Origin of the sequence: Candidatus Thiodiazotropha sp. CDECU1 (assembly GCF_963455295.1) — a bacterium.
GTDB lineage: Bacteria > Pseudomonadota > Gammaproteobacteria > Chromatiales > Chromatiaceae > Thiodiazotropha.
This window is the reverse complement of the sequence record NZ_OY734020.1, coordinates 2,536,037-2,766,722: the sequence shown is the minus strand read 5'-3', so window position 1 is coordinate 2,766,722 and position 230,686 is coordinate 2,536,037. Positions and strand designations below refer to the sequence as shown.

At 51.7% G+C, this 230,686-nt stretch carries 209 protein-coding genes, 4 tRNA genes and 4 pseudogenes (1 of these 217 only partly in view); 163 read left to right on the top strand and 54 right to left on the bottom strand.

Annotated features, from left to right (window positions below; translation table 11 throughout):
* On the bottom strand, positions 1-354 hold the 5' portion of the coding sequence (locus R2K28_RS12605) for an OsmC family protein (RefSeq protein WP_316364799.1). The gene continues 39 nt to the left of window position 1, outside the view; only the first 354 of its 393 coding nucleotides appear in the window; its start codon is at positions 352-354; its stop codon lies off the left edge, out of view.
* A 13-nt stretch (positions 355-367) separates the two neighbouring features.
* Positions 368-1,774, bottom strand: coding sequence for a dihydrolipoyl dehydrogenase (locus tag R2K28_RS12600; protein ID WP_316364796.1), 1,407 nt, complete (start codon positions 1,772-1,774; stop codon positions 368-370).
* Between the two features lie 203 nt (positions 1,775-1,977).
* Between R2K28_RS12600 and R2K28_RS12595 the strand changes: the two genes are divergently transcribed.
* The gene (locus R2K28_RS12595) at positions 1,978-2,433 is read left to right on the top strand and encodes a hypothetical protein (protein WP_316364793.1); all 456 of its coding nucleotides are present in this window, start codon (positions 1,978-1,980) and stop codon (positions 2,431-2,433) included.
* A 23-nt stretch (positions 2,434-2,456) separates the two neighbouring features.
* Here R2K28_RS12595 and R2K28_RS12590 read toward each other — a convergent pair whose 3' ends face one another.
* The 3 genes from R2K28_RS12590 to R2K28_RS12580 form a co-directional block, all read right to left on the bottom strand.
* Positions 2,457-2,768 (bottom strand): hypothetical protein, encoded by a 312-nt coding sequence (locus R2K28_RS12590; protein WP_316364790.1) that lies wholly within the window; start codon positions 2,766-2,768, stop codon positions 2,457-2,459.
* 74 nt (positions 2,769-2,842) lie between these two features.
* Entirely contained in the window at positions 2,843-3,907 is a 1,065-nt protein-coding gene (gene glcE / locus R2K28_RS12585; RefSeq protein WP_316364787.1) for a glycolate oxidase subunit GlcE, read from the bottom strand.
* The gene (locus R2K28_RS12580; RefSeq protein ID WP_316364785.1) at positions 3,907-5,364 is read right to left on the bottom strand and encodes an FAD-linked oxidase C-terminal domain-containing protein; all 1,458 of its coding nucleotides are present in this window, start codon (positions 5,362-5,364) and stop codon (positions 3,907-3,909) included. The genes glcE and R2K28_RS12580 overlap by 1 nt, the downstream gene beginning before the upstream one ends.
* 349 nt (positions 5,365-5,713) lie before the next feature.
* Between R2K28_RS12580 and R2K28_RS12575 the strand changes: the two genes are divergently transcribed.
* From R2K28_RS12575 to R2K28_RS12565, 3 genes are all read left to right on the top strand, one after another.
* A complete protein-coding gene (locus tag R2K28_RS12575; protein ID WP_316364783.1) occupies positions 5,714-7,804 on the top strand; it encodes a TonB-dependent copper receptor in 2,091 nt (696 codons plus the stop codon).
* 366 nt (positions 7,805-8,170) lie between these two features.
* Positions 8,171-8,983: a prenyltransferase gene (locus R2K28_RS12570; protein WP_316364782.1), complete on the top strand. Its 813-nt coding sequence runs from the start codon at positions 8,171-8,173 to the stop codon at positions 8,981-8,983.
* A 41-nt stretch (positions 8,984-9,024) separates the two neighbouring features.
* On the top strand, positions 9,025-9,534 hold the full coding sequence (locus R2K28_RS12565) for a hypothetical protein (protein WP_316364780.1): 510 nt from the start codon (positions 9,025-9,027) through the stop codon (positions 9,532-9,534).
* A gap of 305 nt (positions 9,535-9,839) precedes the next feature.
* Here the strand turns inward: R2K28_RS12565 and R2K28_RS12560 are convergent, their stop codons facing one another.
* On the bottom strand, positions 9,840-11,672 hold the full coding sequence (locus tag R2K28_RS12560) for a cyclic nucleotide-binding domain-containing protein (protein ID WP_316364778.1): 1,833 nt from the start codon (positions 11,670-11,672) through the stop codon (positions 9,840-9,842).
* Positions 11,673-11,834: 162 nt separating this feature from the next.
* On the opposite strand from R2K28_RS12560, the pseudogene R2K28_RS12555 reads away from it, so the two are divergent.
* Together R2K28_RS12555 and R2K28_RS12550 are read left to right on the top strand one after the other, a co-directional pair.
* Positions 11,835-12,086 (top strand): annotated as a pseudogene (locus R2K28_RS12555) (hypothetical protein); the annotation flags it as partial.
* A gap of 288 nt (positions 12,087-12,374) precedes the next feature.
* Positions 12,375-13,238, top strand: a complete 864-nt coding sequence (locus R2K28_RS12550; RefSeq protein ID WP_316364776.1) for a hypothetical protein — start codon at positions 12,375-12,377, stop codon at positions 13,236-13,238.
* A 358-nt stretch (positions 13,239-13,596) separates the two neighbouring features.
* Here R2K28_RS12550 and R2K28_RS12545 read toward each other — a convergent pair whose 3' ends face one another.
* Entirely contained in the window at positions 13,597-14,883 is a 1,287-nt protein-coding gene (locus R2K28_RS12545) for a glycerophosphodiester phosphodiesterase family protein (protein WP_316364775.1), read from the bottom strand.
* A gap of 266 nt (positions 14,884-15,149) precedes the next feature.
* Here R2K28_RS12545 and R2K28_RS12540 point away from each other — a divergent pair.
* The 7 genes and pseudogenes from R2K28_RS12540 to R2K28_RS12510 form a co-directional block, all read left to right on the top strand.
* Positions 15,150-15,548: pseudogene (locus R2K28_RS12540) on the top strand (hypothetical protein); the annotation flags it as partial.
* 319 nt (positions 15,549-15,867) lie between these two features.
* Positions 15,868-16,851 carry an HpcH/HpaI aldolase/citrate lyase family protein gene (locus R2K28_RS12535; RefSeq protein WP_116448600.1) on the top strand — a complete coding sequence of 328 codons (984 nt, stop codon included), beginning with the start codon at positions 15,868-15,870 and terminating at the stop codon, positions 16,849-16,851.
* Positions 16,848-18,023, top strand: coding sequence for an ADP-forming succinate--CoA ligase subunit beta (sucC, locus tag R2K28_RS12530; protein WP_316364773.1), 1,176 nt, complete (start codon positions 16,848-16,850; stop codon positions 18,021-18,023). The genes R2K28_RS12535 and sucC overlap by 4 nt, the downstream gene beginning before the upstream one ends.
* Positions 18,020-18,889, top strand: a complete 870-nt coding sequence (gene sucD / locus R2K28_RS12525; RefSeq protein ID WP_116448599.1) for a succinate--CoA ligase subunit alpha — start codon at positions 18,020-18,022, stop codon at positions 18,887-18,889. The genes sucC and sucD overlap by 4 nt, the downstream gene beginning before the upstream one ends.
* A gap of 5 nt (positions 18,890-18,894) precedes the next feature.
* Positions 18,895-19,458, top strand: coding sequence for a hypothetical protein (locus R2K28_RS12520; RefSeq protein ID WP_316364772.1), 564 nt, complete (start codon positions 18,895-18,897; stop codon positions 19,456-19,458).
* Positions 19,448-19,993 (top strand): TlpA family protein disulfide reductase, encoded by a 546-nt coding sequence (locus tag R2K28_RS12515; protein WP_316364771.1) that lies wholly within the window; start codon positions 19,448-19,450, stop codon positions 19,991-19,993. Before R2K28_RS12520 ends, R2K28_RS12515 begins: the two co-directional genes overlap by 11 nt.
* Before the next feature lie 135 nt (positions 19,994-20,128).
* A complete protein-coding gene (locus R2K28_RS12510; protein ID WP_316364770.1) occupies positions 20,129-20,839 on the top strand; it encodes a ParA family protein in 711 nt (236 codons plus the stop codon).
* Between the two features lie 7 nt (positions 20,840-20,846).
* Here the strand turns inward: R2K28_RS12510 and ettA are convergent, their stop codons facing one another.
* From ettA to R2K28_RS12495, 3 genes are all read right to left on the bottom strand, one after another.
* Positions 20,847-22,514: an energy-dependent translational throttle protein EttA gene (ettA, locus tag R2K28_RS12505; RefSeq protein WP_316364768.1), complete on the bottom strand. Its 1,668-nt coding sequence runs from the start codon at positions 22,512-22,514 to the stop codon at positions 20,847-20,849.
* Between the two features lie 619 nt (positions 22,515-23,133).
* Positions 23,134-25,398, bottom strand: coding sequence for an EAL domain-containing protein (locus tag R2K28_RS12500; RefSeq protein WP_316364767.1), 2,265 nt, complete (start codon positions 25,396-25,398; stop codon positions 23,134-23,136).
* A gap of 14 nt (positions 25,399-25,412) precedes the next feature.
* On the bottom strand, positions 25,413-27,413 hold the full coding sequence (locus R2K28_RS12495; protein ID WP_316364765.1) for an HDOD domain-containing protein: 2,001 nt from the start codon (positions 27,411-27,413) through the stop codon (positions 25,413-25,415).
* Positions 27,414-27,826: 413 nt separating this feature from the next.
* On the opposite strand from R2K28_RS12495, the gene R2K28_RS12490 reads away from it, so the two are divergent.
* The 25 genes from R2K28_RS12490 to mobB all read left to right on the top strand — a co-directional run bounded on the left by R2K28_RS12490 (position 27,827) and on the right by mobB (position 49,033).
* Positions 27,827-28,345 carry a flagellar basal body-associated FliL family protein gene (locus tag R2K28_RS12490; protein ID WP_316364763.1) on the top strand — a complete coding sequence of 173 codons (519 nt, stop codon included), beginning with the start codon at positions 27,827-27,829 and terminating at the stop codon, positions 28,343-28,345.
* Positions 28,346-28,350: 5 nt separating this feature from the next.
* Positions 28,351-29,391 (top strand): flagellar motor switch protein FliM, encoded by a 1,041-nt coding sequence (gene fliM / locus R2K28_RS12485; protein ID WP_316364761.1) that lies wholly within the window; start codon positions 28,351-28,353, stop codon positions 29,389-29,391.
* Between the two features lie 67 nt (positions 29,392-29,458).
* Positions 29,459-29,863, top strand: coding sequence for a flagellar motor switch protein FliN (gene fliN, locus R2K28_RS12480; protein WP_316364758.1), 405 nt, complete (start codon positions 29,459-29,461; stop codon positions 29,861-29,863).
* Positions 29,863-30,282 (top strand): flagellar biosynthetic protein FliO, encoded by a 420-nt coding sequence (gene fliO / locus R2K28_RS12475; protein ID WP_316364755.1) that lies wholly within the window; start codon positions 29,863-29,865, stop codon positions 30,280-30,282. Before fliN ends, fliO begins: the two co-directional genes overlap by 1 nt.
* Entirely contained in the window at positions 30,282-31,016 is a 735-nt protein-coding gene (gene fliP, locus R2K28_RS12470) for a flagellar type III secretion system pore protein FliP (RefSeq protein ID WP_116447969.1), read from the top strand. The genes fliO and fliP overlap by 1 nt, the downstream gene beginning before the upstream one ends.
* A gap of 12 nt (positions 31,017-31,028) precedes the next feature.
* Positions 31,029-31,298, top strand: a complete 270-nt coding sequence (gene fliQ, locus R2K28_RS12465; protein ID WP_069127996.1) for a flagellar biosynthesis protein FliQ — start codon at positions 31,029-31,031, stop codon at positions 31,296-31,298.
* A gap of 44 nt (positions 31,299-31,342) precedes the next feature.
* A complete protein-coding gene (fliR, locus tag R2K28_RS12460; RefSeq protein WP_316364751.1) occupies positions 31,343-32,122 on the top strand; it encodes a flagellar biosynthetic protein FliR in 780 nt (259 codons plus the stop codon).
* A 3-nt stretch (positions 32,123-32,125) separates the two neighbouring features.
* A complete protein-coding gene (gene flhB, locus R2K28_RS12455; protein WP_316364748.1) occupies positions 32,126-33,262 on the top strand; it encodes a flagellar biosynthesis protein FlhB in 1,137 nt (378 codons plus the stop codon).
* Positions 33,263-33,450: 188 nt separating this feature from the next.
* A complete protein-coding gene (gene flhA, locus R2K28_RS12450) occupies positions 33,451-35,532 on the top strand; it encodes a flagellar biosynthesis protein FlhA (protein WP_442871442.1) in 2,082 nt (693 codons plus the stop codon).
* Between the two features lie 110 nt (positions 35,533-35,642).
* Positions 35,643-35,972 carry a hypothetical protein gene (locus R2K28_RS12445; protein ID WP_316364745.1) on the top strand — a complete coding sequence of 110 codons (330 nt, stop codon included), beginning with the start codon at positions 35,643-35,645 and terminating at the stop codon, positions 35,970-35,972.
* Between the two features lie 390 nt (positions 35,973-36,362).
* Entirely contained in the window at positions 36,363-37,646 is a 1,284-nt protein-coding gene (flhF, locus tag R2K28_RS12440; RefSeq protein ID WP_316364744.1) for a flagellar biosynthesis protein FlhF, read from the top strand.
* Positions 37,633-38,514, top strand: coding sequence for a MinD/ParA family ATP-binding protein (locus R2K28_RS12435; RefSeq protein ID WP_442871441.1), 882 nt, complete (start codon positions 37,633-37,635; stop codon positions 38,512-38,514). The genes flhF and R2K28_RS12435 overlap by 14 nt, the downstream gene beginning before the upstream one ends.
* Before the next feature lie 2 nt (positions 38,515-38,516).
* Complete coding sequence (locus R2K28_RS12430; RefSeq protein WP_116447796.1) at positions 38,517-39,263, top strand: RNA polymerase sigma factor FliA; 747 nt, start codon at positions 38,517-38,519, stop codon at positions 39,261-39,263.
* A gap of 67 nt (positions 39,264-39,330) precedes the next feature.
* A complete protein-coding gene (gene cheY / locus R2K28_RS12425) occupies positions 39,331-39,702 on the top strand; it encodes a chemotaxis response regulator CheY (RefSeq protein WP_442871396.1) in 372 nt (123 codons plus the stop codon).
* Positions 39,703-39,727: 25 nt separating this feature from the next.
* Positions 39,728-40,462 carry a protein phosphatase CheZ gene (locus tag R2K28_RS12420; protein WP_316364741.1) on the top strand — a complete coding sequence of 245 codons (735 nt, stop codon included), beginning with the start codon at positions 39,728-39,730 and terminating at the stop codon, positions 40,460-40,462.
* A gap of 71 nt (positions 40,463-40,533) precedes the next feature.
* The gene (locus tag R2K28_RS12415) at positions 40,534-42,873 is read left to right on the top strand and encodes a chemotaxis protein CheA (protein ID WP_316364738.1); all 2,340 of its coding nucleotides are present in this window, start codon (positions 40,534-40,536) and stop codon (positions 42,871-42,873) included.
* A 65-nt stretch (positions 42,874-42,938) separates the two neighbouring features.
* Complete coding sequence (locus R2K28_RS12410) at positions 42,939-44,000, top strand: protein-glutamate methylesterase/protein-glutamine glutaminase (protein WP_316364736.1); 1,062 nt, start codon at positions 42,939-42,941, stop codon at positions 43,998-44,000.
* Positions 44,001-44,068: 68 nt separating this feature from the next.
* A complete protein-coding gene (locus tag R2K28_RS12405) occupies positions 44,069-44,815 on the top strand; it encodes a flagellar motor protein (RefSeq protein WP_316364735.1) in 747 nt (248 codons plus the stop codon).
* On the top strand, positions 44,812-45,657 hold the full coding sequence (motD, locus tag R2K28_RS12400) for a flagellar motor protein MotD (protein WP_316364734.1): 846 nt from the start codon (positions 44,812-44,814) through the stop codon (positions 45,655-45,657). Before R2K28_RS12405 ends, motD begins: the two co-directional genes overlap by 4 nt.
* Positions 45,654-46,457, top strand: a complete 804-nt coding sequence (locus R2K28_RS12395; RefSeq protein ID WP_316364733.1) for a ParA family protein — start codon at positions 45,654-45,656, stop codon at positions 46,455-46,457. The genes motD and R2K28_RS12395 overlap by 4 nt, the downstream gene beginning before the upstream one ends.
* The gene (locus tag R2K28_RS12390) at positions 46,454-47,137 is read left to right on the top strand and encodes a chemotaxis protein CheW (RefSeq protein WP_316364731.1); all 684 of its coding nucleotides are present in this window, start codon (positions 46,454-46,456) and stop codon (positions 47,135-47,137) included. Before R2K28_RS12395 ends, R2K28_RS12390 begins: the two co-directional genes overlap by 4 nt.
* 65 nt (positions 47,138-47,202) lie before the next feature.
* Positions 47,203-47,685 (top strand): chemotaxis protein CheW, encoded by a 483-nt coding sequence (locus R2K28_RS12385; RefSeq protein WP_316364728.1) that lies wholly within the window; start codon positions 47,203-47,205, stop codon positions 47,683-47,685.
* Between the two features lie 187 nt (positions 47,686-47,872).
* On the top strand, positions 47,873-48,046 hold the full coding sequence (locus R2K28_RS12380; protein ID WP_316364726.1) for a hypothetical protein: 174 nt from the start codon (positions 47,873-47,875) through the stop codon (positions 48,044-48,046).
* Between the two features lie 32 nt (positions 48,047-48,078).
* On the top strand, positions 48,079-48,486 hold the full coding sequence (locus tag R2K28_RS12375) for a DUF2802 domain-containing protein (RefSeq protein WP_316364724.1): 408 nt from the start codon (positions 48,079-48,081) through the stop codon (positions 48,484-48,486).
* Complete coding sequence (mobB, locus tag R2K28_RS12370) at positions 48,473-49,033, top strand: molybdopterin-guanine dinucleotide biosynthesis protein MobB (RefSeq protein WP_316364722.1); 561 nt, start codon at positions 48,473-48,475, stop codon at positions 49,031-49,033. The genes R2K28_RS12375 and mobB overlap by 14 nt, the downstream gene beginning before the upstream one ends.
* Positions 49,034-49,037: 4 nt before the next feature.
* On the opposite strand, the gene R2K28_RS12365 is transcribed toward mobB, so the two are convergent.
* A complete protein-coding gene (locus tag R2K28_RS12365) occupies positions 49,038-49,865 on the bottom strand; it encodes a class I SAM-dependent methyltransferase (protein ID WP_316364721.1) in 828 nt (275 codons plus the stop codon).
* Between the two features lie 279 nt (positions 49,866-50,144).
* Between R2K28_RS12365 and R2K28_RS12360 the strand changes: the two genes are divergently transcribed.
* The 3 genes from R2K28_RS12360 to R2K28_RS12350 all read left to right on the top strand — a co-directional run bounded on the left by R2K28_RS12360 (position 50,145) and on the right by R2K28_RS12350 (position 51,294).
* Positions 50,145-50,615, top strand: a complete 471-nt coding sequence (locus tag R2K28_RS12360) for an aminoacyl-tRNA deacylase (protein ID WP_116449213.1) — start codon at positions 50,145-50,147, stop codon at positions 50,613-50,615.
* A gap of 50 nt (positions 50,616-50,665) precedes the next feature.
* Positions 50,666-50,756, top strand: a tRNA-Ser gene (locus R2K28_RS12355).
* A 461-nt stretch (positions 50,757-51,217) separates the two neighbouring features.
* A tRNA-Arg gene (locus R2K28_RS12350) sits at positions 51,218-51,294 on the top strand.
* Between the two features lie 628 nt (positions 51,295-51,922).
* Here R2K28_RS12350 and R2K28_RS12345 read toward each other — a convergent pair.
* The 3 genes from R2K28_RS12345 to R2K28_RS12335 all read right to left on the bottom strand — a co-directional run bounded on the left by R2K28_RS12345 (position 51,923) and on the right by R2K28_RS12335 (position 53,718).
* Entirely contained in the window at positions 51,923-52,198 is a 276-nt protein-coding gene (locus R2K28_RS12345) for a hypothetical protein (RefSeq protein ID WP_316364720.1), read from the bottom strand.
* A gap of 125 nt (positions 52,199-52,323) precedes the next feature.
* Positions 52,324-53,115 carry a response regulator gene (locus tag R2K28_RS12340; protein ID WP_316364719.1) on the bottom strand — a complete coding sequence of 264 codons (792 nt, stop codon included), beginning with the start codon at positions 53,113-53,115 and terminating at the stop codon, positions 52,324-52,326.
* Positions 53,116-53,352: 237 nt separating this feature from the next.
* Positions 53,353-53,718 (bottom strand): tautomerase family protein, encoded by a 366-nt coding sequence (locus R2K28_RS12335; protein WP_316364718.1) that lies wholly within the window; start codon positions 53,716-53,718, stop codon positions 53,353-53,355.
* Positions 53,719-54,115: 397 nt separating this feature from the next.
* On the opposite strand from R2K28_RS12335, the gene R2K28_RS12330 reads away from it, so the two are divergent.
* Positions 54,116-54,634 carry a DUF4347 domain-containing protein gene (locus R2K28_RS12330; protein ID WP_316364717.1) on the top strand — a complete coding sequence of 173 codons (519 nt, stop codon included), beginning with the start codon at positions 54,116-54,118 and terminating at the stop codon, positions 54,632-54,634.
* 225 nt (positions 54,635-54,859) lie between these two features.
* Here the strand turns inward: R2K28_RS12330 and R2K28_RS12325 are convergent, their stop codons facing one another.
* Positions 54,860-56,773, bottom strand: coding sequence for a calcineurin-like phosphoesterase family protein (locus tag R2K28_RS12325; RefSeq protein WP_316364716.1), 1,914 nt, complete (start codon positions 56,771-56,773; stop codon positions 54,860-54,862).
* 233 nt (positions 56,774-57,006) lie between these two features.
* Here R2K28_RS12325 and R2K28_RS12320 point away from each other — a divergent pair, with 233 nt between their 5' ends.
* Both R2K28_RS12320 and R2K28_RS12315 read left to right on the top strand, forming a co-directional pair.
* Positions 57,007-57,831: a peptidylprolyl isomerase gene (locus tag R2K28_RS12320; RefSeq protein WP_316364715.1), complete on the top strand. Its 825-nt coding sequence runs from the start codon at positions 57,007-57,009 to the stop codon at positions 57,829-57,831.
* Entirely contained in the window at positions 57,828-58,793 is a 966-nt protein-coding gene (locus tag R2K28_RS12315) for a HupE/UreJ family protein (RefSeq protein ID WP_316364714.1), read from the top strand. Before R2K28_RS12320 ends, R2K28_RS12315 begins: the two co-directional genes overlap by 4 nt.
* A gap of 13 nt (positions 58,794-58,806) precedes the next feature.
* On the opposite strand, the gene R2K28_RS12310 is transcribed toward R2K28_RS12315, so the two are convergent.
* The 6 genes from R2K28_RS12310 to R2K28_RS12285 form a co-directional block, all read right to left on the bottom strand.
* Entirely contained in the window at positions 58,807-60,144 is a 1,338-nt protein-coding gene (locus tag R2K28_RS12310; protein ID WP_316364713.1) for a POT family MFS transporter, read from the bottom strand.
* A gap of 300 nt (positions 60,145-60,444) precedes the next feature.
* The gene (locus tag R2K28_RS12305; protein WP_316364708.1) at positions 60,445-62,430 is read right to left on the bottom strand and encodes a VWA domain-containing protein; all 1,986 of its coding nucleotides are present in this window, start codon (positions 62,428-62,430) and stop codon (positions 60,445-60,447) included.
* Positions 62,431-62,719: 289 nt separating this feature from the next.
* Positions 62,720-62,977 carry a BufA1 family periplasmic bufferin-type metallophore gene (locus tag R2K28_RS12300; RefSeq protein WP_316364707.1) on the bottom strand — a complete coding sequence of 86 codons (258 nt, stop codon included), beginning with the start codon at positions 62,975-62,977 and terminating at the stop codon, positions 62,720-62,722.
* A gap of 172 nt (positions 62,978-63,149) precedes the next feature.
* Positions 63,150-64,691, bottom strand: coding sequence for a M48 family metalloprotease (locus R2K28_RS12295; protein WP_316364706.1), 1,542 nt, complete (start codon positions 64,689-64,691; stop codon positions 63,150-63,152).
* A gap of 360 nt (positions 64,692-65,051) precedes the next feature.
* A complete protein-coding gene (locus R2K28_RS12290) occupies positions 65,052-66,359 on the bottom strand; it encodes a cytochrome-c peroxidase (protein ID WP_316364704.1) in 1,308 nt (435 codons plus the stop codon).
* Positions 66,360-66,402: 43 nt separating this feature from the next.
* Complete coding sequence (locus R2K28_RS12285; RefSeq protein WP_316364703.1) at positions 66,403-66,582, bottom strand: hypothetical protein; 180 nt, start codon at positions 66,580-66,582, stop codon at positions 66,403-66,405.
* A 112-nt stretch (positions 66,583-66,694) separates the two neighbouring features.
* Between R2K28_RS12285 and R2K28_RS12280 the strand changes: the two genes are divergently transcribed.
* The 6 genes from R2K28_RS12280 to R2K28_RS12255 all read left to right on the top strand — a co-directional run bounded on the left by R2K28_RS12280 (position 66,695) and on the right by R2K28_RS12255 (position 71,285).
* Entirely contained in the window at positions 66,695-67,630 is a 936-nt protein-coding gene (locus tag R2K28_RS12280) for a LysR family transcriptional regulator (protein ID WP_316364701.1), read from the top strand.
* Between the two features lie 155 nt (positions 67,631-67,785).
* Positions 67,786-68,253: a group I truncated hemoglobin gene (locus R2K28_RS12275; RefSeq protein ID WP_316364699.1), complete on the top strand. Its 468-nt coding sequence runs from the start codon at positions 67,786-67,788 to the stop codon at positions 68,251-68,253.
* A 332-nt stretch (positions 68,254-68,585) separates the two neighbouring features.
* A complete protein-coding gene (locus R2K28_RS12270) occupies positions 68,586-69,119 on the top strand; it encodes a DUF805 domain-containing protein (protein WP_316364696.1) in 534 nt (177 codons plus the stop codon).
* 182 nt (positions 69,120-69,301) lie between these two features.
* Entirely contained in the window at positions 69,302-69,550 is a 249-nt protein-coding gene (locus R2K28_RS12265) for a hypothetical protein (RefSeq protein ID WP_316364695.1), read from the top strand.
* Positions 69,547-69,999 (top strand): hypothetical protein, encoded by a 453-nt coding sequence (locus tag R2K28_RS12260; RefSeq protein ID WP_316364694.1) that lies wholly within the window; start codon positions 69,547-69,549, stop codon positions 69,997-69,999. Before R2K28_RS12265 ends, R2K28_RS12260 begins: the two co-directional genes overlap by 4 nt.
* A complete protein-coding gene (locus tag R2K28_RS12255) occupies positions 69,996-71,285 on the top strand; it encodes a relaxase/mobilization nuclease domain-containing protein (RefSeq protein WP_316364691.1) in 1,290 nt (429 codons plus the stop codon). The genes R2K28_RS12260 and R2K28_RS12255 overlap by 4 nt, the downstream gene beginning before the upstream one ends.
* Before the next feature lie 98 nt (positions 71,286-71,383).
* Here R2K28_RS12255 and R2K28_RS12250 read toward each other — a convergent pair whose 3' ends face one another.
* From R2K28_RS12250 to R2K28_RS12240, 3 genes are all read right to left on the bottom strand, one after another.
* Entirely contained in the window at positions 71,384-72,244 is an 861-nt protein-coding gene (locus R2K28_RS12250; protein WP_316364690.1) for a hypothetical protein, read from the bottom strand.
* Positions 72,245-72,269: 25 nt separating this feature from the next.
* Positions 72,270-72,554: a hypothetical protein gene (locus R2K28_RS12245; RefSeq protein ID WP_316364689.1), complete on the bottom strand. Its 285-nt coding sequence runs from the start codon at positions 72,552-72,554 to the stop codon at positions 72,270-72,272.
* Positions 72,555-73,014: 460 nt separating this feature from the next.
* The gene (locus tag R2K28_RS12240; RefSeq protein ID WP_316364687.1) at positions 73,015-74,049 is read right to left on the bottom strand and encodes an endonuclease/exonuclease/phosphatase family protein; all 1,035 of its coding nucleotides are present in this window, start codon (positions 74,047-74,049) and stop codon (positions 73,015-73,017) included.
* 875 nt (positions 74,050-74,924) lie between these two features.
* On the opposite strand from R2K28_RS12240, the gene R2K28_RS12235 reads away from it, so the two are divergent.
* From R2K28_RS12235 to R2K28_RS12225, 3 genes are all read left to right on the top strand, one after another.
* Entirely contained in the window at positions 74,925-79,382 is a 4,458-nt protein-coding gene (locus tag R2K28_RS12235) for an RHS repeat-associated core domain-containing protein (RefSeq protein ID WP_316364685.1), read from the top strand.
* 1 nt (position 79,383) lies between these two features.
* The gene (locus tag R2K28_RS12230; RefSeq protein WP_316364684.1) at positions 79,384-79,668 is read left to right on the top strand and encodes a hypothetical protein; all 285 of its coding nucleotides are present in this window, start codon (positions 79,384-79,386) and stop codon (positions 79,666-79,668) included.
* 255 nt (positions 79,669-79,923) lie between these two features.
* On the top strand, positions 79,924-80,790 hold the full coding sequence (locus R2K28_RS12225) for a hypothetical protein (protein ID WP_316364682.1): 867 nt from the start codon (positions 79,924-79,926) through the stop codon (positions 80,788-80,790).
* Between the two features lie 28 nt (positions 80,791-80,818).
* Here R2K28_RS12225 and R2K28_RS12220 read toward each other — a convergent pair whose 3' ends face one another.
* On the bottom strand, positions 80,819-81,211 hold the full coding sequence (locus tag R2K28_RS12220) for a hypothetical protein (RefSeq protein ID WP_316364680.1): 393 nt from the start codon (positions 81,209-81,211) through the stop codon (positions 80,819-80,821).
* Positions 81,212-81,428: 217 nt separating this feature from the next.
* On the opposite strand from R2K28_RS12220, the gene R2K28_RS12215 reads away from it, so the two are divergent.
* Positions 81,429-82,049, top strand: a complete 621-nt coding sequence (locus tag R2K28_RS12215; protein ID WP_316364678.1) for a tyrosine-type recombinase/integrase — start codon at positions 81,429-81,431, stop codon at positions 82,047-82,049.
* A gap of 122 nt (positions 82,050-82,171) precedes the next feature.
* On the top strand, positions 82,172-82,861 hold the full coding sequence (locus R2K28_RS12210) for a hypothetical protein (protein ID WP_316364675.1): 690 nt from the start codon (positions 82,172-82,174) through the stop codon (positions 82,859-82,861).
* 20 nt (positions 82,862-82,881) lie between these two features.
* On the opposite strand, the gene R2K28_RS12205 is transcribed toward R2K28_RS12210, so the two are convergent.
* Positions 82,882-83,559: an antirestriction protein ArdA gene (locus tag R2K28_RS12205; RefSeq protein ID WP_316364672.1), complete on the bottom strand. Its 678-nt coding sequence runs from the start codon at positions 83,557-83,559 to the stop codon at positions 82,882-82,884.
* A 237-nt stretch (positions 83,560-83,796) separates the two neighbouring features.
* Between R2K28_RS12205 and R2K28_RS12200 the strand changes: the two genes are divergently transcribed.
* From R2K28_RS12200 to R2K28_RS12190, 3 genes are all read left to right on the top strand, one after another.
* The gene (locus tag R2K28_RS12200) at positions 83,797-84,792 is read left to right on the top strand and encodes an AAA family ATPase (protein WP_316364671.1); all 996 of its coding nucleotides are present in this window, start codon (positions 83,797-83,799) and stop codon (positions 84,790-84,792) included.
* Positions 84,785-87,394 carry a S8 family peptidase gene (locus R2K28_RS12195; protein WP_316364668.1) on the top strand — a complete coding sequence of 870 codons (2,610 nt, stop codon included), beginning with the start codon at positions 84,785-84,787 and terminating at the stop codon, positions 87,392-87,394. Before R2K28_RS12200 ends, R2K28_RS12195 begins: the two co-directional genes overlap by 8 nt.
* 518 nt (positions 87,395-87,912) lie before the next feature.
* On the top strand, positions 87,913-88,905 hold the full coding sequence (locus tag R2K28_RS12190; protein WP_316364665.1) for a hypothetical protein: 993 nt from the start codon (positions 87,913-87,915) through the stop codon (positions 88,903-88,905).
* A 341-nt stretch (positions 88,906-89,246) separates the two neighbouring features.
* Here the strand turns inward: R2K28_RS12190 and R2K28_RS12185 are convergent, their stop codons facing one another.
* Positions 89,247-90,134: a hypothetical protein gene (locus R2K28_RS12185; RefSeq protein ID WP_316364662.1), complete on the bottom strand. Its 888-nt coding sequence runs from the start codon at positions 90,132-90,134 to the stop codon at positions 89,247-89,249.
* A 367-nt stretch (positions 90,135-90,501) separates the two neighbouring features.
* Here R2K28_RS12185 and R2K28_RS12180 point away from each other — a divergent pair, with 367 nt between their 5' ends.
* Together R2K28_RS12180 and R2K28_RS12175 are read left to right on the top strand one after the other, a co-directional pair.
* Positions 90,502-91,014, top strand: coding sequence for a hypothetical protein (locus tag R2K28_RS12180; RefSeq protein WP_316364660.1), 513 nt, complete (start codon positions 90,502-90,504; stop codon positions 91,012-91,014).
* A gap of 33 nt (positions 91,015-91,047) precedes the next feature.
* Complete coding sequence (locus R2K28_RS12175) at positions 91,048-91,581, top strand: hypothetical protein (RefSeq protein ID WP_316364658.1); 534 nt, start codon at positions 91,048-91,050, stop codon at positions 91,579-91,581.
* Between the two features lie 157 nt (positions 91,582-91,738).
* Here the strand turns inward: R2K28_RS12175 and R2K28_RS12170 are convergent, their stop codons facing one another.
* A complete protein-coding gene (locus tag R2K28_RS12170; protein ID WP_316364655.1) occupies positions 91,739-93,307 on the bottom strand; it encodes a hypothetical protein in 1,569 nt (522 codons plus the stop codon).
* A gap of 9 nt (positions 93,308-93,316) precedes the next feature.
* On the bottom strand, positions 93,317-93,553 hold the full coding sequence (locus R2K28_RS12165) for a hypothetical protein (RefSeq protein WP_316364653.1): 237 nt from the start codon (positions 93,551-93,553) through the stop codon (positions 93,317-93,319).
* A gap of 589 nt (positions 93,554-94,142) precedes the next feature.
* On the opposite strand from R2K28_RS12165, the gene R2K28_RS12160 reads away from it, so the two are divergent.
* From R2K28_RS12160 to R2K28_RS20455, 9 genes and pseudogenes are all read left to right on the top strand, one after another.
* Entirely contained in the window at positions 94,143-95,414 is a 1,272-nt protein-coding gene (locus R2K28_RS12160) for a hypothetical protein (protein WP_316364650.1), read from the top strand.
* A complete protein-coding gene (locus R2K28_RS12155) occupies positions 95,411-96,265 on the top strand; it encodes a hypothetical protein (protein WP_316364648.1) in 855 nt (284 codons plus the stop codon). The genes R2K28_RS12160 and R2K28_RS12155 overlap by 4 nt, the downstream gene beginning before the upstream one ends.
* Before the next feature lie 2 nt (positions 96,266-96,267).
* Positions 96,268-98,022: a type IV secretory system conjugative DNA transfer family protein gene (locus R2K28_RS12150; RefSeq protein ID WP_316364646.1), complete on the top strand. Its 1,755-nt coding sequence runs from the start codon at positions 96,268-96,270 to the stop codon at positions 98,020-98,022.
* Positions 98,019-98,306 (top strand): hypothetical protein, encoded by a 288-nt coding sequence (locus R2K28_RS12145; RefSeq protein WP_316364644.1) that lies wholly within the window; start codon positions 98,019-98,021, stop codon positions 98,304-98,306. Before R2K28_RS12150 ends, R2K28_RS12145 begins: the two co-directional genes overlap by 4 nt.
* The gene (locus tag R2K28_RS12140) at positions 98,303-98,965 is read left to right on the top strand and encodes a hypothetical protein (protein WP_316364642.1); all 663 of its coding nucleotides are present in this window, start codon (positions 98,303-98,305) and stop codon (positions 98,963-98,965) included. Before R2K28_RS12145 ends, R2K28_RS12140 begins: the two co-directional genes overlap by 4 nt.
* 217 nt (positions 98,966-99,182) lie before the next feature.
* Entirely contained in the window at positions 99,183-99,623 is a 441-nt protein-coding gene (locus R2K28_RS12135) for a hypothetical protein (protein WP_316364638.1), read from the top strand.
* On the top strand, positions 99,620-99,946 hold the full coding sequence (locus tag R2K28_RS12130) for a hypothetical protein (protein WP_316364635.1): 327 nt from the start codon (positions 99,620-99,622) through the stop codon (positions 99,944-99,946). Before R2K28_RS12135 ends, R2K28_RS12130 begins: the two co-directional genes overlap by 4 nt.
* Positions 99,912-100,346 (top strand): annotated as a pseudogene (locus R2K28_RS20460) (recombinase family protein); the annotation flags it as partial. The gene R2K28_RS12130 and the pseudogene R2K28_RS20460, both read left to right, overlap by 35 nt.
* A 312-nt stretch (positions 100,347-100,658) precedes the next feature.
* A complete protein-coding gene (locus R2K28_RS20455) occupies positions 100,659-101,501 on the top strand; it encodes a zinc ribbon domain-containing protein (protein WP_442871440.1) in 843 nt (280 codons plus the stop codon).
* Here R2K28_RS20455 and R2K28_RS12120 read toward each other — a convergent pair.
* Positions 101,455-101,541: transfer RNA gene (locus tag R2K28_RS12120), tRNA-Leu, on the bottom strand. The genes R2K28_RS20455 and R2K28_RS12120 overlap by 47 nt on opposite strands.
* A gap of 171 nt (positions 101,542-101,712) precedes the next feature.
* Between R2K28_RS12120 and R2K28_RS12115 the strand changes: the two genes are divergently transcribed.
* From R2K28_RS12115 to ndk, 5 genes are all read left to right on the top strand, one after another.
* On the top strand, positions 101,713-102,555 hold the full coding sequence (locus R2K28_RS12115; protein ID WP_316364630.1) for a M23 family metallopeptidase: 843 nt from the start codon (positions 101,713-101,715) through the stop codon (positions 102,553-102,555).
* Between the two features lie 104 nt (positions 102,556-102,659).
* Positions 102,660-103,982 (top strand): TolC family outer membrane protein, encoded by a 1,323-nt coding sequence (locus R2K28_RS12110; protein WP_316364629.1) that lies wholly within the window; start codon positions 102,660-102,662, stop codon positions 103,980-103,982.
* A gap of 3 nt (positions 103,983-103,985) precedes the next feature.
* Positions 103,986-105,083: a chorismate synthase gene (gene aroC, locus R2K28_RS12105; protein WP_316364628.1), complete on the top strand. Its 1,098-nt coding sequence runs from the start codon at positions 103,986-103,988 to the stop codon at positions 105,081-105,083.
* Positions 105,084-105,103: 20 nt separating this feature from the next.
* Complete coding sequence (locus R2K28_RS12100; RefSeq protein WP_316364627.1) at positions 105,104-106,258, top strand: MFS transporter; 1,155 nt, start codon at positions 105,104-105,106, stop codon at positions 106,256-106,258.
* Between the two features lie 139 nt (positions 106,259-106,397).
* Positions 106,398-106,826 carry a nucleoside-diphosphate kinase gene (gene ndk / locus R2K28_RS12095; protein ID WP_116447211.1) on the top strand — a complete coding sequence of 143 codons (429 nt, stop codon included), beginning with the start codon at positions 106,398-106,400 and terminating at the stop codon, positions 106,824-106,826.
* A gap of 29 nt (positions 106,827-106,855) precedes the next feature.
* Here ndk and R2K28_RS12090 read toward each other — a convergent pair whose 3' ends face one another.
* On the bottom strand, positions 106,856-107,731 hold the full coding sequence (locus R2K28_RS12090; RefSeq protein WP_116447210.1) for a LysR family transcriptional regulator: 876 nt from the start codon (positions 107,729-107,731) through the stop codon (positions 106,856-106,858).
* Positions 107,732-107,919: 188 nt separating this feature from the next.
* On the opposite strand from R2K28_RS12090, the gene leuC reads away from it, so the two are divergent.
* The 13 genes from leuC to gspC all read left to right on the top strand — a co-directional run bounded on the left by leuC (position 107,920) and on the right by gspC (position 123,099).
* On the top strand, positions 107,920-109,341 hold the full coding sequence (leuC, locus tag R2K28_RS12085; protein ID WP_316364624.1) for a 3-isopropylmalate dehydratase large subunit: 1,422 nt from the start codon (positions 107,920-107,922) through the stop codon (positions 109,339-109,341).
* Positions 109,342-109,371: 30 nt separating this feature from the next.
* Complete coding sequence (leuD, locus tag R2K28_RS12080) at positions 109,372-110,010, top strand: 3-isopropylmalate dehydratase small subunit (protein WP_316364623.1); 639 nt, start codon at positions 109,372-109,374, stop codon at positions 110,008-110,010.
* Between the two features lie 115 nt (positions 110,011-110,125).
* Entirely contained in the window at positions 110,126-111,202 is a 1,077-nt protein-coding gene (gene leuB / locus R2K28_RS12075; RefSeq protein WP_316364620.1) for a 3-isopropylmalate dehydrogenase, read from the top strand.
* A 56-nt stretch (positions 111,203-111,258) separates the two neighbouring features.
* Positions 111,259-112,374 carry an aspartate-semialdehyde dehydrogenase gene (asd, locus tag R2K28_RS12070; RefSeq protein WP_316364619.1) on the top strand — a complete coding sequence of 372 codons (1,116 nt, stop codon included), beginning with the start codon at positions 111,259-111,261 and terminating at the stop codon, positions 112,372-112,374.
* 400 nt (positions 112,375-112,774) lie between these two features.
* Positions 112,775-115,492: a FimV/HubP family polar landmark protein gene (locus R2K28_RS12065; protein ID WP_316364617.1), complete on the top strand. Its 2,718-nt coding sequence runs from the start codon at positions 112,775-112,777 to the stop codon at positions 115,490-115,492.
* A 69-nt stretch (positions 115,493-115,561) separates the two neighbouring features.
* A complete protein-coding gene (truA, locus tag R2K28_RS12060) occupies positions 115,562-116,344 on the top strand; it encodes a tRNA pseudouridine(38-40) synthase TruA (RefSeq protein WP_442871439.1) in 783 nt (260 codons plus the stop codon).
* Positions 116,345-116,443: 99 nt separating this feature from the next.
* On the top strand, positions 116,444-117,067 hold the full coding sequence (locus R2K28_RS12055) for a phosphoribosylanthranilate isomerase (RefSeq protein WP_316364615.1): 624 nt from the start codon (positions 116,444-116,446) through the stop codon (positions 117,065-117,067).
* The gene (gene trpB / locus R2K28_RS12050; protein ID WP_316364613.1) at positions 117,054-118,268 is read left to right on the top strand and encodes a tryptophan synthase subunit beta; all 1,215 of its coding nucleotides are present in this window, start codon (positions 117,054-117,056) and stop codon (positions 118,266-118,268) included. The genes R2K28_RS12055 and trpB overlap by 14 nt, the downstream gene beginning before the upstream one ends.
* Positions 118,265-119,074 carry a tryptophan synthase subunit alpha gene (trpA, locus tag R2K28_RS12045; protein ID WP_316364610.1) on the top strand — a complete coding sequence of 270 codons (810 nt, stop codon included), beginning with the start codon at positions 118,265-118,267 and terminating at the stop codon, positions 119,072-119,074. Before trpB ends, trpA begins: the two co-directional genes overlap by 4 nt.
* Positions 119,075-119,148: 74 nt before the next feature.
* The gene (gene accD, locus R2K28_RS12040) at positions 119,149-120,009 is read left to right on the top strand and encodes an acetyl-CoA carboxylase, carboxyltransferase subunit beta (RefSeq protein ID WP_316364606.1); all 861 of its coding nucleotides are present in this window, start codon (positions 119,149-119,151) and stop codon (positions 120,007-120,009) included.
* Between the two features lie 139 nt (positions 120,010-120,148).
* Entirely contained in the window at positions 120,149-121,417 is a 1,269-nt protein-coding gene (gene folC / locus R2K28_RS12035; protein WP_316364602.1) for a bifunctional tetrahydrofolate synthase/dihydrofolate synthase, read from the top strand.
* 101 nt (positions 121,418-121,518) lie between these two features.
* Positions 121,519-122,091 carry an SPOR domain-containing protein gene (locus R2K28_RS12030; protein ID WP_316364601.1) on the top strand — a complete coding sequence of 191 codons (573 nt, stop codon included), beginning with the start codon at positions 121,519-121,521 and terminating at the stop codon, positions 122,089-122,091.
* 54 nt (positions 122,092-122,145) lie between these two features.
* Complete coding sequence (gene gspC / locus R2K28_RS12025; protein ID WP_316364599.1) at positions 122,146-123,099, top strand: type II secretion system protein GspC; 954 nt, start codon at positions 122,146-122,148, stop codon at positions 123,097-123,099.
* Between the two features lie 69 nt (positions 123,100-123,168).
* On the opposite strand, the gene R2K28_RS12020 is transcribed toward gspC, so the two are convergent.
* The 3 genes and pseudogenes from R2K28_RS12020 to R2K28_RS12010 form a co-directional block, all read right to left on the bottom strand.
* Complete coding sequence (locus R2K28_RS12020) at positions 123,169-123,378, bottom strand: MoaD/ThiS family protein (RefSeq protein ID WP_316369733.1); 210 nt, start codon at positions 123,376-123,378, stop codon at positions 123,169-123,171.
* A gap of 81 nt (positions 123,379-123,459) precedes the next feature.
* Positions 123,460-123,807 (bottom strand): annotated as a pseudogene (locus R2K28_RS12015) (gamma-butyrobetaine hydroxylase-like domain-containing protein); the annotation flags it as partial.
* A 123-nt stretch (positions 123,808-123,930) separates the two neighbouring features.
* Positions 123,931-124,785: an SDR family oxidoreductase gene (locus R2K28_RS12010; RefSeq protein ID WP_116445046.1), complete on the bottom strand. Its 855-nt coding sequence runs from the start codon at positions 124,783-124,785 to the stop codon at positions 123,931-123,933.
* A gap of 252 nt (positions 124,786-125,037) precedes the next feature.
* On the opposite strand from R2K28_RS12010, the gene pomA reads away from it, so the two are divergent.
* The 8 genes from pomA (at position 125,038) to R2K28_RS11970 (ending at position 131,303) form a co-directional block, all read left to right on the top strand.
* Positions 125,038-125,796, top strand: a complete 759-nt coding sequence (gene pomA, locus R2K28_RS12005; protein WP_316364597.1) for a flagellar motor protein PomA — start codon at positions 125,038-125,040, stop codon at positions 125,794-125,796.
* Positions 125,797-125,799: 3 nt separating this feature from the next.
* Positions 125,800-126,693, top strand: a complete 894-nt coding sequence (locus R2K28_RS12000; RefSeq protein ID WP_316364596.1) for a flagellar motor protein MotB — start codon at positions 125,800-125,802, stop codon at positions 126,691-126,693.
* Positions 126,694-126,716: 23 nt separating this feature from the next.
* Positions 126,717-127,331, top strand: a complete 615-nt coding sequence (locus R2K28_RS11995) for a PilZ domain-containing protein (protein WP_316364594.1) — start codon at positions 126,717-126,719, stop codon at positions 127,329-127,331.
* A gap of 216 nt (positions 127,332-127,547) precedes the next feature.
* A complete protein-coding gene (locus R2K28_RS11990; protein ID WP_316364592.1) occupies positions 127,548-127,844 on the top strand; it encodes an FmdB family zinc ribbon protein in 297 nt (98 codons plus the stop codon).
* A gap of 21 nt (positions 127,845-127,865) precedes the next feature.
* On the top strand, positions 127,866-128,492 hold the full coding sequence (locus tag R2K28_RS11985) for a DUF502 domain-containing protein (RefSeq protein WP_116445051.1): 627 nt from the start codon (positions 127,866-127,868) through the stop codon (positions 128,490-128,492).
* A 90-nt stretch (positions 128,493-128,582) separates the two neighbouring features.
* Positions 128,583-130,370: an aspartate--tRNA ligase gene (gene aspS, locus R2K28_RS11980; RefSeq protein ID WP_316364590.1), complete on the top strand. Its 1,788-nt coding sequence runs from the start codon at positions 128,583-128,585 to the stop codon at positions 130,368-130,370.
* Positions 130,354-130,788, top strand: a complete 435-nt coding sequence (gene nudB, locus R2K28_RS11975; protein WP_316364588.1) for a dihydroneopterin triphosphate diphosphatase — start codon at positions 130,354-130,356, stop codon at positions 130,786-130,788. The genes aspS and nudB overlap by 17 nt, the downstream gene beginning before the upstream one ends.
* A gap of 107 nt (positions 130,789-130,895) precedes the next feature.
* Positions 130,896-131,303, top strand: a complete 408-nt coding sequence (locus tag R2K28_RS11970; protein WP_316364585.1) for a secondary thiamine-phosphate synthase enzyme YjbQ — start codon at positions 130,896-130,898, stop codon at positions 131,301-131,303.
* Between the two features lie 212 nt (positions 131,304-131,515).
* Here the strand turns inward: R2K28_RS11970 and R2K28_RS11965 are convergent, their stop codons facing one another.
* Positions 131,516-132,022 carry a lipocalin family protein gene (locus R2K28_RS11965; RefSeq protein ID WP_316364582.1) on the bottom strand — a complete coding sequence of 169 codons (507 nt, stop codon included), beginning with the start codon at positions 132,020-132,022 and terminating at the stop codon, positions 131,516-131,518.
* A 284-nt stretch (positions 132,023-132,306) separates the two neighbouring features.
* Positions 132,307-133,272: a thioredoxin-disulfide reductase gene (trxB, locus tag R2K28_RS11960; protein WP_116445056.1), complete on the bottom strand. Its 966-nt coding sequence runs from the start codon at positions 133,270-133,272 to the stop codon at positions 132,307-132,309.
* A 169-nt stretch (positions 133,273-133,441) separates the two neighbouring features.
* On the opposite strand from trxB, the gene ald reads away from it, so the two are divergent.
* From ald to R2K28_RS11860, 20 genes are all read left to right on the top strand, one after another.
* A complete protein-coding gene (gene ald, locus R2K28_RS11955) occupies positions 133,442-134,503 on the top strand; it encodes an alanine dehydrogenase (protein WP_316364580.1) in 1,062 nt (353 codons plus the stop codon).
* 134 nt (positions 134,504-134,637) lie between these two features.
* Positions 134,638-136,866, top strand: a complete 2,229-nt coding sequence (locus R2K28_RS11950; RefSeq protein ID WP_316369731.1) for a DNA translocase FtsK — start codon at positions 134,638-134,640, stop codon at positions 136,864-136,866.
* 16 nt (positions 136,867-136,882) lie between these two features.
* Complete coding sequence (gene lolA, locus R2K28_RS11945; RefSeq protein ID WP_316364579.1) at positions 136,883-137,506, top strand: outer membrane lipoprotein chaperone LolA; 624 nt, start codon at positions 136,883-136,885, stop codon at positions 137,504-137,506.
* Positions 137,503-138,831, top strand: coding sequence for a replication-associated recombination protein A (locus R2K28_RS11940; protein ID WP_316364577.1), 1,329 nt, complete (start codon positions 137,503-137,505; stop codon positions 138,829-138,831). Before lolA ends, R2K28_RS11940 begins: the two co-directional genes overlap by 4 nt.
* A 339-nt stretch (positions 138,832-139,170) precedes the next feature.
* On the top strand, positions 139,171-140,046 hold the full coding sequence (locus R2K28_RS11935) for a hypothetical protein (protein ID WP_316364575.1): 876 nt from the start codon (positions 139,171-139,173) through the stop codon (positions 140,044-140,046).
* Between the two features lie 136 nt (positions 140,047-140,182).
* Positions 140,183-140,818 carry a hypothetical protein gene (locus R2K28_RS11930; RefSeq protein WP_316364573.1) on the top strand — a complete coding sequence of 212 codons (636 nt, stop codon included), beginning with the start codon at positions 140,183-140,185 and terminating at the stop codon, positions 140,816-140,818.
* 185 nt (positions 140,819-141,003) lie between these two features.
* On the top strand, positions 141,004-141,315 hold the full coding sequence (locus R2K28_RS11925) for a pilus assembly protein (protein ID WP_116476240.1): 312 nt from the start codon (positions 141,004-141,006) through the stop codon (positions 141,313-141,315).
* Positions 141,316-141,484: 169 nt separating this feature from the next.
* Positions 141,485-143,314, top strand: a complete 1,830-nt coding sequence (locus R2K28_RS11920) for a hypothetical protein (protein ID WP_316364571.1) — start codon at positions 141,485-141,487, stop codon at positions 143,312-143,314.
* A gap of 43 nt (positions 143,315-143,357) precedes the next feature.
* Positions 143,358-144,197 (top strand): hypothetical protein, encoded by an 840-nt coding sequence (locus tag R2K28_RS11915; RefSeq protein ID WP_316364569.1) that lies wholly within the window; start codon positions 143,358-143,360, stop codon positions 144,195-144,197.
* Positions 144,198-144,223: 26 nt separating this feature from the next.
* Positions 144,224-144,928: a hypothetical protein gene (locus tag R2K28_RS11910; RefSeq protein WP_316364567.1), complete on the top strand. Its 705-nt coding sequence runs from the start codon at positions 144,224-144,226 to the stop codon at positions 144,926-144,928.
* 211 nt (positions 144,929-145,139) lie between these two features.
* Entirely contained in the window at positions 145,140-145,976 is an 837-nt protein-coding gene (cpaB, locus tag R2K28_RS11905; RefSeq protein ID WP_316364564.1) for a Flp pilus assembly protein CpaB, read from the top strand.
* A gap of 43 nt (positions 145,977-146,019) precedes the next feature.
* Positions 146,020-147,138: a type II and III secretion system protein family protein gene (locus R2K28_RS11900; protein ID WP_316369729.1), complete on the top strand. Its 1,119-nt coding sequence runs from the start codon at positions 146,020-146,022 to the stop codon at positions 147,136-147,138.
* 3 nt (positions 147,139-147,141) lie between these two features.
* A complete protein-coding gene (locus tag R2K28_RS11895; RefSeq protein ID WP_316364562.1) occupies positions 147,142-148,833 on the top strand; it encodes an ATPase, T2SS/T4P/T4SS family in 1,692 nt (563 codons plus the stop codon).
* Between the two features lie 2 nt (positions 148,834-148,835).
* On the top strand, positions 148,836-149,684 hold the full coding sequence (locus R2K28_RS11890) for a type II secretion system F family protein (protein ID WP_316364559.1): 849 nt from the start codon (positions 148,836-148,838) through the stop codon (positions 149,682-149,684).
* Between the two features lie 34 nt (positions 149,685-149,718).
* Entirely contained in the window at positions 149,719-150,639 is a 921-nt protein-coding gene (locus R2K28_RS11885) for a type II secretion system F family protein (protein WP_316364557.1), read from the top strand.
* Positions 150,640-150,680: 41 nt separating this feature from the next.
* Positions 150,681-151,262 carry a hypothetical protein gene (locus tag R2K28_RS11880; RefSeq protein WP_316364556.1) on the top strand — a complete coding sequence of 194 codons (582 nt, stop codon included), beginning with the start codon at positions 150,681-150,683 and terminating at the stop codon, positions 151,260-151,262.
* Positions 151,263-151,287: 25 nt separating this feature from the next.
* Complete coding sequence (locus R2K28_RS11875) at positions 151,288-151,665, top strand: DUF192 domain-containing protein (RefSeq protein ID WP_316364553.1); 378 nt, start codon at positions 151,288-151,290, stop codon at positions 151,663-151,665.
* A 107-nt stretch (positions 151,666-151,772) separates the two neighbouring features.
* A complete protein-coding gene (locus tag R2K28_RS11870) occupies positions 151,773-152,153 on the top strand; it encodes a tetratricopeptide repeat protein (protein ID WP_316364551.1) in 381 nt (126 codons plus the stop codon).
* A gap of 39 nt (positions 152,154-152,192) precedes the next feature.
* Entirely contained in the window at positions 152,193-158,213 is a 6,021-nt protein-coding gene (locus R2K28_RS11865; protein ID WP_316364548.1) for an RHS repeat-associated core domain-containing protein, read from the top strand.
* Positions 158,213-158,605 (top strand): hypothetical protein, encoded by a 393-nt coding sequence (locus R2K28_RS11860; protein ID WP_316364545.1) that lies wholly within the window; start codon positions 158,213-158,215, stop codon positions 158,603-158,605. The genes R2K28_RS11865 and R2K28_RS11860 overlap by 1 nt, the downstream gene beginning before the upstream one ends.
* A 460-nt stretch (positions 158,606-159,065) precedes the next feature.
* Here R2K28_RS11860 and R2K28_RS11855 read toward each other — a convergent pair whose 3' ends face one another.
* Positions 159,066-160,061, bottom strand: a complete 996-nt coding sequence (locus tag R2K28_RS11855; RefSeq protein ID WP_316364543.1) for a transposase — start codon at positions 160,059-160,061, stop codon at positions 159,066-159,068.
* A 305-nt stretch (positions 160,062-160,366) separates the two neighbouring features.
* Between R2K28_RS11855 and R2K28_RS11850 the strand changes: the two genes are divergently transcribed.
* Positions 160,367-160,753: a hypothetical protein gene (locus R2K28_RS11850; protein ID WP_316364541.1), complete on the top strand. Its 387-nt coding sequence runs from the start codon at positions 160,367-160,369 to the stop codon at positions 160,751-160,753.
* 725 nt (positions 160,754-161,478) lie between these two features.
* On the top strand, positions 161,479-161,814 hold the full coding sequence (locus R2K28_RS11845) for a hypothetical protein (protein WP_316364539.1): 336 nt from the start codon (positions 161,479-161,481) through the stop codon (positions 161,812-161,814).
* Positions 161,815-161,867: 53 nt separating this feature from the next.
* Here the strand turns inward: R2K28_RS11845 and R2K28_RS11840 are convergent, their stop codons facing one another.
* Together R2K28_RS11840 and R2K28_RS11835 are read right to left on the bottom strand one after the other, a co-directional pair.
* The gene (locus R2K28_RS11840; protein WP_316364537.1) at positions 161,868-163,886 is read right to left on the bottom strand and encodes an ankyrin repeat domain-containing protein; all 2,019 of its coding nucleotides are present in this window, start codon (positions 163,884-163,886) and stop codon (positions 161,868-161,870) included.
* Positions 163,887-163,908: 22 nt separating this feature from the next.
* Complete coding sequence (locus R2K28_RS11835; RefSeq protein WP_316364535.1) at positions 163,909-165,228, bottom strand: NAD(P)-binding domain-containing protein; 1,320 nt, start codon at positions 165,226-165,228, stop codon at positions 163,909-163,911.
* A gap of 274 nt (positions 165,229-165,502) precedes the next feature.
* On the opposite strand from R2K28_RS11835, the gene R2K28_RS11830 reads away from it, so the two are divergent.
* The 7 genes from R2K28_RS11830 (at position 165,503) to serS (ending at position 177,800) form a co-directional block, all read left to right on the top strand.
* A complete protein-coding gene (locus R2K28_RS11830) occupies positions 165,503-166,414 on the top strand; it encodes a hypothetical protein (RefSeq protein ID WP_316364533.1) in 912 nt (303 codons plus the stop codon).
* A 122-nt stretch (positions 166,415-166,536) separates the two neighbouring features.
* On the top strand, positions 166,537-168,018 hold the full coding sequence (locus R2K28_RS11825) for a cytochrome c3 family protein (protein WP_316364532.1): 1,482 nt from the start codon (positions 166,537-166,539) through the stop codon (positions 168,016-168,018).
* A 19-nt stretch (positions 168,019-168,037) separates the two neighbouring features.
* A complete protein-coding gene (locus R2K28_RS11820) occupies positions 168,038-172,999 on the top strand; it encodes a hypothetical protein (protein ID WP_316364531.1) in 4,962 nt (1,653 codons plus the stop codon).
* Positions 173,000-173,175: 176 nt separating this feature from the next.
* Positions 173,176-175,677, top strand: coding sequence for a tetratricopeptide repeat protein (locus R2K28_RS11815; protein ID WP_316364530.1), 2,502 nt, complete (start codon positions 173,176-173,178; stop codon positions 175,675-175,677).
* A gap of 162 nt (positions 175,678-175,839) precedes the next feature.
* Positions 175,840-176,214, top strand: coding sequence for a fluoride efflux transporter CrcB (gene crcB, locus R2K28_RS11810; protein ID WP_316364529.1), 375 nt, complete (start codon positions 175,840-175,842; stop codon positions 176,212-176,214).
* The gene (locus tag R2K28_RS11805) at positions 176,211-176,522 is read left to right on the top strand and encodes a DUF190 domain-containing protein (RefSeq protein WP_116447459.1); all 312 of its coding nucleotides are present in this window, start codon (positions 176,211-176,213) and stop codon (positions 176,520-176,522) included. Before crcB ends, R2K28_RS11805 begins: the two co-directional genes overlap by 4 nt.
* 3 nt (positions 176,523-176,525) lie before the next feature.
* Positions 176,526-177,800: a serine--tRNA ligase gene (gene serS, locus R2K28_RS11800; protein ID WP_316364527.1), complete on the top strand. Its 1,275-nt coding sequence runs from the start codon at positions 176,526-176,528 to the stop codon at positions 177,798-177,800.
* Positions 177,801-177,821: 21 nt separating this feature from the next.
* On the opposite strand, the gene R2K28_RS11795 is transcribed toward serS, so the two are convergent.
* Positions 177,822-178,001, bottom strand: a complete 180-nt coding sequence (locus R2K28_RS11795; RefSeq protein ID WP_316364525.1) for a hypothetical protein — start codon at positions 177,999-178,001, stop codon at positions 177,822-177,824.
* Positions 178,002-178,068: 67 nt separating this feature from the next.
* The gene (locus R2K28_RS11790) at positions 178,069-178,740 is read right to left on the bottom strand and encodes a Bax inhibitor-1/YccA family protein (protein ID WP_316364524.1); all 672 of its coding nucleotides are present in this window, start codon (positions 178,738-178,740) and stop codon (positions 178,069-178,071) included.
* A 170-nt stretch (positions 178,741-178,910) separates the two neighbouring features.
* On the opposite strand from R2K28_RS11790, the gene R2K28_RS11785 reads away from it, so the two are divergent.
* Positions 178,911-179,001: transfer RNA gene (locus tag R2K28_RS11785), tRNA-Ser, on the top strand.
* 335 nt (positions 179,002-179,336) lie between these two features.
* Complete coding sequence (htpX, locus tag R2K28_RS11780) at positions 179,337-180,209, top strand: protease HtpX (RefSeq protein WP_316364523.1); 873 nt, start codon at positions 179,337-179,339, stop codon at positions 180,207-180,209.
* Between the two features lie 203 nt (positions 180,210-180,412).
* Here htpX and R2K28_RS11775 read toward each other — a convergent pair whose 3' ends face one another.
* On the bottom strand, positions 180,413-180,694 hold the full coding sequence (locus R2K28_RS11775) for an RNA recognition motif domain-containing protein (protein WP_316364522.1): 282 nt from the start codon (positions 180,692-180,694) through the stop codon (positions 180,413-180,415).
* Positions 180,695-181,234: 540 nt separating this feature from the next.
* Here R2K28_RS11775 and R2K28_RS11770 point away from each other — a divergent pair.
* Together R2K28_RS11770 and R2K28_RS11765 are read left to right on the top strand one after the other, a co-directional pair.
* Positions 181,235-181,906 carry a response regulator gene (locus R2K28_RS11770; RefSeq protein WP_316364521.1) on the top strand — a complete coding sequence of 224 codons (672 nt, stop codon included), beginning with the start codon at positions 181,235-181,237 and terminating at the stop codon, positions 181,904-181,906.
* 9 nt (positions 181,907-181,915) lie between these two features.
* Complete coding sequence (locus tag R2K28_RS11765; protein WP_316364520.1) at positions 181,916-183,397, top strand: ATP-binding protein; 1,482 nt, start codon at positions 181,916-181,918, stop codon at positions 183,395-183,397.
* A 35-nt stretch (positions 183,398-183,432) separates the two neighbouring features.
* Here the strand turns inward: R2K28_RS11765 and R2K28_RS11760 are convergent, their stop codons facing one another.
* The 3 genes from R2K28_RS11760 to R2K28_RS11750 all read right to left on the bottom strand — a co-directional run bounded on the left by R2K28_RS11760 (position 183,433) and on the right by R2K28_RS11750 (position 186,011).
* Complete coding sequence (locus tag R2K28_RS11760) at positions 183,433-184,149, bottom strand: hypothetical protein (RefSeq protein ID WP_316364519.1); 717 nt, start codon at positions 184,147-184,149, stop codon at positions 183,433-183,435.
* A gap of 211 nt (positions 184,150-184,360) precedes the next feature.
* Positions 184,361-185,326: a hydrolase gene (locus R2K28_RS11755; RefSeq protein ID WP_316364518.1), complete on the bottom strand. Its 966-nt coding sequence runs from the start codon at positions 185,324-185,326 to the stop codon at positions 184,361-184,363.
* Between the two features lie 31 nt (positions 185,327-185,357).
* Positions 185,358-186,011, bottom strand: a complete 654-nt coding sequence (locus R2K28_RS11750) for an LON peptidase substrate-binding domain-containing protein (protein ID WP_316364517.1) — start codon at positions 186,009-186,011, stop codon at positions 185,358-185,360.
* Positions 186,012-186,305: 294 nt separating this feature from the next.
* Between R2K28_RS11750 and R2K28_RS11745 the strand changes: the two genes are divergently transcribed.
* From R2K28_RS11745 to R2K28_RS11725, 5 genes are all read left to right on the top strand, one after another.
* Entirely contained in the window at positions 186,306-187,358 is a 1,053-nt protein-coding gene (locus R2K28_RS11745; protein WP_316364515.1) for a class I fructose-bisphosphate aldolase, read from the top strand.
* 623 nt (positions 187,359-187,981) lie between these two features.
* A complete protein-coding gene (locus R2K28_RS11740) occupies positions 187,982-188,386 on the top strand; it encodes a DUF4332 domain-containing protein (RefSeq protein WP_316364514.1) in 405 nt (134 codons plus the stop codon).
* Positions 188,387-188,585: 199 nt separating this feature from the next.
* Positions 188,586-188,843: a zinc ribbon domain-containing protein gene (locus R2K28_RS11735; RefSeq protein ID WP_116448856.1), complete on the top strand. Its 258-nt coding sequence runs from the start codon at positions 188,586-188,588 to the stop codon at positions 188,841-188,843.
* A gap of 11 nt (positions 188,844-188,854) precedes the next feature.
* Positions 188,855-189,538: a zinc metallopeptidase gene (locus R2K28_RS11730; RefSeq protein ID WP_316364512.1), complete on the top strand. Its 684-nt coding sequence runs from the start codon at positions 188,855-188,857 to the stop codon at positions 189,536-189,538.
* Positions 189,539-189,697: 159 nt separating this feature from the next.
* Complete coding sequence (locus R2K28_RS11725; RefSeq protein WP_316364511.1) at positions 189,698-190,048, top strand: DUF2914 domain-containing protein; 351 nt, start codon at positions 189,698-189,700, stop codon at positions 190,046-190,048.
* 119 nt (positions 190,049-190,167) lie between these two features.
* On the opposite strand, the gene R2K28_RS11720 is transcribed toward R2K28_RS11725, so the two are convergent.
* Positions 190,168-192,714 carry a response regulator gene (locus R2K28_RS11720; protein WP_316364510.1) on the bottom strand — a complete coding sequence of 849 codons (2,547 nt, stop codon included), beginning with the start codon at positions 192,712-192,714 and terminating at the stop codon, positions 190,168-190,170.
* Positions 192,715-193,276: 562 nt separating this feature from the next.
* On the opposite strand from R2K28_RS11720, the gene R2K28_RS11715 reads away from it, so the two are divergent.
* Entirely contained in the window at positions 193,277-194,185 is a 909-nt protein-coding gene (locus tag R2K28_RS11715; RefSeq protein WP_316364509.1) for an HDOD domain-containing protein, read from the top strand.
* Positions 194,186-194,199: 14 nt separating this feature from the next.
* Here R2K28_RS11715 and R2K28_RS11710 read toward each other — a convergent pair whose 3' ends face one another.
* Positions 194,200-194,808: a Maf family protein gene (locus tag R2K28_RS11710; RefSeq protein WP_316364508.1), complete on the bottom strand. Its 609-nt coding sequence runs from the start codon at positions 194,806-194,808 to the stop codon at positions 194,200-194,202.
* A gap of 267 nt (positions 194,809-195,075) precedes the next feature.
* Between R2K28_RS11710 and R2K28_RS11705 the strand changes: the two genes are divergently transcribed.
* The 20 genes from R2K28_RS11705 (at position 195,076) to R2K28_RS11610 (ending at position 214,369) form a co-directional block, all read left to right on the top strand.
* Positions 195,076-195,336 carry an OadG family protein gene (locus tag R2K28_RS11705; RefSeq protein WP_316364506.1) on the top strand — a complete coding sequence of 87 codons (261 nt, stop codon included), beginning with the start codon at positions 195,076-195,078 and terminating at the stop codon, positions 195,334-195,336.
* 71 nt (positions 195,337-195,407) lie between these two features.
* On the top strand, positions 195,408-197,216 hold the full coding sequence (oadA, locus tag R2K28_RS11700; RefSeq protein ID WP_316364505.1) for a sodium-extruding oxaloacetate decarboxylase subunit alpha: 1,809 nt from the start codon (positions 195,408-195,410) through the stop codon (positions 197,214-197,216).
* 1 nt (position 197,217) lies between these two features.
* Positions 197,218-198,357 carry a sodium ion-translocating decarboxylase subunit beta gene (locus R2K28_RS11695; RefSeq protein ID WP_316364504.1) on the top strand — a complete coding sequence of 380 codons (1,140 nt, stop codon included), beginning with the start codon at positions 197,218-197,220 and terminating at the stop codon, positions 198,355-198,357.
* 59 nt (positions 198,358-198,416) lie between these two features.
* Complete coding sequence (locus R2K28_RS11690; RefSeq protein ID WP_316364503.1) at positions 198,417-198,944, top strand: YceD family protein; 528 nt, start codon at positions 198,417-198,419, stop codon at positions 198,942-198,944.
* 37 nt (positions 198,945-198,981) lie between these two features.
* A complete protein-coding gene (gene rpmF / locus R2K28_RS11685) occupies positions 198,982-199,161 on the top strand; it encodes a 50S ribosomal protein L32 (RefSeq protein WP_116445104.1) in 180 nt (59 codons plus the stop codon).
* Between the two features lie 208 nt (positions 199,162-199,369).
* Entirely contained in the window at positions 199,370-200,392 is a 1,023-nt protein-coding gene (gene plsX, locus R2K28_RS11680) for a phosphate acyltransferase PlsX (RefSeq protein ID WP_316364502.1), read from the top strand.
* The gene (locus tag R2K28_RS11675) at positions 200,389-201,357 is read left to right on the top strand and encodes a beta-ketoacyl-ACP synthase III (protein WP_316364500.1); all 969 of its coding nucleotides are present in this window, start codon (positions 200,389-200,391) and stop codon (positions 201,355-201,357) included. The genes plsX and R2K28_RS11675 overlap by 4 nt, the downstream gene beginning before the upstream one ends.
* A 19-nt stretch (positions 201,358-201,376) precedes the next feature.
* Complete coding sequence (fabD, locus tag R2K28_RS11670; RefSeq protein WP_316364499.1) at positions 201,377-202,318, top strand: ACP S-malonyltransferase; 942 nt, start codon at positions 201,377-201,379, stop codon at positions 202,316-202,318.
* Positions 202,315-203,058 carry a 3-oxoacyl-ACP reductase FabG gene (gene fabG, locus R2K28_RS11665; RefSeq protein WP_116445100.1) on the top strand — a complete coding sequence of 248 codons (744 nt, stop codon included), beginning with the start codon at positions 202,315-202,317 and terminating at the stop codon, positions 203,056-203,058. The genes fabD and fabG overlap by 4 nt, the downstream gene beginning before the upstream one ends.
* Positions 203,059-203,256: 198 nt before the next feature.
* Positions 203,257-203,490 (top strand): acyl carrier protein, encoded by a 234-nt coding sequence (gene acpP / locus R2K28_RS11660; RefSeq protein ID WP_069126856.1) that lies wholly within the window; start codon positions 203,257-203,259, stop codon positions 203,488-203,490.
* A 107-nt stretch (positions 203,491-203,597) separates the two neighbouring features.
* Positions 203,598-204,839 carry a beta-ketoacyl-ACP synthase II gene (gene fabF / locus R2K28_RS11655; protein ID WP_316364498.1) on the top strand — a complete coding sequence of 414 codons (1,242 nt, stop codon included), beginning with the start codon at positions 203,598-203,600 and terminating at the stop codon, positions 204,837-204,839.
* Between the two features lie 13 nt (positions 204,840-204,852).
* Entirely contained in the window at positions 204,853-205,671 is an 819-nt protein-coding gene (pabC, locus tag R2K28_RS11650; RefSeq protein ID WP_316364497.1) for an aminodeoxychorismate lyase, read from the top strand.
* 71 nt (positions 205,672-205,742) lie between these two features.
* Positions 205,743-206,741: an endolytic transglycosylase MltG gene (gene mltG, locus R2K28_RS11645; protein ID WP_316364496.1), complete on the top strand. Its 999-nt coding sequence runs from the start codon at positions 205,743-205,745 to the stop codon at positions 206,739-206,741.
* Positions 206,738-207,391, top strand: coding sequence for a dTMP kinase (gene tmk, locus R2K28_RS11640; protein ID WP_316364495.1), 654 nt, complete (start codon positions 206,738-206,740; stop codon positions 207,389-207,391). The genes mltG and tmk overlap by 4 nt, the downstream gene beginning before the upstream one ends.
* The gene (locus R2K28_RS11635; protein ID WP_316364494.1) at positions 207,384-208,388 is read left to right on the top strand and encodes a DNA polymerase III subunit delta'; all 1,005 of its coding nucleotides are present in this window, start codon (positions 207,384-207,386) and stop codon (positions 208,386-208,388) included. The genes tmk and R2K28_RS11635 overlap by 8 nt, the downstream gene beginning before the upstream one ends.
* 17 nt (positions 208,389-208,405) lie before the next feature.
* Complete coding sequence (locus tag R2K28_RS11630) at positions 208,406-208,753, top strand: PilZ domain-containing protein (RefSeq protein WP_069126860.1); 348 nt, start codon at positions 208,406-208,408, stop codon at positions 208,751-208,753.
* 181 nt (positions 208,754-208,934) lie between these two features.
* Positions 208,935-209,726: a TatD family hydrolase gene (locus R2K28_RS11625; protein ID WP_316364493.1), complete on the top strand. Its 792-nt coding sequence runs from the start codon at positions 208,935-208,937 to the stop codon at positions 209,724-209,726.
* A 12-nt stretch (positions 209,727-209,738) separates the two neighbouring features.
* The gene (locus R2K28_RS11620; protein ID WP_316364491.1) at positions 209,739-210,953 is read left to right on the top strand and encodes an OprO/OprP family phosphate-selective porin; all 1,215 of its coding nucleotides are present in this window, start codon (positions 209,739-209,741) and stop codon (positions 210,951-210,953) included.
* Between the two features lie 2 nt (positions 210,954-210,955).
* Positions 210,956-211,891, top strand: coding sequence for a phosphate/phosphite/phosphonate ABC transporter substrate-binding protein (locus R2K28_RS11615; protein ID WP_316364490.1), 936 nt, complete (start codon positions 210,956-210,958; stop codon positions 211,889-211,891).
* A 39-nt stretch (positions 211,892-211,930) separates the two neighbouring features.
* On the top strand, positions 211,931-214,369 hold the full coding sequence (locus tag R2K28_RS11610) for an EAL domain-containing protein (RefSeq protein WP_316364489.1): 2,439 nt from the start codon (positions 211,931-211,933) through the stop codon (positions 214,367-214,369).
* Positions 214,370-214,402: 33 nt separating this feature from the next.
* On the opposite strand, the gene R2K28_RS11605 is transcribed toward R2K28_RS11610, so the two are convergent.
* The 7 genes from R2K28_RS11605 to R2K28_RS11575 form a co-directional block, all read right to left on the bottom strand.
* Positions 214,403-216,187, bottom strand: coding sequence for an AMP-dependent synthetase/ligase (locus R2K28_RS11605; RefSeq protein WP_316364488.1), 1,785 nt, complete (start codon positions 216,185-216,187; stop codon positions 214,403-214,405).
* A 93-nt stretch (positions 216,188-216,280) separates the two neighbouring features.
* Positions 216,281-218,764, bottom strand: coding sequence for an acyl-CoA dehydrogenase (locus R2K28_RS11600; RefSeq protein WP_316364487.1), 2,484 nt, complete (start codon positions 218,762-218,764; stop codon positions 216,281-216,283).
* Complete coding sequence (locus R2K28_RS11595; protein WP_316364486.1) at positions 218,761-219,699, bottom strand: YiiX/YebB-like N1pC/P60 family cysteine hydrolase; 939 nt, start codon at positions 219,697-219,699, stop codon at positions 218,761-218,763. Before R2K28_RS11595 ends, R2K28_RS11600 begins: the two co-directional genes overlap by 4 nt.
* Before the next feature lie 114 nt (positions 219,700-219,813).
* A complete protein-coding gene (hypD, locus tag R2K28_RS11590; protein WP_316364485.1) occupies positions 219,814-220,914 on the bottom strand; it encodes a hydrogenase formation protein HypD in 1,101 nt (366 codons plus the stop codon).
* A 30-nt stretch (positions 220,915-220,944) separates the two neighbouring features.
* Entirely contained in the window at positions 220,945-221,766 is an 822-nt protein-coding gene (gene hypB / locus R2K28_RS11585) for a hydrogenase nickel incorporation protein HypB (protein ID WP_316364484.1), read from the bottom strand.
* Between the two features lie 37 nt (positions 221,767-221,803).
* Complete coding sequence (gene hypA, locus R2K28_RS11580) at positions 221,804-222,160, bottom strand: hydrogenase maturation nickel metallochaperone HypA (RefSeq protein WP_116446544.1); 357 nt, start codon at positions 222,158-222,160, stop codon at positions 221,804-221,806.
* The gene (locus R2K28_RS11575) at positions 222,153-222,395 is read right to left on the bottom strand and encodes a HypC/HybG/HupF family hydrogenase formation chaperone (protein ID WP_116446545.1); all 243 of its coding nucleotides are present in this window, start codon (positions 222,393-222,395) and stop codon (positions 222,153-222,155) included. The genes hypA and R2K28_RS11575 overlap by 8 nt, the downstream gene beginning before the upstream one ends.
* Before the next feature lie 111 nt (positions 222,396-222,506).
* Here R2K28_RS11575 and R2K28_RS11570 point away from each other — a divergent pair, with 111 nt between their 5' ends.
* The 9 genes from R2K28_RS11570 (at position 222,507) to R2K28_RS11530 (ending at position 230,619) form a co-directional block, all read left to right on the top strand.
* Positions 222,507-222,998, top strand: coding sequence for a HyaD/HybD family hydrogenase maturation endopeptidase (locus R2K28_RS11570; protein ID WP_316364483.1), 492 nt, complete (start codon positions 222,507-222,509; stop codon positions 222,996-222,998).
* A gap of 222 nt (positions 222,999-223,220) precedes the next feature.
* Positions 223,221-223,556, top strand: coding sequence for a hydrogenase expression/formation C-terminal domain-containing protein (locus tag R2K28_RS11565; protein WP_316364482.1), 336 nt, complete (start codon positions 223,221-223,223; stop codon positions 223,554-223,556).
* Positions 223,557-223,590: 34 nt separating this feature from the next.
* Positions 223,591-224,697, top strand: a complete 1,107-nt coding sequence (locus tag R2K28_RS11560; RefSeq protein ID WP_316364481.1) for a hydrogenase small subunit — start codon at positions 223,591-223,593, stop codon at positions 224,695-224,697.
* Complete coding sequence (locus tag R2K28_RS11555) at positions 224,694-225,356, top strand: hypothetical protein (RefSeq protein ID WP_116446549.1); 663 nt, start codon at positions 224,694-224,696, stop codon at positions 225,354-225,356. Before R2K28_RS11560 ends, R2K28_RS11555 begins: the two co-directional genes overlap by 4 nt.
* On the top strand, positions 225,353-226,624 hold the full coding sequence (locus R2K28_RS11550; protein ID WP_316364480.1) for a (Fe-S)-binding protein: 1,272 nt from the start codon (positions 225,353-225,355) through the stop codon (positions 226,622-226,624). Before R2K28_RS11555 ends, R2K28_RS11550 begins: the two co-directional genes overlap by 4 nt.
* 47 nt (positions 226,625-226,671) lie before the next feature.
* Entirely contained in the window at positions 226,672-228,393 is a 1,722-nt protein-coding gene (locus R2K28_RS11545) for a nickel-dependent hydrogenase large subunit (RefSeq protein ID WP_316364479.1), read from the top strand.
* A gap of 632 nt (positions 228,394-229,025) precedes the next feature.
* Positions 229,026-229,589 carry a cytochrome b/b6 domain-containing protein gene (locus R2K28_RS11540; protein ID WP_316364478.1) on the top strand — a complete coding sequence of 188 codons (564 nt, stop codon included), beginning with the start codon at positions 229,026-229,028 and terminating at the stop codon, positions 229,587-229,589.
* Positions 229,590-229,639: 50 nt separating this feature from the next.
* Positions 229,640-230,032, top strand: coding sequence for a DUF1924 domain-containing protein (locus R2K28_RS11535; RefSeq protein ID WP_116446553.1), 393 nt, complete (start codon positions 229,640-229,642; stop codon positions 230,030-230,032).
* Between the two features lie 14 nt (positions 230,033-230,046).
* Positions 230,047-230,619, top strand: a complete 573-nt coding sequence (locus tag R2K28_RS11530; RefSeq protein WP_316364477.1) for a hypothetical protein — start codon at positions 230,047-230,049, stop codon at positions 230,617-230,619.
* Positions 230,620-230,686 lie beyond the last annotated feature (67 nt).

The following is a 230,686-nucleotide window of genomic DNA, read 5'->3' as shown; positions in this document are numbered from 1 at the left end:
ATGCCGTTTCACGGCACATAGCTCCATGGTTTTGATAATGCCGCTGCGGTATTTCTCAGGAAAACCATCGGGAAGGGTGAGGCGAAATATGATCTTGAGGATCATCTTTTTCTTTTCATCGCTCACACAATCCATATGTAGATCCATACCTTCGGTCGAGAGTTTGCGTGAGTCGCAAAAATTCCAGGCGTAGATACCCGCACAGGTGGCCAGCGAGGCAAGAAACAGATCGAATGGAGCAGGGGCGCTGGCATCACCGCCGTACTTGACAGGTTGGTCTGTGTCTATGGTGTAGTCACCGACTTTGGCCTGAATGCGTTTTCCACCTGCGAAACTTACCTGTATGGATTGCATGTTTATTCACCGCTTATAGGGGATAGAGCTCTTTAACCGGCCCTTCATTTTTCGTCTCAACCTGTGCATAGAGGTTATTCAGCGCAGCCTGCAATGCCTCTTCAATTACCGGATGATAAAAGGGCATGCGGATAAGATCACCGACAGTGAGCTGTTGTGATATGGCCCAATTGAGAAGATGGGCAAGGTTTTCACCGCGGGCTGTGATCATCTCGGCACCGACTATTCTGCCGCTGGCCTTATCGCCATACACACGGATAATACCACGGCTCTGGCCCATGATCTGGGCACGTCCCACGGGGGCCAGTTTTACCTCGCCGATGGCTGTTTTGTCAGGATCCAGGGCCTGATATGTTTCACCTACGAGGCAGATGTTTGGGTCACAAAAATTGATGGCCAGGGGGACCTTGCGTTTGAACGCCATGGTTTCATCATGGGCCGCGTTGTGACCAGCGATTTTACCCTCGTCACCGGCTTCGTGCAGGATAGGGCGCACACCGTTGACATCCCCTGCAATGAAGATATGTGAATCGCCACACTGCATGGTATTGGGGTTATAGCGGGGGATGCCGCGCTCGTCGAGCTCGATACCGGCATTCTCCAAAGCCAGGCCTTCAACGTTGGCAGTTCGTCCGAGACTGGCCAGGACCTTGTCCACCACCACCGATTGCTCACCCGCGGTGACCCGCAACCGGGAGCCCTCTTCGCTGATCTCGACAGCCTCTCCCAGGTAGATGGGGAACTCCCGCTGCATGGTTTCCAGGGCCATCTGCGAGACTTCCGGGTCCGTGGTACCGCCAATGGTTTGCGCCATATCGAAACCGTGCACATCGATCTCCAGACGGCTCAAGGATTGTCCCAGTTCAAGTCCGATCACACCCAGGCCGACCACCGCCACAGACTTCGGCAGGTCTTCCAGCTCGAAGAAAGTGTCGGTGGTCAGCACCTTGTCACCGAAGGCCTCCCAGGCTGGTGGAACCACCGGGCGGGATCCCGTGGCGATGACAATCCTGTCGGCTACCACCCGGTCGCCATTGTCGAGTTCGAGGGTGTGAGGATCGACGAATTTAGCATACGCCTCGACGAACTTGTCACCCATGTTGTCGGTGCTGTTGGAGAGCACCCGGTCCACAAAGTTGTCGCGTAGATCCTGCACATGTTCCATGGCCTCTGGAATGTCGATGGTCAATTCAGTATGACCATCCACTCCGTAACGGTTGAGGTGGGTCCTCCGATGGTAGTCCTCTGCCACCTGAATCAAGGCCTTGGAGGGCATACAACCGACCCGGGCACAGGTGGTGCCGGGTTCGCCGCCATTGATGAGGAGGAAGCTTTTTCCGCTGGGGCCGACTCTGCTGGTTGCATTCAGTCCCGCTGTTCCTGAGCCAAGGATAGCGACGTCAACTTGTTTTTCTGCCACGGAGGTCTCCTACAATGATTGTGCAGATCGGGATTCTAACGGCTCGTGTGGCAAAAAACAGCCACTTGAATCCGGGTTATTGAATGATTGGGTAAGCCAGCCAAGTCAGAATGGGATGCTGTTTCAACCACTCGGATTGCGGTATGGTCGTGCTTTAGGGTAAAAAATCCAGATAAATACAAAATCAGGTGAGGAGAGTTTGAATGAAATGGCGTCACATTATGCTAATGCTGCCGTCGCTGGCTATGGCACAGCCGCCGGGGACTCAAATGGACCAACAGCAGTTCTTTGAGCAGTCGAAGCAGAAGATGCTGCCCATGATGGAGAAGAGCATTCCTGCCATGCGGAAGACCAAGAGCTGTTTGCAAAAGGCAGACGATCAAGCAGCATTCGAGAAGTGTGCTGAGATCATGACCGCCATGGAAAAGGAGATAAAAGAGAGTATGGGACCCGTGCCCGGTATGCCGGAGGCTAAGCAACAGCCGACGAAAGGGCCGGAGGATATCAAGTACACCCCGGAGACCAAGCAAAATATGCTGAAGTTCCTGGAAAGATCGATCACGATCGGTTCCGCCATGCAAAAGTGCTTTACCCAAAGCAGCAAAGTGGAGCAGATGCAGAGTTGTATGCAGGCGGCCCGACCCAAGCCCAAGCAATAGCCAATAGATTGTCTTGAATATGGCTATTTCTGACGCAGGGTCCCAGGCATCAGCTGCTCAGGCTCCTGCTGCACCGGTCTGAATCGGTAACCCTGTATGATTACCGGTTGTTCTTTTACTGGGGTGATTGGGGGCAGCGCTTGGGGCTGTTGAAGCTGCGAGTGGTTGGCGATTGGTGGTGCAAACAGTAGTGGGGGAGGAGGGAAGTAGTGTTGTCGCTGAGTGTGATGACCCTTTGATTTTCCGTGGCCTCCGAACGAAAAGCAGAAAAAGGCCTGGACCGGGTGAATCCAGCAGAGCAGGGTGATGAGGGTGATCTTCAGAATAGTGGGCATGGGTCCTCATCAGATCCGACACAAGCAAGGGTCAATCGTTTCAGGCCACCTGATGGGCTATGCATTGGGTCTTCTCAATAGTCAGCATAGTGCCTGCCAGGATTGAATATCCCCTTCGGATCAAATACCTGCTTCAGTTGCTTTTGAATGGCGGCAATTCGGGGATGGAGCGGATGGAAGATATCCCCTTTGCGGTCCCCATTGCGAAAAAGTATGGCATGTCCCGCCGCTTTTTCCACCAGTCTACGGATCTCCTGCCCAGGACGGTCTGAAACAAGCCAGCGGAGACCGCCAGACCATTCGTGTAGCATCTGCTCTGAAATATCGAGATCTGCGGCGGGGGGTAGCGAGAGGCGCCAGAGAGGGCCTTGTTGCTTGAAGAAGTCGTGTTGCTGATCCCGCAGACCCTGCCAAAAGTCATTGTCCTGCTCGCAGGTCTCGAGGGCATAATTTGTCTGGAGATACTGCAAACGCTGGGCTGGGCAGGCAATGCGTAGCTTGTGTTGATCTCCCAGGCTATAGGTGGCGGTTACAGGTACCCCCTCGATCAACATCTTGTGCAGCAGCGGCCAGGCTTCGGCTCGCTCCGCGGTGAATCTGAGGCTGTGCTCCAGGGGTGGTTTGGGTAGTACCTTGATCGATAGCTCCAGCAGAATTCCCAGGGTCCCCATAGCCCCAGCCATCAGGCGCGAGAGGTCATAGCCGGCCACATTTTTCATCACCTGGCCGCCGAATTTGAGAATCTGGCCCTGCCCATCGAGGAGTTTGATCCCCAGCAACTGGTCCCTGGGTGACCCGCCCCAGGGCCGGCGTGGTCCACTGAGTCCCGCCGCGATGGCGCCACCGATGGTGCCTATGGCATCGAAATGGGGAGGCTCGAAGGGGAGCATCTGTCCCTTCTCCTGTAGCGCATCCTCAATCTCCTGCAAGGGTGTTCCGCTACGTGCCGTAATCACCAGTTCGGTGGGTTCATAGCTGATGATGCCACGATGCTCTGCCAGTGACAGGATCTCGCCGGACGCTTCACGCCCATAAAACCGCTTGCTGCCATGACCCTCGAGTTGCAGGGGATGAGTATCTCGGGCTGCATCCAAGACCGCAGTTTGCAGGGATTGACTGGAATCGCGGTCACTGCTCATTAAAAACGCTCCAATTCAGGAAAACGCAGTTTGCCCGCATGCACATGCATGGCGCCGAACTCGGCGCAGCGGTTCAGGGTTGGTATCGCCTTGCCGGGATTGAGCAGGGTATGGGGGTCGAACACCCTTTTGACTGCGTGGAATGTCTCCAGCTCTTCATCCCGGAATTGGGCGCACATCTGATTGATCTTCTCCAGGCCCACTCCATGCTCACCGGTGATGGTGCCGCCGACAGCGACACACAGCTCTAGGATTTCACCGCCGAATGCCTCCGCCTGCTCCAGCTCACCAGGATTGTTGGCATCGTAGAGGATCAATGGGTGCAGGTTGCCGTCACCGGCGTGGAAGACGTTGGCGCAGCGCAAGCCGTAACGCTCCGACATCCCGTCGATCATCTTCAGTACCTTGCCCAGTTGATGGCGGGGTATGGTGCCATCCATGCAGTAGTAGTCGGGGGAGAGGCGACCCACCGCGGGGAAGGCGTTCTTTCTGCCTGCCCAGAATCTAACCCTCTCCTGCTCATCCTTTGCGGTCCTCACCTCGGTGGCCCCGGACTGCAGCAGAATCTCCCTGACATGCATGATCTCATCGGAGACCTCGGCATCCACCCCATCCACTTCACACAGCAGGATCGCCGCTGCCTCGGTGGGATAACCGGCATGTACGAAATCCTCCGAAGCGCGGATGGAGAGATTATCCATCATCTCCAATCCGGCGGGGAGAATCCCCTTGGCGATGACCTGGGCCACCGCATTGCCCGCAGTCTCAATATCGTCGAATGCGGCAAGTACCACCTGTTGCCGTTCAGGTATCGGCAGCAGCTTCACCAGGATCTCGACCACCACCCCAAGCATCCCTTCCGAGCCGGTGATCAGGGTCAGCAGGTCGAGGCCGGGGGCATCCAGACTGCCGGCGCCCAGGGTAATCCTCTCGCCGTCGATGGTAATCAGCGTCACCTGCAATACATTGTGCAGGGTGAGCCCATATTTCAGGCAGTGCACACCGCCGGCATTTTCCGCCACATTGCCGCCGATGGAACAGGCGATCTGGGATGAGGGATCGGGGGCATAGTAGAGACCGTAGGGCCTTGACGCCTCGCTCACTGCCAGATTACGCACTCCGGGCTGTACCCGTGCCTGCATATTTTCCCTGTCGATCTCAAGGATCTGGTTGAGTCTGGCGAGACTCAGCAGCACCCCCTCTTCGTGAGGTAGCGCGCCGCCCGAGAGACCTGTACCCGATCCCCGGGCCACCACGGGTATGCGTTGCTGATGGCAGAACTTCAGAATCTGCTCCACCTGTTCGGCGGTGTAGGGGAGAAGCACGATCAGGGGCACCTTGCGATAGGCAGAGAGGCCATCGCACTCATAGGGGATCAGTTCCTCCTCGCGATAGATGACGCACTCATCGGGCAACATCCGTTGAAATTCCCTGGCTAGGGTCAGACGGTCATGCATAGGTTCTCCTCGTAACAGGCCCCAAGCGCAGCTTATAGGTTACACCAGATGAGAAAAACATGGTTCTTCTAAGTTTTTAAATGCCGCTTTCCGTTTCCTATCGAGTGCTACAGTCGGCTCATTCCAAGTCAGGCATGTTATGGCTGTGACAGAACTGAATACCACGCTATTTAGATAATATCCATTGTCTGCGTCATATGCCGACGCATCTATGGCATATGCCTCGAATTAATCTTTAGAATCCTGGCTCTTTTTCAGACTTCATATGATAAATCAAGCTGTTATCTGAATGGGCTGATTTTTGCAACATCAAACCGGTTCAGATAACGAAAATATGAGGTACAAAACGATGCGACTTAGCGCCCTATCCTTAGCCATCAGCTCCCTGTTGGCAGCACCCTGCCTGCTTGCACAAGAACAGGCGGACCAACTGGGTGAAATCCAGGTTGAAGGTGTAGCCGAAACAACCCCTGCAGTGACCCGCACGCCAGTGGGTGACACATCCCAAGGGCTACCAGTGGATGGTGGTGATTTTCTACGCGATATCAATGGTGTCTCTGGCATCCGTATGGGGGGGCATGGCATCGATCCGGTGATTCGCGGCCAGAGCCAGAATCGACTCAACATCCTCCTCGACGGCGCCTACATCCATGGTGGTTGTCCGAATCGTATGGATCCGCCTACCGCTTATTCCGCCATGGAGAGCTACGACAGTGTAACCGTGATCAAGGGTTCTCAAACCGTGATCTATGGTGGCGGGGGAAGTGGTGGCACAGTGCTGTTTGAACGCAAGCCGCCCCGTTTTGAGGCTGGCAAGTCCTATCTGGGGCAGGTCGATGCCGGTTACAAGAGTAATTCAAAGACCAAGGAGTTCTCCGCCGACGTCGCCGCCGGTTCGGAAACCGGTTATATCCGTGGAGTGGTCGGCTATAAGGATGCCGATAACTATGAAGACGGTGATGGCAACGAGGTGCGCTCCGCCTATGAAAACCAAAGCGGAAATCTGCTATTGGGATACACCCCGGACAAAGACAGACGCTTGGAGCTGAATATCGAGGCAACCCGGGAAGACGATACCCTGTATGCAGGTGCGGGTATGGATTCCCCCATGAGTGATGCCGACAACATCCGTTTCAAATATGAGCAAAGCGATGGTTTGGGACCCTTTGCCGGGGTGAAGGCCGAGATCTACTCGAGCCAAGTGGACCATTTGATGGATAACTTTTCGCTACGAGAGTTGACGGCACCCATGCTCATGAGTGTCCCGACGACCTCAGACACCACGGGTGGCCGAATCTTTGGCGATATCATGGTGGGTGGCAGTAACCTCACCCTTGGTATCGATTTCCAAAACAATGAGCGGGATGCGGACCGCTTTTCGGGTATGCCAATGATGGCTGAGCCGACCACCCTGCAGTCGATTATGTGGCCAGGTGCGGAGCTGGATCAGACAGGCCTGTTTGCGGAGCTCGCGATGCCGGTTGGGAACGAGAATATGCTCAAGCTTGGCTTACGCTACGATCGGGTCGATGCCTCGATCTCGCGGGGTGACGAGAAGCCAGATCTTGGCCCGAGTCCAACACCCAATAACCTGTATGCCGCCTATTATGCCGAGACATCGGATGAGCAGACGGAAAACAACCTGGGCGGTTTTGTTCACTATGAACACGCCCTGGGGGATGATTCCCTATTTGCCGGTTTCAGTCGTAGCGTCAGAACCGCGGATGCAACGGAACGCTACCTGGCCGGTTTCGCGCGTAACATGATGACCGGCATGGATTCCAGCTGGGTCGGTAATCCTGAGCTTGAACCTGAAAAGCACCACCAACTGGAAGTGGGCTACAAGTGGAAAAACGCAGCTATCAATACTGATGTCACTCTCTACTACAATGATGTCAGCGACTATATCCTGAGAGATAAGGCGCGCGGGCAGGACGGTATCCTGGTGGCGAATGGTACCGCCAATATCTATCGCAATGTGGATGCTGAATTCTATGGTATCGAGTGGCAGGCGGGCTATCAGCTCTCCAATGCACTGCAGGCGAATGCGAGTTTGGCCTATGTCAGAGCGGAAAACAGCACTGACGACAGGCCGATAGCACAAATTGCCCCCTTAGAGGCAACGATCGGATTGGACTATAGCAGCGGTGACTGGGAGTTGGGCGGTACCCTGCGGGCGAACGCGAAACAGTCACGTGCCGATCTGGAGAATGGTAGCGGTCAGGATGCTCAGGAGACACCCGGTTGGGGGGTCCTCGATCTGTATGGAACATATGCCATGACGAAAAACAGTTCGATCCGCTTTGGTGTCGACAACCTGTTGGATAAGAGTTTTGCCTATCATGTCAACAGGGCCAATGTGGACCCCTTCAATCCGGAAGCTATCCAGGTCAATGAACCCGGTCGCGAAATCTGGTTGAAAGGTACGCTTCAATTCTGATGGCTTGAACCTTAACAGGCCCTAGCAACCGGTGTTTGCTCCGGAATGGTGGTCGCCCCCCCTGAGTAGCGCCCCAGCAGCAGGTTTCTGCTGTTGGGGTATTATTTTCACCGGGTATGCCATGGCCAGGTTCCAGCTCACAGGATCGAGGTAATTAAAGATTCGAATTTCAGCCCAGGTCCGGGCATTGGTTATCCCTGGATATATATACTGTTTTATTGCATCGATGTTTTGCAGTAGTCTGTGCATACAAGTTTCTTTATATCAGGACACCCGATGATACCTTTCCCCGTAGTTGGAGTTGCTCGACCCAACTTTCTGATTCTCACGCCAATCTGTATTTCACTCGGTTTGTCCAGTGTCCTGTTGAGTGAACATAGTGTGGATTGGGGCCTGTTTGCGGTTGTCTTGCTGGGTGCCTTGATGGCCCATATCAGTGTCAATGCACTGAATGAATATTCGGATTTTCATTCAGGCCTCGATTTTAAAACGGATCGTACCCCTTTCAGTGGTGGCAGCGGAACCTTGGTGGTTCAACCCCGTCTCGCTCCCTATGCATTGGCCATTGGTGTGGCCTCTTTGTTAATAACCCTGATCTGCGGCCTATACCTTTTGCAACAAGCGGGTTGGGGGCTGATCCCGATAGGATTTATCGGTGTTTTGATCATCCTTACCTATACCAGCTGGATCAATCGTAACCGATTGCTGGTACTGCTGGCGCCAGGTCTGGGATTCGGGCCATTAATGGTGATCGGTACCCACTACGCATTGACGGCGGAATATAGTGCCACCGCGTTTCTGCTCTCTATGGTTCCCTTTTTTCTGGTGAATAACCTTTTGTTGCTCAATCAGATACCTGATGTGGATGCCGACCGCAGTGTGGGTCGCGACAACTATGCTATCGCTTGGAGTCCGGCAAAAAGTGCCTGGCTCTACCTGATATTCTCTATCCTGGCCTATTTGGTGATTGTCGCGGGAGTGGTGTTGGGTCGCCTGCCGATGATGGCTCTCATTGGTTTGGTTACAGGAGGACTCGCCTACCAGAACTATCAGGGTGTCAGGGTGTATACAGGTGATGTCAAGCAGCTGATACCCTACTTGGGCAAGAACGTCATCCTCACCCTGGTAACACCGTTTCTGATCTTTATCGGCATAACGCTGGATCTTATTGTCTTGTGAACTATGCAATGCATCTAGGTCAGCCTGATAGGAATCGATAGTTGCAACGCTCAAATAACAATTATCCCCTTTTATGGGCACTGCTGGGGCTGCTGTTTGCGGCAATCTGCATAGTCGCTCTCTACAAGACCTGGCCAATGCTCTTCCCAAAGGCGGCGCATACGGCGAGTGTCGATCCGGCTTGTGATCTTCGTGCCAGTGGCTGTACGACCCAGTTGAATAGGGGCGGCAGTGTCACCTTCTCCATCCAGCCCAGGGATATTCCGGTGGTGAAACCCCTGGCGTTAAGGGTGGACCTGGCGGGTATAGAGGCGAAAAGTATCGCCGTCGATTTCAGTGGCGTGGATATGAACATGGGCTTTAATCGGACCCAGTTGAGCGCTCAAGGCGACGGGGTGTTCAGTGGCCAGGGGATGTTGCCGGTGTGTGTATGGGACGCCATGGAGTGGGAGGCCCAGGTCTTGATCGACACTCCACAGGGACTGATTTCGGTCCCCTATCGCTTCATTACCGTGCGGCCTGGAGTACCCTTGCCAGACGCGGGCTCCTGACCCCGCAAACCAGATATTTATCCTGCTGGATAGGGAACTCCATCTGTCATTTATCCTCCTCCTGTGGTAAATACTTGCCCTGTTTGTGGTAATCGTTAGCCACACTTGGGCACAGGCAGGTTCTAGAAGATATCCGCGGAATTCGGAGCGCGCTCAGGATGATCGGGCGGTGAAGTGGCGGGCCGTTGACGGTAAGCTGCTGCTGGACCCGGGCAAAAAGGCCGTTTATTCTTCTATACCCTGCTGGGAGCAATAACAGTCCCAGCAGGGCGCATTGGATTAGTGTTAACAGACCCTAGCACAACTTACACCGTCTCCAGGGTCTTGAAAAAGATCGCCACCAGAAAACCAGCCAAGGTCGACATGCCGACGACAGAGCCCCCTTTGAAGTAGGCTTCAGGCATCATGGTCTCAGCGATCATGGTCAGCATGGCGCCGGCAGCGACCCCTTCCACCAAGGCAAAGATGGCGGGTGTGGCATTGACAAAAAAGATGTTGCCCAGGGCTGCACCGATACCGGTGAAAAGCATCAGTGAGGTCCACATAACCAGGATACGGCGAAAGCCGAATCCTTGTTCTCGCATACCGCTGGAGCTGGACAGCGCCTCTGGATAGTTGGAGAGAAACAGACCCGCGATCAATGACAGACTGATGTTTGAATTGATCAGACTGGCACCGATCACCAGCGACTCGGGAATGCCGTCCAGAGTAATGCCCAGCCAGATGGCCAGGGGCGCTGCGTGGTTGTCACGCATCTCCAGCGCCACATCGGCGGCCAACGGCAGCGCCACACCGCTGTCCAGGCTGCGCAGGGCGCTACGGGACCAGCGTGCCGCCTGCTCGCCGTTCAGGTGACGACTCTCCAGGTAGCGTACCGCATCCCCCTGTTGCAGAAAGGCCCGGTAGCGCTGTGCAAAAACCGGTTCCGACTTCAATAGATCGAGGAAATCGCTACGCCGCAGCTCCCAGACCCAGGTCTCACGGGTCGCCACGGCTGTTGCCGAATGACCCGCGCCGGTGAGCATGGAATAGAAGCCGAAGGTATCGTTCTCACTCAGCGAAACCGTCTTGCGCAGTGTCGTGATGGGATCGATCAGGTTCACCTCCCCCGAGGCGATGATAAAGGCCCGGTCCGACCGCGTGTTCTGATGAAAGAAGGTCTCACCCTGATCGTAGCGCTTGTGGATCAGTGAGTGAGCCAGCATCTGCAGCTCCTCGAAGGGGAGATCCCTGAACAGGGGTGGCAGTCGTTTGAGTTGTGGAAAACGCTCCATCACCTGCTGACTCATGCGCTCCACTTCGACCGCCGCTGGCAACACGCCACGCTGGATCAGCTCATGAGCCGCCTGGTCACTCCAGTCCTCAGCTGCCTGCCCGCTGAGCCCATGATGCTTTTGCAGGTATCCGGTCAGCTCCCCGCTGCGCAACAACAGATGCACCTCTTGCTGAAACTGGGGTGAATTGAGCAGCAGGGTGTCGATGGCATGTTTGGGGATGGCCCAGACCGTGGCATCGGCAGCCGCAATAGCATTAAAGGCATTAGGTGCCGAGGTGAGACAGGCGTGCCAGCCGAAAACGCTGTAGCGATCCAGGTTCTCCACCCGCTCCTCAGCGGCTGGATCGAACAGCTCCACCCGTCCCTGATCAATGATGTAGAAGGTGTCCGGGGGATCACCCTTGCGGTAGATGGCCTCCCCCTGGCGATAGTGGCAGATACGCACCGAGGGGGCGATGGCCTTGAAGTCGGCAGTCGGCAGATTGTGAAACAGCCGCACCTGATGGATGCGCGAGATGATCTGGCGGATCTGCTGATGCTGCTTGCGCCGCAGATGATAGATGGTCGTCGAGGCCTTGCGCAGAAAACCACCGTAGTCGTTGACCAGCTGATTCAGGGAAGTGAAGAGCAGTCCCCCGACCACGGCACCGAAGGCCAGGGCGTAAAAGTGCCCCTCTTCCACCGAAGCGGCCACCAGGTCGATGGTCAGGGCCGCCAGCAGGGCTCCGCCGCCAAAGGCCATGAGCATGGCGGTGACCCGGTCGCTGGGCCGCCAGAAGGCAGCCGTAATCGCGCCCATAGGCAGTGAGGAAGCACTTATCAGCCCCATGACGAAGGCTGTCAGCAGCATTGACTCGAACAAATGTCCCCCTTTCCAGATCTGCTCTCAAGAGCCCCGTGAGTAACAACGACTCTGTTGCCGGCGTGGCAGAGCCGAGTCTGAAACTAGCAGGCAAATATGTAAGATTTATGACTGCCCCGAGTATTCCATCAGGAGGCAGTCCGCTCAGCCGGGTCAGGCTGGCCGGCTGAGTGCCGGGCCTCCATGACCCCGGATCAAGTCCGGGGCAGGCTCTGGGCGCAGCGCTTGAAACGCGTCTTTGGCATCGACATTGAGACCTGTCCGGCCTGCGGCGGGGCGGTGAAGGTCATTGTCTGCATCGAAGACCCGGTGGTGATCAAGAGGATTCTCGATCACCTGAAGCAAAAGGCCGACGCAAACGAGCCCAGCCCGCTGCCTCAGAGTCGGGCACCGCCGACGAGCCTGTTCGCCTGACAAAACAACCGACTCTAGGACGCTGTGCCGTGAGCCCCGGCAGGGTCCCGGCTTGCCGGGAGGTTGGGAAGGGGGGGGATAAATGGAGAAAACACAGGCAGGTTCTAGACGATATCCGCGGAATTCGGAGCGCGCTCAGGATGATCGGGCGGTGAAGTGGTGGGCCGTTGACGGTAAGCTGCTGCTGGACCCGGGCAAAAAGGGCGTTTATTCTTCTTATACCCATACCCCCCTCCCGTATCCTTTCATTCATGCTCCTGTCATCTGCCATGGTTAGAGTAGGCGCCCATGAAAGCTGCCAATCACTACCTCAACTGGGGCTACAAGGTATTTGATCGTCGACGCGACGAAATCGAGCCTCTGTTGTTGCAGGCACTGCAAGATAGCCGGGCAATCGAGATTGGCCTCTACGCCCACGACCCGGCGACCCATGACTTGCTCGACTCACTGCTCCCCGGCAGCGAGTGCCCCTTGAATACCCATCTTGACCACCGCCGACTGAACGTCTTCGCGCTGGATGACGAGGACCTGATCAGCCTTCTGCGCCGGCAGATTGAAAACTCACTGCTTTGGGGTGCCAGCTACGGCATCAATCATCTCTCTGCATTTACCCTGACACGCAGACCGGAATACCAGGAGGCACTGGAGCGGAAACTGACCGAACAGCTGCGAATCCTGAACCGTCTCTGCCGGGAGTATCAGTTTCCAATCCATATCGAAAACACCTACCACGAGATCGACTTCTACCGACGCATCATGCTCAGTGTTGAGCGGGAGGAACTCGATCAGTTGCACTTCTGTTTCGACTTCGGGCACGCCAAAGTCTGGTCGATGCGTCCGCTCAGGGCCTGGCTCGATTTTCTCGCTGAGCTCGACCGCACCGGCAGGCGTCTGCACTTTCACCTGCATACCAATCGGGGGCTCTCCGATGAACATCTCTCTTTCGTCGATGCCGAGTGGATGGATCTTTGCCACGTAGACGAATACACCACGCCCTGGAACAGCTTTAAAGCCCTGGCGATCCTGGAACAGCGCTTTCCTCAGGCGCGCAAGGTGATGGAAGTCCAGCCCAGCGAAGCGCGGGAGAACCTGCAAAGGGTGCTGGAGGAGATCGAGCGTATCGGTCGACGCGACGCCCTGATCAGCGCCTGATACCTGAGGCGCTATCCTTCAAAGCTGCGATTCGATCCTCCAGCGGCGGATGGCTGGCGAAGAGCTTCTGCACCTTGCATACCCTGATTTGGTAACATAATCACGCTCCATGTGATACTCGTTCAGCTGCCGACTTATACGACTAATGACATAAGATGTCAGAATTCCACCAACCAATTCCGACGACTATCTACTAAGTCAGATTAAGCAGGAGTTTAGTGGTTGGTATCTACTATGAGGAGTTCATCGATAATGATGTAGAGAAGGGTTAATAAAAGGTAGGAGCTTATATTTTATTAAGCTTCAGGGGCTGGTAGCGCTGCCTCATCCTTGAGGCAGAAGTATATATCAGTCTTTACTATAAACCTTTACAATTGGCATAGTAAGTGACTGTCGCTGGCCAATCAGAAAAGATGCCTTTTATTCCGACATCCTGGGCCAGGACATCAAGTAACAGCATCATGTCGCCATCGTTGTCCGTTATATTATTGATCGTCTGATAGTACCAGCCGCCACCGCTTGCCAGCAGACCGGAACGCTCAAGGGTCCAGGTGATCAGATTCAGGCCGTGGGCTTGCGCGGCCAAGGCATAATCCGAAGCTACGATTTCCCCATTCACCTCGGTTACCAGGGCCCACATGGCAGGTGCAAGGTAGTTGACGCCATTGGCGCGAAGATCGGCCATCACCTCGATCGTCTGTGCAGCCTCTTCCGCATTATTGCTGCCATCGAGGAAGACCGCCTGTTTGCCAAAAGCGGGTTCATTGTCGATCCAGTAGAGCACATCCTCCAGGTTGAATGATTGGGCGAATACACGCTTAGGTTTGACGCCGGCGGCCTTGTACTCATCGATCATCTGTTGTGCATAATCCTGTTGCGTGTAGTCACCGTCGAAAGGCATCTCTATGCTGGGTGACTTTAACTCCGGAGTCATCTTGGCGCCCAGGTCAAGGAACAATTCGATACTCTCTGCGTGGGTCATAAGCGTGCCGTTTCCGGTATAGAGATCGGTACGCCAACCGGATGTTCCATCCAGGTACTCCTCGACAGTAGTCGCCGCGGAATTGTATGCATCCATTTTTCCTGTCAGCGTCTTGAATTCTTCGAGGGTAATATCGCTGGTGCAGCATTTGGCGCTGGCCGGAGTCACCACTTCACCGCTGACCGGATCGATTACTGCCGGCACAAAGGGTTCGGAACACTTGTCAGCCAGGGAGGTGGCAAGGATATTGGTGGTTGTGTGCAGATCACACTGGGAATGGCGGCATACCAGCTCTCGGTCCTTGGTAAAGGTTACGTCACATTCAAGTATGCCCGCGCCCATCCGCGCGGCGGCCACATAGGACTCCCTGGTATGTTCCGGAAACTGCATCGGTGCACCGCGGTGGCCGATGGAGAAGTCGCTCTTTTTGAATCTTTTTCTGTTGTTGCAGGACAGGAGTTCTTCCTTCAACTCGCTATCCTCCATATCGTTGACCAGATAGTAGGGGCGAGGTCCAAGCTGAACACTCAGTCTGGTTGTTTTGCGCGATTCCCAGCGGTTGTCGTCATCCCATTTATCCCGATCGCCGGCAAGACAACCGGTTGAGATAAGAACCGCTATGCCGGTAGCCGCTAATGCCAGGCATACTTTCTTCAAGTTCATAGTCAAATCCTCGTTTAGTCTTATGTTTCGGTAGCAGGATTAAGTAAATCCAATCTGCCAACATAGACTGACTTGGTTGCGTGACTATGCCTTTTATGTGTCTTTATTAAGAAGGTTTCGGGTAAGGGTGTTAACCCCGGACCAGTTGCCTATTGGCAATGGAAAGACAGGGTTGATGAATAAGTCGATTCTATTGGGGAGGGTTGGTGACGGGTTGTCATCGATCAGATCCCGCCAGCATATGATCATGCTGGCGGGAGTTGGTGATTAGCCGCTTTCACGGGGTGTTTGCGCCGAACAGCAAGCATCGCGCCTTGGTCACCCCGGCCAAATGGGGCAAGGGCAACAAGGCCAGGGTACCCGATGAACCACCAACGCCGGCTGAGTGCCGGGCCTCCATGACCCCGGATCAAGTCCGGGGCAGGCTCTGGGCGCAGCGCTTGAAACGCGTCTTTGGCATCGACATTGAGACCTGTCCGGCCTGCGGCGGGGCGGTGAAGGTCATTGCCTGCATCGAAGACCCGGTGGTGATCAAGAGGATTCTCGATCACCTGAAGCAAAAGGCCGACGTAAACGAGCCCAGCCTGCTGCCTGAGAGTCGGACACCGCCGACGAGCCTGATCAACGTACGCCCTGGAGTACCCTTGCCAGACGCGGGCTCCTGACCCCGCAAACCAGATATTTATCCTGCTGGATAGAGAACTCCATCTGTCATTTATCCTCCTCCTGTGGTAAATACTTGCCCTGTTTGTGGTAATCGTTAGCCACACTTGGGCAGAAGCTTAGAAAATAATTAAACCTGAAAACGTGAATTCAGATTGAGTGCAGTGCACAAAACGGGATTCGGCATGGGACATGGTAATTCACTGCCATGTCATTGAACCTGATCAGAATTTTGATGCTTCCAGACGAATAAGAGAGTCGATCTGGGACTCGGTCAAGGAGCGGATTCAGGATAAATACAACAATCACGGAGGGTCCGATATGGCCTATAAGAATCGCTTGCATAGAAGCGAACTGGCTGTGCCAGGCAGTAATATGCGGATGATTGAAAAGGCGCCCCATGCGGGTGCCGATTTGGTTTTTCTCGATTTGGAAGACGCAGTCGCCGTTTCAGACAAAGAAGATGCACGGCGCAATGTCATTCATGCACTCAACGATCTCGATTGGTCGAAGTGTTCCGTTTCCGTAAGAATCAATGGCTTGGATTCGCATTTTTGTTATCGCGATATCGTTGACGTTGTGGAACAGGCGGGGGATAAATTGGACACCATTCTGGTGCCGAAGGTCGGGCACCCCTCCGACTTGCAATTTGTCGCCCTGATGCTTGGCCAAATCGAGGCAGCGAAGGGATTCAAACCGATCAACCTGCATGCATTGATCGAAACGGCGCTGGGTATGGCGAATGTGGAGGCTATCGCGCAAAGCTGTCCCGATCGCCTTGAGGCGCTGGTGTTCGGGGTTGCGGATTATGCGGCATCAACTCAGGCCAGAACCATCAGCATGGGAGGGGTGAATCCCGACTATCACGTGTTGAGTGATCCCAATGATGAGGGACAGCGCAAGACCTATCTGGGCAACCAGTGGCATTTCGCCATGTCGCGCCTGATTGTCGCCTGTCGTGCCTATGGACTTAGACCCATCGACGGACCCTTCGGTGATATCAGTGACCCGGATGGATATCTCGCTGTGGCAAAGTCATTTGCCGCCCTTGGGGGTGAGGGAAAATGGGCCATTCACCCCTCGCAAATTGACCTCGCCAACCAGATATTCTCTCCGGCTGAGGAGGAAGTGGAACATGCAAGGCGGGTTCTGGATGCGATGGAAAAGGCTGCCGCGGAAGGCATGGGTGCGGTCAGTCTTGACGGCCGTATGATCGATGCAGCCTCGATTCGTCAGGCCGAGGTAGTCATCGAGAAGATGAAACAGATTGAGAGCACGGCCACCCTCAAGGAGGCCGTTGCATGAATATCCACGAGTATCAGACCAAGGAGTTGTTTCGCAGCTACAAGATACCCGTGCCAGAGGGGCGCATGGCCCATTCCGCCAACCAGGCCCTATCGGCTGCGGAACAGCTGGGTGGTGATGGCTGGGTGGTGAAGGCCCAGATCCACGCCGGTGGCCGGGGAAAGGCCGGTGGAGTGCAAATGGCAAACAGTCTGGATGAGGTGCAGGAGCATGCCGAGAGTTTGATCGGCAAGCGCTTGGTCACCAAGCAGACCGGTGAAGCCGGGCGTCTGGTCAACCGGGTACTGGTTGAGCAGATTCATCAGATCGATACGGAATACTACCTCGGTATAGTCATCGATCGGAGTAGCCAGCGGATCACCTTGATTGCGTCCGCCGCCGGTGGCATGGAGATCGAAGAGGTAGCCAGGGCAACACCGGATAAAGTGATCCGTGAAGTGGTCGACCCTGCGGTGGGGCTACAGGATTTTCAATGTCGCAAAGTGGCTGCTGGGATCGGTCTCAATGGCAAACAGATTGTTAAAGCGGCTCGCATCATGAAGAGTCTCTATCGTTGCTTTCGGGATAAGGATGCCTTGATGGTCGAGATCAATCCCATGGTAACGACGACGGAGGGTGATTTTCTGGCCCTCGATGCGAAGATGTCCTTCGATGGGAATGCGTTGTTCAGACAGTCGGAAATCACCGATCTTCGCGACTTTGACGAGGAGGATCCCAAAGAGGTTGAAGCCTCGGGCCATGATCTCAACTATATCGCTCTCGATGGCAGTGTCGGTTGTATCGTCAATGGCGCCGGCCTGGCAATGGCGACCATGGATGCTATCAGCCTGTATGGCGGGAAACCGGCGAATTTTCTGGATGTGGGCGGTGGTGCCTCACCGGAGAAGATCTCCAATGCATTCCGCATCGTTTTGGAGGATCCCAATGTGAAGGTTGTTTTGATGAACATCTACGCAGGTATCAACCGCTGTGACTGGATTGCCGAAGGTATCGTCAAGGCGATGACCGAGCTCACTGTTGAGGTGCCGGTCGTAGTGAGATTGGCCGGAACCAACCTGGAAGCGGGTAGAGAGATCCTGAAGAGATCAGGACTCGACTATATTCATGCCGATCGGCTGAGTGACGCAGCGGAGAAGTCAGTGGAAGCAGTCGCTAGCGGGGTGGCAGCATGAGCATCCTCGTAGACAAGGATTCACGGGTTATCTTCCAGGGCTTTACCGGGCAGCATGCGACATTTCATGCCGAGGAAGCGATCCGCATGGGGACCCAGGTCGTGGGTGGCGTGACACCGGGCAAAGGTGGCCAGATCCATATCGACAGGCCGGTGTTCGACACCGTTTCTGATGCAGTGGCTCAGGCTGGAGCGGATGTCAGCGTCGTATTTGTACCGCCGCCTTTCAGCGCCGATGCCATCATGGAGGCGATAGAGGGTGGGATCAAGGTGATCGTAGTGATCACCGACGGTGTGCCGGTGCAGGATATGGTTCGGGTTAAGCGTTACCTGATCGGTCATGACACCATTATCGTCGGTCCCAACACGGCAGGGGTAATCACTCCTGAAGAGTGCAAGGTTGGGATCATGCCTGCCCATATCTACCCCAAGGGGCGCATCGGTATCGTGTCGCGTTCCGGAACCCTCAACTATGAGGCGGTGGAACAGATGAGCGAACTCGGACTCGGGGTCTCGACCAGTGTCAGTATCGGTGGTGATCCAGTGAATGGCTGTGATTTTCTTACCCTGCTGAAAAAATTTGCCGATGATGACGAGACCGAGGCGGTGTTGATGATTGGGGAGATCGGTGGTGCTCAGGAGGTCGAGGCGGCTGCCTGGGCCAGGGACCACCTGAACAAGCCCCTGATCGGTTTCATTGCCGGTGCGACAGCACCTCCAGGGCGTAGAATGGGGCATGCAGGGGCGATCATCTCCGGTGAGGGGGATACTGCCCAGGCAAAAATGCAACGTCTGGCGGAGTTGGGTGTCAGTGTAGTGCAGAATGCTGCGGAAATCGGCAAGACGGTTAGCTACAGCTTGAAATAGGCTGAATGAGAGCTCTAACAGTCTCTCTCTCGCTCTGTATACTCCTCTGCAGCGAGTTTGTAGAGGCTCAAGACAGAACCGTCGATCCGGCTACCGGGGCAGTCACCTGGAAGACGTCAGTACATGGAGTGACGCTCTCCCTAACCCAGATATTGCCGGATCAGGCCCGGGCCTTCTATCTCAATCGGGGACTATCGGCGGAGGCCACTGAGCTGTATGCCGGATCCTGTGTCTATATGACGGTATTGAGAAATGACGATGCCCCCGGGGTGGTTCATTTCAGGCTGGCCGATTGGTCAGTGGTGACTGATGAGGCGTCAAAGCCGCCTTTGAGTGTGGAGGGATGGCTTAAACGTTTCGAGGCATATGAACATACAAAATCTGCAACCATTGCTTTCAGGTGGGCTCAATTTCCGCCCGAACATGCCTACCAGCCCGGTGGTGATTGGAATCAAGGTATGCTTACCACCGGCCTTCCGGCCGGTAGTGAATTTAATCTGGTGGCCCGCTGGGATGTGGCGGGACGAACCTATCAAGGTATCTTGAAGGGTGTTCATTGTGCGCGCTGACAGCATCAAATGGGCGGGTTTATGGCTCTCTCTGTGGCTGATCCCCGCTCAGGCAGAACTTCCTCCCCTGACCCATAACCTGATACCGATCACGGAGTCTCTATCGGCTCCCGAATTACGACTGCCCGATATGGATGACGAGGTGATCAATATAGGTTCGCTGAGGGGTAAAGTGGTTGTGGTCAACTTCTGGGCAACCTGGTGTCCACCCTGCAGACGGGAAATGCCCTCTCTGGAGCAGCTCCACCAGGCGACAAAAGAGCAGGGCGTGGTGGTGTTGGCTGTCAACATAGGTGAGGACATCGATACCATCTTTCCCTTTCTCGGCAGAGTCGAACCCTCACCAAGCTTCCCGATTCTGCTCGACAGTGACTCTTCAAGCCTGTCAGCATGGGAGGTGAGGGGTTTACCGACCACTTATGTGGTTGCGCCTGATGGCAAACTGGCCTTTCGGGCAGTGGGTGGTCGCGAATTCAGTCATCCGGATCTGATCGAACAGTTGATGAGCCTGACAAAGGGGGATGCTGTAAGATGACAGGGTACTATGCAGATCTCTACACGGCTTCGGAACGGTCTGAGGGGACCTCTCAAACATGCTTGTAATCGCTTGTAATTATCCTTTAATAGGAGGAATATGCCTCAGGCAGACCACTGGAATAGGTTCCGTGTGATGAAAAGGCTTTTGATCCTCAACAGCAAGGGAGGCTGTGGAAAGACAACGATAGCGACAAATTTAGCGGGGTTCTACGCCGCTTCCGGGACGTCGACAACACTTTTTGACTACGATCCTCAAGGATCCAGCCAGCGCTGGTTGGAGTTGCGTTCAGAACAATTCCCTGACATCCACGGTGTGTTCGCTGCAAAAACCACGCAAGGCAGTGTCACTCGCGCCTTTGCCCTACGGATTCCCCAAGATACGCAACGCATCATCGTCGATACACCCGCATCGATGAAACGTCTGGAAATGATGGAGATGCTGCGCTCAGCCACGGCGGTTGTGGTGCCGGTTCTTCCGTCCGGTATCGATTGTCACGTTACCCTGGATTTTCTCAAACAGCTTAGTGACCTGGTGCGTCAGATGGGGCTCGATCTGCCGATTGGAATCGTTGCTAACCGGGTGCGCATCAATACCCGTGCGTTCAAGAAGCTGAAACAGACGTTAGAGGATCTTGACGTGCCTCTGGTCGCCTATCTGAGGGAGTCACAAAACTATGTTTATGCGGCCGAATCGGGATGTGCGGTAGTCGATTTGAAACAACCGTCGTTTAAAAAAGACAATCAGCAGTGGTCGATATTGATCAACTGGCTGGAGACCGGCCAGCTGTTGTCATCACTACCTCCCAGCAATAACGAAGCACACCACGCCATCAATCTGCAGTAGTCAACGCTTATCCGCTCAGACGTTTGTATTTGATTCGATGGGGTTGATCGGCCTCGGCACCGAGACGTTGTTTGCGATCGGCTTCATAGTCAGCATAATTACCCTCGAACCACACCGCACCTGAATCCCCCTCGAAAGCGAGGATGTGGGTGGCAATACGATCCAGGAACCAGCGATCATGGCTGATGATCACCGCGCAGCCGGGGAAGGAGAGCAGGGCCTCTTCCAGGGCGCGCAGCGTCTCCACATCGAGATCGTTGGTTGGCTCATCGAGCAGCAGCAGGTTGCCGCCGCTCTTCAACAGCTTTGCCAGATGTACCCGGTTGCGTTCACCACCGGAGAGATCGCCGATACGCTTCTGTTGGTCGGAACCCTTGAAGTTGAATCGGCTCACATAGGCTCGTGACTGCATCTGATAGCGGTCCACGGTGATGATGTCCTGGGAGTCGGAAATCTCCTCCCATACGGTCTTGTTCCCATCCAGGGCATCACGGCTCTGATCTACATAGGCGACTTCCACTGTATCACCAATACGCAACTCACCGGCGTCGGGGCTCTCCTGGCCGGTGATGATGCGGAACAGGGTGGTCTTTCCCGCCCCGTTGGGACCAATGATGCCGACAATGCCGCCTTTAGGCAGGTTGAAGGTCAGGTCGTCATAGAGCAGGCGATCAGAGAAGGATTTTTTTAGTCCTACCGCATCGATCACCAGGTCGCCAAGCCGCGGTCCCGGTGGTATATAGAGTTCATTGGTCTCATTGCGTTGCTGGAACTCCTGGGACTGCAACTCCTCGAAACGCTGTAGACGGGCCTTGCTTTTGGCATGCCGCCCTTTGGGATTGGCGCGAACCCAATCCAACTCCGCCTTCATGCTCTTGATATGGGCCGCTTCCTCGCGAGACTCCTGTTCCAGGCGCTGCTCCTTCTGTTCCAGCCAGGAAGAGTAGTTACCCTCCCAGGGAATGCCATAACCACGGTCCAGTTCAAGAATCCATCCTGCAACATTGTCAAGAAAATAGCGGTCATGGGTGACCGCAACCACGGTGCCACTGTATTCGTGGAGGAAACGCTCCAGCCAGGCCACGGATTCCGCATCTAGATGGTTGGTCGGCTCATCGAGCAGCAACATATCCGGCTTTTCAAGCAATAAACGGCACAGGGCTACACGGCGTTTTTCGCCACCGGACAGGGTTTCTACCTTGGCATCCCAGGGTGGTAGACGCAGGGCGTCGGCGGCAATCTCCAGTTGGCGTTCGATATTGTGCCCATCGGTGGCCTGAATGATGTTTTCAAGGGCTGCCTGCTCCTTCGCCAGGGCATCGAAATCAGCATCCGCTTCGGCATAGGCCGCGTAAACCTCGTCGAGTCGGGTCAGGGCCTGTTTGACATCGGCCAGGGCGGCTTCCACGTTTCCACGTACATCGGTGCTCTCGTCCAACTGGGGTTCCTGGGGAAGATAGCCGACACGGATCCCGGTCTGGGGGCGTGCTTCGCCTTCAATATCGGTATCGACCCCTGCCATGATGCGTAACAGGGTTGATTTACCCGCGCCATTGAGACCGAGTACACCGATCTTGGCACCGGGAAAAAAGGAGAGAGATATATCGCGTAGTATATGTTTTTTAGGTGGGACGACTTTTCCCACCCCGTTCATTGTGTAAATGTACTGGGCCATGGATAGATTGCAGTTGTTGGGTTGAGGTGGCGCCTGGCGCCCATATGATCCGGCCATATTAACACGGGAGCCAGGGAACCTGATAGTAAATGCTGTGTTTACATGGGCTTGGGAAATAAATAACTGGAGAACTTGATATACACCCGAACTCAATTACACTTACTACTGTCTCCAGTAAAAATATGGCCTATGCATGCTGGGAATGAGCGATGATCAATTGTTGCGGCCAAGCATGCAGATGGACTGGAGATGGTGTTGGTCATAATGCTGTCCACTTAGTGGATATTGGCATGGTGTGTGGCCCATCTTGGGTATCTCGTAAACTTGAACAGAGGAGACTGGGTATTCAACTTGATGGAGCTGTTGATTCTGGTTTGACCAGCCAACTTGAACATACGCATGAGAAGAGTGTGATCAGATTGAGTCGTCACAATTGAATCTAAAGGAAGCGTATCGGAGTCTGGCTGGTCCATCCAATAATCAAGGTTCCGTTTTTCATCACTAGAGCCAACAGAACCCCGCTTCGGCGGGGTTTCTTATGTTAGGGCCTATCGGATTAGTGTTAACAGGCCCTAACGACTTCTATGATTTGGTGACAATCACAAAGGCAGTGTTTCGGTCACTGTATGGGCGTGTCATGCTCAGGGGCTTTTCTCGATTCTGATGCGTTGTGGCCCTTGGCAAATCCGTTTGCTTTTATAAATCTTAGCAACTCGTCTTCAGGTACGGGATGAGAGTAGAAGAATCCTTGAGCCAAACCACAGCCGGCCCTGCTGAGATGGTCGATTTGGGTCTGGTTTTCCACACCCTCGGCGATCAGGTTCAGGTTGAGCCCCTTGGCCATTGCTATTATCGCGTCAATGATTGAATTGTCTTCTGAGGATTTGATGCTCTGGACAAATGAGCGATCTATTTTCAATGTGTTTATCGGTAGGTTTTGCAGGTAGCCCAATGATGAATAGCCGGTGCCGAAATCATCGATGGCGATGCGTATACCCTTATGGGACAACCTGGTCAAGGCATCTATCGCTTTCTCCATGTCCTGCATAATGGCATGCTCGGTGATCTCCAGTTCCAAGGTGTTTTTCGGTAGATCATGACGCTTGATAATTTTCATTGCCTTCGCCACGAATTGATCCATCTCGAGCTGTTGCATTGAGATGTTTACCGAGAGGAGCAATGAGATGTCTTCCTGCTCCATCCAGCGTTTGATGTCCGTGCATGCCCTGCGCAGCACCCACTCACCAAGTGGGATGATGAGACCGGATTCCTCCGCGACACTGATGAATTCACTAGGTTGGATGGTGCCTTTTTCCGGATGCTTCCAACGCACCAGGGCTTCAACACCTCGCATATAGCCTTTCTTGATATCGAATTGTGGTTGGTAGTAGAGACATAGCTCATTGGTTGAGATTGCCTTGCGTAAACCATTTTCAATGTCTAAAGATTGTGAGAAGTGGGTCTTCATCTTCTCTGAATAGAAGGCGTAACCGTTCTTTCCGGCATTCTTGATTTTATACATCGCTATATCAGCATTTTTTATCAACATATCCTTGGTGTCGCCATCACTAGGATAGATTGATATGCCGATGCTGAAGCTGATGAAGATCTCCTCGTTCTTAATGATATAGGGCTCTGCCGTCAGTCGAAGAATTTTTTCCGCAAGATTTCTTGCGTCTTGTATGTCATTGATCTCCGGTACCAGCAGATTGAACTCGTCACCGCCGACACGGGCGAGGGTATCCGCCTCCCTCAGCTCGCTGCGCAGTCGTTGGCCAACAAGTTTCAACAACTCATCACCAACAAAATGTCCGAGTGAGTCATTTATGATTTTGAAACGGTCCATATCCAGATACATGACTGCCAGCTTCTTACCGGAGCGTTTGGATTGCGCCATCGCCATATTCAAACGGTCGCGGAACAGACTGCGATTCGGCAGGTTGGTGAGCAGGTCATGGTAGAGCTGGTATTTGATGAGTGCTTCGGCCTGTTTCCGTTCGGAGATATCACGCGCTACGCCATAGGTGCCGATGAATGATTTGCTGTTGTCGTCATTGGTCGTGTATATGCCGATCGAACTCAGTTCTATTGGTATCACGTGGGACTCGAAAAAGCGGGTTCCGTTATGGTTCTTGCTGCACAATTTCAGTTCTGCACTGCGCGTGGCGCGCTCTCCTGCGCGACGCTCATTGAAGGTGAATTGCGCTTTTTCCATATCTTCTGTGAGGATCAGTTTGCTGAAGTGCTCACCAATGATTTCATTCTGGCTGTAGCCCAGAAGCGACTTCACACGTTCGTTGATGAAGGCAAATTTACCCTCCTGATCCAATAGATAGATCATGTCGGGTGAATTATTGACGATAAATTTATGCAGGGACTCGGACTCCTGGAGCCGCAGATGTATCGATTGGTTTGCCGCCCTCAGTTGTCGGCGTTCGATTACATTCGCCACCGATCTCAATAGTTCGTCCGGAGCATAGGGTTTGCGTAGAAAATCCTGTGCCCCTTTGCGTAATGCCATGGTTGCATGGTCAAAGGTGGTTTCGCCACTGACGACGATGATATCGCAATTCAGGCGATAGTGATCGATATGCTCCATTACCTTATGCCCATCCAGGTCAGGCATGTTCAGGTCGAGCAGGATCAAATCGAAGGTTCCCGTATTGAGCAGTTCGATTGCCTCGCTACCGCTCTCTGCAAGTGTTGTCTCATAGCCTGTAAAGCGGAGGATCTCTTTCAGGCTGGCGCGAGCTCTCGGCTCGTCATCGGCGATCAGTATACGTGCGTTATAGCTTCTTGCAGGACTGTTTGTATCAAAGGTTTTGGGCAAGGACTCGAAGTTGCCTTCAATACCTTGCCATGGTGCCGGATAGTATGGGTGCATATCAGAATCCTCTACTATCCGGTCCTGGGCAGGTAGAGCTGAAATCGTGTACCTGATCCGCTATTGGATGTGCAGTTGATGGAACCGGAAAGCTCGTCAACAAGATTTTTTACTATGGTAAGCCCCAATCCGGAGTGAGAACTGTCTTTGGTGGTTGTTACGGGGGTGAATAGCTGGTCCATTATCTCTTTTTCTATGCCTGGGCCATTGTCAATGATCTGAATCTCTATGTGCTCCTTACCATTTATATATGCATTTGCGCGAGTTTCAATACCTAGTTTCCCCCCTTCTGGCATGGCTTCGACTGCATTTTTTATCAGATTGGTTAAGATTTGCTTAACATGACCCCGCTGGCTGTCCAGAGAGGGTAGGTTCGAGTCAAGGTCGAGCTCCGCAGTGATATTGTGCATGGTAAACAGGGAGGATTGAAACAGTTTGTGCAGATCCTGTACGAGTTGGTTGATATCGACACTTTTTACCTGTTGTTCGAGTTCGTCAGGAATATCGCGTATTCGTAGTATGATCTTGCCTACTCTTGCAATCTCTTCCTTGATAATATCAAGTTCCTCCACTACTTGATTGTCCTCACCGAGCTTCATACCGAGAATATGCAGATAGTTGTTGATGATGCCGAGAGGATTGTTGACTTCATGTACGATCTTGCGCGCCTCGAGATGGAAGCTGGACCGCTCGTCCTCAATCATCTGCTGCTGTTGGGAGAGCATATTCCTCTGCCGCTGGAGTAGATCTGCCGCCTCTCCGGCAAACAGGGTAAGTAGCTGCTTTTGCCCACTCAGGGATTCCCACTGGCTGGCGTTGATGCCGACAGCGATCAACCCAAACCGGGAATGATGTGAGTTTAAAGGCAGGTAGAGTAGGGATTCCTGATTGAGAAAACGTGCCAGTTGACGATCCACGACACTCATCAGAGAGAGATTCTCATCATCCTCTGAATAGCAGACACTGCCTCGATTGAAGGCAGCTGCAGCCAGGCTGCGATCGGATTCTGTGGAAATTGCAATCTCTTCCAGTAGCTCATTACTCTGGGCTGTAGGGCTGACTGGACGCAGTGTCTTACTAGCCTGGTCCTGCAACAGGTAACAGATCTGCTGAATCCCGAACAGCAGATCGAAGTCGCGCTGAATTTGCTGCATGGTGGCGACCATGTCGGGTGTTTCCGGCATCGGTTCCAAACCGCCGCCTAAAAGGGCCGCCTGTTTGACCCGTTCCGCCAATGCCTGTTGCTGCTTTTGCGCCTGCTTGTCCGTCTTTTCGGAAGCTAGAGAGATGCCTAGACTTTGTGCTGCATTGGACGCTTTCTGCCTGGCCTCCTGCACCAATCCTTCCACTATTGTCTGATTCAATCCGAACAGGCTATCGGCCCGTGCCAGGCTCTCATTATCCGGTTTTTCTGTCTTGTCAGAGAGCTGGCTTGCGAGATTCACCAGTTTAACCAAGTGAGAACAGTCAAGAATGTTTTCAGCCGGTTCATGCTGGTAGAGGACAGCATCAGTGAGGAATGATTGCAGATCCCAGCTTTCGATCATGTGGGACCCGATCTGTGGGGATGAATAGTCGAATTTCTCGATTTCCGCCTTGACCAGCGACTCCCCACTCAAGCCCTGTTCAAGCAGGGTTCCGTATTCATCGGGAAAGGCCTGCAGCAATGCAAGTTGTCCTAAACTGTGCAGGAGTCCCGCCAGGTAGGCCTCATCGGGTGACCGATAGGTAGTCAAGTCAGCCAAGGCCTTTGTCACTTGCGCACATAGCAACGACTGCCACCATATTTCGTCCAGGGCTCTTCCAGCCTGTTTACTCAGCTGGTTGAAAAACTGTTGCACTGCACTGTTGATGGCAATTGTTCTGACACTGCGAATGCCAAGTACAACTAACAATCGTTGAATATCACTGATCTCTTGCCATTGGCGGTAGAAAGGCGAGTTGGCAGCGGTGATGACCTTGGATGAGACACCGGCATCTCGTTCGATGGTCTCGGCCAGTTGCTTGAAACTCACATCGGGGCTATTGCAGCTATCGATCAACTCGATAAGGATTGCTGGCGGGCTAGGGAGATTGCTGAATCTACCTATGATTGGCTTTTGCTCCGATTGAGTAGGCACGGAAATCCTAAAAATATTTTTTATAACAGCTGGTTACCGGGGTAATTAATAGCACTTAACAGGCTAATGTTAAAGCTATATTACTGCAAAACCCCACTGATCATCGAAAATGAACCCCTGAAACTACCCCTTTCCACTCTGACTGGAGTATGTCGAATTTTTGCCTTGTGCAGGTTTTCTGGCGAGTCAATATTTTGTCTTTTGTCGAGGAGCTGTATATAACTATTTGTATTTAAAGGAATAAATAGGTCAGCTTTGGATGGCATTTAAATTGCATTCCCTAAGGTGTAAATCTTGAGGACGGCAAAATGGCAGAAGAACAAACAGCGGAAGAGCTCGATCTGGGTGAAGAGAAGTCGGGCAAGTCCAAGCTCATTATCATCATAGCAATAGTCGCAGTCTTACTCATCGGTGGTGGTGCTGCCGCCTATTTTCTGTTGATGGGTGGTGACGAGGCGGTTGATGAGGATGCGGCGACATCGGAACAGGCGGAAGAGGCCGAAGTGGAGCAGGCTCCTGCCCAGTATATCGAGCTGAAGCCCCCCTTTGTCGTAAACCTGCCTGGACGTCCAAGCCTGCTGCAGATCGGGGTCAGTGTCCGGGTTAGATCCGACGAGATGGTCGAATTCGTTAAACATAATGATCCGATGATTCGTCACAATCTTCTTAACCTGCTCTCGGCTGCAGATGCCAAGGCCCTGAAGGGGCGTGAGACCAAAGAGAGTTTACAAGCAGAGATGCTTAAGGAACTCAACCGGGTTGTCACGGAATTACAGGGCCCCGGCGAAGTTGAAGCCCTCTATTTCACCAGTTTTGTAATGCAATAATCGTCATGAGCGCCAACGACTTACTTTCACAAGAAGAGATCGATGCCCTATTACACGGGGTCGATAATGGTGATGTCGCTACCGAATCGGACGTGGTCGAGGCCGGTGGTGTCAATTCCTATGACTTCACCAGTCAGGACCGTATCGTTCGGGGACGTCTGCCTACGCTGGAGATGATCAACGAACGCTTTGCACGCCTGTTCCGCACCAGTCTGTTTAACATGCTTCGCCGCACCGCTGATCTCTCCGTATCCGGTATCCAGATGCAGAAGTTCTCCGAGTTTGTGCATAGCCTGTTCGTGCCTACCAGCTTGAATATGGTCCGGGTGCCACCCTTGCGGGGGAAGGGGCTTTTCGTTATCGATCCCAAGTTGGTGTTCAGTGTGGTGGATAACTACTTTGGCGGATCTGGGAGATTCCATACCAAGATCGAAGGGCGTGACTTCACGCCTACGGAAAACAGGGTTGTTCAACTTCTTTTGAACCGCGCCTTTGAGGATTTGGTGGTAGCTTGGAAACCTGTCTTTCAGGTCAAATTCGAATACAGCGGTTCAGAGGTCAATCCTCAATTTGCCAACATCGTGAGTCCGTCCGAGGTGGTGGTTGTCACCTCATTTCATGTGGATCTGGAGAGTGGGGGAGGTGACTTTCATATCTGTATGCCTTACTCGATGCTGGAACCGATACGCGAGTTGCTTGATGCGGGTGTGCAGAGCGACCGTGGTGAAAGGGATGAACGTTGGGAACGTTCCCTCAAGGAGGAGATCCTGGCGGCGAGGATTGAACTTTCCAGCCAACTGGCGGATGTGCAGATTAGTGTCAAACAGCTGGCCGAGCTGAAAGCGGGAGACATTCTTCCCTTCGATATGCCGGAAGAGGTTGAGGTTGAAGCTGCCGAGGTCCCCATCTTCAAGGCCAAACTGGGTGTTTCCGATGGTAACTATGCCTTGAAGATCAATACTTGGATTCATCAGAATCGGCAAAAAGGACTGCACGATTATCTGGAAATGGAAAAACAAGCCGTGCAGGCCGCGAATGAAGAGTAATCAAATGACTGCGGCGGTGAGTCAACCGAGGCTGACTGCACAACGATACCCGAAGAGGGCGTAAACAATGAGTGAAGAGAAAACAACTGATCCGAATGAAGCACTGGCAGATGAATGGGCTGCCGCACTGGATGAACAGGACGAGACTGATAGCGAAGACAAGGCAGCAGCAGCCTCTTTCGACGAACTGCGGGATGAGTCAGGTAACGATGCAGTCAATATGGATGCGATCCTGGATGTGCCGGTCACCATCTCTATGGAGATTGGCCGCACCAAGATCAATATTCGCAATCTTTTGCAACTCAACCAGGGCTCCGTGGTGGAGTTGGATAGATTGGCGGGTGAGCCGATGGATGTACTGGTCAACGGCACCCTGATCGCTCAGGGCGAGGTGGTTGTGGTGAATGAGAAATTCGGTCTCAGGCTGACCGATATCATCAGTCCTTCCGAGCGGGTGAAGAGGATTAGTTGATGTGCCGCTGGCCCTTCATCGCCCTTTTTTTCAGCCACTCCCTGTATGCAGCGGATAGTGCGCAGAAACAGCTGGGCGTGAATGTCTCTCCCTTGGGCGCCGACAGCCTGTTGCACACCGCCGGTGGCCTGTTATTTGTCCTGGCATTGATCATTGGCGGGGCCTGGTTGTTCAAACGCTATGCACAAATGCCAATCGGTGGAAAGGGATTGGTGCGAGTCGTGGGAGGGGCCTCGGTAGGCGCACGCGAACGCGTGGTCGTCGTAGAGGTCGAGAATCAACGCTTGTTGCTCGGTGTGGCGCCGGGTCAAGTACGTAAGCTGCATATCCTGCAAACCTCAGAACAGAGTTTTCAGAACCAGTTGCAGAGTGAAAAAAGCGGCGCTCGTCTGGCTGACAGTAGTCAGGAGCGGTCCTAATGAAAACCTGGTTGTTAATCATTGGTCTGTTAAGCACTACATTGCTGCAGGCTGCACCGGGTGTCGATGCATTCACGGTGGCGACGGATGGGGAGGGTGGTCAAACCTATACCCTGACCATCCAGGTCCTGCTCTTCATGACCGCATTGACCCTGTTGCCGGGTGCCTTGATGATGATGACCTCTTTTGCCCGCATCATCATTGTATTGGCCATCCTCAGGCAGGCCCTGGGAACCCAAAACACACCCTCGAATCAGATCCTGATCGGATTGGCCCTGTTCCTCACGCTATTTATCATGATGCCCGTCTTCAACGAAGTGAATGAGGTGGCACTGCAACCCTATCTGGCGGAACAGATGGATACCACCCAGGCGTTACAGGCCGCCGCTGAACCGGTGAAGTCATTCATGATCGCGCAGACACGGGAGGATGATCTGGCACTGTTTGCGCGGATCGGTGATTTCAATGAGCTAGAAGAACCTGACGATGTACCATTCAGCCTCCTGCTTCCCTCATTTGCCACCAGCGAATTGAAGACCGGTTTCCAAATCGGCTTTCTGCTGTTTATACCGTTTCTGATCATCGACATTGTGGTAGCCAGTATCCTGATGTCGATGGGCATGATGATGTTGTCACCAATGATTATCTCCCTGCCGTTCAAAATCATGCTGTTTGTGTTGATCGATGGTTGGGCATTGGTGTTCGGTACCCTGGCGGCCAGTTTCCAACTCTAAGGAGGAAGGTGTATGAGTCCGGATACAGTAATGTCGATTGGACAAAATGCACTTGAAGTGATCGGCATACTGGCTGGACTGGTGTTGTTGCCGGCGCTGGCTGTGGGACTGATTATCGCCATGTTTCAGGCGGCAACCCAGATCAACGAAATGACATTGACATTCATCCCCAAGTTGGTGGTTGTGGGTGTAGTGCTGATGTTCGCCGGTAACTGGATGCTGCACCTACTGATGAATTTCTCCATGAACCTTATCGAGAGTATTCCGGAACTGCTTTTTTAGGCCTGGTACACAAAATCTATCTATGAGGCACATTTGGAAACACCATGATCTTCAACGAAGCGCAGTTCAACACCTGGTTAGCGGCCTATCTCTGGCCGATGGTGCGCATCAGCGCCATGCTGTTGGCGATGCCCCTGTTCAGTTCCCGTCAGGTGCCTGCGCGGTTTCGGCTTATTCTGGTGATTCTGATCACCCTGCTGATAGCGCCGACACTGCCGCCTCAACCCCAGGCGGATGTACTGAGTCATACCGGATTCACCATTATGCTGCAGCAGGTCCTGATCGGCGTGCTGATGGGTTTTGTCCTGCAGATGGTATTCGGTGCGCTGGTCTTCGGCGGTCAAGTGATCGCCTATAGCATGGGTCTGGGTTTCGCCTCGATGGTCGATCCGGCGAACGGGGTACAGGTGCCGGTGGTGGCACAATTCTATCTGATTCTGGCTACCCTGCTGTTCCTGATCTTCAATGGTCATCTGCTTTCCATAGAGCTGATTGCTGACAGTTTCGCTACCATGCCGGTGGCGATGGATGGTATCTCGCGAAATGGTCTGCTTGAAGTCGTTGCTTGGGGGAGCCGGCTTTTTACCGGCGGTCTGCTGATTGCACTGCCCATTGTGGGGGCCATGTTGATGGTCAACATGGGTATGGGTGTGGTGATGCGCGCCGCACCGCAGCTGAATATCTTCTCGATCGGTTTTCCGATCACCATGCTGCTCGGTTTTGCCTTGATCTGGGTGACCCTGCCAAACGTATTTGCTGTCTTCAATGAACTCCTGGATGAGGCCTTTCAACATCTGATGCTGACCCTTCAGGTGACGAGGTGAATCATGGCTGAGAATGAAAACGGCCAGGAAAAAACAGAACAACCCTCGGCGAAAAGGCTGCTGGATGCCAAGCGCAAGGGGCAGGTACCCCGTTCCCGTGAGCTCAACAGTATGGCGGTAACCATGATCGGCGTAACCACCCTGGTTGTCATGAGCCACACCATTGGCGACGGCCTGTCGGAGATGATGAGTCAGAGCTTCGTCCTGACCCGGGAACAGATCTTCGATATCAACAGCATGCTGATTCAATTGGGTGAGCGACTGTTCCAGGTGTTGCTGGTACTGCTGCCATTTTTTCTGTTGGTTATCGTGGCTGCCATCTTCAGCTCAGTCGCCCTTGGAGGATTCTCAATCAGTGCTGAGGCGTTGACACCAAAGCTGAGTAAGATGAGTCCGTTGAAGGGATTGAAGCGCATCTTCTCGGCGCGTGGTCTGGTGGAGATGCTCAAGGCTTTGGCCAAGTTTGTCTTTATCGGCGGTGTCACCGTACTACTACTCTGGCACTCCCTGGATAAGTTCCTCGCATTGCATGGCATGGAGCTCTCTCAGGCAATGCAGAACCTGAACGGATTGATCGGCTGGTCGGTGATCCTCATGACCTCAACCTTGATCCTTATCGCGGCGATTGATATACCGTTTCAGTTGTGGGATCACAAACGCCAGTTGAAGATGACCCGTCAGGAGCTGCGTGACGAACTGAAAGAGACTGAAGGTAAACCTGAGGTCAAGAGTCGAATCCGTCAACTGCAACGGGAGATGGCGCAAAAGCGCATGATGCAGGAGGTGCCGAAGGCAGACGTCATCGTTACCAATCCGACCCACTATGCGGTTGCTCTGCAATACGATCCACAAACCATGCATGCGCCGAAACTGCTGGCCAAGGGCGCCGACCTGGTGGCAATGACCATTCGTCAGGTCGGTAGCGAGGCGAAGGTACCGGTGGTGGAGTCGCCGATGCTCGCGCGTGCCATCTACTTCCATACTGAGCTGAATGCCTTTATTCCTGCCGGACTCTATCTCGCGGTAGCTCGACTGTTGGCCTATGTCTTCCAGCTCAGGGCCTATCGCACCGAGGGAGGGGAGTATCCGGATCTGCCGGACGAGCTGTCGATTCCGGAGGAGTACCAACACAGTGACTGAAGAGTTTTTAGTTATGAGTTATGAGTTTTTAGTTATGAGTCGAAAATGATGAGTTTTGAATTTAACTATTCACTTCAATCTGGTTTCTTGATTGGACTGTCCAATAGGCTGTGCACAGGGTGCACACATACAACTCAAAACTCAAAACTCAAAACTCAAAACTCCCCAGGGGTGTAACGATGAACGCCATAGCAATCCTCGACAATGTAAAACAATCAGGCGCACGCGGCTTGGGCGCGCCGATTATGTTGTTGATGTTGTTGACGATGATTGTGATTCCATTGCCGCCGATTGCATTGGATATGTTCTTTACCTTCAATATCACCCTCTCTCTGGTGGTGATGTTGGTGGTGGTCTACACCCGTCGACCACTCGAATTCTCAGTCTTCCCCAGCATGTTGTTGATTGCCACCCTGCTGCGCCTTGCCCTCAATGTGGCTTCCACCCGGGTGGTGCTGCTGGAAGGCCATACCGGTGGTGATGCGGCGGGTAAGGTGATCGAGGCCTTTGGTGCCTTTGTCATCGGCGGTAACTATGCGGTGGGCCTGGTGGTCTTCCTGATCCTGGTGATCATCAACTTCGTGGTTGTGACCAAGGGTGCAGGGCGTGTTTCTGAAGTCAGTGCGCGCTTTACCCTGGATGCCATGCCGGGTAAACAGATGGCCATCGACGCCGACCTCAATTCCGGTCTGATCGATCAGGATGAGGCCAGGACCCGGCGCGAGGATATCGCCCGTGAAGCAGATTTTTACGGTGCCATGGACGGTGCGAGCAAGTTCGTTCGCGGGGATGCGATCGCGGGTATCCTGATCCTTTTCATCAATATCATCGGCGGCCTCTCCATCGGCATGGCCCAGCATGGTCTCGATTTCAACACCGCCCTGCAGAACTATGTGTTGCTGACCATTGGTGATGGTCTGGTGGCACAGATCCCATCATTGCTGCTTTCCACTTCGGCGGCGATCATCGTCACCCGGGTGGCCAGTACCCAGGATGTGGGTGGGCAGATTGTCAGTCAGCTGTTTACCAGTCCCAAGGCACTGTCGATAGCGGCGGCGGTGCTGTTTCTGATGGGCATAATTCCAGGGATGCCCAATTTTGCCTTTCTTACCCTGGCAGCGGCAGCGGCGGCAGGGGCTTGGATGATCTGGCAGCGGCAGATGAAACCTGTGGAAGAACCGGTTTTGGAAGAGCCGGTCGAGCAACCGGAACAGCGGGAACTGAGTTGGGAGGATGTGCAACCTGTGGATTTGATCGGCCTCGAAGTGGGTTATCGTCTGATCCCCCTGGTCGATCGCAATCAGGGCGGGCAGCTGATGAATCGCATCAAGGGTGTCAGGCGCAAGCTGTCACAGGAGATCGGTTTCCTGATTCCCTCCGTTCACATCCGCGACAACCTGGATCTCAGTCCCAACAGTTATCGAATTTCCATCAATGGGGTATCTGTGGCGCTGGCGGATATCTTTCCGGACCGGGAGATGGCGATCAATCCCGGTCAGGTGTTCGGTGAGCTGCAGGGAACGGTCACCAAGGATCCGACCTTCGGTCTGGATGCCATCTGGATCGATCCGGAACAGAAGGACCATGCACAGACCCTGGGTTATACGGTGGTGGATGCCAGTACCGTGGTGGCGACCCATCTGAGTGAAATCCTCCAGTCCCATGCCAACGAACTGCTGGGCCATGAAGAGACACAGCAGCTGCTGGATATGCTGGGCAGAACCGCGCCAAAGCTGGTGGAAGACCTGGTGCCGAAAGCACTTTCATTGAGCGTGGTGACGAAAATATTGCAGAATCTGCTGACTGAGCATGTGCCGGTGCGTGATTTCCGCACCATTGCAGAGACGTTGGCAGAGCAGTCACAAAGAACCCAGGATCCGGGCGCGTTGACAGCTGCAGTCCGGGTGGCTCTGTCACGGGGAATCGTGCAGCAGCTGATCGGGGCCTCTGAAGAGATCCCGGTAGCTGTTCTGGATCCAACCCTGGAGCAGCTGCTGCAGAGAACGCTGCAGGCATCTGAAGAGGGACAGGCGGGATTCGAACCGGGTCTGGCAGAGAGATTGCAGAATGCGCTTTCCGAAACCTCTGCGGCAATGGAGACCCAGGGTCAGGAGAGTGTGTTATTGGTGGCGGCCCCGATCAGGCCCTGGATGGCTCGCTTCGCTAAACATGCTGCCCCGAGTATGCATATCCTCTCCTACAACGAGATACCCGACAATCGTCAGATCAAGGTGATCACAACCATCGGTAATGGGGGAAATGAGGACTGATACTACACACCCCAGTACCGAATATGAGATAGTAACCACAGGATTAGTGTTGAGATGGGTCTCAACAGGTTGCGCTTGATTGACCTCGGTAAGGATTAAAACAAATGGTCATGTTAGTTATAAAAGGGTGGTCAGCCGAATCTGCATGGCTGCAAAATGAGAGCTGGTCACAGATTGATTATTGCCAAAGGCTCTACCACTGCACCTATTTGAGGGGTAGAGCACTGAATTGCACAGCTGAATCACTGCTTAAGCGGGAAGCATGTGAGTTTCAACTGGTGAGTCGGGAGCACGCGGAGGCGCTCACCTACACCCTGGAGTCTGCAGGGGCTCAATTCGAGATCAAACACCTGTGGCCGGAAAAAGTCATATCACTCGATCTCTATCGCAAGGGTACAGAGGTCAAAACGATCACCCAGGCAATTGCTGACGCCAGGTAAAACTCCCCTCTAGCGATCTCAGCTGAAGTTCTCTTCGACCAGCATGTCAATTTTCTGTGTCAGGCATGATTATCAATCAAATCAGTGCCGAAACCTTGGCGGAGTAGTCCTGGGGAGTCAATTGACTGGCGTCTTAAACAGCCCTGACGGAGCTCCGACATGTTCGCATCGGATCTTCCAACCTATTGTATTAAAAGAAAATAAATAATTAATTCCGATCTATTCATGATTGGAACAGTTTTTGCAAACATAGTAATAAACCCTCAGTGGGAGTGAATGGCCTCTACGACAGCCGGCAAGGACCGGTGGCGTGGAAACAGAGCCGGAGAGTGGATTGGCAGGTTGAATGGCGCAAGCTCAATGCAGGGCAATCGCCGGGGAATGCGGACTATGAAGATAAGACGTTTTTTTGCCTCTGATATGCGGCAGGCCCTACGCCAGGTGCGTGAGGCGCTGGGTGCAGACGCAGTCATTCTCTCCAACAAGAACGTGCAGGGCGGGATTGAGTTGGTGGCCGCCGTGGACTACGACGAATCCGCATTCGACACAACTCAGCCAACAAGCATCGAATCTGATCCTCGAACATTGACCGATGACAGTGCCAGCCTCTCAAGCGCAGCCAGATCAGCTTACCTGAACAACACCGTTTCAGATCAGTCTGAAAAGCCCAAGCAAGACTACCGTGATTCCAAGCCGGCTCAGAGGCAGGAACAGCCTCGAGTCGAATGGAGTCAGGATCCGGTATTGAAGGAGATGCGGCGTGAGATGCAGGCACTGCGTCGTATGATGGAGAACGAACTCTCTGAGCTGACATGGCGTGATCTTGGACATCGTCGCCCCCAGACACAGGATTTAATCCGCCGCCTGATGGCATTGGGTCTGGATGCGGGTCACTGTAAGGAGTTGGCCTATCGTGTCGAGGACGCCGAGACACCCGAACAGGCATGGCGCCAGGCCCTGACCCAGCTCGGTGCTGAAATACCAGCCGTAAAGCAGGATCTCCTTGATGAGGGCGGCATCCTTGCCCTGGTGGGGCCGACCGGTGTCGGCAAAACCACCACCATTGCCAAGTTGGCCGCCCGATTCTGCCTGCGTCACGGTAACCGCCATCTCGCATTGATATCGGCCGACAGTTACCGGATTGGTGCCCAGGAGCAGTTACAAAACTATGGCCGCATCCTGGATGTGCCGGTTCGCAGCGTCACCACTCCGGAAGAGCTGAACAACGCCCTGCACGCCTTTGCGGATAAGCGTTTGGTCTTGATCGATACCGCCGGTATGGGGCAGAGAGATCTCCAGCTGACGGAACGCCTGGCACTATTGAGCAAAGGAAACCACCCCGTGAAATCACTGCTTACGCTCTCTGCAACCACCCAGCGGTCAGCCTTGAGTCATGCCATTCGAGCATTTGATATCGTCAGTCCGATTGGTGTTGTCTTGACCAAGATGGACGAGGCAGCTTCCCTCGGGGGCGTGCTTTCAGCTGTTCTCGAAGCAAAACTGCCGTTGGCCTTCGTTACCGATGGTCAGCGGGTACCGGAGGATATACACAACGCCTATGCGGATAGGTTGATGAAGCATGCAGTGGAGCTATCCGAACTTATGGGTGGCAGTCCAGATGAGGAGTATCTGGCGATGGCTTTCGGGGGAATGAATGAACATGCACATGTCTGAACAGATCGAAGATCAGGCAACAGGGTTGCGCAGGATGATTAACCCGGAACCGGTGAGGGTGATTGCTGTCACCGGTGGTAAGGGTGGTGTGGGCAAGACCAGTATTTCTGCCAATCTGGGGGTCGCCTTCGCCGAACTCGGTCGCCGGGTAATGCTGCTCGACGCCGATTTGGGATTGGCAAATCTGGACGTACTCCTCGGTTTGCACGCAGAGCGTAATCTGTCCCATGTGATGCAGGGTGAATGCTCACTGGAGGATGTTTTGGTCACCGGGCCCAAGGGAATGAGGGTTGTCCCTGGTGCTTCCGGAATCCAGCACATGGCTGAGATGACCCCTGCCGAAAATGCCGGTTTAATCCAAGCCTTCAGCGAAGTTGCCAACGATGTGGACGTTTTGCTGATCGACACGGCTGCCGGCATTTCCGATCTGGTGATCAGTTTCAGTCGTGCAGCGCAGGAACAGATTGTTGTGGTATGTGATGAACCCGCCTCCATCACGGACGCTTATGCCATTATCAAGCTGCTCAACCGTGAGCACGGAATTAGTCGTTTCCGAATCTTGGCTAATATGGTAAAGAGTGTGCAAGAGGGGCGTGATCTTTACAATAAAATGTGCCGGGTAACCGATCAATACCTGGACGTTATGCTGAACTACATGGGCAGCATTCCTTATGACGAACAACTCCGCAAAGCGGTGCGAAGCCAAAAACCGGTTGTAGAGGCCTATCCACGTTCACGAGTAGCACAGGCATTCAAGAATTTGGCCAAAAAGGCCGATAACTGGCCTGTACCCTCGGGTGTCAGTGGCGATTTACAGTTTTTCGTCGAACGATTGATCCAATTTTCTAGCCAATACGGGGAGGTATGACGGTGAGCGGCTTAGCGACATACACCGCCATGCAGCAACAACAGAACTATGATGATCTGGTGGATCAACATGCCGGACTGGTGAAAAGGATCGCTTATCACCTGATGAACCGGTTGCCACCGAATGTTCAGGCGGATGATCTGATTCAAGCGGGGATGTTGGGCCTGCTCGAGGCGAGCAGAAACTACGACCCCACACAGGGTGCCAGTTTTGAGACCTATGCGGGTATCCGCATACGCGGTGCAATGCTGGATGAAATTCGACGCAGTGACTGGACACCGCGCTCTGTTCATCGCAAGGCGCGCATGGTTGCTGAAGCGATGCGGGAAATCGAGAACCACGAGGGCAGAGATGCGCGTGATGTAGAGGTGGCCGATGCCTTGGATATGAGCCTTGAGGAGTACCATCAAATCCTCAGGGATTCAACGGGTTGTCGAATTTTCAGTCTGGATGAGTTGACCGCAGTGAGTGATGGCTTCCCGGTTGCCAGGGAAGGATCTGCAGATACACCATTCGATGGATTGCAGAAAGACGCCTTCAAGAAGGCATTGGCGGATGCGATTGCTGGCTTGCCCGATCGTGAGCGGCTGGTTATTGCCATGTATTACGATGATGAGATGAATCTTCGTGAAATCGGGCATGTACTGGGTGTGAGTGAGTCTAGGGTTTGTCAAATACACAGTCAGGCGACACTGCGTTTGCGGTCACGACTGACAGATTGGCTTTCATTGGTACACGACGAAGAGTAATGGTTGGCCTGTGATTCGTTGACGGGACGTCAGCACTAACAGGATGGAGGTAGCATTGGACAAGAATATGAAGATCCTCATTGTGGACGACTTTTCCACCATGCGGCGTATTATCAAGAATCTATTGCGTGATCTTGGGTTTAACAACACCCAGGAGGCGGATGATGGTCTCACGGCACTACCCATGCTACAGAGTGGGAATTTCGATTTTCTTGTCTCAGACTGGAACATGCCGGGAATGACAGGTATCGATCTGCTGAAAGCGGTCAGGGCGGATGATAAGTTGGCCGCATTGCCGGTATTGATGGTAACAGCGGAATCTAAACGCGAACAGATCATCGAGGCGGCACAAGCAGGTGTAAACGGCTATGTCGTTAAACCTTTCACTGCCACGACCTTGGAAGAAAAGATCAACAAGATCTTCGAACGCGTGGGTTAAATTGAGGCTGTGTCTGGAGTAAAAAATGGGACAACAAGACAACCAACAACGATTAGAGATTGCAAAGTCCCTCGTTATCAGCTTGGAAGCCGGTGATGATGCGGAATCCGAGCGATTGATAGGTAATCTGACACAAGCAAAGAAAAACGACGACCTGTTCCAAGAGGTGGGTCGCCTGACCCGTGAACTGCATGAAGCCATCAACGGTTTTCTCCTTGATGCCCGAATCTCCGATATGACCAATGTGGAGATTCCGGATGCCAAGGAGCGGCTCACCTATGTCATTACCATGACCGAGCAATCCGCGAATCGGACGCTCACTGCTGTCGAGCATAGTATTCCTCTGATCGAGAAGATTGAACAGGGATCTGCTGAACTTGCTGAGCAGTGGGAGAACCTACGTTCCCAATTACTCAACAAAGAGGATTTCAAGGAGCTGAGCAGTTCACTTTCAAGTTTCCTAAAGAGTACGCAGAGTGATGCCGGTGAATTGCACAAAAACCTGTCTGAAGTGCTAATGGCTCAGGATTTTCAGGATCTTACCGGCCAAATTATTCGCAAGGTCATCACCCTTGTTCATGATGTGGAGGAGAAACTGGTCATGCTGGTGCGTATCACCGGTAGCAAGCTGGAAGATCCCGAACAGAATAAAGACCAAGCTGAAGTGCTTGCGGGACCGGCTATTCCAGGTCTGGATCAGGGCGAACAAGTGACAAACCAGGACGATGTGGACGATCTGCTCTCCAGCCTGGGGTTTTAGTTATTCAGGTTAGGACCGATATAGATTTCAACAACATTCGGTAAAGTTCGGTGATCCACCGGGAGCATTAGATGAGCATCGATGTCAACGACGAAATCCTTCAGGATTTTTTGGTCGAGGCTGGAGAGATACTAGAGCTGTTGAGTGAACAGCTTGTGGACCTGGAGCAGCAACCTGATGATTTCGATCTGCTAAATGCCGTATTTCGCGGTTTTCACACGATTAAGGGCGGTGCGGGATTCCTATCCATAGATCCCTTGGTGGAAGTCTGCCATCGGGCCGAGGATGTCTTCAATATACTGCGCCAGGGACAGCGTAGTGTGGGTCCGGATCTCATGGATTCTGTACTTGAGGTGCTGGATATTGTGAATGCCATGTTCGAGCAGGTACGCGAAGGTATTATGCCGGAACATGCGGATCCGGAACTGATCGAGCGACTGAATAAATTTGCCGTGCCGGAAGGAGAAGAGGAAGAGGAAGAGGAAGAAGAGGCCGCTGCAGAGGAGTCGGCTGATGATGAAGCAGTGGAGGAAACAGATACAGCGGTGGCGGTTGAGGCAGAGGCGGAGGCAGAGACATCAGCGGAGAGTGTGCCGTCTTCATCGGATGATATAAGCGATAACGAATTCGAGTCCTTGCTGGATGCGATTCAAGAACCTGCCCAAGCCGGCAAGGATGACAATATATCCGAGGATGAATTTGAAAACCTGCTGGATGAACTGCACGGCAAGGGTAAATTCACGGGTAAACCCAAGGCAGAAGATAAGGCTAAGAAACCTGCAGCCTCTGATGATATTTCCGAGGATGAGTTCGAGGCCTTACTTGACGAGATCCATGGCGAAGGCAAATTCAATCCCGATAAGCTGAGCAATGAGCAAGCACCCGCCAAGAAAAAGGCCAAGCCGAAAAAAGCGGCAAAGCCCCCTGCAGGTGATGACGATATCAGTGAAGATGAATTTGAAGATCTACTGGATCAGATCCATGGTGCGGGGAAGTTCGATCCGCATAAGATCAAGTCGGATGAGGATGAAACGACCGAGGGTAAAAAGGCACCAAAGCCTGCGCAGAAAATGCCCCCCAAGGGTAAAGCTAAATCCGCAGCCAAAAAATCTACTGCCAAAGCGGCAGCCAAGCCTGCGAAAAAGTCGGCGCCTGATGCAAAAACAGCACCCGCCAAGAAACCTGCCGCAGAGGCTAAACCCAAGGCGGCACCCAAGGCTGCCAGCAGTAAACCTCCCGCCGAAACCACTGTACGCGTGGATACCCAGCGGCTTGACGATATCATGAATATGGTGGGTGAGTTGGTGCTGGTGCGTAACCGTTTGGCGACGCTGAAGGCAACCATGAATGATGAGGACGTATCCAACGCGGTAGGTAACCTGGACGTGGTGACTTCAGACCTGCAGCTGGCGGTGATGAAGACGCGGATGCAGCCGATTAAAAAGGTATTTGGCCGATTCCCACGGGTAGTGCGTGATCTGGCCAGGAGTTTGAAGAAAGAGATCGATCTGGAAATGGTGGGTGAGGATACCGACCTGGACAAAAATCTTGTGGAGGCATTGGCTGATCCTCTGGTGCATTTGGTACGCAACTCGGTTGATCACGGTATTGAACAACCGGAAGAACGCGAATCAAAAGGCAAGCCGAGACGGGGTAGGGTGGTACTTTCAGCCGCCCAGGAAGGTGATCACATTCTGCTATCGATCGCCGATGATGGTAAGGGTATGGACCAGGAGGTGTTACGTAAGAAGGCAGTGGAGAAAGGCATGATGGATAGCGAGGCGGCAGCCCGCCTTGATGACAAGGAGTGTTTCAATCTTATCTTTGCCCCTGGATTTTCCACCAAGACCGAGATCTCCGATGTCTCAGGACGTGGTGTCGGTATGGATGTGGTGAAGACCCGGATTGCGCAAATGAATGGTTCGGTGGAGATAGATTCCGAATGGGGTCAGGGCAGTATCATTATCATCAAACTACCCTTGACACTGGCCATCCTTCCCACCTTGATGGTTGTTTTGGGAGATCAACCCTTCGCACTGCCCCTGGCTAGTGTAGTGGAGATATTCAATCTCAATCTGAAGCGTACAAACGTGGTCGATGGTCAGTTGACTATCATGGTTCGCGAACGCGCCCTGCCACTTTTCTATCTGCGCAATTGGCTGATTCCGGATAATCCGATCAATGATGATGACAAGTCAAATGGGCACGTGGTTATTGTCAATGTCGGTAATATTCAAGTCGGTCTGGTTGTCGACCATCTGATTGGTCAGGAAGAGGTCGTGATCAAACCCCTGGGTGCACTTTTACAAGGGTTGGACGGTATGGCTGGCGCTACAATCACCGGCGACGGAAAAATAGCCTTGATCGTGGATGTGCCAGGTCTAATGCGGAAGTATGCCAAGAAATTTTAAGGAACTTGCAACATGGTTGGCAGCCCCGCTCACACACACAATCACTAGAGTGAAAAAAACGGATAATGGCCGCCAAGCTGAAAGTACTGATTGTTGATGATTCGGCATTCTTTCGAAACCGTATAAGCGCGGCATTGTCACAGGCGAATGATATCGAGATCGTCGGTATTGCAGCGGATGGAAAGGAGGCCATCGAGCGTACCCGACGACTTAAACCCGATGTGATTACCATGGATGTGGAGATGCCCATTGTGGACGGTATTTCCGCAGTGCGTAAGATCATGGCGGAGATGCCTACCCGTATCCTGATGTTTTCCGCCCTGACCAAAGAGGGTGCCAGGGAGACACTGGATGCACTGGATGCGGGGGCGATGGATTTTCTGCCCAAGGATATGAGTAATCTTGGCAGCGGGGTGGAAGAGGCCAACAAACTGCTGCTGGAACGTGTCAGGGCGGTAGGTCAGTCACGTTTGAGCAGTGTCCGAGGTGCGCTTGGCGGCCGTCGCCAGCATACCGGTCGTACCCCCATGACGGTATCCCAGTCGGGTGTAGGTGGTAGGAAACCGGAGCTGTTGGCAATCGGCGCCTCCACCGGTGGACCGGTGGCTTTACGCCAGGTATTGAGTGCATTGCCGCGCAATTATCCTTTGCCGATCATTGTGGCGGTACATATGCCTGGCAGTTTCACAGGTGCCTATGCGGAGCGGTTGAATGGGGTATGTTCAATCAAAATCAAAGAAGCGGCAGACCGGGACTTGTTGATTGCGGGGCAGTGTCTGGTCGCTCCGGGCGGAAAACAGCTGCAGGTTGAACGTGGGCCCTCCAAATACCAGGTACGAATCAGCGAACCACTGTCTGGCCAGATCTACCATCCCAGTGTGGATCTGATGTTCACATCGGTTGCCGACAGCTACCGGGATCGGGCATTGGGAGTGATATTGACAGGCATGGGGGCGGATGGCTTGCAGGGTGCCAGAAAGTTGAAACGGGCCGGATCGGTCTTGTGGAGTCAGGATCAGCACAGTTGCGTGGTCTACGGTATGCCCCAAGCTGTTGAAAAGGCAGGTTTATCCGACCGGGTTGTGGCGCTTGACGAGATCGGGCCGATGCTGGCCAGAATCTCTTAGAAATGGTTTCGACTGGATGCGAAGACGAGTAGGGTCAACTATGGGAATTTGGTGCCGATGAGAGTGTTATGAGACTCGATTTTCTAAGCTTTATCGGAATTATAATCGCATTTCTGGCGATATTGGGCGGCAATTGGCTGGAGGGCGGTCATATAGACTCCCTGGTCAACGGACCGGCAATGGTGATTGTCACCGGTGGCACAATCGGTGCCATATTGTTGCAGACCCCGGTACCTGTATTTCTGCATGCCTTGCGGCTCTCCGGCCGGGTATTTCTTCCCGCCAGGCTGGATATGCGCACCACCATCGACAAGTTGGTGGCATGGAGCAATATCGCCAGAAAGGAGGGCCTGCTGGGATTGGAGACCATTGCGGACGAAGAACCCGATCCCTTCATTCGCAAGGGCATGCAACTGCTGGTTGACGGCAGTGAACCCGAGACCCTGCGAGACATCCTGGAAATGGAGGTGGATGCCAGTGAACAGCACGATATCCAGGCGTCCAAGGTGTACGAAGGCATGGGAGGCTATTCACCCACCATCGGCATTATCGGCGCGGTCATGGGCCTCATCCATGTGATGCAGAATCTGGCGGATCCGAGCAAACTGGGGAGTGGTATCGCCACCGCATTCGTCGCCACCATCTATGGCGTCGGCCTGGCAAATCTGTTTCTGTTGCCCATTGCGGCCAAATTGAAGACCCAGTCAGAGAATATCGCCAAATTCCGCGAGATGGTCATCGAGGGTGTGATCGGGATCGCCGAGGGCGATAATCCACGCAGCATCGAGACAAAGCTCAAGGGATTCCTCCAATGAGCAGGCGACGCAAGCGTAAACAGGAACATGTCAATCATGAGCGCTGGATCGTCTCATATGCCGATTTTATCACCCTGCTATTCGCATTTTTCGTGGTCATGTACTCGGTCTCCTCGGTCAATGAGGGCAAGTACAGGGTACTCTCTCAAACACTGACCGATGCCTTTCAGGAGAGCAGCCGCAGTCTCGAACCGATTCAGGTCGGCGAACTCAATCGTTCTCCAGGTAATGCAGTGGGTTTGGCGCAGGAGAATGCCCTGATAGAGACCGAACAGATCCAGGGACCAGGTACCTATCAGGAACAGGGCCTGAATATGGATGCGATTGGCACGCTGCCGAATGATGAGACTCAACGACTCAGTTTCCTTGCGGCGACCATTGAGGATATGTTGAGTGATTATGTCGATCAGGACCTGGTCGAGGTCAGCTTCACTGAGGATCGGGTGATCGTGAACATGAAAGACAAGATGTTGTTTCCCAGTGCCAGCGCGCATCTATCAAGAGCGGCCGTGAAGGCGCTCAGAAACATCAGCCGGGTGTTAAATACCGTGCCCAATCAGATACAAGTGGAAGGCAATACCGACAACCGTCCCATCAAGACCGATGAGTTTCCATCGAATTGGGAGTTATCCGCAGCCCGTGCAGCAAGTGTGGTCCATTTGATGACCCGCATGGGGATCAAACCGCAACGCATGTCCGCCGTGGGCTATGCGGAACACCGGCCGGTTGCGGAAAACACGACAGAATCGGGACGGGCGAAAAATCGCCGTGTCTCACTCATAATCATGGGTATGAACGGGAGCGATGACCGTGTCATCGATCTTCCCACGGGTGGCCAATGAAGGTCTGGACAGTAGCCAATCAAAAGGGAGGGGTGGGTAAGACAACCACCACGGTCTCTTTGGGCGGATTGCTCTCCCAGTGGGGGTTGCGCACGCTGCTGGTCGATATCGATCCACACGGTTCCCTGACCAGCTATTTTCGGTATGATCCGGATGCTTTGGACGAGAGTGTTTACTCATTGTTCAAGGCCGTGGCGCAACAAAAGCAGGTGGACCCCCTCAGCCTGATCTATCCCACAGGCACAGAAGGGTTGGATCTGATGCCGGCGGAGATGGCCCTGGCTACCCTGGACCGTCAGGCTGGAAAAATGGACGGAATGGGGTTGGTGATCAAGCAGGCACTGGCGCGACTTCAGAATCAATACGATCATGTGATTCTCGATTGCCCACCGATTCTCGGGGTGTTGATGATCAATGCCCTGGCGGCCTGTGAACAACTGATCATCCCGGTACAAACCGAATTTCTCGCCCTCAAGGGTTTGGAAAGGATGTTGCACACCCTGGAGATGGTCACGAAATCCAGGCATATACCACTGCCCTATCTTGTTGTACCCACCATGTTCGATCGACGTACCAGGGCCTCCATAGACAGTCTCAGGGTGATGCGAGAGAGTTATCCCGGGCGTGTATGGCATAGCCTGATACCTGTGGATACCCTGTTCAGAGAAGCCAGTAAGGCCGGTATACCACCTGCGTTGTTCGCACCCCAGAGCCGGGGTGTCACGGCCTATGAGAAGCTACTGCAGAACCTTCTCGATGAAGCAGAGGAGCCGGTAATTCAAGCGGGTATGGCTACATGAACGGTCGGGCCAGGCAGTCTCAACCAACCCAGCTGGCCAACAAAATTGCCGAGCCGGACAGTGCACTGAAAAGCTATCTCGATACGCTGTTATCAGAGATTGACGATCTGGCGGTAGCGCCTCCTAAGGTGGAGGTTAAAGAGCCATTAGCTGATGCCGATATTAAACATGACGAGCATCCAGAAACGACCCTGGCGCCAACACCACAAGCGACGATCAGGCGTGAAGATACCCTGCCTACTATGCCGGACTGGGTTGACGAAGCGTTTCAAGTCCTGTTGTTCGAGGTTAACGGCATCAAGTTGGGAATTCCCCTCTCATCCTTGGTGGGAATCCTCACTTTCTCGGGAGAGGCGAGTCAATTGCCCGGGCAACCAGTCTGGTCCATGGGCGTCATAGTCAATAGGGATGAAAAGGTCGTGGTCATAAACAGCGCCACGCTGTTGATGCCGGAAAGATTGGATGAGGATAGCTCTGTCGAACCGCAGCACCTGTTATTGATCGGTGATGGGCAGAGAGCATTGGCAGTAGACAGGATCTGCAATACGCTATTGGTGGACAAAGAGGAAGTTCGGTGGCGTACTGGCAGCGGGATACGGCCATGGTACGCAGGTATCATCATACAGGAGTTAAGTGTGTTGTTGGATGTTGATGGGATATTGAAGATGCTTGCCGACTGAACAGAGTAAGCTACAAACGATCACTCCGTTCAGATAAAAGAGTGATAATACGATGAGGTGTAAGCATGACAATTGAAGACGATGAAGAGGCTGGCGGTGGTCCGCTGATCCAGTTTGTAACGTTCATTTTGATGGATGAAGTCTACGGCGTCAATGTAATGCAGGTGCAGGAGGTACTTCGTATCACAGAGATCGCTCCCGTACCCGGTGCACCATCCTATGTCCTGGGTATCATCAATCTGCGTGGTAATGTGGTGACAGTCATCGACACCCGAACCCGCTTTGGTCTACCCACCAAGGAAGTGGATGATGCCAGTCGTATCATCGTAATTGAATCTGAAAAACAGGTCGTGGGAATATTGGTGGATGCGGTAGCCGAAGTGGTTGAGTTGCGGGAAACGGAAATCGATGCGGCGCCGAATGTGGGTACAGAAGAGAGCTCACGCTATATTCAGGGTGTCGCGACGCAAGAGGAGAGCCTGCTGATCCTGGTAGATCTGAATAAATTACTGACGGATGAGGAGTGGCAAGAGATCAGCATGTATTGATCCGGTATAGGTCCGTAGATGGTGAAAAATCTCTCCTTGCAACTTGTTAGTCCAGGCAGTGGTGGATAATTCCTGATATGCGTCCCGCACGGGGTTTTTGTCCCTGGCACGGTTTTTCGGCTATTCTTTTACAAATCAACAGTACGAGTGAGGCGAAAAAGCGTTCATTTCGAAAAGGAAGCCAGATATGCCTGAAATCGGAGGACAAAATCCACTCAATCCCCTGACGCCGGTAAAACCGACTAAACCGCCGTTGCGCCGTGAGCGCCCCAGATCCGTTGAAGATCGTAAACAGAAACAGCAGAGGAAACCGAAACAAAATGAGGATGATGGAAAACCGCATATCGATGAGTATGCCTGATAATCCTCTCTATTGCCGGTAGGATGACAGACATGACAGGTGGTGATGCGACACTTTTCTGGTTCGGTCTGTTGCCAATGGTACTGCTGTTGTTGGTTCTGGTGGTCGTCTTTTTAATCTTCGAGCGCAATCGAAGTGAGTCGTACAAGCAGCTACAACGGGAAGTCGAAACCTTAAAACAGACAGTCAGTGCCCTCTGTTCCAGTGCGGTTGGTGTGGATAAGCGCGTGAATCGCCTGGAACGCCATGGCAGGGATTTAGAGGAGCGCCAAGAGAATATCGAACACAGCAGTCAGCAGGGCGAGCCTCCCTATAGCGATGCTATCCGTATGGTGCATGCAGGCGCGGGACCGGAACAGCTGGTCTCGGAACTGGGGATCAGCCGGGATGCCGCCGATCTGATTATCATGATTCACGGCATGAAGCGTGAAGACGCCTGAGGACTCTCCAGTACCTCTGCTTGGTTTCGCCGCCTACAGCGGCACCGGTAAAACCACCCTCCTTAAACAACTGATTCCCCTATTGCGTGAGGCCGGTTTGAGGCTGGGTGTGATCAAGCATGCCCATCACCAAGTGGAGGTTGATCAACCGGGCAAGGACAGCTATGAACTGCGCAAAGCAGGTGCCGCCAGGGTGCTGCTCGCCAGCTCCAGGCACTGGGCGCTGATGGTGGATGAGTCACAAGAGCGCGAACCGGAGCTGCCGGAGCTTCTGACACGGCTCGATTGCAGCGTTGTGGATCTGGTGCTGGTTGAGGGTTTCAGGGACCTGGAGTTCCCCAAGATTGAGCTGCATCGCCGTGCACTGGGTAAACCCCTGCTGTTTCCTGCTGATAGTTCAATCATTGCCATTGCCAGCGACAATGGGATAGGGGAAGCGACAGATCTACCCCAACTGGACCTCAATGATCCGGCAGCGATTGCCGATTTCATACATAACTATTGCGCCAGTTTCAGTCCGGCTGAGGTAAACAGAAGCGCAGGATAGCCGATTACTTCTCGGCCGTGATGTAGCAAATCCATCCGGCATCCGCCTCACCTTCGCTGACGGGGAGAAAGATCCCATCGGGTTCGTCGTCTTCATCGAATCCCTGCCAGTAGAAGGTCACTTTGCTGAAACCTACCTCATTCAGCAGTTCATGGATCTCCGGCAGGCTCCATAGCCGCCAGTCGTAGCTGAAGGCGCGCTGCATCCGTGAGCCGTCCTCAAACTCAAAGTGGATGTGGCAGATCAGATTGCCACTGATGGGGTCATATTTCTCCTGTTCCCAGATGTAGGTGAAGGTAGTATCCCCATCCTCGATATCACGCTCCTCCTCCATCTCCTTATAGGAGTCATAGCCGCCATAGGCATCCATGAAGAGTATGCCGTCATCGGCCAGTTGCCGGTGAACCCGCTGAAAATAGTTTTTCAGCTCAGTACGTTCCTTGAACAGCCAGTAGCTGAAATTCATGGCTGAAATGATCTGCATCGGTTCGGTATCCACCGAAAGTACGTTTTCCTCGATCAGCCTGATGCGATTCCGCTGCGATGATTTGAGCCTCTGCAGTTGATTGTCCCGCCCCCAATCCAGCACTTCCTTATCCAGATCGACTCCGATCGCTTGATTGGATTTGCGTCGGCGTACCCATTCACAACAGACGTTCGCGGTACCGCAGAAATCCTCCCTCAGGCGCTTTGCCCGCCTGCCATGTATTTTCTTGTACATATCATCGACGAAATCGATCTCCGCCTCTGCGCACTGTACAGAGAGTTCATAGAGGTGGTGACGGTCGGCTGACTTTGCCATCGAAGGGGATTTTTTCTTTCTTTTCGCCATGGTAATTCGTTAATCAGTCAGGTGATGTGGGTATTCAATAACCCAATAGAGCAGTAACATCATTGGTATTGACCGGCGAACTATACTCCTAAATAGGGCCCTAAAAAACAGACGGGGCTTGGATTGACCAAAGATGTCCATCGGTACACTTTTCTCAACCCCCTTCACCCCGTCCTAGTAGCGACTCGAATATTATCTAAGTTGCTGTTAGGGAAGACGTATTAGGTGTATCAGGTTTACAAGACACATCCTAAAGGAGAGCTAATCAGAGGTGGGGACATGGCAATAGCAATCACACTTAAAGAGTATCTGCAAAATAGTGGCGTCAATTTTGAAATCATCGATCATCGGCGTACCGATTCCACCCTGCATACCGCAGAAGCAGCCCATATACCGGGCGACAGAATGGCCAAGTCGGTCCTGCTCGGGGACGACGAGAGCTACCTGCTAGCGGTTATACCCGCCACACATCGGCTCCAACTCGACCAGTTGAAGCAATTGACCGGGCGTAAACTCAGCCTTATTTCCGAGGATGAACTGCAGCAGGCCTTCGCCGATTGCGAAACCGGCGCGGTACCGCCAACTGGACTGCCCTACGGCATCGAGACCCTGGTCGATGCAAGTCTGTTGAAACAACCCGATCTCTATTTCGAATCCGGCGATCATGGGAAATTAATCCACATCAGCGTCGACAAATTCAGGGAATTAGAGTCCAGCGCCATCGTTGCAGAATTCAGCAGACATCTTTAGCTATTTGATTCCGGAGATGAACTGGTTTAATCTTGCGCCTCCAAAATTCCGGAGAGATGTCCGAGTGGCTGAAGGAGCACGCCTGGAAAGTGTGTATACGTTAATAGCGTATCGAGGGTTCGAATCCCTCTCTCTCCGCCAAATAAAAAGGGGCCCAACAGGGCCCCTTTTTATTTGACGGATAGCGAGGCCTAGATTCGAACCCTTCGTTCGACAAGGCGCGTAGCGCCGCAGGACGCCGAGCAAAGCGAAGGCGCCCCGTAGGGGTGAGCCGTAGGCGAATCAATCCCTCCCCTCAGCTGGCACCCAAGCCCAGGAGTCCCGCAGCCCCTTTTTATTTGACGGATAGCGAGGCCTAGATTCGAACCCTTCGTTCGACAAGGCGCAAAGCGCCGCAGAACATCATCGCGCAGCGATGATGGCCCGAAGGGCGAGGCCGCAGGCCGAGTAATCCCTCCCCTCAGTCGGCACCCAAGCCCAGGAGTCCCGCAGCCCCCCTCTCAAAGCCTACAGGTGACATACGGACCTGGATCAGGCAGCAAGACCCCCATATGCCATTGACAAAAGGGCAACAAATCTTCAGAATTCGCGTTCCACAAAAAGCGCCCGTAGCTCAGCTGGATAGAGTACCTGGCTACGAACTAGGGGGTCGGAGGTTCGAATCCTTCCGGGCGCGCCATATTGAAAAGGGGGGTCTGCGTCAGCAGATTCCCCTTTTTAATATGTTGTCCAGACAGCTTCGGACCTCCGACTTCAAAAAGTCGGTTCGACCAGGACCGGAGGTCCGCAGCACGAGCGCGGAGCGCGAGACATCCTTCCGGGCGCGCCATATTGAAAAAGGGGGTCTTGGTCCGAATGGCGCTTAGTTAAGGCAAATTTCAGGATTATCGTCATTCCGGCACAGGCCGGAATCCAGTAACACCGTCACCATCAAGCATTCTGGATCCCGGCATGCGCCGGGATGACGGTGGTTCTTGGCTAAAATAAGTGCCATTCGGGCCTCGGCCCCCCTTTTAATATGTTGTCCAGACAGCTTCGAAGCTCCGACTTCAAACAGCCGGTTCGACCAGGACCGGAGGTCCGCAGCACGAGCGCGTAGCGCGAGACATCCTTCCGGGCGCGCCATATTGAAAAAGGGGGTCTTGGTCCGAATGGCGCTTAGTTAAGGCAAATTTCAGGATTATCGTCATTCCGGCGCAGGCTGGAATCCAGTAACACCGTCACCATCAAGCATTCTGGATCCCGGCATGCGCCGGGATGACGGTGGTTCTTGGTTAAAATAAGTGCCATTCGGGCCAAGGCCCCTATTAGGACACCTTGATCCGCACAACCTTCATTACATCCATATCTATTCCAGCCACACTATCCGAGTCGGAATAGTAAGTCAGATTGACCCGTTGACCTGCAAGACTTTTATAACGCTTCTTCCTTTTATATTTGAATGGGACATCAGTGCCTTCAATCAATAGTGTGTTGACTATCCATTCCCCACTCTCACGCTGAACATGAGACATAACTTTCTTCATTTCTGAGTGGGTCAAATCCCGATGGGCTTTCAGTAAGTCGTCTACAGGTGATTTCATTTTAATCTCTGCCTAAATGCAGGATGCAGTTATAGGGTAAATCAGTAACATGATGAACTGTGAGGCAACAATACCAGACTAGCAATTAAGGTGCATAGGTAGATGACCCAAGTAAGTCGGAGCTTCTAGGCCTCGGACAAAGCCATCTGAACCAGATCGCGCACCACACTGGTTTCAAAAGGTTTGTCACAGATGGCAGACACACCCGACTGCTGTACGGCGGCCAAGCGGCTTTCATTTGCTTCGCTGGTTACCATCAATACGGGGATTGAGGCCTGATTGCTGGCTGTACGGATGTGATCCACCAACTCCTTGCCATCCATGTTCGGCATGTTGTAGTCGGTGACCACCAGATCAAAGTAGTTGTTGGCGATTATCTCTACCGCCTCCCGGCCATCCCGTGCCTCGCGGATGTGCTCTATGCCCAGGACATTGAGTACCCGGCTGATGTGCTTGCGCGCCATACTGCTGTCATCCACCACAAGAACCTTGAGATCCTCGGGACAGAAGTTGTCCAGTTCAAGCAGTGTGGGGTCGATATATTCCAGCACCGAGTTCATGGCGATACGAAGTTCTGCCGGCTTGAACGGCTTGGGCAGGATCGCCACGGCACCCGCCTGCCGAATCGGGTCGAGATAACGGAAACGGGTCTCGCTGGAGATGAGCATGAAAGCCATTTTTTCCAGGTCGGGATCGTTGCGCATGGTGTGCACCAGATCGGTGCCAGTCATGTCCGGAAGATAGAGCGTGCTGATGGCAAGATCAGGGTGGTCGGTACGCATCGTATGTAACGCTTCCTGCCCGGTTTTTACCGTGACTATCTGTTCTATACCCAGTTGAGAGAGTTGTCGCTGAATGATGCGTTGCTGGGTAGATGATGGCTCGACGAGTAATACCAATAGTTCTTTCAGATGCACCTTAGCCACCAATTAATTTTCATGGGTCTAGATTGTAATCGGTTGCTGACTGGGGAACTTTAATCCTGACTTCTCACCAGATCCTGGATTATTGTATTCCCGTGCATGTTTGGAGATAGTCCAATGTTCTGCACAGGTAAATGCCAAGCTGCCTTGCAAGGGTGCGCCGTTATACATAAGGCTCTTAAGTTGCACTTCAGACAAGTGGACTTCATGATGAGTAAGGATTCAATCCCGTCATACTACGAATTGAGCAATACCGTCACGAAATGACCAATCGACATCGTGATTTTCCGCAATCGTAATCAGCACATTCGCGGGATCGATACCGGGGTTTTTTGCCAGGTTTTCAACACATTTTTTGTAAAAGGCCTGTTTCGCCTTGTTTGAACGTCCTGCACGCATGATCAGAAACATCATCACTCGATCACCATCACGCTCCTGGAATTGCAGGCAATGGGGTTCCACTTCATGAACGATCTGATAGCGGTCATCGTCGGGAAAGTCCATGGTTTCGATGACCGCAGAATTGATGCCGTCGGTAACGGCTTTAATATAGTCAGGGGATTTACCCTTGAGTATGGAAATATTGACTAGCGGCATGGCAAAACCTCTTAAGATGATCGATTTGACTGCGAATGTGAAAAGTATCTGGATATAGAAGCGCATTGCCGGGTCTGACCAGAATTCGACAACAATCTGAAAGGCGTCAGTGAGGTGTGCAGCTTCCAGCGGATGGATTGCAAATCCTGTCTACCTCTGTATTGAATCAGCTCTTAACTGACTCTGAAAATAAAGTTAATAATGCACAGTTTCAATTAATAGTATTTTATAACCATTTTGATCCGTGGTATGTCATGGTGGAAATGGCATAACCAGACGTATTGCAAAAGCGATAAAAATTTCAGTAAGTTAAGGTGCAGTATAGATGATTTAACGCTTCTAGTCTTGCATTGGTTGGTGCATTAGAGGGTTCAAAAAAGAGCGGAGGCAAACGATTATGACTGAACTACATTTATATGACTACACTGACAATGCATTGCGAAGAAAAGGATATAAGGAGCACTACGAGGACGAGCATTATCTTTTAAAAGATAAGAAAGTCTATCATGGCGGTATCGATTCGATATGGGGTGTAAAGGACTTTTTCAAACTCTTCTACCTCCGCAACGGCCCAATCAGCGATGTTATATTTCACACCCATGGCAGTAGCGGTTATATACACCTGCCAAAGGGATCAATTAAATCATCGAATGTTGATCTATTAAAAAGTGCCTGTTCGCTATACCTAGCAAAGCCGGCAACAGTTCTGTTCTTGGGTTGCAACGTGGCTGATGGTGATAAAGGGAAGGTGTTTATGCGAAAAGCAGCAAAGGCGATGTTGGGTCACGGTGGTGGGGTAATGGCGGCGTACACCTCCAGGACTATGTCTATTCCGTGGATTGGTCAGAGGATACCCAAATGGGGTGACAGGGTGTTGGCTGTCGTTGATAAAGGTGGTGATGTCAGAATCGAGTAATAGACTTCAGTTGTGACTGTCTCTCAGACACCTGTAGAAATAGTCATAGCCTTGTCCATTCCATTGGTCGCGACTGAGTCGCTGGATATAGGTTATCGAGTTGCTTGGCTATATCTTACGGGAATTCTGCCACACTGTATCATCGAATCCAGTCTCCCTAAAAAAAGAAGGGAAGGCACTGCTGCCTTCCCTCCAACCGATCATCTGTAATGAACGGCTATCGGCTTAGTCAAACAGGTAGTTACGGGCAAAGGGCTCCGGACGCTGGTCACGAATCTCAAAGACAACAGTCTCGTGATATTTACGCCCATGCTTGTCCTTGGCTGTGACCTTCGCAGTGTGTACACCGTTCTCCAGATCGTCTGGCAGGGCTACCTCCCAGAGATGGTTGGAGTTGTCGGTATGCATCCATTCGTCGGAAGGACGCGGGCTGCTAGGACCGTGAGTGGCGCCAGTCCAGAGCTCGAATCCCTGGGTGCGGGGATTGCCGGATGTGCTTTCGGCCGCATAGCGATATACATACATCTGTTTCTCTAGTGCAAAGGGATCCAGAGTGTTTTCGCTACGTACCATCTCTATCTTGTCACCGCCGTCGATCTCCACCCAGACCTTGGTTGCGCTGGAGCCGTTCCAGACATTGGCGGTGAGTGTGGTGCCATACAGCTCGTCAAGGGGGATGATCATGTTGTCTTCAAGATCGTTGACATTGACCGGAGGAATGCCATCCGCACCGGCGCGCAACCAGTCGAGCAGTTGAGCGTACCAATCGGCGAAGGTGGGGGTCAGCATGCTGACAGCGATCTGCTTCTCTGCTGGCTCGCCAGTCGCCTTGAAGCTGTCCTTGAAGGTATTACCTTCGAATTCAAACACCATAAAGCCGCGTTTCGCACCTAAGCGCTGATAGGACATGGGGACACCGTCGTCGTCAAAATCGCCGCTCCACCAGGATCCACAACCGGCACCGGTGATGATCTGCGGAAAGGGCGTTGCAGGGATGTCCAGTCCAGCGATGTCAGGTCGAGCACCCTCACCAGGCTCGAAGTGTTCCAGAGTGTGAGTGTGTCCACTCAGGGCTAATGCGGGACGCCCCTCCAGCAGACGATAGATATCACCAGCATTGTCTGTTTGGTGCTTGTTGGAGCCGCTGTCAATGAATGAGATGATTGGAATGTGCATATTCAATACAACCAACTTGTCCATCGGTACCAGTGCGAGATCGTTTGCGAGCCACTCCATTTGTTGTTCTGTGACATAACCGTTATAGGTGTCACTGGTGTCACAAAATCCATGCTCCCCATCATGGTTCAAGCAGGGATACTGGACATTGTCCAGGGTGATGAAGTGAACATCGCCGATATCGAATGAATAGTAGGCTGGGCCCCATTCGCGCTTGAAGGTATCGAAGGAGTTTTCATCGGTTGGGGCGTCGAAATCTAGGTCGTGATTGCCCGGTACGTAATACTGGGGCGCATTAGCAACACTTAAGATCTGTTTAAAGCGTGGGTAGAGCCCAAGGTCGTCACCGAGTACATCACCTTCGACAATGATTCCTTCCACGTCTTTCATATTCATCGCGGCGAATTCTTTTGCCAGGGTGTCGCGGACATAACCCACTTCATTGTTACTGTAGGGTTGGGTGTCGCCAATGATTATCATCTTGAAGTTTTTTTTGTTGCGTTTATGACGTTTATTCTTGATCAGTGGAAAATTGATCATATCGGGCAAAGGACCTGTAGCATCAAGACCACCGAATCGGAGTTCTGGCGAACCCTCTGGTAAGTGGTGGTAGAAGAATTGTGGAATATTGTCCTCATCCACAGGGATGTCGTAATTTGCAGGTTTGGTTATGAAAACGGTCATGCCATCGAAGGCGGGTAATTCATAATATCCATGTTTATTGGTAGTAACCACATCACGGCCATTAGAGACCATGACATTGTTTATGCCTCTTTCGCCTTGATCCATGACGCCGTTTATATTGCGGTCTTTAAAGACCTTGCCTGTAACCATTTTGGTATCTGATGAAGCGCCGACGGTTTCAATTGTAGCTTTATAGTCAATATTTTTTGCATAGATTACTGACGGAACGACGCTGCAACCCAGAGCAATTGCAAGCGTCGTATTAAGGGTAAGTTTCATCTCAGGAATCCTCCCTAGGATAGGTTATTAGTGGACAAACCGAACGATTTGTGTGGCGAATCTTATTCTTATGGTGTGACATTGATATTTCGCAACAGAGAAATTTATTTTTCTTCCATGGCAATCCAGAGATCAAATAAATTTCACGCAATTGTTAATAAACTTTAATCAACGCATGTTCCTATTAGAGGTTTCCAATATAAATTTCTGGCTGCTAATTACAGGAAGGCACAATGCTTGATGCAAATACCGTGAGGGATTGGCTAAGGGAACCTATGCTCCACTTTATTGTTGCTGGGCTAGTGGTGTTTATTGTCGACAGTATGGTTAACAATAATGATGTAGTGGATGAGAACCAGATTGTAATTAACAACAGAGTGAAGAGTGAAATAATTCTAGAGTTTAAGCAGAAAAAGAGTCGTGATCCTTCGCAACAGGAAACCGATAAGATGTTGGATGCATGGTTGCGAAATGAACTGCTTTACCGCAAGGGATTGGATATGGGGCTGGCTGAGAATGATTCCATTATCAGGGATCGGGTAATTCAGAAAACGGTTTTCCTATTCAGAAGCCTTGCGGGTTTGAAAGAGCCGAGCATGCAGCAACTCAAAGAGTGGTATCAGGAAAAAGGAGCGAATTACCAAAAACAACCTGGCTACGACTTTGAACATATCCTGATTCGAGAGCAGGAACAACAAGCAAAACAAAACGCTGAAGAGATTTTAAACCAACTAGTGGCAGGAAAAGCAGCCCCAACCTTTAATCATGCTTATCATAAGTTTGTTGCCCGGAATAGGGCCGGCTTAAGTGTAACCTTTGGCGATGAATTTGTTGAGGAACTTGAACAATTACCCACGAATGAATGGAAAATAGTCAAATCCAAGAAAGGTTGGCATGTGTTGAGGATACAATCGATTAAACAACAACCTTTACCTGGGTTTGAGCAGATCAAGCCTTTGATTCGTAAGGATTGGCAACGCAAGCAACAGAGCGACCAGGTGGTCAAGTTGATCGAGGAACTGCGCAATAGCTACACAATACTGCGTCAATCGTCATGAAATTTGATAGAACTCTACTATTTATCTCACTGTGGCTGTTTTCTCAGGTTACTCTGGGCCATGCGATGGGTTCTTCATTCCTGCATCTGACTGAAACCTCTCCCAGTATCTTTTCTCAGCGTTGGGTGCCGGCGAAGCAGATTGAACGATTATCCTTAGTCGTCGAACCGCAATATCCACAGCACTGTTTTAAACAAGGACCTGTTGTTGACTGTGGAGACGATGGACTACTAGGTGATATCCACTTTGAGAATTTGCCATTACACGCAGATGTGGTTGTGCGCATTGAATGGTTGAACGGTGGCAAGTACACACAAGCAATATCAGGCCAAACCCAGTCAATACAACTGACTGCTGCTGATATCGGTGTAAACAGTCGGTGGCAAGTCTTGACTACCTATATGGTCATTGGTATCGAACATATCCTACTTGGATTAGATCACCTATTGTTTGTTGCAGGTCTGGTTTTGTTAGTGGGGTTTCAACGCCAACTCATATGGACCATTACGGCTTTTACTCTAGCGCACAGCCTGACCCTGGCCCTGAGTGTGACTCAGGTTGTCACCGTTTCTCAAACACCTGTAGAGATCATCATTGCCCTGTCAATTTTATTGGTTGCTGCTGAGTCTCTCGATAAGCGAATCACACTCGCGAGACGTTATCCTTGGTTGGTTGCCTTTGTTTTTGGGCTGGTACATGGCCTGGGATTTGCGGGAGCACTGCGAGAGGTCGGCCTACCAGAACATGAGTTACCACTCAGCCTGCTAACATTCAATCTGGGTGTTGAATTTGGACAACTTGGTGTGATTCTAGGTTTGTATCTGATTACATCCTTGATAAAGAGACTATATGAGAGTGGAAAATTGCTCCGGCCTGTTACTCTTGCCTCCGCCTATGTGATCGGCATTCTAGGGGCCTACTGGAGCATTAGCCGGTCTGCGGAACTCATAAATGTGTTCTAGGTACATCTATTTCTTAAGATGAACTCGAAGCTTCAGCCTGGAGCCGGCTATGCTCAGGTATAAAGCGAGATACCAAGGCAAAGATTACCGTAGTCAACAACATCAACAGGGCGAAGAACCGATAGTAGTCAGCCCCCTGCAGCAGATCACTCCCCTCGATGGCGAAATTAACCATGCTGGTGAAGAGATTACCCAGGGCAATGGACATCATAAAGAAGGCCATGACGAACGACTTCATCCGGTTGGGCGCCTGGGTATAGGAGAACTCAAGGCAGGTGATGGAGACCATCACCTCGCCACTGGTGAGCACCAGGTAGGCGAGTAGCTGCCAGGCCACGGACGGAGTCTGCCCGAGGTCAATTTGGTGCTGCGCCCAGCCCGAGATGACGAAGGCAAGGGCCGCCAGCAGCATACCGAAACCGATCTTGCGCAGGGCGCCAAATCGCCAGCGGCGCAGAATCCTGGGATAGATGAGATAGGAGAAGGTGGGCACCAGCAGCATCACCAGGAGGGGGTTGGCGGCCTGTATCTGCGCCGGCAGGATCTCGACCCCGAACAGATTGCGATCCATCGATTGAGCCTGGAGTACCCAAGCTGAACCGCTCTGGTCATACAGGGCCCAGAAGACGGCGACGAAGAGATAGAGACCGAAAAGCCGTGCCAGGGTGATTAACCCATCACGGCTGAGGGTCTCGCGTACAAATTCCCAGCCCCCTGGCGGGATATGAACAAAACGGTGTCGCCCGCTCCAGAAGAGTAGGGTGGCGACAACCATCAATACCCCAGGCACGCCGAAGGCCCAGGATGGTCCTATCTCTTGCAATAGCCAGGGAGTGGCCAGGATGGAAAAGAAAGCGCCCAGGTTGATGGCAAAGTAGAACCAACCGAAGGCACGGGGCAGCAGCTGTGCATTGGTACGCCCGAATTGATCCCCCAGATGGGCAGAGACACAGGGCTTTATTCCCCCTGAACCCAGGGCGATCAAACCCAGTCCCAGCAACAGGCCCAGGCGGGTGTGGTCCAGGGCCAGGGCGAAGTGGCCGAGACAGTACACGAGGGAGAGCAAGATGATGGTCCGATACTTACCCAGCAGGCCATCGGAAATCAATGCGCCCAGAAGAGGGGTGATATAGACGGCTGAGACAAACAGATGAAACCAGCCCTTTGCCTCCTCTTCGTTCATGCTATCGGCAACACCGTCGCTATTCACCAGGTACTGGGTCATGAAGACGACCAGAATTGCCCGCATGCCGTAAAAACTGAATCGCTCGGCGGCTTCATTGCCGATGATGAAGGGGATGCCCGCCGGCATGTGGCGGGAGGGCAGGGGGGCGGTGTGATATTCAGTCACGTATCAGAGCTGCTCCAGGGTGATCTAATTCACCTATCATAACCAATTACTTCAATGCGCGCCGGGGTGAACTGAATAACCGGAAGCAATGAATCAGGCTTAGTGGCAGAAATCTAAATCGAAAGCAGTCCCTTGATCCAATCGATATGCATATCCCTTGGCGAGTGATAAAAGTCTTTACAAGCGAAAGGTGTCTTGCAGGGAAAAGTGACTGCTGAGGAAATCAGGTATCCGCTGTCGACACGCCTGGATGTGCTCCGCAAGCTTTTCCAGACTGGGCATGTAAGATGACTTTAATCATTACTCCACGACCACCTTTTTCTGCGCCAGAATACGCTTCCACTTACCGGTGATATATCTGATTTCATAACTACCGGCCTGTTTGGGAGAACGTAAAAAAAAGGTTTTCTGAGCTTTGGCTGTTTTGCTTGCGATTGGGGATTTATCCGGTTGATTGGTATCAACCAGGATAATCTTGTCGTTTTTCCCCCCAGGCCCTGTCCACGTGACTTCGATCGGTTGGCCGAGCTTGACTGTCTCTGCGACCGTTAAGGTGGCGGTGGCTGGGGTCAGTTCGATTGGCGAACTGGTAAGTATGGATTTGCTTTGACCGGTGATATAGCGTACTTCATAGGGTCCGGGCTCTTCAGGTAATTGCAGGTTTGTCGGAATTTTGGCTTTAGCGGTATAGAAATATTTACCGTACTTGTTCGCCGCCTCGCCTTCAGCAACAATCGTGATGTAATCCCGTTTGTTGTTCGGCCCTTCCCAGTTAATTTCCAGGCGAGAGCCCGCCATGGCCTGTGACGGCACATTCACCTTTGCCGAGGCTGAGGTGACTTCAATCGGCACGCTGGCGAGTATTTTTTTATTCTGCGAAGTGATATACCTGATTTCATACTCTCCCCCCTGTTCTGCCGCACGGAGTTTTGCTGGGTTGCCGGAGTTGGTATAGGCATAGTTACTGTATTGATTCGACGCTGAACCTGCAGCAGCAATGGTAATATAATCAGACTTATTGGAAGGCCCAGTCCACTGAACCTCAAAATCAGCACCTGCGACAACGGTTTCAGGTGCTTCGAGGGTTGCCGATACTGCTTCAACTTTGATTGGCCGTGTCGCCAGCACGCGGGCCTTTTGATCGGTCAGGTAACGTAATTCATACTCCCCAGGCTCTATGGGCATGGTGAGCTTGGTCGGACTGCCGGAATTTGTATAACGGTAATGCAGGTACTTGCGGGTTTCCGCGTCTGGCTCGGAGACTGTGATGTAGTCATTCTTGCCATCTGGTCCGGTCCAGCTTACTTCAATAACCGAGCCTGCCGGTGCACTCTCAGGTGCATCCAAAGTAGCGGTAGCATCGACAACCTTGATGGGCATCTCTGCAAGCAGCTGTCTACTGCGTCCATGCATGTAGTAAATGAGGTGATCACCCGGCTCGGATGGTGCACGTAGTTTTGCCGGAGATCCGGTGTTGGAATAGGCATAATTCAAATATTTGCGCTTATCGGTATCTGCCTTGCGAATAGCTATGTAATCATGTTTGGCATCCGGGCCTTCCCAATCAACCTCGAAGTATGCGCCAATCTGAACTTCTTCCGGACCACTGATACTCGCTTCACCCAATTCTTCGGGTTTCGGTTCATGCTTTACGACTTCCTCGATACCACTGTTGAGTTCATGGGCATTTTTGGCTAACACATAACGTCCACCACCTGCTTCTGCCATACATTTCAATTGCGCGGTTTCCTCTTTTTTCAGATCAAAGCCAACCACATGTAGACGGAATCGCACGCCTGCCTGCTTGGCTTGTTTTACCGCTTCGCAGGGATCCCGCTTGCAGGTTTCAAGGCCATCACTTACTAGCACGATTTCTGCTTCATCTTCCAATGTCCGCACAAGATCAACAGCTTGTTCAACTGATTCGGTAATTGGCGTTTTGCCTTTGGGTTGAATAGCATCGATTTGCTGACTCATTGCAGAGTGGTTGATTCCAGCCATTGGGTAGACTAATTCAACATCATTGCAGTCACCTTTACGCCTGTGCCCATAGACGAGTAAGCCAAGCTGGTCCTGTGCTGAGAGTGTGCCAACCATTTTTTTCATTACATCCTTGGCGATTTCAATCTTGCTGCGATTATCAATTTGCCCCCACATGGAGCCGGAACCATCAAGGATAAACAGACGGTTTTTCCCAACAGTCTCCGGTGATGTTTCTTCTGCAGCCAAGGTGGTAAAAATCAGGGACGTTAGAAAAATAGAAACAGTCCTTATGATGGTTTTCATATTCTCCCCACTGATTGTTATTGTCAGAGTATGCCATTCAAGCCAGTATTATAGTTCCATTCTACTGCATAGAATACTACGCGCAGGGTAGCGATCAGTGAGGATACTGTGCAAGTGAGCCAAGTCATCGCTTAGGGTATCTGTTATTTAATGGGAGTGTCAGGTTTTTTTGTGCGGTGCAGTAGCCGGAGAGACTTAATAGATTGGATGGACTGCCCCGGTTACAGTTAAAAACCGGGGCAGTATGCGTCGGATGAGATTCTCCCACCCGGCGTGGTGGCATGGTTGGCTATCTTTCAGCCAGGCTACCGCCGACGATTTTTTCACAGGTCCCTTTGAGTACCAGCATCCAGGCGTTACCTTGAGCGTCTGTCTTTGAGGAACCGGCGCAACTGGTGCCAGGGCCGGCCTTACAGTCGTTCTTGCCTGCTTTGGCAACGCCATAACACTTTTCCGTGCCGGCAGATGGTGCGGCATTCGCCACTCCCATGGCCAATGCGGTAGAAATTGCGCCGGCTACGATGGCAGTCTTGGTTGTCTTGTTCATGATTTTCTCCTCTGGGGGATTTAGAATTGATTGAGTAGGATTCGACAGCCTGCTTGATGCATGACCTCAAGCAAGAATACGAACCATTTCAAGTTCTGGATTCATCAGAAAAGAAAAAATTAACCTCGATTACATGGGGGTTTAAGTGGATCTCTTGCAATCAGATGGCGATTCATTTGGCAAGTCTGGCACCAATGATACCGAATTTGGCCTTTGACAGTTGCGCTTTCGGGATATTGTTCACTCCCAAATCGAACAATCGCTTTTTGCCTGCGGGTAAGATCGATTTATAGACCCGCTTCACCTTTCTTATCTGCCCATTGCTGTCACGGTACTTGATTGCAATGACGATACCCTTTACATCGCGGGGGGTCGGGTTGGATAACTCCGCCTTGAGTCTGCCCTTGTTATCAAGGCCGGTACGCAATTTGATATAGTTTTGCGGATTCTCCGATAGGTCGAGGGCCATCAAAGAACCATAGGCTGCCTTGCCTTGCGCGGTATCTTTCGAGGCGGCCTTGCGAAAATAGGACTTGGCGGATTTCAGGTTACCCGCTGCCTTGGCCAGATTACCCAGGGAGTTGTAGGCGTTTGCAGTCGGCAGCAGTTGCACGCTTTTCTCAAGATCTAGCTTGGCGGCATCGTCATTGTTCAACTTCTCATTGACCAAACCGCGCTTCAAGTAGTAGTAGAAGAAGCTGTCATTCAATTTTATCGCTTTATTGTAGTGCTGCTTGGCAATGGCCGGGTGTTTGCTTTTCTCCTCAATATCACCGAGCAGGGCATGAAAATGGCCCTCTTTGGGTTCCATTCGCATCGCCTTTTTGGCCAGTGTCCTGGCCTTTTTTAGATCGCCTTTTTGCAGCGCCTTACGCCCCTCTTCATAGGCTTCATAGGCAGGTTTGGTACGTTTTATATGTGCTGTCCTGGCCTTGAAGCGATCCTTGCCCACAGTACCGCCTTTGGGAAGCTCGGCTGCGGTCTTGATATTGTTTTCTACCCGCTCCATGGAGGGTGGATGACTGGCGAAAAGACCGCTCAGCCAGTCCTGGTTCTTACTTTCCGAGAGGCGTACGAAGGTGCGTTGGAGATCGATAGCTCCCTGAGGGTCATATCCCGCCTTCGACATATATTGCATACCGTAGTAGTCGGATTCCCGTTCTGCATCCCGACCATATTTCTTGGTCACCAATTGTGCGCCAAGGCCGGCGCCCAACTGCGCGATTTGGGCATAATCCTTTCCCTGGGTACCGATCACAGTCGCCATAACCGCACCCTGAATCAACATCCCGCGGGACATACTGTTGGCAGTATGCTTGGCGGCGGCATGGGTGATTTCATGGCCCAGTACCGCGGCCAGTTCCGCCTCGCTCTGCAACTCGGTGAGCAGACCGCGATTGATGGAGATCTTGCCGCCGGGAAGTGCCCAGGCATTGGGTACCGAGTTGTTCAAAACCTTAAACTCATAGGGCAGGTTGCGATCGCTGACAGCGGCCAGACTTTGACCTATTTCACTGACGTAGGCAGTCAACTTCTTGTCGACCGTGTAATCCCCCCCCTGGGATTGGCGCAGTGGGGCATAGTTTTTTCGCCCGATCTCCATCTCCTGAGCCTCTGAAACAAGGCTGAGTTCATTTTTTCCCGTGACAGGGTTTACCGCGCAACCGGTGATCAGGGAGAAGGAGAGGGCGACAGCGATCAGTAACCTATTCATGTCATGTCTCGGTCAATATCAGTTAAATCAGTACTCTTCTGCAGTCCGGGTAGTTGTTTTGGGGAGCATCAATTGACCCTACGATAGCTGGGCTCATGCTGTCAACGGGCTCGGCTCAAGCTGGAAAAGTATCTATCCATCTAGTTCATTGACAACGATCTGCGGATGGCGTTCTGATTCCAGTATGGGGAATTGCAGATTCGGTATGCTATATTCTAAGCATATGAAAAATCAGACATATGCAGATATGACAGTGGATTCCGCAGGGTCGGTGGCGGGACGTTTTGTTAGTGACATTGTTTTACAATTCAAAACAGAGATGATCTGCAAGGGAACGAATTTAGCGGTTGAATGGATCCCTTACAATTGAGTTGAAGGCAGCTCCCCTTCCAATGCCTTGAGGAAGGCCACAATCTCTCCAACCTCGGTATCGCTCAGGGCCTGATGGGTTGCCACACTGAGTCGTTGCTCACCCTTCAGCCACTGGATGGTCTCATCATCCCTCTCATCGTTGCTTATGGTCTTGCCCAGTTGAACCTGGGCCATGATGCGTACCGCCTCTTCCAGGGACGTGACGGAACCATTGTGGAAGTAGGGGGCGGTGCGGGTCACATTGCGGAGTGAGGGTATGCGCCAGACACCTCCGCCTGCACCATCCTTGCTTTTCGAAGCGCCCAGATCCTCATTCAAACGGTGGCGTCTCTCATATTCCGTGTTGGGAATAGAAGGAAATATTCTGTAGGGTGTATCTTCGCTGAAGTGACTTGCAGCGCTGAAATTCGGCCCGGAGTGACAAAGGATACAGCCGGTTGATTCGAACAGCGCCATGCCACGAATCTGTTGTTTGGAGAGAGCACTGGCATCGCCCCTGACAAAACGGTCATAGGGGGAGTCTGGTGTAATCAGGGTGCGTTCATAGGCGGCGATGGCCTTGGCGATGTTGTCGATCGTGATCGACGGCTGACCGGGAAAAGCCAAGGCGAACGCCTCGACATATTCCTGAATACCCTTCACGGTCTCGACTACCCGATCCAATGAGGGCATACCCATCTCGATGGGGTTGACCAGTGGCCCCTTAGCCTGATCCTCTAGGGAGGCGGCGCGACCGTCCCAGAACAGCACCTTTTGGAAGGCGGCGTTGAGCACGGTGGGTGCATTTCTCGTCCCTTGCTGAGCATCGATACCGATCGAAGCGCTCAGTCCGTCACTGCCACCTTTAGCATCGGAAATTTCATGGCAGGAGGCACATGAAAGGGTGCCGTCAGCCGACAACCGGGTATCGAAGAAGAGCATTTTACCAAGCCTGACCTTCTCCACCGTTGACGGATTGTCCCGAGGCGATGGTGCAGTGGAGGGGAGAGCCTGCCAGGTGTAGGGGGTTTTCACCATTCGCGGGTCATACAGTCTGCTGTTTGTGGTCATGACAGAAGCGAACACATGTTGACGCTCTGGAAACAGGGCCAACATGGGTCCCGGATTGAGGGAAAAGAGGATGACAAGGCCGATCTTCAAGCTAAAGGCGATGATGCCGGTTCCAAGGCCTATGCCAAGCAGCCATCTTCGCCGCTGGTCGGGTGCGATTTCACGTACCATGCTGATGAGCAGAAAAAAACCGGCGACAATCGCAACCGTGCCGAAAGCAAGAAGTTCAACGCTGCCTGTATTCATCCCAATGTTCCTGAAACTGCAGTGACGAATCGCCGTTCAACCCCTATTTCAGGCCGAGATTCCGGTAGAGCATCAGGCCCGGGCAGATACCGGTTAAGCCGGCAAAGACCAGCATCCCGGCTGGCAGGTAGAGAAACCAGTGCACCTGGTTCCAGCCGGACAATCCGATACCGGTGAAGAGCAGGGTGGCGACAGTTAGGAAGAGCATGCGTTGGGCACTCATTGATATTCTCCAAGATGTTGAAATGTCTTGAAGTAGAGCATATGTTCAAGGAGAATAATTTAGAAATTTTATTTATGAATGGAATTGATTTAAAAATCGAATGAATTGAAACATGAATCTGAAACAACTTCAGTTCGCCGCTCACGTGGCCGAGACCCACTCATTCAGTCGCGCCGCAGAGCTCAGCTTCGCCACCCAACCCACCCTCTCCAATGCCATCTCGCAACTCGAGGATGAGTTGGGTGGCAGATTGTTCAACCGCACCACGCGCAGGGTGGATCTGACCCCCTTTGGTGAATTTATGCTGCCGCGAATCAATGAGGTACTGCAGAGTCGGAATGAGTTGGCCAAGGCGGCAGAGTCCTACCACAATCCAACCCACAAGATGCTGCGCATCGGTTTTTCACCCTTGGTTGACATGCAACGCTTGGATCAGGTGTTGGCGCCCTATCGGCAGGCCAATCCGGATATCACCATATTCTTCAAGGAGTGTTTCATCGATGATCTGGCCACACGCCTGAGCAAAGGACAGATCGATGTTCAGATCCTGCCAAGGGTAAAGGAGAGTAATGCGGAACATGCCTGTCTCTTCTATCGGGACCCGCTTTACTATCTGCCTGCATCTGCTGACAGTCAGAGCTCAAGCCATCTTTCTTTCAAGATTGCCGACCTGCCAGCCACCCCGATAATCCTTACTGGTGGTGGTTGCGGGCTCAACGCCGCCCTGACGACAATACTCAAATCCAAGGGTGTCGAGCTGCATGCCTATGCAGGGCAGGCCCTTACCTATCAGGTGATAGAGGATTGGGTCTCCTTGGGGATAGGTGCCGGGATTCTGCCGAAGGCCAAGATCTCAGCCGAAAACAAGGCAAGCTATCCGTTGTTTATGGAAAAGGATGAACCTGCCTGTTTCAGCTTCGAGTGGAGCTGGCAACCTGAATGCACTGAACACGCACATGTTAAATCCTTTATCGATTACATTCAGACCACAGTCCCGGCATTGGTCAGTGGTCAGGCCAAAGCAGCTGACCAGCAGGGTGTGGGCTAAGCACACTGGTGGCGATCTCGATTGATTTAAAAACTGAATAAATTTCATTCTTAAATACAATTTCTCATTCAATCAACAAAAACCTACTCTGAAATGGTGATCGACAATTCGTGTCGTTCCACAATCCAAATTTTTGCTGTTTAGGAGTAGTCACAATGAAGATCCGTTTCTACAAGCTTGTCACTAGCGCTGTTCTGCCACTCGTCTTGGCTTGCGCTTCACCATCCATAATTGCCGGCAATGATGAGTCATCTGAGGCTTCACTCTATGAACGCCTGGGCGGCTATAACGCAATCACTGCTGTGGTGGATGATGTGGTTGTGCAGATTGCCGCAGACGAAAAACTTGGCCGTTTTTGGGCCCATCGAGGAGATGACGGTATCACTCGGGAAAAACAGTTGATAGTGGATTTTATTGTGGCCAAAGCGGGTGGTCGTCTCTACTACAGAGGACGGGATATGAAGCTATCCCATGAAGGCATGAGCATTGATGAGAAGGATTGGGAAATCCTGATAACCGCGCTGAAAAATACCCTGCACAAATTCAAAGTGCCTGCCAAGGAGAGTCGAGAAGTATTGGATTTCTTTGCCAGTACAAAGAAAGACATTGTGGAGAAATCGTAACAAGCACCATAAGCTTACTGGTCTGTTGTTCTCGAGTGCTTGTAACTCCTGGCGTGTGATCAGCACGACTCGATAAAAGGGGTTACACGCTACTCGAGACGATACGTGAAGCCTTGGCGTAGACTGGCTGGTAAGCGCAATCGCACAATCATGATTATCACCGGGCCGCGCAGCTGGATATTTGGTGATAGGGTCTTCCCTTGGGCAACATATGGCCTCAATTAAAGGTATGACACACATCTGACGTTAACCTATTGAATTCGCTTTAACAGCTCTTGAAGCGTTTCCCCAATAGGTCTTCCTGAAACAGAAGTGATCGAAAGGATTTTAGAATGGACACAACCAGCCCATATGCCACGCCAAAAGCCGAAGTACTGAGTAATCAGGAAGAGTATGGATCCATCAATATTTTATCTGCAAAGGGACGAATAGGACGCCTGCGCTATATCGTCTACACCATCGGCATCACATTCTTTTGCTATCTGATTATGGGGGGGTTATCAGGGCTGTTCGCGGCGACCCTGTCTGAGGATTCAGTTGGTCTGCTCATACTGCCTATTACTGCACTCGGAATCGGTGCCATGTTTTTCATCAATATTGTGCTGACGATTCAGCGATGTCATGACTTTAACATGTCAGGTTGGTTGAGTTTGATTCTTGTAATCCCACTTGTGCCTCTTATTTTCTGGTTTATACCTGGCACCGTGGGGGCAAACAAATATGGTCCTCAGTCACCACCGAATCGAAGTGGGGTCATGATCATTGTGATAATACTTGTCATGATCGTGGTTTTGGGAATCTTGGCGGCTATAGCGATCCCTGCCTATCAGGAATACCTGACACGAGCCGCTGCAGCAGGGATGTAGTATTTGCCCACTTAAAGCTGTCGGTACGCCCATTGCTGAGGGCATAGTAGTTATCTTACAGCCCGCAGTCGTTATGTGGTGGCATGGGTAGATGAAAGCAGCCGTGAAATGGTGCGGTTTCTGCTCTGTGGATAAAATTGTAAAAAAGCGGGCTAAATGGAGTACCGACATATATAAGCACCATGAAGATGGGGCTTTTTGTTATTTCCGGTACTCTGTTTGGGTCTTTGAATATGGTGCCCGGTGAGGGACCAAAATCGAACTGTAACAGCAATCTTTTTGCACAATGGGAGGTAAATAGCAAGGATATAACTGAGGCGCTGGACGGTGTACTAACACCGGAGGATTGCGAAGAGGTTTTCGACACGCTGGCGGAGTGGAATGAGTATCTGGAACAACATGTTCCGTATTTCCGGGAGCCGCAGATATGAGCAGCGGCACCCGATCAAATCCAGGGCTTTCTAACGCATTTCACGCGGTTTCCTCCGAAAGTCAGCCTCTGAAAGCAGAAAAGAAAGACGCTCCGGCCCCGTTTTCCCTGCGTCTGAGCACCAGTGAGCGTGCATACCTGGAGGAACTGGCCGGGAACCAGCCGCTAGGAGCCTACATCCGGGACCGTCTCCTGGGGGAGAAGGCCCACAAACGCCGCCGATTCAGAAAACCGCAAATCAACGACGAGATGGCGGCCCGGTTTCTGGCTGAACTTGGAAAGTCGCGTTATGCCTCCAACCTGAACCAGCTCAGTAAGGCCGTGCATACCGGGACGCTGGACGTTTCCCAGGATGTGGAACAGGAGATACGAGAGGCCTGCGAAAGCGTTCAGATAATGCGTGATGTTCTGATGCAGGTGTTCGGGGTTCTGCCGGGGAGGGAGAAATGATCCTGCACGGCAATCAGCGGGGCGGAGCGAAGAACCTGGCCCTGCATCTTACGAAGGACGAAAACGACCATGTTGAAATTCATGAACTACGTGGCTTCGTGGCGGATGACCTGATTTCGGCGTTGCGGGAAGTGGAGGTTATCAGCCGGGGAACGAAGCGGACAAAGCAGTATCTCTATTCCCTGAGCCTGAATCCGCCGCCGGATGAAACTGTCCCGACGCCCGTGTTTGAGAAAACAATTGAGCGCGCCGAGCAGAAGCTCGGCCTGGATGGACAACCTCGGGCCGTGGTGTTCCACACCAAAGAGGGGAGACGGCATTGCCATGTCGTATGGTCACGGATTGACGCATCAGCCATGAAGGCCATTCCGCTCCCTTTTACGAAACGAAAGTTGACGGAACTATCGCGGGATTTATTCCTGGAACAGGGCTGGAAAATGCCCCGTGGCCTGATGAGTCCCGGTCAGCGTGATCCCGGCAATTTCACGCTGGCGCAGTGGCAGCAGGCCAAACGGACCGGTAAAGACCCTAAAGCGATCAAACAGACCTTTCGGGAATGCTGGGCGGCCAGTGACAGCCAAAGCGCTTTTGCCAGGGCTCTTAAAGAGCGCGGTTATGTATTGGCCAGAGGGGACCGCCGGGGCGTGGTGGCGCTGGATCATCGTTGCGAGGTGTTCTCCGTTTCAAAATGGGCGGGCGTACGCGCCAAAGACGTACGCGGCAGGCTCACAGACCCGGACAACCTGCCAAACGTTACGGAAGCCCGCTCAGAGATCGCGCGGGAGATGTCCGCCCACCTGGAAAACCTTCGTCATCACCAGAAAGCGGCTATCGCCATTCGTATCGGACAGATCAGGGACAAGCAACAAAAGCTGGCAAAAGAGCACCGCTCGGAACGTGACAGGTTGCAAAGGCGTCACGAGGTCCGCACCCGGGCCGAAACGAAGGCGCGGCATGCCCGGTTCCGAAAAGGCCTGAGGGGGCTGTTCGACCGCTTCACGGGGCGGCATCGTCAGATCGCCAGGCAAAATGAACAGGACGCGCATCTGGCCCATGTCCGGGACCGGCAGGAAAAGGATGATCTGATATTCAGGCAGGTTGAACGGGAAAGCGCGATTCATCGCAGGATCGGACGGTTGCGGGGCTATGACGAGCGCACCAAACATGACCTGGAAAGGGATATTTCCCGGTATGAAGATGTCAGGGCGCAAAACCGGGATACGGTCAAATTCGAACGCTCGGGCAACTCTCAAGTACCCTCTGTTTCGCACGGGTATCACAGATAAGCCAAGTTATAATAAAAAACCGACTTTGTCGGGCTAGGTATTAGCTATTATTTGTAGTAGTCGCGATTTGGTCTAATAGTTACAGGTATACAATGTTTTTAATAGAGAATGCCTATTCCTATTTGGTTATACTCTTGGCTACTCTTATTATTTCTTGGGTCTTCTCCATCTACCCATTTTATTTCTAATGATACCACGATTCCTTGCTGGTTCTTTGGTGGTGATTCTGTTAATTGCCATGAGATACCGTATGCTTTGAGTTTATGGGTATCATCTCCATCATCAATATCATCATCTTCAGAAAAATCATTCCAATAAGAATAAGAATAGAACAAGGAAAGTCTACCGTTATCTAGTTTTTTAAAAAAAGGATAAAATGTAATATCAATATCTGTGTAAAATCGACTAACATTTCCTTCATTATTGTCTTCTGCATCAATAATATTTTCGTATTCAAGACCTACTGTTGGTGCCCAATACCACTTAAAATCATCGCTACCTTTCAAATAATTGATACCCGCCTTACCCCATATACCAGTTAGTTCACCAATTGCAAGTAGACTTTTCGAATCCTTCTTTTTGTCTGTTTTGTGGGCAAATGAAAATTCTGGAATGAAACTATATCCATCTGTCAAATCCCCCCAGCTATCTTCCACGGCGAATACTAATGCTGAAAGATCCTGCTCTTTTGTTATAAGAGTATTCTTATGTCTCTCAAGTGTTAAGGAAAACTCTCTATCAGAACCTTGGGGTAAATAGCTTCCTTTTATCGCTAAATCTAAGGAGGTTGATGAGTCCCCTTCGTCTGGTGATGTGCGTTGAATAAGTGCAGGTTTTGATGTTAAATTTTTGTCCCTACTATGTTGTCTTATCGACCAACTAAATTCTTCCTGTGAGTGAGATAATGTGGTGTAAAGAAAAAAAACTACAGTTCCGGCTGTGGTGTATAAAAATCTCACAATCTCTCCCTCCATGATATTATTATTACTTGGTTTCTGAAGCTTTTTTAATCTGCTTGATAACTAATTCGCATGCGTCACTAACTTTGTTTAGCTTTCCGCAAGTATCTTTGCTTACTCTATACCCACCATGTTTTCGAATGATTTTATTTAGAGGTTTTGCTAACTCGCGTCTAAAGGCTTTTACAAAACCAAGATCACCAAAAAACTCTGTATCTGGTTGCACATTAGAACTATCGTCTCCCATCGCCTTAACAATCTTCTTAATAGTATTAATGACCTCTTCACATATTACGCTATCGTCAATCATGGAATTCCCTTTTTATGCTTTATACAGCAGATAATGATATGTCTGTATCGTGTCCAAAATTAAACAAAGTGTCTTCTAGACAAATCGTTATGATTCTTTATTTAGGTGTTACCTAAGAAACACAATGCAACGAATAATTTGCCGGTTATGTTTATTTATTTGGATGCGACAGAAATCAGAATGAAAAAAGGTTTCACTGTCAACCTCCATGGTCTTGCGTGTTTTTATTAAATGATTTGTTCTATGAGTTTAATAATTTAGCTCAAGTTATATGAAATGCAAGAGATACTAAATATTACCCCTTTAATAATCATTGTTTATTTAATGTATTTGGCTTTCATTTAACGTGAGAGGTGGGCAAGACATGTAGAAGTGGATATTGATTAGAGTATAATCACCTGGAATGAGGTATTATCTGGTAAGAAAATCTCAGGTTTTAGAACAGGGAAACTGGCACATTTTATTTCGCCGGTCTGTACTCAAACGTCGCCCGGACGATGCCGTGATCAGATAAGCCGTCTTCTTTATGGTTATCTGCATTCAGGTGATCGTTAAACAGCTCCATGCCTTTAAACGCCCAGAGCCGTTTGCGGGAATTATCGTAAAACTCTTGCGAGACCAGGATATGATCCAGGGTTTCTTTAATTTTCTGATAAATATGCGTGTAGTACACATCGCGCAGGCTGCGGTATTCCTGCAATGTTCCGGTTGTATAAAGCGCCGTATCGCTTCCACCCTTATCCAGGCCGCTTAACAGGTAGTTGGGCTGTCCGGTCAGGATATTTAACGTGTTGCTAAGCTGGGAGTCATTCAAGTCACCCAACACAACAACCGGATTTTCATTACCTTTCATTTCTTCTGTCAGGATCATGCGTAGCGCCGCCGCTTCGGCTGTGCGCCGGATAGTAGAAATAGCCGCCCCCAATGCTGAGCTATGTTTAGAATAGTACGTTTTATGATCCTTGTACCATTGCTCGTAGTAGATTTTTGAGGGGGCCTTGGATTTTAAATGCGCGACGTAGACGGAGATCGTTTTGCCATTGGATCGCGGCTTTACGCGAAAATGCAGTACGGGCCGTGAAAATGCATGAATGGAGACGGCAATCTCGCCGGTTTGCGGATCATCCCCGCCGCTATCCAGCCTGAACTTCTCCGGGAAATCGCTGATCCATTCCGGCTCTCCAACCAGGATGTCTTTCCGCACCGCGCCCGCGCATACGATAGACTCCCCGGCATGACCTGGAGGAGCCATGAGCGTATACTCTTCCTCCGGTTTCGCCGCCTTGAAAACGTCTTTCAGCGCTTTGGCGTGCCAGAGTTCCTGGAATCCCCAGATGTCACTTCCTACCGTGTTGATCATCTGTCCGGTCCATGCCACTTTTTTATCGTATATCTCCTGGTCCCAGCCGTCCTTGTCGTTATAGATCGGGAGTCCCGGAAGATTGATGTTGAAAAGATTGCAGGATGCAAACGTTACCTGGGTCCGTCTTGCCATGAGCTGTTTCTCCATATTCCGTGCCACATGAAAGGAGATAATAGAACATCGCTCACAGTTCCGCAGGATTTAAGCGTTGAAAATCCTGGCAAATCTCGCTTTTGCAACAGGTCGGTCATCGTCCTGTCATACCGGCCACGGAACAGGGTGGCATAACGGGGATAAACATCCACTCACCACCCGATCCCGACTTGACAGACGAGGGCTGCCAGACCCATAGTTTTCATAAATAAAAACAATTCGAACTATTCCATAGGCATAAAACGGACTTGGCCTATAGTGCGGGCGCAGTCCATGGAGGAGATACATATGAGTCTTTACGCGCGCCTACTGCCCGGTTCTTCTCTTCTTCTTTTTCGACTGCTGCCGTTCTTATCCAGTGGTGTCGTTCCGAACGGCGGACCAGTCAACTCAACCACGCCCGTAATCGCCTTTAATAAATCATAGATATCCCGGAGGAAGAGACCATGAAACGCTTACTTCCAGTCCTCGCGCTATCGCTGTGCGGGGGTTTTTATATGGGTGGGTCTTATGCCTCCTGTCCGAGTTCAGTTCCTCCTTCATCGGGGGACGGTGCGTTTGTGAGAGTTGGAACTCGTACTTATGGCGAAGACGGGTTTGTGAATGGTTGTGATGAATATGTGACGTCAACGACAGGTTCGGGAAATGAGTCTTATGATGCACATGCACAAAGAACGTTGGGAGTTTTAGAGGGGTCAGCTGATTGGGCAGCGTCTGCTATTCGTAGAGGTATGAGCGTAGCAGCGTCTTTAGATATTCATAGGCCCAATATTGTTCCCGGGGGTACGAATAGCGCAACGGTTCGCGATACTTATACATTTGTGGTGCCAAGCGCTTCCCCGGAAGATCCTGTTGTGTTGAATTATAAAGAATGCAGTATGTATTCCGGTTTGCCCGAACCAACCACAGCGTTAACTACAACTACAGTGACGGTAACGGGGGGGAATGTTTCGACCATAAACAAAGGGCCGCAGATTCTGTTTCGCCATGATGGTTATGTTGATCATGATCCCCATGTTTGCAACTTCAAGACGATCAAGCTTGAGAGCAGCGGAACATATACGGCTCATCTCAGAATCAGCACTAAAATGGACCAGCCTGGTGTGCAAGGTCTGGATCGTAAAGGCGCTATTTACGCTTATAATGAGCTGGATGTCGGGAACTTGAGTTGCACGAACAGCGCTGGTGACACAGTTCCCGGATGCGGAGAGCCGCCCATACCGGAGAAGACCCGCAATCAGGCCGCAAGAGCGGTTGCGGCGGCTGGGGCTTCTGCGAATGGTGCGGGAAGTGAAGTGGCTAAGGCTGACGATCCTTGTGATGAGGTTGGCGGTCCGATCAATTATTTTTACGGTTACAAGCACAAGGACCAGCTTGATTACGCGAACGGGGTTTTGTCTTTTGTTCGTAACTACCGCAGCGATCGCGACTGGATTTTCAGTCCTGTCATGGGAGACCGCTGGCGGCATAACTTTGAAGGCAAGATAACCTACAGCGAGTATAGCGGCAACAAGTTTGCAGATGTGGTGAACAGCGCGGGCGCTGTTGTCATGTTCTATAACGAGGGCAGCGGCTGGGTGCCTTACTATGATGACGTGACGGCAACGCTTACGGGAGACAGCACCAACGGCTTTACCTTCACCACCAACAATGACACGACGTATCTCTATAGCGGCGCGGGTGAGTTGGAGCGGATCGAGTACCAAGGGCATGAAGCGGTGAACCTGTCCTACAATGCCACCAGCGGGCTTTTAGAGACTGTGAGCAACGAGCACGGGCAGAGCCTGACCTTCAACTACAACACTGACGGTTATCTCTCCAGCGTTGTGACGCCGACGGGAACCTTCACTTACGGCTATGATACCGATTTCAATCTGATCAGTGTAACCAAGCCCGATACGAAGGTGGTGACCTATAACTACGATGATACGAACTGGCCCCATGCGTTGACCTCTATCGAGGATGAGCGCGGGGAAACTATCGGGACGTATACCTACAATGCGGTGAGCGGCAAGGCGCTGACGACCAGTTCCCCGGTGAAGGTCGGCGGCTCAATGACGGATAGTACCTACAGCGTGGCGTACAACACAGACCGCACGGTTACCGTGACCAATCCGCTGGGCAAGCAGACCACGTACCATTTCACGACTGTGAACGGCCTGCAAAAGCTGGTGGACGTGGAGGGGCATGCCTCGACCAACTGCGCAGCGGCGAACAAGTCTTACAGCTATACGGATGAGGGCTGGCTTGCGGGCAAGACGGACTGGGAAGGCAACGTTACCAGCTACGGCTATGATGCCTATAACCGGCTGGATACGATCACGGAAGATGACGGCGGGCCGGACGAGCGCGAGACGGTTGTAACCTATACGGGCACGAGCGGCCATCTTGCCGATACGATCACGATGGACGGACTTGTTATCGATTATGACTATGACAGCGATAACCGTTTGACGCAGGTGACCTATACCGACACGGCAGCCACCCCCAACGTGAGCCGCGTTCACGGGTTTAGCTATTACGCGAACAGCACGGACGGAAACGGTAACACAGTGCTCGGCAAGCTCCAGACCTACACGAACCCGCGCGGCTATGATACGGATTTGACGTATGACGCAAGCGGGTTGCTCGACACCGTGACCAACGAGAAAGGCCATGTGTGGGACGTGTATTCGAGAGACAGCGCCGGACGTATCACAGAAATTCTCGATCCGAACGGCACCAAGGACAAAATCGACTATGACGCGCTGGGGCGGATGACCAAGTACACGCAGGCCAACAACCGCAGCGCGCCCGTGAAAGGCTCCACGACTTACGCCTATTACGATGACGGGGCGCTGTACAAGACGACGCTGGCCAACGGCGTTTACCTGAAGAACTACTACGACGAGGCGGGGCGGCTTGAGAAAATCAACAGCTCCGACAGCGGCGAGTATTACTACTTCGACGATGCCGGGAACGTGCTGGAGACCAAGCGCAAGAAGATCGGCGGTTCCATCACGTACCGCTACTTCAAGGAGTTCGACGAGCTTTCGCGCCTGCTCTCGACGCATCACACCAACGACGATGTGAGCTACGCCTACGACAAAAACAGCAACGTGACCAGCATCACGGACGGCAATGACTATTCCTCGACGCTGGACTATGACGGGCTGAACCGCCTTATCCAGCATACGGACAGGCGCGGGGGCGTGAGCGACTTCACCTATAGCCCGCTTGACGACCTTTTGGGGGTTGCGTTTGGCTCGACCACGGACAGCGATAGCAACAGCTATCCGGTGGAGCTTGAGACAACCTACAGCGTCAACAGCTTCGGGGATGTGGAGAGCGAGAGCAGCCCGGACCGTGGCACCACCACCTACAGCTATGACGCCAACGGCAACGTGACGCAGCGCGTGGACGCGGAAGGGCGCACGGTGCAATACGGCTATGACGAGATCGACCGCCTGACCGGCATCACCTACCCGAACGACAGCACCCTGAACGTGACGCTGACCTATGACAGCGCGAGCGGGTGCGGGGCTTCGGACGGGCGTTTGTGCACGGTCTACAGCCCGTCCTTCGGCACGGTGGATTACGTCTATGACGATGCGGGCCGTGTGACGCAGGTCAGCGAAACCCCGGCAGGAGCGACATTCAGCCTCGACACGTATTACGGGTATGACGCGGCGAACTATGTGACCTCGGTCATCTACCCTTCGGGGCGCGAAGTGACGTACAGCTATAACCTGAACGGTGAAGTGACGGAGGTCACCGCCGAGGTAAACAGCACGGTCACGACGCTGGCAGACAGCATGGTGTATATGCCCTTTGGCCCTGTTGAGAGCATGGACTACGGGAACGGGCTGAGTGAAGCCAACACGTATGACGCGGGGAACCGCCTGCTCACGCGTGAGGTAACGGACGGCGTAACGCCTGTGATGGATGATACCTACACCTACGACAGCAACGGCAACGTGGACAGCGTAAACGGCGAGAAACACAGCTACAGCCGGAATGACGAGCTTGTGAAGCAAGGGGCGTTTGAGTACCTGCTTGACGGCGCGGGCAACCGTTTGGAAAAATCGCGCTGGAGCCAGAATATAGACATCGACTACCTCTATGCGTATGACGGCACGAGCTACGGCAGCCGGATCGAGGAAATCTATGACGGCTACGCAAGCAGCACGATAGCGGGTATCACGCTGGACGATGCGGGGATGACGGACAGCTACGGCTCCCAAAGCTACATCTGGGACGAGGCTGGCCGCCTGATCGAGGTGAAGCAGGGCGCTTCTACGCTTGGCGCCTATGCCTATGATCCGCAGAACCGGCGCACAGCCAAAACGGCAGGCTCTACAACCGTGTACTATGTGCATGGCCGAGGCGGCGCTCTGTACGGCGAGTATGACGGCACAGGGGCGCTTGTAAGGGAGTATGTGCACTTCGATGGCCGTCCTTTGGCGCAGGTGGACGCGGGCACGAGCGAAGCGCTCACCTATCTGCATACGGATCATCTTGGCACGCCGCGGGAAGGCACGGACGACAGCGGCTCCAGTGTCTGGTCATGGGCCTATGCGCATAACGTGTTTGGCGACACCCCGCCGACGGGCAGCGCAACGGTCAATCTTCGGATGCCGGGGCAGTACGCGGACGCGGAAAGCGGTCTGTTCTACAACCACCACCGCTATTACGACCCGGCCACAGGCCGCTATATCTCCAGCGATCCTATCGGCCTGGCGGGCGGCCTCAACACCTTCGCCTACGCCATGGCCAACCCCGCAAACTACACCGACCCGGAGGGATTGCGGGCATCGGCACCGGCGAGAGGCGTTCCTTACTTAAGCACATGCTTACAAATCCTTGAGTTCTTTCAGGGACGGCCACTGTGCAATAATGAGCCTGCTTGCTGCAAGAAGCATGGTTTGGAATGCCCGCAGCCTGTGTTTGCGAACGAGGCGAACCAGCCGGAGCAGCCCGCTCCCGGCAAGAAGGCAGGAAGCAACAAAGGTGAGGAGGTGCCAGGTGAGGAAGGGGAGAAGCTTGATGATGATTATGGGGATTTGACAGAGGAAGAAATACAAGATATCCAAGATGCTGTAGATGCTGCGGGTAGACCTATTGATATTGTAGGATCAGCAGTTGATGGCGAAAGAACCGAGGACAGTGATATTGATTATACGACTGTTCCAGCTAATAAGCCCTATTTTGATGACCCTGCTTCGCTCCCTGGTATTGATGAAGATGATGGTATTTTACAAGGAGCACCAGATAGAGGTTCGGAGTCTATACGTTTTGAACCCGGCGTGAAACCAAGGAGAGTAAGGAATTAAAATGGCTAATTTGACTAGATACTGGTTTGAATTTGAAAAACCGGATAAAGATGAAGTATGGCGTCTTGCTAAAGCAGGAGTAGGAAGGGGTTGTGGCGTGACCGCTTTCACGGAAGATGATGCGCTAAACATATTAAAAAGTGAACTTTTTAATGAAGGAGATGTTCCTGCTGTTAAGAAAGTTACACCAGATATAGATGTTAATACCTTGGACAAAGGTCACGTAATTCCCAATATGGGAGTAGTTTCAATGAGGGGCGTTTGGTATCCTAGAATGAATATTTAGGGTAAGTCATTTTAATATCTGTGAGCCCATCCGAGGGCATTTTTTATTCTTTTTTCCGGCATGGTGGTTTATGTGTATGACTATGCGTGCTAGGTGGAGTTGAACGAGACCCCACTAGGCACGTATTTCAGTCTCAACACACAAGGCTCCGCATTAGAGCTTTATGTGTCTTTATACGTGTAATAAATTTGACAACCTGAGGTATTTCGCAGTATTTTAGTAGGACAATATAAACAAAGCACAAGGACGGGTGTGATGGCGGATACGCCGGAAGATGTAGGACTGGACAGCAAGGCTCAAACCGAGCGTGACAGGATTGACCTGAATCATGAGCATGCAGGCAATGATACTGGCCGGATCAAACGTTTCCTGGTCGAAGGCGCTTCCGGCTACAGCGCACAAAGCGAAGAAAAGAAATCCGAGCGCCGTTTACAAACTCTTCTTGAAATACTCTTAGCCGAAGACCCGCAATATGCGGCTCTGTACAAGCGCGTATCCGAAAAACTCAATGATGCTCAGCAGGCCGTTGACTCGGCGTTGGTTGACATAAACCAACGCCTCGAAGCTTCCGATAGGAAGCTTCAACAAATGCGTGAAAACGCCGGGGAACTGGAGGATGGAACGAAAGTGTTTCGTTCTTCTCTTGACGGTAGCATTTATACCGAAGACGGGCAACGCTTAAGTGACGAAGAGGCGCACAATATCAACATTCCTGACGGCGCGGCGAGTTGGGAAAATTACCGCAGGCAAAAAGAAGAACGTGACCTGGCCCTGCGCCAGCGTGAAGACGTTGAGCGGTATCAGCGAGAGGTCCTTGATCCGTCCAAAGACCGCATGAATGATCCGAATAACCCGCCTTCAGAGGAAGAGTTAAAAGGCATTGAGCGCCGTATTGAGGATGAAATACCGGACGTAGTACGGAACAAACTGCTTAAGAGTGAGTTACAGGCCTCTCACGTAGAACATCCCCCTATTTCCGCTGCCCATGAAATGGTTGAAGAAACAAATCTGAATGTTCCCGATATGAGCAAGTCTTTTGACCTGGCCAGTGTCGGCGTCCCGGACATTGCTCCTGCTCCCGACTCTGTGCCGAATCAACAGGCAACACGGACACTAGGCTAAAGCAAAAAGCGCTCAGCTCCAATTCTACTTATTTTTCCTGGAACACGCCGCAATCCCGGCGCAATAAAGCAATCACAATGCTGGTTGGCGTATAGTCAGGGTACTTTTTAAAGCTCTTCATAAGAAGAGCCTCTTTATTGTCGTAGTCGGCTGCAAGCCAGTTCCAGACGCATTTCCCCTTTTCTTCATCATCCAGAAACGCCACATGCCCGAGCACCGTAAACGCGCCGGAGTACCACCAGTGCCGTTGTCCTTCTGTATATTTCAGGAAATCGCTGTTTTTTAAACCGCCTGCTTGCGCAACATTCAGCATCCCGGCTGTTAAAAAGAGAACAAGGATGGCGATCATCAGAACGGCGGATTTCGCGGGAGAGAGCCGTCCTTGATTGAATCCGCCCGTAGTATCATTTGCTACGGCCACGAGATAATTCTCCTTTTAGACTTGGAATGATCAACTTATGGATAGAAATTGATCATCACGAAATATCTCCTGTTTATCAGTATGTTAGGGGTGCGCGATTGCAGGTGATGACTCACACTCCCCCCTCAAAACCGCTTGACAGACAAAGGCAAGCATTTACACTATCAATTATTATCCATTTATTGATAGTTATACTAAATGATCAAGGAGGATCGCCATGCCAAGAGGAAGCACCCAATCCCGTAACCACCCGCCCAAAGGCGCGACCCTCAAGGTTGAGCCTATCCGTGACCTGGAAGCAATCAGCGAGATCAAGCGCTATCTCTCCGGTGAAGGGAATTGGCGGGATTACTGCCTCTTTACGTTAGGAATCAACACAGCGTTTCGCGCCAGCGATTTATTGTCCCTGACCGTGGGCCAGGTGGAAAACCTGGAACCCGGAGACTTGCTGGAGATTAAAGAGAAGAAGACCCGCAAATACCGGGCTGTGACCGTTAATAAAACAGCTTATTACGCCCTGCGGGTCTGGCTGAATGCTCACCCCGCGCGGAGCGACCCGGATGCGCCACTCTTTCTCTCGCAGCGCCGCCGGGCGGCTCTTTGTGTCTCGTCCGTCAACCGCCTGGTCAAAAAATGGTGCCGGTATGGCGGTCTTCACGGCCAGTTCGGTTCACATACCATGCGCAAGACGTGGGGCTATCAGCAGCGTAAAGCCAATGACGCGTCACTACCGCTGCTCATGAGCGCCTTCGGGCACCGCACCGAGGCCCAGACGCTGGAATATTTGTATATCCAGCCACGTGAGTTGCGTGATTTGTTTTTCGGGCTTGAATTGTGAAGTGCATGCCCCCTTCTCAGACTACTCAATGCGTGTGCCATAATGCGCTACAGGTGCTTTTCAAGTCGTGAGAAGGAAACGCCGTAGACGATAAACATCAACTTGTTCTTCGAGGAAATCAAATGGAAATGGGATCAATAGAAAGTATTTTCAAGGAAATCTCGGACCACGATGCACCCGCTGATTTAAAAATCAAACTCTACGATAACAATTTTCAGAAATGGACATTAATTATATCGTCAGGCTCTTTTATTGTTGCCCTATTCATTGCACTGCTCACTGCAAATATTGAAATTGAAGGGGAACGGCAGAAATTAACAGTATTAGTCCTTATTGTGATTTCCCAAATAGGAGCAATTTTATATCTCTTAGCAATTCCAATTGAAGCAATTAAAATTGCCAGAAAACCCTCGAAACATTTTCTGGAGCCTGTAGGCACTTCTACAAATAAAGACTTTAAGCTTGCTCAATCTCTTTCCAGATATGAAGAATCACTTCTTGTTAATGTTTTGAAACGTCTTCAGCTTGAAACAGCACAAATGAGAGGCCGCGTTGCATTGTTGGTTGGGGCAATAGAGAAAGTTGGGATTATACCTGTGTCTGTTGCCACGCTTGTTGCGCTATATAAATATTTTGATGGCAGTAAAACAAACTTCGAATGGATTGACCATGTGGCATTTGGGCTTATGTTTCTCTATTTGGTTATGTTTTTCATTGTGCTGTTTGTTCACCGACTCGAACGCTATGTTCTTATTGCCGAAACAGCCCTGAATATCAAAGCGCCTGAGCGTTCCGAAACAGGGAACCAATAATTCTGATAAGGGGCATGCCCCTAGAACTCGTGGGCGTTGGTGACGATCACCTCGCGGTCAATCTCAACGATCTCGCCGTTGTAGCCCATGTCGCGGGCGATGGCGTCGTAGTCGATATAGAAGCGCAGGTTCTCTGGAATATCGGTGGTCTCTTCGATTAGCTCCTGCGCATAATCGGCGGCGCTGCCGTGGAAGATGCAGACCTCTTCGTAGCGTGTGAGAGCGTCCTCCAGGTCAAAGCCGCAATCCAGCAGGAAGCAAAGCTGGTCGATTTGCTCTGTATCGAGGTCATCTAGTTCTTCAAACCAGAGTGCAACGGTTCCCTGACCAATCCCGGCGGCGTTGGCGAGTCGAGTAAGGCCACATTCACCGTCAATAAACTGGATTTCGACTTCTTCACAGCCTTTGGCGTTCAGCTTTTCCATTCCGGCCTCGAAAGCTTCAAGGCTGTCAAAGTAAAATCCGGTGTGATCGATGGAGTATGGCTGGGCGTAAAAGGTGGTCATGGTCTTATCTCCTGCTATTCGTGAAATCGTGGCTTCACGGCAGGCAGCAGCCATTAAGGAGAGCGGAACGGTCCGAAGGCCATCAAAATTGGCGCGGCCCGCAAGAATGAGGACACGGGTTTGATGGCCGTAGCCGAAGGGAAGACTTGCAGCGTCCGGGCTGATGCCAGGCTTGCCACAGTTAAATTTCACGGGAGCTAAGGAGATCTAGATATGAGCAGAGTTCTCAGCAGTAGCATTCGCTAAAGAAACGGAACTTTACCGGTATCGGTAAGTGAAGGGAAATGGGTTGTTTTTGATTAACCGTGCTAAAAATGAATATTCCGGGAGACTTTCGTGTAAATCCGTGGCAATATGGCGAAATACGGGCGAATCGCAGAAGTGGTGCAGTAAAAGTAAGCATATCAAGAGAGGTTAGAGTTTATTCCCATGGCACGAAGTGATCTCATTATCAATCTCGTAAAGGCAGGTGTTATGGGGGACGCAGCGGATGTGCGGGCAACGGCTGAAGCGATTGCTGCGGACGAGCGGGCAAAAAAGCACACGGGTGTGGCAGACCGAATTGCGCGCGTTCTCGATACTGCGCAACCAAATAATAGAAACGGGCATGCTAAGCCTGTTCCGAGAGTGAGAGATGGTTCAGGTGGAATTCAACGCTATGAGCCCAGGCGGTCAATATGCGATCTCTATTTGGATGAATCAGTTCGAAGCGCATGTGATGAACTGATAGAAGAGCAGCAGCGAGCTGACGTTTTAAGGGCGCACGGTATGGAGCCGCGGCATCGTGTGTTACTTGCCGGTCCACCTGGAAACGGCAAGACATCCCTTGCGGAAGCTTTAGCCTTTGAATTGGCGCTTCCACTTTTCACAGTGCGATATGAGGCAGTCGTAACGAGTTATCTTGGCGAGACGGCGCAACGATTACGGCGTTTATTTGATTTTGTACGAACAGAGCCGTGTGTGCTGTTTTTTGATGAGTTCGATGCTATCGGTAAAGAGCGTGGTGATATTCATGAAACCGGCGAAATAAAGCGGGTTGTAACGACACTGCTTTTACAGCTTGATGATTTGCCGCCTTACTGTGTATTAGTTGGCGCAACCAATCATCCAGAGCTGCTTGACAGGGCAGCTTGGCGACGGTTTGAGTTTCGGCTTAAGCTTGACAAGCCATCGCCGAAACAAATGATTTCGTACTTTTCTGATCAACTGAAAACACTTTATGGACAACCAGGTTATACAGCGAAACGTCTGTGTGAAACACTCATGCCGACGAGCTATTCAGAGGCGGAAGCTTTCTTTTTGGACGTAAAGCGTCGTCTTGCTTTGGCACAGGGGGAACGTGAATTGCGGTCTATTCTTGATAGTCGCGTGAAAGTTTTTGCTTCACGGCGTTATAAACCTGATGGAGACATGGAAGATGGCTGACAGACCTATTTTACGATTTCCTGACCCGACGCCATTTACCAGGAAAACTGGTAAGCCAAGAACACCACCGCGACCACATGGGCCAGGAAAAACTATTCAGAGCCACCGTTTCCAAAGAACATTCGAACGCCTTGATGGTGCATTAAATACAGATGAGCCGGAAGTTGTACTTCGTCAAGACCCAGCCGGTATTGCTCCAGAGCGGGCGCTGGTTTTCATCACTGCCGGAAATATCCAAAATTTCGCACGTGCTGCTAGTGACATAGGTCTTGAGGTATTTGCTGAAACTGAACTTGAAGAGGTTTTGGCGTTTCCTGAAGGATTTATTCCCCCAGACAAAGAAAAAGCGCTTTCAAGAACGCTCTACGCTACGATGCCAACGTTGGCGGTTTTTGAGCAGATATTGTCGCTATGGAAGGCATATCAAAATGGTGAATCCAAACCTAGAGGCGCTGCTCCCTGGTGGAATGCTTTTGATCTCTTACTAGAGATACGTCCCTGGGGACCGGAAGACAGACTTACTGAGAGTGCGCGTGAAGTTATCGAAGACAGGCTTCCGCTCGACGACAACAAAGAAACTACACTGGAAATTGAACTATGGCCAACAATTAATCAAGCAAAACGGGCAAGCTGGCGAAAGGAGACGGAAGATCGCATCGCTGGACTTGGTGGGGGAATAGTTGATCGAAGTATAATTGAGGAAATTGGGTTTACTTATGATGCTATATTGGCCCGGATGCCTGTCCATGCAGTACGGACAATGCTTGATGCCCCGGCAAGCGCTGGTGGGCTGGCTACACTGGAGGGCGTTCAATTCATCTTGCCACAAACCATAGGGCAAGCGGTACCAGACGATAAAGAAAGCGACACTGGAGAGGGTGAATCGGAGGGAAATTTTGATGTTGCTGCTCCGATTCGAGTTGCGCTCTTGGATGGAACGCCTGTTGCTGGACATGCAGCGCTCGACGGAGGTGTGGTTATAGAAGACGTTCATGATCTCGTGAGACTATCTACGGTCGATCAACGTTACCATGCCACAGCGATGGCTTCGCTGATCTTGCGTGGAGACCTGGAAAGTGACGGAAAACCATTACAGGATACACGCCTCGTAAGTATTCCTTTGCTTGTGGACAGTGATTCTGGTCCATGGTCACCAGGAGACAAGCTATTTGTTGATTTGGTTCATTCTGCTTTGGTGCACTTATTGACAGGTGATGAAGCGCTTTCAACAGATGTCTTTGTTGTGAACTTTTCTATTGGCGTGCCTGATAATCGCTTTGCAGGTCGAATAAGTGCTCTAGCCCGCCTTATGGACTGGTGGTCCGTAAAGGAAGGTGTTTTATTTGTTATTTCAGCAGGCAATATCGGTGACCCCATTATTTTGTCAGGTATCAGTGCTAGCGCATTTGAAGATGCAGATGAGAATGAACAACGTGGCATCGTTCGCACAGCAATGAGGGAATTGTCTCATGGACGCACCTTGCTTTCTCCTGCGGAAGCATTGAATAGTGTAACAGTGGGTGCGATTTCAAGGGATTTGAATGGTTACACAGCTCCAGATGTATCTGGAATCATAAGACTAGAAGGCCCAGACGGCCAGACACCTCAAATAACGAGTGCGCGTGGACTCGGTTTACACCGTTCAATTAAGCCTGATATCTTGGAGATTGGTGGAAGTCAGGAAGTACGTGCCTTTCCTCAGGGGCAGAATACGAGACTTCATTATGTTGAACCTTCTCAGCGGACGGGGCTTATTGTGGCTGCACCACGCGGCGGTATGCAGGGAACTTTGAAATCCCGTGGAACCAGCGCAGCTACAGCTATGGCAACCCGAGCTATCCTACAATCTGCTGAGGTACTTGTCGGAGAGAATGGCCCTTACGAAGGGCAAGAACTTCCACGATGGACTTATGCTTTGCTAACACGCGCCTTAGCCGTAAATGCTGCGCGATGGCCTGACGATGCTCGTGATCTCTACGAAGAAGAAAATCATCTTTTGGGGCCGCACCAACATGTCAGGGCAAAAGAAGAAGTTTGCCGTCACTTTGGGCATGGCGTCATCGCTCCGGAGTTGATGCGGCATTCCCCTGAAAATGGTGTGACCTTGGTGGGATTTGGCTCCATCCGCAAGGATCAGGCGCAGATTTTTAGAATGCCCCTTCCTGCCTCCATGTCAGGTGATCGTGTGCCGCGTTCAATGCGGACGACAATCGCATGGTTTTCACCAGTAAATCCTGCGCGTGCGCAATATCGTCTTGCGAGTTTGGAAGCTGTTATTGCTGACGATGTTGATGAGGAAGAGGATAAAGGCTGGAGCTTGGCACTAAAATCTGATGGACCGGACGCGAATATGGTGAAGCGTGGATCGGTATGGTCAAGGAGAATGGTAAACAAAAAACTGACTGTACCGGATTTCGGTGAGGATGGGGAATTACCAATTCGTGTTCAATGCCGAGATACCTCGAATGGTGGACTCAACCAGGATGAGGATATTACGTTTGCTCTTGCTGTAACGTTACAGGTTGAAGCAGATGTTCAATACGATGTTTTTGACGAGGTTGAAACAAAAATCCGTTTGCGATTGCAACCAGGTGCGCATTAAATCGTAGTGGTTATCTGTATTTCGCATCCAGGGGCGTTCCCCTGGTCATCATCCACTGGCGAAACAGTGGTCGTGGTTGAGTGGTGAGACGCTCACGGCACCCAATCGGCGGGCGGTTGGTGCATGGTTCGGTGCAGGTGGAGAGGACAATTCTCAATGCCCTGCGAGTGCTCAACCGGCGATACGGTTGCATGGCGCATAAACGCCCGATGCCTGCGGTGCGCCATTTCAGCTCTTGCCTGAGGAGGATGGTTTCCCGTCTTCCGAAACCTAGAGCGGCCCAGAGGGATGCAACGGGAGAGCGGCAGCGATCTCCCTTGCCAAGGTAGCGTTGTAGTACAACGCACACCTTGCGTGAAACGCGAACATCATGAACAAAGCGTAATACAAACAGCGTGCCGTATTACGGCCACTGGAAAGGCATGCCAAGCTATGCCTCTCACAGGCAATTAAGGCAGGGTATCGTTAAGATTTGCTAATCTAAGGCGACAATCGTTGTTATGGTGCAGGAGATAGGAATGTCCGGTTCGAAGTCAGCTGACAATGGGATTTGGGTACTCCGTGCCCCCATCGTGAACACCAAGCATTTACGGTATGCCATCTACTGGTTTGTGGTTGGCATGGCATGCCTCGGCCTCCTGATTGGTTTTGCTGGAGGGTTAAGCAGCAGCCCGATTGTCGGGGTGGCTTTACCTCTGTTGTTTGCGCTGATCGGCGGCTCTGGAGGGGTTTATTTAACGCGGGTCGATTATAGTGATGTTTCGACACCCGATAAAATCCGTGCGGCAGGTATCAGCATTCTCGCGTTTGCCATTTGTGTTGGTTTAGGCGGCACGGCAGGCGTGATGCTGCGGCTTCATTACGATGAGGCGCTTCGTGAAGTTGATGGAACTCTGACAAGCGCTTCCACGGTAGAGTTTTTTGAACTGCAACTACTCAGTGCGCGCTTATCGTCTGCCGGAGTCGGGCCCGCCGAAAGCACGCTGGCACTCAAGCACGCTCAAGCACAGTTTTCGGCGTGGCATACTCCCGTTCCTGAAGAAGAACTTGACTGGTATTTGGAGCGTGTTGAAGCGCTTCTGAAACAACTCAAACCGAAACTCGCTCATGCCCAAGCCCAAAACATAAGTTTGCCTGAAGAAGTGCCGAGATATCTTGATAGGCTCCAGACGTTCTCCGACAAATTGTCAGTATGGAAGCGCCTGCCGGATCTTGGCGGTATGACGCGTGTCCGGCTTACCGCCGCTCAAAGTTCTATTTTTAGAGCGGTCACTGAATTTGCATTCTCCGATTCTGACGAACGGACGTGGGCAACTCAACACCTGACGTCCGTTGATCCGCTCATAGAACTTTTCGAGCGTATTGATGAAGACCTGTTGGCATTAAAGCCTCCACAATGGTATGCAGGAGACGCTTGGAACGATTACCTGAATATGCTTATCACATCTGGCAAGAACCTGCCGCCAGCTATTCATAACGCAGAGGAAATCATGCCATACATGGAACACTAATTATGTTGGCCGACAGGCCAGAATTTTAATCGCTGAACATCCCCCCATTCTGGTCTTGGTTTCCAAAGGGCGCTGAAAGCTCTTTGGTCATGGGAGGCAGCAGGAACGCTCCCTTGAATGCTGATTGAACGGCTACACGTTCACTGGCATCCTGCCTAAAGGACTACTTTTTTTGCAATACCGGAACTATATGCGCGATTTAGAAGTTTATTGCAGTGCAGCAGTGCTTTCTTTTCCGTGCCGCTGGCGCTATGGCCGAAAGTCGAGCATTCTGGTGATTAAGCGACTGAGCGATTATCCGTGACAGCAAGATAATCGCTCAGGTAGCTTAATCCAGACGTTTAAAACGGGCTATCAAACTCATCTTCCTGGTCGGTACCCAGGAGGTGTGACAACCGTTCTACATCCCGCACACCAGCCTTGCCTTGTGCAATACGATTGCGCAGGGTATGGATTTCGGTCTGCCTGTTCTGGAACTGCTCCTGTGTTTCCCCGAGACGGAAACCGCCTGTCATCTCCAGCCATTGATCCTTGGGCCGGATATTGGGTACCTCGTAGTGCATCTCTTTATCCCGCCAGTCGTCATTGACCGCACCTCCGGCTTCCAGTTCGAAATCATAGAACCCACGCTTTCCGGCCATACGCGGTAAGGTGACGCGCACAGATATGTTGATGGTATCGCCGCAAAAAAGTTTATCATCCAACGGCTCCCCCTGAAGCTGCCCGGTGACAGTAATCACCAACTTGTCTCCTGTATCTTCAATCCTGGCATCCTCATAATACGGGCATTCGGTAAAGGCAGCGTTGGTCTCCGCCATCGTGCCAGAGAGCTCATCTGAAATCACATTATCATGTTCAATCAGCAGGACCTCCATGATATAGGTCTCAAGGCTCTCATACAGCCAGACATTGCCGCCACAATGTCCATTATCAGAGAGAAAGGCTGCAAGCTGCTTGGCCAACGCTTCGGATGGCGGCAAATCCTCCGGTAAACCGCTAAGGCGGTTACGCCGACGTTCCATTAAGGGAATGTCCGGGACAAAGATATAGGCTTCTTCAAGGTTATCTAGCGGATAGGCGGTTTCTGCAATCAAAGCTGCATGGCTTTTATAGCCGAAGAAGGCCGCAACCAGTTCCCGCGCGTGGGTTGCTTTCAGCTTTTGGGAAGATGTAGCCGTGTAAGCGGTGCGCAAATAATCGGCGCACAATTTAGAGAGATTGGTACTCATGCGAGTATCTCCTTTCATAAACAATGCTGGACTTGTATGTAGCGAAGAGTGTTTAAGGCACTACGTTTGCCAGCAGGTTTAAAAAGAGATCATCTGCATGGAAATGGCAGTGTCATTTAAGCGCTGTCTTTTCGGTCACTCATAGCCGTGGCGTTCAGCTCCTGGGTCGAGATTCTACCATAGGGGAGTGAACTCGAACAAGAGCGAACCCCTGGGAAATGGACCGGGCGGCTTTCCGAGGCCAGCCAACGGGGCCGAGTTTGCAAGCCATTCGGGGGCATTGAATGACTGGTTCGGATACTTCTTCCGACTCAATGGTCAAGGCTGGTATGATTGGGCATCACCTGACCATAGAGGGAACCCGGTCATGAAATTTTCACGTGAAGCTGCCGGGGGTTCCGGGCAGGACGTTATTGCTGCGGAATTCACGCCTGAGGAGAAGGACATGATCCGCGGGTTGCTTGAAACCACACTTGAGCTTGAGTTTCGGTCCGGCTCGGGACATCCTCTCGAAGGGATTATTGAACTCCAGATGCATGGTCTTGATACGGATCGTATTAAAGAGGCAAGAGACGCTCTTGATAGTGATGAAACGCAGCTGGACCTCACCAGAAAAGATTTTGGAACAATTACGATACTGGCATATGTGTGGGAAGACATAGACTTAACCAGACTTGATAAAAAAGCCAGGGAAAACGATCAGTTTTTGGCGAGACACCCGAAGATGAGAGCGTACGTATTCTCGGATGCCTATCAGGACGAGATGAAAATGTTCGCGAGGATCGTGCAGGATTTGCGCCGCGCGCGTGAGGAAATATACCCCCATGAACGAACGGTCATTGAGGTGAACTTTGAAGCCGGGCAGATCGCCGAGAGCTAAACGCGACGCTCCCAACAGTTCCAGGAAGGACGTATGAACAAAATTGCTTTTCTGTTTCTATTGTTATTTATCGGAACCACAGCCACCGTCGCACAAGACGGGGGCGCCCATATAATAAACGCTAAACAACTCAGGGCAAATGATTATTGGGTGGTCTATCGAATCTACACGCCCAATAAACCATTGCATAACGTTTGGCTGAAAATTGACTTAAAAACAGCCATTCTTGGAAATAAAAATAAGAGAATTGCCGATCCGGAACTGGCAATATGCCGCTTAATAATCAATCGAGAGGACACGCCCGCCATTGAATACGCGCAATATCTAGGCGGTTCTCTTTATTTGTATTTTGATAAGCTTTCAGACTTTTCTGAAATCGAATTCAATATCGGCTGGAGAAACCCGGCTGATGCAGAGGGGCCGGTTCCCCAACAGGCCGCCCTGGAGTTAAAAAGCGATGAGTGGGAAACAACAGAAAAGTGGCAATCCGCCGTGCCGCACCTGCTTCCCGTTGTCAGAAAAGCGCAAATTACAATCAGGGAAGGTATATCGTGTAATCTACACTGAAACCTGATTTCCAGATCGTGCTCGACAGCGGAGGATTGCCGGTTGATATAAGAGTAACCACTGATGAGCATACGCACGTATCTTCATGGACATTCGTGCATTCTACTTATTTAGAGAAGCCGGGTGGGACAATATTTTGCTTATCGCAAATAAATAATTACGCATTTTCCTGTAGCTGAAAAAAACAGTCATTTATCTCACGAGTGGTATACCCCTGGTTACGCAGTAAATAAAATACGCCCATACCCGTGTGATCGTATAAATTATTTTCGTGAACAAACTCGCAGAGTGCCCCCAACTCACAATCGACGGCAATAAATCCTTCTACCTCCATTCGATCTTTGGCATTTGCAGCAAACATCTTTTGAAATTCCGAATACGTTATCGGTAATTGTGTATATCCCATAAGTCCATACGTTATACCACCAAGATTCACGTTAAATACCAGTAGCTTTGTGTCGTGCTTCTTGTGATGATCAGAATCCTTCCAACCTAGTTCTTCAGGTAGGCTGCGTTCAAGTAGGCGATTCACACTTAGCATGCCTGCATTCACATGGTCTACATCTTTCTCAGGATGCATATTCTCATTCACGGTGTAACATATTACGCCGGGGTCTATTCCAGCTTTCTTTGATCGCCTTGCAAAAATGACCTTTTTATCATTATTTTCTTTTGTTAACACAAACAGCCCTATGTAAAGGACGTTGATGCCATATGTAAATGCCCGTGTTCTCCATTCATCAAAACCTTTGGTTAATCGTTTTCTGAATGGAGTATCCATCCCGTGTTCACGATATTCCCTGAACAATCTACTATTGACGGACATATGATGAAAATACTGGCCTATCTGTAATTCAAGATGAAGCTTGGAATATTCCAAAACTTTTGAGCGTGTTACAGTAAAACCTTTAACATGGATCGTTTTTCCATTCCAAACATCGGGATTAGTTTCTGCTTCCTCAGTAATTTTTGCGATATCGCCTTCGAGTTCGCTTGGTGGTATTACAGGTTCCTGAGTCAGTTTGCAGAAAATGTTATTGGGATCAATTTCTGATTCCCCATCACCATCAATAATACAAACATAGGTATCTCGTTTCCCCAGGAATAGGGTTAGCTGATTGTGATTGACATCAGTTCCAACAATGTCTTTTCTATTCTGTCTATCCCACCGATTTTTTATTTCCATGGCGATCAAGCGACCATCACCTTGAAAATCAGAGTGTTTGGCAGCGTAGATTTTTCTATTATCCCGATGAAAAGCCGGATTATTTGTAAAAACTTTCCCTCTATACTTTTCCAGGCAGAATTTTACAAACCTCTCAACCAAATTTTTTAAGGAAACATCACAGAGGTCAGAAATAACACACAGAAAGGCCAGCAACCTCGGTGCCCCTACGCCCTGATTGTTTAATCTTCTTAGTGTGTCACGATTTAATTGGTTATCTTTGAGACGAGTCGAAAATAAGGATTTTCTATTCTTTTCCTCTACCAGTTCTTCAATAAAAAATTTTAGGAGGCCTCCAATCCAGATATGATTTCTTCTCTTGAAAGCAGCATATGTTGCCTCTAAACAAATTGAGTACAAAAGATCGGCATGATCAGGAAAATTCCGCTCTAACTCTCTCGGCTGACTTTGAATTCGCTGATTGTACGGTTTCTTACAATATATGGACGAGTGGCTACTGCGTAGTTCATCCACATCTTTAGCTGTGTCTAAAGATTTCATAAATGCATTCTAACCGAGTTCTGGTTCTGAGCCTTCCTTTCTAGATGCTTTACCTTTCTGATACGCCTGTGCAATTTCCGATACCTCTAAATCCTGTTGCGCTATACGCCATATTGAATCCTCAAAACAGCTTGTTAGGTCATCGAACCCATGCTTTTTTCTAATCCGTTCAAGCAAATCCTGATAAACGGGGGAGACATCTTTTAAAAGTAAATCAGATCTTTCGTCCTCCGAAAAACCACTCACGTAAGGCCTGTCCTTTCTGCGATCTATGATTTATTGCTGTCTGGTTCTATCGCAATTCTCATAATTAAGTCAAGCACTATACACAAGCCCATTTTACAGGCTTTTGCTAGCTGTCAGACACTTTGTCATACCTGTCAGAGTCTGCGGAATATCCAGTCAAGATTCACCGTGCCAATATCCCGCCATCGACATTTTGATGGGAATGACCATGCAACTGATATTGCGGACATTGATGTTTGTGCTATCGGTCCTCGGCTTCGGACTTTGCATATATCTCGGCAAGTGGGACGTGGCGATAACAACCGCCCCGTTTACTGTGCATTTCAGTATTGATTTATACGAAGCGTACAGCCAGCAACGACTGATAACCAAACAACTCGCAAAACTCAGGCGCAAAAACAGGCTACAGAGCACTTATATCCGGCAGCTTAAACAGAAAATGGAGCACAAGAATGACTAATTTCGCCAATAAAGCCTACCACCAAAGAGCTTATCTGAAGACTGGGGATCATGTGGAACGAGGACTTGCCCCGTGTTTAAACACCCTACACGGGGCTTATCTACAGCGGGAAACAGAAGGTGAAGTGCGATGAGCAAATTCGACCGGGCGGTCGCGCAGGGGCTGGGGGAGCAGTCGATTGACGCGGCGCTGTATGAGCAGCGCCGGGAACATGAGGAGCGCCTGATCCAGGTCAGGGGGCAGTATAAAGAGGCATGCGATAAGGCCGAGGCTCTGCGTACCGATGCCGAAGAGCAGGAGCCGCCACGAACCGATATTTCATCGGTGATCGAGGCGCTGCTGGCTCAGGCCAGAGAAGCACTTTCCGGTCTGTCCAAGACTTGCGCCAGAGCTGCACAAATCCTGGAGGCGTTTCGCCTGCGCCACGGTTTGACCCGTGCTCCTGCGCAGCCGCAAGCCGCAACCGCGTCTATGGTCCTGTCGCTCCTCGTCTTTGTCGAGGCGGCTGCCAATGCCGCGTTTTTCGCCAATGCGCATATGGTCGCCGGACCATTCGCTGCGCTGCAAACAAGCGTCCTGATTTCGCTTACGAATGTGAGTGTCAGCGCTCTGGGCGGCTATCTGATCGGGCGCTGGATGGATTACGGGAAGAATGCCGAGGATGAACGCGATCCGGCCTTTTCCATCCCCCGCCTGCGGGCCAGGATTGCGCTCGCCGGACTGATCGGCATATTGGGCTGGTTCCATATGACGGTTGGTCTGGTGCGGGCCACTGAGTCTCTCGATATCGTTCACCATAGTGTTTCCAGTTATGCGCTGGTGCTGACCACGCCGGAGTCCCTGTTTCTGGTGTTGACGGGTGCCTGCCTGTCCGTTCTGGCCTACCGCAAGGGCAAATTCTCCTTTGACGATCCATACCCCGGTTACGGGACCCGCTCCCGTGCCCTGCAAACCCTGCGTGATGAAGTTGTGGATGCGTATGAGGATTTCCGGGAGCAGATCGAGGAGCGGTTCGACGAGGCGCAGCGCGATGCGGCAAAGGCTGCGAAGTCCGGCGTGCAGGGCATCGTCCGCTATAACGCCGCCGTGAAAGCGTGTCGTGCGGAAGCCCGCAAGCTGGAAGAGGCGGTCAAGCAGGCTGAGAGCACCATGCGCATGCAGGCCGCCCGTTTGACCAGTCATCACCGCGCCGCCCGTGGTCGCCGCTCGGCAGTCAGCGAAAATGACCTCACCCATTTGCTGGTGTTCGACGATTATCTGCCGGACGCGCTTCCCGTTGCCGCGAAAGACTCGCACGAAAAGGCCAGCCGGGTGCACTTTGCGGCCCAAAAAGCCGATGCGCTGGCGCAGATCACCAGCCATTACCAGTCCCTGTTAAACGATAAGGAGGATATGCGATGAATAGACGCCTGAGAAAACAGCTCCCGGCTTTGCTGGGTATGGGTGGTGCATTATGTGCTTGCATCGTTGGCCTGGGCTATATGGGCTTTCAGGCATACGGCAAGGCGACTGCCAACGAATATGGGTGCTTCGAAAGCGCCGGGCAGCGCCAGACCGTCGTTTTGGTCGATGTCAGCGGGCCACGCTTCAATGAGGAACAAGCCCGCTCGTTACGGCACTATTTCGATAAGCTCTATAGCGATCTTGGTTTCAATGAAAAGCTCAGCATCATTACAACGGCAGAGGACCAGATCGGCTCTGTTCCAACACCGCGCTTGCACGTCTGCGGGCAAGCCACTCATCCGGGTGAGCTGGAAGCCATCAACGCCGAAGCCGCAACGTCCGGGTTTTTGGCCCGGCAGAAGGAACGGCTCTATGAGAAAAACTTCGGGCCTGCCATCGCGGAGTTGCTGTCGCCGGATTCCGAAAGCCAGCAGCGGTTCCAATCTCCAATCCTGGAGATGATCCAGAGCATCCGGCGCTTTCATCCGCTTCGCGATGGGGATCGCTTGATCGTCGTCAGCGACCTGATCCAGAACAGCGATAGCGTGCAGTTTTGCCGCACGCGAAACGATATGCCGCCGTTTTCCGTCTTCGCCAAGCGCCCGGTCTATCGCCGCTTGAAACCGGAATCCCTGGAAGGGATCGACGTTGAGGTGTTGATGATCCAGCGCCAAGGCTATGGGCATGATGTGTATGCGTATTGCTACGGCGAAGAGGAGCTTCGCAAGTTCTGGCGCGATTATATGATCGCCAATGGCGTAGCAAACCCCGGCTTCGTTCGCATCCGTCACGGCTTTATCGAAGATTAGATATGAGCCGTCCTGAGCAAAACAGCGTGCATTTCCCCAGCCTGGTCATCGTCTCTGGCCTTTTGGTCTGGGGCTGTTTCCAGGTGGGGCCTTTGTATGTGGGCGGTGATCTTCAATGGCTCACCGCAATGCTCTATGGCTGCACAGCGCTGGCTGGCCTGCGCCTTGTCATCGAAAGCCTGGGATTGCTGGCCCGTTATCTGGAATGGGCCAGTGCGCATCAGGCTACGGGCAAGGACGGCACGGCCATCTGGGCCAAAGATAAGGACATCCGAAAGGAGCTAAGCCGTGCGCAGTCCGGGCCGTTCTGGGGCAGGATGGCATCGGGCAAGAAAACACCGATATTCAGCGACTACGCCTCCAATGCTTTGACAGTTGCGCCTGCGGGTTCCGGTAAAGGCATATACAGCGTTATCACGAATGGCCTTTCTATCAGGGCCTCGAAAGTCTTTAGCGATTTCAAAGGCGAGTTGGTCTGCGTCCTGAAAGACGCGCTGGAAAAGCGCGGTGAAACGGTTCGGGTTCTGAATCCCGGCGGGCTGTGGGAGGAGATTATCGGCAGCGGGGACTGCTATAACCCGCTCGACATCATCGTGGACGATCTCGAACGACCCGGCGGGCTGCGTGATGTTCCAGACGATCTTCGGGAACAAAGCGCTCAGATTTTGCCTGAACCTGCGCAAAGTGACGGCGAAAACACCTACTGGCGTGAAGGCTCACGCAAATGCATGAGCATGGCCATGATCCTCCAGACCATGATCGAGGGCCGCGACGCCACGTTATCTTCTGTCGCCTTACCGATTGAAGACAGGGATGCGCTTGAAACGAACTTGCGCTGGGTGGTCGGTGTTGACGCGGAAGGCAATGAGAGACCCGATGGCCCGATGCCCATTGAAAACTGCACATGGGCGAAAACCCATGACGCAGCGGACCTTTCCGAGTTTATCCAGTGGGTGCGGGCGCAGGCAAGAAGCCTGCTCGCCCTCATGAGCAATGGCGAAAGCCGCACATTCAATTCTTTCATCAGCGGTGCGCAGCAGGCGCTCGCGCCCTTCGCCTTTGGTCGGCTTGCGCCAGCCATGCGCCGCTCCACCTTCGATATGAACGATCTCAAATCGAAGGACAAGATAACAAGCCTTTTTATCGTCGCCGACGCCAGCCGTATGGAAGCCTATAAGAGCTATATCGGCCTCATGCAATGGTGCGCGATGACGGCCATCAAACGCAATCCCAACAAGATCGTGCCTGTTTATTTCATTATGGACGAGGGGACGAATTACAAGATTCACAGCCTTATCAGCCTGCTGACCTGGGGGCGATCCTACGGGCTGCGCCTGCATCTGTTTTTGCAGGATATATCCGCCTTCGAGAATACCTACGGCAGAACAGCCGTAGAGACGCTGCTTTCCGAAACCGAAATCAAGCAGTTCCTGCCGGGACAGCGCTCCCCTAGAACGCTGACGATGATAAGCCAGTTGCTCGGCGAGCAAAGCATCATGAGCGCAGGACTGTCTCCGAATGAACAGGGCGTGCAGGAAAACACGGGTGAGGCTGGAAGAGCACTCATGACAGCGGATGAAGTGCGCCGGAGTCAGCACGGCCTGCTTTTCATTCGGCGCTGCCTGCCCGCTTTAATCGAGCCGATCTCTTACGCGGAAGTCCATCCCTGGCGCAAACAGGCCGGGATCAATCCGTTTCATGGCAAGCCGTTTCTCAAAAGAGTGAAGCTCAGGCTGCGTAAATGGTGGGCAAGATGAAGCACTACAAGCCAACGCGGCTGCGCTGGAAACAAGTGCTTGCGCGTTTTATTCGCGGCATTGCCGGATTGTTAGAACGCTGGCCGTTGCTCCTGCTTGCGGTTGTCATCGTTTCACCCGTCGGCCCGCATCTGCGCTGGGAGTACAGCTACCGGGAAATTGGTCAACATCGTATCTACCTGAAATGTGAATACTTCGGTACGCGCGGTGTCGTGGCATACCGCCGTGGCAGTGAATGCCCGTTGCTGGTCCTGATCGACCTGCGGGAGGTGGGGCGGTGGTGAAAAAGATATCCACCAACAAAGGCACTGACAAACCCGTTGTGGTTTCTCTGTGTGACCGCACCGGCAACATGGTGCGCCCCTGGGCGCTGGCCGGGTACGCGTGTTATTGCATTGACGTTCAGCACAGTATCCGCAAGGACCGCACCGAAGGAAACATCCATTACGTATGGGGCGATGTGCGCGGATGGAGTCCACCGGAATCCATCCGTGGGCGCATCGGGATTGTCTTTGCCTTTCCGCCCTGTACCCACGTTGCCGTTAGCGGGGCGCGGGATTTCAGGAAGAAAGGCAATTACCTCCTGCGTGATGCATTGGAACTGTTCAGTGCCTGCGAACAGGCCGCCACCTGGAGCGGCGCACCCTACATGATAGAAAACCCTGTCGGCAAGTTCAGCGACCACATGGGTAAACCGAATCATATTTTCCAGCCCTGGCACTTCGGCGACCTGTGGACAAAGAAGACCTGCCTTTGGACAGGCAACGGGTTTCGGATGCCTCAACCGCTCCTTACCCAAAAGCCGGAAGGTGTCGAAGCAAAAATCTGGACAATGCCTCCGTCACCAAAACGGGCTGACCTGAGAAGCGAAACACCGCCCGGATTTGCGAGGGCCGTGTACCAAGCCAATCGCAATCATGTCCTGCGGCAATGTGCAGACTGACCTGTGAATTCGGGAGCATGCATTGTCTTTGTTTTTCTAGGTGATGATGCGACGTTATGTTACATGTTCTCCTTTTGTTCACTTTATAGAAGAGAAAAAACACGAAACAGAGAGTTAGAAGGAGCGTTATGAACACACAACCCACCACAGACCAGGACACAACAAGCTCTAGGCACAGAGCAGTTGAACGGGGCAACAACCAAAAGGAGCAATACGTATGGGACGGGAAGTAAGACGCGTAGCCGCCGACTGGCAGCATCCTGTCGGTGAAGATGGGAAATTCCAGCCACTCTTTGGCGGGCAGATGCCGGACTGGAAACCCGGAGTGGCCACGCACTACCAGATGTACGAAACGACCACGCCTGGCACGCCGATCTCCCCGGTCATGGCAAGTGCGCAAAGCCTGGCGCATTGGCTGGTGGAACACCGGGCCAGCGCCTTTGGCGAACTAGCGGCAAGCTATGACGCCTGGCTGCGTGTCTGCCAGGGGAATCCCGCGTTTTCCTTTGCCTTTGAGCGCAACCGGGTCGTCAACGGCGTCGAGCATGAATATCAGGCGCACAAACATGATTGTGGCACGCACAAGGGGCGGGAGCGGCAGGGCTCCGGCGACAGGCGAGAAAACAAGGCAACAAAACAAACGGAGACAGGGCCATGAAAGACCGATCCCCCGATTCAGATAAAACGAACAGGACCCTCCCGGTAGAGGATGGCGCGCTGCCTCCCCTTACGCTCGACCCGGAGCAATACCGGGAGCATCTCGAAGAGTTCGGATTGAGCCGGGAGCAGGAAAACGAACTTCTGGAAGCGCTCTGGAATATCCTTTACACCTTTGTCGAGATTGGCTTTGGCCTGGATTCCGTGCAGTTGTTTGTTGCGCCGGAAGATGAAAAGGCTTCACGGGATTCGGTAAAACTGGTAGAGACAAAGGATGTCGAAATGAGCGATGTCAATGAAAGGGAAAGGAAGAGTGATGAGTGAAACGCCTGAAAAATGCCTCATTTATTGTAGAGTCTCGGACACCAAGCAAAAGGTTGAAGGGTCAGGCCTTGAGAGCCAGGAGTTTCGGTGCCGTCAGTATGCTGCAGAGCATCAGTACGTGGTTGAAAAAGTTTTTCAGGACGATGTATCGGGCGGGGGAGATTTCGCCAAGCGTCCCGGCATGATGGCGCTGCTGAACTACCTGGAGAAAAACAGGCGCACGCCCTATGTCGTGGTTTTTGACGACCTCAAACGGCTGGCCCGCGACACCATGTTTCACTGGCAATTGCGCCACGCGATGAAAAATTTCGGGGCGCGGCTGGAATGCCTCAACTACCGTTTTGACGATACGCCGGAAGGCGAGTTCATGGAGACGTTGTTCGCGGCGCAGGGCCAGTTGGAACGCAAGCAGATTGGCCGCCAGACCCGCCAGAAAACCAAAGCGCGGCTTGAGGCAGGGTATCACGCCTTTATCGCGCCGGTTGGCTACAAATACACCAGGTCGAAAGAGCACGGCAAAATCCTGGTCAGGGACGAGCCTGCGGCGTCCGTTCTTGTGGAGGTTCTGGAAGGGTTTGCAACGGGGCGGTTTCAAACGGCGCGTGAGGTTCGCTATTTTCTCGAAGCCACCCCGGAGTTTCCCAAACAGGCGAGCGGCAGGATCGGCAATACCAGGGCCAGGGCGATCCTGACCAACCCGCTGTATGCAGGCATGATCATTTATGAGCCCTGGGGCATCTCAATGCGCAAAGGCAAACATGAAGGATTGATTACTTACGAAACCTTTTGCCGGATACAGGACCGTCTGGCCGGGCGCACGAACGCCCAGGCACGCAAAGACCTCAATCTTGATTTTCCCTTGCGGGGTGCGGTGGCCTGTGAGTGCGGAAACGCGCTCACAGCCGCCTGGTCGAAAAGCCATACGGGAAAGCACTATCCCTATTATGTCTGTCAGAACAGGAAGTGCGGTTACAAGGGAAAATCCATCCGGCGTAATTATCTGGAAAGTGAATTCGAATCACTGTTGGCGCGGGTCACCCCGGAAAAACCGTTGATGACCATAGCGGAGAAGATGTTCCGGCGTTTGTGGGACCATCGCACACGCTCTCAGGAGCTTCGGCAGGTGCATCTGGAAAAGGAGATTGCCGGAGCAGGGCGGAACATCGACCAGCTTCTTGATCGTATCGTGGATGCGCAGAGTGCCAGTGTGGTCAGTGCCTTTGAAAAACGCATTGCAGCTCTGGAGAAAAAGCGTGTGCTTCTAGAGGAAAAACTGACCCGGTGCGGTCAAACGCCGCGCACCTTCGACGAGATGTATCGAACCGCCATGCACCTGCTGTCTAACCCCTTGAAAATATGGAAGGCTGGCCGGTTTGAAGACAAGCGCGCGGTGCTCAGACTGGTGTTTTCCGAGCGTCTGATATGGGATCGAAAAGGGATGTATCGAACCCCCGAATTGTCCTTGCCGTTCAAGACATTAGAGGGGGTCTTCAACAGGAATATTCAAATGGTGCCGAGGAGAGGACTTGAACCTCCACGGGGTTGCCCCCACTAGCACCTGAAGCTAGCGTGTCTACCAATTTCACCACCTCGGCTAAGATGTGGTCTGCCGGCGTCCGGCGTAGAGACCGCGAACTCTACAACCAGTTTCTTTTTCTGTCAATCCTGATAATCGATCCGCTTGGCTGGTCAAACTCAACTGTGTTAGTTTGCTGCATGTTGTAGATCATTTGTTTAGTGTAAACAGACCCTGGTGCAAGGTTGCTATGAATTTCCTACTTTTCGACTCAGTAAGAGTGAGGTATGCCTTTTTCCTGCTGCTGTTTTGCCTGATGCCGTTTACGGCCGCTTCACTGACCCTGGAAGGAAAAATGATTCAGGGGGGGATGCTGGTTGGTAAAACAGAACCGGGGAATCAGGTCAGATTCAATGATGAGTCGATACGGGTTTCGCGAGAGGGTGTGTTTCTGCTTGGTTTCGGCCGGGATGACGGCTTGCAGCATACGCTGGAGGTAAGCAGAGCGGGTAAATCGATCGAAAAACAGCAGATAAAAATCGCTAAAAGGGAGTACCAGATCCAGAAGATCGACGGCCTGCCCCCGAGCAAAGTCACCCCCCCAAAACGTGACTGGGCAAGGATCAAAAAGGAGACCGCGTTGGTGAAGCAGGCGCGGAAGCGGAATGATGACCGCAACGACTTCATGAACGGATTTATCTGGCCGGCAAAGGGGATTATCTCGGGAGTTTACGGCAGTCAGCGGATCCTCAATGACGTCCCAAAACGCCCCCATTTCGGGGTCGATATCGCCGCACCGGTGGGTACCCTGGTGGTAGCGCCGGCTGATGGCCTGGTAACCCTGGCCTATCCTGATATGTTCTATTCGGGTGGAACCTTGATCATCGATCATGGTCATCAGCTTTCGTCCTCCTTTCTGCATCTGCACAAGATACTGGTCAAGGAGGGTGATCGGGTAAGGCAGGGTGATCCGATCGCCGAGATCGGTGCCACCGGACGGGTAACCGGCGCCCATCTCGATTGGCGTATGAATCTGCGCAAGGCCCGCATCGATCCCCAGTTCCTGGTGCCTCCCATGCCCAAGACTGAATAGGGGTGGGGCTGGTTGATTTTTGTTACAGGCCAGGGCGTGGATCTGTGTTAAAGTCACCCGGTATTTTTTGTTGAGTTTGGCCGCCGTTTGGCGATGGAATAACAATGAAATCGATGAAGCGATTGATCCTGATTCTGCTGACACTTATCCTCGCTTTGCCAGTTCAGGCAGAGGATCTGATGACGATCTATCAACTGGCGCTGCAAAACGATCCTCAGTTGCAGGCAGCCAAGGAGCAGTTGAGCGCGGCCCGTGAATCAAAGAGTCTGGCCCGCTCCCAACTGTTGCCGACAGTAGGCTTGGGTGCCACCTATGATGTGGTGCGCCGGGATCTCAAGACCCTACAGGGGGTTCCCTTCGATGATCAAAGTACCAATCATGACCGGGCCCTGGGATTGAATCTGACCCAGCCGATCTATCGCCGGGACCGGCTGCTGCAACTGGAGCAGGCGGACAGTACCATCGCTCAGGCCGAGGCCGAGTATGCAGCGGCGGAGATCGATCTGATGGTGCGCAGCACCACCACCTATTTCAATATTCTCTCCGCTGAGGATGACCTGCGGGTTGCAAAGGCGGAGCGCGAAGCCACCGGGCGACAGCTTGAGCAGGCCCAGCAGCGTTTCGATGTGGGCCTGATCGCCATCACCGATGTACATGAAGCCCAGGCGGCTTTCGATGCGGCCAGGGCATCGGAGATTGCAGCCGAGAACAGTCTCGACAACGCCTGGGAGGCATTGTTTGAGATCATTGGCCCGCAGCCTACACAAGACTTAGCAAAGCTGGGGGAGGAATTGGCACTCAATCCACCGGTACCCAATATCCTGCAGGAGTGGTCGGACACCGCCCAGCAGCAGAACTACAGTATCATTGCCGCCCGCGCTGGCCTCGAGAGTCTCAAGCAGGAGATCGATGTGAGTCGGTCCGGCCACTATCCCACCCTGGACCTGGTGGGTGGTTACACCATGAATCGCAGTGATTCCGATACCGCCACCGAAGCCGATACGGGAACCATCGGGCTCTCCCTGGAGGTGCCCATCTATACCGGCGGCGCGGTGAGCGCCCAAACCCGCCAGGCGCAAGCCAACTTCCGTGCCAGTCAGCAGGGTCTGGATCAAACCCGCCGTGGGGTGAACCGGCAGGTGAGGGATGCCTACCGGGGCGTACTCTCCACCATCAGCCAGGTCGAGGCCCTGAAAGCGGCGACCGTGTCCGCCCAAAGCGCCTTGGAATCGACCCAGGCAGGGTATGAGGTGGGCACCCGCACCATCGTCGATGTACTCAATGTGCAGCGTAATCTGTTCTCTTCGCAACGGGACTATCTCAACTCCCGTTATGACTACATCATCAACGGACTCAACCTGAAATCCGCTGCCGGCACCCTGAGCGAATCGGACCTGGAAAGGGTCAACGGCTGGTTGGAACGTTAGACCATGTCAGGCAATACCATCGGCAAGCTGTTCAGCGTGACATCCTTTGGCGAGTCACACGGTCCGGCCATTGGTTGTATCGTGGATGGTTGTCCCCCGGGTCTGGCACTCTCAGCCAGCGATCTGCAGCACGATCTGGATCGGCGTAAACCCGGTACCTCGCGCCATACCACCCAGCGGCGGGAGGCGGACGAGGTGGAGATTCTCTCCGGTGTTTTCGAGGGCAAAACCACCGGCACACCCATCGGTATGCTCATTCGCAACACCGATCAGCGTTCCAAGGACTACTCTGAGATCATGGACCGCTTCCGGCCGGGACATGCGGACTATACCTACAATCAGAAATACGGAATTCGGGATTACCGAGGCGGCGGGCGCTCCTCCGCCCGTGAGACCGCGATGCGGGTCGCCGCGGGTGGGATTGCAAAGAAGTATCTCAGCGAGCGCTACAGCATTCAGATCCGTGGCTACCTGGCGCAACTGGGACCGATCAAGGCGGAAAAACTCGATTGGGATCAGGTGGAGAAGAATCCGTTCTTCTCACCCGATGTGGATAAAGTAGCGGAGATGGAGGCCTACATGGACGCCCTGCGCAAGGAGGGAAACTCCATCGGTGCCCGCATCAATGTGGTGGCCAGTGGCATGCCCGCCGGATTGGGGGAACCCATCTTCGATCGCCTGGATGCCGATCTTGCCCATGCCCTGATGAGCATAAATGCGGTAAAAGGCGTCGAGCTGGGTGCCGGCTTCCGGTGTATTGAGCAGAAGGGCACGGAACATCGGGATGAGATGACCCCTGACGGTTTCCTCACCAACCATGCCGGTGGGGTGTTGGGAGGAATCTCCTCAGGCCAGGATCTGCTGGCTTCGATTGCCCTTAAACCGACATCGAGTCTGCGTCTGCCGGGTAAGACGGTCAATCGTGAGGGTGATCCCGTGGAAGTTGTCACCACCGGGCGTCACGATCCCTGTGTCGGGATTCGCGCCACACCCATCGCGGAGGCGATGATGGCAATCGTGGTCATGGATCACCTGCTGCGCCAACGAGGACAGAATATGGATGTCAATTCAGGTCTAAGGGATATTGGATCGGACAACTAAGGCCTATTAACAAAATGCGGATGCCCTACTGGCGTCTTTCCAGCTTCTACTTTTTCTACTTCGCATCCCTCGGTGCCTTGATCCCCTTCTGGGGGCTCTACCTGCAGGCACGGGATTTCACCCCGGTAGAGATCGGTGAGCTGATGGCGGTGATCATGGTCACCAAGTTGATCGCCCCCAATATCTGGGGCTGGATCGGTGATCATACCGGTCACCGCATGCCCATCGTGCGCCTCGCCTCACTGCTCTCTCTCGCCTGTTTTCTAGGTGTCTTCATCGCCGACGGATTCTGGCCGTTCGCCTTGGTGATGATGCTGTTCAGTTTTTTCTGGAATGCATCGCTGCCCCAATTCGAGGCAGTCACCATGAGTTATCTGAGGGAGCAAATCCAACGCTACAGCCTGATCCGCTTGTGGGGCTCGATCGGATTTATTCTCACGGTTGTTGCCTTGGGGATCATGCTGGATCAGTGGGGGGTGGTGGTGATCCCCTATTTTGTGCTGATTCTGTTCCTCGGTATCTTTGCCAACAGCCTGCTGGTGCCGGAGAAAGAAGCGGTGATGCCTGAGCATGATCAGGGATCTATCATGCAGGTGTTGCGACGGGGTGAAGTGATCGCCTTCCTGTTGGTCTGTTTTCTGATGCAGGCCAGCCATAGCACCTACTACGCCTTCTACTCCATCTATATGGAAGAGGTAGGCTATTCCAGCAGTTTCATCGGCCAGCTGTGGGCCCTGGGTGTGATCGCCGAGGTGGGGCTGTTTCTGGTCATGCACCGCCTGCTGCATCGATGGGGTGCGCGCAGGGTGTTGATCATCAGCCTTGGGATAGCGGTGGTACGCTGGATTCTGGTGGGCTCAGCCCCTGATAATCTGTTCTTGGTGCTGCTGGCTCAAGTGATGCATGCCGCCACCTTCGGAACCTTCCATGCGGCAGCCATTCATCTGGTGCACCACTATTTCGTCGGTCGCCACCAGGGCAGGGGGCAGGCACTCTACAGTAGTGTCAGTTTTGGTGCCGGAGGGGCATTCGGCAGTCTCCTCAGCGGCTATCTTTGGAGTGGTATCGGGGCCGCCGCGACTTTCTGGATCGCTGCAGCCTATGCGCTGCTGGCGGTTGTCATCGCGTGGCGCTGGGTAGAGCGGGATGAGATGACGGATGCAATGGTCGGGTAAAGTGGACAATCGGCTATCCATCGGGTGTTCAATCCCTTGACAGACGACCTCTTGGGCAGTAAGTTGCGCGCCTGTTGCACCGCAACACTCGTCTCAAATCATTCAATCCATCGCCAACTTCTGACCCGGGAGCTCCACTATGGCCATCGAACAGACCCTATCCATTATTAAACCGGATGCGGTAGCAAAAAACGTGATCGGTAAGATCTACAGCCGTTTCGAAGCGGCAGGTTTGCGGATTGTGGCCTCACGCATGATGCAACTGAGTCGTGAGCAGGCCGGTGAGTTCTATGCCGTACACAAAGAGCGTCCCTTCTACAATGATCTGATCGATTTCATGACATCCGGTCCTGTGATGGTTCAGGTATTGGAAGGTGAAAATGCCATCACCAGTAATCGCGAGATCATGGGGGCCACCAATCCACAAGAGGCGGCAGCGGGTACCATTCGGGCCGATTTTGCCGAGACTGTGGATGAAAATGCAGTCCATGGATCTGATGGTCCGGATACGGCGAAGGTTGAAATCAGCTTCTTTTTCCCCGAAGGCGTCTGCCCAAGAACCCGCTGATCTACACTGGGTCCTTGGTTTTGCTGCGCCTATTTGTTGCCATAGAAAAGTAACAGCTCTCTCATCGCGCGTGCCGCATTGGAGAGGGTGCGTTTCCGATGCGTGACAATGCCCAGCGAGCGGTTAAGTTTGAGCTCGGGTACCTGTAACGGGACCAGATTGTCGTCCACCAGGATCTCAGGCAGGAGGCTCCAGCCCAGGCCGATGGTGGTCATCATCTTCAGGGTCTCCAGATAGTCTGTGGATAGGGTGCAGTTGACCTGCATGTGATGTTGGCCTATTCGCTGCTCGATCAGGGTGCGGGTATAGGTGCCACGGCTCGGCAGAACCGCAGGGTAGTCAATCAACTCCCGTAGACCGACTGTGCTCTGTTTTGCCAGGGGGTGGTCCAGGCCGACAATTACGGCCAATGGATCATGCCAGATCGTCTTGCTCTGCAGGGCGTCCACAGGGTGTAACGGGAGGGTTATGACCGCCAGCTCCAACTCCCCCTGCTCCACTGCTTGACACGCCTTTTCCGATTCCATGAAGTGGATATCCAGCTCTACCTGGGGGTTGGTATCACTGTAGCTGCGCAAAACGGCCGGCAGACGATGCAGACCGATGTGATGGCTGGTGGCCATGGCCAGTCTTCCGGCAACCCGACCTGTGAGGTTGGCAAGTTCACGCCGTATATCGCTCAACTGATCGATTATATGCTCCGCTCTCGGCAACAGATGGCGGCCGGTTTCGGTGAGGAATACCTGGCGCCCCATGCGATCGAATAGTCGGGTATCGAGTTCACTCTCCAGGGTGGCAATGCGCTTACTTATAGCGGGTTGGGTGAGGTATAGATGTTCTGCGGCCTGGGAGAAAGAGCCGTCACGAGCCACCTGCACAAAGGCGCGAAGGGTATTTAATTCCATATCTATTCCTTATAAGAATGGAAAAAATGAAAAATATGAATTTGTATTATGTAGCATTTTCCCCTATGTTTTTCCACTAGTTAGTGCCCATCCAGAAACCACTAGAACGTTGGTAGGCGCCGGGTATCGAACAAGTCGCTGCCATCACCGCACAGACAGATTGTTTATTTTTGATGAGGTTAGGAGACATGAGCGCCAAGACCCTTTACGACAAATTGTGGGAATCCCACGTGGTACGCACGGAAGAGGACGGCACATCACTGATCTATATCGATAGACATCTGGTGCATGAAGTGACCTCGCCCCAGGCATTCGAAGGCCTGCGCCTGGCCGGTCGCAAGCCCTGGCGGGTCGAGGCCAATCTGGCAACGCCGGACCATAATGTGCCGACCACGCCACGCCAGGGTGGCGTCGAAGCCATCGAGGACCCCATTTCACGCACTCAGGTGGCGACCCTGGATGCGAACTGCAACGATTTCGGCATTCCCGAATTCAAGATGCTCGATCCCAGACAGGGAATCGTGCATGTGGTCGGTCCTGAGCAGGGTGCGACCCTGCCGGGCATGACCGTGGTGTGTGGTGACTCCCATACCTCCACACATGGCGCAATGGGGGCCTTGGCACACGGTATCGGCACCTCGGAGGTCGAGCATGTGCTCGCCACTCAATGTCTGATCCAGAAGAAGTCCAAGGCGATGCAGATCCGGGTCGAGGGCAAGCTGGCACCGGGTGTGACCGCTAAGGATATGGTGCTGGCCATCATCGGTGAGATAGGTACCGCGGGAGGGACCGGCTATGCTATCGAATTCGCCGGCTCGGCGATTGAAGATCTCTCCATAGAGGGCCGTCTCACGCTCTGTAATATGGCCATCGAGGCGGGGGCGCGAGCAGGCTTCGTGGCGGTAGACGAGAAGACTATCGACTATGTCAAAGGACGTCCCTACGCACCCAGTGGTGAAACATGGGAACAGGCAGTGGCCTATTGGCGGACCTTGCACAGCGATGAGGGTGCGGAGTTTGATCGCGTGGTGAGCCTGGATGGGACTGCCATCAAGCCGCAGGTCACTTGGGGTACATCCCCAGAAATGGTGGTGGCGGTGGATCAGGTCGTCCCCGATCCGGCTGATCAGACAGACAGTGTAAAGGCGGAAGGAATGCAACGCGCCCTTGACTACATGGACCTGGAGGCGGGTACCCCGATCACCGAGATCGCTGTGGACAAGGTCTTTATCGGCTCATGTACCAACTCCAGGATTGAGGATCTGCGGGCAGCGGCGGCCATTGCCAAGGGACGGCAAGTGGCGGATGGGGTCAAACTGGCCCTGGTGGTACCGGGGTCCGGTCTGGTGAAGTCTCAGGCCGAGCAGGAGGGGCTCGACCAAATATTTACCGATGCGGGATTTGAGTGGCGTGAACCAGGCTGTTCCATGTGTCTTGCCATGAATGCGGACCGCCTGGAACCGGGTGAGCGTTGCGCCTCCACTTCGAATCGAAATTTCGAGGGCAGGCAGGGGCAGGGGGGGCGCACCCATCTGGTGAGTCCGGCGATGGCTGCCGCCGCTGCTGTGGCAGGGCATTTCGTGGACCTTACAGATTTTAACGATAGCTGATACCGAGATTCGGATTAAGAGGAGAGAGCAATGGATAAATTTACCCCCTTTACCGGTATCGTCTGTCCCCTGGATAGATCCAATGTGGATACTGATGCGATCATTCCGAAACAGTTTCTGAAGTCGATCAAACGCTCCGGTTTTGGCCCCAATCTGTTCGATGAGTGGCGCTATCTTGATCATGGGGAACCGGGCATGGACAACAGCAAACGACCGGTTAATCCCGATTTTGTGCTCAATGATCCTCGCTATCAAAAGGCCAAGATCCTTCTGGCCCGTGAAAATTTTGGTTGCGGCTCATCCCGAGAACATGCGCCCTGGGCCCTGGAGGATTATGGATTCAAGGTGATTCTGGCCCCCAGCTTCGCCGATATTTTCTTTAATAACAGTTTCAAGAATGGTCTGTTGCCAATTGTTTTGGATGAGAAGATCATTGATGATCTTTTCTGCTTGGCAACCACTGACGAGGCCCTGGAGGTGACCGTGGACCTGTCTCGTCAACTGCTGACAGCCAACCATGAGCAGATCCCATTCGAGGTGGACCCATTTCGTAAACACTGCCTTTTACATGGATTGGACGATATTGGGCTGACGCTGCAGCATGTTGACGATATCAAGGCCTATGAAACCCGTAGGCGCTTAGAGGTCCCTTGGATGTTCACCGATTGAGTGCAGTGAAGTGGATGGCTTTATTATTAATGCGTAACATTAAATAATATATATAACACATTGAAATATCGATTAAATAAACTGTCTATTATGGTCGGTTATAAGGTAAAAAGTGATGACTAAAAACATATTGGTATTGCCGGGTGACGGTATTGGGCCTGAAATCGTCACGGAGGCTGTAAAGCTGTTGGCGACACTGCGGGATGATTTCGGTCTGGACATCGAGCTTGATGAGGCGTTGGTGGGAGGCGCTGCGATCGATGCCACGGGCGGGCCGCTACCTGAGGCCACCCTTGATCTGGCGAAAGAGGTGGATGCCATTCTCCTGGGTGCCGTGGGTGGTCCTAAATGGGAGGCCTTGGATATCTCCATTCGTCCTGAGAAGGGGTTGCTGGGACTGCGATCCGAGCTTAATCTGTTTGCCAATCTGCGTCCCGCTATTCTCTATCCCCAGCTGGCAGCGGCTTCAAGCCTCAAGACAGATATCGTTGCCGGTCTCGATATCATGATTGTGCGCGAGCTGACCGGTGGCATCTATTTTGGTCAACCTAGGGGGGTCCGTGAACTGGAGAGTGGCGAACGCCAGGGGTTTAACACCCTTGTCTACCGGGAGTCGGAGATTGAGCGAATTGCCCGAGTCGCCTTTGATATCGCTCGCAAGCGGGGTAGTCGGCTCTGTTCTGTGGATAAGGCCAATGTACTCGAGTGCACTGAGCTTTGGCGGGAGGTCGTGACACGGGCAGGCGAGACCCGCCCGGACGTGGAACTGAGTCACATGTATGTCGACAATGCAGCGATGCAACTGGTGAAATGGCCGAAACAGTTCGATGTGATGGTGACGACCAATATGTTTGGCGATATTCTATCCGATTGTGCTGCTATGTTGACGGGGTCCATAGGCATGCTGCCGTCGGCGTCCCTGGATGAGCAGGGTAAGGGCATGTATGAACCGATTCACGGTTCGGCGCCTGACATAGCGGGTAAAGGTACTGCCAATCCCCTGGCAACCATTCTCTCGGTGGCTATGATGTTGCGCTACAGCCTCGATGAACCGGTGATGGCCGATCGGGTCGAGGGTGCGGTGGATAAGGTTTTGGACGATGGTTTGCGTACTCCCGATATCATGTCAGAAGGGATGACTGAAGTGAGTTGCGAATCGATGGGTGATGCTGTGGTCGCAGCATTGAGTTGAATCGGGTGTGACTTGCCGCACCGGGTGACAGAATTCTTTTAAATGGTTATATAGAGATGAAAAGAGTAGGTTTTATTGGTTGGCGTGGCATGGTGGGTTCCGTATTGATGGGGCGCATGCTGGAGGAGAATGATTTTGCCGGCATTGAAGAGCCCATATTCTTCACCACTTCACAAGTGGGTCAACCAGGTCCCGATATTGGCAGGGAGCGGGCGCCGCTGAGAGACGCTACCGATATCGATGCCTTGATGGAGATGGATGCGATCCTGACCTGTCAGGGTGGAGGCTATACCAATCAGGTGTACGATAAATTACGCTCGGCGGGTTGGCAGGGCTACTGGATAGATGCCGCATCCAGTCTGCGCATGAAGGAGCATACATTGATTGTGCTCGATCCGGTGAACGATGGTGTGATTCGTGACGGTCTGGCGAAAGGCGCAAAGGATTTCATCGGTGGCAACTGTACCGTGAGCTTGATGCTGATGGCCCTGGGCGGTCTGTTTCAGCAGGATCTCGTGGAGTGGGTGACATCCATGACCTATCAGGCTGCCTCAGGCGCGGGCGCGCGCAATATGCGTGAGTTGATTAGCCAGATGGGAGTTATTCAAGCCTCGGTGCGGGATAATCTGGCAGACCCGGCTTCTGCTATCCTCGATATCGACCGGCAGGTAGCTGAGACACTGCGCAGCGAGGCTTTTCCCACAGATAATTTTGGGGCGGCCCTGGCGGGCAGTCTGATACCATGGATCGATGTGGCGTTGGAGAACGGGCAAAGCAAGGAGGAGTGGAAGGGATTTGTTGAAACCAACAAGATTCTCGGTCGAAGTGACAAGCCTGTACCCATAGACGGTACTTGCGTGCGTATCGGCTCAATGCGCTGTCATAGTCAGGCATTGACCATAAAGTTACGTAGTGACGTGCCGATAGACGAAGTGGAGTCGATATTGGCAAGTGCCAATAGTTGGGTAAAGGTAATTCCCAATGAACGGGATATCACGATACGGGAACTGAACCCTGCCCAGGTTACTGGAACCTTGACTGTCCCGGTTGGGCGGCTGAGAAAGATGAACCTGGGTGATGAGTATCTGAATGCCTTTACGGTCGGTGACCAACTGCTATGGGGTGCGGCCGAACCGCTGCGGCGTATGTTGAGAATTCTGCTGGAGGCTTGAACCACAGGCAGAATACCTGCGCCAGAGCGTGTTCAACCCCGTCGTAAAGTCGACCGGCTGACGACGGGGTTTTCTATTTCAGTTGAATGAGCAAGGGAGAGTGATTCAGCATGGTATTCGGGAAGATGGTGTTGGCAGAGGGATTTCTGGGTTTTTTCCCAGCGTGAAAAACCCGATCTATTTCTCACTTTGGGTAGTCGCTGGCTAACAGTGGTGTGGTATCACAAAAAATAGTGTGAAGATCATCGAAGTTTTGGTAAAAAGATCATTTATCAGCTATAGTTAGCGTCTAATTATTAAGTTTATTCTAAACCTATCGGGGCTGTTTAGGGGACCATTTTGAACACTATATTCGGAATGAGTTTGACCGGTGGGGTATGTTTTCTGGCAAGGAGGAAGCATGATTCGTAAGCTGTCTCTGGCAGTGGCTGTTGCAACAGCCCTATCACCCATTGGTGCTTTGGCTCTCGGATTGGGCGAAATTCATCCCCAGTCTGCTCTCAACCAAGCCTTCAAGGCCGATATCGATCTGCTTTCAGTCTCTCAGGAAGAATTGCAGGATGTTCGTGTCTCGCTTGCCTCCCGCGAGGCCTTTGAAAAAGCGGGCATGGAGCGGCCATTTCTGTTGTCTGGCCTGAAATTCGCGCCAATGTTGACCCCTGCTGGCAAACCGGTGATCTCTATTTCGAGTTCAGATGCCATTCGGGAGCCCTTCCTCAATTTCCTCATCGAGGTGAATTGGCCGAAAGGCAGATTGGTACGTGAATACACGGTTCTACTCGACCCGCCGGTCACCCTTAAGCGCGCTCCACAACCTGTCACTACACCGGCTACCACGATGGCGCCTACCCAGGTAGGCAGATCAAGGCCTGCCAGAGTAACCTCCTCGATGAGCAGCGAGAGTGGTGACAGAGAATATGGCCCCGTTCAACCCAATGACAATCTTTGGAATATTGCCAAGGGTATGCAACGGACAAATGAATCAGTCGAGCAGGTGATGATGGCGCTGCAACGCCATAATCCATCCGCTTTTATCAATAACAACGTCAACAACCTCAAGGTCGGCAAAATACTACGGCTGCCAGATGACGACGGTGTGACCTCCCTATCCAAGCAGGAGGCGCGTGAGGAGTTTCTAGCCCAGACAAGGGCCTGGCAAGCAGGGCGTAGCAGTAAGGCCGGCAGACCTACGGTTTCCAAGCAGCCTGCGAAGAGTCAGGCAAAGGAAGAGGATCGTCTGCGTCTCATCTCAGCCAAACCTGGCGAGGGTGAAGCTGCCGAACGCGAGGGTATGGCTGAGTCTGAGAGTGAAATAGATCGCTTGCAAGATGAGATCATGCTGGTTCGCGAGTCCAATGAAGGGGCGATACAAGAGAATGAAGCACTGCGTAACCGGGTACAGGAGCTGGAGAAACAGATCCAGGATATTCAGCGCTTACTGACTCTCAAGAGCGATGAGCTGGCGGAGATCCAAACTGCACAAGATATTGCTGCAGAGAAGATGGAAGAGATGGAGTCGGTGGAAACCGCACCGGCTGAAGCTGCCGAGCCTGGAACTGAACCTGCTGTGGCAGAGGATGTGGCCCCAGCTGAAGTTGAGGCGGAACCGACAATTGCTGAGGAACCCGTGGTACCGATTCCACCAGGAACGGTGATCGAAGAGGTCGATATCGAGAAGCAGATCGATGTGGCACAGCAGCAGGCGGCACCTGCAGCAGAGACCCCTGAAACTGCTGTCGAGCCGGAGCCGGCACCAGCCCCAAGCCCTGCTCCCGAGGTACAACAACCAGTCAAACCGCCGGTTGCCGTACTTCCCCCCAAGAAGGTCAGCTATTTCGATGGGGTCAAGGAAAACAGTACCCTACTGGGTATAGTCGGTGGTGTTGCGGTATTGCTGATTGGCCTGTTGTGGATGATCATGCGGCGGCGTAAAGAGGCTGAGGCAGAATTTGCCGAGAGCATTCTGGTATCCCCCGACAGTGGTGTTATAGCCACGGGCAAGGACGACTCCAGCTCACTCACTGCGTCGACTGATGAAACCTCATTCATGAGTGATTTCTCACCCAGTGATATCGATGCTTTGCAAGATGAGACCGGTGAAGTCGATCCGCTCTCTGAGGCTGATGTCTATATCGCCTATGGCCGTTACCAGCAGGCCGAAGAGTTAATCAAGCAGGCGATTGAGAAGACTCCGGAGCGTGAGGAACTTAAACATAAGCTAGCCGAAATCTACTTTTCGGCCAAAAAACATCAGGAGTTTAACTCTCTAGCCCAAGAATTGCATGATGCTGGATTGGAGGACAAGGAGCCGGATACCTGGTCTAAGATTGCCGCGATGGGTAAGGAGCTGGATCCTTCGTCCGCCCTGTTCGCAGGTGCTGCCGGTATTGCCGCCAGCGCTGTTGCGTCGGCAGATAGCGCGTTGGATGACCTTGGGTTGGACCTGGGATCAGAGCCAGTTAGCATAAGCGATGAGCCCGCTGCAGTCGAACCGGTACAGGATTCATCCGACGTTGAGATCGATTCAATGGATCTGAGTGGCCTGGATAATCTTGATGAAATGGATTCTGAAAACCTGGAAGGCAATCTCTCTCTGGATTCGGAATTCCTTAACAAGATGGAGTCAGGTGAGAGTGCGGTAGAAGAGGGCGATGCATTGGATATCGACCTCAGTGATCTTGATATGGACTCTGAGCAGAGTGGTGCTGCAGAGGAACCAGAGCCATTCGATCTATCGGATGTTGAGGGCGATTCAGAGATGGCCGACGCATCAATTGCACAGGATGCTTCGGACGCAATAGAACTCGAAGATTCCGAGGTGCTGGATGATCTGGATCTGGAGAGCATCGAAAAGGAACTGGAAGGGCTCTCCTCGGAACTGGACAGTGATGAGCCTGAAGCTGAAGCAGCAGATGAGTTGAGTCTGCTGCAGAGTCATAGTGAAAACCTGGATCTGGACTCCACGGATGAGATTACGACCAAGTTGGATTTGGCTCGAGCCTATATAGACATGGGAGATATCGAAGGTGCCAAAAGTATCCTCGATGAGGTATCCAGCGAAGGCAGTGATGCACAACAGAAAGAGGCCCAGGAGTTGCTGAACGGTCTCGGCTCCTAAGTCAGAGGCTTTCCAATAGCATAGGGGGCGCACATCTTGGTGCGCCCCTTTTTTGTTTCAGGGTAGATGATGAAGATAGCTCTGGGTGTGGAATACGATGGCAGCGCTTTCCACGGTTGGCAGTACCAGGGTGATGTTCGCAGTGTACAGGAGTCACTCCAACAGGCCCTCTCCAGGGTGGCTGATCATGCTGTAACGGTTCACTGTGCCGGGCGCACGGACAGTGGTGTTCATGCTACCGGCCAAGTGGTTCACTTCGAGACAAAAGCAGAGAGATCCGATCGATCCTGGGTGTTGGGCAGTAATGTCAATCTGCCACAGGATATCAGTATCTCCTGGGCCAGAGAGGTCCCTTCCACATTCCATGCACGCTTCTCCGCCCTGGGAAGACACTACCGCTACCTGATCCTGAATCGACGCTTTCGTTCTGCCCAGTGGCGGGACCGGGCAGTCTGGATTCACCAACCCCTGGATGAGTCGCACATGCATCGAGCGGCACAGGTGTTGGTCGGTACCCACGACTTTTCCTCATACAGGGCGATCGGCTGTCAAGCCAAACATCCGGTCCGGACCGTTCACCGTCTGCAGGTCAAACGAGTTGGTGAATTTATCTCGATCGAGGTACATGCCAATGCATTTTTGCACCATATGGTACGAAACGTGGCCGGGGTTTTGATCGCCATCGGCAAGGGAGAACAGAAGGAGTCATGGACTCAAGAGGTATTGGAGTTGCGTGATCGCACCCTGGGTGGGGTCACGGCACCACCACAGGGGCTCTATTTGACTAAAGTGGACTATCCACAGGAGTTCGCGATCCCTGATCCACTCGGGGCAGGTTTTTGCCTCTGCTAAGCTACACACTTGCCACAACTTTAGTGAGGACCTTCCTGCATGTTGTTTTCAGGCCCAGACTAGCCTCAGGGTGATGCTTAATGTATCTTTCAGCAGCTTATGCGAACACGTATTAAAATTTGTGGCATTACCAGGGTTGAAGACGCTGCCGAGGCTGTTCGGCTTGGCGCTGATGCCATTGGGTTGGTGTTCTATCCTCCCAGTCCGCGTGTTGTTTCGCTGCAGCAGGCCAAGACCATTGTCAAGAGTTTGCCCCCATTTGTTACGGTGGTTGGCCTGTTTGTCAATCAGGATCGAGCCGAGATAGAACGCTGCATAGATGAAGTTCAGCTCGATCTGCTGCAGTTTCATGGTGATGAGACGGCAGAGGCCTGTAGTGGATATATCAGACCCTGGATCAAAGCGATCCGTATGCGTGAAGGGGTCGATCTGGCTGAGGTTGAGCGAACTTATAACAGTGCGTCGGGTCTGTTGTTGGACAGCTATCAGGCAGGCGTTCCCGGGGGTACGGGGCAGTGTTTCGATTGGCGTCGTATCCCCTCAACCCTGGCATCAAGGATAATCCTTGCAGGTGGACTCGATCCTGAAAATGTGGATCAGGCCATACAGCAGGTGCATCCCTATGCAGTGGATGTGAGCGGGGGTGTCGAAAGCTCGAAGGGCATAAAAGATGCGACAAAAATTGAGGCATTTATTGCAGGAGTAAAGCGTGGCGACAACTGAGAAAATCATTGGGTCCCTACCTGACGACAGGGGGCATTTTGGTCCATATGGCGGACTCTTTGTGTCGGAAACGCTGATGGCACCGCTGGAAGAGCTACGTCTGGCCTACCAGCATTACATGGGTGACCAGGAGTTTCTCAAGGAGCTGGACCAGGATCTTGCCCACTATGTGGGACGGCCGTCCCCCATCTACCATGCCAAACGCTGGAGTAAGCAGTTGGGTGGCGCGCAGATCTACCTCAAGCGTGAAGACCTCAATCATACCGGGGCGCACAAGGTCAATAATACGGTAGGCCAGGCGCTGCTTGCCAGACACATGGGTAAATCCCGCATCATCGCGGAAACCGGAGCCGGTCAGCATGGGGTGGCCAGCGCCACAGTCGCTGCCAGACTTGGTCTGGAGTGTGTGGTCTACATGGGGGCTGTGGATATCGCAAGACAGGAGGCGAACGTCTATCGCATGCGCCTGCTGGGAGCCGAGGTGAGATCGGTTGAGTCGGGTTCCAAAACCCTTAAGGACGCACTCAACGAGGCGATGCGTGACTGGGTGACCAATGTGGATAACACCTTTTATATCATCGGTACCGTAGCCGGACCCCATCCCTATCCGGCGATGGTGCGCGACTTTCAATCAGTTATCGGCAGAGAGTCCCGGGACCAGATGCAACGCCAGGCGGGACGACAGCCGGATGCGCTGGTCGCCTGTGTGGGTGGAGGATCCAATGCGATCGGTCTTTTCTACCCATACCTGGATGACAAAGAGATCGCCATCTATGGCGTGGAGGCCGCGGGTGACGGCCTGGAAACAGGTCAACACGCAGCACCGCTCTGTGCCGGGAAGCCTGGGGTGTTGCATGGAAACCGGACCTACCTGATGGAGGATAAGGATGGACAGATTATCGAAACCCACTCCATATCCGCGGGATTGGATTACCCGGGCGTTGGTCCCGAGCATGCCTGGCTGAAGGATAGTGGTCGGGCAAACTATGTGGCAGTGACCGATGATCAGGCCCTCGCGGCATTTCACGATCTGACCCGGATCGAAGGCATCATTCCCGCGCTCGAATCGAGTCATGCCCTGGCCTATGCGGCGAAACTTGCCACCACCATGAGCCCGGACCAGATTATACTGGTCAATCTTTCGGGGAGGGGGGACAAGGATATGCATACAGTTGCAGCGCGGGAGGGGATTCAGCTATGAGCCGGATAGGTAAGCGATTTGCACAGCTCAAGGCGGATGGGAAGAAGGCACTGATTCCCTTTATTACCGCGGGAGATCCTATCCCTGAGATAACCGTTGACCTGATGCAAGATCTGGTATCCGCCGGTGCGGATCTTATCGAATTGGGTGTACCCTTTTCCGACCCTATGGCTGATGGACCGGTCATCCAGAGGGCCAGTGAACGAGCCTTGCAGTATCATGTCAGTCTGCATGATGTATTGGATATGGTAAGTCAGTTCAGGCAGCTCGATGCCGAAACACCGGTTATATTGATGGGCTATCTCAATCCCATAGAGATAATGGGTTATGAGCAATTTGCCACTCAGGCGGCAGAGGCTGGGGTGGATGGTATACTTGTGGTCGATATTCCACCTGAGGAGGGTGGGGATCTGCAACAGTTGTTGCAGGCCGAATCGATCGATCAGATCTATCTCGTGGCGCCTACCAGCACACCTGAGCGTATTCAGCGGATCTGTGACTTGGCGGGTGGCTTCGTCTACTATGTTTCCGTGAAAGGCGTTACCGGAGCCAGCCATCTGGATCTGCAGTCCCTGGCGGTAAAGCTGGCTGAGATTCGTAGTGTGAGTGATCTGCCGGTGGGGGTTGGTTTCGGTATCAAGGATGCGCAGACTGCAGCAGCCGTATCCGCCCTCGCTGACGCCGTAGTGGTCGGTAGCGCATTGGTTTCGCGTGTGGAAGCCCTGGCGGATCAACCGGAGAAGATCGGCGCCGCATTACGGGAAGTCATCGCTTCCATGAGGCAGGCAATGGATCAGGCAAACTGAGTAGGTTTAGGTAAATACCGACTGAGTCTATGGGCTCGCGGTTTTAACGAGATAACAAAGATCGAGTACATCATATGAGTTGGTTTGAAAAACTGATGCCTAGCCGCATCCGTACGGATGCCGGACACAAGCGTGCGGTCCCCGAGGGTCTATGGGCCAAGTGCCCGGGATGCAGCGCTATTCTCTACCGGGCGGAGATGGAAAGAAATCTGGATGTCTGTCCTAAATGTAACCATCACAACAGGATTGGCGCCAGACGTCGGCTTGAAACTTTTCTCGATGCGGAACCCCAGGAGGAGATAGGCGCAAACCTGGAATCAGTGGACCCGTTGAAGTTCAAGGACAGCAAAAAATATAAGGATCGCCTCAGTCAGGCGCAAAAGGGATCGGGAGAGAGAGAGGCCTTGGTTGCCATGCGTGGCCAGTTGAAAGGTATTGACCTGGTGGTTGCCGCTTTTGAGTTCAGTTTCATGGGGGGTTCCATGGGATCTGTGGTGGGTGAGCGTTTCGTACGCGCGGTCAACATGGCCTTGGAGCGGCATACGCCACTGATCTGTTTCTCGGCAAGTGGTGGGGCCAGGATGCAGGAATCGCTCTTTTCATTGATGCAGATGGCCAAGACAAGTGCTGCTCTGGAACGTCTGCAAAAGCGTGGTCTGCCCTTTATCTCGGTGATGACGGACCCAACCATGGGTGGCGTGTCAGCCAGTCTGGCGATGCTGGGTGACATCAATGTGGCGGAACCGAATGCGTTGATCGGTTTCGCGGGTCCCAGGGTGATTGAGCAGACAGTGCGTGAAAAACTCCCTGAAGGTTTCCAGCGCAGTGAATTTCTGCTCGATCATGGCGCCATCGACATGATCATCGACCGACGGGATATGCGAGACCGCATTGCCGATCTACTCAGCATCCTGATGAATAAGCCCAGGGCATGACCACTGGTCTTGGAGCCAGACCCTAGGCGATTCCCCCAGGCATAGCTTTTCTGAAGTGCATCTTTGATTATTAATCATATATTTAGACTTTTGATCACCCGGCTGATTGTTTGCGGTATGCACCAGTGGAGTCTCAACGGTGCGTTTTGAGAAGCTGGATCAATGGCTCGATTGGCAGGCAGATTCGCATCCTACGGAAATCGACCTGGGTTTGCAGCGGGTCAAAACTGTCTGGCAGCGACTGAAACCTGAAGGATTCAGGTCTCAAGTGGTGACGGTAGCCGGCACCAATGGCAAAGGCTCCTGCGTGGCCATGCTTGAATCGATCTGCCTGCAGGCAGGCATTCATATCGGGAGTTTTACCTCTCCTCATCTGATTCGCTACAACGAGCGCATACGTCTGAATGGCGAGCCCGTCTCTGATCAGCAGCTATGCCGCGCATTTGAGATGATCGATCAGGCGCGGGGACAGATAAGTTTGAGCTTCTTTGAGTTTGCCACCCTGGCAGCATTACTCTGTTTCGTTGCGCAGAAGCCGGAGCTGGTGATTCTGGAGGTGGGTCTTGGTGGGCGTCTCGATGCGGTTAATATCATCGATGCGGATGTTGCATTGATCACCACCATCGATTTGGACCATACCGATTGGCTCGGTACCGATATAGAATCAATCGGCAGGGAGAAGGCGGGTATAATACGCAGCCGTAAACCTGTCGTTTTGGGAGATGCGACTATGCCTCACTCAGTACTGGAGCAGGCTGAGCAACTATCTGCCGATATCTACCAGTCCGGCCGGCATTTTAATCATCAGGCAAACGCCAGGGGTTGGCGCTGGTCGGGGCCGGATGGTGTGGAAATCGAACTTCCCGAGCCAGCTCTGACAGGTGGCAAGCAGCTGCAGAATGCGAGTGCGGTTGTCATGGTTTGTCATCTGCTGCAACATCGTTTTCCACTGCATGAAAAGGTCATCGCGAAGGGACTGCGTGATGTAAGACTGCCCGGACGCTTACATTTTATCCCGTCCACTCCTGCGTTGTTGCTGGATGTCGCCCATAACAGGCAATCCATGCAAACCTTGCGTGACGGCTTGACGCAAATGAATAGGCGCGGACGAATACACGCAATCTTCGGTATGCTGCAGGACAAGGATGTGGCCGATGCAGTTGAATTGATTGGACCGCTGCTGACGAGTTGGCACCTGCTAGATCTGCATGGCTGGCGCGGACGCAAGGCAGAACAGCTCGCCGCGAATCTCGGGCAGGCGGGGGTGCGGCAGCCGGTCAGCTGTTATCATAGTTTTTCAGAGGCTTACCAAGCCTGTAGCGATGAGGCGGAACCCCAGGATTTGATTCTGATCTTCGGCTCTTTTCGCATTGTGGGAGAGGCTATGCACATTTTACACCTGGCATGAGGGTGATCTGGAGTTGAGCTGATATACTTGTCTGAACAGGCAAGGACTGAATATTTGAATCATGTTCAGTTGTCATTGATTCCTAAGCTGGAAAAGTGGATATGGGACTGGAGGAGAGACTCAAACAACGATTACTGGGTGGCGCGGTGCTGGTGGCGTTGGTGGTGATATTCGTCCCTATGCTTATCGATGAGCCGATTGAAAGGCGCACTGTTTCCGATCACACCATTCCAGTCAAGCCGGCGCAGAAAAAAGCCACTCCAGTAAAGAGGGTTCAGCCACTGAATGTGGCCAAACCACAACCTGAAAAAATCACCAAGTCGGAATCCACTGGCACAAAGCCGGCTAAGCTTAAGGAAGTGAAACCACCGGAGGCAAAACTACCGGAAGCAAAACCTAAGCCGGTAGCCAAAAACACCTCAACCAGGCCATCACCGACAGCCTGGATGATTCAGGTTGCCAGTCTTACGAATGAGAAAAATGCAAAAAAGCTGGTCAAAGAGTTACGCAAGGCCGATCTGCCTGCTCAGATGGAAAGGGTGAGGTTGAAGGGTAAACAGCATTATCGAATCCAGGTTGGGCCGGAGGTGGATCACAGGCTTGCAGAGAAAATGGTCGCTAAGATAAAAAAGGCATTCAAACTGAATCCAAAGCTGATGCGATATCCGGAATAGCAGAGCCGACTGGATTAAAGTTAACTGGCCCGAGCCGGATAGACGGGGAAAGAGATGAATATCGCAACACAGGCACAAAGCTATTTCAACGATTGGATGTCTGAAAAGACAGCCCCTAAATGGTTGGAGAAGCTGCTCACAAAGCAGCTGCCGCTGGCAGTGGCACTGTTACTGGTGTTACTGATCAGTTGGCGTGCAGCGGAGCTCACATGGAGCCTGATTCCTGTTTCTGAGGTTCAACAACAGAGGCAGAAACAAGGAGCTAATGCCATGCCAACCGCCCAGCGACAGGGCAATGCCAATCAACTCGATAACGTGGCGAAACTGCATCTGTTTGGTATCGCAGGGGCCACCAAGACAGTAAAGAAAATCGATACCAAGGCACCTGAAACCAGACTTAATTTGACCCTGCATGGGGTTTTTGTCGCTGATCAAGCCGAGAAGGGAGAGGCTATCATCGGAACATCGGGTAATGTGCAAAAATATTATAAAGTTGGTAATGCTGTTATGTCCGGAGTCACCTTACAGGCGGTATTCGAAGATCGCGTGGTGTTGTTGAGGAATGGGCGGTCGGAAGTGTTACGCTTTCCCAAGGTATCAAAAAGTAGACCTGTCACAAATTCCAGGGTTAGCACCAATGCTCAAAGGAGTTCGTCGAAATCGGGGTTTGGCCCGGGCGCCTCAACCAGCAATAAGAGCAAGAATCTAAGTAAGTATCGTGATTTGTTGCGCAAGGAGCCGCTGAAGATATTTGAATATGTCCGATTTGTGCCGGTTAAATCCAGAGAAGGCATGAAGGGCTATCGCATATTGCCACAAAAGAATCGTGAACTTTACAACCAATTGGGTGTACGCCCCTCGGATCTCGTGACCTCGGTGAATGGTGTAGCTTTGTCAAATGACCAGGAAGCGATGAAGCTGATAGAAAAACTGAAGGGTGTAAGTAGTGTTCAGGTGGAAATCGTGCGTAACGGACAACCGCAAACACTCAATTTCGATTTTAACTGAATAGCGTGCATACCTACTGTCCGCTAGTTATATCCATGGCGGACTCCAACTCAAAAAACTTGCTGCTGACTATATATCAGGTGTTGCGGGTGGTGTTGGGCGATTAGGCACCAATGCCACTTCATCACCATCTTCGAGGCGGGTGAAAAACTCGGCAAACTGCTTGTTGACGGTAGGCCTCAAGAGTGATTCATCGAACACTTGCGCCACTTGATATCGACGCTTTCTGAGTAGTATCAATAGTTCTGAGACGGTTGTTACTGAAGGCGGCAGTACCAACTCTTCACTCTCTTTGCCTGTTTTATTTGCCAACCAGGAGAAATAATAGAGCTTGATTCTGCGTTCCTTCTGCCCCGTTTCCTGGCGTGCGTAGCCGATGGCTTTCAACTTTTCGAGATAGCTGTTCCAGTTTTTCTCATACTCGATGCCCAGCTTATAGAGGGTCTCCCATGAGAAGATTCCTGTGTCATGTCCATCATCGAAGACCAGGCGTATGGCATATTGCCCCTGAGGTTCGATTTTCGTGATACTGACCGACTCCTTTCCGGTAACCGGTGAATCACTCGCTTTGACCTCCGCCGCCGTGGAGAAGACACGCAGATACTCACAGGGAAGTTCAAAGCTCATCCCATCGGAAAAGCGCAGTGCCAGCAGGCGGGATTTTTGGTGCAGATTGATCTCAATGGGGGTTGGGATCTCAGTCGACATGATTTATGTAGGCCAACAAGGTTAGATAAGGGGCAAGGATCATGTCATAGAATGGCTTTCCGCTTCAACCTGGAATTTTTTTTTAACCCAGCCTACCTGCATACCGGGTTAATAATGACCATATCAGCGACTGCCACCTCCCCCAACCCTGAGAAGGAGGCGATCCATGGCGCGACTGCTGAGCAGGCGTCTAAGCACTGCAAACAGATGGGTGGGAAAGGTGACGTGGTAGCGTGGTTTGGGATTGCGGCTCTCCAGGGCGTGGATGACCTTCTTGAGTACCGCTTCCGCAGGAAGGGTAAAGGGAGCTGCATGTCCCTGTTTTTCCAGCCGGCTGATCACGCCTTGGTAGTGTTGCCGATGCACAGAGTTGAGGCTGTCGATATGTTTTTCAAACATGATATGAGCATTTTCCCGAAACCGGCTTTCAATTGGTCCGGGTTCAATCAGCGAGACATGCACACCGCTCCCGGCAAGTTCCAGCCGCAGGGTGTCACTCAATCCTTCCAGGGCGTATTTGCTGGCCACATAGGCGCCACGATAGGGTAGGGTGATAAAACCGAGAATCGAGCTGTTTTGAATGATTCGCCCCTCACCCTGACTGCGCATTGTTGGGATGACCCGGCATGTCAGCTCATGCCAGCCAAAGAGATTGGTTTCGAATTGCTTGAGCAGTACCTCACGGCTCAGGTCCTCGACCGCTCCGGGTTGACCATAGGCACCGTTGTTGAAGAGGGCGTAAAGTCGCCCATTGGTCTGCTCAAACAGCTGCTCCACGGCTTGATCTATGGAGCTACTCTGATCCAGGTCGAGCTGGAGTGCCTCGAATCCCCGGCGCTGCAAATCCTCTACATCCTGTTCCTTTCGGGCACTGGCAAAGACACGGTAACCGCGGCTTTTCAGTCCTGCAGCGACGTTAAGACCGATGCCGCTGGAGCAACCGGTAATAAGTATATTTTGTTCATCTGTAATATTCATATAACTTCTTGAATTTTTAGTAACAATTCGTCTCATAATAGTCTGTTGTACAGCCAGTTCCTACCGACTCCAGCAACAAATATCTGGCACCCATCCAGGGTCTTGGGGAATTAAAGTTTGACCGCTTCCTACCGCTAAAACAAACAGATTGGAATCTTAGCTTTTTACCTTTGAACGAACCGGGACGGATTGCTCTCAGGCAGCTGCTTATAGATGCAATAAAACAGCAACGGGGATTCGGAGAAATAATCGGTGGATATTGCTACTCTGGTTGGTCTTTTGGGTGGTTTCGGCATCATCATCGGGGCAATTGCATCCGGTGGCGACGTCATGTTGTTTGTGAATGTTCCATCGTTATTGATTGTGGTGGGAGGGACCTTCATGGTGACCTTGATGCAGGTCTCCCTGGGGGACTTTCTCGGTTCCTTCAGCATCGGAATGAAGGCCTTTTTCTACAAGACCGATGATCCTAAAAAACTCATCGACGAGGCTGTGGAGCTGGCGGATATCGCACGCAAGAATGGATTGCTGGCCCTGGAAGGGCAGGAGATCGGCAATCAATTTCTCCAGCAGGGTATCAGCCTGTGTGTGGACGGACACGATCCGGTGTTGGTCAACAAGCTGTTGACCAAGGATATCGACCTGACAATTCAACGCCACGAAGTCGGCCAGACCATGTTCAAGAATATGGCGACCATGGCACCGGCCATGGGCATGATCGGCACCCTGGTGGGGTTGGTGCAGATGCTGGCGAATATGTCGGACCCCGCCAGTATCGGACCCGCCATGGCAGTCGCACTGTTGACAACCCTCTACGGCGCCGTGATTGCGAATGCCTTCGCACAACCCATCTCCGACAAACTGGCCCGGGCCAGTACTATGGAAAAGACCAACAAGTCCCTGATCATGGAAACAATCTCTGGCATCCAGGAGGGAATGAATCCGCGCGTATTGGAACAGCTCCTGAGTACCTACCTTCCCACCGGTAAACGTCCGGTTCAGGAATCCTAGGCAATGGCAGATGAGTGCCCGAAATGTCCTGACGGCCTGCCGCCCTGGTTGGCGACCTTTGCAGATTTGATGTCGCTGCTGATGTGCTTCTTCGTCTTGCTACTCTCCTTTGCGGAGGTGGATGCCCAGCGTTTCAAGAAAATGGCGGAATCCATGAAGGATGCCTTCGGTGTGCAGCGGGAGATTCCGGCACTGGAGGTGGTAAAAGGCACCAGCGTGATCATGCAGGAATACAGTCCAGGCACGCCTGAACCCTCCCCCCTGCAAGAGCTCCGCCAGCAGACATCAGATCTGGAACAGGAGTTTCTCAAGACTGAGGAACAGGATCGGCGTGATGAGGCTCAGGACCCGCAAGACCTGGATATCGATGTGGCAAAGGCAGCGATGCAGGCGCAGATTGAGAAAGAGGTCGAGGAGCAGGCAGAGCAGTTGCAGGAGATGCTGGATAGTGAAATCGAGGGGGGATTGCTGGACGTGGAGACAGAGGAAACAAAAATCATTATCCGCATCCAGGAAAAGGGTTCATTTCCATCGGGACGGGCTGCCCTCAACCCCGAATTCTTCGAAGTAATTTCCAAGATAACAGATGTAATCGCGAATACCCCTGGTAAGATCATTGTTGCAGGTCATACGGACAACATACCCATATCCACCCGACGTTTTCGCTCGAATTGGGAACTCTCTTCAGCCCGGGCAGTGACTGTTGTCCACGCCATGCTGAGTAATGCGGCCATAGATCAGGGGCGCTTTCTGATCCAAGGATATGCCGATTCAAAGCCACTGGTAGCCAATGATACGAGTGAGAACAGGGCACAGAACAGGCGTGTCGAGCTTGTGATCCAGCGTGGCGAGGATCAGGATAGCGGTGAGGTGATCAAGGCCAGTGAACCAGAGTGAAAGCTGGAGAGGAGTGTTGACAGATGATGAATGATGAGAAGGGAATGTCCCAGGATGAACGCAGAGAGTTTTTCCGCATCGATGATTCGATACAGGTCAACTATCGCGCGATCAAGCGGAATGAGTTACCCCAAAGCATCGATGAGAAGCTCCAAGGGACGGACAGATTTACGGTAATGACCCGCTTGCAGAACATCAGTCAGCACCTGTCTGCCCCCCTGCACCGTATCGAGCAGCGCGACCCTGATATTGCTGACTATCTCAAGGCATTGGATGAAAAGGTCAATCTGCTGGGTCAGAGTTTTCTGGCCCAGGAGAATGATCTTTTGGCACGTCCCTCACGCTCGGTTAATCTCAGCGCCGGTGGCCTTGCCATGGATATCACCGAGAAGCTGGAGGTGGGTAGCCTGGTTGAGATCAAGCTGCTGCTGCTACCTTCCTATACTGGGGTAGTGGCCTATGGCGAGGTGGTTGGTATTGATGAAGTGACCTCTGGAGATGGTACCTATCCCTACCATACACGGATCAATTTCACCCTCATCCGCAACAGTGACCAGGATGCCTTGATCCGCCACATTACACGCCGGCAAGGCGAGATGCTGCGCCAGCGCAGAGAAAAATTGGATCAGGAACAGTAGTCCCCTCCGGCTAAGACTTTGGTCGGGCTGTCGGAAGTGCCGGGATCAGAAGCAACCACTCTCTTGCTTGTGATCTGAGCCGCACCTGGTGAAGACCGTCACCCGACGATTCGGTCTTGAAATGTCGTTTATCACCCCCAATATGTTAGGATTCCCCGATTCGGCGGCACTGCAAGCGACCATGGCGCCGCAACCGAACAATTGAGGAAACCTGATATGCCTATTTATGAGTATCGCTGTGAGGCTTGTGAGCATGAGCTGGAAGCCATCCAGAAGATGAGTGATCCAGCGCTTTCCAAATGCCCGGAATGTAAGCGTGACAGCCTCAAAAAGGTGATTTCCGCAGCCGCTTTCCGGCTCAAGGGGAGTGGTTGGTATGAGACCGATTTCAAGGGTGGAAGCAAGAAAAACATCCACGATAACGGAGGCAACGAGGCTAAGACCGAGGCTAAGACAACCAAGACCGAAAGCAAACCGGCAAGTTGCAGCGGTGGTAGCTGCGGGTGCCACTAAACACCTATCGGAATCATTAAAATGAGCTTCCTACGCCGCTACCTGGTGGCAGGCCTGCTGGTCTGGTTGCCCCTTGGGGCCACCTTTCTGGTCATCAACCTGCTGGTCAGCTGGATGGACACCAGCCTGTTGCTGCTGCCCGAGGCCTACCGCCCCGATAATCTGTTCGGTTTTCACATTCCCGGACTGGGGGTTCTGCTCTCCCTGCTGATTCTGCTCCTCACCGGCCTGGTGGCCGCCAATCTGTTCGGCCGCAAATTGGTGAGCATGTGGGAGAGACTGCTGGCCCGGATACCGCTGGTCAGATCGGTCTACTCCGCGGTCAAGCAAATGGTCGAGACCATGTTTGCCGATAAGGGCAAATCCTTTCGCAAGGTGGTATTGGTGGAGTTCCCCCGGCGTGGACTCTGGACCCTCGCTTTCCTGACCAGCGAAGAGAATGGTGCAGTCCAGCAGGTGACCGGCCGGGATGTGGTGAATGTCTATATTCCCACCACACCCAACCCCACCGGCGGCTATTTTGTCCTGGTACCGAAGGAAGATATCCGCGAAGTGGATATGAGTGTCGATGACGGATTGAAGATGCTACTCTCCATGGGGGCGGTCAATCCAGACGATGGGCTTGCAGAGGCCGAGGTCAAGCCGTAACATTCCCGCTTTTTAGCCCGTTTTAGAGTGATTACCCGTCAAGCATAAGGTGGCTGGGTAAATATCAGCGGATTCTCACAGGAAATTTCCATGCGCAGTCACTATTGTGGACAGATCAACAGCTCTCATATCGGCCAGGAAGTAGAACTTTGTGGTTGGGTGCACCGAAGACGTGATCACGGTGGGGTCATATTCATCGACCTGCGGGATCGGGAGGGCCTGGTTCAGGTGGTCTACGATCCTGACCTGCCGGATGTCTTCAGCATTGCTGAGCATGTGCGCAATGAATATGTACTACGCATCAAAGGTCGGGTCAGAGCCAGGCCCGAGGGTACGGTAAATCCCGATCTGCCCACCGGTGAGATCGAGATCCTGGGATTGGAGCTGGAGGTGCTGAATCGTGCCGAAACACCGCCATTCCAGCTGGATGAGCATGAAAATGTCTCCGAAGAGATACGCCTGCGCTACCGTTATATCGACCTGCGCCGTCCCGAGATGCTGGAGAAGATCCGTACCCGCGCCAAGGTGACCCAGGTTCTGCGCCGTTTCCTGGATGAGAATGGATTCCTGGATATCGAGACACCGATGCTCACCAAGGCGACACCCGAGGGGGCACGTGACTACCTGGTGCCCAGCCGCACCCATCCAGGATCTTTTTTCGCCTTGCCCCAGTCGCCACAGCTCTTCAAGCAACTGCTGATGATGTCGGGGATGGATCGCTACTATCAGATCGTACGCTGTTTTCGCGACGAGGATCTACGCGCCGACAGGCAGCCCGAGTTTACCCAGCTCGATATCGAGACCTCCTTTCTCGACGAGGATGAGATCATCCAGATCAATGAGGAGATGATTCGTCAGCTATTCAAAGAGATACTGGATGTGGATCTGGCCAATCCCTTTCCCCGCATGAGCTACGACGAGGCGCTGGAGCGCTACGGATCGGATCGCCCCGATCTTCGCGTGCCCCTTGAGCTGGTGGATTTGCGGGACCTGATGAAAGAGGTTGAGTTCAAGGTCTTTTCCGGTCCTGCAAAGGATCCCAAAGGTCGCGTAGCAGCCCTGAAAGTGCCTGGTGGCAGCTCTCTCAGTCGTAAACAGATCGACGAATACACCAAATTCGTCGGGATCTATGGCGCCAAGGGGCTGGCCTATATCAAAGTCAACGAGATCGCCAAAGGAGTCGAAGGCCTGCAGTCGCCGATCCTCAAATTCCTCCCGGTAGAGGTGGCCGAAGCGATATTGCAGCGCACCGAGGCCAAAGACGGCGACCTGATCTTCTTCGGTGCCGACAAGACCCAGGTGGTGAACGAGTCCCTGGGTGCCCTGCGGGTAAAGCTGGGGCATGATCTGGAGCTGTTGCAAGGGGAGTGGCAACCCCTCTGGGTGGTGGATTTCCCCATGTTCGAATGGGATGAACAGCACGACCGCTGGACGCCGCTGCATCATCCGTTCACCTCGCCCAAGCTGGATCAGTTGGAGGTGCTCGAGAACGACCCCGGCGCCTGTAAGTCAAGGGCCTACGACATGGTCATGAACGGGGTCGAACTGGGTGGTGGCTCCATCCGTATCCATCAACAGGAGGTGCAGCAGAAGATTTTCAAGCTGCTGGAAATCGGCGAAGAGGAGGCCGAGGAGAAGTTCGGTTTTCTGTTGACCGCCTTGCAGTTCGGTTGTCCTCCACACGGCGGTCTGGCTTTCGGTTTGGATCGCCTGGTCATGCTGTTGACAGATTCCGCCTCGATCCGGGAAGTGATGGCCTTCCCCAAGACCCAGACTGCGGCCTGTCAACTCACCTCCGCACCCTCGGAGGTCGGCGCCGACCAGTTGCGTGAGCTCTCTATCCGGGTACGTAAGCCGGTCAGTGAAGAGAGCAAATAAACGTCCAGAATCGGTCCTGGTTGTGGTCTATACCGCAGCCGGAGAGATATTGATGCTGCGTCGAACCCACCCCAGGGATTTCTGGCAGTCAGTGACCGGAAGCCTGGAGTGGGGCGAGTCTTCGGTTCAGGCAGCGCGCCGGGAACTCTACGAGGAGACAGGGATACAGGCCGGCGTGGCCTTGCTCGACCTTGCCTGTAATGAGAGCTTCCCCATTCTTCCCGCCTGGCGCTCCCGCTACGGGCCCAGTGTACACGCCAACAGGGAGCACTGGTTCTCGGTGATGTTGCCCTTCCGGCGACAGCCCAGGCTGCATCACGGAGAGCATGCCGAATATCGCTGGGTTCCCTATACCCAGGCCCTGCAATTGGCCACATCCTGGACCAATCGTAAGGCCATTCGATACATATTCAGCTAGTGTCCGTGCGGAAATAGCTAGATTTGCGCTATCCTCCGGCGCACCAATAGCACATCCCTATGCTAACCTGGCTTACGCGGTATTGAATTTCATCAAGGAGGCTCGATATGCCTGAGACGATCCGCTTGGAAACCGATACCCGCGAGACCCTCGTGGACATCACCAGTCAAGTGGAGGCTGTGGTTGTACGCAGCGGTATTCAGCAGGGTCTGGTCAATGTCTACGCCCAGGGGGCGACCGCAGCGATCATGATCCAGGAGAACTGGGATGAGAGTGTGCAGACCGATGTGGTCAATCTGTTGCGTAAGATGATTCCCCAGGGTGTCTGGCTGCACGACGCCCAGGATGGCAATGGCGACAGTCATCTCAAGGCTGGATTGGTGGGACCGTCCGAGACCATTCCCATCATCAGTGGCAAGTTGGGTCTGTCACGCTGGCAGAATATCTTCTTTTGCGAGTTCGATGGGCCCAGAAGAGATCGTAAGGTTGTCTGCACAATAGTGTCAGAATCGTGATTAGCACATCCTTGTGCTAAAAGACTGCATAGCTGTTAAAAAGGATTCCGATTAGTTATATATCCGAGGATACCCGGTTCCATTCTCTGCTAGTTAGTCTTGCTTAATAACATCCATGTGGTAACAATCTTAAGCGATATTGAGGTGCGGGGCAGTGATCTATTAGTCTGCTGGGATGTGATATTTTCACATCCAGATTTCGATGCGGGTCACTAATCCCCGGCGTTAAGCGTATCAGTCCGGTCTTGCGGGACGAACAGGATATCTTCGGTTGAAAAACCTAATGAACTGGAAAGATCGAGAAATCGCTGAATAATCGCTTTATCCACTTCCGGAGTTCTTGCCAATAGCCAAAGATAGTCGTGGTTGTAACCGCTGACGAAGGCGTATTGATAGTCTGCCTTATCCAATTCGAAGATGACGTAGGAACTGTAAAAAGGGCCGAAAAAAGAGACCTTCAAGTGGCCTGTTTCCCTGTCATCGACAAAATACGCCTTGCCTTGCGCCTCTTTCCATTGTTTATCCTTGGCAGCGTATCCTCTGTTGATCACATCGATGCCGCCATCTTCACGCAATGCGTAGTTGGCAGTGACCTTGTCCAGCCCTTTTTCAAAGGGATGGTCGAGACGCGCGATCTCGTACCAGGTGCCAAGGTAAGGATCGATCTCAAAGCCATCGATCGGTTCCACCCCTTGTGGTAGTTGCGTACAACCCGCCAAGGACAGGCTAACGATGATTAGAAAATAGATCCGTTTTAAGATGTCACACCCCTCAACATAAAAGACATTTGAGTTATACAGTGTCCACCCAGAAATGATGAGTACTTGTCTAGCCCCGGCGCCTGACGGTTATCTTTCTCCGACGCCCCAACAGCACATCCCTGTGCTGACGGGGCTTACGCGGCATCCCTGCCGCTACTGCGAAAGACAACCGTCAGGCGCCTACCAACGTACAGATATAATCTGCACGGATACTAAATGGCTTTAAGTGGGGGACTGTTCCGTTACGAGGACTGCTCCTCGAGCGCATCGAGAAAACGCTCCGCATCCAGGGCCGCCTGGCAGCCGGTACCGGCGGAAGTGATCGCCTGTCGGTAGACATGGTCCATGACATCACCGGCGGCATATATGCCCGGGATGGAGGTTTGGGTGGCGTTACCCTCCAAGCCGCCGGCAACATGGAGATAGCCGTTGGTCATATCCAGCTGTCCCTCGAACAGTGAGGTGTTGGGACTGTGTCCGATGGCGATGAAGACCCCCTGCAGATCGATCTCCTTGGTGGCCCCGTCTTTCACATTCTTGATGCGCATCCCGGTGACCCCGCTCTGATCGCCGAGGACTTCATCCAGGACATGGTCCCACTCGATGGTGACATTCCCATCCGCGGCCTTGCTCTTCAGTTTATCGGCCAGTATCTTCTCTGAGCGGAACTGATCGCGACGGTGCACCACCACCACTTCGGAAGCGATGTGCGACAGGTAGAGGGCTTCTTCCACCGCGGTATTGCCGCCGCCGATGACAGCGACCTTCTGGTTTTTATAGAAAAAGCCGTCGCAGGTGGCGCAGGCGGAGACGCCGCGACCGCGGAAGGCCTGCTCCGACTCCATGCCCAGGTACTTGGCGGAGGCCCCGGTGCAGATGATCAGCGCATCGCAGGTATAGACCGCCTGGTCGCCGGTGAGGCGGAAGGGGCGTTCGCCCAGCTCTGCCTTGTTGATGTGATCGAAGATGATCTCGGTGTCGAAGCGTTCCGCGTGCAGGCGCATACGCTCCATCAGGTCCGGCCCCTGTACCCCGGCATTGTCCCCTGGCCAGTTGTCCACTTCGGTGGTGGTCATCAGCTGACCACCCTGTTCCATGCCGGTTACCAGAACGGGATTCAGGTTGGCGCGGGCGGCGTAGACCGCCGCGGTGTAACCGGCGGGGCCGGAACCGAGAATCAGCAGGCGGCAATGCTTGGTTTCGCTCATGTATACTTACTCCAACTCGGGCCTGCCATGGCTGGTTGCCTGGCAGACTGTATGTGTTGACCCGGCCTTGCGAGTCCTTAATCGGTGACCCGCATCCAAGTCTGAAAATAGGATTGCGGGAATACTACGTAATCATCCCTCCGGGGTAAAGAATCGAGAGAAATTGGTAATGAATATCGGCATTCCGAAAGAGATCAAACCCCTTGAGGGGCGGGTTGGATTGGTGCCTGAGGCCTGCGGGGAGCTGGTCAAGGCGGGGCATCGGGTGATGCTGGAGCAGGGTGCCGGCAGTGCCAGCGGTTATGGGGATCAGGTCTACAAGGAGTCCGGTGTGGAGATCCTGGCCGACGCAGAGACCCTCTATCATCACGCCGATTTGGTAGTCAAGGTTAAAGAGCCCTATGACAATGAGCCTGAGATGTTGCGGGAAGGACAGTTGCTGTTCTGCTTTCTCCACTTGGCGGCGGATGAGGGATTGACCCAGCGCCTGCTGAGGTCAGGGGTCACAGGCATCGCCTTTGAGACGGTAGCGGATCGAGGGGGGCTGCCTATCCTGGCGCCGATGAGTGATATCGCGGGGCGCATAGCAGTACAGAATGGCACTACCCTGTTGCATCATCAACACGGGGGTAGGGGAGTGCTGCTGGGCGGTTTGCCGGCGGCGGAACGAGGTCATGTGGTGATATTAGGTGCAGGACAGGCGGGTGGTAATGCCGCCGAACTCGCAGCGTCCATGGGGGCAAGGGTGACGGTTTTCGACCGCTTAAGGGAAAAGATGGGTGCGATGCGGGATATAGGGAACAATGTCACTGCCCTCTACTCCTACCATGATGCAATCAGTGAGGCGGTGGCCAGTGCGGACCTGCTGATCGGCGCAGTGCTGGTTCCCGGTACGAAGGCGCCGAAAGTCATATCACGCCAGCAGATTTCGACTATGAAGGCGGGATCCGTGGTGGTGGATATCTCAGTCGATCAGGGCGGATGTATCGAAACCACCCGTCCGACCACCTATGAGGAGCCAACCTATCAGGTAGATGGGGTGACCCACTTCTGTGTCACCAACATGCCCGGGGCCGTGCCAAGAAGCGCCAGCCAGGCCCTCTCTGCGGCGATGATGCCCTATTTGAAGCGCTTGCTTGAAGGGTGGCAGGATGATCCCTGCCTGAAGGCCGCGGTGAACCTCTCCAAGGGGGAGCTGCTCTACCCGGCCTTGCGTGAACAGTATCTATGAAACTACAATAATAAGTAACCGTAACATTTTAATTTAAAAAGATTATTGATATGCCAGCACAGGCTAAAAGCCAACAAACATCAGACCAGAGTGCATTTCACAACCATGTGAGCCACGCCCTGCGCGAAGGCATTATGTGGAGCCTGTTCTGCCTCAGCGGCTATCTGCTGCTCTCCCTGTTCAGTTATTCTCCGCTGGATCCTGGTTGGTCCTATACCGGACCGGCAGTTTCGGTATTGAATTCCGGGGGTCCCGCGGGGGCCTGGTTTGCTGACGTCTTTCTCTATCTTTTCGGTATTTTCGCCTATCTGTTTCCCGTCATGTTGAGTTGGAGCGCGGTACTGGTGTTCCGCCGGCGTAATCCCGATGACTCGGTGAATCTGAATCTGGTGCTGGTGCGCTGGCTGGGGTTTTTCATCACCCTGGCATCGGGCTGTGCTTTGGCGGCACTTCATACCAGTAATTTGGCGGTGACCTTGCCAACAGGTACGGGGGGTGCCCTGGGTAGTTTCCTGGGCGGCCATTTCGAAGCCTCATTCAGTCGTTCCGGCAGTTCACTATTGATGTTGGCCCTGTTTCTCAGCGGCTTTACCCTGTTTACCGGTGTCTCCTGGTTTACCGTGATGGACTTCCTGGGGGGAATGGTGCTGGGTCTGATGCGTAAGACACAGCTCTTCTTCACCCACCGGCGTGAAAATGTGGCAGCCAAGAGGGCGCGCCAGGAGCGGGTGGATCTGATCAAGAAAGAGCAGAAGAAATCGGGCAAACGAAAACAGCCCCGTATCGAGCCGGTGATCAATGCGCCGAAGGCCAGTGAGCGGGTTGAGAAAGAGCGGCAGGTGCCACTCTTCGAGGCCGATCCCAACAGCGAATTACCGCCCTTGGCACTCCTGGACCCGGCCAAACAGACGGTCCAGTCCTACTCCCCCGAGGCACTGCAGGCCATGTCCCGTCAGGTGGAGTTGAAGTTCGCCGATTTCGATATCGAGGTTCAGGTGGTGGCGGTACACCCTGGGCCCGTGGTGACCCTGTTTGAGCTACAGCTCGCTGCCGGCACCAAGGTGAGCAAGATCAGCAGCCTGTCGAAAGACCTTGCGCGAGCCCTGTCGACCATCGCGGTGCGGGTGGTGGAGGTGATTCCCGGCAAGTCGGTGATCGGTCTCGAGATCCCCAATGAGTACCGGGAAATGGTCTTTCTCAGCGAGGTCCTCCAGTCCGATACCTACGAGTCGGCAAAGTCGGCCCTGACCCTCGCCCTGGGCAAGGATATTGCCGGAAATCCCATGTGTGCCGATCTGGCAAAGATGCCCCATGTCCTGATCGCCGGTACTACCGGCTCGGGTAAGTCGGTGGCGATCAACGCCATGATCCTCAGTCTGCTCTATAAGTCCAAGCCGGATGAGGTGCGGATGATCATGGTCGATCCCAAGATGCTGGAGTTGTCGGTCTATGAAGGCATACCCCACCTGCTGACTCCGGTGGTGACCGATATGCAGGAGGCGGCCAACGCCCTGCGCTGGTGTGTGGGTGAGATGGAGCGGCGTTACAAGCTGATGGCCAGCCTGGGGGTGCGAAACATCGTCGGTTACAACCGCAAGGTCAGGGACGCGATCAAGAAAGGCGAACCCCTCAAGGACCCCCTGTTTCAACCTGAACCGACAGAGATCATCGAGGCCATGGAGCATCCCACCCTGGAACCTCTCCCCTATATTGTGGTCATTATCGACGAGCTTGCCGACATGATGATGATGGCAAGAAAGAAGGTCGAGGAGTTGATCGCCAGGCTGGCGCAGAAGGCGCGCGCCTCCGGGGTCCACCTGATCCTGGCCACTCAACGACCCTCCGTGGATGTCATCACCGGTCTGATCAAGGCGAATATACCCACCCGTATCGCCTTCCAGGTCTCCTCCCGGGTCGACTCCCGCACCATCCTCGATCAGATGGGGGCGGAGCACCTGCTGGGTCATGGTGACATGCTCTACATGGGTACCGGTAGTAATATTCCGCAACGCATGCACGGCGCGTTTGTGGATGACAACGAAGTACACAGGGTGGTGAAGCATCTGAAACAGGCAGGACAACCGGACTACCTGGAAGAGATACTCCAGGAAGCAACCGAGTCGGTGCCCGGTTTTCCGGCGGAGAACGGCGATGTGGAAGATAGCGATCCCCTTTATGACGAAGCGGTTCGCATCGTCACCGAGACACGCCGGGCCTCCATATCCGGCGTGCAGCGGCGACTGAAGATCGGTTACAACCGGGCCGCCCGGATGATCGAAGAGATGGAAAGAACAGGTATTGTCGGGGCCGCGGAAAGCAATGGCAGTCGCACGGTACTGGCACCGCCACCGCCACAAGATTGATTGGGAATATTGTTGTATGCAGACAAGCCTGAGACTTCTTATTACCCTTACTCTGTTGGGCTTCATTCAACCCCTATGGGCACTGAGCGGACCGCAGCAGCTAGAGGCCTTTCTCGAGGATCTCACCACCCTTCAGGCTGACTTCGAGCAGACACTGCAACAGGATGATGAGGCCTCCTACACCAGCAGCGGTGTTTTCTACCTGAAGCGCCCAGGTCAGTTGCGCTGGGAATATACAGCGCCGAGTGAGCAGTTGATTGTGGCAGACGGCGATCGCATCTGGCTTTACGACATCGAGTTGGAGCAGGTTTCCCATCGCAGCCAACAGGCGGCGTTGGTTGGCACGCCGGCTCAATTGCTGAGTGACCAGGCACCCATTAACGAACACTTTCTGGTCAATGATCTGGGCGAAACCGATGGATTGAATTGGGTTGAATTGCTGCCGAAAGGGAAAGAGTCCCAGTTCGCCAGCTTGCGCCTGGCACTCAACGATAACAGACTGCGGCGCATGGAGATGGTGGATAACTTCGGTCAGACCACTCGCTTTGTTTTCAATAATATCCAGCGCAATCCAACCCTGGATGTCACCCTGTTCAAGTTCACCCCGCCACCCATGGTCGATTTGATCGGCGACCTATGAGCGATCAGGATCTCTTTGCCCGGAACGAGGGTGGAGAGAACCGCCCACTTGCCGACCGGATGCGACCGCGCACCCTGGAACAGTTTGTCGGTCAGTCCCATATTGTCTCTGACAGCAAACCGCTGCGCCGAGCCATCGAGGAGGATCGCCTCCATTCCATGATCTTCTGGGGTCCTCCAGGCACGGGTAAGACCACCTTGGCGCGCTTGATTGCCCACCACTCCGGTGCCCAGTTCCTCAGCTTGTCGGCGGTGCTGTCCGGGGTCAAGGAGATCCGTGCCGCGGTGGAGCAGGCGAAGCACTTCCAACAGCAGGCGCAACGACCCACCGTTCTCTTCATCGATGAGGTGCACCGTTTCAACAAATCCCAACAGGATGCCTTTCTGCCCCATGTGGAGGATGGCACGGTGGTCTTCATCGGCGCCACCACCGAGAATCCATCCTTTGAACTCAACAACGCACTGCTCTCCCGCGCGCGCACCTATGTATTGAAAGCGTTGACCCATGAAGAGCTGGAACAGATTATCGATCTGGCCCTGAAAGATACCGACAATGGACTTGGCGCAAGGGAGCTCGGCATCAGCCACAAGGCCCGCACCCTGCTGGCGGAAGCGGCGGATGGGGATGCCAGAAGGGCACTCAACCTGCTGGAGATAGCAGCGGACCTGACCGAGTCGGGAGAGATCGATGAACAGGTAGTGGCGGAAGTGGCCAGCGGCACACTACGCCGTTTCGACAAAGGCGGTGAGGCCTTCTACGATCAGATCTCAGCCTTGCACAAATCGGTCAGAGGCTCCGCGCCGGATGCCGCCCTCTACTGGCTGGCGCGCATGGTCGATGGGGGTTGCGATCCGCTATACATTGCCCGCAGGGTAGTGCGCATGGCATCGGAGGATATCGGTAACGCGGATCCAAGGGCCCTGCAGCTTGCCATCAACGCCTGGGACACCCAGCAACGGCTCGGCAGCCCGGAAGGGGAACTGGCCATCGCACAAGCCGTGGTCTACATGGCGTGCGCACCCAAGAGTAATGCCGTCTACACGGCATGGAAAGATGCCCTCGCCGAAGCAAAGACCTCCGGCTCTCTTGAGGTACCACTGCAGCTACGCAACGCCCCCACCAAACTGATGAAAGAGCTCGACTACGGTAAGGCCTATCGTTATGCCCACGATGAACCCAATGCCTATGCTGCCGGTGAAAACTATATGCCTGAGCAGTTAAAGGGCCGTCAATACTACCATCCGGTTGAACGGGGCATGGAGATAAAGATAGGGGAAAAGCTGGCATTTCTACGCAAGTTGGATAAAGAGACGGGAGACAATTGAACGCTATTTAAAATAACATCGATGTTGCTACTTTTTTATATCTATTACTCATGTGAAGCTGCTCTCTCTAGATAATCCTCCACATCAAGCCAACCCGGGAATAGCGTCCGCTTTTGTAAAAAATTTACCCATCAAAGCGGCTGAATACCAACTGGATATGTGATTCGGCTCACACAATTGTGTGATCATTTTCTGAAATCTTCCCCTAATTGACCATGATCAGTTTCATTGTCCGGCTATTAAACGGTAGTCTTTCACCCGGCCAGGCAAGGCCTTCTATGGAATAATAAAGCAACAAAGAGGTTGAAAAGGAACATGAAGGGAAGCGGAAGGATTTTAGTGTCGGCATCATTCTCCCTGTTGCTGGCAATGCAAGGATGCGGCGGTGGAGGAGGCTCCTCAGACGATCCTACTGATACGAATAACCCCGTCAATGATGATAATGTAAGTGACAACACATCAGATGATTTCACCGGTAACGAATCTGAAGCTGTAGTCAACGACTCCAATGCCAAAGATCTGGCGGTCGGCGCGGCATCAGCCGTTAAACAAGGGGTTGATGAAAATGGCATCGTGCTGCCTGCTCAAACCGCAGCCAAGGCATACAATCCGACACCAATAGTTGTGCCGATGGGTACAAGCGATAGTAGCGAAGATCTCTGTCCCCACGGTGGGACAGGGATTGTCGAGTTCAACGATACAACGGGTCAGGTTACTCTCGGCACCTTCACGGATTGCAGTTATGGTGGGGGTTTGTACCTGTATACATTCACGGGCGTAGTCACTATTACATACGCGGATGGTAGCGATGGAAGCGCTTTCACCAGCGTGCATGATGGTGATCTGACCAGCGTGGATAACATTACCCGTGCGATACACAGAACATTCAGTTGTGAAGCCAATTATCAGAATTGCACCTTCTTTTCCGACTTTCTTGGATTTGATGATCGAAGTTACCGGGTGACCGATATCTCAGTGACAGAGGATGGTAACTCGGCCTACACAGCAGAGGGCCGTGTCTACGATCCCAGTCATGGCTATATAGATGTAACAACCGATATCCCAGTGACTTTTGAATGCCCGGATGGTCATCCTGGCACAGGCCGTCTGAGCTTTACGGGCGCAAACCAGACATCGGGCACTATTGAGTTCGTCAGCTGTACTGAATATGTGGTTACAACGAATAGCGGAACTTCAAATAGTTACAATTGGTGACGGCAGAAATATTTGGATTTGATCTGAGTATTGGATAACCGTGAGAGTCATGTCTGTTATTAGAAAGTCACTGGAGAGAGTCATTCAATTTGTTGTATTCCTGACAGTGTCAGGAGTGTGTTTTGGAACAGAGGATATGGCAGTGGATGTCAATGAAAATACACTCAAGCCTGCTAAACCCTTCAGTGCATTATTAGTGGAGTACAACAAGCATAACGAGAACGTTAAAAAGCGAACGCGGATTACGCTTAGTCAACATGGGATACGTTCTGAGAGTCTGTCACAGAGTAGTAACACGCCGCAGCTGGTTTATATCCAAAATTACAAGTCTGAACAGGAATGGTTAGTCAATTCATCCAGCCACTACTACAGCGAGTTACCGACTGGTAACACAGTTGAGATCAGTGAAGATAAGCAGAATGCTTCTAAAGGCGATCAAAGTGAAGACATTATGACTTGGTCGGGTGTATTGAGATCAATGCCCTGTAGTGGTGCAAAGGCAAAAAAGATCAGTACGAGAAGCGTGAAAAATTCTGAACTGAGTGTATGGAAGTGTACCGATGGTCAAGGACGCAGCTATCTTCAACACTTTAGCTCTCTACTTGGTTTTGTGATACGTCAGGAAACGTCAGATGGCCATATAGGAGAACTCCAGGAGATCAAATTCGTGGATAAGCCGATTGATTATTTCAAGCCGTCAAAAATGTGGCGTGAAGTATCAATGGAGGAGTTTTTGACAGGCGCTCCGCTGTTGCCTGCCTATGTAGAGTGATTCAACTTTCGTTCTCTGATGGCAAAGGGTTCAATATATAGAAACGGATAAAATTATGGAGGGGTAGTCAATATAGTTAAATTCGTCAATGTATGGAGCGCAGAGATTTCGGTCATGCGTAAATAGGGATAGGCAAAGCCAAAAGTGCAACTTGCTAAATTCAATGTCTTCATGGAGTAATTCATATGTCATATAAATCAGGAAGGAAAGAACCAAAACGTTTTCATTTTGGTCAGGGGATGACTGAGTACATAATTATTGTCGCTGTAATTGCGGTCGCTGCGATCGGTGCATTCGGATATTTTGGTCAGATTGTCGAAACACAAATCTCTGGGTTGGGCTCAGAACTTGGTGGTGGCAGCGGTGCGGATGCTCGAGGTGCTGCAACAGAAATGGGCGAGACCGCTAAGGCCGAAGCTGTGGAAGCAAACAGCATGGGTAACTATGATGATAACGATTCTGAGGCAGGATCACTCGGAGGTGGCGGAGGAGGTTAGTGATTGATCTGTAGGAAGGTTATACCTTCATATCATCATCACGCCTTATGAGGCCTGACTTCACAATTTGGTGTTCAGTGAAGTCAGGCCGTTAATGGACAGCAATATGATTCGGATATCAAGCACAAAGCAAAAAGGACAAGCGCTCCCTCTCGGGGTGGCTTTTCTCATGTCATCAATTCTGTTTGTTCTGGTCTTGTTCAATACGGGGCAAACCGCATCAGAGAAATCCAGACTTGCTAATACTGCTGATGCGGCGGTTTACAGTGGCTTGATTTGGCAGGCAAGAGCGCTGAATTTTCAGGCTTATACAAACCGGGCAATGGTTGCAAATCAAGTCTCCATAGGCCAAATGGTGAGTTTTTCATCCTGGGCCAGGTATGCCTCTATCCTTATAAGAAACGTTGACTACATTGCCAACTTTATCTGGGTGATGAAACCCTTTACCAGTATCGCAAACCAGATAATGGGCCAAGTCGACAATGTTGTCGTCAACATTACTGAGGCACTTATTCCTGTCGTTGATGGTGTAAATGGTGTTCTAAGTAATGCCCAGCAAGCGGTCTATCTTGCAAGTTTTGCTGCAACACCTGCGATTGTGCAAGAAGTCGTTGAGAAAAATGATGAGCGATACAATGTGAATTCAGCCTATGCCGTAATCGGTATGGGTGAAAATGCCATGGCCTGGAATAATTTCGCAGAACAATATGATGATCGGGATGCATTGTTACGGAAAGCAGACGTTGTCAATCGTTCGAAAGATGAATTCACGAATGCAAGAAATATCGGTCAACGTCAGCTTTTGCCGGGTTCACCTAGCAAAATAACAATCTTTCCCATGCGTTTCTGGATCAAGAAAGAGGGTCGATCGAACCTGATCGCAGAGGAGGGGAACTCTGGAGATATCGAGTGGGAGTGGAAGGGCAAGGATACGCTCTCTTTACATTCAGAAACATATCGTTGCTCGGTTCGGAGGGGCTGCGGATGGCGCAGTCACGTGGAACTCCCAATGGGATGGGGTTCTAGATATGTCAATGGTGACTTTGAATGTGAAGAGGATGATGAAGGAAGAGAAATATGCCCTGAATACATGAATGAGAATAGATGGGCAGAAGATTTGGCCGATTTGGAGAGTGAAGAGCTTGATGCTGATTACAATGGTATTCGTGCTTACTACGATCTAAGTGATTTAAGCGAAGAAAACAAGGATCCTCGTCTTGTGTTAAGAATAGAGGTAGATCTCCCCGAAGATGAAGTGAGAACGGCATCAAAGATAGAAAATCTAGGTTCTGACTCGGTACCGAATGAAGAGACAGGGAACGGTATTGGTATAGGTGTATTTGGTACAGAGGATCGAATGGCAGGAGAAGGCATAGCTTCAATAGCGAGTGGTGAAGTGTTTTTTCATCCGCCTGACGATTACAACCCATCACGTCGACGTGGCAGATACGAGATAGCTAATCTGTTTAATCCATATTGGGAAGTAAGACTGACAAAAACACCTATCGAGCGTCGCTTTATGGCATGGGCTCTAAGAGACAGCGATCTTTTGACAGAAGGAGCCTCCGGTATTGCTGAAGGCGTTGCGATATTTATAAGCGAGAGGGAAGAGGAGCTGAGTCGTCTTCAGCATCTGCAGGAAGATTTACAAAATCAGCTCGATAGTACAGTAGATGATGTGGAACGAGCTCAGATACAGTCCCAACTCAACGCAGTCAATATTGAAATAGCAGATTTGGAATCTCAAAACTACGATGTGAACAATCTGACTCAAAATCTACAACAAAATTTGTCGCAAGGAGTAAGCAGTGCAGCAAATACACAAGTTGCACAGTATGAGCAGGAGTTGGAGCAATATGCTCAACAGCAGAGTGAAGAATTCACTGACCAGTTTCAGGATGAGATAGTAGGGCAAGTAACGGATTCACTCCAGGAAGCCCTAGAGGGAGCCGTTGAAGATGCGGTAGAAAGTGCTATCTCTTCATTCTTTGGTGGATGAAATAAGCACTGGCAATTCGATATGTATGAGGAAACGTAAGCGTATGGAATTCACATATTGGGGTTCTAGAAAGTATCAGTTGGGTGGTGCAACAGTGGAAACAATCCTTGTTGCTACTGTATTAGTACCTGTCCTGGGAAGTCTGCCATTGTTGGGTAAGATTGCAGATATCAACAACACTACAAACCAAACAAGTCGATACATGGCTTGGGAACAGACAGTAACAGGCACATCAGGTAAACCAGTTTCACAATTACAAGCAGAAGTGAGTAACCGCTTTTTTGCAAGGCCTGATTTGCAAATAAGGACTAACAGGCCTGCATTGTCTGAAGAGGAGCAAACCAATCATTTCTGGACTGGTTATGGTGTTACAGAAGAGGATGAGGTCAACCGCCTGGTATCTTACGGAGATGGATTGACTCTGGACCTGGATAATGAATCGCCAGACAGCCTTGCGGGAACACTCTCCTCGGGTATTGCAACGATTGGTCGCACAATGGCGAGATTTACTGGCGGAGAGTGGCACATCGAGGAGGCAGGTTTGTATACGGCGCGTGTTTCGGTTGATGTCGCCAGTAATCAATATCTAGCGTCAGGAAATGATTGTGATAATCATGAGTCAGAAGAAGTAACAGCGTGTGTATCCAGATCGAATACGATATTTGTTGATGCCTGGGAAGTGGCAGATGCAAATCATGCAGAGGAAAGGACAAGGACCTTTGTACCTGCTGCAGGTTTAGAAGAACTTGGTAGTGCTGCGGTTGAGATTGTAGGTATGGTTCCATTCTTTGCGGATCTGGGAACATTGGAGACAGACGAAAATGGCGGGTTTGGATATATCGACTCTGAAGTTTTACCCTTAGATCGGTATGCGGAAGATTGATATCTCTCGCCTTACATTTCGTAGTTATGAATATAGTAAAGAAGCTATCGGTTCTAACATTTCTAGTCACAATGACTGGTGCTTGTTCTGCTTTCGATATTTCTGGTGTTGAAGATCCTCCAGATTCTACCGTCATATATGTTGGTGACGTTGTACAAAATGGTCTGCCGATCCAAATGAAGCAGTTTGATACGACTGGGTCACCTGGAGAAGTGATTGGTTTCTACAAGCAGCGGTGGTCGGACACAAGAAACTATAAGGAAAATATACCTCAATACATAGAAAAAAAAGTAGGTGATTGGTGGGTGCTTAGTAAGATGGAGGGTAATCACAGCGTCGTTGTGCAGGTCCAGGAAACTACTGGTAATCATTCCACTGGATTTATCTCAGTGTCGGACATAAGTAGTCCGCAAAAAGTAAGTGATGAAGCAGTCAATTTTCCACGCATGAATGATAGTGAGTTACTGTCAAGTACGGAATCTATCGATAACGGAAAGTATGCAACAACGATAATTTTGATCAATAACCACACAATTATAGATAACAGTGAGTACTATAAAACCAGTATGAGTAATAGTGGGTGGGTGTATACAAATAGTAAATTCAATGAAGATGTGTCAACGATGTATTTCTCAAAGAAAAGTCAGCATTGTGAAATTGCGATAGCTCAAGCAGACGATGGTAAGACTGTTATATTCGCTAATGTTGTAGAGTCAAAACAAGGTGAATGATCAGATGTCGAATATGAAATATCAGAAAGGACATGTCGCAGTAGAGTATGTAATCGTTACCTTTATTTTTATCATGTTTCTGTTCACACCGATAACTGATGACAGTCAATCAGTGGTTAGTTTCTTGATGGAATCAATCAGGAATTACGATACAAACAGGTCACTGCTTTACTCGCTCCCGTAAAAATCAACCTAACGATACTAATAGAAAATGGATATACAGAAATCAAGCGTTGGAAGAGACCGTACAACAAAACGGACCTTCTTCAATAAGAATTTGCTTATGCTGTTAGTTTCGCTAGCGATTGGAGGTGGTGGTGTTTACCTTGCAAAAGAGTTCATTGAGAAAAAAATTAACTACTATAAAAGTCAATTGGAAAAAACAGAAGAGATGGTTTCGCTTGTCGTGCCTAAGCGCAATATGACGAGAGGTACTATTGTATCAGTGAAGGACTTCTCAATCAGGAAGATTCCCAAAAAATTCGCTCATACCAATGCTGTCACTCAATCGACGATGAATACGGCTGTTGGACAAAGATTAAGCTTTGATATTACTAAGGGAAAAGCTTTACTTTGGGCGCACCTTGAAGGAGGCTTGATGCCCACCTTTTCTGGCAAGATAGAAGAAGGAAAGCGTGCGTTGTCCTTTGCAGTCGACAAGATAAACTCGATCTCAGGTTTTCTGCAACCGAAAGATAAAATAGATCTCCTGCTTGAATACAATAACCAGATTATACCTGTCATACAAAACCTTCATGTGGTTGCTACCGGGACTAGAACACGCATTGACAAGACTGGGTCACAATCGGGTAATACATACAATATTATCACTGTAGATGTAACGCCCGAGGTTGCCGAGAAAATAATTCTCGCAGGTAGTTTGGGTAAGATTACTGCCATACTAAGATCGCCTCTGGATGACAAGCCAATGAGTAACGCACCTATGACAGTTGCGCGACTGTTTAACAAACCACAACCAAAGGTATTTAAAAAGAAAAAGATCATACGAAAAAAACGCGGAATAGAATATATCATTGGTGGTAGATAGCTAACGCAGACTGCATGAAGTCTGCCTTGAGAGAATATTGCAAGTGACGAAAAAAATAAGAGCTCTGGGTGTGGCACTGATTTGGATGGTGAGCACGGGTATAGTATCAGCGAGTAACATTGATCTATTTGTAGGTGAGGTAAAGATATTAGGTAAAGTAGATGTCGACAGGGTGGCAATTGGTAAGGACGGCGTTGTTAAATTAGAGATAATAAGTACAGGGGAACTTATAGTCATAGGGCAGCAAAAAGGTAGCACATCATTACGTTTATGGAATAAAGACGGCAGTCAATATCAATACAACATAAGAGTTTCTGAGAATGATCCTGAAAAGAGGGTCAGAATGGATGCAATGATCAGGGTCAGCGTCAAGATGGTGGAGTTTAGAAAGAGTGCTCTATCGAAACTCGGGATTGACTGGTCAAGCGATTTCAACGGTCCAACATTTTCAACAGTTGGTGATTTTGTCTCTAATTCACTTTACAAGCCTGCAGCAGCAACCATCGGTGGTGCGACTCTTCCACTAAGGGTAAAACCTTTTTCATCCTATTTCGGTATTGCAACAACGCTCACTTCTAGAATAAATTTGCTTGCGTCAGATGGCGATGCGGTCGTCTTGTCAGAACCGGTGTTAAGTTGTATCAACGGAGGTACTGCAAAATTTATATCAGGTGGTGAGTATCCGATACCAGTCACTAACACCACTGGTGGTACGAGTGTTGAATTTAAACAGTATGGCATCAAGATGGATATCTCGCCTCGAGCAAATAAAAATAATCAGATCTATACCACTATCAAAACGGAAGTAAGTGAAATAGACCAATCAACGACTGTATTGGGTGTTCCTGGTATCTTGAAAAATCAGACTGAGACAATAGTCAATGTAGAGTCGGGTGAAACGATTGTCATATCTGGCTTATTGAAAGCGAAACGTGGGAGAGGCAATAGTAAGATACCAGGCCTAGGCGACCTTCCATTAGTCGGTGGTTTGTTTGGGACAGAAGACGTACAAAACGAAATGTCAGAAATGGTCGTTTTTCTAACCCCAGAAGTCGTTGAGGTAAAAGATACCTTTGATGACCGGGCTAGTAGACTCATGGGGATAAGCAATGAGGCCAACGGTCAAATATCAGATAAATTGCAATACAGTATTTTAGACTAGCTCATGTTTGAGATTTTATATCAACAAGGAAGAAAACGGCGTGTACGCCATTCGATCAAAGGAGATCGGTGTGTCATCGGCAGCGCTCGTCATAATGATCTTGTTTTAAAGCATCGCCATATTGCAAAAAAGCATGCTTCACTCTACGCCCAGAATAATCAGGTTCATATTGAAGATCTGGGCAGTATTACCGGAACATGGGTCAATAGAGAACGTGTTGTCAACTATGGGCCGATCAATGAGCATGATGAGATAACGATTGGTGATGTAACTCTAAAAATAGAATCAAAATTTGCCATGACTCAGCAACAATCTACTGAGAGTGTGGCAACAGTGGCTATTGGTGGAAACAAGGCAGATAGTATTGGGCATGAGGACAACATTAAGGATAATAGGCCTGATCAAGAAAACCAAAAAGCTGTTCTGTACTGGACTGGAATTATACATGAGCAGTTGATCGCTGAGATGGATCTTCGTCGCAAAGATGTGCACAGCATGTCAGACAGTCAACTTAAGGATGAAGCAGAGTCTCTTCTGGATCAAATAATTTTACGCCTAAGTAATGATCTTCCAAAAGAATTGGATATAGGACGGTTACGTTTAAATGTTTTAAATGAAGCGGTTGGGTTAGGGCCCCTTGAGAGTTTTCTGGATGATGATGAGATTACTGAGGTCATGGTCAACAACCATAAGGAAATATTTGTAGAGCGTGGGGGGAGACTGGTCGACAGTGGTGAGAGTTTCAGTGGTGATCAGGCGGTAATGTCCGTAATCGAGAGGATTATCACCCCATTAGGTAGACGGATCGATGAAAGCAGTCCAATGGTGGATGCGCGCCTAAAGGATGGTTCAAGAGTCAACGCTATTATTCCCCCCTTGGCTATCAAAGGGCCCAGCCTGACTATACGTAAATTTGCAAAACGGAAGCTCACATTTGAGGATGTCATCGCTTTTGGATCGATCAATCAGGAGATGGTCGACTTTCTTAGGATATGTGTTGAACAGAGGAAAAATATAATAGTATCTGGCGGTACTGGTTCTGGAAAAACCACTTTGCTCAATGTGCTTTCCAGTTTTATTCCCGATAGCGAAAGAATTGTTACTGTGGAAGATGCAGCGGAATTGAAGCTGGATCAACCAAATCTTGTTTCCTTGGAAGCCAAACCGCCAAATCTCGAGGGTCGGGGTGCAGTGCCCATACGCGAACTGGTTAAGAATACCTTACGTATGCGACCAGATAGGATAGTAGTAGGTGAGTGCAGAGGGGGTGAGGCTCTGGATATGCTTCAGGCAATGAATACGGGACATGACGGTTCTTTGACAACTGCTCATGCGAATAGTCCTCGGGATGCATTATCCAGACTTGAAGTCATGGTATTGATGGCAGGCATGGATCTGCCTGTCTCAGCTATTCGTGAACAGGTGGCTTCAGCGGTCAATATAATTGTTCAGCAGACTCGTTACTCCTGTGGCTCGCGAAAAATCACCAAGATCACCGAGGTGACAGGTATCGAAGGCAGTACCATTCAGTTACAGGATATCTTTGAGTACAAGCAACGGGGTGTGGATGAAAAAGGAAAGGTTGTTGGTGAATTTAAGGCCACTGGCTTTATACCCGCATTTTATGAGGAGTTAAAGCTGATAGGTGTGCCTGTTGATCTATCTATCTTTGGTCAGAACCATAACGATTATTGATTATGGATATCTATCTTATACTAGCATTTTTATTTATCGCGATCAGTGTCATGATCTGGGTTTTTCTCACATTCAGTGTGCATGGTTTTGAGCGTTATCAGGCAACATTTACAGAGCAGACTGAGAGTAAACTGGAAAATCTTTTCCTTTTCATTGACGCAAAAAGAGTTTTTATACTGAATGTAATTACATTACTTGTCCTGCCGGTTACTATCTATCTACTTACTCAATCTACGTTCTATGTAATCCTGTCAGTACTGGCATTGTTAATACTGCCGAAATTCTTTTTCCTACGACTTGAAGCTCAACGTAAGTTGAAATTCGTCCATGGATTGCCCGATGCATTAGCGCAAATAGCGAGCGGTATGAGTGCAGGCCAGACATTCACCTCGGCCATGGAAACCATGGTCAATGAAACAAGAGGGCCTATCAGTCAGGAATTTTCACTGGTCCTGCGTGAACAAAGATTAGGAAAATCACTCGCTGAGGCTTTGGATAATCTCGCAGAACGGGTTCAGGCAGAGGAGTTGGACCTGGTTGTTACAGCAACACAGATTGCCAATGAGGTTGGAGGGAATCTTTCAGAAATATTTCGCCGTCTGTCTGATACCTTGCGTCGCAAGATGGAGATGGAAGGGAAGATAAAGGCGCTGACATCCCAGGGAGTACTTCAGGGATGGGTGGTAGGGATGCTGCCATTTTTCATAATATTAGCCCTCTACTTTGTAGACAGGGAAAACATTTCACCGATTTTCTCGAACCTGCTTGGATGGATCTTTCTGGGCATCATATTCATCAATGAGTTTATTGGTGGGATGATGATTAGAAAAATAGTCAACATTGATATTTAAATAACATAATCAACATATATAGTAACTTTAAAAAATGGATTTATTCATCATAAGTTTGTTGATAGGTGGAATGCTTGCGTTGATCGTATGGAACACTTATCAGGTGTTTGCCATCGTTCCGGATGAGGATCGCTCTTATCTTGATCGTCCTCCGCTCGGTTTTAGACTCACCTGGCCATTGATCAATGCTTTTGTACATTATTTTAATGGATTTATCTCACAAAATTATCGCATTGTGACTTTGTTACGACTCAGAAAAGCAGGACTTGATTATATGCTCAGTCCTGATCAGTTTTTTGCGGGTAAGGTGATGGCCGCATTATTCGGTGCTGCATTCGTCTATTTGTTGCAAAGCATGTTAAATACTACAGCTTGGTATTTTATTTTCCTTGGGCTGTTAGCAGGATTTTATTATCCGGAATTGTGGTTGCGCGAGGCAACACAGGCACGTAGTAAAAGCATTTTCAGAGATCTCCCCTTCTATTTGGACGTAATTATTCTTGCCGTTGAAGCGGGTACCAACTTTACGGGTGGGCTGCAACAGGCGATAAGCAAAGCAACAGGCGGTCCTCTCAGGCAGGAGTTCAGCCGTGTTATTAGGGATATTCGTGCTGGTAAACCCAGGGCGGAGTCTTTGCGAGATCTGTCAGATAGGGTTGACAACGAAGCCATGAGGAGTGTTGTCAGTAGTATTATACAAGCTGAGAAAACAGGCTCCAGTCTAGGTCCGGTACTCAAGGCCCAGGCTGACCAGTTGCGCACAGCAAGATTTCAAAAGGCAGAGAAAATGGCAATGGAAGCACCAGTCAAGTTACTAGGTCCATTGGTCATGTTTATCTTCCCTAACACATTCCTGATCATCATATTTGTAATTCTCAGCAGTGCGATCCAGAAAGGTGTCTTGAACTGGCCAATTTTTAAACCACTGATCTGGGCATTCAACTGGCCTGGTTAACATATTATCAGCAATTATATTCACTCAAATGCAATAGAAAAATGAAACATAACCGATTAATCAATATCTCTCTTGTTGTTCTGCTCAGCTCCGCATTTTTTGGCTGTAACAACACTGATCAACTTGGGCCGGACACAACCGTGACTATTGCACCAACTGAACAAACCTGGTTTGTTTCAGACTTACTCGATTCGAATGGCAATTGTGTGGTATCTCAGGATTACTATCAGGATAATGTTTTTGTGATCACTGTCAGAGATTCCAACGGTAGCCCGATCGGAGAGGCGGATCTCGCAATTTACCTATCTCCATCAAACAGCACTTCGCCACCTCAACACAACAATGAATATATTTTCTATCTGTATGACGACCTCAATAATAATGGAGTAGTAGATCACCCTCAGGAACTGGTGAGCGGTACTGGTCAACCAATACTCTATGAGACCAAGACAGAGAGATACCATGGTACAAAACACATAATTGTAAGAACCAATACATCTTGTAGCGGCTACCTGGCAAGCTTAGAGGCGTTTGCGGGAGATGGTTTTTATTCTGTGAATATATCCACGGAAGCCATAGACGACGAACCCAGCGGCACTACTGACGAAGAGAATATAGAGTAATAAATATACAGTCACGAATGTAATCATGAAAATCATCGAGTTACAAAAACAGAGTATTGACAGCTTAGGGCCAACAGCGACCCCGAATTTTACTGTCCAGATGGCCGATAGTTATTTCACTCGTCTCAGAGGTTTAATGGGTAAAAAGAGTATGGAAGATACTGGGGGGTTACTGTTAAAAAGATGCTCCGCCGTGCATACCATTGGAATGCGTTACGCGTTGGATCTGGTTTTCATGGATAAATCAGGAAAAGTATTGAAATGCACAGAGGGAGTTAAGCCCTTTCGAACTGCATCGGCAAGAGGTGCATATTATACCCTTGAGTTGAATCAGGGCATGATTCAAAAGCAGGGCATAAAGGTCAATGATCGATTCGAATTACAAGTCGTGGATAAAGAGTGATCATGCGTAACAAAATAATATTAAGATTATTATTGGTATTGTCTCTATTTACAATATCAGCATGTAGTGGTGGAGGCACCAAGGTCAAAGCATTTTCTCGCTTGGAAATGGCAGACAGAGCCTATGCCCAGGGTAGGTGGGTTGAGGCGGAGCAGCACTATCATTCGATCACTCAAATCGCGTCCAACGACTTTTATGCCTGGTTTAGACTGGGCAATGCACGTTTGCACCAAGGCAACCTTGAAGCGGCAATTCACGCATACGAGTCGGCTATACAACGAGACCCCCGTCAACCAAAGCCACACCATAACTTAGGTGAGGCATATATGCTGCTTGCCCGACAGTCTCTGGAAAAAGCCTACAGCTTAGCAGAGAAAGAGAGTTACGAACGTGTAATCGTACAGGACAAGCTAAACAAGCTGCATGGGATCATCTACAAACCGGTCAGTGATCTGCCATCACCGGCCAAAGGATTGATCCGATACTGAACGCATCCGTATTGAACTAAATTATTCTTGGAGTCAGGGATGATCATCAAAGGGAACATGAAACTTTGGAACGGCTGCCAACGAGGCGCAGCGATGGTGGAACTCCTGGTTTCACTGCCGGCGCTACTGCTGATGGGCCTGGGCAGCCTGCAGACCGCGCTACTGTTCGACGCCAAGACCACGATCAACTACGCCACCTTCGAAGCGGCACGGGTTGGGGCTGTGGAGCATGCCCAGAGTGATGCCATGCGCGAGGAACTGGGCCTGCGTCTGGCTCCCCTGTTCGGTGGCGACGGCAGCGCGGAAAGGGCGGTTTCCGCGATCACCCGTTCCAGCCTTGATGTGCAGGACAGCCGCTTTACCGAGATTGATATCATCAACCCCACCATCGAGGCCTTCGACGAGTTCGGTCGCGATATCGTCAATCCCCGCAGCGGCGATGTTCACTTCGGTATCCCCAACAGCCACCTGCGCTGGCGTAGTACCGATGTAGGCGACAGTGGCGTCAACATCCAGGACGCCAATCTGCTGAAGATCAAGGTCACCTACGGCTACCAGCTCAAGGTGCCGTTGATGGACCGGGTGATTCCCGCGGTGATGCGGATTTTCGATCCGGAAAATATCAACTACTACAATTCACGGCGCCTGCCGATCACCTCGGTGGCGACAGTGCGTATGCAGTCGGACGCCTGGCGGGATGATAATAATGTGCATGTTGAAACCCCCGGCAGTGGCGGTACCCCGCCATCACCTGAGGATGATTCCGACACCGGCGGTACTCCCCCGAACGATGAAGATGGGCAGGGTGGTGATGACGAAGAAACAGATGATCCAGACTCCCCATCAACGGGGGATGGCCAAGATACCGAAGATGGTGACGGCAACGATGGTGATAATCTAACCCCCATCGCCGATGGTGATGACCAGGGCAATGACCCTTGCAATCGCAGTAACAACGATGGCGAAACTTCGAGTCCCACCGCGCAAAGCAATGGCATAGCCAGCACTCACGCCGGCAATCCTATCCATGTGGTCACTGGTAACAAATACCAGCAGGAAGTCGATCTATCGGCGCTACCCGGCTCCCTGGGTCTGCTTTTTGAGCGCCACTACAACAGCCACAGCAACTACAAAGGCCCCCTGGGTCATGGCTGGAGCCACAGCTACGATCTGAGCCTCCAGCCCGAAGGCGAAGGCTACCGCCTGCGCCAGAGCGACGGCCGGGTCATCCACTTCAGCCCCAGCGACACCCCAGAACATTACAACGCTCCGCGCATAAGCGACGGCTGGCTGCGGGTCAATGAGCAACAACTCACCTGGCACTGGCGCGACGGCCGGCAACTCCAGTTCAGCCCCCAAGGCCAACTACAACGTCTTGTCCTGGCCATCGGCCAGACCCTGCGCCTCTTCTACAACCCCCAGGGCGAACTCTTCCTGGTGCGCGATCCCCAGGGTCGCGAGTTGAGCCTGGACCACTACCCCAACGGCCGCCTCATGGCACTCTACGATCCCAGTGGTAAGGCAACCCGCTACCGCTACGATGCGGTGGGCAACCTGCACCAGGTCATCCGGGATGGCGGCGCCACGCGGATCTACCACTATGACGATCCCCACGACAACCATAATCTCACCGGCATCACCGACGAGCGGGGTATCCGTTACGCCAGCTGGGAATACGATGACCAGGACCGGGCTATCCTCAGCACCCATGCCGACCAGGTAGGCCAGGTCAGCCTCGACTTCAGCACCCCCGGCGAAACCCGAGTGACCGACAGCCAGGGCAAGGTCAGTACCTATATCACCGAGATCCGGGATGGCGTGGCCCTGGTTACCGCCATCCACGGCCCCGGCTGTTCCACCTGTGGCCCGGGCGATGTGAGCTACCGCTACAACGACAACCTGCAACTGATCGAGATTGCCACCAAGGATGGCATGACCAAGCACTATAGCTATGACGAACAGGGCCGCACCATCGAAGTCACCCGCGAAGTGGCAGGGGCACCCTCGCAAATGCTTGCGCGCTACGAATACGAATACGAAAACGAAACCGACCAGAAACCCAGTGCGGTGATCCGCCCCAGCGTGAATCCCCAGGGCGAACATCGCCTGGATAACCACTACAATCCCCAGGGCCAGCCCACCCAGCTTACCGAGAGCGGTTTCCGTCCCGAAATGGATGGCAGTTTTACGCCCATCCAGCGCACCACGAACCTTGAATACAACGAAAATGGTAACCTTATCGTCATCGATGGCCCGCGTGAGGATGTGGAAGACCAGATTCGGCTTAGCTACAACAGTCAGCAACGCCTGAGCCAACTCAAAACCCCAGACGGGCGCACCCTGCGGATCACCCAATACGATACCTATGGACGCCCGCAGCAAGTCCACAGCAGTGGCCAGGCCCCACTGACCCTTAGCTACGACAGCCGGGGCAAGGTCACCCAAGTCACCCAAGGCCAACAGACGGTAAGCTATAACTACGATGGTGTGGGGAATCTCACCGGTATCACCGATCCCGACGGCAAACAGGTTACCCTCGACTACGACGAGGCCGGCCGGGCCAGCGGCCTGGAAGATAGCCTCGGCAATCGCATCGAACAAGCCCTCGACACCGAAGGTCGCCTCACCCAACGTAGCCTAAAGAATGCCCAGGGCCAGCTCCTGGCCACCGTGAGTTACCTCTACGATGCCCAGGGCCGACTCAGCACGAGTCAGACCCCCCAGGGACAGATCCAATACACCTATGATGAAGCGGGCCGCCTGACTGAAGTCCAGGATCCCCAAGGTTATGCCACCGCCATGGATTACAATGGCCTCGGCCAACTCCTTGCGGTCACCCAGCCGGGTAATCGAGTCACCCAGCTTCACTATGATGAGAATGGTAAAGCCAGCGGTCTCACTGATCCCCGCCATAACACCACAGCACATCGCAAGGATGACTTTGGCAACCTCATCCAACAAAGTCACCCCGACACCGGTGAGGTACGCTATGCCTATGACAGCGCAGGTAACCGCATCCAAAAGACCGATGCCCAGAATGTTACAACCACCTATCGTTACGATGCCGCCAACCGCCTCATCGAGGAGACCACCCCGAGTGGCACCACCACCCTGGACTACGATTCCGCTACCGGTCGCCTGGCCCAACTCACCGATGCCAACAGCCACGAGGGTTTTGCCTACGACGACCAGGGTCGCCTGATCCAGCACAGCCGTCATATAGACGGCCATCGATTTATCACCGAATACGCCTACAATGAAGTGGGCAAACTCAGCCAGAAGACCCTGCCCGATGGTCAAACCCTAGGCTACCACTACTATCTGGCGGGGACACAAAAGGGACAACTCAGGGCTATCACGCGAAAAGCGCTGATGGGTTTCAGTGAGACCCCACTGGTGGGCGAGATCGACCAGGACGAAAGCGATGGCACTACGGGTCTCAGCTTTAGTAACGGGCTCAAAGAGATTAGACAGCATGACAAGCTGGGCCGTGTTACCGCGATCGATCACAGTAAACAACTCAAATTGCAGTACCAATATGACGAGCAGGGCAGAATCACCGGTATCGACACCGACGGCATGCTGCAAAACTACGACTATGATCTGTTCGGACGACTAACCCAGGCCGAGACCCAGCTGGGTAGCTATCGCTACGCCTACGACAGCTTGGGCAATCGCACACTCAAACAACACACCGACCCAGATGGTAATACCAATACTCAGCAAAACCAATACCCCGACCCGGGCGAAGGCAACCGGTTGCTGAGCCAAGACAAGGGCGTGTCCAAGGAGTACCGATACAATCCTACAGGCAGTCCCGAGCAGATCGGTGAGCGTCTGTATGAATACGATGCCCATCAACGACCCGTGAGACTCTACCGGGTTGATCCCAATGATCCGGAAAACAAGACCCTGGTGGCAGCCTACACCTACAACCGCTTTGGTGAGCGAATCAAGAAGGTCGTGTATACGAATACACAACACCCCAAGGTCACCTACTACCTGTATGACGGGCATCAGCTGACAGCAGAGGCAGATGAAAGCGGTAAAGTTACTGCGCAATATCTCTATCATCAGCAACGGCCTATCCTCAAGCTGGAGGGCAAGACAGCTTATGCGATCCATACTGACCATCTGGGTGCGCCGAGAGCGGTGACTAATGAAGCGCAGCAAAGCGTCTGGTCGGCAGTCTACAGTCCGTTTGGGTTGATCAGCATTGAACAGCAACAGATCACGTTGAATATCAGGTTCCCTGGGCAATATGAAGACAAGGAGAGCGGGACCTATTACAACTACCAGCGTGACTACGATCCACATATGGGAAGATACCTGACCAGTGATCCGATTGGTCTGAAGGGTGGGTTGAATACCTATGCCTATGTGGGTGGGAACCCCTTGAATACCATTGACCCACTGGGACTCTACTGGGAGATGGTCAACGGTATCCCACAATGGATTCCGGATGGTCCAGATGGCTCAACGGAGCCGGTTAATATATTTGATCTCTATCCCATGCCTGGAACCCCAGAGATAGATGCCGGCGAACTGACTGACTATCTATCAACCCTCGATAGAGAGGAGTATGGGGATAGGTTAATCGATGATTTTGCCTCCACAGGTGCGCCTGCGATCTGCATCGAGGATGTTAATGTACCGGAAGCGTTCCAGTTGGGACTCGGTAATCTCAGAGGTGGCACAGGACTTCCAGGTATCATCTATGGCGACACCATTGATGGCATTCTGGCGGAATATACTGATCAGCCATTTAATATGGGCAGTATTCATGGTTGGGTGAGAAGCGGCAATCAACTGCAACTCCACTACCCTGGTCTGAGTGAGGACCAAGTAGATGTAGTCGGTATAGCGATCGGCCATCTCCCGACCTACGACGGCCAGCGCATGCATATCGCCATTCCGGCGGGCGCTACTGATGAGCAGATTGCAGAAGAGCTTATGATGTCTTTGGGTAGCCTGCTCACCCACGAAGATCTGGCTGCCTTACTTGCCAATCTGCCACAGGATCGTAACGAACCATTACTGGTAGATATCTATGAGCTCTACCAGGAGATTTTGGCACGTTATCAGACACGACTGCACAGTGACGAGCGGGTCTGGCATACAGAAATCGATGCCAACAGGAATCAAGAGGCACTCAACGCACATATTCAGGAGTATGGTGGTACGCTTGATTGCAGTGGCCGAGTTCAGACAACAGATCCTGCTGTATGTCAACGCCGAATGATACTCGAGCGAGATGCCGAAGAGGCAATGGAACGCTACATCGACGCTCTACAAACGATCAATAATGAAATGATCGATAACGGCATGATGCCGTTGATGGATGAGCAGATGAGCAACCAGTCGCAGGCCCGTGAAATGTTTGCGGCAGCGACTGTGGCAACAGTGGGAATGTTTGTACCATTGACGCTTCAGGATGCTGCGATTGACGCATTGACATTGGGTCTTGGGCGTGTTCGACGGGTGGGTGAAGCGCTTGAGGATATGTTGAGAGTGGTCAGGGGTGCTGGTCACGCTGCGTTAAATCGCGTGAGGCATATCACAGATGAAACATATGAGCGTGTTTGGAGAACAAGGTCTAATAATTTTTATGAACCTAGGGCATGGCGTGAGAATTATGAAAACTTTTATGGAGGCAACGTAACATCAACTACTATTCCACCGTATAGTGCACCGAGAGTCAGCTTGGCTGGACAAAGACATCCAGCAACTGGTATTGTGTATGACAATCGAGGATTTCCAATTTTTGATGATGTGGCATTTTATGATACTCGATTAAATATCAATGAGTTCAGAAGTGTCAGCTATCAGTCACAAATGAGAATGGCTACACGTGACTTAAGAGATCAGCTTAATAATAATCCTCAATTACGTTCAAGGTTTGAACCTGATCAACTCCAAGCTATTCAATCTGGCCAAGCTAATATCCCAAGGCTTACATGGCATCATCATCAAGACACAGGACGAATGCAACTAATTGATCGAGATATACATAGAAGGACAGGTCATGTGGGTGGTGAAGCTATATCAGGTGGTTTGTAGTGACCAGGTCATATAGACTGACTAAGGGTAATAGTGAAGATATTGGATTTGCTTCAACCTGCCTGGTTGCCAACGCAATCTCCTTTTCAGAGTTCAAGGAGTGGATATATTATGTCATTCAACACACGGAAAATGTGCCAACTTATCTCTTTGAGATTTTAGATATCGATGAAAAATATGACTACACCTTAAAGCGGCAATCAGTCATTGGTTTTACTCCCAGTTGGGAAGGCACGAATCAAGAAGAGAATGCGCTTGATGGAATTGCCTACAAACGTAATCTCAATCATAAAAGTGACTCTGTTAACAGAGAGGATGCATTGAAGGCCTTGGAAGAACAATCCCACATTGAAAAGCACTTTAGAGAGATGTTTCCATTCATTAAATGGTGAGACGAAGCGAATATGTGGAAATACAGGGAATATAATGAAGACACCAATTCCTAAATACCCCTCCTACCGACGGGCAAAGAATCTATAAGACTGCCATAAGATCTAGTCAAAAATATCAGCGAAATACAGTGTGATTAAGTGAAAAATCGACAGATTTACGGATTTGACTAGGTGCTTACTGAGTGATTTCTCGGTTTCACACACAACTAACCCTCCGGATGGAGATACAGAGGAGATACTAGACACCCATCCCTAAATATCCCTCCTTCCGACGGGTAAAGAATCAATATGACGCCATAAGATCTAGTCAGAAATAACTGCGAAAGAAAGTGTGATTAAGTGAAAATCGACACGTCTACGGGTTTGACCAGGTGTTTGCTGGGTGATTTCTCAGTATCAGGCACAACAACTCCTCAGCATGCGCTGATTGCTTTATCTGTTTGCAGTTTGAAAGAATAAGCTAACTGAGTAACTGCACCACGGCACCCAGATTAGGCGTTCGTCGAAACTCCAGTTTGCGACAGGCCGCCTTCAGCGCATGACTTGCACCCACCAGTCCTTTGAAGCGACTCTCGAAATGCTGCGTCATATAGAGCCAATGCTTGGGATCGACCTGTAATCGTTCAAGAGCAGGAGGTTGATGATCAGGAATGTAACCCCGTTTATTTTCCAGGATGGCGTGCCCCGTCCAATCGACCAGTTCAAGATAGTCTTTAAGACGAAAGGATAGTCCCTTGGGCATATCCTGGCGTGGGTAACCGGCAAAAGGTAACAGACCGCTAGGCGTGGTGGGTTCATCAGCACTGCCTGGGTCCTGCTTGAAATGATGGGAACGCTCTTTGATAGACGTATACTCAGACTGCTCAGATGTCTCTGCCAATCCAGCCCGCACCGGATTGAGATCCACATAGGCCATACAGGCCGCGAGGGCCTTCTCATCCAACAGCGCCTGGGATTTATACCTTCCCTCCCAATAGCGCCCCGTACAACCATCTTCCTTATTGGCTTGGCGGGCAATCGGTTCATTGATACAGCGCATAAACCAGCTGATATCGTGAAGCCGGATACGCCATTTAGTCAGCAGTTCAGAAACCGTATCGCGCTCTGCTTGCGTGATGGGCTCTTTACCCAGATAGCGTTGGACAACCATCGGGAGCGAAAAGAGGCGCTCCCAGCGCTCGATCACCTCATGCTCGCTCCACCCGGTAGCAAGCTGAGTATCGACATGGAGAATGACGTGGTAATGGTTATGGAGTACGGCATAAGAACAGATATCTATCGCAAAGATATCGGCCAGTAACTTCATGCGATCGACGATCCACTGGCGTCGGTGTTCGTAGCTTTTGCCAGTAAGGGTGTCCACGCCGCAGAGAAAGGCGTGGCGTACACAGCGGGAGACGCAATGATAGTAGGGTGTTTCTTCCAGTAGAACCAGGGCTTTCCTTGGCTTGGGCATCGTATCACTCCTTGATAGCTGGTGATGGATAGAGATTGCTAGATTTAAACAATTTTGGCAAATTGTCGATGGGTGTCCGGTTTGTTTGCTTTAACGGTTGGTGGCCAAGTTCAGGTGGATGTGGAAGATCCTTTGGTTACACATGGTCACATACCACTCCGTTCCACACCACCGCCCAGTCCTACAACACCTGGTCACATGCCACCATAATACTGGACGTGAAAATGATACCATGCTTGCTCCGTAGAATTGAGTTGATCAAAGTCTGTCTTTTGTTGCTGCTATTGGCAACATCGGGGTGTATTGTGAAAGTCGATTTAAAATTGCCGGAACGGGAAGAGCTTAAAGCAATTGAAATAATTTCCATAGGTCATGATTCTTCATACCATGGAATTATTCGTTCTAAATCGGATGAGACTATTAAAGTTATTTCTGAACTATCATTGATCGATCGGATTTATAATTTTATAGATAAAGGTATGGGAGTATGGAAGCGAACAGGTGAATGGCTTAACCAAGAGCCCAAGCATGCTGTTAGGTTTGAGGGTAATAGCGAGACAGTTATGATGCTATGGTTTGGCCAGAATCAGATAAGTATTCTAACAAGACCGATAACTCCAAAAAATCCTGTTATTATCTTTAATTCGGGAAAACAATCTGTAACAGAATTGAGAAAGATGTTCGGACTATGACTGTAGAGCACCAAATTACCATCGTATTTTTTCCCAATTTAACGGTCGTAGGAAATTGAGATAAGTAAAGGGGTCACTGAACCTCCCTTATATTTTCGATCAGGAAATCGATGTGGATCGCACGAGTTATCTGGACAAAGATAAAAAATATACAATTACGTTCGGGGCGAAGGACATCCTTACCGGCGCATCGAGTGACCAGAAGAAAACAAATACAAGTCTGATATCTGTCATAAAAAAACAGGGAGAGTTAACAAGATGCACATAAATAACCTAACAAAGGTGCAGGGAGTTGTACTCGCCTTTATCGCTTTGACGGTTTAGGCAGAGGTCATTGATATAGAACCAGTGGAATTGCCAGAGCATCTCGAGACGCACAAATATTCAGTGGTTCAGTTTACCAGTCCAGACAAGAGATGCGGTGATTGCGCCGGTGCGGATAAGGCCTTAGCCTGTTTTGAAAAACAGTGAATTAGTGATACTCAATGAAGTATTGTATATCCGATAATTGGATATAGGGACAGATCGTACTTTACAGTGTCTATATGCAGGATACGTGAGTTTCAGGGAATCTTTTTAACCGCTAAACAGGGCTATCAGAATTTACCTGAGAGTAATCTAAATGGTATTATTTATTCAACATTAGAATCAATATCAACAAGCTAAAATACAAGCATGCTTTAGATGCGAGTAGATACGATCACGGTAAACAAAGGAGTAGGGTAATGAATAGGGAAACTAGTCAACAAGCTATATCAGCAGCGAATGTGGATAAACCAGTGAGAAACACCTTGGATTTTCCATTTTGGATTACACATGTTGCTTTAGTAACAGGTTGGATTCTAATGCCCTCACTCACTTCCGTTATCATGTTTTCTATAGCAGTGATTGCAACCATTTCCTACGTCATCAATATTGGAAAATTTGCTAAAGAGACCGGCAGAAACCCAACACTATGGAGTATGTTGACGTTGTTGGGGGTTTTTATTATTGGACCCTTTGCCATGTGGATTTCATATATCCGATCTTTCGATAAAGTGGTGGAAAGCACAGAGTCTTAACAACTAACAAGACTATGACAGTTATAGTGATAGTATTCCGACTCTGGACGAACTTAGCGCATCAGGTCAAGCAAGCCGCCACTACCCTTGTTTTTTTCGATATAGTCGGCCACCTCATCATTGCCACTACGGCGGGCGAGAGTCTCAGCGTTTTCTCGACGTAGGTTGAGATGGTGGGCATCGACCTTGACTTCCAGCAGGCGTTTCACCACTTCCATATTGCCTTGCTCCGCCGCCAGCATCAGCGCTGTATTGCCGGCATGATTGTGGTGATTAATGTTTGGGCCATAACGTAGCAGGATGTCGACGGTATAGACTGACCCGTTACCGGCCGCTAACATCAAGGCAGTATTACCATTGTTACTTTCACGGTCGATGTTCTGTTCTTTCTGTATCAGTTCGTTGACTAATTCAGCATGGCCAAAGGATGCGGCGCGCATCATCGGCGTGAGACCGTCTTTAGCGTGTAGGTCGATCTTTGCGCCTGAACTTATAAGCAGATGGAATATGTTCTTGTTGCCGGCGTCAATTGCATGATAAAGCGGTGTCCTGTCTTTATCGTCAGCCTGATCGACGGCGGCACCTTGCTTCAGCAACATACTGACAATCTTAGGTTCCTGTTTGGCAACCGCCAGTATCAAAGGTGTGATGCCGTCATCGGTTGCTTTGTTTGTATCAGCGTCTTGTGTCAGCAGCAGTTCCACAAGCGCCGGATTTTTGTGTTCCACAGCCATATGCAGGGGAGTGACGCTGTTTTCACCCGTGACATTGACGGCTGCTTTGTGTTCGATCAGTTGTCGTGCCAACTCCAGGTTGTTCTCTCTACTTGCGAGCATGATCGGTGTAGGACTTGCTGCGGATGAAAGATTGGGATTGGCGCCTTTCTCAAGCAGCAGTGTGACCACTTCATTGTGTCCTTGCCAGACACTACGGCTAAGCGGGGTAAGTCCTTCGGGATCTAGACCGTTTATGTCGGAGCCCTCTTTCAACAAGGCTTCAATAAGCGGCATCTGACCCCGCCATGCGGCCAGGTGAAGAGTACTCCAACCGGCAAAAGGATTTCTCTCTTCGTTTGCCTTGTTTCTCGATGGCATCACCGATTGACTAACCTTGGCCAGGTCGGGAAACTCGCTTCTTAAGTTTTTAGTCTGGGTGGCTATACCGCCAGCAGCCTTCAACTTTTTGGCGATGACGTGATATTTGCGTAGTACGGCCAGATCCAGTGATGTTTGTTTATTGCGATTTTTCGCATTTACTCTGGCGCCGCCGCGGATCAGTGCTTCAACCGTCTGCGCCTGTTTTCTGTTGGTTGCAACCAATAGCGGTGTGTTGTTGTTGGCATCATTGGTTTCGAGTTTGGCACCAGCCTTGATCAGGCTGCGTACGATGGAGGCATGCCCCAGACCGGAAGCAGAATGCAGAGGGGTATCACCCAGGCTGTCGCTACTATTGGGATTGGCACCGGCGGCAAGCAACAGTTCCACAACCTCCTGACGGTTGTTGATGGCCGCCTCATGGAGTGCGCTGCGGCTGAACTCATCCCGGGTATCCGGTGAAATGCCACTGGTGAGCATGCGTTTAATGGTGACTGTCTTACCCGCGGCCGCCGCGCGATTGAACAGCTCGGTTATTTGCTGGTCATTCAGGCCGTCTGTGGGAGATGAGGTTGCCAGGTGTTCGAGTTTTTTTTCCGCCAGTTTATGTCCGTGGAAGGCGGCCTTCTGGTACCAGTCCGTGGCAGTCACTAGGTCAGCTTTAACCCCCCAGCCGTGTTCATACATGGTACCTGTTGTATATTGCGCTTCCACATGCTCTTGATTGGCCGCCTGGAGAAACCATTGATAGGCCTTGGCCGGGTCCTTTTTTACGCCACGACCGGAACGGTAAAGCCCGCCCAGGGCAAATTGTGCGTCCTGATCACCTTGCTGGGCGAGGTCCTGATAGATCTCTGCCGCCTTGGTGAAGTTGCGTATGCGAACTGCCGCTTCCGCCTCTTCATGGGTCGCTGCATGGAGCTGTAGCGGAAACTGGAACAGCAGTAAGGTCAGCAGACATACCGCAATTGGTCGCATGGGGGCGCTCCTGCTATCTCTTCTACGCTGTGCCATGTTTGGTTTCCACATCGATTCCTGTCTCTTTAAGGAAGCCTGTTGGTAGGATGCCACCGGCACATATGATAGCTGCATCGTTGGGTATCTCAATCTTGTCTCCGCCTTTGTCGATGGTCACCTTCTCAGGGGTGAATTCAACCACATTCGAGCTGAGCAGCAGATTAATTCTACCCGCGTCCACAGCGGCATCCACTTTCGCCCTGTTTTTCTTTTTAGCACGACTGAAAGCGCCACTCCGATAGGAGAGGGTTACCGTGGTTCCCGGTTCATCGGCAATGCTGTGGGCCGCTTCCAAGGCACTGTCACCACCGCCGACGATAAGAACATGCTGATTCCTGTACTGCTCAGGGTCGATGAGTCGATAGGTGATCTTACTCAGGTCCTCTCCCGGCACGCCGAGCTTCCTGGGGGTACCACGCCTGCCGATGGTGAGTAACACCGTACGGGTATGATAGACGTCTTTATTGGTTTTGACCTCATATCCTCCCTTGTCACTGGGTGAAATCTTCTCCACCCGCTCGTGATAATTGATTTTAACCTGGGTTTTGTTCTCTACGTCCTGCCAGAAACTCAACAGTTTCTCTTTGGTTGTTTCAGTGAATTTTACCTCACCGACCATTGGCATTTTCACTGGAGCGGTCATCACCAGTTTACCCCTGGGAAATTGAAATACGGTGCCTCCCAGGGATTCCTGCTCAACCGTCTTGTATTTCAGTTTTTTCTCCATGGCTCTCAAGGAAGCGCAGAAGCCAGATGGCCCGGCGCCTACGATGAAGACATCCAGCGGTGCGGAATCCGCCTTTGTAAGCCCCTCGGCAATATAGTCCAGTGCCTTGTAGCCCTGTTCGATGGCATTTCTGATAAGCCCCATGCCGCCAAGCTCCCCAGCGATGTAGATGCCCGGCATACTGGTCTCGAAATTAGGCTTCAGGAGCGGGATGTCCACACCACGTTTTTCGGTACCAAATACCAGGGTAATGGCATCGAAGGGACAGGCGGTCTTACAGGCCCCATGGCCAATGCAGTTGGTTGGGGCGATCAGTTCCGCCTTGTTATCGATCAGGCCGAGAACCGGATGGTTTGCCTGCTCAGGGCAGGCCTTGACACAGGTGCCGCACCCCATGCACTTACCCGGATCGATCAAGGGATGCAGGGAAGCAGGCTCGGTCAGACCGGCCTCGAACTCCTCCGTCTTCAGTGCCAGGTTGCGTTTGCTCTTTCGCTTGGTGTAGATGACATAGATTCCCCATACCAGAATTATGGGTATTGCATATATCATGTAGAGTTCTAAGGAATACTGCATCTTCCTGTTTACACTCGATATTTTACAGTGAGTGCCATAGTTCACATTTTGAGGTAATAGAATCCCAGGATTCTACACACTTATTCATAATTTCGGTCTATCTGCCGAAAACATAAATGTTGCCAGAGTTTGTTTTTGTGAAGTCATTCATAGATGGGAAAATTGTCCCAACATAAGATAGCAACATATACTAAATTGAGGCTGAGCATAAGATTCAACTCAATAATAATTGTGAATAAGTGTTTGATTTTATACCAGAGTTACAGGTGATTTGATGAATACAGCCGCAATTCCGGCCAGCGTTAATGAGACAAGCATGGATAGGTTTCTCTCCGCATGGCAGCGTCGAACAGGCCTCATAACAACCCTAGGGTTTACCCTGTTTTCCATGCTTTTGCTCTATATGGGCTGGCTAAACCATACTGAGGCGGTCTGGACAGCGGAATCGGGCTGGGGCTACTGGTTCGGCATTGTGGGGGGCAGCCTGATGTTGATGCTGCTGCTCTATCCAATGCGCAAACGACTCCATTTCATGAATAATTGGCTGACAGTAAAATTCTGGTTTCGCCTGCACATGGTATTCGGGGTGTTGGGCCCGGTACTGATCATGATGCATTCGAGCTTCCATATCGGGTCCCTAAACGGTCAGGTGGCCCTGTACAGTATGCTGATTGTAGCGATCAGCGGGCTCTTCGGCCGCTATTTCTATACCCGAATCCACTACGGTTTGTATGGTAAAAAGGCGACTTTCTCATCCCTGCATGCAGATTCGAAGGAGCTGAAGAAGAAGCTCGGTCCTCTTTTCGAACTCCAACCCAAGGCGAAGGAGACCATGAAACAGTATGAGAAATTGGTCATGGAATCGCCAAAGGGACCGATTGCCAGTGCCAAACACTGGTTCAAAATGCGCATCATGTCTGCCCGGATATACCCCACTGTAATGCGCGAGTTGAATAAAAAGCTTCTCGCTGCAGGCCACCTAAAGGGGTGGAACAGGGCTAAGGTACGCCGCAAGCAATTGCGCATTCGGCGTATGTTGCTTGCACATCGCAGTATACTTCGGCAGGTTCTGGAGCTACATTTCTACGAGAGGCTCTTCGCTATCTGGCATCTGCTGCATATGCCGCTGTTCATTATGATGGTGATCACCGGTTTTGTGCATGTCTATGCAGTCCATGCATACTGATTAATAGACGATCATATCCTGATTTCGTGATGATTCGAAATGGCTACCACGCCTTTTGTTTATGTCTACTCATGCTTTTAGCGACTAATCCTGTGATGGCTGGGAAGCTTGATCTTATTCTCATGCCTGGTCCGGTCATCTCCGGTCATGCCGAGTTTGAGGAAAAGTGCGAAAGCTGTCATGAGACATTGAAGAAAGCGGATCAGGTGGAGCGTTGTCTCTCCTGTCATGATCACAGTGATGTCGCCGAAGATATCAAACAGGGCGAGGGTTTTCATGGCAGGCTAGACCCTGAACAGGTGCAAGAATGTAAGCGATGTCATACGGAACACAAGGGCCGGGAGCGCGATATCGTCAATCTGGATAGCGAATCCTTCGATCACAGCCAAACCGATTTCATCCTCAAGGGGGCCCACACCAGCCTGACGTGTAAACTCTGTCATACCCAGGATTATAAGAAATATAGTCAAGCCCCTTCACTATGCTTCGACTGCCATGAATCAGATGATGCCCACCAGGGTAAGCTTGGTGAGGAGTGCGATACCTGCCATAGCGAAAAGAGCTGGAGTAAGCAATCCTTCGACCATGATCTGGATACGGAATACCCGCTGACTGGCAAGCACAGGGAGCTGGACTGTAAATTGTGTCATGCCAGTGATCACTACAAGAACACGCCTAAAGAGTGTGTTGGCTGCCATCTGATCAACGACGCGCACAATGGACGTTATGGCAAGGTATGCGCCAAGTGCCACAGTACTGAAGAGTGGAAGGAGCTGGATTTCGACCATAGAGCGGATACCAAATTCCCCCTCGAGGGCAGGCATAAGGATGTTCCCTGCGATACCTGCCATAAACAGGGTCCATTTGAGAAACAGCTACCCAAGAGCTGCTTTTCATGTCATGAAAAGGATGATGTGCACAAAGGGCGCAATGGTGAGAAGTGTCAGGATTGCCATTCTGCAGAGAGTTGGACCAAAGTGAAGTTCGACCATGGCAAGGACACTGAATTTCCATTAAAGGGCAAGCATGAGGATCTGGTCTGTTCCGCCTGTCATCGCAGCGTTGAGATGGACGATCTTAAAGAAGCTGAATGCATCACCTGTCATCGGGCTATCGATGTACACAAGAATGAACTGGGTGAAGACTGCGGTTATTGTCATAATGAACTGGGCTGGAACGTTAAGCTCTTTTTCGAGCATGACATCACCCGTTTCCCGCTGATAGGTATTCATAGTGTAACTACCTGTGAATCCTGTCATTTGAATGCCGAATTCCAACAAACTGAATCTGCCTGTCTCTCATGTCATGAAGCCGATGAACCCCACGAGGGTCGCATGGGGGAGAAGTGCGGTAGCTGCCACAATCCGAATTCCTGGTTGTTGTGGACCTTTGATCATGATACTCAGACCGACTTTCCGCTGGAGGGCAAGCATAGTGAAATCTACTGCGACAAGTGCCATCGGAAGGATCTAACAGAACATAAACAATCCGCTAACCATTGTTATGGCTGTCATCGGGGGGATGACATTCACCGCGGCGGCTTTGGTCGTCACTGTGATCGCTGCCATAGCACAGAGACATTTGAGGATCCGGTCATTCGTTGACTGTCATCGGATTAGACATATGATGAATAAGACTAGACAAGATGAAATAGTGTCCCGCAGCGGATTGACGCTACTTCCTTGGTTGATGCTTCTGCTAACTGTCCTGTGTGGCGGGTTGTTCAGCAGTTACGCTGCAGCGGTATCCTCTGATTACGATCATTTCTCCACCGGCTTTCCCCTTACCGGGGAGCATCGCAATGTGGAGTGTGATCAATGCCACGACAAAGGACAGTTTGCAGGCACTCCTGTGTTGTGCGATGGGTGTCATAACGATACCGATGCCGCCGGTAAGTCGATGAATCACATCGACAGTAATGACCAATGCGACGATTGTCATACCACGGTGGGTTGGCATGTGGCCCGATTTGACCATGGCAGTATTTCAGGTGACTGTTTTGCCTGCCACAACGGCAGTTCCGCACAGGGCAAGGGCAGTGATCACATCCTCTCGGGTAATACGTGTGAATTCTGCCATTCAACCTTCAGTTGGGCCCGGGTCAGTCACGTGGACCACAGCCAGGTGACAGGCACCTGTGAAAGTTGCCACAACGGCGATATCGCAGCCGGCAAACATGCCAGCCATATTGCCACCAACGAAGCATGTGATACCTGCCATATCACACAAAGTTGGCTGTTGGTCTTTTTCGATCACTCGAATGTGGTCAGCGGCACCTGTGAGACCTGCCACAACGGGATCAGTGCGACCGGTAAATCCGCTTCCCACATTGTCACCTTCGAGGCCTGTGACCTTTGCCATACCACCAGCGGCTGGCAGGTCGCGAATTTCTCCCATGCCGGGATCAGCGACAATTGTGAAAGCTGCCACAACGGTATCAGCGCCACCGGCAAAAATGTTGGTCACTTGAACACAACAGCGCCCTGTGAGCTGTGTCATACCTCTACCAACTCCTGGTTGATCGTCAACTTCATCCATGGGGAAGAGGCATTTGGCCGCTGCTCAACCTGTCATGACGGCATCACCCAACCGGGCAAACATGCGGAACATATCCAGACCACCGCGGAGTGCGACCGCTGCCATACCTCCACTGAATCCTGGGATCAGGTGGGCTTCGATCACAGTGAGGTGGTACCGGGTACCTGTGCCTCCTGTCATGATGGCGTGCAGGCGCCGGGCAAACACGCTACCCATATCGTCACCAATGAGTCGTGTGATGTCTGTCATGCAACTACGGCAAACTGGAATGTCATCCGCTTCAACCACGACAGTTTCGAAACCGCTGGTCTCTGCTCAACCTGTCACGACGGAGTCCGTGCCACCGGTATGCACGCCAGCCATATCCAGACTACCGAACAGTGCGATACCTGCCATAACTCCACCAATGACTGGAGCAACACCAGTTTTGATCACTCCGGTGTGGAGACGGTAGGGCTATGTTCCACCTGTCATGATGGTACCATCGCCACCGGCAAGCATGCTGCTCACATTCAGACGACTGATCAATGTGATACCTGTCATGGCTCGACCAATGCCTGGAATATTGTCACTTTCAATCACCCGGCCGATGTGGCAGGTCGCTGTTCAACCTGTCATAACGGTATCCAGGCCACTGGCAAGCATGCCAACCATCTACAGACCAATGGGGAGTGTGATACCTGTCATACCATCACCGCCTGGAATGTATCCAACTTTGACCATAGCGGCATAACCAGCGGTTGTGAATCCTGCCATGACGGTATCATAGCAACCGGTAAGCACGGCGGTCATATTCAGACCACTGCCTCCTGTGAAACTTGTCACTCCACCGATGACTGGACCCTGGCCAATTTTAACCATGAGGGTGTTTCAGAGACCTGTGAGTCCTGTCATGACGGCGATATAGCCACCGGCAAACATGCCAACCATATCCCTACCACCGCATCCTGTGACAACTGCCATAATACCAGCGGCTGGGCGATCAATAGTTTCGACCATGAGGGTGTGACCGGTAGTTGTCAATCCTGTCACGATGGGGTGTTGGCCACCGGCAAGAGCGATACCCATCTGGCCACCACTGCGGCTTGCGAAGGCTGTCATACCTCAACCACCAGCTGGGCAGAGGTTACGTTCGATCATTCAATCGTCACCGGAACCTGCGAAAGTTGTCATGACGGCGTCACCGCCACCAGCAAATCGGCCAGCCATGTGGAGACCACTGCAGCTTGTGACAACTGCCATATCTCGAACGAGACCTGGACCGCTGTCAGATTCGATCACACTGGTATTACCAGCGGCTGTGAGAGCTGCCACAATGGTGTGGATGCAATCGGTAAGCCCGATACTCACATACCGACCACCGAACCTTGTGAGAACTGCCATAACACAGTGACCTGGAGTACCGGCAGATTCGATCATGCCAATGTGGCCGGCGCCTGTTCAAGCTGCCATGACGGTACCACCGCAACCGGTAAACCGGCACAGCATATACCCACCGATGCCCAGTGCGACAGCTGTCATACATCCACCATCAACTGGACTCTAATCAGTTTCAATCATGAGAATTTCCAGGTCAGTGGAAGCTGTTCGAATTGCCATGATGGCACCCTTGCCACGGGTATGCATGCTCAGCATATTCAGACCACGGCCCAGTGCGATACCTGTCATCTCTCCACCCTGGTCTGGACCGATACCAGTTTCGACCACAGTGGTGTGAACACTACGGGTGTCTGTTCAACCTGTCATGACGGCACCACAGCCACCGGTAAACACGCCTCCCATCTCACGACGACTGAACAGTGCGATGTCTGCCATACATCCACTACCTCATGGCTGCGGGTAACCTTCGACCACAGCGCTGTGCCCACTGCTGGCATATGTACCAGCTGTCACGACGGCATCCAGGCAACCGGTAAGCACGCCACCCATGTCGATACCAATGAGCAATGCGACGTCTGTCATACCACCAATAGCTGGACGGTTAACACCTTCGATCATAGTGGTGTCACCGATCCTTGTGAATCCTGCCATGACGGTAATACCGCCACTGGCAAACATGCCGCTCATATAGCGACTACATCGGCCTGTGATGTCTGCCATACCACCAATGACTGGACCATGACAGGCTTTAGTCATGCGGCGGTGGTCGATCCCTGTGAGCTCTGCCACAATGGTGATATCGCTACTGGCAAGAGTCCTTCCCATGTCTTGACCAACGCAACATGCGACACCTGCCACAACACCAATAGTTGGCAGATTTCCAGCTTCAACCATGAAGGCGTAACCGGTAGCTGTTCATCCTGCCATGACGGCGTCCAGGCTACGGGTATGCATGCCTCTCATGTAGCGACCACAGCCTCTTGCGAGGCATGTCATACGTCAACCAGCGACTGGTTGCAGATCAACTTCGATCACTCGGTCGTTACCGGTACCTGTTCCAGTTGCCACGATGGTGTTACCGCCACCGGCATGCCGGCCGGCCATGTGGCGACAACTGCCGAATGCGACAACTGCCATGTCTCCAATACCACCTGGACAAACGTGCGATTCGACCACACCGGTATCGTCGCGGGTTGTGATAGCTGCCATAACAACGTGGATGCCATCGGTAAACCTGCGACCCATATTCCGACCACCAGGCCTTGTGAAGACTGCCACACCACCGTGACCTGGACCACCGGTACCTTTGATCATGTGGGTGTGGTCGGTACCTGCTCAAGCTGTCACAACGGAAATACCGCTACCGGCAAACATGCGGCCCATGTGAACACCAACGGACAGTGCGACAGCTGCCATATCTCCACCGTGACCTGGCTGTCGGTTAATTTCGATCACAGCACAGTCACTGGCGCCTGCTCAAGCTGTCACAACGGCACCATTGCTACCGGCAAGTCGGCCAGCCATGTGAACACCAATGGAGAGTGCGACATCTGCCACATCTCACAAAACAACTGGACAGCCGTTAACTTCGACCATTCGGTAGCGATCGGTGTCTGTTCCAGCTGTCATAATGGCACCATAGCGACCGGCAAGCCGGCCAACCATGTGCAGACAAACTCGGAATGTGATGCCTGCCATACCTCTCAAACCAACTGGTTGGCAGTGCAGTTCGATCACACGGATGCGGCTGGCAACTGTTCGAATTGTCATGATGGCATTACCGCAACCGGTAAGGATCCCGGGCATGTGCCGACCACAGCCCAGTGTGATGACTGCCATCTCTCAACGTCCAACTGGCTGAATGTTCGTTTTGTGCATGGCAATGTGGCTGGTACCTGCTCCACATGCCACAATGGTGTGACCGCGACCGGAAAACACGCGTCGCATATTTTAACCTCGGCTCAGTGCGATGTATGCCACACCTCAACCTCTAACTGGAACAGCGTGAACTTCAGCCACAGTGGCATTACAACTGGCTGCTCAAATTGCCACAATGGCACCTTGGCTACCGGTAAGCCGGGCAACCACATTCCGACCACTGAAGAGTGCAACGTTTGTCACTTGTCCACCAGCGACTGGTTGAATGTGCGATTCAGCCATAGCGGTGTGGCCGGTACCTGCTCCAACTGCCACAACGGCAATTTCGCCACAGGCATGCCAGCTAACCACGTACCGACCACAGCCCAGTGTGACAACTGTCATACCTCCACCACTACCTGGACCGCCGTGACCTTCGATCATACCGGTGTCACGGGTAACTGCGACTCCTGCCATAACGGTTCGATCGCCACGGGTAAGCCTAACGGTCATTTCGTGACCACTGTACAGTGTGATAATTGCCATACCATAAACGGTTGGCTGCCAGTCACTAACTACAGTCATGTTTCAGGTAACTATCCTGGGGATCACCGTGCTAATCTGGCATGTAATGACTGCCATACCAGCAACAGTGAGACAATTCCTTGGCGATACCCGACATATGCCAATACTTGCGCTGGCTGTCATGCAGGTGACTATGAGTCTGATGAAGACGATCATAGAGGCCTCAGCAATGACAGGAACTGTGGCCAGAGCGGGTGTCACAGAGTCAGTTCACGTGAGTGGTGATTAGTAGGACTTTGCCTGGTAATCTTCAACTCATCGGGGATTACCAGGCGCTAGCCACGACTCTTCAAGGTTTATTGGTTTATCTTGACCTTAGCGAGTGGTTTTGACTTGTCTTAGCCGGCAGCGGGCTGGGCGCTCTATTCAACTGTCAATTTTTCAATCGGGTAACAAAGCGAGTGCAGCGTAACAATCAACTAAAATTCTATCCTTGGCTGTTATTGCTTGTACTCTTTTTTTGTGGGCAGGCTGAGGCGGCTACCCAGGTTCTGGATAGGATCGAATTGACCACTGAGGGCGATGACAATGTCATTAATGTCTATTTCAATATTCCGGTTCGCTATGTCTCCCACCTGATCAATGAGGCCGGCAGTGAAGTCGGCGTGCAGCTTAAGCTGGGCCAGACCGCCGATGTTGAACTCACCGACCTGGTCGAGAGCGATCAACTGACCTGGAGTCCCACTGCCGCAGTACCCCTGGAGAAGGTGGAGTTTCAGGGCAATATCATCGGCACATCCACACTCCTGGTATCATTCGCCACGCCGGTCAGTGGAGTGAGGATCAATCAGGGCCGCGACTTTTATGTCATGAAGTTCATTCTGCCGGATTCTCCACGCATTTCCGGTATGGCGGGGTCACTGGGCAAAGCGGTGGATATCCCGGTACCGGAAACCCGCGCGCCGCTGAGTGTCAAATCCCTCCCTCTGGTCATCTATGTGATCAATCTCAGCACTCAGTCTGAAGCGGTTGATTTTACCGAGATACCCCCTGTGCCAGTGAATGAGAATCAGCTGCTTTACACAACCAAGGCTAAGGTTGAGGAAGCCACGAGATATCGGTTACGGCTCGGTTTTTTTCGCACCAAGATTGAGGCGGATCAGCATCTGCAGGCGGTGAAAAAATTCTACCCTGATGCCTGGGTCGATACCGCGGACATCCAGGAGCGGCGGCAAGCCTTTTTCGACCGGGGAATTGAGCATCTCTTCAGTGATGCACTGATGGAAGAGCCTCAATTGGTGGATGTGGATCCCCGTCTCACCGAGATGATGGAGATGATCCGGCGCACCATCACCGCAGGTGACTATGCAAAGGCGGTGCGCCTGCTCGAAGCGCTGCTGGAGGAGCCGGAAAATATCTACACCAAGGAGGCGCTTGAGCTATTGGGTCTGTCACGTGAAAGAAACGGCCAGATTGCCCATGCCAAAGGTGAGTACCGACGCTACCTGGAGAAGTATCCGGAGGGCGAGGATGCGGAACGTGTCTGGCAACGCCTGCTGGGTCTGGAAACAGCGCCGCAGAGGCCGAAAGAATCACTGCGTAAAAAACAGCAGGGGGAAGAGGGCGAGGATGGTCCCAAGGCTGTCTGGGACACCTATGGCAGTATTTCTCAAAACTACCGCAGGGACAGCATCGACAGCCCGTTCGTGGAGGATGAGGATAGCGTTACCCGCTCCGAGATCGAGACCTTCATCGATCTCAATTCGAGACGTAAGAGTGAGGAAGTCGATCTGCGCTTCAAGATTACCGGCAGCTACATTCATGACCTGTTGGACGATGGTGATGGGAATGATACATCCCTCAGCGATGCCTATATCGACGTGGAACACCTGGATAGTCGCACCAGTGCGCGATTTGGTCGCCAGCGGTTGCGTTCCAGTGGCATTCTTAACCGTTTTGATGGCCTTGTGTTGGGATACGAGCTGACCCCTGATATCAATCTTCGGGCCACAGCCGGTCTACCGGTAGAGCGTTCACGGGACACATTTTTGAACGAGCATAAACAGTTTGCCGGTCTCAGCGCGGACATCTCGAGTATCTTCGAGAACTGGGACCTCAGTCTCTTCATGGTGGAGCAGCGTGTCGATGACCTGGTGGACAGACGGGCAATAGGTGGAGAAGTCCGCTACTTCGATCCCGAAAAATCCCTGTTCAGTCTCCTCGATTACGATATCTTTCATGAAGAGGTGAGTATCTTCATGCTGCAGGGTAACTGGCGGCTTGAGGACGAGACCCGCATGTATATGAATCTCGATTATCGCAATACCCCCATATTGAGCACATCGAATGCATTGAGTGGACAGGTCGATCCAGATACCTCCTTGGTAATCGAGTCGATCGAAGAGCTGCAGAACTTCTATACGGATGATGAGATCTATGAGTTGGCGCGGGATCGAACCGCGGAGACAACCTCATTCTCATTCGGTATCAATCGCCCATTCTCGAAAACCTTGCAGTTGAGTGGTGACATAACAGTCAGCAAAACCGGCGCAACCCCGGAATCCGGTGGAGTGCCGGCCACCGAAGAGACGGATAACGAGTTCTTCTATACCTTCCAGGTGATTAAAAACGATCTCTTGAAAAAGGGGGATATCGGTATCCTCAGCCTGCGTTACTCGGATGCCAATACCTCGGATACCTTCAGGGTGGGCGTCAGCAGTCGCTACCCCATAACCAACGCCTGGCGAATCAATCCCCGCATCGATCTCTCCTATCGGCAGAATGATGACAATGATGGCTCACGCAAATCAATCAGCCCCTTTTTCCGCATGGATTATCGTTACCGCAAGAACATGACCTTCGAACTGGAGGGTGGGCTCAACTGGTTCGAGGAAGACGATGGCATTGAAGTGACCGATTTTACCGACTATTTCTTCTATGGCGGTTATCGTTGGGACTTCTAGTGAGCCGCCAGGATTTCTAAGCAGAAACCTAAGCTTCTAAGCCCGATTTGAATGTTGATGTCATGTCCAACAGGACAGATCAGTGGCACTCAAATTAGTGTTAACAGACACCGGGTAACTGCGGTTATAATCCCGCCTTTATATCAATTAAAGGTTTCGAGATTGAATCAGCTGATTGCCATTGCATCCGGCGGTGCTGCTGGAGCGCTGTTCCGCTTTTGGGTATCCAATGGTGTGTATGGACTGCTTGGCCGCGGTTTTCCCTATGGCACCCTGGTGGTGAACGTATTGGGGTCACTGGTGATGGGGTTTCTCTATGTCCTGCTGCTGGAACGCACCACGGTTTCACCGGAATTACGCGGTGCTCTGCTGATCGGCTTTCTCGGTGCCTTTACCACCTTTTCCACCTTCTCAATCGAGACACTCAACCTGCTTGAGCAGGCAGAGTTGTTAAAGGCCGGATTGAATATTCTGCTAAGTGTCGTCGCTTGTGTCTTGGCCTGCTGGTTCGGCCTGGTGGTCGGGAGACAGCTATGAAACAGACTGAAGTGACCATGGTGCGGGTTTATTTGACCGAAGGTGATCATCAGTTGGGTAAATTGCTCGATTTTCTCCATCAGGAAGAGCAGGTCAGGGGGGTTACCGCATTTCGCGGCATTGCCGGTTTCGGGCGTTCAGGCAAGGCCCATGAAGCCTCGTTACTGGACATCTCCATGGACCTGCCGCTGGTGGTTGAGTTCTTCGACCTGCCGGAGCAGGTGGAGAGGGTGTTGCACGATTTGAATCAATGGGTAGAACCGGGCCATGTTGTAAGTTGGTCCGCACACGTGAATATGGGTGAATAATCGATGTTGGATCCGCGACTGTTAAGAAACAATCTGGATGAGGTGGCCCGGCAGTTGGCTCGCCGAGGTTATCAGCTCGATACTGAGCAGATCAGTACGCTGGAAGCCCAGCGCAAACAGTTGCAGGTTGAGTCCCAGGAGCTGCAGAATCAGCGTAACAGTCGCTCCAAGTCGATCGGCAAGGCCAAGGCGGCGGGGGAGGATATTGAGCCGCTGCTGGCTGAAGTGGCTGCCCTAGGGGATCAATTGAAGGCATCCCAGGAGGCACTCAGCAAGGTTCAGGAGACGCTCTCGGATATCACCCTCGGGATTCCAAATCTGCCCCATGAATCGGTGCCGGCGGGGCGAGATGAGGAGGATAACCGGGAAGAGAGGCGTTGGGGGGAACCTCGTGAATTTGATTTCGAGCCCAAGGATCATGTGGATCTTGGTGATACCAGCGGATTACTCGATTTCGAAGCGGCGGCCAGGATCACCGGCTCTCGCTTTGCCGTAATGGCGGGGCCTCTGGCAAGGATGCATAGGGCACTCATCCAGTTGATGCTGGATACCCATACTACGGAACACGGCTACACCGAGGCCTATGTGCCCTATATGGTTAATGCCGACAGTCTCCGTGGTACCGGTCAGTTGCCGAAGTTCGAGGAGGATCTGTTCAAGCTCTGTGGCGAGTCTGAATACTATCTGATTCCCACCGCTGAAGTACCGGTGACCAATCTGATTCGGGATCAAATCATCGATGCCGATTATATGCCGCGCAAATGGGTAGCCCATACACCCTGTTTCCGTTCTGAAGCGGGATCTTACGGCAAGGACACCCGGGGTATGATTCGCCAGCATCAGTTCGAGAAGGTTGAATTGGTCCAGGCGGTTGCCGCCAGTCACTCCTTTCAGGCCCTGGAAGAGCTCACCGGCCATGCCGAGGCAATTCTGCAGAAGCTGGAATTACCCTATCGTGTGGTGACCCTGTGTACCGGGGATATCGGGTTTTCATCCACCAAGACCTACGATCTGGAGGTCTGGCTGCCGGGTCAGAACCGCTACCGGGAGATCTCATCCTGCTCCAATTTCATCGACTTTCAGGCACGTCGCATGCAGGCACGCTGGCGCAATCCAGAGACCGGCAAGCCAGAACTGGTACATACCCTGAACGGATCGGGTCTGGCCGTAGGCCGTACCCTGGTCGCCGTGATGGAGAACTACCAGCAGGCCGACGGTTCAATCACTGTTCCTGAACTACTGCGCGGTTATATGGGTGGCCTTGAAAAGATAGGCTAGCGCGAACTAGATGTGCCCGGGCTAGACCATCATGATGAGCAGAATCACAAATCCGATGACAAAGGCCATCGGCAGTACCACAGCCTGCCAATCCCCTTTTTCCGCCTTTGGGCTGTTTTTGAGCATATGCTTGGCACGGGGCCAGAGAAAGAGAATCATCGCGCCCAGCAAGAGAGCCCAGATGATCTTTGTCCAATCCATCGCAATTGTACTCCTTCAATAAAAAACCCCGGCATTGCCGGGGCTTCATTGCAAAAATTAATTACAATCAATCTTCCCCGGAGAGTGCTCCGAGCAGTGCCAACAGATGCACAAAAAGATTGTAGATATTCAGGTACAGGCCAATGGTGGCCATGATGTAATTGGTCTCTCCGCCATGCACCATGCGGCTGGTATCGTACAGGATGAAACCGCTCATCAGCATGATCACAACGGCTGAAATCGCCAGGTGCAATGCAGGCATATTCAAAAACAGTCCAGCCAACATAGCGACAAAGACCATCAGCAGGCCAGCCATGAGAAAACCACCCATGAAGCTGAAATCCCGTTTACTGGTCAGGGCATAACCAGACAGGCCGAGGAAGATGATACCCGTACCGGCCATGGCGGTTCCCACAATCTGTGGACCGTTGGCCATACTCAGGTAGGCATTCAGGATCGGCCCGAGACCGAATCCCATCAGACCGGTAATACCGAAAATCACTGCCAGTCCGGTAGAGGAGTTGGCCGTACGTGGCAAAACGAACCAGATCAGGACGATGGCGCCGATCAGGGAGGCCATATAGGTCCAACCGGGCACGGCAAGAAAAACGGATGCGGTCGCCGTAAGCGCGCTGAACAGCAACGTCATGGAGAGCAGCATATAAGTATTTTTTATCAACTTATTAGTTGAAAGCACGGACTCCGCAGGACGGGCGGCGCTAATATCTAGACGATTCATTTTGGCGTTATCTCCTGATTAATTCCCTAAAATCAATCTCATTGATGAGACAGTCATTGCCTCGATTCGTTCAGCACAGGATACCGCTCCTGGCGAAAAGATCAATACACATAAAGTGGTGGTAATTAGTAGATATTTCAAGGTTGTTTAGTGTATCCTAGCGCCCCTTCGGAGAGGTGGCAGAGCGGCCGAATGCGGTGGTCTTGAAAACCATTGAGGGTTTGTAGCCCTCCCAGGGTTCGAATCCCTGCCTCTCCGCCAAATAAAAAGGGGGCCAACAGGCCCCCTTTTTATTTGACTGCGAGGCAGGATTTGATTCGAACCCTTCGTTCGACCAGGCGCGCAGCGCCGCAGGACGCTTGAGCAAAGCGAAAGTGCCCCGAAGGGGTGAGCCGTAGGCGAATCAATCCCTGCCCATCAGGTGGCAACTATCTCTCGTGTAACCCCCCAATGGCCCCCTTTTTATTTGACTGCGAGGCAGGCCATGATTCGAACCCTTCGTTCGAACCCCCTAATTATTGGGAACTTCCCTTGAAATCAATCATCAATGCTCCAATATTCACAAAGAATGGAATTCCTAACCTGGTGAACCGAAAATGATGAGAATTGTACTGTTTTTAGGCACTAATCTGGCTATCGTGGCATTGATCAGCATTACCTTCAGACTACTCGGTATAGAGGGGCTGCTGTTGGAGAATGGGGTCGACCTAAATCTCAATGCATTGCTGGTCTATTCAGCCGTTATCGGTTTCTCGGGTTCTCTGATATCGCTATTCATCTCCAAATGGATGGCGAAACGCAGCATGGGGGTCAAGGTGATCGAAACCCCGGCTAGCGAAGTTGAAAACTGGCTGGTCAGTACCATTCAAAGGCAAGCGCAACAGGCCAATATCGGTATGCCGGAAGTGGGGATTTTCGATCATGCCTCACCCAATGCGTTTGCCACGGGCTGGAATAAAAACAGTGCCCTGGTTGCGGTCAGCACCGGTTTGCTGCAACAGATGAACCGGGATGAGGTGGAAGCTGTGCTGGCCCATGAAGTCAGCCATGTGGCGAATGGCGATATGGTCACATTGTCGTTGATACAGGGGGTGGTCAACACCTTTGTGGTGTTTCTCTCGCGCGTCATTGGGCACACGGTGGATCGCCTCGTGTTTAAGACAGAACGTGGTTACGGCCCTGCATTTTTCATCGTATCGATGATTACCGAGTTTGTCCTGGGAATTCTGGCCATGACTATCGTGATGTGGTTTTCCCGTTGGCGGGAGTTTCGCGCCGATAGTGGAGGGGCGGATCTTGCGGGCAGAGAGAAGATGATAGCCGCCCTCAGGCGTCTGCAGCAGGCCCATGAGCCAGAGTCGCTGCCCGATGAGATAGCTGCATTCGCAATCAGCGCAGGCAAGGTGCAAAAGCTGTTTGCAAGCCATCCGCCACTGGAATCACGCATCGCGGCACTCCAATCGGAGTAGCTGTCAGCTAGTCGAAAGCAGTTGATTTTTGGGAAAAAAACGATTAGCAGGCGCAAACACCCACCCACCCTACGATCATAGATAGACCATGCAGGTTCTACGTTTCTTATTATAACAACGGTTGGCCGGGAGTGTCCGGCCTACCGTTGTGGGAAAATCAGCGTGATACTTAGTCTGCCATTATGAATCTGGCAGCTCGGCTGTTACCAGCGACCACCACCGCCACCGCCAGAGCTACGCTTTGGCTTATCCATGGCTTCATTGATTCGTAAGTCACGGCCCTGAAAATCCTTGCCATTGAGTTGAGAGATGGCTTTTTCAGCATCTCCTTGGCTCATTTCCACAAAGGCAAATCCTCTTGAGCGACGGGTTTCTCGATCCAGAATAAGGTTTGCCGACTGCACCTCACCAATGTCTGAGAAAAGCTCCCGGACATCATCTTCTGTGGCAGACCAGGGAAGGTTGCCAACATACAATTTAGTCATCTATCTACATTCCTAACAAAATATATTTATATGTTCAGGATCTGAGAGTCTCATGAGACCTGCCCAGATATGCCGTGAACGCTAAATGGCACAGTTTTTTAACAACCCTGCCCAAGCCAGGAAACTGAGTACGCCGATTCTCGACCTTGAAAAAATCAAATGGGGAAGCGGTTATGAATCTGTTTCGTAGCGTGATCTGATCATACCCCTGAATAAAACAATATGCTAATGATTTTTTTATAAAAATCGTCATTGGCAGTATGTGTTAATTTTGTCCCAAATCGGCTTAAATGTAGACAGCAATAGCTGTTATTCAACGTTGGATTAGGCTATTTGGGGGGGCGGCTCGACTCGGGATTAACTTCACCGAGTGGATCTTGCGAAAACGGCGCTTGTTTAGATTCATTTCTCACGGTTTTTAAGTATTTAAGAATGCATTAAGAAATAATGGTTAACTTGACAGCTCCGATTGCAGGACATGGTTTGGCAACTGATGGAAAATCCCCCTAAGATCAAGTTACTGGCCTCAATGAGGGTCTGATGATGCGAATTCTGTTAGCTGAAGATGATAGATACCTGGGCGAAGGCTTGAGCTTGGGCTTGAGACAGCTGGGGCACACCGTGGACTGGGTAATGGATGGCATGGCAGCAGAACAAGCCTTATCAACAGAGAACTTGGATGCATTGATTCTCGACCTGGGTCTGCCACGGCAGGATGGGTTACATGTGCTGCAAAAACTACGCAAGCAGGACATGGATCTTCCGGTACTGGTTCTGACAGCCCGTGATACGGTGGATAATCGTATCGAGGGGCTTGACTTGGGGGCGGATGATTATGTTGTCAAACCTTTCGATCTGTTGGAGGTAAATGCGCGACTGCGGGCTATCACCAGACGCCGTGAAGGACGTTCGACCTCAGTCATCAGCTATGAGGATTTGGTACTTGATCCCGCAGCCCACTGTCTCACCAAGGCCGGGAAAGAGATTATGTTGGGGGCAAGCGAATTTGCTGTTTTGGAAGCATTGCTGACAAATCAGGGACGTATTTTATCCCGGCAAGTATTGGAAGAGACCTTATATGGCTGGGATGAAGGTGTGGAGAGTAACGCTGTTGAGGTCTATATACACCATTTGCGCAAGAAGCTGGGGAAGGAGCTGATTAGGACTGTTCGTGGCGTCGGTTACACAATTCAGAAGCTGATTCATCAATGAGATCTAGGCGTGCAGCAGGCCACTAATCCTTCAATTCGCAGAAGACTGTTAGTCAGTCTGATTTCCACAATTGTCGTTCTTTGGCTCATATCGGCCTATTTTGTCTATCTTGCCGCCTACCATGAAGTAGAGGAGATCTATGACGCCACCTTGGCTCAGGAGTCCCGTATCCTTGCCACATTAATGCTTCACGAAGTTGAGGAAGACAATGAAGCAAGAATGAATCTGCATAAAATTGTTCAGGAGTTGGGCGAAGATTTCGTCAACAGGTCTTTTGCTTTGAAGCACTTTATTGATGAATTCATGGCTGATGAGAGTGAAAAAGACTATTTGACTATGGTACCTCGAGAACGGGAAACAGGTCATCGTTATGAGGCTAAGCTGGCATTTCTCATCAAGGGAACAAACGGGAGGACCTATTTACGCTCAAACCTACCAGCCACGTTCAATACATTTACCGAAGGTTATAACAATCAAACCGTGGACGGTAAACTGTGGCGAATGTACGGATTGAAAGAGCCTACAGGGCAGTTCCAGGTGCAGATTGGAGAATTAATGTCCGTACGTCAGGAAACTGTGTCAGAGATTGTCTTCAACAGTTTGTGGCCGATAATCATCTCCTTGCCTATGATAGGCCTAATTATCTGGATTGTGGTGGGAAGCGGGTTAAAACCGCTCCATACTATCGCTGACAAGGTCGAACATAGAGACCCAAAATCTTTGGAATCAATTTCCACCCAGAATGTACCCCGTGAAGTTGTGCCAATGGTTACTTCTTTAAACAGCTTGTTTTATCGAGTGCAAAGAGTGCTGGAGAATGAACGGAGGTTTACCGCGGATGCGGCGCATGAGTTGAGAACGCCGATTGCTGCATTGAAGACTTTGGCACAAGCCAAGTCCCTTGCCGACGAAGGCAATGGACATTCCAAGTTTCTTGACCAGGTCATACGGGGTGTGGATCGTGCAACTCATTTACTTGAGCAGCTTCTCATGCTTGCGCGCATGGATAGTCAATCCCTCGAGCATTCACATGTAGAAGATGTGGATCTGCATGGTGAAACCATAAATGTGCTTGCTGCATTGGGTTCACTAGCGCTAGCAAAGGATATCGAGCTTGCCTACGAAGGTATAGAGCGCCCCGTTATGCTGCGTAGTTATAAGCCAGGAATTCAAATTCTGTTGAGGAACATTATCGACAATGCAATCCGCTATACGCCCAAGAAAGGGGAAGTTTGTGTAAAATTGGAGGAGCACAACTCAACTATTAAGTTAATTGTCACTGACACTGGCCCCGGTATTCCAGAGGAAAATCAACAAGGGCTTTATCAGAGATTCAGACGCGGGGAGGATACCAATATACAAGGGAGCGGATTGGGATTGTCTATCGTCAAACGTATTGTGGATCTGCATCATGCAACGATTGAAATGGAGAACCGAAACGATCGAAGCGGTCTCAATATATCTGTAATATTTTCCAGACATTTTGCATGAGAAAGTCATGCTGCCAACTTGAGTATTGCCTGGTTTCAAGCAGGAGATTGTTGTTGATCACATGTCTTCTTCGCCATTATCAATAGATGCTCCAGGTACTGGAGACGCTTTTCTGATAACTCAACTTTATCTTTCAGCTCAGAGTCATCCTCACCTCCATCGATGACATGAAAGGTGTCTGCAAAGAAGAACACAAAAAAACTATCGAGAAAACGAATCTCCCGGTTGGTGTCCATGATCAAGTTGTCGATACCAAAAAGATCAATCATTTTTGGATTATCGGAATTGCGCCAGGCCTGCGCCGCCTTAACGAAACGAGCCAGCTGTATGCGCGCTTTGGGATATTTACATAGCAACTTCACCGCCTCTTCTTCATTCTGTTGGTTTGCCATGTTAAACCAGATATTGATTGCCTTCGCCAGCACGAAAATGCTTGGCCTATCGTTAATTTTAGTTACCACAAACAAGGCATCGGGAATGATTTCGTCTAGGGTTTCTTTCAATTGGCGATAGTGGCGAGCGAGCAGGTTCGCTTCACTAACAGAATGGTCGGAAAACGGGCGCTTAATAACAAATTCCGTATAAATCACCTCATCCTCATCCCCGGTTTTTGTTTCGAGTCGCTGATTGCTGCGCCATACCTCACAGTGGCTGCCGATTGTCGAGACCAGGGTCGGTCGGAGACGTTCTATATCGAGACAGGCAATATTTACTGAAATCTGGTCTCCCTGCTTGTCTTCATCACTCTGCATCCGGCTGAAACCTCAAGCACAAAGACAGAAGAGGGATAATGGTTGCAGGTGGCTGTGCGGAAATTCGGCAGAAAGATTACCTAGGTTTGTCATGAAAGTTGTCAATCAATAGTTTCGTTTAACCAATAGATCTGCAATAGACTCTTGATCATGTACTCGGGCCTGGTTGCGCGCAGGGTTAAATACTCCAAACAATACAGCCTAGGTTAGGTCAATCTCGAGTGAGAACATGTTTCAGGAAAGCTGGAACTCGACGATCCAGCCAGTAGACGGGGCGCCAGGGGAGCTTGCCCTGGACAAATCCAACATGACCACCACAATCCGAGAGTTCTAGTGAAACACCGGGACCGAGATCTTGCAAGTCTGGTACATCCTGGGGTTGCATAAATGGGTCATCCCGTGCGTGCAAAATCAGGGTGGGTGTCGTGATGTGTTTAAGAAATTGTGCACAGCTGGAACGTTGGTAGTAGTCGTCTGCATCGACAAATCCGTTTTGTATCGCAGTGATTCGGTCATCAAATTCATAGATAGTGCTAATCGAGGAGATATTATCAGTATCTGGGATGGACATGGAACGACACTTTTGGGCATGGGATTTCAATAATTTTCGCAACAGGTGGCGGCTGTACACCCTTGAGAAGCCGTGCTCCAAGCGCTTTACGGCACTTTTCAGGTTAAAGGGGACCGAGACGGCAACGGCTGCATTAAAAGCAGAATCACAACCTGACTCACCGAGATATTTGAGTAATAGATTACCACCGAGTGAGATACCAACCACTGCCTTGGGAAGCTCCTCTTTCAAACGTAAAAATTCGACCGTATCAACCAAGTCTTCCGTAGCACCCGAGTGGTAACTGCGCTGCAGACGGTTAGGTACTCCGCTGCAACCCCGTAAATGCATGAACAGGCATCTAAATCCGGCACTGTTCAATGCTGAGATGAGCGTGGTCGCATAGTGGGATTCGAGGGAACCTTCAAGTCCGTGTATCAAGAGCACCAAGGGACCTTTGGAACCATGCCAGGCGATGTCGATGAAATCCCCATCACGCAGTTCGACCCGCTCCCGACGGAGTTCCAGTGGAAGATGCCGTCGGAACAGGCTGGGCCAAAGCGTCTGCAGGTGAGGAGATGGCAACCACCAGGCCGGTTCAAAGTCACTCTTGATCAGTTGTGCCATCGTTATTCTTATTTAAGGTATTCGCTTGGGATCAATGCGTCAAATGACTGGTAGCTGAACTGCTTGCCATCTCCATTTTAACCATAAGCATCTGAAAACGTTCATTAAAATCGACTGTATTAAGGATGGATTGTTTATCTTCATGGGACAAGGGTAGAGCAGTTGTCAACACATTGACAAGCTGAGGTGTGGTCAAATTCTTGAGTTGATCGGTATCGGTTTGCAGCTCATTGAAGTTGAGATATCGATCAAGAGTGGAATTGATGCTGATACGTTTCTCTTGCGCGATCGGTAGATTGATATTGTAATCGGATATGAAACGCTCCCAATTGGGTCTGATCATACGATAATCCCGGTCTGACGGCAGTTCAGTAAGTATGTCGAACCGGCAGACACCAGTGAGGATAACTTCGATCCGCCCATCCAGGGTCTCGTTGTAGAATGAGATTCGAGCAGCGCAGCCCGTTGTGTGTAGTTGATGCTTTGTAGCGTCTTCACCCTCATCGGGTTGAACCATTCCGATCAAATGGTGGCTTTTCAATACATCCTGAACCATATCCAGGTAACGAGGTTCGAAGATATTGAGTGGCAGTTGCGCCCCAGGCATCACCACTGCCCCGCTCAGAGGAAAAACAGGGAGGGACGTGGGTAGCTGCTGAAAGTCAGGGAGAAACGGGTTTTGCATAGTTAGAACTCCTATAGCCAGTAAGAGTTGTCGTCAGCCGGAATTGTTCCGCATCTACCTATGATACTGATACTAGGGGTGAATGCAGTTAACGCCAATATAGTTACTTAACCCAGTCATGAATCTATACTCCAATAGGGGAGGCCGTTCCCATGCCATTCGGATAAATACAATGTTTGTCTATAACCACCTAGATAATACAATCGGACCGTGAAGACCAGGCACAGAATATATGGTTGATTGGTTGGGAATTATGTCCTAGTAAATGCAATTGCAAAGATTAAGGAGAGACAGATGAGTGATATCGAATCCTTGCTCGGTAATGAGGCTGAGAGTCTACTGACACACAGCTGTAATACTATCGATAAATCGATGCTGCAACTACCTGGCCACGACTTTGTCGACAGGGTTATAAGCCATAAAGACCTCAAGCCAGGTGTGCTTCGGGCAATGCAGACGCTGATGAATACTGGGCGCTTGAGCGGGAGTGGTTTCCTCTCCATATTACCGGTTGATCAGGGGGTAGAGCACTCGGGTGGTGCTTCGTTTGCAGCCAATCCGATCTATTTTGATCCTGCCAAGATAGTCGAACTCGCGATCGAGGGTGGATGTAACGCGGTTGCATCGACACTAGGTGTCTTGGGTTCGGTAGCCCGTCGATATGCCCATAAAATCCCATTTTTGGTCAAAATCAACCACAATGAAATTCTCAGCTACCCGAATTTCTACGATCAAACCCTGTTTGCATCGGTGGAACAGGCCTTTGATCTGGGGGCGGTTGCCATTGGTGCCACCATCTATTATGGCTCTGAAGAATCAAGGCGACAGATTCAGGAGGTCTCTGAAGCGTTCCAACATGCTCATGAATTGGGCATGGCAACGGTTTTATGGGCCTATCTCAGAAACAGCTCCTTCAAGGTTGATGGGGTGGACTACCATACGGCCGCGGATTTGACGGGTCAGGCCAATCATCTGGCTGCGACGATCGAGGCAGATATCGTCAAACAGAAGCAAGCGGTGGGAAATGGAGGCTATAACGCAATAAAATTTGGCAAAACAGACAAAAAAGTCTATACAGAACTCACCACTGAACATCCAATTGATCTGGTGCGCTATCAGGTGGCTAACTGTTATATGGGAAGGGCGGGGCTAATTAACTCAGGGGGTGCATCCTCTGGGGAGGGTGATCTGGCACAAGCGGTGCGAACTGCTGTCATCAACAAGCGGGCGGGCGGCATGGGCATGATCTCCGGGCGCAAGGCGTTTCAGCGACCCATGCAGGAGGGTGTTGAATTGCTGCACGCGATTCAGGATGTCTATTTAAGCGAGCAAGTGACAATTGCTTAAAATATTAATGGGTTACAGCCTTGCTGTTTTCTGCTTACAACGACTAAAATTGCCATGGATTGGCTTTGGGGTATGTGATGTGGGTGTTTATTAAAGGGATTCCTAAAGAGATTTCAGTTAAGGAGTTGCATAAGTTGGTATCACGCCAATTTAGTCCTCTCTGGTCTGTCATACCCATCCGAGGTGTGAAGGTGGAAGAGAGTAAAATTCTTAAAATCATGCACACGAATACCAGAGTCTGGGAATACTATGGTCTCATCTATATCAATCCTTCACGCCTAGTACATTCAGTTATCGGTAGGTTGAACACCACTAAAATCAAAGGAAAGCGAGTACAAGCTCATCCCTATATAAGACGACATAGGAGTAGGGATCGTCGTCAGCAAATAGTCGAGGGAGTAGAGCAGTATCCAGGGGAGCGTAGGCGAGAAGACCGCCGGCGCCGAAGCCTGGTGAGTCAGATCAATGATCGGTTGGTCTGACTGGACCAAGAGCGAAGCACATGTATCGATACAGTAAAAAGGAGATGTGGAAGTTTACATTTTTTTTAAATTCATGGCTTTCGATAGGGTTTTACTAGCCCTAGAGTGATAGTACCCAAAACCAACTATAGAGAGATAACAATGACAAAGTTAGTCGACATCGAAGGTATCGGTGATACTTATGCTGCAAAGTTGACGTCAGCGGGGGTCACCAGTTTGGAAAATCTGTTGGAAAAGGGAAGTACCAAGAAGGGCCGCAAGGAGATCGAAGACGCGACTTCGATAAGCGGGAAACTGATATTGAGATGGATCAATATGGCTGATCTATTTCGAATAAAGGGTATAGGTGAGCAGTACTCGGACCTGCTAGAAGCAGCTGGAGTGGACACTGTGCCGGAACTAGCGCAGCGCAAGGCTGAAAACCTGCACAAGAAAATGATTGAGGTAAACGAGGCCAAGAATCTTGTACGTGCAACGCCAAGTCTCTCATCCGTTGAAAAGTGGGTGGCTGAGGCGAAACAACTACCTCGCGTTGTTACCTATTGAGATATGGAATGCCATATTAGGTTATCTCAAGCGGGGTAGCTTGTACGTTAAACGAAAAGGCCACTGGCTACCACAGTGGCCTTTTCTATTTTCTGTTCCTATAGCGGTATAAATTTTTCATTTGTCTGAAGTACGTTTCTGGAAGTGTCTACATCAGGTAATATATAGAGATATTAGGAAACAACCTGGAGACAGAATTATGCCTACCTACGATTACTATTGTGATGCCAATGGTGAGAAGGTTGAGGTCTTTCATCCAATGAATGAAACGATCAGCAATTGGGGTGCGCTATGCAAGAAGGTCGACAGACCTCTCGGAGATACAGCTGAATCCGAGCCGGTGAGGAAACTGATCGGTGGCGCAGCTGTTATCAGTAGTGCCAGCCGTGCCGACCCTGAACCTGCTTGTCCTGCTGGAGGTTGTTGTCCAAGTGGTGGTTGTGGCTTTAATGAGTAGATATTCGGTAAATGATCTATTTATTGCTGCTTGGGACTCTACTGCTGGTGATTTTGGGGCCTCAGTTATGGGTACAGCATGTAATGGCAAAATACAATCGTCACCAGGAAGAGAATTTTCCTGGCAATGGGGGAAATTTAGCCAGGCACCTGTTGGACCGTTACGGTTTACACCAGGTGCAGGTCGAAAAAGCTGAATCTGGTGATCATTATGATCCAGGTGATAAAGCGGTACGGTTGTCAAAAGATAAGCTGGAGGGAAGAACCCTTACAGCCATTACAATAGCAGCCCATGAAGTCGGTCATGCCTTACAGGATGCAGCGGATGAACCACTCTTTCAGTGGCGCACCCGTCTTGGATCGGTCGCGATAGGGGCGCAACGGCTTGGCTCTTTTCTACTCTTTGCGGCACCAATTCTCTCCATTGTCACTCGGGCTCCCTCTGCCGGGCTGCTAAGTGCAATGGCAGCCTTTCTCGTCATGGGATCAAATGTGATCCTGCAGTTGGCGACACTGCCTGTGGAACTCGATGCCAGTTATAAAAAGGCATTGCCACTATTGAGGAGTGGATATTTACAACCGGAACAGTATCGAGGCGCGGAAAAAATCCTGAGGGCAGCTGCATTTACCTACCTATCTGCCTCGTTGGCGGGATTACTCAATTTCTGGCAATGGATACGGGTATTAAAAAAATAGGGTCTCAACGATTAATTCAGAGATTAATTATTGATATGATTTTTGGGAACGGAGGAGATGATGTTTGGATATTTAAAAAGGAGTTCGACTACACTGTTTGCCAATACGCTCCTAATCTTATTCCTGATACCAGGTGTAACAAATCTATCTGCTGAGGAGTTGCAGGAGTCGCCTGTCCCTGACGCCTATGTAGCCAGGGCTCAGTTTACCACTGCAATTGTGGACAGAGAGCCGCTTGATCAGGTAGTCAAGCTAGACACCCAGACGACGCGGGTTTTTTTCTTCACCGATCTGAGGCATCTGCAGGGTCGAACAGTGACCCATCGCTGGGAATTTGCTGGGCAGATTGTCAGTGAAGTCGACTTTAAGGTAGGCGGTCCTCGCTGGCGTGTCTATTCAGCAAAGAGTCTAAAACCGGATGAAACAGGTAAATGGACTGTTTTTGTGGTCGATGAATCGGGTTGGCCGTTGCATGCAACGATTTTCGAGTATGGTGATGAGGCTGAATAGCCAGGATGAAACATTACAGTTTTCACCTAAGCGCTTAGCGGTTCGGTCTATAGGTCATGGTATTTGATGCTTGATAATGTGACGGTTCGAGGGAGAAATCTGGTGTGAGACCTCAATCCCTACTGTGCCTTGAGATTGAATTCCTCTTCCGCCATCCTACGCAACGTCAGCTCCTTCTCTAGCCTTTTCTCAACATCAACTGTGGGTATCGCTGTTGTCATATCGGACGCTGTGGTTTGTCGAACCGGTTCTTTAGTGACTAGCTTGGGTTTCGATGACTTAGGTTTGATTTCAGGCTTTATCTGCACCTGCTTTTGATCGGCCGGGGTTTTCATACTGATCTCATCAATAGCCTGACTGTCATTGAAAACTGTATATAGATATACAGCACCAACTGAAAGCAAAATTGTAAATATTAAACTGGCTATGGCGAGCGAGGATAGATGGAAGCCATTCTTGAATAGCAGGGGCTCAGGTTCCACGCGAAACGGAGGGATAGTAGGTTTGACTCTACTCTGTTGTTTGGAATCTATCTGGTCTTGATCAGGGAATAGATGCACGCTGGGCGGCTCACTCTGTGCCGAATAAAGTGCGCTATCCGGCATGGCTTTGAGAGACATGTCGGGTTTTTGTGAGTCGCTGAATATTTCTGAGTTTGATAGTATTTGAGATTTCGTTTCAACAATACTGCCGTCTTTATCGCTGTTTCGGACGTTAGATTTGTCAGTAACCTGATTTTTCTTTTTTTCTTCATCAAGTTGCTGCTGCATCTGATTGAGCTGCATGTTTAACAGTTTAATATTATCCTTAAGACTATTCACCAACTGGTTGGATTTTGCATTCTCAACCTCTGCCTTCTCGGCGCGGCCGGTCAAGTCAGAGAGCAGATTCTCGAGGCGTTTATTCTCTTCCTCGATTAATTGATGATTCTCACCATTCGGGCTGGCGAGGGACTCTTCAATCAGGTTCTGATTTTCAATCTCTAATTCTTGCAGTCTTAGAATAAGGTCCTTGGTTTCACTCTCTGCCGTTTGAGCTACTTGATTAAAATTATGGTTTTCGTTTTCAAGTGCCTGGGCGCGCTGGGCAAGGCTTTGATTTTCACTCTCTGCGGTCTCGGCGCGCTGGATCAGGTTCTGGTTTTCATTCTCTATTACTTGAGCCTGTTGGGTGAGGATTTGGTTTTCACTCTCTGTCGCCTGGGCTCGTTGGACAAGGCTTTGGTTTTCACTCTCTATTGCCAGAGCACGTTGGATGAGGCTCTGGTTTTCACTCTCTAAGTCCTCCGTCCGTTCACGAATAGCTGAATTTTCATTCTGCAGCTCACTGAGCTTTAATTGCAGGTGCTGCTGCTGACTTTCTATCTCAAATAACTGTCGACGCAGGTTCTCGGCTTCTGCGGACTGTTTTTTCCAGTGAGCGATCTCGTTAATCAATTGGCGATTTTCATTGGTTAACCGCTCAATCGTCTGTTGATGTTCAATCAATTCACTGGATGGATCATCCTCACCATCAATATCACTGCCATATTTGGCCTTGATCTCTGCAACTTGTTCAGCCGCGAGGCGATGAATCTCAGTTGTGCTTCGGGTAAGAGAGGACTGATTATTTGCATTACGGCTAGCGCTGGATTGAGCAGAGTTGGTGGATAATTCCGAGGTGTCCCCAACAAGGTTGACCGGAGTCGTGGTCTCATTGCCTTTATCGACAACCTGGTCACCACCATTCTCTATCGCTGTCTTCAAGCGGCTTTCTGCCAGGGATATCAACTCGATCAGACGCGTACCGGGCTTAATGTCAGGTGCAGAGATGGCAATGCTGGCGCTGACAACCTGTTCGGATTCACCCAGATAAAATTGTTTAGATGCGAGATCCTCGAGGATTCTTCTGCCGAGATAGCGTGTTCCAATGGCATTTGAGGCAGGACGCAATACAGCAAATGAACCCTTGCCGAAATAGGCCATGGTATCGTCTGGATGAATGTGCTGTTTTAATATCTCTACCAGGGTTAAAAGAATATGTTCAATTGCCGGGTCGCTGTATTGATCAGTAATCTCATCGATCTGGTCTATTTTAACCAGTGCTACTGCGAGTTCATTCTTATTGCGAATGGCAAAGGCCAGTTCCCGACTTGCCGACTCCATAAATTTTTGTTTATCGACGACGCCATCGATAAAGTCAGTTTGAGGCTCAATCTCTTGCAATTGTGAGTCATCTGTTTCGCTGTGCTCGATATCCTCTTCCTGTTGTCTGCTTACCAGGGTGGTCAGATAATCCTTTATACTCGAGGGGTCGAAGGGTTTGCAGATGACATCATCCGCGCCTAGTTGCGTCAGTTCCTGGCGGATCTCAGGACTCTCCTCATTTCCGGTGACGACGATGAACGGCATTGTCGCGATATGCGAGGAGTCAGAATTCCTGATTTTGCTCAATAGGCTTCTGCCATCGAGTTTTGGCATTGAAAGATCGCTGAAGACCAACGCGATTGATGGTGTCTCACAGAGGATGTCCCATGCCTCCTGGCCATTTTCCGCCTCGATGATCTGACATTCGTTCTTAATAATGTTCTTCAACGATACCCTGACAACACGGGAGTCGTCAGCAATAAGCACACTCGGCCTATCACTGGCGTGATGAGAGAAGCTTGTCAGAGCCTGTTCTGCCATTCCGTCTGGTTCTTGTTGCTTAAGCATGGGTAAGTGGTGGTATCTACCTTTAGCTTCGACTATTTAGACAAAAACTTTAGTGCTCACTAGTTTAAGTAAAACTTTATAAAAGTATTACAATATCTTGTAAAATAAAGTAAATGAATTTTAATCCTATGTTGCTAAATGTAAAATATGAGAGTTGCGTCACCCGCGGTTTCAAGGATCTGCCTGAAGTTGTTTCTCTCTCTGTGAAACAGACAGAATCCGTGTAACCACCCGATCCCGGTGTATGATGGAAGGCCTCTTCCTGAGCAGGGCAGATCAATTAGACTACTCGCCAGAGAGAAATAGGGTTAGGAACGGGGTCAAAAAATAGAAAACTGGTATTCTTTATGGGGTTATTGGCATAAGTTAATCCATATCTGAGTTCAGGATGGCTGACGGGAGTGCGGGAATAGCGGGATAAATGTGAACCTTGACGCACTCTTAACCCTCAGCTAGCTTGAATTTGGCCTGGAGATATTTTCCATCTGGCCGATACCCAAATTGATCACACAACCTTGAGCCAATGCAGGAATAGATGACAAAGTCAGTCTTTTATCTTTCAGATGGTGCGCCGGTAGAACCCGAGGATGTTAAAGAGGCTCGTGACAAGGATCGAGAGAACAGCATCATAAAGCCATTTATGGACTCGGTTAGGGAAGACCTGGTCGCAAATAAGATTTATCTTCCCACGCTGCCCGCATTAGCCCTCGAAGCCTTGGTTGTGATCAATGACAGCGACAGTTCAGCCCATGACTTGGAAAAGGTGATTTCTCGGGATGCGGCCCTTACCGCGAGACTGATTCGGTATGCCAATAGCCCTCTCTATCGGGGCTTGAACACTATCGCCTCGATTAAGCCGGCAATCACACGCATTGGTTTTCAACGGGTGAAAAACGCAGTCTATGCGGTATCAATGAAGGAGGTTTTCCGTACCTCTGAAAAGGATATCGAGAGGCGCATGAACAGGCTATGGGCTCATTCGGTGAAAGTAGGCGCTCAGGCGGCGATTCTTGCAAAGGAGCAATCCGGTCTCGATGCGGATATCGCACTTGTCGCAGGTCTGGTGCACGATATCGGTCAAATCCCCTTATTGATCAAGGCGTGTAATTATCCTGAGATGATCGCCAATCCAGAGTTCCTGGATAAGGTTCTATTTAAATTACACACTCAATTGGGTGGCAGCATTTTAAAACTGTGGAAATTTGATCAACATGTCATCGACGCGGCAGCGGAGCATGAAGATCTGGATCGTGATCCTGGTGAGGCACCCGTAGACTATGTCGATGTGGTTCAGGTAGCGAATATTATGTCCTATGACGGAACGAATCATCCTTTTGCCAGCCTGGATCGTTCTAGCGTCAAGGCCTTCTCCCGTTTAGAGAGGGCTAGCGCCGACGGATCACTGGATGCAGAGACGAAAAAAGTCGAGGATGTACTCTTCTGAAAACATGTAAAGGGCTACTCAGCCAGCACATCGACCCCTTCATTGCGTAACATGGCGATAAGCCGTATCAGCGGCAGGCCGATCAAGGCATTCGGGTCCTCACCCTCCAGGCGTTCAAAAAGAGAAATACCCAAACCTTCAGATTTGAAGGAACCGGCGCAGTTGTAGGGTTTCTCCTTTAACAGATAGTTCTCTATTTCCCTTTGCTGCAAGACCCGAAATATGACATGAAAGGGTTCGCAGCAGACCTGGAAATGCCCGGTTTCACTGTTCAGTAGACACAAGCCGGTTAAAAAACTGACGCGCTGACCGGAAGCACGAAGCAATTGTTCCACAGCCTGTTGATGATCTCCCGGTTTTCCCTGGACTATGCCACCCACGACTGCCACCTGATCAGAACCGATGATTAGCGCTTTAGGATGATCCTTGGCAACCTCCCTCGCTTTACTCTCCGCCAGACGGGTCACCAAACTTTCCGGTGCTTCACCCGGTTGTACATCCTCAACGATATCGGGGGACATACTGCTGAACTCGACTCCAAGTCGACTCAATAGCTCACGGCGAAAGGGTGAACTCGAGGCAAGGATCAGCGGTTGGTGTTGTGTGCTATCGGAGTAGGGCATTGAGATACAGCTTAGGTGACATCTGTTCAGGCGCATGGTATCAAAAAAGATGGCCCATTTTTCACTCTTTTGTAATAGTAACTACAAACGCTTGAAGCTCTAAGTATTAGTGTGTTAAATATTAACCATGAATATTCTAAATAAAAAAAGCTTTTTTTCATGAAAAACAGGGCGATAACCCTTACTTGGTATTTAAGTCTTGCTTGACAAGAGGAGTGAACCCAACGTAGAAAGGCGGAATCATTCGTAACAGAGTTAAGATCTACCATGCCAATATCAGACTTGCTTATGTCAGGCATCAACCTCATGGCCATCGGAATGGGGATTGTATTTACCTTCCTTCTGATCCTGGTTTTCGCCATGAAAGGGATGTCAAAATTTGCAATGTTTGTTGCTGAGCGACAAGGGGTTCCTGAAAGGGTATCATCTCATCCCGTGACCATGGGGCAGAGGCAGGAAGGTGTGCGAGGTGATCTGGTTGCGGTCATTACGGCTGCCATAAACAGTTATCGCGCTACCCACAGTTAGATCTGGTAAAGTTCCCTTTTTTTAAAATTAACAACTTCTATGGCTGTTTACCAATCAACGGCGGCTAGTTTATGAGCGAAAAAAAACCACTTGGAATTACTGATGTCGTGCTACGTGATGCACCTCAGTCCCTGTTTGCAACCCGAATGCGTATCGAGGATATGCTGCCGATTGCCGAAAAGTTGGATAACGTCGGCTATTGGTCTTTGGAGACCTGGGGTGGGGCAACCTTTGATGCCTGTATCCGATATCTCGGGGAAGATCCCTGGGAGCGTATCCGGACGCTCAAGGCGGCTATGCCCAAAACACCCATGCAGATGCTTTTCCGGGGACAAAATATCCTCGGCTACAGACACTATGCAGACGATGTGGTTGATAAATTCGTAGAGCGGGCAGCCACCAACGGTGTGGATGTGTTTCGTATATTTGACGCCATGAATGATCTGCGCAATCTGGAAACGGCCATCAAGGCCACGCTCAAGGTCGACAAGCACGCCCAGGGAACCATGTCCTATACGGTGAGCCCCGTACACAATATGGAGTATTGGGTGGATATGGGGAAACGTCTGGAAGAGATGGGCTGCCACTCGATCTGTATCAAGGATATGGCAGGGCTGTTGAATCCCTATATCGGCTTTGAGTTGGTGACCCGTCTCAAGGAAGCCGTTTCAATACCGATCACCATGCAGAGCCATGCCACAACCGGTATGAGCACCGCAACCAATATCAAGGTGGCTGAAGCCGGTATCGATATGATCGACACCTCCATCTCGTCCATGAGTATGACCTATGGTCACTCGGCCACGGAGTCTGTGGTGGCCATCCTGCAGGAAACCGATCGCGATACCGGGCTGGATCTGAATCTGTTGCAGGAGATTGCCGCCTATTTCAGGGAGGTGCGTAAAAAGTATGCCAAGTTCGAAGGTTCCCTCAAGGGTGTCGACTCCCGCATTCTGGTGGCACAGGTGCCCGGCGGCATGCTGACCAACATGGAAAATCAGCTTCGGGAACAGAATGCCAGCGATAAGTTGGACCAGGTACTCGAAGAGATTCCCCAGGTGCGCAAGGACTTGGGCTACATACCCCTGGTGACGCCGACCTCGCAGATCGTCGGATCCCAGGCTGTCATCAATGTGCTGACGGGTGAACGTTACAAGAGCATCACCAAAGAGACGGAAGGGGTACTGAAAGGTGAGTATGGCGCCACCCCGGCCCCGGTGAACAGCGAGCTTCAGATGAAGGTTCTCGACGGGGCAGAGCCGATTACCTGTCGTCCGGCCGATCTGCTGGATGATGAGATGGACAAGCTCACCGCCGAGTTTCATGGACTGGCTGAAGAGCATGGGATCAGGGTGGCTGACGCCGAAGTGGATGATGTGCTTATCTACGCGCTTTTCCCTCAAGTGGGACTGAGATTCCTCAAGAACCGCGATAATCCGGATGCATTCGAACCACCGCCGGGCGCTGAACCCGCCGCACCTGCTCAGGCACCTGCTAGCCCTGCGGCCACTGCTGCGAAAGGTGGACCAGAGTCCTATCAGGTCGAGGTCAACGGGGTTGCCTACAATGTGAAGGTCACTCCCAGCGGTGCTGTGTCTGAGGTTGTCCAGGCAGCTGCTCCCGCAGCGGTACAGAGCGCTGCCCCGGTTGCCGCCAGCAGCGCAGGGGGACAAGCCATCAATGCACCCCTGTCCGGTAACATCCATGCCATCAAGGTTGCCGTGGGAGACGCAGTCGCCGCCGGGGATGTGGTGATGGTTCTCGAGGCGATGAAAATGGAGACGGAAGTGCGTGCAAGCTCCGCGGGCACAGTCGCCCAGATATTGGTCAAAGAGGGTGATACCGTGCAGGTCGGATCACCTCTGTTGAGTCTCTCCTGACATGGTCGAGATAGGACTACAACCACTTTGGCAGTCAACGGGACTGGCCAATATGGAGTGGGGCCAGGCGCTGATGATGGGCGTTGGCGGTATATTGATCTATCTGGCGGTGGTAAAAAGGTTCGAACCACTGCTGCTGGTACCGATCGGATTTGGCGCTATCTTGAGTAATATCCCACTTGCTGGGATCAGTGGTCCCGAGGGGATACTGGGTTATATCTACACTGTAGGTATAGAAACCGGTATCTTTCCGCTGCTGATCTTCATGGGGGTTGGTGCATTGACTGATTTCGGCGCCCTGATCGCGATGCCGTGGACGCTGTTGCTCGGTGCCGCCGCTCAATTCGGCATCTTCGTCACCCTCTTGGGGGCCTTGGCGTTGAATTTCCTGCCAGGTTTTGAATTCACACTGGCCGATGCCTCCGCTATCGCAATCATAGGCGGTGCGGATGGGCCGACAGCAATCTTTCTCGCCTCCAGACTCGCACCCGATCTGTTGGGGGCAATTGCAGTTGCGGCCTATTCCTACATGGCCTTGGTGCCGATCATCCAGCCACCCATCATGCGCCTGCTGACCACCGAAAAAGAGCGCAACGTGGAAATGCAGCAGTTACGCCACGTCACCAAGTTGGAGAAGGTTCTTTTCCCCTTTGCGGTGTTATTCCTGTGCGCAGTCTTCCTCCCGTCAGCGGCACCACTGATCGGTATGCTGACATTCGGCAATCTGCTCAGGGAGTGCGGTGTTGTGGAACGATTGAGCCATGCCTCTCAGAACGAGATCATCAATATCGTGACCATCTTTCTGGGTCTGGCCGTGGGGTCAAAACTCTCGGCAGATAAATTCCTTACCGTCGAAACCTTAGGTATTTTGGCACTTGGGGCCTTTGCCTTCTGTATCGGTACGGCGACCGGTGTCATCATGGGTAAGATCATGTACCGGGTGACAGGGGGAAAAGTGAATCCCCTGATCGGTGCCGCGGGCGTCTCGGCGGTACCGATGGCGGCCCGTGTCGTCAACAAGGTCGGGTTGGAGACCAACCACCATAATTTTCTCCTCATGCACGCAATGGGACCGAATGTGGCGGGTGTCATCGGCTCCGCGGTGGCCGCCGGTATCCTGTTGGCCCTGGTCGGCCCCTGATCCCCGGCGCCCATGTCATTTTGACATGGGCGCCATACTCATAATATTATTGCCCGCTTATGTCGAAGCGCTTTCCTGATCGGTTAGATCCGTGGCGTTTCGCCGATCTTGGCAAAGAGATCGGCGGAGAGCTGCCATTGGAGGCCTTTTCGAGGCTGAGCGCATGCTTGCTGGAACCTGTGGGGAACGTCAGTTTCAAATTGACCTTTGGTCGTGACCAGGAGCGGCGGGCAGTACTCAGCGGATGGATCAAGGCGGAATTGGCCCTGCAATGCCAGCGGTGTCTGGAAGAGGTGAATCTACCGATCGATACCCACCTGTCCGTGGTATTCGTTCAAGGTTTGGATGAGGCTGAGATGCTGCCTGAAAAGCTGGACCCTTGTTTGGTTGAGGATGATCAGGTGGCATTCAGGGATTTGCTTGAAGATGAACTGCTTCTGGTCCTGCCACAAGTGGCCATGCATGATCCTGGGGCCTGTATGGCGCCGGTGTCGGGAGTAGCAGAAGAAGCGACGATAGATAGTAGTAAGCAAGAGCGAGTAAATCCGTTTTCGGCTCTGACCGAACTAAAACGGGACAAAGATTAAATTGGTTAACAGTTAAAGAATATTCGGGAGATCAGCCATGGCTGTTCAAAAAAGTAGAAAGACACCCTCAAGACGTGGCATGCGTCGTTCTCATGATTCGCTGAAAGGTGAAACGCTTTCAATCGATTCCACTTCGGGTGAAACCCATCTACGCCATCATGTCACTGCGGACGGTTTCTACAAGGGCCGTAAAGTAGTCAACACCAAGGGCGAGTAATCTCCCGATTCTCGCTATTTGTTATCTGCAACCCATCAAGGGATATCCCTTGTTGGGTTGTTTAATTGATAGGCAGAATTATTGACTGGCAGGTCTCTTGAGATAGGGGTATTTCGGTAGTGTCCATGGGCGCCGGCCGATCCTGTTCAAAACTTGAAAAAAGATAACCGATCAAACGAGTTTCCGTGGATAGGTCAATCGTTAACACATGAATAAGCCAGTAACAATCTCATTGGATGCCATGGGGGGGGATATTGGCACGGATGTAGTGATTCCGGCTGCCAGAGAGTATCTCCGGCGTGACCGGGAGACTGCTCTTATTCTGGTCGGTGACGAAACCATCCTGAAAAAGAAATTGGGGCCGCATCCATTCGGTGAGCGGCTGCAGATCAAGCATGCTTCCGAAACGGTTGCGATGGATGAACTGCCATCCAAGGCACTGCGAAATAAAAAAGACTCATCTATGCGTGTGGCAATCGACCTGGTCAAGAGTGGTGAGGCGGATGCTTGCGTCAGTGCCGGTAATACAGGGGCACTCATGGCTACATCCCGCTTTGTGTTGAAGATGCTGCCGAATATAGATCGACCTGCAATCATCACCGCCCTGCCGTCCGTCTCCGGGCAGACCTTTATGCTGGATCTTGGCGCAAATGTTGATTGCAGTGCCGAGCACCTGGTTCAGTTCGCAGTCATGGGTAGTGAAACTGTGGCGGCAGTGACGGATATCAGTCATCCAAAAATCGGCTTGCTGAATATAGGACAGGAGGAGATCAAAGGTAACGAACAGGTCAAAGGAGCACATGAACTATTGCTGCAAAGCTCCCTTAATTACGTCGGCTATGTGGAAGGTGATGATATCTATCAGGGTGGTACTGATGTGATAGTCGCTGATGGTTTTGTGGGCAATATCGCGCTCAAGAGCAGCGAAGGGGTGGCGAAGATGATCCGTCACTTTATGACGCTTGAATTCAAGAAGAATCTTTTAACCAGGCTGGCCGGCCTGATTGCTCTTCCTGTGTTGAGAGCATTTCGCAAGCGCATCGACCATCGGCGTTATAACGGCGCAAGCCTGTTAGGTCTGCGCGGAATAGTAATCAAGAGCCATGGCAGTGCTGACAAACTTGCCTTTATGAATGCGATCAGCATTGCACGCAAAGAGGTCTCAAGTGATGTCCCGCGCCGCATAGCTGAGCAGGTTAAAACTCATCTGGAAAAAAGGGAAATCGCGTGATCTATTCGCGTATCACAGGTACTGGTGGTTATCTACCTGAAAATATCGTCACCAACCAAGACCTTGAAAAGATTGTCGATACCACTGATCAGTGGATATTCGATCGCACAGGTATACGCAAGCGCCATATCGCCGCTGATGATGAATTTACCTGCGATCTGGCAGAAAAGGCTGCGCGCAATGCGATTGAAATGTCAGGTTTGGAAGCCAGTGACATCGACCTGATTATTGTTGCCACAACGACTGCCGACCAGGTGTTTCCCAGTACGGCCTGTCTATTGCAAGCGCGCCTGGGGATTAGAGGCCCGGCTGCATTTGATGTCCAGGCGGTATGTACAGGCTTTGTCTATGCGCTCGGTGTCGCTGATAACTTTATCAAGGCGGGTGCTGCAAAACGGGCGCTGGTAGTAGGTGCAGAAACCTTTTCCCGCATCCTTGACTGGAGTGATCGAAATACCTGTGTACTGTTTGGTGACGGTGCGGGTGCGGTTGTGATCGAAGCGAGTGACGAGCCGGGTATCATCTCCACCCACCTGCATGCGGATGGTGCCTATGAGAGTCTGTTACGGGTTCCAACCGGGATCTCACGCGGCTATAAAGAACTGCAACAGGGATCGGCCTATGTGGAGATGCGAGGTAATGAGGTCTTCAAGGTCGCGGTAACCACCTTGGGCCGGATTGTCGATGAGACATTGGCGGCAAACAATATGCAGAAATCAGATGTGGACTGGCTGATTCCGCATCAGGCCAATATAAGGATCATCAACGCCACCGCGAAAAAGCTGCAGACCCCGATGGAGCGCGTGGTTGTAACTGTGGATGAGCATGGCAACACGTCGGCGGCATCGGTGCCCCTGGCATTGGATGTTGCAGTCAGAGATGGCCGCATCAAGCGCGGAGAGACGATTCTCATGGAGGCCTTTGGCGGCGGTTTTACCTGGGGTTCGGTGTTAGCGAAATTCTAGTGAATAGATAGTGTGATCTATGAGTAATTCATCATTCGGTATCGTATTTCCAGGGCAGGGCTCTCAATCCATCGGAATGTTGAGTGATCTGGCCGCAGCCCATCCAATCGTCAATCAGACATTTGCAGAGGCTACTGAGGCATTGGGCTACAATCTATGGGATCTGGTTCAGAATGGCCCTGAAGAGGCACTCAACCAGACCATGAAGACACAACCGGCAATGCTGGCGGCTGGTGTCTCCGTTTGGCGGGTCTGGTTGGAGCAGGGCGGTGATAAGCCTCAACTCATGGCAGGACACAGCCTTGGCGAATATACAGCCTTGGTTTGTGCAAATGTTATTGAATTTTCCGATGCAGTGAATCTGGTGGCCGAGCGGGGCCGGTTCATGCAGGAAGCTGTACCGGCAGGGAGCGGTGGCATGGCGGCAATCCTCGGACTCGATGATGATCAGGTGAAGTCGGTCTGCGTCGAAGCCGCAGCCGGTGATGTGATTGAAGCAGTGAATTTCAATTCTCCCGGACAGGTGGTCATTGCCGGTCATAAGCAGGCAGTGGATAGGGCATGTGTGCTGGCTAAGGAAGCCGGTGCCAAACGTGCGTTGCCGCTTCCAGTGAGTGTGCCGTCACATTGCGCTTTGATGAAACCTGCTGCAGAACGCCTGGCACAATTGCTTGATGAGATCTCCATCAATTCACCCACAATACCTGTTATCCACAATGCCAACGTTGCGTTGGCGTCAGATGCGGAGACGATTCGAGGAGAGCTTGCCGCTCAGTTATACAGCCCTGTGCGATGGGTGGAAACGGTACAGAAGATGGCAAGCTCGGGCATTTCGAGTCTACTGGAGGCGGGACCCGGAAAGGTGCTTGCCGGATTGACCAAAAGAATCGATCGCGGTCTTGCCGGATTGCCTGTGTACGACACAAAAAGCTTGATGCAAGCACTGGAGACATTGAAATGAGTCTGGAGAATGAGATAGCCCTGGTGACTGGTGCCAGCCGTGGTATCGGTGCCGCTATTGCAGACACCCTGGCAGCGGCGGGCGCCACCGTTATCGGAACGGCGACCTCTGAGGCTGGCGCGCAAGGTATCACTGAGCGTCTAAAGTCTGCGGGTCATAACGGATCCGGCATGGTGCTGAATGTCTCTGAAGCCAATTCTATCGATGCACTGATAGAGGCGATGGCAAAGGATTTCGGCAATCCCACCATATTGGTGAACAATGCCGGTATAACCCGCGACAATCTCCTCATGCGCATGAAGGACGAGGAGTGGGAAAGCATCATCAACACCAATCTAAGCTCTGTATTTCGCCTCAGTAAGGCCGTATTACGTGGCATGATGAAGGCGCGGAAGGGTCGTATAATCAACATTTCATCCGTGGTGGGTGCGATGGGTAATGCCGGTCAGACCAATTATGCGGCCGCCAAGGCGGGAATTCACGGTTTTAGCCGCTCTCTAGCCAGAGAGGTGGGATCAAGAGGCATTACCGTCAATTCCGTGGCGCCGGGTTTTATCGAAACCGATATGACGAAGGAGCTACCCGAGGGGCAACGCAAGAGCCTTGAAGAGAATATCCCTTTGCAGAGACTGGGGGCACCAGAGGATATAGCCAACGCAGTGTTGTTTCTGGCGGGGCAATCAGGACGTTATATTACCGGTGAAACACTCCATGTTAACGGTGGCATGTACATGAATTGATATGTGAAATCTCGAGATGCATGCTCATAATGAACATAAAAAATAAATTGTAACTATCTGTTTAATAGAATTATTTATACTATTTATTTGATGAAAAATGTTATCTGAGGATTGCACTTTTCTCGAGTGTTTTTTGTTACTACAATACCGCATCGGTCCTTTTCGAGGCCGACGGATAATCCAGAGGAAATTAATAACATGAGCGATGTCGTAGAACGAGTTCGTAAAATTGTCGTAGAACAACTAGGCGTGAAGGAAGAAGAGGTAACGTTAGAAGCCTCTTTTGTCGATGATCTTGGCGCTGACTCTCTCGACACAGTGGAATTGGTTATGGCCCTCGAAGAGGAATTCGAAACCGAGATTCCTGATGAAGAGGCTGAAAAGATCACGACTGTGCAACTTGCTGTCGATTACATCAACGCACACAGTTAATCTTTACGCCAAGATTTTCAATTTTCATAGGCCGTAAAGCTCTATCAGTAGAAGGAGCACGGCCTTTTGCTTTTCAGCAAACCACTGAACTTTGGGGGTAGTCATACATGACTGCAAGAAGGGTTGTCGTAACGGGTTTAGGTATGGTAGCGCCTGTCGGACTGGATATTCCTACATCCTGGGAGAACATTCAGGCCGGTAACAGCGGCATCCAGCCCATCACCCATTTTGATGTTGAATCATTTTCTACCCAGTTCGGTGGCCCTATCTATGGCTTTGAGATAACCGACTATATCGCGAAGAAAGAAGCCAAGAAAATGGATAAGTTTATCCACTACGGCATCGCAGCCGGTATCCAGGCGATCAAGGATGCGGAGCTGGAGGTGACAGAGGAGAATGCGGATCGCATCGGTGTGCTGATTGGTTCAGGAATCGGTGGTATTACCGGTATTGAAAACAGTTATCAGGCCTACCTGGATGGCGGTCCACGTAAGATCTCACCCTTTTTCGTACCCTCGAGCATCATCAATATGGTCTCTGGCAACCTCTCCATCATGTATGGGCTGAAGGGGCCGAACTACTCGATCGTTTCCGCCTGCAGCAGTGGCGCTCACAGTATTGCCGAGGCTGCGATGATGATCCGGCATGGCCGTACCGATGTCATGATCGCAGGTGGTGCGGAAATGGCCACTTCACCGGTTGGTCTGGGTGGATTTGCCGCTGCAAGGGCGCTCTCGCGTCGCAACGATGATCCCCAGGGCGCCAGCCGTCCCTGGGACAAGGACCGGGATGGGTTCGTTCTCAGTGATGGCGCCGGTGTCGTCGTACTGGAAGAGTATGAACAAGCCAAGGCACGCGGTGCGAGGATCTATGCGGAATTGGCTGGCATCGGTATGAACTCGGATGCCTACCACATGACGGCACCCTCAGTAGATGGATCAGGCGCTGCCAAATGCATGCAGCTGGCACTGCAGGATGGCGGCATCAATCTGGATGAGGTCAATTATATCAACGCCCATGGCACATCCACCCCGGCTGGTGATGTGGCGGAGACGATGGCCGTTAAACGCGCCTTTGGCGATCATGCATACAAGCTTTGTGTCAGCTCTACTAAATCGATGACTGGGCATATGCTGGGTGCGGCTGGTGGTGCAGAGGCTGTATATACCATCTTGGCACTGCATAACCAGGTTGTGCCTCCCACCATCAATTTGGAAAACCAGGACCCAGAGTGCGACCTGGATTATGTACCCAATACAGCCAGAGAGATGAAGCTGGATGTGGTAATTTCCAACTCATTTGGATTTGGCGGAACCAATGGTACTCTGGCTTTTCGCCGTGTAACCTGAGGAAGAGGGCTCATTGCTAGTTAACGGCAAACCTGAAGATCAGATACCGCTCTCTGATCGTGGCCTGCAATATGGTGATGGTTTGTTCGAGACAATGGCTGTCATGCAGGGGCGACCCTGTCTATGGCAGCGCCACATGGACCGGCTTGCCCGTGGCGAAATGGCTCTTGGTCTCCCTCCTAGCGATAAACAGCAGCTTGAACAAGAGGCCCTCACACTCAGTGCAGGGCATGATCAGGCGGTCCTGAAGATCATACTTACCCGCGGCAGCGGCGGCAGGGGTTACGCCTCCCCGAGTCCCAGTGCTCCACGACGCCTTATCACTATTCATCCCTGGCCTGATTATCCACAAAGATGGTACAGCGACGGTATTCGTCTTGGGATTTGCCGCACCAGGATAGGTCGCAACAGGCAACTGGCGGGGCACAAACATTTGAATCGTCTGGAACAGGTCCTGGCACGCAGCGAATGTCAGGAGGCTTCCCTGGATGAATGTCTGATGATGGATGAAAGGGAGCAGGTGATTTGTGGCACTCAGTCCAACCTTTTTCTCTTACAGAAGAATACAATATACACCCCGGATCTCACCCATTCAGGTATTGCAGGCGTGGTCAGGGAGCTGGTGATTGAAACCGCACAACAGCTCTCTATCCCGCTGTTGATCACCCATCTGGACAGGGATAGCTTGCGCGATGCCGATGCCCTGTTTATGACCAATTCAGTGATGGGGCTGTGTCCAGTCGCGATGCTGGAGCAGCGACAATATGACCTGGATGCCGTACCCCGTGAATTGAGTCGACGTGTGCAAGAGGCCTGTACTGCGTCTCAGTAATTACCGTTTCGATCCTCAAGTAACAGTGGTGGCCAGCTTCACCCCACGATTTTTTCCAGTAGAATGGTGCCATGTTTAATCGTTTACTTGGTATTCTGATTTTCACCATCAGTATCCTTCTGGCCTGGGGTTGGATGGAATATGTGGGGTTTATCGACAAATCCCTCAATATACCCGATGAGGGTGTCAACTATGTGCTGCAGCCGGGTATGACGGTCAGAAGTCTGGCGCAGGATCTGCAACAGCGAGGGTTGCTCGATAAACCGCTCCTGCTGAGATTCGTCGCCCGCTGGCAGGGTCAGGCAAGTAAGCTGAAGGCCGGTGAATATCATCTGCCTGTGGGTACCACACCACCGAAACTGCTTGCAATCCTCAGCTCCTCCCAGGTTGTCCAATATGCCCTCACCATCATCGAGGGGTGGACTTTCAAACAGATGATGGCCGCGGTAAGAGAGGACCCGGTGCTGGAACATAGCCTGAAGGATGTAGCGAATGACCAGGTGATGCAACATCTTGGTCTGGGTGACCTGCACCCGGAAGGGCGCTTCTATCCCGATACCTATCACTTTCCGCGTGGCACTACGGATGTGGCATTCCTTAAGCGGGCCTACAAGCGTATGCAAAGGGTATTGGAGCAGAATTGGCAACAGAGGATAAAGGAACTGCCCCTTAAGGATCCCTATGAAGCCCTTATCCTGGCCTCGATCATCGAACGGGAGACCGGCATACCCGAGGAGCGAGGACAGATAGCAGGGGTCTTTGTAAGGCGTCTTGAACGGGGCATGTTGCTGCAGACCGATCCCACTGTTATCTACGGTATGGGTGACCGCTATGATGGTAATATCCGCAAGCGGGATCTTACCCGCGACACCCCATACAATACCTATCTGCGCAAGGGATTGACACCGACCCCCATTGCCATGCCGAGCGGTGCAGCGATTCATGCGGCATTGAATCCGCAACCGGGTAAATCGCTCTATTTCGTCGCAACCGGCGATGGCGGACACTATTTCTCCGCAACCCTTGAGGAGCACAACAAGGCGGTACGAAAGTATCAGTTGAAGCGATGACCGTGATCAAGGCTAAGACAAAGGGACGATTCATCACTGTTGAAGGTGGCGAGGGCGCCGGAAAAAGCAGCAACTTGGCGTATATTCAATCCTTGCTCGAAGTAGCAGGGAAACAGGTGCTTTTTACCCGGGAACCGGGGGGCACACCCCTTGGCGAGGCGATTCGCGAATTGCTTTTGGGGCACAAGCACACCGGTATGGCGGATGATACGGAGTTGTTACTGATGTTCGCCGCCCGTGCTGAGCATCTGCAGCAAAAGATACTGCCTGCCCTGGAACAGGGTATCTGGGTGTTGTGTGATCGTTTCACCGACGCCAGTTTTGCCTATCAGGGGGCTGGGCGGGGGCTCTCCCGTGAGAAGATTGCCAACTTAGAGCGGTTTGTTCAGGGATCATTGCGTCCCGATCTGACCCTGTTACTCGACTTGCCGGTGGAAACAGGTTTGCAACGAGCGGGTCAGCGCTCTGAACCCGATCGTTTTGAAAGCGAGCAGCGTGACTTTTTTGAGAAAGTGAGAGCGGGATATCTGCAAATCGCTGCCCGGGAACCCGACCGGGTAAAGGTGGTCGATGCTTCTCCCGCGTTGGAGAGTGTACAGTCACAGATCGATACGATCATGCGACACTATCTGGAGAGTCTGGGTGAGTGAACTGCGCTATCATCGACTACCTTGGCAAGATGAGCAGTGGCACTTTCTGCAGCAGGCGCTGGAGCAGCAGCGACTGCCCCATGCCTTACTGCTCATGGGACCTCCCGGTTTGGGAAAAGAGCAGTTCGTACTCAGTTTCGCTCAGTCCACGCTGTGTATGAATAGAGAGAGTGACGGCCTGGCCTGCGGGGCCTGTCGCCAATGTCAGTTGCTGCACAGCGGCAACCATCCCGACTTTATATGGTTGAAGCCGGAACAAGAGAGTAAGAGCGGTGAGATAACCATAGAAGCCATCCGCAATCTGACCGCCAACGCCTCCTTGACCACCCATGCGGGCGGTAACAAGGTCATCGCCATACAGCCGGCCCATCGAATGAACAAGGCCGCGGCCAACAGTCTTCTCAAAACCCTGGAAGAGCCTACCCCGGGAACCGTAATACTGCTCTTGACCGATCAACCAGGCAGGTTGCTCGCTACCATCCGCAGCCGCTGCCAGAAAATTCAATTCAGACCCCCGCCCAGGGCTCAGGCCATCACATGGTTGTCCGATAAAGTTACCCATGGGGATCCGGAGTTACTGTTAACCCTTGCCAATGGTGCACCACTCAAGGCGCTGCAACTGGATAACAGTGAGCTCTTGGATGCACGCAGAGAGATGGCAAAAGGTTTTTTACAGCTCCTGGGCGACAGGCAGGATCCAGTTAGCCTGGCGCGCGGCTGGGCGACATTTGACAGAGTATTGTTGCTGGAGTGGCTGGCGGGCTGGGTGGTGGATCTGATCCGTCTCAGGGAGGGTGGGGATCAGGGATTCCTGTTCAATCGGGATCTCGTTCAAGCTTTGCAGAAAACGGCCGACAAGTTAAACTCCAGGACTCTACATGGCTATCTGCTTCAGGTTTATGCAGCCAGGGGGGCCGTGGAGAGTACTTTAAACCCGCAATTGAGCTTGGAAAAGTTGCTGATTTCCTGGTCTGATTGCAGATCACAGGTGAGTTAGACAGAGATCGGATTACTATGGCAGGTGGACCCAAACAAGGAATTCTATCGCTGACCATCAAGGATAAAAATGCCTTGTATGCAGCATATATGCAATTTGTTGAATTTGGGGGGCTTTTTATTCCCACTACCAAGCAATACCGGTTGGGTGACGAAGTCTTCATGCTGTTGACTCTGATGGATGAGACGGAGCGTCTACCGGTCGCCGGGAAGATCATTTGGATTACCCCCGTTGGGGCGGAGGGCAACAGGGCCGCCGGCATCGGTGTGCAGTTCAGTGACCAGGATGGTGGTGCTGCCCGTAACAAGATCGAGACCTATCTTGCCGGTGCGTTGAAATCGGATCGTCCCACTCATACCCTATAATCTGAAGCCCGATTATTGAATTGCTGACTATCTGACCCATGGTCAGGTGCCTATCTATAAACATCGCTACTAGTATTCAGACCAGTATCAGCCAGTAATCAAAGGTGGTGCAGACCGCTAGCTCGTGCGTAATGATATAGTCGAATCTGAAAATTAATAACGGCCTGCGCCAGGAACTTCCATGTTAGTCGACTCCCACTGTCATCTCGATCGTGTCGCACTCAGCTCATATGATGAGGATTTTACGAGCTTTATGAGGCATACCCTGGCACAGGGTATAGGTCATCTGCTATGCGTCTCCATCGATCTTGAATCCTGGCCAGCCATGGTGGCCCTGGTGGAGGATTATCCGCAGATTTCCATCTCAGTGGGGGTGCATCCAAATGATAAGGAGCGTCGTGAACCCACGCCTGACGAGTTGCTGAGACTCTCACGCAATGACAAGGTGGTTGCCATCGGGGAGACCGGCCTGGACTACTTTCACGGCGAAGGGGATCTGGATTGGCAACGTGAGCGATTTCGACAACATATTCGAGCGGCCAAGGCAGCGGATCTGCCACTCATTATCCACACCCGGGATGCCCGCAACGATACAATCAATATAATGCAGCAGGAGGGGGCGGATCAAAGCGGTGGTGTGATGCACTGCTTCACCGAGAATTGGTCCATGGCGGAGCAGGCGCTGGAGATGGGTTTTTATGTCTCATTTTCCGGCATTATCACCTTCAAGAACGCAGCCGAGTTGCGTGAGGTGGTAAAGCAGGTGCCCATGGAGCGTCTGCTGATCGAGACAGATTCCCCCTATTTGGCACCTGTGCCACACCGGGGCAAGCCGAATCAACCTATCCATGTACGGCATGTGGCCGAGTGTGTGGCAGAATTGAAAGGGATGACACCGGAGGCCATTGCCGATCAGACAACTGCCAATTTCTATCGCTGTTTCCCCATGGCGCAAGGGTCTCCATTCAATTGAACCGGATCGTGTATGAATAAATTAACAATGTCTTTTGTTTTCTATATTTTTTTGCCGGTTGCCATGGCGGCAGAAGTGGATAGTGTCGGTGCTAACTCAGACGCCTACCAGGATCTGGTTATCGACACCAGAGGTGGTTTGGAAGTGACCACAACCGATGGTGAATTCTCCTTGCAGTTGGGGGGGAGGATCCTGGCTGATGTGGCAGTATATGATGAGGACATGAATGCCCTGGGCAATGGCAGTGAGCTGCGTGATCTGAGACTCGACCTGGAAGGGCGACTGTATGCCGACTTCATCTATGAGTTGAGTGTCGACTTCTCCGACGGAGAGGCTGATGTAAAGGATGCCTGGTTTGCCTATGATGCCAATTATCCCTGGCGCTATGCTGTTGGACATTTCAAGGAGCCATTCAGTCTCGAAGAGATGACCAGCAAGCGATACCTGACCTTCATGGAGCGTGCCTTGCCGAATGTGTTTGCACCCGGAAGGAGTATGGGCGTTGGCGCCCACTGGTCTGGTGAACAGGTCACCTTCGCCGGCGGTCTGTTTGGAGACGATTACAACGATGACACCGACGATGAGGGTGATGAAGGCTGGGGTGTCACCAGCCGCATAACCTATGCACCCAAAGCTGAAGAGAGATCGGCACTGCACCTGGGTATGGCTGCCAGTTATAGAAAGCTGGATGATGAAGAGACGGTGCGGTTCGATAGCAGACCCGAGTCCCACTTGACCGATATCCGATATCTCGATACAGGCAAACTTGAGCAGAGTGATTCCACCACTCTGGTGGGTGTCGAGGGGGCGTGGGTGTCAGGGCCATTCTCCATGCAAGGAGAATGGATGCAAGCCAAAATAGCGCGTGATGCCGATAAGGATCCCACCTTTGAGGGTTGGTATCTGCAGGCCAGTTGGTTTTTGACCGGGGAAAGTCGCCGCTATAAGCAGAGTTCGGCGAAATTCGGGCGTATTCGGCCACTCTCCGACCATGGCGCTGTGGAAGTGGCGGCAAGATTCAGCTCCGTGGATCTGAATGATGGAGAGATAGAGGGTGGCTCCAGCGATATTATTACCCTGGGACTGAACTGGTATATCAACCGGCAGATTCGCTTGATGGCCAATACTATATTCATAGACAACGACAGATTTGCCGATGCCGATGGAGATGTGGAGGGTGAGGATGAACCTTCAATCCTTCAACTTCGGGCTCAGGTTGATTTTTGATTATGATGAGACTCATCACCAAGGGATCAATCCTGCTGCTGTTGTTCATTTTCTCCTTGTTGTTGCCGTCTTATGTTGTAGCAAGTAGCAGTGATCCGACTACCTTGGTGATAGGCAAGATCAGTCATAATCCTAAAAAGCACTATGGCTATCTGAAGCCCATGCTGAAATATGTGGTTGAAAGGATGCGCGAGCATGGTATTCGCAAAGGTAAGATCCGGATGGCGAAAAGCAAGGAGCAGATGGTGGAGTTGCTGGCCAGAGGTGAAGTGGATTGGGTGACGGAGACACCTGTTGCCGCAGCCTATCTGCATGAAAAAAGCGGAGCGGAGATATTATTGCGAAAGTGGAAAAAGGATATGCACGAGTACCACACGGTATTTTTTTCACTCAAAAGCGGGGCGGTAAAGAAGTTGGAGGATCTGAAAGGTAAGATTATCGCTCTGGAAGATCCAGCCTCTTCGAGCGCCTACTATCTGCCTGTGTATGCGATGCTTGAGCGTGGATTAGAGCCGGTCAAATTGAAAAGCTTCCGGGAATCGCCCCCACCTGACAAGGTTGGTTTTGTGTTTGCCCGGGAAGAGATCAATATCGCCACCCTGGTAAACAAGGGATTGGCCGATGCCGGGGCCTTCAGTAACCTGGACTGGGACAAGGAGGATCACCTGCCATCCAAATACCGTGAACAGTTTTCCATATTCCAACGTCTTCCCCCTGTCATCCGCGCACTGGAATTAGTAAGGCAGGATTTGGAGCCAGCGCTAAAAGCCCGGCTCGAAGAAGTATTGTTAAAAGCAGAACATGATCCGAAGGCGTCATCTATCCTGCATGCCTATCAGCAAACAAAGCGATTCGACAAATTGAGTAGGGAGCAGCAACAGTCGATCTATGACATGTACACTATAGTGGAGCGTGTTGATCAAGCGCTTGCACCCTGAATGGTCAAGCTCCTGAGTCCATTATGAACAAATCACTATATGGCTAGAAATCTACAGTTTCGATATACCGTTGCTATCGGTGCAGTCATCGTGATTGTTACGGTGATTCTTGCCACACTGTTTTTCTTCCAATCCAAGGAGCTCCTGTCAAACATTAAAACGACCACCACCTCCACCATGAGTACCGCGCTTCATGATGAGGCAAAGAAACGCCTTATGAATTTGAGTGCAATTTTAAGTGAGGACTTATCTAACCCTCTCTATAATTTCGATATGCTTGCTATCTTGCAGTTGCTGCAGAGTGTTGCCAAGCTTGATGACATTGCCCATGTCATGGTGATAGATCCTAAGGGGGTGATTGTCCACGATGGAACCGAGTTATTGGATAGCTATGGCAAGCAGTTGGAAGAGAGGGAGATTCTGGACTGGATTGAAAAGCAATCGGCACCGCTGCTCATCAACTCAGAAGAGTTGATGGAGATCGTCTCCCCGGTGCATATTGCAGATGAACGGCTTGGCTGGGTTAGAATCGCGCTATTCAAAAAGGCACAGCTGGAAAACACGCAAAAGCTGACCCAACAGCTCTCCAATTTAACCGCTGAATCTCAACAGCGTGAACGCTATCTGCTTTATCTCGTCACGACTGTTTTGTTATTGCTCGGCTTAGGCTTGGCTGCATTGATTTCCAATAGGTTGGTATCGCCGATTCGAAAACTGACCGAATATGTGAAACGGGTTGGTGAAGGTGCCTATGGTATTGAGCTGGACAGAAACCGGAGTGACGAGATAGGTCAGCTGATTCACTCATTCAACCGTATGAGCAGGGATCTGTCCAACACCTCGGTATCGAGGCAGTATTTGAACGACGTGCTCAACAATTTGTGCGATGCACTGATCGTTGTCTCTGACGATATGAAGATTCTTATGGTCAACAATGCTGCTACTGAAATGATCGGATTCGATAAGCAGCGTTTAGAGAGCATGTCATACTATGATCTCATCGATAGTCGCGACGGAGTGCGTGTCAAGCGATGGTTGAGCCGTCTATTGGAACAACAGATCGAGAGCATCGATGCCCGATACATAACCGCTGCCGGCTCGCATGTGCTGGTCTCTCTCTCAGGTGCTTATCTCGACTTGTCGGGCGCTCCCGGACAGATCATCACTGTTGCGCAGGATGTGAGTGAGCGCAGAAAGAACGAGGAGCATATACGCTATCTGGCTCAATATGATGGTTTGACAAATTTACCCAATCGGCAACTGTTTCGTGACCGTTTAAAGCATGCCATGAAGCAGGCAGAACGCGGGGAATATCTGATCGCCTTGATGTTTATCGATCTGGATCGTTTTAAAAAGGTTAACGACAGCCTGGGCCACCAGGCAGGTGATCTGCTGTTGAAAGAGACCGCGGTTCGATTGAAGAAGTTGCTCCGCCTGGGTGATACTGTGGCGCGTTTAGGAGGGGATGAATTCACCATAATCGCGGAACAGATCAAGTCGATAAATGACGGCGTCAATATAGCCACAACAATCCTTGAGACCGTCAAGGAACCGTTCGAGATCGATACCAGGAAAGTACACATCGGGTGCAGCATTGGTATCGTCTTCTATCCCTTTGCCACGGACGATATCGGCAGTTTGGTCCAGAAAGCCGATATGGCCATGTATCAAGCGAAAAGGAATGGGCGTGGACAGTATTGTGTCTACAATCATATGTTGGGCGCCCATGAAAATGGTGTATTACAACAGGAGAGCGAATTGATGGAAGCGTTGAAAACGAAAAGCTTCCATCTACTCTACCAGCCAGTGGTTGATACTAGCACTGGGGCTACAGTCGGTATGGAGGCCTTACTGCGGTGGGATAATCCGAGACGCGGTATATTGGATCCCACAGAGTTCCTGCCTTTTCTCGAAAATTCAGGCTTTATAATCGAATTGGGGGATTGGATATTGGAAAGGGCCTGCAGGGAGATGCTTGATTATAGTGAAAGCAGTGATAGTCCACTGCAACTGAATGTCAATGTCTCCATGCATCAATTCAATCAGGGTGACTTTTCCCATCGGGTCGAATCGATTTTGAATAAAACAGGTTTCGACCCAAAGCGACTTGAATTGGAAATCACAGAAAGTAGCCTGATAGAAGACATTGAAATGAGTAGGAATGTGGTGCGTAGTCTGAAAAAACTTGGTATTCGTATCGCAGTGGACGATTTTGGTACAGGTTACTCTTCCTTTTCCTATCTCAGGGATTTTACCCTGGACACCCTGAAACTGGACACCAGCTTCATCAAGGGATTGCCAAATGATAACTATGCCATCGGTATTTGCACCGCACTGATCAAGATGGCGGAAATCATGCAACTGAATGTGGTCGCTGAAGGTGTTGAAAATCAACAGCAGGTTGCATGGTTACATTCTGAAAACGTAGATCAATGCCAAGGGTACTACTTTGGCGAACCTGCTGTATTGGGTGAATAATATACTCGCCGTTATGGGCAGATGATTGATCGCTCAGTGCCCGTGATACATCTCGTCATACTGATTGGCATAACGGTCAAGGATCTTATTCCGCTTCAGCTTGAGTGTGGGTGTGATCAAACCATTCTCTACACTCCAAGGTTCAGCGAGCACAGTAACACGTATGATCTTTGCGTAACCGGGGAAATTGTCCAGATGAATGTTGATGCGTGCCAACAACTCCTGCATCTGTTGTTCGCTGAGATCGTTGGGATCCAGACCAAGGGTCTGGGCATGCTCTGGATTGAGCACCACGATGGCAGATAGATAGGGTTTGCTTTCACCCACTACCAGTACCTGATCGAACAGGGAATCCATGGCAATGCACATCTCCATATCGGCGGGTGGGACCTTTTCACCATTGGCCATAACGATGATCTCTTTCAGTCGGCCGGTGATGAAGATATAGTCGTCTTCAAATTTCGCCTTGTCGCCAGTGTGGAACCAACCCTCTGCATCGATTACCTCGGCAGTAGCACTTCGATTGTTCCAATAGCCCATCATCACATTCGGTGCGCGGCACAGCAGTTCCTCGTATTCATTGATCTTCACCTCGACCCCGGGAAAAGGCCTGCCGACACTTGCCGGCAGATTGTTTTCATGGGTATTCGCAGAGATGATGGGGCTGGTCTCAGTCAGTCCATACCCCTGCAGTATTGGCACTCCAAGGCCGATAAAAACCTTGGCAATATCCGGCGACAGGGGGGCGCCGCCGGAGACCGCAATACGCAAACGACCGCCCAGTTTCTGCTGGATCTTGCTGGCAACTATTTTCTCCAACAGAGGCCAGAGTAATAGTTTTACCGACCAGGCTGCGCGTCCCTGTTGATATTCGAAATTGTGCCAACCGGTTTCGACAGCCAGATTGAAAATGCCCCGGGCAATAGCAGAGTCGTTTTCGAGCTTATCCTGTATCTTGGCATAAACCCTTTCAAATATGCGTGGTACCGCAATCATCATGGTTGGTTTGATGATCTCAAGGTCTTCAGCCAGCTGCGGGATCGATCGGGCGTAAGCCGTGGTGGCGCCGGCCAGGATTGCCAGATAGTAACCGACGGTTCGTTCCAAGGTGTGCGACAGGGGCAGAAAAGAGAGAAAGGTATCGGTGGTATAGATATCGATGACGTTAATACCGCTGTTTAGATCCCACAGAATATTGTGGTGACTCAACATGACACCTTTGGATCGCCCTGTGGTGCCGGAGGTGTAGACTATGGTTGCCAAATCCTTGCTGGGCATATCGATCACCTGCAGCTCATCATCAGAGCGATCGGGCAACCATTCATCCAACGAGACAAGGTGGGGCTGGAGACCCATCGCTTCGACCCGATGCAGTGAGACAATACGGTTCAGACCGGCCAGCTGGTTACGGATCTGCTGCAGCTCCCGCCACTGTTCGTTATTTTCCAGGAGCAAAAGACGCACCCCGGCATCTTGCAGTATGTAACCGATATTTTCAGGACGATCGTTGGTATAGAGAGGAACGGTGACCAATCCCAGACATTGAGCCGCCAGATCGAAAATGGCCCATTCACGGCAATTGCGCAACATGATGGCTACCCGATCCCCGGGCCTGAGATTCTCATTGCGAAACGCTGCCTGCCAGCGGGCGACCAGTTGTGCCATCTCTCCCCAGCTGGTCTCTTGCCAAACTTCGCGCTCTTCGTCGTACTGAATATAGGCAGTGCCCTCCGGTGAGCGTTTTACCCGTTCCTTGAATACTGCGCCTATAGTATCGGCATCTTTCAACTGAATATAATCAATGTTTGGCTTATCCATGTTGGCACCATTTTTATCTTTTTCTGAGATTATTTATAATGGGTTCACTCCTTAACTTATCCTATCTTGAACCGGTATGGAAATCTTTACCCCTCAAGCAACACCCCGTTTGTTGAGTTTGGAGATCTTGGAGGTTGCCTTGCTACTCTCTGATGTCAAGCTGCCAAGATGGCTGAAGGTATTCACCTGAATGACCTGTCTGCGAAGACGATCCGCCTCTTCCAGGGCCACTTTTTCGCTCTCACTCAAGATTCCAAGGGAGACGGCTTCTGCGATCAGATTGCGTATATCACGGGATTTGAGTTGACCGGCTCGTTTTGCTCTACGCAAGGTCTTTTCATGAGGGGCTGCTGCATTCACTGCGAACAGGGCCTGTTCCAGCTGACCGGCACGTTGCTGTTGATCCTCGGTGATGTAGATACCTTGTGTGAGCCGGTCCCTGGTCTCGCTTGGGCTCAACAGGGTACGCGCAACCTGGTGGTCAAGGCTGTCAGTGGGTTTGTGAAATGGGAGTCCGGTGGGAAACACCACCAGTCGCAACAGCCAAGCCAGGGGTCGAAACGGCATATTACGTAACAGGCCCCGCAAGGCATGTTGAAAGCGATAGAGTGAGTCGTCCAGGGCCCATCGCATGAGCGGCAGGTCGTCTTGACGTTCTCCCTCTTCGATATAGCGTTTCAGGCATGCGCTTGCAATATAGAGGTTGCTGAGCAGGTCCCCAAGCCTGGCCGAGAGGCGCTCTTTGCGCTTCAGCGAACCCCCGAGGGTCATCAGCGCCGCATCGGCGGTGAGGGCGAAGCTTGCCGCCATCCAGTTCAGGCGCTGAAAGTAGGGTTTGCACGCCCCGCTTTTCGGACTCGCTGAAAGCCGTCCATGGGTGATGCCGAACCAGAGTGTGCGGGCAAGATTTGTGACCACAAAACCGATGTGACTGAATAGGGCCTCATCAAACCGGGTGAGGGCTATTTCCGGATCGGGATTCTCTGCCGCTTCGAATTCTTTGAGAATGTAGGGGTGAGCACGTATCGCACCTTGGCCGAAGATGATCATGCTGCGGGTAAGGATGTTGGCACCCTCAACGGTGATTGCGATGGGTATTGCCTGGTAGCCTCTGCCGATAAGATTATCTGGGCCGAGACAGATACCACTGCCGCCCTGGATGTCCATGGCGTCGTTGATTGCTTGACGGTAGCGCTCGGTAAGATGGTATTTGATGATGGCTGAGATGACGGAGGGTGTCTCACCGCTATCCAATGCGCCGAGGGTGAGTTTTCGCGCCGCGTCCATTTGATATGTCAGGCCGCCTATTCTTGCCAGGGCCTCTTCCACCCCCTCGAAATGGCCTATGGGTTGGCCGAACTGGGTGCGTACCGCGGCATAAGCGCCGGTGTAGCGGCTGGCGCCCATGGCCGCTGCCGTGGAGAGTGCGGGGAGTGAAATGCCACGCCCTTCGGAGAGACTGTCCATCAACATCTGCCAACCCTTGCCCACGCCGTCACTACCGCCGATTACCCAGCTCAATGGGATGAACACGTCACGTCCTTCTATGGGGCCATTCTGGAAGGGTATGTCGAGGGGCATGTGGCGTGATCCTATCTCCACCCCGGGGGTATTGCGGGGAATCAGGGCCAGGGTGATGCCGGGCTGGGGATTGTCTGAGAGCAGGTGTTGGGGATCCTCGAGTTTGAATGCCAGACCAATCAGGGTCGCAACCGGTGCCAGGGTGATATAACGCTTTTCCCAGTTCAGCCTGATACCGAGTACCTGGCTGCCTGCAAAATCACCATAGGTGACCTGCCCGATATCCGGTATCGCGCCCGCATCGCTGCCGGCATGGGGATTGGTCAGGGCAAAACAGGGTACCTCCTCGCCAGTGGCCAGTCGCTCGAGATAGTTTATCTTTTGTTCATCCGTACCGTATTGCAGCAGCAATTTAGCCGGCCCCAGCGAGTTGGGTACCATGACGGTAACTGCCGCGGTGATGCTGCGGCTGGCGATCTTCAACACAACCTGTGAGTGGGCATAGGCGGAGAAGCCGAGACCCCCATAGGTCTGGGGTATGATCATGCCGAAAAAGCCGGACTGCTTGATGAATTGCCAGACCTCCGGAGGCAGGTCTCTGCGTTCGTAGGTGATATGCCAATCATCGAGCATATCGCACAGGGTTTGTACCGGGCCTTGGAGAAAATCCTCCTCCCGGGCGGTCAGATGGCATTGGGGTTGCCGCAGCAGCTTGCTCCAGTCAGGCTGTCCGGAGAAGAGTTCGCCATCCCACCAGACACTCCCGGCGTTGAGTGCCTCCTGCTCGGTGGTCGACATGGAAGGCATCACCTTCTGGAAGGTGGTCAGCAGAGGCCTGGTGATCCAGCGGCGGCGCAGTTGTGGTTTAAGGTAGAAGAAGAGCGTGGTGGCGTAGATCAGCCATAGGGGGAGTGCGCCAAAGGGATTCATGAGTTCCGCCAACTGCAAGCTGATCAGAAGTATGGGCGGCAACAGCATCCACAAAATCGCCCCCGCGGAACCGTAGGCCAATCCCCACAGCATCAGTAATAAGAGTAGTAATCCTAGCAGCGTCATCGGTCTGCCCCGCGCATTGTGTTGATTACCTGATCAGCCGCCTCATCGTCCTGAGGTTGAGCTTGTTTCTCGTTCTGCTTGTTAAGCTCCTTGCTTATATCGGTCTCATCATCGGGCTGATCTGCCTCGTCAATTTTTGTTGCGGCAGCGAATGCACGCTCATTGTCGTTGTAGAGAATGCTGTCATCACCCCAAGGCAAGCGACGGTAGACACCCAGATCATCCAGACCGAGAAAGGGATATTTAATGATGTTGAAATAGGGTGAGTAGTCGAAATCCTTGGGTGTGAAGAGTCGCGGATTACGCTTGAAGAATCGCAGACTGCCGTCTTCATCCCGGTCGATGAAAGGCAGAATCGGGAAATTCACGTTATTGAAGGCGGAAGCCAGCATCGAGGAGCAGACGGTACGTGTCGGTGAACCGGCGTTATGCTCAAACAGGCTGGAGCGCCAGCGCCTGGGCAGGATGTTCCAGGGGAAGAAGAAACGGGCCAGGTCGAGCAGGTGACGAACGTCATAGTCAAAGCCGATATGACGGACCGCATGGGCGACGACCTTATGTGCATCCTCCGGCTCTATTCCTGAGGGACGACAGATACGCAGATGATCATTCCGATACTTGGAGAGTGGCGCAATGATCGTACCTTCTCCCAGCAGGGCCTCGACCATCAGCTGTTCACTGAGGTCCCCTTGGTAGGCCATGCGTACCCGCTGCTGAAGCTTGGGATCCCGAATATCGTAGATACGCCCAATGTAGAGAGCAGAGTGGGTCCAGGTGCTTTGGGTGATGGTCTTGATCACATTGCTGACCCTGCTGCGTCCTTCGACCAATAACACATCGGCGGGCCTAAGTTCATAACTTAGACGATTGAAATCACATAAAGGCGAGGTGGATGGTGGGCTCTCTTTGGTCAACCACTCAGCGATCCACTGCATTATTTTCTGCCCGACTCTTCTCATCCTAAAACCCAGCAAAACAGTAAGTAATATAGCTATTATAGACCGTAAAATTAGTAGGTGAGTTTCATTCGATATCAGATGATTGGCGATCTATGCTTGTTCGCGAAGTCTGATCCCACCGCTCCACCAGATCCGGCAGGCGCCTTCATCGGAAACCATGCAGGGCCCGATGGGTGTCCTCGGGGTACAGGCCTCGCCATAGAGTCGGCACTGGTTCGGATATTTCCGTCCAAGCACCACGGCAGCGCAATCACATCCAGGGGGCATCTCACCACTGCGCTTTCGCTCGGGAGTGTCGTAGTCGGGAAAACGCCTGCGGGCATCCCATTGTGCGTAGTCCTTGTTCAACCCAAAACCGGATCCGGGGATGATGCCGATCCCGCGCCAATTGGCATCGACCACATCCAGCGCCTGTTGCAGGTGAGCCTTGGCGCTTGGGTTACCGCCGGGCTTGACCAATTCAGGATAACAGTTGTCGAGAAAAAGCCGATCGTCCAGATATTGCCTGATCACAGAGTAGGTGGCCGCCAACAGGCTCTCTGGTGTAAAACCGGCAACCGCGGCCGGTATATGGTGCTGCTCCACGACGAATGACCACTCTTCCGGCCCCATCACGGTGGCGACATGACCGGGTGCGACCAGGGCATTGAAACCCGGTTTCTCGCCACTCAGCAACATTGAGACAGCAGGCCAGGTGAGTCGACCCGATAACAGGATGCTGAGGTTGTCAGGTATACCCTCGACCAGCAACGACGCCACAGGTGCCGTGGTGGTCTCGAAGCCGGCGGCAAAAAAGACCACCTCCCGATCGGGAGCGGCCTGAGCAATTTGCAGCGCCTCCATGGGGGAGGCGATGGGCCGGATGTCCGCGCCCGCGGCATGGGCCTGATCCAGGGAGCGGGGCTCTCCCTTGCTGACATTCACCGGCACCCGCAGCATGTCGCCAAAGGCTACCAGGGTGATCGGTTCCTGCAGCGCCAGTTGCATCGCTTGATAGACATCTTCTTCGGGACAGACGCAAACAGGGCAGCCGGGTCCAGGTATCAGCTCTATCTGATCCGGTAGAGCGCCCCGCAATCCAGCCTGGGTAATGGATCGCTCATGCCCGCCGCAGACATTCATGATCTTGATCGGCTCCCGCAACGGCAGGGCATGTAGCTGCTGCAGCCAGGATTTTGCGCTTATCGACATAGGCTACACATGGATTAGTGTTAACAGGCCCTAGCCTTCACCAGCGTGTAATTTAGCGCCTTCAGGCTGCAGGTTCGGTTTTAGAGTTTTACCCTGTGCGCGCCTCGCTTTGTGTAACTTGATCTGCTCTTCGAGCCAGGCGAGCCAGGTTTCAAAGCCCTCTCCCGACTTGGCCGAAGTCAGGGTGACCGGCACCTCAACGGCGAGCTGGCGGACCGCCTGCTCGGCCCGTTCGGGACTGAACTCATCCATCACCGCGAGCAGATCAGATTTGGTGAGCAGCACAAGATCCGCGGCGCGGAAGATGACCGGGTATTTAATCGGCTTGTCATCCCCTTCGGTGACGGAGAGCAGGGTGATATTCAGATGCTGTCCCAGGTCGAAGCTGGCCGGGCAGACCAGGTTACCCACATTCTCTATGAACAGGATGTCCACTTCATCCAGATCCATCCGATGCAGGGCCTGGTGGATCATATGCGCATCCAGATGACAGGCTGTACCGGTGGTGATCTGCACGGCCGCCACGCCTTTTTTGCGGATGCGCTCCGCATCGTTCTCTGTCTCCAAATCGCCTTCCACAACCGCGATCCGATATTTTTGCCCAAGTTTGTCGATGGTGGTTTCCAAGAGACGGGTTTTGCCGCTGCCGGGGGATGACATGAGATTGATCGCCAGCAATTGGTGACGGTCAAAATGCTCACGGTTGTGGGTGGCCTGATGGTCGTTCTCGCTGAGCAGATTCTGTAACACCTCCACGGCTACGCTGCCATCCTTCGCATGGGCATGCTTGCCGCCCTCTTCAATGAGATGCCGATTGCCTTCGGTGATGTTACAGCCACATGTATCGCACATCAGAATATGCTCCTAAATTTCGATTTACAGTTACCACTCAATTGTCATCCTCCCGTGTCAGTTCCACACTGGCGAGCAGGAGTTCATCCCCGCTGATGAGTTGGGTGCGGAAATCACCGCATTCACAGCAGATCAACCTGTTCACCGATGCATCACATTCGGCGCCACATTGTTGACAACGTACCCGTACCTGTTGCACCGCTGTTTCCAAATCGGCCTCGGCGGCTATGCTGCCCGCTCGGGCGATTGTGAAGGCCTGTTGCAGCAGTTCCGGTACCACGCCGGAGAGGGGGCCGATCTGGATGACGATTCGGTCAACCTGACTGGCATGTTCCCGCTCGGCAATCGCCTCGACCTGTGCCAACATCGCCTGGCAAACAGACAACTCATGCATCCGGCGGAGATTCCATCTTCGCCAGCATCTCGTCATAGATCTCCCAGGCGGATCGTGCCTCTTGCGGGGTGACTTTTTGTATCGCGTAACCCACATGTACGACGACAAAGTCTTGCGGCCTGAGTTCTTCGTGCTGCAGCATGAAGAGGCTCACTTCCCGCTGAATGCCTTTTGCTTCACACTGTGCGGTAAAGCCGTCTATGCTTTTGATCTGCATGGGTATGCCCAGGCACATGATATATCCTTGGTTTAAAGGTATGCTTTTTGTTTCGGCTGCCAACCAGCTTGTCTTAAATAATAGACACTATTCACAGCCAGCTATTTCATTCTCCCAAGGAGACCGTTTTTGTCAATCGAATCTGTGTTGATCCTCGGTATAGGAAATACCCTGTTGAGTGACGAGGGTATAGGTGTTCAGCTGGTGAACCGCATGCAGCAGCAGATCGGGGAGGTACCGGGTATTGAGTATCTGGATGGGGGTACCCTCAGTTTCACCCTGGCGGAGCCCATTGCCCGGGCGGATGGATTGATCGTCGCCGACGCGGCCCGCATGGGGGAGAGGCCCGGCACACTCAGGGTCTTCCACGACCAGGAGATGGACAGCTATCTACAGGGTAACCGCGCCAGTGTGCATGAGGTGAGTCTGGGTGACCTGCTCGATATCGCCCGACTCTCCGAGACCCTGCCGGCACGACGTTGTCTGATTGGTATCGAACCCGAGAATCTCGATTGGGGTGAGCATTTGAGCGAGAGCGTACAACCGGCAGTGGAGAAGGGGATCGAGGAGGCCGTCTGCATATTGAAATCCTGGGGTCTCCTACCTGAGGCTCAGGGTTAGCATTTTTTAGAATTGAGTTGCCTGAGATCAGCTTTTCAGTCTGCAATAATGATCCAGATCAGCAATAGTATCAGTATTTAGTGATATTCTTTATATAACCCAGATCATCAATGAGGCATTTAGCAGATGTGACTCATGCAGAAACTGCAAGACATCAGTGTACGGGTTGAGTCAAGGGACGGATCTAACCCCCCCGCAAATCACTCGAATGCAATACCAGTGATGTATGAAGTACTACACTCATTGAAACGACTCAAGGAGCGAGGCGTGGCGACCACCATCGATCTTAAATCCATACCTTTCGGCCCGGGTGACGAGGAAGAGCTGTTACGTCACCTAGGATGCGGTGAGGTTAGTATCGAACTTCAATCCTTGGGCAAGAGCCGTATTTGCGAGACCCTCTATCCAGGTATCTGGTTAATCGATCATTACAACGCCGCAGGTGAGCGTATAGCACTCTCACTTGAGATTAATCGTGTGCCTGAGATTGTACAGTCTCAACCCGAAGATATATCAGATGCGATTATCAGGCTCGAACAACAGCTGAATCCCAAATAATTCCGCATGCTTGTCGATTGCGGGAGGAGCAGTAATGGCTGAACAACTCAATCCTATCGCTAAAACACTTGGGGAGAGCCTGCGGGACAGCGGCGTCTCCAGGCGGGGTTTCCTGAAATTCTGCAGTGTCACCGCGTCGATGATGGCGCTGCCCCCGACGATGGTGCCAGCCATTGCCGCAGCTCTCGAGCAGGCAAAGCGGCCCTCTGTCATATGGCTCTCCTTTCAGGAGTGCACGGGCTGCACCGAGTCACTGACACGCAGTCATTCACCCACTGTTGAGAGTCTGATTTTCGATCATATCTCACTCGATTATCACCATACCCTGCAGGTCGCCTCCGGGGATGCGGCAGAAGCTGCGCGTGAAGCGGCGATGCACGAAAACGAAGGTAAGTATATCGTCGTTGTGGATGGTTCCATCCCATTGGGGAATCCGGGCTTCTCCACCATTGCAGGCATCAGCAATCTGCAGATCCTGGAAGAGACGGTTGCAGGTGCGGCAGCTGTTGTTGCAGTCGGTACCTGTGCCGCATTCGGCGGTTTGCCCCAGGCCAAGCCCAATCCTACCGGTGCGGTCTCGGTGGCAGATATCGTCAAGGATAAGCCGGTGGTCAATGTCTCGGGTTGTCCGCCCATCCCAACCGTAATCACTGGGGTATTGGCACATTTTCTTACTTTTGGCGCGCTGCCTGAATTGGATGACTTGGGTAGACCCAAGGTCTTCTTCGGCAAGAGTATCCATGACCGCTGTTATCGGCGTCCTTTCTACGACAAAGGCCTGTTCGCCGAGACCTTCGATGACGAGGGTGCGCGCAAGGGCTGGTGCCTCTATCGTCTCGGATGCAAGGGTCCGATGACCTATAACGCATGCGCAACCACCAAGTGGAATCAGGGTGCAAGTTGGCCGGTGGAAGCCGGGCATGGTTGCCTGGGTTGCTCGGAACCCAATTTCTGGGATGCCGGCGGTTTCTACAATGCCCTGTCTATTCCCGACAGCGACGTCATTCGACAGGCTGCCTATGTGGTGGGTGGTGGTGTTGCCATCGGTGCGGCGGCCGGCGCGCTCAATCGCAGTAAGCAGGCCAAGGCGGCTGCCGAACATGAAACCGTAACTATCGATGATTTGGATAAGAGCTCATGAATACACCAATTGATTTTCTGCTATGGGTAAGAGGGCCGGGATTTGATATTGCGCTGGTCGTGTTGATCATCGGTATTCTGGTCAGGTTGCTCGAGGTATTGATATTGGGACGCAAGCCCGACTATGCAGAACCCAGAGGAGCGGAACTGGGGGCTGGCCTGCGCACGGTGGTGACGAGAACCTTGCCGGAAAAGGGCTCCTTTAGCCGTTCACCGTTCACAGTGGTTGGCGGTTATATCTGGCATATCGGTTTCTTTATCAGCCTGTTTCTGTTCATTCCCCACATCGAACTGATCAAAGCCACCATCGGTCTCAGCTGGCCGGGTATCGCCAGCAATCTGGTGGATGCGGTGGCAGCGGTAACCATCGTCACCCTGGTGGCGATGCTGTTCAGCCGCCTCACCCATCCGGTGAAGCGTTACCTCAGTGGCCCGGAGGATTATCTGACCTGGTTGGTTACGATTCTGCCTATGATAACGGGCTATCTGGCCTATCACCGCATGATCGATCCCTATCCGTTGGTACTGGGGCTGCATATTTTCAGCGTGGAGATCTTGATGGTGGTATTCCCCTTTACCAAGCTGATGCACGCTTTCACCTTCTTTATCGCCCGTTGGTATAACGGGGCCATGGCAGGTCGCAGAGGAGTTCAGTCATGAGCGAAGCAACCCTTGAGCGAGGCATGAATGCCTTACGTGAACAGATGAATGCACCCATTGCTTCCTTCTTCTCCAGTTGTGTGAACTGCGGTATGTGTGCCGAGGCCTGTCTCTTCTATACCGAGACCGGCGACCCAAGGTACACACCGATCAACAAGCTGGAACCCCTGCGTCGAGTTTGGGAGCAGGAGTATACCCTGTGGGGAAAACTGAAATCGATGCTCGGATTGAGCGAACCGGTTACCGATGAACTGTTCGAGGAGTGGGAGCCTTTGGTCTACGACGCCTGCACCCTGTGTGGGCGCTGCTCCATGGTGTGTCCGGTGGGCAATGATGTGAGTTATATGATCCGGCGTGCCAGAGAGGGATTCGTGGCTGCGGGCTACTCACCGGAGGGGATGAAGGGCGCCAGCCGCAGAGCAGTGACGATCGGCAGTCCGATGGGGGTTAAGTTTCCTGCATTGGCGGCGCAGATCAAACATGTCGAGGCCGATACCGGAATCAAGATCCCGGTGGATGTGGAGGGTGTCGACTACATGGCTCTGCTCTCCTCCATGGAGATTATGAACTTCCCCGAATACCTGGAGGCCCTGTCCCGCATCTTCAAACAGGCGGGTGTGACCTGGACCATCAGTTCTGAGGCCTTCGAGGCGACAAACTCGGGGATTCAAATCGGCTCTTCCGATATCGCCCGTGAGCTTGTGAATCGGGTCGTGGTCGCTGCTGAGAAGCTGAAGGTCAAATATGTCATCAGTCCTGAATGCGGTCATGCCTATACCGCAATACGCTGGGAGGGTCCCAACCTCATCGGTCGAGCCTACAACTTCAAGGTCGTGCATATCCTGGAGCTTTTGGATGAATTGCGCGCCAGTGGTCGGTTGAAGACTGAGGGCATGGATGAGACCCGGCTGACCTTCCATGACCCCTGTCAGATTGTACGCAAGGGCGGTGTATTGGAACCACCGCGTAATCTTCTCAAGATGGTCGCCAGCGAATTTGTCGAGATGCAGGATGCCCGGGAGATGAACTGGTGCTGCGGCGGCGGTGGCGGCGTGAGTGCCAATGAGAGGGCGGAAGAACTTCGTCTCAAGGTGTTTAAACGCAAGAAGACCCAACTGGATGAGCTGAATGTGGAAACCCTGGTTACGGCCTGCGCAAACTGCCGGCTGATCATCGAGGAGGGACTGGAAGAGTATCGCATGGAGATCCCCGTGGTTGGATTGACCGAGATGCTGGCAGAGCATCTGGTCGAAGAGAAGAGTGAATGAGACTCCAGCGCTTGGCTGAAATGTTGTACCGATAGGAGACGAGAGAAATGAGTGACAGAATCGTCGTTGACCCCATCACCAGAATCGAAGGTCATCTGCGAATCGAGGCCCAGATGGATGGTGATAAGATAGCCAGCGCTTATTCATCGGGGACCATGGTGCGTGGTATCGAGATCATACTCAAGGGTAGAGATCCTCGTGACGCCTGGGCCTTCGCGCAACGTATATGCGGAGTTTGCACCCTGGTGCACGGTATTGCCTCGGTACGCTCGGTGGAAGATGCCCTCGATTATCAGATCCCGGCGAATGCCCAGCTGATCCGCAATCTGATGATTGGCGCTCAGTATATCCATGATCATGTGATGCACTTCTATCATCTGCATGCCCTGGATTGGGTGGATGTGGTATCGGCGCTCTCCGCCGATCCGGCAGAGACCTCGGCATTGGCCCAATCCATCAGCAACTGGCCGAAGGCATCGCCAGGCTATTTCTCCGATGTCAAAAGGAAACTGAAGGGTTTCGTCGATGCCGGGCAATTGGGTATTTTCGCCAAGGCCTATTGGGGGCACGAGGTCTATAAGCTGCCACCGGCGGCGAATCTGATGGCGGTCGCCCACTATCTGGAGGCCCTTGAGTGGCAGCGTGATGTGGTCAAGCTGCATGCCATCTTCGGCGGCAAGAATCCCCACCCCAACTTCCTGGTGGGTGGTGTGGCATCCGCCATCGATCTCAACTCCGACTCGGCGATCAACAGCAAGAAACTCTCTCAGGTTCAAAACGTCATCAACAAGATGCGCGAGTTTACCGATCAGGTCTATGTGCCGGATACCCTGGCGGTAGCGAGCTTCTATAAGGACTGGGGCGAACGTGGCGAGGGCCTGGGTAACTTCCTCTGCTACGGTGACCTGCCTGCCACCTCCATGGATGATCCTGACAGTTTCTTCTTCCCCAGCGGGGTCATCCTCGACCGGGATATATCCACCATACATCCATTGGATCTGAACAGCGCAGAAGAGATACAGGAGCACATCTCCCATTCATGGTATGACTACAGCAAGGGCAAGGATCAGGGTCTGCATCCCTATGATGGTGAGACATCACTCAACTACACCGGCCCCGAGCCCCCCTATGCCCATCTGAACGTAGAGGAGTCCTACTCCTGGTTGAAGGCGCCGAGGTGGAAGGGCAAGGCGGTCGAGGTAGGACCCCTGGCGCGGGTCTTGATGCTGTATGCCAAGGGCCATGAACAGACCCAGGAGTTGGTCAATATGACCCTGAGCAAGCTGGATCTGCCGACGCGGGCACTCTTCTCCACCCTGGGCAGAACCGCCGCCAGAACCCTGGAAACCAAGATTTTGGCGGATGCAATGCAGGGTTGGTATGACCAGCTGATTGCCAATATCAAGGCGGGGGATACCAAAACCTTTAACGAGGCCCTGTGGGAGCCATCCTCCTGGCCGAGCCAGTGCAAGGGTGTCGGGTTCATGGAGGCGCCTCGCGGTGCCTTGGGACACTGGATCGTTATCGAGGATGGCAAGATCGCCAACTATCAGGCGGTGGTACCGAGTACATGGAACGCCGGGCCACGGGATGCTGGGGGCCAGGCCGGCGCTTACGAGGCTGCACTGCAGGATAATCACCAACTCCTGGATGCGGAAAAGCCGGTGGAGATTCTGAGAACCATCCACAGCTTCGATCCCTGTATAGCCTGTGCAGTCCACCTCTCAGATGAAGATGGTGAGGAGATGTTGCAGTTGAAAGTGACATAGCAGGCAACTTTCAAACTGCCAGGTTCTGCCTCTGCCTGTATGGGCAGGGGCATTTTTTTGTTGGTCTCAACATAAACAAATACTCGTGAATGATCACGAATCACCCTATATAGGCACCTTTAGGGCCTGTTAACACTAATCCAATGCACTCTGCTGGGGCTGTTTTTTCGTCCAGCAAGGCAGAATGAGCGTGGTGTAGCAGCGCTACATGAGCGAATGATAACGCCGCTGGGTGGAAAAACAGCCCCAGCCCTTCGGGTTGTGCCTGAAAAAGCGCCACTCAGCGTTGCTCGTCGTTCATTTGGAGTGACCAAACTTCTCTCCTCGCGCCTTGATTGGCGCTTTTTCAGGCACAACAGAGTGCATTGGATTAGTGTTAACAGGCCCTAGTTTAGGGATGAAATCCATATCTATCTGTTGACTTGACTGCCCCAGTTTGCAAATACAAATAAATGACCTGATTAGCGATTATTCGCGGTGATTGGCATTCATTTGCGGCATGGATTACTACACGCGTAGGTTGTGGCTTGCCGGATCAGTCAGGGTTGTATCGTCAGCTTGAGAATTTTCAGCTTGATTTCATTTCCCTCTGCCATGCTCTCTCTCAACACAACTGATTCGAGAGAGAGACGATGAGTGATCGAGAGCTAATCAAGGTATGGGACCCGCTGGTCAGGTTGTTTCACTGGAGCCTGGTGTGCGCCTTCGCGGTTGCCTGGCTGACAGAGGATGAGTGGATGGAACTGCATGCCAATGCTGGATACCTGATCGCGGCATTGTTATTATTCCGCGTGATATGGGGCCTGCTGGGTACGCGTTATGCCCGCTTCAATGATTTTGTAAAATCTCCTGCCAAGGTTATTGCTTATCTACGAGATCTTGTTCGGTTGCGCGCCGACCCCACTGTCGGACACAATCCCGCCGGTGGCGCGATGATACTTGCCCTGCTGATAACCTTGCTGATAACCACCCTCACCGGATTACTTGCCTACGGCGCCACGGGCGCGGGCCCATTCGCCGACGTGTTTTTTTCGAACGCCGCCTATGGCAGTGAACTCTTCGAGGAGGTGCATGAATTCTTTGCCAATTTCACCCTTTTTCTGGTGCTTGTGCATCTGCTCGGGGTGGGATTCGGTTCACTGCTACATCGGGAGAATTTAGTTCGTGCCATGTTCACAGGCAGCAAACGGATCTGATCAGGCTTGGTATCAGGTCCTGGATGTTATATCAGTCGGAGGTATGGAAAATGAAACCGATCTTAATTTCATTGCTACTCATCGGCACTACGACTCTGCAGGCGAACAGTGTGGAAAGCATGCTTGAGTCCTACCAAGCCGAGGGTGCCGGGCCATTCTCGGCGGAGCAGGGACGGGAAGCCTGGCAACGTCTGGTAATAGATGAAAAAAGTGGTAAGCCCAGATCATGCAGTGATTGTCATGGCGACAATTTGGGTAATCCTGGGCAACACATCAAGACGGGAAAGCGGATTGAACCGATGGCGCCGTCAGTCAATGCAAAACGCCTGACCGATCCGAAGCAGATCAAAAAATGGTTCAAACGCAACTGTAAATGGACATGGGGAAGGGTATGCACACCCCAGGAGAGAGGTGATCTCCTGTTATTCCTTCAACGACATTAATGAGGTGAAAAAAGATGAAAACGCGAATATTTTGGTTACCGGCCACACTGGTACTTGCAGTTACGCTGTTAGGTGCCGGTATGGTTATGGCCGATCGTGATGAATGGGGCGAGGATGATGATGACTGGGGAGAGCGAATGTTTGGTGGTTGGTTCAAGCCTGAAAACAGACTGAACAACAGCCAATTCAGCCAGCTTTACCAGGAGGAGTGCGGCAGTTGCCATTTTCCCTTTCAACCCGTTTTTCTGCCCGCCGCATCCTGGCATTCGATGATGCAACATCTGGATGAGCATTTTGGTGAAAACGCAGAGTTGGCAGAAGAGGATCAAGCACAGTTGCAAGGTTTTCTCACTGCAAATGCGGCTGATAAGGTCAATCGTGAGATTCCAAATAAAGTGATGTGGTCATTGCGCTATACACCTTCCCCGAAACGGATTACCGAAACTGCTTTTTTCAAACATGAACATGATGAGATACCTTATTCTCTATCCTTCAGCAACTGCGACAGCTGCCACAAGAGAGCATTGCAGGGTTCATATAATGAACATGAAATCGATATCCCCGGCATCGGACGCTGGGATGACTAGTGTGTGTTTCAACAGTTGTTGAAGCTATACTTCTGACACTCGGGGACTCCTTGATAGAGTAAGATGG

Bases quoted from the DNA above. Each gene is read 5' to 3' on its own strand.
- R2K28_RS11895 (WP_316364562.1), top strand. From the start codon at position 147,142: ATGTTTGAGATTTTATATCAACAAGGAAGAAAACGGCGTGTACGCCAT.
- R2K28_RS12300 (WP_316364707.1), bottom strand. From the start codon at position 62,977: ATGAACAAGACAACCAAGACTGCCATCGTAGCCGGCGCAATTTCTACC.
- R2K28_RS12360 (WP_116449213.1), top strand. From the start codon at position 50,145: ATGGCAATAGCAATCACACTTAAAGAGTATCTGCAAAATAGTGGCGTC.
- R2K28_RS12335 (WP_316364718.1), bottom strand. From the start codon at position 53,718: ATGCCGCTAGTCAATATTTCCATACTCAAGGGTAAATCCCCTGACTAT.
- sucD (WP_116448599.1), top strand. From the start codon at position 18,020: ATGAGCATCCTCGTAGACAAGGATTCACGGGTTATCTTCCAGGGCTTT.
- ald (WP_316364580.1), top strand. From the start codon at position 133,442: ATGAATATCGGCATTCCGAAAGAGATCAAACCCCTTGAGGGGCGGGTT.
- R2K28_RS12225 (WP_316364682.1), top strand. From the start codon at position 79,924: ATGGCGGATACGCCGGAAGATGTAGGACTGGACAGCAAGGCTCAAACC.
- R2K28_RS12255 (WP_316364691.1), top strand. From the start codon at position 69,996: ATGATCCTGCACGGCAATCAGCGGGGCGGAGCGAAGAACCTGGCCCTG.
- R2K28_RS12330 (WP_316364717.1), top strand. From the start codon at position 54,116: ATGACTGAACTACATTTATATGACTACACTGACAATGCATTGCGAAGA.
- R2K28_RS12200 (WP_316364671.1), top strand. From the start codon at position 83,797: ATGGCACGAAGTGATCTCATTATCAATCTCGTAAAGGCAGGTGTTATG.
- R2K28_RS11775 (WP_316364522.1), bottom strand. From the start codon at position 180,694: ATGACTAAATTGTATGTTGGCAACCTTCCCTGGTCTGCCACAGAAGAT.
- fliN (WP_316364758.1), top strand. From the start codon at position 29,459: ATGAGTGAAGAGAAAACAACTGATCCGAATGAAGCACTGGCAGATGAA.
- R2K28_RS11920 (WP_316364571.1), top strand. From the start codon at position 141,485: ATGTCATCAATTCTGTTTGTTCTGGTCTTGTTCAATACGGGGCAAACC.
- R2K28_RS11630 (WP_069126860.1), top strand. From the start codon at position 208,406: ATGGCAGGTGGACCCAAACAAGGAATTCTATCGCTGACCATCAAGGAT.
- R2K28_RS12575 (WP_316364783.1), top strand. From the start codon at position 5,714: ATGCGACTTAGCGCCCTATCCTTAGCCATCAGCTCCCTGTTGGCAGCA.
- R2K28_RS12595 (WP_316364793.1), top strand. From the start codon at position 1,978: ATGAAATGGCGTCACATTATGCTAATGCTGCCGTCGCTGGCTATGGCA.
- rpmF (WP_116445104.1), top strand. From the start codon at position 198,982: ATGGCTGTTCAAAAAAGTAGAAAGACACCCTCAAGACGTGGCATGCGT.
- R2K28_RS11865 (WP_316364548.1), top strand. From the start codon at position 152,193: ATGATCATCAAAGGGAACATGAAACTTTGGAACGGCTGCCAACGAGGC.
- R2K28_RS12215 (WP_316364678.1), top strand. From the start codon at position 81,429: ATGCCAAGAGGAAGCACCCAATCCCGTAACCACCCGCCCAAAGGCGCG.
- fabD (WP_316364499.1), top strand. From the start codon at position 201,377: ATGAGTAATTCATCATTCGGTATCGTATTTCCAGGGCAGGGCTCTCAA.
- R2K28_RS12270 (WP_316364696.1), top strand. From the start codon at position 68,586: ATGGACACAACCAGCCCATATGCCACGCCAAAAGCCGAAGTACTGAGT.
- R2K28_RS11620 (WP_316364491.1), top strand. From the start codon at position 209,739: ATGAATAAATTAACAATGTCTTTTGTTTTCTATATTTTTTTGCCGGTT.
- R2K28_RS12305 (WP_316364708.1), bottom strand. From the start codon at position 62,430: ATGAAAACCATCATAAGGACTGTTTCTATTTTTCTAACGTCCCTGATT.
- R2K28_RS12520 (WP_316364772.1), top strand. From the start codon at position 18,895: ATGAGAGCTCTAACAGTCTCTCTCTCGCTCTGTATACTCCTCTGCAGC.
- oadA (WP_316364505.1), top strand. From the start codon at position 195,408: ATGAGCGAAAAAAAACCACTTGGAATTACTGATGTCGTGCTACGTGAT.
- R2K28_RS11595 (WP_316364486.1), bottom strand. From the start codon at position 219,699: ATGCAGTGGATCGCTGAGTGGTTGACCAAAGAGAGCCCACCATCCACC.
- R2K28_RS11925 (WP_116476240.1), top strand. From the start codon at position 141,004: ATGTCATATAAATCAGGAAGGAAAGAACCAAAACGTTTTCATTTTGGT.
- R2K28_RS11940 (WP_316364577.1), top strand. From the start codon at position 137,503: ATGAGCGATCAGGATCTCTTTGCCCGGAACGAGGGTGGAGAGAACCGC.
- R2K28_RS11625 (WP_316364493.1), top strand. From the start codon at position 208,935: ATGTTAGTCGACTCCCACTGTCATCTCGATCGTGTCGCACTCAGCTCA.
- R2K28_RS12500 (WP_316364767.1), bottom strand. From the start codon at position 25,398: ATGCACCCATACTATCCGGCACCATGGCAAGGTATTGAAGGCAACTTC.
- R2K28_RS11600 (WP_316364487.1), bottom strand. From the start codon at position 218,764: ATGACGCTGCTAGGATTACTACTCTTATTACTGATGCTGTGGGGATTG.
- R2K28_RS11575 (WP_116446545.1), bottom strand. From the start codon at position 222,395: ATGTGCCTGGGCATACCCATGCAGATCAAAAGCATAGACGGCTTTACC.
- R2K28_RS12385 (WP_316364728.1), top strand. From the start codon at position 47,203: ATGACAATTGAAGACGATGAAGAGGCTGGCGGTGGTCCGCTGATCCAG.
- R2K28_RS12260 (WP_316364694.1), top strand. From the start codon at position 69,547: ATGAGCAGCGGCACCCGATCAAATCCAGGGCTTTCTAACGCATTTCAC.
- R2K28_RS11770 (WP_316364521.1), top strand. From the start codon at position 181,235: ATGATGCGAATTCTGTTAGCTGAAGATGATAGATACCTGGGCGAAGGC.
- R2K28_RS12130 (WP_316364635.1), top strand. From the start codon at position 99,620: ATGAAAGACCGATCCCCCGATTCAGATAAAACGAACAGGACCCTCCCG.
- lolA (WP_316364579.1), top strand. From the start codon at position 136,883: ATGCAGACAAGCCTGAGACTTCTTATTACCCTTACTCTGTTGGGCTTC.
- motD (WP_316364734.1), top strand. From the start codon at position 44,812: ATGAGCAGGCGACGCAAGCGTAAACAGGAACATGTCAATCATGAGCGC.
- glcE (WP_316364787.1), bottom strand. From the start codon at position 3,907: ATGAGCAGTGACCGCGATTCCAGTCAATCCCTGCAAACTGCGGTCTTG.
- R2K28_RS12185 (WP_316364662.1), bottom strand. From the start codon at position 90,134: ATGAGTACCAATCTCTCTAAATTGTGCGCCGATTATTTGCGCACCGCT.
- fabF (WP_316364498.1), top strand. From the start codon at position 203,598: ATGACTGCAAGAAGGGTTGTCGTAACGGGTTTAGGTATGGTAGCGCCT.
- R2K28_RS11720 (WP_316364510.1), bottom strand. From the start codon at position 192,714: ATGGCAGAACAGGCTCTGACAAGCTTCTCTCATCACGCCAGTGATAGG.
- hypA (WP_116446544.1), bottom strand. From the start codon at position 222,160: ATGCATGAGTTGTCTGTTTGCCAGGCGATGTTGGCACAGGTCGAGGCG.
- R2K28_RS12115 (WP_316364630.1), top strand. From the start codon at position 101,713: ATGAATTTCCTACTTTTCGACTCAGTAAGAGTGAGGTATGCCTTTTTC.
- R2K28_RS12295 (WP_316364706.1), bottom strand. From the start codon at position 64,691: ATGAATAGGTTACTGATCGCTGTCGCCCTCTCCTTCTCCCTGATCACC.
- R2K28_RS11990 (WP_316364592.1), top strand. From the start codon at position 127,548: ATGCCTATTTATGAGTATCGCTGTGAGGCTTGTGAGCATGAGCTGGAA.
- R2K28_RS11610 (WP_316364489.1), top strand. From the start codon at position 211,931: ATGGCTAGAAATCTACAGTTTCGATATACCGTTGCTATCGGTGCAGTC.
- R2K28_RS12390 (WP_316364731.1), top strand. From the start codon at position 46,454: ATGAACGGTCGGGCCAGGCAGTCTCAACCAACCCAGCTGGCCAACAAA.
- R2K28_RS12275 (WP_316364699.1), top strand. From the start codon at position 67,786: ATGAAGATCCGTTTCTACAAGCTTGTCACTAGCGCTGTTCTGCCACTC.
- flhF (WP_316364744.1), top strand. From the start codon at position 36,363: ATGAAGATAAGACGTTTTTTTGCCTCTGATATGCGGCAGGCCCTACGC.
- R2K28_RS11730 (WP_316364512.1), top strand. From the start codon at position 188,855: ATGATCTATTTATTGCTGCTTGGGACTCTACTGCTGGTGATTTTGGGG.
- R2K28_RS12320 (WP_316364715.1), top strand. From the start codon at position 57,007: ATGCTTGATGCAAATACCGTGAGGGATTGGCTAAGGGAACCTATGCTC.
- R2K28_RS12145 (WP_316364644.1), top strand. From the start codon at position 98,019: ATGAAGCACTACAAGCCAACGCGGCTGCGCTGGAAACAAGTGCTTGCG.
- plsX (WP_316364502.1), top strand. From the start codon at position 199,370: ATGAATAAGCCAGTAACAATCTCATTGGATGCCATGGGGGGGGATATT.
- R2K28_RS11970 (WP_316364585.1), top strand. From the start codon at position 130,896: ATGCCTGAGACGATCCGCTTGGAAACCGATACCCGCGAGACCCTCGTG.
- R2K28_RS12245 (WP_316364689.1), bottom strand. From the start codon at position 72,554: ATGATTGACGATAGCGTAATATGTGAAGAGGTCATTAATACTATTAAG.
- R2K28_RS12550 (WP_316364776.1), top strand. From the start codon at position 12,375: ATGAAAGCTGCCAATCACTACCTCAACTGGGGCTACAAGGTATTTGAT.
- fliO (WP_316364755.1), top strand. From the start codon at position 29,863: ATGTGCCGCTGGCCCTTCATCGCCCTTTTTTTCAGCCACTCCCTGTAT.
- serS (WP_316364527.1), top strand. From the start codon at position 176,526: ATGTTGGATCCGCGACTGTTAAGAAACAATCTGGATGAGGTGGCCCGG.
- R2K28_RS11545 (WP_316364479.1), top strand. From the start codon at position 226,672: ATGAGTGACAGAATCGTCGTTGACCCCATCACCAGAATCGAAGGTCAT.
- R2K28_RS11840 (WP_316364537.1), bottom strand. From the start codon at position 163,886: ATGCGACCAATTGCGGTATGTCTGCTGACCTTACTGCTGTTCCAGTTT.
- mltG (WP_316364496.1), top strand. From the start codon at position 205,743: ATGTTTAATCGTTTACTTGGTATTCTGATTTTCACCATCAGTATCCTT.
- R2K28_RS11530 (WP_316364477.1), top strand. From the start codon at position 230,047: ATGAAAACGCGAATATTTTGGTTACCGGCCACACTGGTACTTGCAGTT.
- asd (WP_316364619.1), top strand. From the start codon at position 111,259: ATGAAAAGAGTAGGTTTTATTGGTTGGCGTGGCATGGTGGGTTCCGTA.
- tmk (WP_316364495.1), top strand. From the start codon at position 206,738: ATGACCGTGATCAAGGCTAAGACAAAGGGACGATTCATCACTGTTGAA.
- R2K28_RS12230 (WP_316364684.1), top strand. From the start codon at position 79,384: ATGGCTAATTTGACTAGATACTGGTTTGAATTTGAAAAACCGGATAAA.
- R2K28_RS12535 (WP_116448600.1), top strand. From the start codon at position 15,868: ATGGCCTATAAGAATCGCTTGCATAGAAGCGAACTGGCTGTGCCAGGC.
- trpA (WP_316364610.1), top strand. From the start codon at position 118,265: ATGAGCCGGATAGGTAAGCGATTTGCACAGCTCAAGGCGGATGGGAAG.
- R2K28_RS11950 (WP_316369731.1), top strand. From the start codon at position 134,638: ATGTGGAGCCTGTTCTGCCTCAGCGGCTATCTGCTGCTCTCCCTGTTC.
- R2K28_RS11695 (WP_316364504.1), top strand. From the start codon at position 197,218: ATGGTCGAGATAGGACTACAACCACTTTGGCAGTCAACGGGACTGGCC.
- R2K28_RS11930 (WP_316364573.1), top strand. From the start codon at position 140,183: ATGGCAGTGGATGTCAATGAAAATACACTCAAGCCTGCTAAACCCTTC.
- R2K28_RS12545 (WP_316364775.1), bottom strand. From the start codon at position 14,883: ATGAACTTGAAGAAAGTATGCCTGGCATTAGCGGCTACCGGCATAGCG.
- aspS (WP_316364590.1), top strand. From the start codon at position 128,583: ATGCGCAGTCACTATTGTGGACAGATCAACAGCTCTCATATCGGCCAG.
- aroC (WP_316364628.1), top strand. From the start codon at position 103,986: ATGTCAGGCAATACCATCGGCAAGCTGTTCAGCGTGACATCCTTTGGC.
- R2K28_RS12405 (WP_316364735.1), top strand. From the start codon at position 44,069: ATGAGACTCGATTTTCTAAGCTTTATCGGAATTATAATCGCATTTCTG.
- R2K28_RS11885 (WP_316364557.1), top strand. From the start codon at position 149,719: ATGGATTTATTCATCATAAGTTTGTTGATAGGTGGAATGCTTGCGTTG.
- R2K28_RS11835 (WP_316364535.1), bottom strand. From the start codon at position 165,228: ATGCAGTATTCCTTAGAACTCTACATGATATATGCAATACCCATAATT.
- R2K28_RS12345 (WP_316364720.1), bottom strand. From the start codon at position 52,198: ATGAAATCACCTGTAGACGACTTACTGAAAGCCCATCGGGATTTGACC.
- R2K28_RS12000 (WP_316364596.1), top strand. From the start codon at position 125,800: ATGGCAGATGAGTGCCCGAAATGTCCTGACGGCCTGCCGCCCTGGTTG.
- R2K28_RS11605 (WP_316364488.1), bottom strand. From the start codon at position 216,187: ATGGATAAGCCAAACATTGATTATATTCAGTTGAAAGATGCCGATACT.
- R2K28_RS12155 (WP_316364648.1), top strand. From the start codon at position 95,411: ATGAATAGACGCCTGAGAAAACAGCTCCCGGCTTTGCTGGGTATGGGT.
- truA (WP_442871439.1), top strand. From the start codon at position 115,562: ATGAAGATAGCTCTGGGTGTGGAATACGATGGCAGCGCTTTCCACGGT.
- R2K28_RS11820 (WP_316364531.1), top strand. From the start codon at position 168,038: ATGATGAATAAGACTAGACAAGATGAAATAGTGTCCCGCAGCGGATTG.
- R2K28_RS12490 (WP_316364763.1), top strand. From the start codon at position 27,827: ATGGCAGAAGAACAAACAGCGGAAGAGCTCGATCTGGGTGAAGAGAAG.
- R2K28_RS12100 (WP_316364627.1), top strand. From the start codon at position 105,104: ATGCCCTACTGGCGTCTTTCCAGCTTCTACTTTTTCTACTTCGCATCC.
- R2K28_RS11550 (WP_316364480.1), top strand. From the start codon at position 225,353: ATGAGCGAAGCAACCCTTGAGCGAGGCATGAATGCCTTACGTGAACAG.
- fliQ (WP_069127996.1), top strand. From the start codon at position 31,029: ATGAGTCCGGATACAGTAATGTCGATTGGACAAAATGCACTTGAAGTG.
- R2K28_RS12435 (WP_442871441.1), top strand. From the start codon at position 37,633: ATGCACATGTCTGAACAGATCGAAGATCAGGCAACAGGGTTGCGCAGG.
- R2K28_RS11795 (WP_316364525.1), bottom strand. From the start codon at position 178,001: ATGGATTGGACAAAGATCATCTGGGCTCTCTTGCTGGGCGCGATGATT.
- R2K28_RS12090 (WP_116447210.1), bottom strand. From the start codon at position 107,731: ATGGAATTAAATACCCTTCGCGCCTTTGTGCAGGTGGCTCGTGACGGC.
- R2K28_RS11870 (WP_316364551.1), top strand. From the start codon at position 151,773: ATGGCAGACAGAGCCTATGCCCAGGGTAGGTGGGTTGAGGCGGAGCAG.
- R2K28_RS11985 (WP_116445051.1), top strand. From the start codon at position 127,866: ATGAGCTTCCTACGCCGCTACCTGGTGGCAGGCCTGCTGGTCTGGTTG.
- leuC (WP_316364624.1), top strand. From the start codon at position 107,920: ATGAGCGCCAAGACCCTTTACGACAAATTGTGGGAATCCCACGTGGTA.
- R2K28_RS11615 (WP_316364490.1), top strand. From the start codon at position 210,956: ATGATGAGACTCATCACCAAGGGATCAATCCTGCTGCTGTTGTTCATT.
- R2K28_RS12110 (WP_316364629.1), top strand. From the start codon at position 102,660: ATGAAATCGATGAAGCGATTGATCCTGATTCTGCTGACACTTATCCTC.
- R2K28_RS12175 (WP_316364658.1), top strand. From the start codon at position 91,048: ATGAACAAAATTGCTTTTCTGTTTCTATTGTTATTTATCGGAACCACA.
- R2K28_RS12395 (WP_316364733.1), top strand. From the start codon at position 45,654: ATGAAGGTCTGGACAGTAGCCAATCAAAAGGGAGGGGTGGGTAAGACA.
- R2K28_RS11855 (WP_316364543.1), bottom strand. From the start codon at position 160,061: ATGCCCAAGCCAAGGAAAGCCCTGGTTCTACTGGAAGAAACACCCTAC.
- acpP (WP_069126856.1), top strand. From the start codon at position 203,257: ATGAGCGATGTCGTAGAACGAGTTCGTAAAATTGTCGTAGAACAACTA.
- R2K28_RS12410 (WP_316364736.1), top strand. From the start codon at position 42,939: ATGGCCGCCAAGCTGAAAGTACTGATTGTTGATGATTCGGCATTCTTT.
- R2K28_RS12135 (WP_316364638.1), top strand. From the start codon at position 99,183: ATGGGACGGGAAGTAAGACGCGTAGCCGCCGACTGGCAGCATCCTGTC.
- R2K28_RS12580 (WP_316364785.1), bottom strand. From the start codon at position 5,364: ATGCATGACCGTCTGACCCTAGCCAGGGAATTTCAACGGATGTTGCCC.
- R2K28_RS11750 (WP_316364517.1), bottom strand. From the start codon at position 186,011: ATGCAAAACCCGTTTCTCCCTGACTTTCAGCAGCTACCCACGTCCCTC.
- R2K28_RS12415 (WP_316364738.1), top strand. From the start codon at position 40,534: ATGAGCATCGATGTCAACGACGAAATCCTTCAGGATTTTTTGGTCGAG.
- R2K28_RS12150 (WP_316364646.1), top strand. From the start codon at position 96,268: ATGAGCCGTCCTGAGCAAAACAGCGTGCATTTCCCCAGCCTGGTCATC.
- hypB (WP_316364484.1), bottom strand. From the start codon at position 221,766: ATGTGCGATACATGTGGCTGTAACATCACCGAAGGCAATCGGCATCTC.
- R2K28_RS11540 (WP_316364478.1), top strand. From the start codon at position 229,026: ATGAGTGATCGAGAGCTAATCAAGGTATGGGACCCGCTGGTCAGGTTG.
- R2K28_RS12510 (WP_316364770.1), top strand. From the start codon at position 20,129: ATGAAAAGGCTTTTGATCCTCAACAGCAAGGGAGGCTGTGGAAAGACA.
- R2K28_RS11760 (WP_316364519.1), bottom strand. From the start codon at position 184,149: ATGCAGAGTGATGAAGACAAGCAGGGAGACCAGATTTCAGTAAATATT.
- R2K28_RS12365 (WP_316364721.1), bottom strand. From the start codon at position 49,865: ATGGCGAAAAGAAAGAAAAAATCCCCTTCGATGGCAAAGTCAGCCGAC.
- R2K28_RS11565 (WP_316364482.1), top strand. From the start codon at position 223,221: ATGTATGAAGTACTACACTCATTGAAACGACTCAAGGAGCGAGGCGTG.
- R2K28_RS11825 (WP_316364532.1), top strand. From the start codon at position 166,537: ATGCCTGGTCCGGTCATCTCCGGTCATGCCGAGTTTGAGGAAAAGTGC.
- R2K28_RS11875 (WP_316364553.1), top strand. From the start codon at position 151,288: ATGAAAATCATCGAGTTACAAAAACAGAGTATTGACAGCTTAGGGCCA.
- gspC (WP_316364599.1), top strand. From the start codon at position 122,146: ATGAATATCGCAACACAGGCACAAAGCTATTTCAACGATTGGATGTCT.
- R2K28_RS11745 (WP_316364515.1), top strand. From the start codon at position 186,306: ATGAGTGATATCGAATCCTTGCTCGGTAATGAGGCTGAGAGTCTACTG.
- R2K28_RS11790 (WP_316364524.1), bottom strand. From the start codon at position 178,740: ATGAATCGTCTAGATATTAGCGCCGCCCGTCCTGCGGAGTCCGTGCTT.
- R2K28_RS11915 (WP_316364569.1), top strand. From the start codon at position 143,358: ATGGAATTCACATATTGGGGTTCTAGAAAGTATCAGTTGGGTGGTGCA.
- R2K28_RS12265 (WP_316364695.1), top strand. From the start codon at position 69,302: ATGAAGATGGGGCTTTTTGTTATTTCCGGTACTCTGTTTGGGTCTTTG.
- R2K28_RS11805 (WP_116447459.1), top strand. From the start codon at position 176,211: ATGAAACAGACTGAAGTGACCATGGTGCGGGTTTATTTGACCGAAGGT.
- R2K28_RS11560 (WP_316364481.1), top strand. From the start codon at position 223,591: ATGGCTGAACAACTCAATCCTATCGCTAAAACACTTGGGGAGAGCCTG.
- R2K28_RS12030 (WP_316364601.1), top strand. From the start codon at position 121,519: ATGGGACTGGAGGAGAGACTCAAACAACGATTACTGGGTGGCGCGGTG.
- hypD (WP_316364485.1), bottom strand. From the start codon at position 220,914: ATGTCGATAAGCGCAAAATCCTGGCTGCAGCAGCTACATGCCCTGCCG.
- R2K28_RS12420 (WP_316364741.1), top strand. From the start codon at position 39,728: ATGGGACAACAAGACAACCAACAACGATTAGAGATTGCAAAGTCCCTC.
- R2K28_RS11555 (WP_116446549.1), top strand. From the start codon at position 224,694: ATGAATACACCAATTGATTTTCTGCTATGGGTAAGAGGGCCGGGATTT.
- fliM (WP_316364761.1), top strand. From the start codon at position 28,351: ATGAGCGCCAACGACTTACTTTCACAAGAAGAGATCGATGCCCTATTA.
- ettA (WP_316364768.1), bottom strand. From the start codon at position 22,514: ATGGCCCAGTACATTTACACAATGAACGGGGTGGGAAAAGTCGTCCCA.
- R2K28_RS11830 (WP_316364533.1), top strand. From the start codon at position 165,503: ATGAATACAGCCGCAATTCCGGCCAGCGTTAATGAGACAAGCATGGAT.
- trxB (WP_116445056.1), bottom strand. From the start codon at position 133,272: ATGAGCGAAACCAAGCATTGCCGCCTGCTGATTCTCGGTTCCGGCCCC.
- leuB (WP_316364620.1), top strand. From the start codon at position 110,126: ATGACTAAAAACATATTGGTATTGCCGGGTGACGGTATTGGGCCTGAA.
- R2K28_RS11710 (WP_316364508.1), bottom strand. From the start codon at position 194,808: ATGCCCTACTCCGATAGCACACAACACCAACCGCTGATCCTTGCCTCG.
- ndk (WP_116447211.1), top strand. From the start codon at position 106,398: ATGGCCATCGAACAGACCCTATCCATTATTAAACCGGATGCGGTAGCA.
- R2K28_RS12210 (WP_316364675.1), top strand. From the start codon at position 82,172: ATGGAAATGGGATCAATAGAAAGTATTTTCAAGGAAATCTCGGACCAC.
- fliP (WP_116447969.1), top strand. From the start codon at position 30,282: ATGAAAACCTGGTTGTTAATCATTGGTCTGTTAAGCACTACATTGCTG.
- fabG (WP_116445100.1), top strand. From the start codon at position 202,315: ATGAGTCTGGAGAATGAGATAGCCCTGGTGACTGGTGCCAGCCGTGGT.
- R2K28_RS12590 (WP_316364790.1), bottom strand. From the start codon at position 2,768: ATGCCCACTATTCTGAAGATCACCCTCATCACCCTGCTCTGCTGGATT.
- R2K28_RS12280 (WP_316364701.1), top strand. From the start codon at position 66,695: ATGAATCTGAAACAACTTCAGTTCGCCGCTCACGTGGCCGAGACCCAC.
- R2K28_RS11845 (WP_316364539.1), top strand. From the start codon at position 161,479: ATGAATAGGGAAACTAGTCAACAAGCTATATCAGCAGCGAATGTGGAT.
- R2K28_RS12170 (WP_316364655.1), bottom strand. From the start codon at position 93,307: ATGAAATCTTTAGACACAGCTAAAGATGTGGATGAACTACGCAGTAGC.
- leuD (WP_316364623.1), top strand. From the start codon at position 109,372: ATGGATAAATTTACCCCCTTTACCGGTATCGTCTGTCCCCTGGATAGA.
- R2K28_RS12290 (WP_316364704.1), bottom strand. From the start codon at position 66,359: ATGAATACAGGCAGCGTTGAACTTCTTGCTTTCGGCACGGTTGCGATT.
- cpaB (WP_316364564.1), top strand. From the start codon at position 145,140: ATGGATATACAGAAATCAAGCGTTGGAAGAGACCGTACAACAAAACGG.
- accD (WP_316364606.1), top strand. From the start codon at position 119,149: ATGAGTTGGTTTGAAAAACTGATGCCTAGCCGCATCCGTACGGATGCC.
- R2K28_RS11755 (WP_316364518.1), bottom strand. From the start codon at position 185,326: ATGGCACAACTGATCAAGAGTGACTTTGAACCGGCCTGGTGGTTGCCA.
- R2K28_RS12065 (WP_316364617.1), top strand. From the start codon at position 112,775: ATGATTCGTAAGCTGTCTCTGGCAGTGGCTGTTGCAACAGCCCTATCA.
- R2K28_RS11535 (WP_116446553.1), top strand. From the start codon at position 229,640: ATGAAACCGATCTTAATTTCATTGCTACTCATCGGCACTACGACTCTG.
- R2K28_RS12160 (WP_316364650.1), top strand. From the start codon at position 94,143: ATGAGCAAATTCGACCGGGCGGTCGCGCAGGGGCTGGGGGAGCAGTCG.
- R2K28_RS11705 (WP_316364506.1), top strand. From the start codon at position 195,076: ATGCCAATATCAGACTTGCTTATGTCAGGCATCAACCTCATGGCCATC.
- R2K28_RS11890 (WP_316364559.1), top strand. From the start codon at position 148,836: ATGGATATCTATCTTATACTAGCATTTTTATTTATCGCGATCAGTGTC.
- R2K28_RS12195 (WP_316364668.1), top strand. From the start codon at position 84,785: ATGGCTGACAGACCTATTTTACGATTTCCTGACCCGACGCCATTTACC.
- R2K28_RS11910 (WP_316364567.1), top strand. From the start codon at position 144,224: ATGAATATAGTAAAGAAGCTATCGGTTCTAACATTTCTAGTCACAATG.
- R2K28_RS12285 (WP_316364703.1), bottom strand. From the start codon at position 66,582: ATGAGTGCCCAACGCATGCTCTTCCTAACTGTCGCCACCCTGCTCTTC.
- fliR (WP_316364751.1), top strand. From the start codon at position 31,343: ATGATCTTCAACGAAGCGCAGTTCAACACCTGGTTAGCGGCCTATCTC.
- R2K28_RS12240 (WP_316364687.1), bottom strand. From the start codon at position 74,049: ATGGCAAGACGGACCCAGGTAACGTTTGCATCCTGCAATCTTTTCAAC.
- R2K28_RS12325 (WP_316364716.1), bottom strand. From the start codon at position 56,773: ATGAAACTTACCCTTAATACGACGCTTGCAATTGCTCTGGGTTGCAGC.
- R2K28_RS20455 (WP_442871440.1), top strand. From the start codon at position 100,659: ATGATCATTTATGAGCCCTGGGGCATCTCAATGCGCAAAGGCAAACAT.
- cheY (WP_442871396.1), top strand. From the start codon at position 39,331: ATGAAGATCCTCATTGTGGACGACTTTTCCACCATGCGGCGTATTATC.
- R2K28_RS12010 (WP_116445046.1), bottom strand. From the start codon at position 124,785: ATGAATATTACAGATGAACAAAATATACTTATTACCGGTTGCTCCAGC.
- R2K28_RS11690 (WP_316364503.1), top strand. From the start codon at position 198,417: ATGTCGAAGCGCTTTCCTGATCGGTTAGATCCGTGGCGTTTCGCCGAT.
- R2K28_RS11880 (WP_316364556.1), top strand. From the start codon at position 150,681: ATGAAACATAACCGATTAATCAATATCTCTCTTGTTGTTCTGCTCAGC.
- R2K28_RS12190 (WP_316364665.1), top strand. From the start codon at position 87,913: ATGTCCGGTTCGAAGTCAGCTGACAATGGGATTTGGGTACTCCGTGCC.
- htpX (WP_316364523.1), top strand. From the start codon at position 179,337: ATGATGAGAATTGTACTGTTTTTAGGCACTAATCTGGCTATCGTGGCA.
- R2K28_RS12315 (WP_316364714.1), top strand. From the start codon at position 57,828: ATGAAATTTGATAGAACTCTACTATTTATCTCACTGTGGCTGTTTTCT.
- sucC (WP_316364773.1), top strand. From the start codon at position 16,848: ATGAATATCCACGAGTATCAGACCAAGGAGTTGTTTCGCAGCTACAAG.
- flhB (WP_316364748.1), top strand. From the start codon at position 32,126: ATGGCTGAGAATGAAAACGGCCAGGAAAAAACAGAACAACCCTCGGCG.
- R2K28_RS11740 (WP_316364514.1), top strand. From the start codon at position 187,982: ATGACAAAGTTAGTCGACATCGAAGGTATCGGTGATACTTATGCTGCA.
- R2K28_RS12180 (WP_316364660.1), top strand. From the start codon at position 90,502: ATGAAATTTTCACGTGAAGCTGCCGGGGGTTCCGGGCAGGACGTTATT.
- R2K28_RS11715 (WP_316364509.1), top strand. From the start codon at position 193,277: ATGACAAAGTCAGTCTTTTATCTTTCAGATGGTGCGCCGGTAGAACCC.
- R2K28_RS11995 (WP_316364594.1), top strand. From the start codon at position 126,717: ATGATGAATGATGAGAAGGGAATGTCCCAGGATGAACGCAGAGAGTTT.
- R2K28_RS12445 (WP_316364745.1), top strand. From the start codon at position 35,643: ATGTTAGTTATAAAAGGGTGGTCAGCCGAATCTGCATGGCTGCAAAAT.
- R2K28_RS12375 (WP_316364724.1), top strand. From the start codon at position 48,079: ATGACAGGTGGTGATGCGACACTTTTCTGGTTCGGTCTGTTGCCAATG.
- R2K28_RS12055 (WP_316364615.1), top strand. From the start codon at position 116,444: ATGCGAACACGTATTAAAATTTGTGGCATTACCAGGGTTGAAGACGCT.
- R2K28_RS11735 (WP_116448856.1), top strand. From the start codon at position 188,586: ATGCCTACCTACGATTACTATTGTGATGCCAATGGTGAGAAGGTTGAG.
- R2K28_RS12380 (WP_316364726.1), top strand. From the start codon at position 47,873: ATGCCTGAAATCGGAGGACAAAATCCACTCAATCCCCTGACGCCGGTA.